Consider the following 230,686-nt stretch of genomic DNA (forward strand, 5'->3'; position numbering starts at 1 on the left):
CCCCGGGGTCGCGCACAGCGCCGTGACCGTCCGCACCGACGAGGCCACCGGCACCGCCCATCTGATCGGCTATGTCGTCCCGGCCGTCCCGGGACCACTCCCGGCCTCCCTCCGGCAGCATCTGGCCGACCGGCTGCCCGCCGCCCTGCTGCCCACCGCCCTGGTCCCGCTGGACGCCCTGCCGCGCACCGCCAACGGCAAGCTGGACCGGGCCGCGCTGCCCGTGCCCGCGCTCACCTCCGACGCCCGGTGGGCCGCGCCGGAGACCCCGGACGAGCGGGCGCTCGCCGCGCTGTTCGGGGAGCTGACCGGCACCGGGCGGGTGGGGCTGCACGACAGCTTCTTCGCCCTCGGCGGCGACAGCATCCTCGCCATCCGGCTGGTCTCCGCCGCCCGCGCGGCCGGACTCGCCTTCACCCCGCAGGACGTCTTCCGCCGCCGCACCGTCGCCGGGCTCCTCGCCGTCGCCACCCCGGCCGCCGAGGACACCGCCGCCCCGGCGGCGCCCGCCGGGGACCGGCGTCCGCTCACCCCGCTCCAGCAGGGGCTGCTCTTCCTCTCCCAGTACGACGCGCCGTCCTTCCCGGCCTCCCCGTACGACTCCGGCGCCGGTTCCGGCGGCGGGGCGGCGGACCCGGACGCGCTGGACGTCTACCACGTACAGGTCACCCTCCGGCTGACCGGAACCGTCGACGGCGACCGGCTGCGCGCCGCGCTCCGCGAGGTCACCGCCCGCCATGAGCCGCTGCGCACCGCCTTCACCGCCGACCGGGACGGCTGGAGCCAGCGGCTCGTCCCCGGGGAGCCCGCGCCCGAGCTGACCGAACTGGACCTGCGCCGCCGGCCGGCCCGGGAGCGGGACCGGCTGGCCCGCCGCCGCGCCGAGGACGAGCGGGTGCGCCGCTTCGACCCGGCCGCGCCGCCACTGCTCCGCGCCCTGCTGATCCGGCGCGCCGACACCACCGCCGACCTGGTGCTGACCGGTCACCACCTGGTGCTGGACGGCTGGTCGGTGCCGCTGCTCGTCCGGGAACTGCTGCACGCCCACGGGGGCCGCGAGCTGCCCCCGGCGCCGTCCTACCCGGCCTATCTCGGCTGGCTGGCCGGCCGGGACAGGGAGGCGGCGGCCACCGCCTGGCGGGCGGAGCTGGCGACACTCGACGGCCCGACCCTGCTGGTGCCGGACGACCCGGGCGAACCGGAGCTGCCCGAGACCCACACCCTCCGGCTGGACCCGGCGCTCACCGAGCGGCTCACCGCCTTCGCCCGCGCCCACGACCTCACCCCGAGCACCCTGCTGCACACCGCCTGGGCGCTGGTGCTCGCCGCCCACACCGGCCGCCGGGACGTGGTCTTCGGCACCGTCGTCGCCGGCCGGCCGCCCGAGGTCACCGGCGCCGACGCCATGGTCGGACTCTTCGTCAACACCGTGCCGGTACGCGTCACCCTGCGCCCCGCCGAACCGCTGGGCCTGCTCCTCGAACGGGTCCGGGACGCGTTCACCGCCCTGCTGCCCCACCACCACCTCGGCCTCGCGGAGATCCAGCGGGCCGCCGGACAGAGCGCCCTCTTCGACACCCTCACCGCCCTGGAGAACTATCCCGCCGACCCGCCCGCCGAGCTGAGCGCCGCCGCCGGGCTCACCGTCGACGCCATCGAGGGCCGGGACGCCACCCACTACCCGCTCACCGTCAGCGCCGTCCCCGGCCCGGAACTGGCCCTCCGGTTCGCCTACCGTCCCGGCGCGCTGGATTCCACCCGGGTGACCGCCCTCGCCGAGGCCCTGCGCCGGGCGCTGGAGACCCTGGCCACCGCGCCCGGCACCCCGGTCGCCCGGCTCACCCCGCCCGGCCGTTCCGGCCCGGACGCCGTGACCGCCGGACCGCCGGCGCCCCCGGAGCGCACCTGGGCCGAGCTGTTCGCCGCCCAGTGCGCCACCCGGCCCGGGGCGCCCGCCGTGGACGCGCCCGAGGGAGTGCTCAGCTACGCCCAACTCGACCGGCGCGCCCGGAAGCTGGCGCTCCGGCTCACCGCCGCCGGAGCCGGACCCGGACAGCTGATCGCGGTGGTGCTGCCGCGCTCGGCCGACCTGGTCACCGCCCAGCTCGCCGTGCAGTTCTGCGGCGCCGCCCATCTCCCGATCGACCCCGACTACCCGGCGGAGCGGGTGCGCGCCATGCTGGACGACGCCCGCCCGGCCCTGGTCCTCACCCACCGGGCGCTCGCCGGAAGCCACCCCGGGACGCTCTGCTTGGACGAGGACCCGGCCGGAGCGGACCGCCCGGCCCCGGAGCCCTTCGAGCACGACGGCGACGACGGCGGTGACGACAACGACGTCCCGTTCCCGGTGACGGTGGACCCGGGCGCGCCCGCCTATCTCATCTACACCTCCGGCTCCACCGGCCACCCCAAGGGCGTCGTCACCTCGCACCGGGGCCTCGCCGCGCTGGCGGCGGCCCAGGCCGACCGGCTCGGCATCGACCACACCGCCCGGGTGCTGCTGCTCGCCTCGCCGTCCTTCGACGCCTCCGTCATGGAGACCCTGATGGCCCTCGCCACCGGCGCCACCCTGGTGGTGCCCGAGCCGGGACCGCTCGCGGGACGGCTGCTCGGCGACACCCTCGCCGCCCGCCGGGTCAGCCACGCCCTGATCCCGCCGACCGCGCTCACCGGACTGGAACCGGACGGCCTGGAGACCCTGCGCACCCTGGTGGTGGGCGGCGAGGCGTGCCCGGCGGAACTGGTCGCCCGCTGGGCCGGCCCCGGCCGCCGGATGATCAACGCCTACGGCCCCACCGAGGCCACCGCCTGCGTCACCATGAGCGCCCCGCTCCGGCCCGGGGCCGCCCCGCCGATCGGCACCCCGCTGCCCGGCGTCCGGCTGCTGGTGCTGGACTCCATGCTCCGCCCCGTCCCGCCCGGGGTGCCCGGGGAGCTGTACGCCGCCGGGGCGGGCGTGGCGCTCGGCTATCTGAACCGCCCGGGGCTCACCGCCACCCGGTTCGTCCCCGAGCCCGGCGGCACTCCCGGCGCCCGGATGTACCGCACCGGCGATCTGGTGTCGCTCGGCGCCGACGGGGCGCTGCGCTACCACGGCCGCACCGACGACCAGGTGAAGATCCGGGGCTTCCGGGTCGAGCCCGGCGAGATCGCCGCCGCGCTCACCGCCCGCCCCGGGGTCCGCACCGCCGCCGTGGTGGCCCGCCGGGAGAACGGCGCGGGCCCCCGCCGGCTCGTCGCCTATCTGGTGCCCCGGGACCCCGCCGCGCCCCCGGACACCGAGGAGTTGCGCGCCGCGCTGGGCCGGGCGCTGCCCGCCCACATGGTGCCCGCGGCCTTCGTCACCGTGCCCGCCCTGCCGCTCACCCCCAACGGCAAGCTCGACCAGCACGCCCTGCCCGCACCGGAGTTCACCGGCTCGGCGGACGCGGCACCCCCGCAGGGCCCGGTCGAGGAGGCGCTCGCCGCCGCCTTCGCCGAGGTGCTGGGACTGCCCGAAGTCGGCGCCGGGGACGGCTTCTTCGCCCTCGGCGGGGACAGCATCCTCGCCATCCAGCTGGTGGCCCGGGCCCGCGCCGCCGGACTGCGGCTCAGCCCCCGGGAGATCTTCGAGCACGCCACCGTACGCGAGCTGGCCGCCCTGCTCGCCGCCCGGCCGGACGCGTCAGGTGCCACCCGTTCCGGGGCGGGCACCACTGCCGCCTCCACCGGGGCCGCCGGTACGGCACCGGTCACCCCGATCATGGCCTGGCTGGCCGAACGGGGCGGTCCGGCCGGCCGGTTCAGCCAGGCCATGCTGCTCACCCTGCCCCCGGACGCCGACCCCGGACGGCTGACGACGGCCCTTGAGGCGGTCCGCCGCCACCACCCGGTGCTCCGGGCCCGCTTCGACCTGGCGTCCGGCACCTTCGCGGTGCCGGAGGAGGCGTCGGAAGGGGGAACGGGTCCGGCGCTGGACACCGCCGCCGGGAGCACCGCGCTCGACGAGAAGACCCTCACCGCCGGGACCGACGCCCTGGCCGCCGAACTCGACCCGGCCGCCGGACGGTTGCTCCGGGCCCGGTACTACCCGGCCGTCGCCGGGCGGACCGGACGGCTGCTGCTGGTGATCCACCACCTCGCGGTGGACGGGGTCTCCTGGCGCATCCTCCAGGACGACCTGGCCGCCGCCTGGGCCGCCGTGGCCGAGGGCGCGGAACCCCGGCTCGGGCCGGTGCCCACGCCGTTCCGCGCCTGGGCGCTGACCCTGGCCGGACAGGCCGCGCCGCGCGCCGCCGAGGCCGGGCTCTGGCGCCGGGCGCTCGACCTCCCGGCGGGCCCGCCCCTCCTCCGGCCGGCCGCCGCCCTCGGCACGGTCGCGGAGGCCCGCCACCACACCGTCGCCCTGCCGCCCGCCGCCACCCGGGCGCTGCTCACCGGCGGCGCCGAGCGGTACGGGGCCGGCGGCGTCCAGGACCTGCTGCTGGCCGCCCTGGCCCGGGCGGTCCGGGACACCGGGGACGGCTCCGAGGTGCGGTTCGCCGTGCACGTGGAGGGCCACGGCCGGGAGCAGCAGATCGCCGAGGGCCTGGACCTCTCCCGTACCGTCGGCTGGTTCACCAGCCTCTACCCGGTGCCGCTCGACGCCCGGCCCGGGGAACCGGCCGCCGCCACCGTGGCCCGGGTCCGGGACACCCTGGCGGCCCTGCCGGACCACGGCATCGGCTACGGCGTGCTGCGCCACCCGGCGCCCGGCGGCGGGAGCCCGCTCGCCGGACTGCCCGAGCCCCGGGTCTCCTTCAACTACCTGGGCCGCTTCGGCGCCCCCGGGACGGCCGCCGCCGAGCGGCCCTGGGCCCCGGCCCCCGAGGCCGGTGTGCTCGGCGGAGCCGTGGACGAGGCGCTGCCGATGGCCCACGCCCTGGAGATCAACGCGGTCACCCGGGACACCCCGGACGGGCCCGTGCTGGGCACCCGGTTCACCTGGGCGCCCGCCGCCCTGGACGACTCCGCCGCCCGGGCCCTGGCCGACCGGTGGCTCGCCGCCCTCACCGGACTGGCCACCGGTGACAGCCCCGGAGCGGCGGACCCGGGCCCGGGCCCCCGGGAGACCCCGGAACCGGCAGCCGGACCGGACCCCCGGGACACCCCGGAACCGGCGCCCGGCCCGGGCCCCGGGGGCGTCCCCGCGGGCGCGCTCTCCCCGCTCAGCCCCGAACAGACAGCGAAGCTCGAAGCCCGATGGAGGAACCGGTGAGCGCGGACCACGGCCTGGAGGACATCCTTCCGCTGGCCCCCCTTCAGGAAGGGCTGCTCTTCCACGCGGACTTCGCAGACGGCGCGGTCGGCGCGGTCGGCGGCGACCCCGGCACCGCACCGGCCGGCGCGCCGGACGTCTACACCATGCGGCTGGTCTTCCGGCTGGCCGGCGCGCTCGATCCGGAGGCCCTGCGGGCGGCGCTGGACACCGTGCTGCGCCGGCACGGCAACCTCCGGGCCGGTTTCGTCCAGGACGGCCTGGACCGGCCGGTCCAGGTGGTGCCCCGGAGCTGGGAGGTGCCCTGGCGGGTGCTGGACCTGCGAGGCGAGGCGCCCGAGCTACGGCGGGCCGAGGAGGAGCGGGTGCTCACCGGGGAGCGGGCCCACCGCTTCGACCTGAGCCGGCCGCCGCTGCTGCGGGCCGTCCTGCTCCGGCACGCCGACGACGACCACACCTTCGTCCTCACGGCCCACCACATCCTCCTCGACGGCTGGTCGGTGCCCCTGCTGGGCAAGGAACTCTTCGCCGCCTACGCCCGGTCGAGCGGGGCGACCGACGCCCCCGAGCCGTCCGCGCCCCGCCCCTACCGGGACTTTCTCGCCTGGCTGGCTGGCCGCGACCGGACGGCCGCCGAGGCCGCCTGGCGGACCGCGCTGGCCCCGGTCACCGCGCCCACCCTGCTGGCGCCCGCCGACGCGGGCCGCGCAGCCGCCGTCCCCGGGCCGCCCGTCCAGCTGGACCTGAGCGTTCCGGCGGCCACCGCCGAGGCGCTGACCGCGCTCGCCGCCGAGCGGGGCCTCACCACGGCCGGGCTCCACCAGGCCGCCTGGGGCATCACCCTGGCCCGGCTCACCGGCCGCCGGGAGGCGGTGTTCGGCACCACCGTCTCCGGCCGTCCCGCCGAACTCGACGGCGCCGACGCCATGATCGGGCTGTTCATCAACACCCTCCCGGTGGTGGTCCAGGCCCCGCCCGGCCGGTCGCTCGCCGGGACGGCCCGGGCGCTCCGGGACGAGCAGGCGGCCCTCCTGGACCATCAGCACCTGGGCCTCACCGACCTCCAGCGGCTGGCCGGCCACGGCGAACTCTTCGACACCCTGCTGGTGGTGGAGAACTTCGGCGTCGACACCGAGGGGCTGGCCCGCGCCCAGGCCGCCGGCGGGCTCACCGTCACCTCGGTACGCGGCGAGGACGCCACCCACTACCCGCTCACCGTCGTGGTCCATCCGGGGCCCGAGCCCCGGATCGCCCTCCGCCACCGGCCCGAACTCCTGAGCACCGACCGGGTCCGGGCGCTCGGCACCGCCTATCTCCGGGTGCTGGCCGCCCTGGGGGAGCGGCCGGACCAGCCGGTCGGCGCGGTCGGCCTGCTGGGCGCCCGGGAGCGCCGGCGGGTGCTCGACGACGGAGCGGCGATCAGCGCGGAGTCGTACGATCCCAAGGATTCCCTCCCGGCCCGGTTCGCCGCCGTCGTGGCGGAGCGACCGGACGCGATCGCGGTCAGCCACTCCACCGGGCGGCCGAGCTACCGGGAGCTGGACGAGCGGTCCGACCGGATCGCCGCGCTCCTGCGGGAACACGGCGCGGGTCCCGGCACCTTCGTGGCCCTGCTGCTCGACCCCTCGCCCGACCAGATCGCGGCCGTGCTCGGCGTGCTCAAGACCGGCGCCGCCTACGTCCCGTTCGCCACCGACGCGCCCCTCACCCGTACCGCCGGCCAACTCGCCTCCGTACGTCCGGTGGTGGGGCTCACCACCACGGGCCGGCTGCCCGCGCCGGGCGACGGCACGGACCGGGGTACCCGCTGGCTGGCGCTGGACGAACCCGGGACCGTACGCCGGCTCGCGGAGCCGGCGGCCCCGGTGCGCGTCCCCGTACCGGGCCGCTCGGCGGCGTATGTCATCCACACCTCGGGCTCCACCGGCCGTCCCAAGGGTGTGGTGGTGGAACACCGTTCGGTGCTGCGGCTGCTGGACACCACCGCCGAGGACTTCGCCTTCGGCCCGGACGACGTCTGGACCCTCTTCCACGCCTACGCCTTCGACTTCTCCGTCTGGGAGATCTTCGGCGCCCTGCTGCACGGCGGCCGGCTGGTGATCGTGGACCGCGAGACGACCCGGGAGCCGGGGGAGTTCGCGGAGCTGCTGCGCCGGGAGCGGGTCACCGTCCTCAACCAGACCCCCTCGGCCTTCTACGAACTGGCCCAGGCGCTCACCGAGAAGCCGGTGGGCGTGAACGAACTGCCGCTGCGTGCGGTGGTGTTCGGCGGGGAGGCTCTCGACCCCGCCCGGCTCGGCGCCTGGTGGCGCCACGCCGGTACGGCCGGTCCCGAGCTGGTCAACATGTACGGGATCACCGAGACCACCGTCCATGTCACCCACCGGCCGCTCGACCCGCCGGAGGCCGGCGACCCGGACACCGGCACCGGTGCCGATTCGGGGCCGGACACCGCCCGCAGCCCGGTCGGGCGGCCACTGGCCGACCTCTCGGTGCGGCTCCTCGACACCGCCCTCCACCCGGTCGGACCCGGAACCGCCGGGGAGCTGTACGTGGCCGGCCCCGGGCTGGCGCGCGGCTATCTGGGCGCCCCCGGGCTCACCGCGAGCCGCTTCGTGGCGGACCCGTACGGTCCGCCCGGCTCGCTGATGTACCGCAGCGGTGACCTGGCCCGCTGGACCGGTGACGGCGAACTGGACTATCTGGGCCGCGCCGACGAGCAGGTGCAGATCCGGGGCTTCCGGGTGGAGCCCGGCGAGGCCCGGGCCGCGCTGGCCGCCCTGGACGGGGTGGCCGAGGCGGTGGTGCTGGCCCGGCCGGCCCCCGGCGGCTCCACCCGGCTGCTCGGCTATGTCCTCCCGGCGGCCGGCGCCGGCCCGCTGGACCCGGCCCGGCTCCGCGAGGCGCTGCGGGAACGGCTGCCGGGGTACCTGGTGCCGGACGCGGTGCTGCCGGTCGAGCGCTGGCCGCTCACCGGCAACGGCAAGCTGGACCGGCGCGCCCTGCCCGAGCCGGAGGACCGCGCCCCCGGCACCGGACGCGCCCCCGCGACCCCGGACGAGGAGATCGTCGCCGGGCTCTTCGCCTCGGTGCTGGACCGCGAACGGGTCGGCGCCGACGAGGACTTCTTCGCCCTGGGCGGCCACTCCCTGCTTGCCACCCGGCTCGCCGCCCGGGTCCGCGAGGCCCTCGGCGTCCAGCTCTCGGTACGGGACGTGTTCGAGACCGGCACGGTGGCGGCGCTCGCCCGCCGCGCCCGGACGGCCGGGACGGCGGCCCGCCCGCCGCTCCTCCCTGGCCCGCGCCCGGCGGAACTGCCGCTCTCGCCCGCGCAGCGGCGCCTCTGGTTCCTCCAGCAGCTCCACGGGGTGAGCGGCGACTACAACATCCCGTTCGCCGCCCGGCTCACCGGCCCGCTGGACGTGGCCGCGCTCCGGACCGCCGTACGCGATCTGCTGGTCCGCCACGAGAGCCTGCGCACCGTCTTCCCGGCCACCGGCGGCCGGCCCCGCCAGCACATCCTGGACCCCGGCGAGCTCCCCGACCCGCTGGTCGTCTCCGACGCGGACACCGGTGAACTGGACCGCACCCTGGACGCTCTGGCCGGAGCACCCTTCGACCTCGGCCATGAACCGCCGTTCCGGGCCCAACTGCTGCGGCTGGCACCGGATCAGCACCTGGTGGTGCTGGTCGTCCATCACATCGCCGCCGACCAGTGGTCCGCCCGCCCGCTGCTCCGGGACCTGGCGAACGCCTACGCCGCCCGCCGGGAGGGCCGCGCCCCCGAACGGCCGCCGCTGCCCGTGCAGTACGCCGACTACACCCTCTGGCAGCGCCGGGCCCTCGGCTGGGACGGCGAGAACCCCGACCCGGACGGCGTCGCCGCCGCCCAACTCGCCCACTGGCGGACCGCCCTGGCCGGGCTGCCCGCCGAACTGCCGCTGCCCGCCGACCATCCGCGCCCGGCCGTGCCCAGCCACCGGGGCGGCTTCGTCCGGTTCACCGTGGACCCCGCCACCCACCGCGCCATGCGCCGGCTCGCCCGGGAGGAGGCGGCCTCGCTCTTCATGGTCGCCCACACCGCGCTGGCCGTCCTGCTCTCCCGCACCGGGGCCGGCGAGGACATCGTGATCGGCACCCCCGTCGCCGGCCGCCAGGACACCGCCCTGGACGAGCTGGTCGGCTTCTTCGTCAACAACCTGGTGCTGCGCACCGATCTCGGCGGCGACCCCGATGTCCGGGAACTCCTCCGCCGGGTCCGGGAGACCGACCTCGCCGCCTACGCCCATGCCGAGGTGCCCTTCGAGCACGTGGTGGACGCGCTGGCGCCGGAGCGCTCGCTCGCCCGCCACCCGCTCTTCCAGGTGATGCTGGCCTATGAGCACCGGGCGGCCGGGGCCGTCGGGCTGCCCGGTGTCACCACCACGACCGTGCCGGTCACCGGGGCCGCCGCGAAGTTCGACCTCACCTTCACCCTGGCCGAGCGGGACGGCACCGACGGGCTCGACGGGCTGCTGGAGTACGCCACCGACCTCTTCCAGCCGGCCTCCGCGCGGGCCCTCGCCGACCGGCTGGTCCGGCTGCTCACCGCCGCCGTCACCGCGCCCGGCACCCCGGTCCACCGGCTGGAGGCGCTCTCCGCCGCCGAGCGCGCCGCCCTGCTCGCGCCGCCGGAGTCACCGGAGTCGCCGGACTCGCCGGACGTGCCGGAGGGGGACGGCGGTCCGTCCGGTGGGGACGCCACCTGGGCCGGGCTCTTCGCGGCCGTGGCCCGGAAGCACCCGGACCTCCCGGCCCTCGCCGGGCCGACCCTGGCCGGTGCGACCCGGCGGGAGCTGGACTACGCCCGGCTGGACGCCGCCGCCAACGCCTTGGCCCGGACCCTGCTCGACCGGGGGGTACGCCCGGAGGACCGGGTGGCCGTACTGCTGCCGCGCACGGTGGAGGCGGTCGTCGCCCAGCTCGCCATCGCCAAGGCGGGCGCCGTCCATCTCCCCGTCGACCCCGGCCACCCGGCCGAGCGGATCACCGGCCTGCTCCGGGACGCCCGCCCGGCCCTCCTCCTGACCCCGGACGACGACCCGGTGGGCCCAGGTGCCGTGCACGGGGGCGACGGGGGGCTTCCGGGGCCGGTGTACGGGGGCTCCCCGGACGACGACCCGGTGGACGAGGGCGACGGGGGCCTTCCGGGGCCGGTCGTGCCCCGGCTGGCCGTGGGCGCCGGGCTGCTCGACGCCTCCGCCACCGACCCGGGCGTCTGGCGGACGCTCTCCCCGGCCTCGGCCGCGTACATCATCCACACCTCGGGCTCCACCGGCCGCCCCAAGGGAGTGGTCGTCACCCACACCGGCCTCGCGGATCTGGTGCGCACCCTGCGGGACGGCTTCCGGCCGGGGCCCGGCTCCCGGGTGCTCCAGTTCGCCTCGCTCGGTTTCGACACCTCGGTCTGGGAGATCGCCATGGCGCTGCTCCGCGGCGCCGCCCTGGAGATCGTCCCCGCCGGACAGCGGCTCGGTCCGCCGCTCGCGGAGTTCCTGACCCGCCACCGGATCAGCCATCTCACCCTGCCGCCCGCCGTCCTGGCCGCCCTGGACCCCGGCGCCGTCGCCCCCGGCACCACCCTGATCACCGCCGGCGAGGCCTGCACCCCCGAACTGGTCCGCGCCTGGGCGCCGCACACCCGGATGTTCAACTCCTACGGCCCCACCGAGACCACCGTGGACATCACTCTCTGGCGCTGCACCGCCGAAGGGCTGTACGGCCCCGGCAGCCCGGTCCCGGTCGGCCGGCCGGTGGCAGGCACCGCCGTCCGGCTGCTGGACGCCCGGCTGCGCCCGGTGCCGCCCGGCACCCCGGGCGAGCTGTATGTGGCCGGTACCGGACTGGCGCGCGGCTACCACGACCGGCCGGGCCTCACCGCCGAGCGCTTCCCGGCCGACCCCTGGGGCCCGCCCGGCTCCCGGATGTACCGCACCGGGGACCTGGCCCGGCTCCGCACGGACGGCGAACTGGAGTATCTGGGCCGCGTGGACCACCAGGTCAAACTGCGCGGCTTCCGGATCGAGCTGGGTGAGATCGAGGCGGCGCTCACCGCCCTGCCGGGCGTCCGGGGCGCGGCCGCCCTGCTCCGCCGGGACCGCCCCGGCACCCCGCTGCTCACCGGCTACGCCACCCCCGCCCCCGGCGCCCGGCTCGACCCGGAGGAACTGCGCGCCGCCCTGGCCCGCACCCTCCCCGACTACGCGGTGCCGGCCGCGCTGGTGGTGCTGGAGGCGCTGCCGCTCAGCCCCAACGGCAAGGTGGACCGGGCCGCCCTGCCCGCCCCGGCCGCGCCCGAGGACGCCGGGGCGGCCCCGGCCGAGGGACCGGCCGCCGAACTCGCCGTACTCTTCGCCGAGTTGCTTCATCTGGACCGGCCGGTCGGCGCCGACGAGTCGTTCTTCTCGCTCGGCGGCGACAGCATCACCTCCATCCAGCTGGTCGCCCGGGCCCGGCAGTCCGGCCTTCCGGTCACCGCCCGGCAGGTCTTCGAGCACCCCACCCCCCGGGGCCTCGCCGCCGCCGTCGGCGCGCTCCGGGGCCCGGCGGCGCCCGGGGGAGTCCCGGCGCCGTCGGGCGTGACCGCGACGGCGGCCCCGCTCACCCCGCTGATGCGCTGGCTGCGCGGCCACCCGGACCACTGGCGCACCTTCCACCAGTCGATGCTGGTCACCCTGGACGCGACGGTGACCGGGGAGCGGCTGCGGTACGCCCTCCGGGCGCTGCTCGGCACCCATGCCCTGCTCACCGCCCGGGCGGTGACCGTCCCGGACGGGACCGTCACCCTGGAACCCGCCGTCATCGGCGGCGCCGGTGACGGTCCCGGCGTCCCGCTGACCGTGGTCGACGTGGACGCCGAGCCGGGCGGCGACCCGGCCGGCCCGCCGGAGCACCCCGGCTCCGGCGACGACGACAAGGCGCTCCGGGCCGCGATCGCGGAGCACTCCGAGGCGGCCGTCCGGCGGCTGGACCCGGAGACCGGGCGGCTGGTGGAGGCCGTCTGGTTCCGCCGGGGTCCGGGCCGCGAAGGACGGCTGCTGCTGACCGTCCACCATCTCGCCGTGGACGGGGTCTCCTGGCGGGTGCTCCTCGCGGACCTCGCCCGGACGGTGGCCACCGGGCAGGCCCCCGAGCCACCCGGCACCCCGTTCGCCCACTGGGCCACCGCGCTCTACGGCGATCCCGGGCGGTTCGGGGACGAGCGCCCGTACTGGGCCGGGGTGCTGCGCGACGCCCCCGTACCGCCGGCCCTGGTGCGAGCGGCGGGCGCCGCCGATGCCCCCGGACCGGTCGCCGGGCCCGGTGGAGACCGGCATCCGGCCGCCGGACCGGCCACCGCACCCGGTGGCGACCGGCCGGCCGCCGGTCCGCGTCCCGCCGCCGAGCTGCGGCTCCCACTCCCGGACGGGCTCACCGCCGCCCTGCTCGGGCCCACCGCCGCCGCCTTCCACACCGGCCCGGACGCCCTGCTGCTCGCCGCCCTGGCCCGGGCGCTCGGTGGGGGAGAGCTGCTGGTGGACCGGGAGTCGCACGGCCGCCACGAGGAGCTGGCCGAGGGCGCCGAACTCTCCCGTACGGTCGGCTGGTTCACCACCCAGTACCCGGTCCGGGCGGACGCCGGAGGCCATGACCTGGGACGGGCGGTCCGCCGGATCAAGGACCGGCTCCGCGAGGTGCCCGCCCGGGGCACCGGCTACGGCGCGCTGTACGGTTCCCGGCCCAGCGGCGCCCTGGTCGCCTTCAACCACCTGGGCCGGTTCACCGCCGCCGCCCCGGACGGCCCCTGGGGCCCGGCCCCCGAGTCCGACGCCGTGTACACCGGTCCGCTGCCGGTGCTGCTCGACGGCCATCTCCTCGATGTGCACGCCGCCACCCTGGACGGCCCGGACGGACCGGTGATGACCGTCCGCTGGACCTACGCCGCCGATGTGCTGACCCATGACGAAGTGGCCGGGTTCGCCCGCCGGTTCACCGAGGCGCTCACCGAACTGGCCGAGCGCCGTGACGAACCGGGCTTCGCCGGACACAGCCCGGGCGACTTCCCGGTCCGGCTCACCGAACCGGAGCTGGCCGAACTGGAGTCGGCCCACCCGGAGCTGGACGGGGTGCTGCCGCTCTCCCCGCTCCAGGAGGGACTGGCGTACCACGCCCTGACGGCGGGTGAGGACCTCGATGTCTACACGGTCCAGCTCGAACTGGAGCTGCGCGGCCCGCTGGACGCCGGGCGGCTCCGCCGGGCCGTCGCTGCCGTGCTCGCCCGCCACGCCAATCTGCGGGCCGGTTTCCGCCAGCTCGGCACCGGGCGGCTGGTCCAGTTCACCGTCGCCGGTGCCCCCGCGCCCTGGGCCGAGCACGACTGCCGGAACGACCCGGGAGAGGCCGCCCGGATGGCCGCCCGGGACCGGACCCGGCGCTTCGACCCGGACCGCCCGCCGCTGCTCCGCTTCACCCTGCTGCGGATCGCGGACGACCGCCGCCGGCTGCTCTTCACCAGCCACCATCTGCTGCTCGACGGCTGGTCGGCCCCGCTGCTGCTGACCGATCTCCTCGACACCTACGCGGGCCGCCGCCCGGCCGCCCGCCGCCCCTACGCCGACTATCTGGACTGGCTCACCACCCGGGACCGCCCGGCCGCCGAGGCCGCCTGGCGCGGGGCGCTGGCCGGGATCACCGAACCCACCCTGGTGGCGGCCGGTTCCGACGCCGCGGGACCGGTGGTGCCCGAGGAGACCGAGACGGTGCTGGGCCCGGAGCGCACCGCCGCGCTGGAGACGTACGCCAGGAGCGCCGGAACCACCCTCAACACCCTGCTCCAGACCGGCTGGGGCCTGGTGCTGGCCCACCTCACCGGCCAGGACGACGTGGTCTTCGGCGCCGCCGTCTCCGGCCGCCCCGCCGAACTCGACGGGGTGGGGGGCATGGTGGGCCTCTTCGTCAACACCGTCCCGGTCCGGGTACGGCTCCGCCCGGCCGCCACCCTGGACACCGCCGTGCGCGAGCTGCACCGCCGGACCACCGGCCTGCTCGACCACCAGCATCTCGGACTGGCCGCCGTCCAGCGGGCGGTGGGGCTCCCGGCGCTCTTCGACACCCTCACCGTCTTCGAGAACTACCCCTTCGACGAGGCCGCGCTCGCCGCCAGCGAGGACGCCGCCGGGCTGGAGGTACACGGAGTCGGCGGCCGGGACGCCACCCACTACCCGCTCACTCTCGCCGCGACCCTCCGGGACGGCCGGCTGCGGCTGGTGCTCAAATACCGGCCGGACGCGTACGACGCCGAGGGCGCCCGGCACCTCCTCGGGCTGCTCGACCGGGCCCTGGACGGCCTGGCCCGCCAGCCGGAACTGCCGACCGGGCGACTGATGCCGGCACCCCCTCCGGGTGTCCCGGCGCAGCACCCGTGGACGCGGGTCCCGGCGGGCGAGCGGACCGGCCCGGCCGGACTCGCGGCGGCCGTCGCGGAAGTCGCCTCGGCCCGCCCGGACGCCCCGGCCATTCGTCCCCTGGACGGCGCCCCGGTGGTGTCGTACGGACAACTCGTCACCCGGGCCGCCCGGTTCGCGGACCGGTTGCGGGCCGCCGGAGCAGGGCCGGAGGCCGTGGTCGCCGTGCTGCTGCCGCGCTCCACCGACCTGGTGGTCAGCGAGCTGGCCGCCGTCTGGGCGGGTGCCGCCGTGCTGCCGCTCCACCCCGAGTGGCCGGCCGCCCGGATCCGTACCGTCCTCGCCGCCGCCGCGCCCGTCGCCCTGATCTGCCCGCCCGGCACCGAGACCCCCGCCGGCCTCACCGTGCTCCACCCCGATCCCGGTCCGGGCGGGGCACCGGAACCGGCGCGGGGCGACACGGTGGCGGACGCCGCCTGCCCGCCCCCCGTCGAGGTCTCCGCCGCCCAACTGGCCTACGTCATGTACACCTCGGGCTCCACCGGGATGCCCAAGGGCGTCGCCGTACCGCACGGCGCGGTGCTGGCGCTCGCCGCCGACTCCCGGTTCACCGGGCCCGCCTACCGCTCCACCCTGGTGCACTCCCCGCACTCCTTCGACGCGGCCACCCATGAGATCTGGGGCACCCTGCTGCGCGGCGGGGAACTGGTGCTCGTCCCGGACGCCCCGCTCGACCCGCTCCGCTGGCGGGAGTCGCTGACCGGGGAGGGCGCGGAACCGGTCGGCTCCGCCTGGTTCACCGCCGGACTGTTCGCCCTGCTCGCCCAGGAGGCACCGGAGACCTTCCGGGCGCTGACCGAGGTGTGGACCGGCGGTGACGTGGTCTCCCCGGCGGCGGTCACGGCCGCCCTGGCCGCCGCCCCCGGGCTGCGGATCACCAACGGCTACGGGCCCACCGAGACCACCACCTTCGCCACCGCCCACCCGTACGACCCGGCGACCGCCGTGCCCGGCGAGCCGCTGCCGATCGGCCGGCCGCTGGACGCCACCACCGTCCGGGTGCTGGACTCCGCACTCCGCCCGGTGCCTGCCGGAGCGCGTGGCGAGCTGTATCTCGGCGGCGCGGGTCTTGCCCGGGGCTATCTGGGCGACCCGGCCCGTACCGCCGAGCGGTTCGTGCCCGACCCGTACGGCCCGCCGGGCAGCAGGGTCTACCGCACCGGTGACCTGGTACGGCTCCGCCCGGACGGCGCGCTGGACTTCCTGGGCCGCGCCGACGACCAGGTGAAGCTGCGCGGCCACCGGGTGGAGCCCGGCGAGACCGAGGCGGCCCTCGCCGGGCTGCCCGGGGTCGCCCGCGCCGCCGTCGCCGTACGCCCCGAACTGCCCGGCGGACCGGCTCTGGTCGGCTATGCCGTGCCCGAGCGGGGCCGGGTGCTCGACCCGGAGACGCTGCGCGCCGCGCTGGCCGGCGCCCTGCCCGCCGCCCAGGTGCCGGTGGCCGTCGTGGTGCTGGCGGAACTGCCGCTCACCGAGAACGGCAAGACCGACCGGGCCGCCCTGCCGCTCCCCGCCAGGACCGGGCGGGCCACGGCCCCCGGGGCACCGCTCAATGAGCGCCAGGAACTGGTGCGGCGAACATTCGCGGAGGTGCTGGAGGAGCCCGGCTTCGGGCCGTACGACGACTTCTTCGCGCACGGCGGGCACTCGCTGGCCGCCATGCGGCTGGCCGGCCGGCTGCGCTCGGCGCTCGGCGCCGCGGTGACGGTGGGCGACCTCTTCACCGCCCGCACCCCCGCCGCCACCGAGGCGCTGCTGCGGCCCGCCCGGGCCCTGAGCCCGGTGCCGGAGCGGCCCGCCCGGCCGCCGCTCTCCCCGGCGCAGCGGCGGCTCTGGTTCCTCGACCGGCTCACCGGCGAGACCTCGGCCGTGTACCACGTACCGCTCGCCCTGCGGTTCCCCGGCCGGCTGGACACGGCGGCGCTCCGGCTCGCCCTCGGGGACCTGGTGGCCCGGCACGAGCCGCTGCGCACGGTCTTCCCGGAGGCGGAGTCCCCCCGGGCACCGGAGTCTCCGGGCACCCCGGCGGTCCCGGTCTCCCAGGGGCCGCCGGCGGCCCCGGACTCCGGAGAAGCAGCCCAGGAGCCTCCGGCGGCCCCGGACGGCCCGGCTGTCCAGGGGGCCCCGGGTGACCCGGCTTCCCAGCAGCCTCCGGCGGCGCCGGGCTCCCCGGGCGTCCCGGGTTTCCGGAGGCCCCCGGGCCTCCCGGCCGCCCAGGAGCCTCCGGCGGCCCCGGACGGTGACGACCTCGCCGTCCAGCGGATCCTGGACCCCGCCGAGGCCCACGTCCCCTTCCTGGTGGACGAGTCACCCGGCGCCGGGACCCCGGAGGCGCTGGCGGCCGGCGCGGCCGTCCCCTTCGACCTCGCCCGGGACCTGCCGATCCGCGCCGCCGTCCACCGGGGCCCGGACGGGGACACCCTGCTGCTGGTGGTGCACCACATCGCCTTCGACGAGTGGTCCACCGGGCCGCTCCTCGCCGATCTCACCACCGCCTACGCGGCCCGGCTGCGGGGCGCCGCCCCCGACTGGGCACCGCTGCCGCTCCAGTACGCCGACCACACACTCCGGCAACGCGCCGCGCTCGGCTCGGCCGGGGACCCGCACAGCCGCCTCGGCCGGCAGCTCGCCCACTGGCGGGAGCGGCTCGCCGGAGCGCCCGCCGAACTGCCGCTGCCGCTGGACCGGCCGCGCGCCTCCGGCACCGGACACGACGGGGCGGTGGTCGAGTTCACCGTGCCCGCGGAGACCGCCGCCGGGCTGCGCGACCTCGCCGCCCGGACCGGCGCCACCCCGTTCATGGTCGCCCACGCGGCACTCGCCGCCCTGCTCCACGGCCTCGGCTGCGGTACGGACCTCCCGGTCGGCACCCTGGCCGCCGGCCGCGACGAGGCCGAACTCCACGGCCTGGTCGGCTTCTTCGTCAACACCCTGGTGCTGCGCGCCGACGCGGCCGGCGACCCGACCCCGGAGGAGCTGGTCCGGCGGTGCCGGGCCACCGTGCTGGAGGCGCTGGACCACGCCGACCTGCCGTTCGAGCAGCTGGTGGACCTGGTGGAGGTGGACCGGTCGCTGGAACGCCACCCGCTCTTCCAGGTGATGCTCAACCACCAGACCCGGGTCGCGCGCGGCCCGGTCCTCGGAGAGCTCACCGGAGAGCCGGTGCCCGTCTCCACCGGCACCGCGAAGTTCGACCTCACCTTCACCCTGGTCTCCGACCCCGGCGAGCAGGGCGCCATCGGCGGCGGCATCACCTACCGCACCGGGCTCTTCGACGCCGCCACCGCCGAACGGCTGGCCGGCTGGTATCTGCGGGTGCTGGACGCCTTCGCCCGCCGCCCGGAGACCCCGGTCAGCCGGCTGCGGCTGCTCACCGGGGACGAGGAGCGCCGGGTGCTGACCGACTGGAACAACGCCGAGGAGCCGGTGGCGGCGGCCGAGTCCCTGCCGCGCCGGTTCCTGGCGCGGGCCGAGCGGGACCCGGACGCCCCGGCGGTCCTGGCCGGTGACGAGACCCTGAGCTACGGCCGACTGCTGGACCGGGTACGGGCGCTGGCCGCCCGGCTGACGGCGGCCGGGGTGCGCCCCGGTGAGCCGGTCGCCGTGCTGCTGCCCCGCTCGGCCGCCCTGGTCACCGCCGCGCTCGCCGTGCTCCACGCGGGCGGCGCCTACCTGCCGCTGGACCCGGCCCACCCGGGGCAGCGGCTCGCCGGAATGCTGGCCGACAACCCGCCGCGGCTGCTGCTCACCGACGAGGCGGGCCGCGCGCTTCTCCCGGCCGACCCGCCCTGCCCGGTACTGGACCCCGGGCCGGGACCCGGACCGGCCGTCGTATCGTCCGTGTCCGCCGCCGGCTTCACCGCTCCGGTCCACCCCGAGCAGCCTGCGTACGTACTGCACACCTCCGGCTCCACCGGCCGCCCCAAGGCCGTGGTGGTCTCCCACCGGGCCCTGGCCAACCGGCTCGGCTGGACCCAGCGCCGCTATCCGCTCGCTCCCGGTGACCGGATGCTCTGCAAGGCCGCGCCCGGGTTCGACGTGTCGGTGTGGGAGATCCTGGGCCCGCTGCTCGCCGGGGCGACCGTGGTGGTGGCCGGGCCCGACGACCACCGTGACCCGGCGGCGCTCGCCCGGCTGATCCGCGAACACCGGGTGCACACCGTGCACTTCGTGCCCTCGATGCTCGCGCTCTTCGCCGCCGAACCCGAGGCGGCCCACTGCACCACCCTCCGCCAGGTGTTCAGCGGTGGCGAACCGCTCACCGACGCCCTGGTGCGCCGCTGCGCCGCCGCCTTCCCGGCCCCGGTGATCAACCAGTACGGCCCCACCGAGGCGGCCATCGACGTCACCGCCCGGCCCGCCGTCCCCGGCGAGCGGGACCGGGTGCCCCTGGGCGCTCCCGGCGCGGGCACCCGGGCCCATGTGCTGGACCAGGCGCTGCGCCCGATGCCGCCCGGGGTCACCGGTGAGCTGTATCTCGCCGGGGAGCAGCTCGCCCTCGGCTATCTGGGCGCCCCGGCCCGTACCGCCGAGCGGTTCACCGCCGATCCGTTCGGCCCGCCCGGCACCCGGATGTACCGCACCGGGGACCTGGCCCGCTGGACCGGTGACGGCGAGCTGGAGTACCTGGGCCGCACCGACGAGCAGGCCAAGCTCGGCGGCGTACGGATCGAACCCGCCGAGGTGCGGGCCGCGTTGCTGTCCCACCCGGCCGTCCGGGACGCCGCCGTGCTGGTCCGGGAGGACACCCCGGGCGCGCCCCGGCTGGTCGGCTACGCGGCGACGGGCCGGGCGCCCGCCCCCGCGGCCGGGACCGGGCCAGGTCCTGTGCCCGATTCCGCCCCCGTACCCGATGCCGCACCCGGTCCCGCCGCCGCCGTACCGAGCGCGGACGAACTGCTGGCGCACGCCGCGCGGTTGCTTCCGCCCGCGATGGTGCCGGCCGAGGTGCTGGTGCTGGAACGGCTGCCGCTCACCGCCTCCGGCAAACTGGACCGGGCCGCGCTGCCGGCCCCGGCCGTCCGGGCGCCCGGTGGGGCGGAGGAGGTCCCGCTCGACGCCACCGAGCGGATCCTCGCGGAGCTGATGGCCGAGCAGTTGCGGCTGCCCTCGGTCGGCCGCCACGACAGCTTCTTCCGGCTGGGCGGCGACAGCATCGCCTCGATCGTCCTGGTCGGCGCGGCCCGCCGGCGCGGTCTGGTGCTCGGCCCCCGGGACGTCTTCGAGCAGCGCACGGTGGCCGGTCTGGCCGCCGTCGCCCGGCGGGCGGAGAGCGTACCCGCCGTCCACGACCCCGGCACCGGGCGGGCCCCGCTCACCCCGGTGGCGCACGCCATGCTGGAACGCGGCGGCGACCACCGGAGGTTCGGCCAGTCGCTGCTGGTCACCACCCCGCCGGGGCTCACCCATGAGCGGCTGCGCGCCGCCGTCACCGCCCTGGTCGGACACCACCCGGTGCTGGCCGCCCGGCTGGAGTCCGGACCGGGCGCGCCCGAGCTGGTGGTGCCCGAGGACCCGGGGGCCGCCGGGGAGGCCGTACGGCGGGTCGCGGTGACCGGCGGCGACCGGGAGCTGAGGGTGGCGGTGACCGAGGAGTCCGGCACCGCCCTCGGTGAACTGGACCCGGCGGCCGGGGAGATGCTCCGGCTGGTCTGGTTCGACCGGGGCCCGGGCCGCGCCGGCCGGCTGCTGCTGCTCGCCCACCATCTGGTGGTGGACGCCGTCTCCTGGCGGGTGCTCCTCCCGGACCTGGCCCAGCTCTGCGAGGACCCGGCGGTGCCACCGCCCCCGGTGGAGGTCCCGTACCGCACCTGGGCCCGCGCCCTCGCCCGTACCGCCGCCGACCGGACCCCCGAACTGCCGTACTGGCGGGAGGTGCTGGCCGGTGGCGACGGCCCGGTGGCCGCGCCCGGCGCGGCCCTGAACACCCCGGGCACCCCGGACACCGTACGGATCCACACCTCGTCGGTGGAGGCCGGACTGACGGCGGCGGTGCTGGACGAGGTCACCGGCGCCTTCCACTGCGCCGACCAGGACGTGCTGCTCACCGCCCTCGTGCTGGCCCACGCCCGGCTGCACGGCACCGGAGAGCTGCTGCTGCGGCTGGAGGGCCACGGCCGGGACAGCCGCCCGGCCGGGACCGGGGAGCCCGCCCGGACGATCGGCTGGCTCACCACGCTCCACCCCTTCCGGGCCCGGCTGGACGGGGCGGACCCGGCCACCGCCGCCGAGGACCCGGAGCAGGCCGCCCGCGTCCTCAAGCACCTCAAGGAACAGCTGCGGGCGGTACCCGACCACGGCACCGGCTACGGTCAACTCCGCTATCTGCACCCGGAGTCGGCCGCCGAGCTGGCGGCCGGGCCGCGTCCGCTGACCGGCTTCAACTACTTCGGCCGGGTCGATGTCGCCACCGGCCCTGACGGCGCCGGCAACGCCCAGGAGCCCGACGGCCCGGAGCGGCACTGGGCTCCGGCCCCGGAGTCGTCCGCCCTCCGCCGGGAGCCCGCCGCCCTCGGCGCGGACACCGTGGTGGACCTGGACATCACGGCACTGCGGCGCCCCACCGGCACCGAGCTGTCCGTCCTCTGGCACCACGCCGGCCGGCCGGCCGACGGCGGACGGATCGCGGAGCTCGACCACTGGTGGCACACCGCCCTGCACACCCTGGTGACCGCCGCCCGCACCGAGGCGGGCGGCCACACCCCCTCCGACCTCGGCCTGGCGACGCTGAGCCAGGACGAGATCGACGAGTTCGAAGACGAGTGGAGGAATTCGTGACCGGCGCACCCTCGGGACCCGACGCCACACCCTCGGGCCCCGCCACACCGCCGGGGGCCGTGACGCCCCCGGGCTCCCCGGCGTCCCCGGCGGCCTCCGGCCCCCGGCCGGTCCGGGAGCCGGCCACGCCCTCCGGACTCCAGGACGTGCTGCCGCTCTCCCCGCTCCAGCAGGGGCTGTACTTCCTCTCCTCGTACGACACCGGGTCCTCCGACGCGGTGGGCGGCTCCCGTGACACCGGCGCGGACCGGGCCGGCGGGACCGGAACCACCGGCGGCCCGGGTGACACCGGCGCGAACGGGGCCGCCGCCCCGGCCGGACCGGGCCCCGACGTCTACACCGTGCAGCTCGCCCTGGACCTCGAAGGCCCGCTGGACCGGGAGCGGCTGCGGCGCGCCGCGCTGGCCCTGCTGGACCGCCACCCCAACCTCAAGTCCGCCTTCCGCGCCCGGCGCAACGGCGAACCGGTGGCCCTGATCCCGCACCGCGCCGAACCGGCCTGGCGGCACACCGATCTGGCCGCCCTGGAGCCGGCCGGGCGCGCCGCCGAGGCGGACCGGCTCACCGCCGCCGACCGGGCCACCCGCTTCGACCTCGCCACCCCGCCGCTGATCCGGTTCACCACGCTCCGGCTGGGCCCGGACCACCACCGGCTGCTCCTCACCCACCACCATCTGCTGCTCGACGGCTGGTCCACCGCCCGGGTGGTCCAGGAGCTGTTCGCGCTCTACGCCGCCGACGGCGGGCCCGACGGTCTCCCGGCCGTGCGCCCCTACCGCGACTATCTGAGCTGGGCCGCCGCCCAGGACGCCGACGCGGGGGACCGCGCCTGGACACAGGCCCTGGCCGGGCTCGAAGGACCGACCCTGATCGCCCCGGCGCTCGCCCAGCAGCCGCCCGCCGAACCCGCCGAACTGGCCGTGGACGTGGACCCGGCCGTCGCCGCCGCGCTGGCCGCCGTGGCGGGCGAACTGGACGTGACCGTGCCGGTCGCCGTGCAGACCCTCTGGTCGCTGGTCGTCGGCCGGTTCACCGGGCGCGCCGATGTGGTCTCCGGCACCACCGTCTCCGGCCGCCCGGCCGAACTCACCGGCTCCGAGACCATGGTGGGCCTCTTCATCAACACCCTCCCGGTGCGGGTGCGGCTCGACCCGGCCGAGACCCTGGCCGAACTGGTGGTGCGCACCGCCCGGGAGCAGGTGCCACTGCTCACCCACCACCAGGTGGCGCTCTCCCGTATCCAGCGGGTGGCGGGCCCGGGCGGGCCGCTCTTCGACACCCTCTGCGTCTTCGAGAACTACCTCGTCCGGTCCGTGACGCCGGACGGGGCGGCGGCCGGATCCGAAAACGCCGATCGCGTACCCGAGTTCGCCGGACTGCGGGTGACCTCGGTCTCCGGCCGGGACGCCACCCACTACCCGCTCACCCTTGTCGCCGCTCCCGGCCCGGACGGCGGCCCGGCACTCCGGCTGCGCCATCGCCGGGACGCACTCAGCGACCGGGAGGCCGCCCGTATCGCCGCCCAACTCGGCTCCGCCGTAAGAGCCTTCGCCACCGACCCGCACCGCCGGCTGGCCGCCGTCGAACTGCTGCCGGCCGAGGAGCGCCACCGGGTGCTGACAGAGTTCAACTCCGACACCGTCCCCACCGTGCCCCGCACCCTGCCGGCCCTCTTCGAGGAGCGGGCCGCCGCCCACCCGGACCTCCCCGCCGTCACCGATGGGACGACCACCCTGACGTACGCGGAACTCAACACCCGGGCCAACGCCCTCGCCCACCACCTGATCACCCGGGGCATCGGCCCCGAGGACGTGGTCGGGGTGGCACTGCGCCGGGGCGCCGAGGTGTATGTCGCCCAGCTCGCCGTCGCCAAGGCCGGCGGGGTCTTCGCCCCGCTGGACCCGGACTACCCGGCGGCCCGCCTCGCCGCGCTGGTCACCGGCAGTGGGGCGGCGGCGATCCTCACCCGTACCGGCACCGACCCGGCCCCGTGGGCGTCCGGCGTACCGGTGCTCCGGACGGACGACCTGCCGGCCGGGCTGCCCGACCGCGATCCCACCGACCGGGACCGCCGCGCCCCGCTGCGGCTCGACAACGGCGCCTATCTCATCCACACCTCCGGCTCCACCGGCACCCCGAAGGGTGTGCTGGTCGCCCACCGGCCGCTGGCCGATCTGATCGCCTGGGCGCACGCCTGCTTCGCCACCGGACCGGGCGACCGGGTCACCCAGTTCGCCTCGCCCAGCTTCGACGTCACCTTCTGCGAGCTGGCCAACTCCCTCTTCAGCGGCGCCACTCTGGTGGTGGTGGACGAGGAGTGCCGCGCCGGGGAACCGCTCGCCCGCTTCCTCACCGAGGCGGGGATCACCCTGGCCGTCATCCCGCCGAGCGTGGTCGCCTCGCTGCCGCCGGACGCCCGGCTGCCGGAGGGCATGACCCTGATCGTCGGCACCGAGGCACTGCCGCCCGAGGTGGTGCGCGCCTGGGCCGGGCGGCACCGGCTGTTCAACGCGTACGGGCCCACCGAGGCGGTGGTCAACTCCGCCACCTGGCCGGTGCCCGCCGACTGGACCGGCGGCCCCGTCCCGATCGGCCCGCCCGATGTGAACAAGCGGGCCTACGTCCTGGACGCGGCACTGCGCCCGGTGGCGCCCGGGGTGCTGGGCGAGCTGTACCTCGCCGGCACCGGGCTGGCCCGGGGCTACCTCGGGCTGCCCCGCACCACCGCCGAGCGCTTCGTCGCGGACCCGTTCGGCCCGCCCGGCACCCGGATGTACCGCACCGGCGACCTGGCCCGCTGGACCGAGAGCGGTGAGCTGCTCTACGCGGGCCGCACCGACCACCAGCTGAAGATCCGGGGCTTCCGGGTGGAGCCGGGCGAGGTGGAGGCCCGGCTCACCGCCCACCCCGAGGTGGCCAGGGCCGTGGTCGGGGACCACGCCGACGACCGGGGCGTCCGGCGGCTGGTCGCCCATGTGGTGCCGGCGCCCGGCGCCGAACCCCGCGCAGCCGCCCTCGCGGAGTGGGTGGCCGGGACGCTGCCCGACCACATGGTGCCGGCCGCCTTCGTGATACTGGACGCGCTGCCGCTGACCCGCGCCAACAAGATCGACCGGGCGGCGCTGCCCGCCCCCGACCCCGCCACCACCACCGGCGGTGGTCACCTGGCCCCGCGCACCGACGCCGAGAAGGAACTCGCCGCCCTCTTCGGGGACATCCTGCGGGTGACCGGGGTCGGCGCCGAGGACAACTTCTTCACCCTCGGCGGGGACAGCATCTCCGCCATCCAGCTGGTCGGCGCCGCCCGCCGCCGGGGGCTGCGGATCACCCCGCGCGAAATCTTCGAGCACCGCACGGTGGAGCGCCTCGCCCAGCGCGCCCGCCCGGCGGCGGACCGCCCCGCCCCGGCCGTCACCGCGACCCCGGCCGGCCCGGACCGCGCCCCGCTCACCCCGATCCTGCGCGCGCTGCTGGAGCGCGGCGGCCCCCTCACCGGCTACCACCAGTCCACCGTGCTGCACACCCCGGCCGGGCTGCGCGCCGGGCACCTCACCACCGGACTCGGCCTGCTGCTCCGCCACCACGACGCGCTGCGCGCCCGGCTCACCGGCACCGCCCTGGAGATCCCCGCCCCGGACGAGGTCCGCGCGGACACCCTGCTGACCACCGTGGACGGCCGGGAACTGGCCCCGGACCGGCTGCTGCCCGCGCTGCGCGAGCACGCCGGGGCCGCCGCCCGGGAGCTGGACCCCCGCCGGGGCGCCATGGTCCGGGCGGTGTGGCTGGACGCCGGACCCGACCGGACCGGGCTGCTCGCCCTGCTGGTCCACCACGCCGTGGTGGACGCGGTGTCCTGGCGCGTCCTCACCGAGGACCTGGCCGCCGCCTGTGACGCCGCCCGGGACGGCCGTACCGCCGAACTGCCCCCGGTGGAGACCTCGTTCGCCACCTGGGCGCGTGGTCTCGCGGTGGCCGCCCGGACGCCCTCGGCGGCCGCCGAGGCCGGCCACTGGCGCGCGGTGACCGAGGGCGCCGAGCCGCCGTTCCCGGCCCCCGACCCGGCCCGGGACACCCTCGGGACCGTACGCACCGTCTCGGTCACCCTGGACCCGGAGACCACCGGGCCGCTCATCGGCGAGCTGCCCCGGCGCTATCACGCGGGCCCGGACGACGTGCTGCTCACCGCGCTCGCCATGGCGCTGGCCGGGTGGCGCGGCGAGCCCGCGCCGCTGGTGGTGGACATCGAGGGCCACGGACGGGACGAGGAGGCGGTGCCCGGCGCCGAACTCTCGCGCACCGTCGGCTGGTTCACCAGCGTGCACCCGGTACGGCTCGACCTCACCGGCCATGACACCGGCAGCGCGGCCGAGGCGGGCGCCCTGCTCAAGCGGGTCAAGGAGCAGCTCCGCGCCACCCCCGGCCGGGGACTGGGCCACGGGCTGCTCCGCCATCTCGCCACAGATGCCCCGCCCGGCCCGGACATCCCGGCCGCCGCCCCGGACACCCCCACCGCTCCGGCCGTCGGCCCGTCCGGCGCGGTCGTCGGCTACAACTACCTGGGCCGGTTCGGTGCCGCGACCGCTCCCGGTGCGCCCGCCGGGCCCGCCCCCTGGTCGCCCGCGCTGAGCGGCTCGCTCGGCGGCGGCGCCGACGACGCCCTGCCGGTCGGCCACACCCTCCAGCTCAACGCCTCGGTGGTGGACGGCCCCCGGGGGCCCGAGCTGCACGCCGGGTTCAGCTGCGCCGGGCGGCTGCTCGACCCGGTGGAGACCGCCCGGATCGCGGACGGCTGGCTGGACGCCCTGCGCACCCTGCGCCGCCATCTGGACGAGGACCCGGACGCCGGCGGCCACACCCCCGCCGACTTCCCGCTGGTCGCCGTCGCCCAGCAGGAGATCGAGACCCTGGAGGAGGAAGGGCCGCTCACCGAGCTGCTGCCGCTCTCCCCGCTCCAGGAGGGGCTGTACTTCCTCGCCGCGTACGGCACCGAGGACGAGGGCCCGGACCCCTACACCACCCAGACCGTGCTGGAGCTGGCCGGGGAGCTGGCCCCGGAACGGCTCCGCCGGGCCGCCCGCGCCCTGCTGGACCGCCACCCCCACCTGCGGGCCGCCTTCCGCGACCGGCCGGGCGCCGCCCCGCTCCAAGTGGTGCCGGCCGGTGCCGAGGTGCCCCTGCGCGAGAACGATCTGCGGGCCGTACCGGAGAGCGAACAACAGGAACAGGCACGGGAATTGCTCGCCGCCGACCGTGCCCGGGGCTTCGACCTCGCCGTCCCGCCGCTGCTGCGGCTCACCGTGGTGCGGCTGGGGGAGCGGCGGCAGCTGCTCGCCGTCACCTCCCACCACATCCTGCTGGACGGCTGGTCGGGACCGCTGCTGGTCCGCGATCTGATGGCCCTCTACCAGGGCACGCCGGGCCCGGCCCCGCGGCCGTACCGCGACTATCTGCGCTGGCTGGCCGAGCGCGACCGGGAGGCCACCACCCGGCTCTGGTCGGAGGAACTGGCCGGGATCGACGGTCCCACCCGGCTGGTCCCGGCCGCACCGGCCGGGACCACCGGAGCCGCCGGCACCCCCGAGCGGCTGGAAGTCCCGCTGGACGACGCCCTGGTGGCGCGGGTCTTCGCGCTCGCCCGGCAGCGGGGCATCACCGTCTCCACGGTGCTGCGCACCGCCTGGGGACTGCTGCTGGGCCGGCTCACCGGACGCACCGACGTCACCTTCGGAGTCACCGTCTCCGGCCGGCCCGCCACCCTCGACGGCTCGCACGAGATGATCGGCCTCTTCATCAACACCCTGCCCGCCCGGCTGACCCTGCGCCCCGACGAGCCGCTGGGCGCGCTGCTCGACCGCACCGCCGCCCGCCAGGCCGAACTGCTCGACCATCAGTACGAGCCGCTGGCCGAACTCCAGCGGCTCTCCGGGCACCGGGAACTCTTCGACACCCTGGTCCTCTTCGAGAACTTCCCGGTGGACACCGAGGAGCTGCGCCGTACGGAGGAGCGCGCCGGGCTCCGGGTCACCGCCGCCCGGGGCTTCGAGGCCACCCACTACCCGCTGGTGCTGGTCGCCCTGCCCGGCCGGGACCGGCTCGCCCTCGCCCTGGACCACCGCCCCGACCTGCTCGACCGCGACCGGGCCCGCGCCATCGGGGACGGGCTCCGCGATCTGCTGGAGCGGATCTGCGCCGAGCCCGAGCGGACCACCGGGACCCTCGGGATGCTCGGGGACGACCAGTCCCGGCTGGACGGGCCGGCGGCCGACATCACCACCCTGGGCCTGGCCGGGCGCTTCCTCGCCCGCGCCGCCCTCACCCCCGACGCGCCCGCGCTGATCGTCTCACGGGAGGCCCCCGGGAGCGGGGCGCCGGAGGAGCGGGGCGAGCCGGGAGACCGGGGGAAGCCGGAGGGGCCCGGGGCGCCGGGAGCGCCCGGTGCACCCGGGGAGGACGTGTGGAGCTACGCCCGGCTGGCCGAGCGGGTCACCGCCCTGGCCGCCCGGCTCACCGCGTACGGCGCCGGTCCCGGACACCTGGTCGCCGTCCAACTGCCGCGCTCCGCCGATCTGGTGGCCACCCTGCTGGCCGTCGCCGCCACCGGGGCCGGGTACGTCCCGGTGGACCCGGGCTTCCCGGCCGAGCGGGTCGCCCATCTGCTCGCCGACACCGAACCGCTGCTGGTGGTCGACCCCGGGTCGCCGGTGCTGGCCGACACCCCCGAGCCTGAACCCGTGGCCGCGCCCGGAGCGGACGGCCCCGAGCCCGGAGCCGTACCCGAGGACCGGCAGGGTCCCGCCCGCCACTGGCCCGGAGCCGTGACCGCGCCCGGCGGCGACGGCCCGGACTCCGGAGCCGTACCCCAGGAACCGCGCCCGGCCCGGGGCTGGCCCGGGGAGCGGCCGCATCCCGACGGGACGGCGTACGTCATCCACACCTCGGGCTCCACCGGCAGGCCCAAGGGCGTCGTCATCGGCCACCGGGCGCTCGCCAACCTGCTGGACGCCATGGCCGCCACCCTCGCCACCGGGCCCGGCGACCGGCTGCTCGCCGTGACCACGGTCAGCTTCGACATCGCCGTCCTGGAGCTGTTCGTGCCGCTGGTCACCGGCGCCACCGTCGTCCTCGCCCGGCGCGAACAGGTGCTGGAGGCCGACGCGCTCGCCGGGCTCGCGGCGCGCACCGGGGCCACCCATATGCAGGCCACCCCCTCGCTCTGGCGCCATCTCGCGGAGGCGGCGCCCCAGTTGCTCCCCGGGCTCCGGGTGCTCAGCGGCGGCGAGCCGCTTCCCGCCGACCTGGCCGCCCGGCTCGCCGGCGCCGGCGCCGGCGCCGGCCTGCTCAACCTCTACGGGCCCACCGAGACCACCGTCTGGTCCACCGCCGCCCGGCCGGCCCCCGCCCCCGGCGACGACACCCCGCCGCACGTGGGCCGCGCCCTGCGCAACACCACCCTGCGGGTGCTCGACGGCTGGCTCCGCCCGGTGCCGCCCGGGGTGCCCGGGGAGCTGTACATCGGCGGGGCAGGAGTGGCGCGCGGCTACCACCGGCGCCCCGGGCTCACCGCCGCCCGGTTCGTGGCCGACCCCTTGGGCGAGCCCGGCGCCCGCCTCTACCGCACCGGCGACCTCGCCGTCCGGCTGCCCGACGACACCCTGCGGGTCCTGGGCCGCGCCGACCACCAGCTGAAGGTGCGCGGCCACCGGGTGGAGCCGAGCGAGATCGAGGCCGCGCTGCTGAGCCACCCGGGCATCACCGACGCGGTGGTGACCGGGCAGCCCGACCCCTCCGGGGCGCTCCGGCTGGTCGCCCATGTCACCGGCGACCCGGCCGGCGCGCGCGAGCACCTGGCCGCGCTGCTCCCGGAGTATCTGGTGCCGTCCGTGATCATGACCCTGCCCGCCCTGCCGCTGACCCCCAACGGCAAGGTGGACCGGGCCGCCCTGCCCGCCCCGGGCCAGGAGAGCGTCCCCGGCCGCACCCGGGCGCCCCGGGACGCCCGGGAGGCGGTGCTCGCGGAGCTGTTCGCGGATGTGCTGGGCCTCGAATTCGCGGGCCCCGACGACGACTTCTTCGCCCGGGGCGGCCACTCGCTGCTCGCCATGCGCCTCGCCAACCGGCTGCGCACCACCCTCGGCGTGGAGGTGGCGCTGCGGGACGTCTTCGACCACCCCACCCCCGCCGCGCTCGCCCGCGCCGTGCTGGCGCGCGGCAGCAGCCGGGCCCCGCTCGCCCCGGTGCCGCGCCGGGACGGCGAGCCGCTGCCGCTCTCGTACGCGCAGAGCCGCCTCTGGTTCCTGCACCGGCTGGACGGACCCAGCGCCACCTACAACCTCTTCCTGGTGCTGCGGATCGGTGGTGACCCGGACGTGCCGGCGCTGCGCGCGGCCGTGGGCGACCTGGTCGTCCGCCACGAGAGCCTGCGCACCGTCTACCCGGACACCGACGGCCTGCCCCGGCAGCACATCCTGGACGAGCCGGCCGCCCGGGCCGCCGCGGACCTCACCGTGACGGAGGTGCCCGAGGAGGATCTCGACGCCGCGCTGCACACCCTGGTCACCCACCCCATCGACATCATCACCGAGATCCCGCTGCGGGCCCGGCTGCTGCGCACCCCCACCGACCATGTCCTCGCGCTGACCCTCCATCACATCGCGGGCGACGAGTGGTCGATGCGCCCGCTGCTGGACGATCTGCGCGCCGCCTACGCCGCCCGGGTGACCGGACGCGACCCCGGCCGGCCCGCACTCCCGGTCCAGTACGCCGACTACGCCGCCTGGCAGCGCGAGGTGCTCGGCACCGAGAGCGACCCGGAGAGCGTCATCGCCCGGCAGGCCGCCTACTGGCGCACCGCCCTGGCCGGCAGTCCGGACGAACTGGCCCTGCCCTACGACCGGCCGCGCCCCGCCGAGGAGCACCACCGGGGCGCCACCGTCACCTTCACCGTGGACACCCGGCTGCACACCGCCCTGCGGACGCTCGCCGCCGAGACCGGGACCAGTGTGTTCATGGCCGCCCAGGCGGCACTCGCGGTGCTGCTCGCCGCCCATGGCGCCGGCACCGACATTCCCATCGGCACCCCGGTGGCCGGCCGCACCGACGAACAACTCGACGAACTCGTCGGCTTCTTCGTCAACACCCTGGTGCTGCGCACCGACTTGTCGGGCCGCCCGACCTTCCGGGAGCTGCTCGCCCGGGTACGCGACGCCGACCTGGCCGCCTTCGACCACGCCGACCTGCCGTTCGAGCAACTGGTGGACCTGCTGGCGCCGGAGCGCACCCTCGCCCGCAACCCGCTCTTCCAGGTCATGCTGGTCTTCCAGAACCTCACCGGTGACTCCCCTTCCCTCCCCGGGCTCGATGTCACCCCGGTGAGCGCCGACCCCGAGGTGGCCAAGCTGGACCTGCTCGTCACCCTCGCCGAACAGCCCGGCGGCGCCGGGATCAACGGCATGTTCACCTTCCAGACCAGCATCTTCGACACCACCACCGTGCGGGCGCTCGCGGACCGCTATGTCGCCCTGCTCACCGCCCTGGTGGCCCGCCCCGATCTGCCGCTGCACCGCGCCGGAGTGCTCGGCCCACCCGAGCGGGCCCGCGCCCTCACCGCCGGCACCGGGGAGCGCCGCGCCCTGCCCGCCGCACCGCTGCCCGCGCTGCTCGCCGCCCGGTGCGCCGCCCGGCCCGCCGTGCCCGCGCTGATCGACGGTGAACTGGTGCTCTCGTACGAGGAGTTCGACGCCCGGGTCGGCAGACTCGCCACCCTGCTGCGGCGGCACTCCACCGGCCCGGAGCGCCGGGTGGCCGTCGTCCTGCCCCGCTCGGCCGAGCTGGTGGTGGCCCTGCACGCGGTCCAGCGCGCCGGTGGCGCCTATGTCCCGGTGGATCCCGGCTACCCGGCCGGACGGGTCGCCCATATGCTCACCGACAGCGCCCCGGCCGCCGTGCTCACCACCACCGCCCTGGCCGCCGGGCTCCCGGTCCCCGCCGGGGTGCCGGTGCTGTGCCTGGACGATCCGGTGGTGGCGGCCGAACTCGCCGCCGCCCCGCCCGCCGGACCGCACCCCGGACTGCGCGGCGACCACGCCGCGTACGTCCTCTACACCTCCGGCTCCACCGGCCGCCCCAAGGCCGTGGTGGTCACCCACACCGCCCTGGTCAACCGGCTGACCTGGATGGCGGACCAGCTGCCGCCGGTCCCCGGCGAACGGGTGCTCCAGAAGACCCCGGCCGCCTTCGACGTGTCGGTCTGGGAGTTCTTCCTCCCCGCCCTCACCGGCACCACCCTGGTCGTGCTGGACGACGGGCACCACCGGGACCCGGCGCTGGTGGCCGCCGCCGTCACCGAACACCGCGTCACCACCCTGCACTTCGTCCCCTCCATGCTGGCCGCCTTCGCCGCCGAACCCGCCGCCGCCGGGTGCACCACCGTGCGCCGGGTGATCGCCAGCGGTGAGGCGCTCACCCCGGCGGTGGCGGAGGCCGCCCTGCACGCGCTGCCCGGCGCCGAGCTGCACAATCTGTACGGCCCCACCGAGGCCACCGTGGATGTCACCGCCTGGCGGGCCCAACCCGGCGCGGGCGGCAGCTCGGTGCCGATCGGCCGCCCGGTGTGGAACACCGGCGCCCTGGTGCTCGACCCCTGGCTCCGCCCGGTGCCCGACGGAGTGACCGGCGAGCTGTACCTCAGCGGCGTCCAGCTCGCCCGGGGCTATCTGGGACAGCCCGGCCGCACCGCCGAACGCTTTGTCGCACATCCGTTCGGGGAGCCCGGCGAACGGCTCTACCGCACCGGCGACCTGGTGCGCCGCCGCGCCGACGGGGCGCTGGTCTTCGCCGGCCGCGCCGACGGCCAGGTCAAACTGCGCGGACTGCGGGTGGAGCTGGGCGAGATCGAGGCCGTGCTCGCGGAGGACCCGGCCGTCGCGGGCTGCGCCGTACTGCTCCGCGAGGACCGGCCCGGCCGGCCGGTGCTGACCGGGTACGTCGTCCCGGCGGCCGGCGCGCCGGTGGACCCGGCCGCCCTCACCGCCCGGCTCGGGGAACGGCTGCCGGACCATATGCTGCCCACCGCCCTGGTCGCGCTGGACGCCCTGCCGCTGACCCCGAGCGGCAAGCTGGACCGGGGAGCGCTGCCCGCCCCCGATCTGGCGGCGGAGGCCGGTGCGGTGGCCCCGCGCGGCATCCGGGAGGCGGTGCTCACCGGCCTCTACGCCGAACTGCTCGGCATCCCGGCGGCCGGCGCCGAGGACAGCTTCTTCGCCCTCGGCGGCGACAGCATCCTCTCCATCCAGCTCGTCGCCCGCGCCCGCAAGGCCGGGCTGCTGCTCACCCCGCGCGATGTGTTCGAGCAGAAGACCCCGGCCGCGCTGGCCCGGATCGCCCTCCCGGCCGGTGCCTCCGCCGTCCCGGCGGTGCCCGCCACCGGACGGGTGCCGCTCACCCCGATCATGCGCTGGGCGCTGGACCATCACCCCGGCGACCCGGCCGCCGTCGACGGCCTCCACCAGTACCTGCACGTGATCACCCCGCCGGACGCCACCCGGGAGAGCCTCACCAGGGCGCTGGCCCTGCTGCTCGACCGCCATCCGGTGCTGCGGGCCCGGCTCACCGGCGGACCGGGCGGCCCGGCCCTGCACATCCCGGCCCCGGAGGAGACACCGGAGGAAGCCGCGGCGGACCTGCTGACCAGGATCGACGCGGCCGGCGCCGACGGCGACCGGCTGGCCGGACTGCTCGCCGGGGGCGGTGCCGAGGCCGTCGACGGACTCGACCCGGCCGGCGGCCGGCTGGTCCGGGCCGTCTGGTGCGACCGGGGGCCCGGCCGCACCGGCCGGCTGCTGCTGGTGATCCACCACCTCGCGGTGGACGGGGTCTCCTGGCGGATCCTCGCCGCCGACCTCGCCGCCGTGCACACCGCCGTCGCCGGGGGCACCGAGCCGCCGGCCGCCCCGGAGGCCACCTCCTTCCGGCAGTGGGCCCTCGGCCTGGCGGACGCCGCCGGGGACCCGGCCCGCCGCGCCGAGGCCCCGCGCTGGCGCGCCCGCACCGACCAGCCGGCCCCCGCCCTGGGCACCCGGCCGCTCGACCCGGCACGGGACACCCAGGAGACCGTCGCCCATCTGGAACGCACCCTGGACACCGGGCTCACCCGGGCCCTGCTCACCGAGGTGCCCGCCGGGGTGCACGGCTCGGTCCAGGACGTGCTGGTGGCCGCCGCCGCGCTCGCCTTCGCCCGCTGGCGGACGGAACGGGACGGACCGGCGGCGGTGCTCCCAGGCGCCGATGTGATCGCGGTCGAGCACCACGGCCGCGAGGAGGCGGTGGTGCCGGGCGCCCAGCTCTCCGGCACGGTCGGCTGGTTCACCAGCTGGCAGCCGGTGGTACTCGAAACCGGCACCGCCCCGGGAGCTTCGTCCGAGGACGCCGGGAAGCTGCCCGACGCCGGGACCGGAGCCGTACGCGATGCGGACGGTGCCCGGGCCGGAGTCGCGGCGGACCAGGGTGGCACCCGGGCCGGAGCCGTGGCGGACGCGGACGGTGCCCGGACCGGAGCCGTACAGGCCCCGGGTGGTGTCCGGCCGGACGCCGGCGCCGGAGCCGTACAACCGGAGGCCGGGACCGGAGCCGTACACCCGCCGGAGGGCGGGGCGGGGGATCCGGAGGCCGGGGCCGGCCGGGAGGCCGCCGTCTGGCCGCCGACCGGGGAGGCCGCGCGGGCGGCGCTGATCGCGGCCAAGGAGCAGCTGCGGGAGACCCCGGACGCGGGGATCGGCTTCGGACTGCTCCACCACTCCGCCGACCCGGTCGGCCCCGCCCGTACCCCGGAGACCGTCCTCAACTACCTGGGCCGCTTCACCGCGCCCGCCCGGCCGGACGGGGCCGAAGCCGCGGATCTTCCCTGGAGCCCGGCTCCCGAGGCGCTGCCCCCGCTGCGGCCCCGGCGCAATCCGCTGCCGGTGCTCTTCCCGCTGGAGATCATCGCCTCCACCGTCGACGGACCCGGGGGCCCGGTCCTCACCACCCGCTGGTCGTACGCCACCGGGGTCGTCGCCGCCGGGGACGCCGAGCGGCTGCTCGCCCTCTGGTGCGAGGCGCTGGCGGCGCTCGCCGGGGCGCCCACCGAACCGGTGCACACGCCCTCGGACTTCCCGCTGGTCCGGCTCGGCCAACCCGCCCTGGACCGGCTCCAGGAGCGGCTGCCCGGGCTCAGCGACATCTGGCCGCTCACCCCGCTCCAGGAGGGACTGCACGCCCTCACTCTGCTCGCCGGGGACGAACTCGACGTCTACACCATGCAGGTGCGGCTCCGGCTCACCGGCGCCCTCGACCCGGCCGCCCTCCGCTCGGCCGCCGCCGAACTGCTCGACCACAACCCCGAGTTGCGGGTGGCCTTCCTGGCGACCGCCGACGGCCGGCCGGTCCAGGTGGTGGTCGACGGGGTGGCCCCGGACTGGACCGAGGACGATCTGCGGCACCTTCCGCCCGAGGAGCGCGAGGCCGCGCTCGGCGCCGCCGCCGAGGCGGACCGGGTCCGGCCGTTCGACCTCGCCGCCCCGCCGCTGCTCCGGCTGCGGCTGCTCACCCTGGCCGACGGCGAGCACGCCCTGCTGCTCACCAACCACCACGCCATCCTGGACGGCTGGTCGGTGCCGGTGCTGGTCCAGGAGCTGTTCGGGCGGTACGCGGCCCGCTCCCGGGGCGCCGAACCGCCGCGGCCGCGCCGGCCGTTCCGGGACTACCTCGCCTGGTGGACCGCCCGGGACCCGGAGGCGGCCGGCCGGGCCTGGCGCGAAGCACTGGACGGGATCGGAGGACCGACCCTGCTCGCCCCCGCCGACCCCGGCCGCCGGCCGGCGCTCTCGCACCGCCTCCCGCACCGGCTCGACCCGGAACTCGCCGGGCGGGTGAGGGAACTGGCCCGGTCCGCCGATGTCACGGTGAACACCGTCGTCCAGCTCGCCTGGGCCCTGCTGCTCGGCCGGCACACCGGCCGCGAGGACGTGGTGTTCGGCGCCACCGTCTCCGGCCGGCCGCCCGAGCTGGACGGGGTGGAGACCATGACCGGCCTGTTCATCAACACCGTGCCGGTCCGGGTGGAGTTGCGCGGGGACCGCACCGTGCGCCAGACCCTGGCCCGGCTCCAGGACGCCCAGTCCCGGCTCGCCGCCCACCAGCACCTGGGGCTCGCGGAGATCCAGCGGATCGCGGGCGGCGGCGAACTCTTCGACACCCTGCTGGTGTTCGAGAACTACTTCGTGGACGCCGACGGTCTGCGCACCGCCGAGCGCTCCGGGGAGCTGGCCGTCACCGCCGCCGACCACACCGACGCCACCCACTACCCGCTGACCCTCGCCGTCGTCCCCGGCGGCCACCTCACCCTGGAGTACCACCCGGAGCTGTTCACCGCCGACCGGGCCGGCGCCCTGCTCGACCGGCTGGTCCAGCTGCTCGGTGAGCTGACCGCCCGGCCGGACGCCCGGCTCCGGGGCGTCCACGCCCTCGGCCCCACCGAACGCCACCGGGTGCTGCGCGACTGGAACCCGGCGGAGCGGCCGTACCCGGTCACCACCCTGCCGGAGCTGTACGCCGCCCAGTGCGCCCGGGACCCGGAGGCGCCCGCCGTCGTCCACGAGGGCACCACCCTCTCCTTCGGCGCCCTCCAGGACCGCGCCGCCCGGCTGGCCCGGGAGCTGATCGCGCGCGGCGCAGGACCTGAGGACCGGGTGGCGCTGATGCTGCCGCGCGGGACCGACATGATCGCGGCCCTGCTCGCCGTCCACCTGGCGGGCGCTGCCCATCTGCCGCTCGACCCCGACTACCCCGCCGAGCGGCTGGAGTTCATGCTCACCGACGCCGCCCCGGCGCTGCTGGTCACCACCGCCGCGCTCACCGGCCGGGCCCGGCACCCGGCCACCCTGGTGCTGGACGACCCGGCCGTGGTAACCGCCCTGGAACGGCACTCCGGGGAGCCGCCCACCGACCGGGACCGGAGGAGTCCGCTGCGCCCGGACCACCCGGCGTACGTCATCTACACCTCGGGCTCCACCGGCACCCCCAAGGGCGTGGTGGTCGCCCACCGCGGTGTGGTCAATCTCTTCCACAGCCACCGCCGGGCGCTCCACGAGCCGACCCGGCGGCGCACCGGACGGGACCGGCTGCGCGTCGGCCACGCCTGGTCGTTCTCGTTCGACGCCTCCTGGCAGCCCCAGTTGTGGCTCTACGACGGCCACTGCGTCCATGTGCTCTCCGAGGAGCTCCAGCGGGATCCCGAGGCGCTGCACCGGCGGCTGCGGGAGGAGCGGATCGACTTCATCGAGGTGGCCCCGTCGGTCCTCGCCGAGCTGGAGCGGGCCGGGCTCACCGAGGGCGGCCGCTGCCCGCTGCCGCTGCTCGGGGTGGGCGGCGAGGCGGTGCCGGACACCCAGTGGGCCCGGCTGGGACGGCTGGCCGGTACCGAGGTGGTCAACCTGTACGGGCCCACCGAGTGCACCGTGGACTCGCTGCTCGCCCGGGTGCGGGACAGCGACCACCAGCTGATCGGCCACCCGGTGGACAACGCCCGGGTCTATCTGCTGGACGCCGCGCTGCGGCCGGTGCCGCCCGGTGCCGCGGGCGAGCTGTACGTGGCGGGCGCCGGTCTGGCCCGGGGTTATCTGGGCCGTCCCGGGCTGACCGCCGAGCGGTTCTCCGCCGACCCGTTCGGCCCGCCCGGCACCCGGATGTACCGCACCGGGGACCTGGCCCGCTGGACCGATGACGGCGCCGTGGAGTTCCTGGGCCGGGTGGACGACCAGGTGAAGATCCGGGGCTTCCGGATCGAACTGGGCGAGATCGAGACGGCCGCCGCCGCGCACCCGGACGTGGCCCGGGCGGTGGTGGTGGCCCGCGAGGACGGTGGGGTGCGCCGGCTGGTCGGCTACGTGGTGCCCCGGCCGGGCGCCGCCCCGGACCCGGCGGAGCTCCGGGCCCACCTGGCCGGACGGCTCCCGGCCCATCTGGTGCCGGCCGCCTTCGTGGTGCTGGACGCCCTGCCGGTCACCGGAAACAACAAGCTGGACCGGGACCGGCTCCCGGCGCCCGACTTCGCCGCCGCCTCCACCGGCCGGGAGCCGGCCGGGGCCCGGGAGACGGCCGCCGCCGCGGCGATGGCGGCGGTGCTGGGGCTGCCCAGGATCGGCGCCGACGAGGACTTCTTCGCCTTCGGCGGGGACAGCGTCCTGGTCGTCCGGCTGGTCACCGCCCTCCGGGAGGCCGGCTGGCGGGTCGCGCCCCGGGACGTCTTCCGGCTCCGCACGGCCGCCGCGCTGGCGGACGTACTGGAGCGGAAGGAGGCGGCGGCCTGACGGGCGTCCCGGGGGCGGTGGCCGCCACCGCCCCCGGGGGGGCGCCCGGGCCCGCGCACGCCGGAGCCCGGGCCGCCCGCGCCGCCCGTCGGAACCCCGGGGCCGCGCGCGAAACGCCGGGAGGGGGCGGCGCCGGGTGCGCCGCCCCCTCCCGGTGGAGATCCCTCGCCGGGCCGGAGCTTCTTCGATCCCGCTGGGACCGGAGCGGAATCACCGTGGAGCCGCGGCGGGACCGGAGCGGGACGAGAGCGGGGGTCAGAGCTTCTTCAGCATGCCCTCGATCTCGTCCACCGCGCCGACGGCGAAGGTGTAGTTCGCCATCAGGAAGTGCTTGGACGGGAACGCCCGGCCCGCCTTGACCGCCGGGACGTTCTTCCAGAGCTTGTTGTCCAGCAGCTGCTGGGTGGTCGGGGTCGGCTTGCCGTCGTACTGCACCGAGTAGATGAGGACGTCGCAGTCCTTGAGGACGTCCATCTCCTCGTAGCTCTTCGGCACGAACCCGGCCTCCTGGGGGCCGAGTCCGGCGCCCAGCTTCAGCCCGACGTCCCGCATCACGGTGGCCAGCGGGGAGCCCAGGAAGAACTTGCCGCCGGGGCCGCCGCTGAGCGGGGCCCAGGTGGTGGTGGCGATCTGCTTGGCGTACGCGGTCCTCACCTCGGACAGCCGCTTCTCGTAGGCCGCCTTCTTGTCCTTGAGCCTGTCCTCCCGGCCCACCGCGGTGGCGAGTTTGGCGATCTGCTGGTGCCAGAGCGAGCCGCTGGTGTGCCAGTCGTAGTACGCCACCGGGGCGATGGTCTTCAGCGGCGCCGACTTCTCCTTGTAGAACTGATCGATGATCAGGTCCGGCTTGAGCGCCGCGACGGCCTGGGAGTTGGGCGAACCCGAGGCGCCGATGGTGGCGACGCCCTTGAGCTGGTCGTACTGCTCCCTGGGCAGGATCTGGGCGTTGGCCGCGCCGTCCGGCACCCCGACCGGCACCAGGCCCAGGTCCAGGAGCATCAGGGCGTCGTAGTTCTCCAGCACCACGACCCGCTCGGCCTTCGCGGGCACCCGCACGGCGCCGTTGTCGGTCCGGACGGTGCGGGTGCCGCCGTCACCGCCGGCCGAACCGCCGCCGCTCTTCGGGCTCTCGTCCTCCGACTCGCTCACTCCGCAGGCCGTGAGGCCGGAGAGGCTCAAAGCCGTCGCCGTGGCCGTCAGTCCGCCCAGGAACCTTCTGCGGTCCAGGTGACCGAAAACCGCACGTGAACGCGTCATTTACCGCTTCCTCCGTCGATCTGCGCAAGAGCTCGTCCGGCCACGCGCCGCGCGGCCGAAAGTAAGGTTTGCCTAACCTACCGCTTCAGAGCAAGATCTAGGGGGGTAATTCACTTCTGGATCAGAGGAGATGGCGCATCATGAGCACGGCGACAACCGACGGGCACCGGGTCCGCCGGCCCGGGCGCATCCATGTGACCACCGTGCGCGGAACCCGGCGGATCACCCCGCGCATGGTCCGGATCACCTTCGGCGGCCCCGACCTGGCCGGCTTCCGGAGCAACGGCACCGACCAGCATGTCGCCTTCTACTTCTATCCGCCGGACGTGACACTGCCCCGGCCCTTCACCTCCGAGGCCGCCCGCGCCCTGTTGCCGGCCGTCCAGCCCCGGCTGCGCCGTTACACCATCCGCGGTCACCGGCCCGAACTCGCGGAGGTGGACATGGACTTCGTGTTGCACGGGCCCGACCAGCTGGCCTCCGGCTGGGCCGAGACCGCCGCCCCCGGCGACGAGGCCATCTGGTTCGGCCCCAGCCCCGGCTACCCGCTGGACGCCCCCGGCGACTGGACCCTGCTGCTCGGGGACGAGACCGCGCTCCCCGCCATCGGCGCCATCCTGGAGCAACTCCCGCCCGGCCACCGGGTGCTGGCCGCCGTCGAGGTCGCCGACGCGGCCGAGGAGCAACCGCTCACCACCCGCGCCGACGCCACCGTCAGCTGGCTGCACCGCGCCGGCCGGCCGCACGGTGAGCCGCTGTGCGCGTACGCCATCGGGCTCGCCCTGCCACCCGGACGCGGCCGGATCTGGGGCGGCGCCGAGCGCGGCACCGTACGGACCATCCGCCGCCACCTCGTCCACGGCCTCGGTGTCGACCGGGCCGACACCCACCTCACCGCCTACTGGACCAGGGGCGAGACCCAGGACAGCGAGGTCTGATCCCCCCATGCCCCACGCACACCTCAACGGCGGAACCGTCGTCTACGACGACACTCCCGCCGCCTCCGGTGACGGCGCGCCCGTCCTGCTCATCAACGGAATCGGCGGCGGACGCCGGGTCTGGGAACTCCACCAGACGCCCGCGCTCGTCCGGGCCGGACACCGGGTCGTCGCCCCCGACAACCGGGGCATCATCCCGGACGCCCACGCCCCCGAGGACGTCACCCTGGAGGGGATGGCCGCCGACGCCGCCGCGCTCATCGAGCACCTGGACCTCGGACCCTGCCGGGTGGTCGGCTTCTCCATGGGCGTCAATGTCGTGGCCGAACTGCTGCTGAAGCGGCCCGAACTGGTCCATCAGGCAGTGCTGATGGCCGGCCGCGCCACCCCCCGGCGGTTCTCCGACGCCATCCTGCGCGCCGCCCGCGACCTCCACGACGGCGGCGCCGCCGTGCCCGGCTCCCACCACGCGGTGTTCTCGGCGCTCACCTATCTGTCGCCGCACACCCTCCGCGACGAACGGGTGGTACGGGACTGGCTGGAGGTGTTCGAGTACGCGCCGCCGCTCTCCGGACCCGGCATCCGCGCCCAGTACGCGGTGCTGGACCGGCTGCGCCCGCTCGACGACTACCGGTCCATCACCACCCCGCTGCTCTGCCTCGGCTTCAGCGACGACGTGGTGGTGCCGGCCGAGGCCACCGAGGAGATCGCCCGCACCGTCCCCGGCGCCCGCTACCGCACCGTCGAACGCTGCGGCCACTACGGCTTCCTGGAGCGGCCCGCCGAGGTCAACGCCGCCCTGCTCGACTTCTTCGCCGAAGGCCGGGGGGACACCGGCGCCGCCGGGACCGCCGGAACCCCGGGGGCCGCCGCTGCCGGAGTACCCGGGACCGCCGGAACCCCGGGGGCCGCCGCTGCCGGTACGGCCACCGACAGCACCGGAGCCTCCGGCGCGGCCGCCGCTGCCGGCTCCGCCACCGGCGGCGCTCCCGGTTCCGGAGCCGCCGCCCGTACCGCCGGAGGGGAGCGCGGATGACGGCCACCGTCCCGAAGGCCGCCGCCCGGGAGCCGGGCGCCCCGGCCCCGGAGGCCGCCACCCCGCCCCCGGTCACCACCCGCGAGGCGTGGCGTCTGCTCGCCGGCTGCCTGCGCTCCAGCGGAGGCGCGCTCACCCTGGCCGTGGCCGGCGGCCTCGTCTACCAGCTGGCCCTGATCGCGCTGCCCTGGTTCATCGAACGCGCCGTCGACCAGGGCATCGTGCGGGACGACCCGGGGGCGCTGCGCACCTGGGCCGTGGCGGTCCTGGTGGCCGGGGTGCTGGCCGCGCTCGCGGAGATGGTCCTCGGCTGGTATTCCACCCTCGCCGCCACCGCCCAGGGCAACCGGCTCTACCTCGCCCTGGCCGACCGGGTCGCCGGACTCTCCGCCCGGGAGGCCGCCCGGTTCGGCGAGGGTGACCTCGGGCTGCGCGGCACCCGGGACATCGACCTGGTGCGGGGCTGGCTCTCCGGGGTGGGCTCGTTCGTCACCGGGGTCCTCGGCCTCACCGCGATCCTGGTGGCGATCACCCGGCTCGACCCGCTGCTCGCCCTGGTCTGCGTCGGCTGCGTACCGCCCCTGGTGTGGATCAACACCTACTGGTTCCCCAAGCGGTTCGGCGCCGCCAACACCGAGCTCTCCGCCGCCCATGGCGAACGGGCCGACGCGGTCGAGGAGTTGCTCTCGGCCAGCGCCGCCGTACGCGGACTCGGCGGCGAACCCGCCCTGGTCCGCCGCCACCACGACCGCAGCGCCACCGTCACCGACCACACCCTGCGCACCGCCCGGGTCTCCGCCGACTGGGCCGCCCTCTCGCCCTTCGTCCCGGCCCTCGCCGTCGGCGCCGGGCTCGGGCTCGGCGGCCTCGCCGTACTGCGCGGCTCCATGTCGGTCGGCGGCATCGTGGCGTTCACCAGCTGGATGAGCATGCTGGTGCTCTGGGTCGGGGTGCTCACCCTGCGGCTCAGCCAGCTCAGCCAGGCCGCCACCGCCGCCCGCCGGCTCCAGGAAGTGCTGCTCCCGCGCCCCGGCGACGCCCCGCCGCCGGCCGGCGCCACGGCGCTGCCCGCCACCGGCACCCTCACGGCCGAGGGGCTGACCCTGGAGGCCGGCGGCCGGCCGCTGCTCGGCCCGCTCGACCTCACCGCCCGGCCGGGTGAACTCCTCGTGGTCACCGGCCCCATGGCGTCCGGCAAGACCAGCCTGCTGCGGGCCCTCGCCCAGCTGGCCGAACCCGCCGCCGGGACCGTCCGGTTCGCCGGCGTCCCGCTCACCGGGGCCGCCCCGGAGGCGGTGCACGCCGCCCTCGGTCACGTACCCCAGCGGCCCGTCACCCTCAGCGGCACCCTCGCCGACAACCTTCGGCTCGGCGGCGACCACGACACCGCCGCCCTCCGCGACGCCTGCCGGGTCGCCGCCCTGGACGGCTGTCTCGACACCCTCCCGGACGGCCTGGACACCCCGGTGGGGGAGCGCGGCTCCACCCTCTCCGGCGGCCAGCTCCAGCGGCTGGCCCTCGCCCGGGCGGTGCTGCGCCGACCCGCCGTCCTGCTCCTCGACGACGTGACCTCGGCCGTGGACCCCGCCACCGAACGCCTGATCCTGGACCGGCTCCGCGCCTGGGCGGGGGAGACCGCCCTGGTCTGGGCGACCCACCGGGAGGCCGTCATCGCCGCTGCCGACCACGTCCTCCGGCTCGAACCGGCCGACACGACCAAGGAACGGATGACGACCGGTGGCTGACCATCCCCGCCTCTCCGCCGCGCCCGACCAGCGCCGGGTGCTGCGCCGCGCCTGGCCCCACCTCCGCCCGCACCGGCGCGGCATCGCCCTGGCGCTGGCCACCAGCGCCGCCGCCACCGCCTGCGCGGTCGCCGTGCCCGCCGTCGTCGGCGCGGGCGTGGACCGACTGCTCGCCCGCGACCGCGCCGGACTGCTCATCGCCGTGGCCGCGCTCACCGCCCTCGCCCTGCTGCGGCTGTTCCTCTTCCGCCGCTCCGAGCTGCTGCTCACCACCACCGGCGAGCGTGTGGTGCGCGGCCTGCGCGACCTGGCCGTCACCCGGCTCTCCCGCGCCCCGCTGCGCTTCCTCGAGGCCCACCCCTCCGGCGATCTGCTCCGCCGTACCACCACCGAGATCGCGGACCTGGCCAACTTCGTCCGGGGCCAGCTTCCCGACGTCCTCACCGTGGCGGGCTATCTGGTGTTCACCACCGTGGTGCTGCTCGGTTATTCGCCGCTGCTGACGGTGGCCCTGCTCGCGGTGTTCACCCCGGCCATCGTCGGGGTGCTGCGGCTCTTCCGGAAGCACGCCAATCCGGCGTTCGCCGCCGAGGCCGCCGCCGCCGGCACGGTGGCCGCCACCTACCGGGAGCTGGTCCAGTCCCGGGAGATGCTCCGCACCGCCGGCGGCACCGGCTACTGGCGGAAGCGCTTCCTCGCCGACAACGAGGCCCGCTTCCGGGCGGCCCGGCGCAGCCAGCGGGCGCTGTTCCTGATCAGCCTCTCCCGGGTGGTGCAGGGGCTCACCACCGCCCTTCTGCTGCTGCTCGGCGGCCGGCTGGCCACCGAGGGAGCCATCAGCGTCGGCACGGTGGTGGTCTTCGTCCTCGCCACCCGCCAGCTCTTCGACTCCGCCACCCAGGCGTCCGGCCTCGTCGGCCAGGCCCAGGTCTCCCTGGTCGGCCTGGCCCGGCTGCTCGACCTGCTGACCGTCACCGACACCCCGGGCCCGGCGGACGCCCCGGACACTCCGGCCGCCACGAGCACCCTGGGCACCCCGGGCGCTCCGGGCCTGGCGGGGGGCGCCGGTACGCGGCCGGAACCGGCCCGAGCCCGGAGCCGCACCGCCGGGCGGGGGGTGCTGGAGGCGACCGGGGTGCACTACGCGTACGTCCCCGGTGCTGAGGTGCTGGGTGGGCTCTCGCTCCGGATCGGACCCGGCGAGCGGGTCGGTCTCGCCGGGCCCACCGGCTCCGGGAAGACCACCCTCGCCAAACTGCTCACCGGCCTCTACCCGCCCGACCGGGGCACCGTCCGCTACGACGGCCACGACCTCGCCGCCCTGGATCCCGGCGAACTCCGCCGCCGACTGGTCCTGGTCCCGCAGCGGGTGCACATGATCGCCGGCACCCTGCTGGACAATCTGGCCCTGGTGCCGGGGGAGCCGGCGGAGCGGACGGTCGCCCGGGCGGTGGACCGGCTCGGCCTGGGCGCCTGGGTGGACACCCTCGACCGGGGACTGCACACCCCCCTGGGCCGGGGCGCGGCCGGGCTCTCGGCGGGTGAACTGCAGCTCGTCGGCCTGGTGCGCGCCGCCCTGGTGGACCCGGCGGTGCTGGTGCTGGACGAGGCCACCGCCGACATCGACCCGGCCACCGCCGCCGCCCTGGAGACGGCGCTCGACACCCTGCGCGCCGACCGTACGCTGCTGGTCATCGCCCACCGGGAGGCCACCGTCCGCAGGCTGCCCCGGGTCGTCCGGCTGGAGGCGCACCGGGACGCCGAGCCGGTGCCGCAGGGCTCCTGAACCGGCCGTCCCGGGCCCGTCGCTCCGGGCACGTCATTCCGGGCCGGTGATCACCACGTCCAGCGTCCGGGGGCCGTGCACTCCCTCCACCCGGTCGAGTTCGATGTCACTGGTGGCCGAGGGACCGGAGATCCAGGTGAGCGGCCGGGCCGGATCGAGCCGGGGCAGGGCCCGGGGGAGCGAGGCGACCACCTGGCCCGGCGCCTCGACCACACAGATGTGATGGTCGGGCACGAGGGTGAGGGCCCGGCGCCCCTGTCCCGGGCCCGCGTCGAGCACAAGGGTCCCGGTCTCCGCGACCGCCAGCGCGCAGCCGGTCACCACACTGTCCGCCGCGTCCAGCAGGGCCGGGGTCAACAGGTCCTTCTCGTCATGGAGTTGCTCGACCCCCGTCGTCCCCGCCAGCCAGTGACCGGGCAGTCCCGGCGGGACCACCACCGTCCGGGACCCGCGCGCCGCGAGCAGCCCGGCCAGCACCGCCGGGAGCCCGGACCGGTCCGTCCGGTGCACCGCGGCCCGGTACTCGGTGAGGTGCCGGGCGAGCAACTCCGCCAGCGCGGCCGGGTCCTCGTCGGTGTGGACGTCCAGATACCCGCGGCCGACCGGTACGTCCCCGGGCCGCTCACCGGGCGGTCGGCCCGCGAGCGCGGCGCGGATCCGCCCGAGCACCAGTTCCCGCGACCCGCCGGCCGCCGTCCCGGGCCCCCGGGCCGCCTCCGTGGTCATCGCTCCTCCTCCGTGCCGTGGTCCGGACGGCCCCGGTCCGTACCGTGTTCCCTTCGCCCGCCCCCGGGGCCGGGTTCCCGCCGGTCCTGGTCCGGCCCGCCGGGTTCCGCGCCGCCCGCGCCCCGCCCCGCCCACCAGGCGCGGAACGACTCGGCCGGGACCTGGGGCGTGTCCCGGGAGGCGGTCCAGGCCCCGGCCGGCCCCGGCAGCGGAATCCGGCGCGGCACCAGTCCGCGTACCGCCGAGGCGGCCCGCTGGGCCCGGGCCAGCCGGGCGGGGTCCTCCAGCACCCAGCGGCCCGCCCGCATCGCCGCCCGCTCCGCCCGGTGACCCGCCTGCCCGGCCACCCGTTCGCGCAGCTCCACCAGCACCTCGGGGATGTCGATGGCGACCGGACACACCTCGTAACAAGCCCCGCAGAGCGAGGAGGCATAGGGCAGCGAGGCGTCGATCCCGCTCTCCGTGCCGCGCAGTTGGGGACTGAGGATGGCGCCGATCGGCCCCGGGTAGACCGAGCCGTAGGCATGGCCGCCGGCCCGCTCGTACACCGGGCAGACATTGAGACAGGCCGAACAGCGGATGCAGCGCAGCGCCTGCCGGCCCACCTCGTCGGCGAGGGTCGCGGTGCGCCCGTTGTCCAGCAGCACCAGATGGAAGTGGCGCGGACCGTCCCCGTCCCGCACCCCGGTCCAGGTGCTGGTGTACGGGTTCATCCGCTCGGCCGTCGAGGAGCGCGGCAGCGTCTGGAGGAACACCTCCAGGTCCCGCCAGGTCGGTACCACCTTCTCGATGCCGGCCACCGTGATCAGGGTCTCCGGCAGGGTGAGGCACATCCGGCCGTTGCCCTCCGACTCGACCACCACCAGGGTGCCGGTCTCCGCCACCATGAAGTTGGCCCCGGAGACGGCCACCCTGGCGCGCAGGAACTTCTCCCGCAGATGCAGTCGCGCCGCCTCGGCCAGTTCGGCCGGCTCATCGCCCAGGCCGTCCGGCGCCGGGCGCCCCCAACGGCCCATCTCGGCGCGGAAGATGTCCCAGATCTCACTCCGGTTGCGATGGATGGCGGGCACCAGGATGTGCGAGGGGCGGTCCCGGCCCAACTGCACGATCAGCTCGGCCAGATCGGTCTCGTAGGCGGTGATTCCCTCGGCCGCCAGTGCCTCGTTGAGACCGGTCTCCTGGGTCGCCATCGACTTGACCTTGACGACCTCCCGCTCGCCGGTGGCCCGTACCAGCTCCGCCACGATCCGGTTGGCCTCGGTGGCGTCGGCCGCCCAGTGCACCGTGCCCCCGGCCGCGGTGACCCGCTCCTCCAGCTGGAGCACATAGTGGTCGAGATGGCGCAGCGTACGGTCCTTGATCTCCTTGCCCGCCTGCCGGAGCTGCTCCCAGTCGGCCAGCTCCGCCACCGCCCCGGCCCGTTTCTCCCGGATGGTGTGGGTCGCCCGGCGGAGGTTGTTCCGCAGCGTCCGGTCGCGCACCGCCTCGCGCGCCGCGCGGGGGAAGGCCGGCATCCCGACGAAGGTGCGGCTCATGCCGTCACCTCGGTCCCGCCCGCGTCCCGGCGGGTGCCCGGACCGTCCCCGGGTCCGTCCTCCCGCGCGGCGAGGATCTCCGCGAGGTGCAGCGGCCGGAGGGCCGCCCCCCGGCGGGAGAGCACGCCGCCGATGTGCAGCAGACAGGAGTTGTCGGCGGCGCACAGCACCTCGGCCCCGCTCGCCACCGCGTGCTCCGCCTTGTCGGCGCCCATCGCCGCCGACACGTCCGGATTCTTCACCGCGAAGGTGCCGCCGAAGCCACAGCACTCCTCGGCGCCCGGCAGCTCCACCCGCTCCAGCCCCCGCACCGCCGCCAGCAGCCGGTCCGGCCGGTCACCGAGCCCCAGCACCCGCAACCCGTGACAGGTCGGGTGGTAGGCCACCCGGTGCGGAAAGGAGGCGCCCACATCGGTCACGCCCAGCACGTCCACCAGGAACTCGGTCAGTTCGTACGTCCGTTCCACCAGCGGCGCCAGTTCCCGGGCGAGCCCGTCGCCGCGTCCCTCCGCCCGGGCCCGCGCGCCGAGGCGCGGGTAGACGTCCCGCACCATGGCGGCGCACGAGCCGGACGGGACGACCACGTAGTCGTACCCGGCGAACACCTCCGCGCTGCGGCGGGCCAGCGGCTCCGCGTCCCGCCGGTAGCCGGTGTTGTAGTGCGCCTGGCCGCAACACGTCTGCCCCGCCGGGAAGTCCACCGTGACACCCAGCCGTTCGAGCAGCTCCACCACGGCCCGCCCGGTGCCGGGGTAGAGGGTGTCGTTGACACAGGTGAGGAAGAGCGCGACCCGCCCCTCCGGCACCCCCGCCGCCCCTCTCTCCGCCGTCACCGCCCCTCTTTCCGCCGTCGCCGGGCCGGATCCGCCGGCCGGCTCCGTCGCCGGTGTGCTCAGGGAGTGTCCGGGCGCTGCGCTGTCGCTTTCGTGACGGGTCATCGGTTCAGGGTACGAGCCGCCGCCGTGCCCGGCCGGGGCCGGGGCCCGCGCGTGTCCCGGTCCGTCCCGCCGTCCGTCCGCTCCGGGGGCCCGGACGCGCTCCCGCCCGGCCCGGAGGCCGGACGGGGTCCACCGTGGCTCGTCCCGGCCCCCGGGCGGGCCGCCGCCGCGGCCCCAGGGGCTCACCGGCGGCGGCAGGGAGCGAGCGGGCGAGCGGCCCGGTCAGCCGAGCCGGCCGGGCGCCGGGGAGAGGAGCGGGGCGGGGGAGAGAAGCCCGCCAGGGGAGAGGAGCCCGGCGCTGAAGGGGAGGGCGGTGGTGGAGGGGAGGGCGGTGGCCTGGCCGTCTCCCTTCCGGCTTTCTCCCCGGTGCCGGTCCCCCCGCTGCCCGGTCGCCTCCGCGCTTCCGCAGAACACCTTGACGAGAAGCCGCTGGGTGACCTCGCCACCCGTGGTGTCCTCGCCGTAGGCGTTGACCGACAGTGCCAGCCGGCGGCGGCCGTCCTCGGTGCCGAGCAGGACCGTGGAGTAGCCGGCGATACCTCCGGTGTGTCCCCACAGGGTGCCGCACCCGGTGTCGTAGCGGATCACCCCGAGCCCGTACGAGGCACCGAGAGCGGGGGCCGGTACGGTCCTCTTCATCTCGGCCAGCTGGGCGGCGGGCAGCAGCCGGCCGCCGAAGAGCGCCGCGAAGAAGCGGTTGAGATCACGGCTGGACGAGATGACGGCGCCGGCCGCGCCCGCGGCGCTCGGGTTGATCCGGGTCAGATCCGCCGGGCCCTCGGGGAGCGGCACATAGACCTTGGCGTGCGGACCGGGTATCCGGGTGGACTCGTCCGGCACGCTGGTGTCGAGCAGCCGCAGCGGCCGGGCGATCCGCCGCTCCACCTCGTACCGCCAGCTGTGCCCGGTGACCTTCTGGATCACCATCCCGGCCAGCACGTAGTTGGTATTGGAGTACTTCCAGCCCTGGCCGGGCGGGAACTCGGGCGCGTGCTCGCCGGCGATCCGGACCAGCTCCCGCGGGCGGTAGCTCTGCCAGCGGCCCTCGGTGAGATAGCGCCGGGCGCTCGCCTCGTCGGTGATGGCGAACCGCGGGTCCTCGGTGTAGTTGAAGACACCGCTGGTGTGATTGAGCAACTGCCGGACGGTGATCAGCCTTCCGCCGGGCAGTGTCCCCGGGAGATACCGCTCGACCGGGTCGTCCAGCCGCACCCGCCCCTCGGCCACCAACTGGAGCATCACCGTGGCCACAAAGGTCTTGGTGACACTGCCGATCCGGTATCTGCCGCCGGCCCTCGCGGGTGCCCCGGTCGCCAGGTCGGCCTTCCCCGCCGCCCCGCGCCACTCGACGCGGTCGCCCTGGCGGACCTCGCCGAGCGCGGCCGACGCGCCGCCTCGTGTGACCAGATCCGCGACCTCCTGGTCCAGGTCGACCGGGATGGCCCGGTCGCCGGCGGCCACGGCCGGCGGGGCCGGGGGAGCGGCCGCCGCCACCGGTGCCAGGGCGAGCACACCGGTACCGGCCAGCAGGGCCGCCGCCGCCCCGAGCGCGACACGTCGCGCCGGGCGGTGGGTCGAGATACTGTTTGGAACGCTGTGCGGAACGCTGTTCATCGGAAGTCCCCTCTCCGGACCCGGGTCGGTCCGCGCCCCAGCCTTCCGGCCGGCACACCGGTGCGCGTCCGCCGTCGGTAGGGAGCCGTCTCCGCCTCGGAGCGGACCACCGGTCCCGCGACATCCACCCGGCAGCCGATGCGGCGGGGCCGTCGGGGTATACGGCGAACTTGCTTTGCTGTCAGCCGAGTTGGGCTCTCACTCCCCCGGGGGGTCTCGTCGACGGTGACCCCGGCGGCGGGCCGGTGCCGCGTCCCCGCCCCCCGTCCCTCCAGGGCCGCCGGCCACTCGCCCCCCGGGTCCCCCGTAGGCACCTCCGACCGCCGTGCCCCGCCCCGGCGCCCGGCCGTGCCCGGCGGTGGAGAGGCCGGGCCGGGCTCCCCGGATGCGGGGACTTCATGCGCGGTTGGCCGGTGTACGCCACCGGCAGGGTGACCGGTGCCGGGCGGCTGGCGCCTTTCGGTCGTTCCGCCGGCCGGCGGCGGCGAGCGGCGGTGACCGGCGCTGGGGGACACCCCCGCTTCGCTCCCCCCGGTTCACTCCGGGGCGCCCCCTCGCCGTACCCGGGCGGCGGTCGCGGCCGGGCCGCTTTCCGGCCCGGCGCGGACGCGGGCCTGCCGCGATCCGGCCGGAGAATGTCCGGAACGCGGTGGTCCGGCCTTGTCCGCCCGGCCGCGTTCACGTGACCGTTGCACCCAGCCCGAACCGTCCTTCCGACGACCGTTGCACCCAGTCGAACCGTCCTTCCGACGACCGTCGCGCTCAGCACGAACCGCCTTCCGGCGACCGTCGCGCTCAGCCGGACCGTCCTTCCGACCGAGAGGGCCGAGGAACCGCCGATGACCTCTTCAGCCGACCGGCGCGCCCCCCTGGGCGGCCCCGTTCCCGAGCTCCCGGCCGGGGCGGGGCCCCTGGTGGCGCTCGCCGGGGCCGAGTTCGGCTGGGGGAGCGGCGGCAAGCTGAGCGCGGTGCTCACCGCGCTCGCCGAACGCGCCCCCGGCCCGGTGCGGTTCATCGGTCTCGGCTCCGGCCTGGGCCGGCCGCTGCTGGCCGGGCACCCGGTGGACGACTGGTACGACCTGCCCCGGTCCGCCGGGCACCGGGCCGAGGTGATCCGGGAGATCGCGCGCGACCGGGGCGTGGCGGCGGCGCTGGTGGTGCTCGACGGACCACTCGCCATGAGCCTGGAGGAGGCCGGGGTACCCACCGTCTTCGTGGACAGCCTCCCGTTCCTCTGGACCGAGGGCGACCGGGCCGCGCTCCCCCTGGACGTCTCGGTCTACTGCGCCCAGCGCTGCCCCGAACTGCCGCACGAGTGCCGGGGCGTGCTGGCCTCCGTACGCCAACTGCGCTGGGTCGGGGCGGTCGTGGGCGTCCCGGCCGCCCGCGCTCCCCGGCCGGCCGCCGCACGGCCGTACCGCACCGCCCTGGTCAGCCTCGGCGGGCTGCGGGCGCCCCGGCTCGGTGACTGGTCGGCCTATCCCCGGCTGGTGGTGCCTCCGGTGCTGGAGGCGCTCGCCGCGCACGGGATCACCGAGGCGCACCTCGCGGGCAACCTCACCTCCCAACTGGCCGCCCGGCTCACCGAGGGCCCGGACCCCGCCCTGCGCGTCACCAGCGGGCCGCTCGGCCACGGCGCCTTCCTGGACCGGCTGGCAGACTGCGACGTCCTGCTCACCTCGCCCGGCCTCACCACCCTCCTGGAGGCGGGCGCGCTGGGGGTGCCCACCGTCTGCCTGCCCCCGCAGAACCTCAGCCAGATCCTCAACGGCCGCTTCCACAGCCGGGCCGTCGGCGCCGCCGTCCGGGTGCCCTGGCCCAAGGACGTGCTCCCCGAGGACGACGCCCTCGCCCTCCGCGAGCGGGGCGAGGACCACGCCCTGGAGACGATCTACCGGTCGATCGCCTCGGCCGCCGCCGAACCCGGCATACGTGGCACCCGGGCCCGGCTCCGGGCGGCCACCGGCGAGGCCCTGCGCACCGCCGCCGCGCACCGGAGCTGGGACGGGCTCACCGAAGCCGTCGGCACCGACGGCGCGGCCCAGGTGGCACACGCCCTGCTGTCCTTGCTTCCCGCGCAGCCGCGGCCGTCGGCGCCGGGGACGCCGCGCTGACCCCAGCCCCCAGTACATCCGTGTGGTCCGGAGGTTCCCCCGCCATGCCCGAGCGCCAGCGGTATCTCTTCATCAGAATCCTGGAAGCCTGCAACGCCGACTGCTTCATGTGCGAGTTCGCCCTCTCCCGCGACACCTTCCGGTTCTCCAGGGAGGACTTCGCGGAACTGCTGCCACAGGCCGCGGCGGCGGGCGTGGGGTATGTCCGGTTCACCGGCGGCGAGCCGCTGATGCACCCCGACGTGGTGGAGCTGGTCCGCGCCGGCACGGTGGCCGGGATGCGGATGTCCCTGATCACCAACGGCAGCATGCTGCCCCGGATGGCCTCGGCCCTCGCCGGGGCGGGCCTGGCACAGGTGATCGTCAGCCTGGACGGCTCCTCCGCCGCCACGCACGACGTGTACCGCCGCTCGCCCGGCATGTTCGAGAACGGCCTCGCCGGACTGCGGGCGTGTGCGGCGCTCGGGGTGCTGCCCCGGGTCAACACCGTGGTGGGGCCGCACAATTACGCCCAGATGCCGGAGCTCCAGCGGGTGCTGACCGACGCCGGGGTGCGCCAGTGGGAACTGTCCGCGCTGAAACTCGACCGCTCCATCCGCTATCCGGACCCCGAGGAGGTCCGCGCCGTCTGCGACCCGGTCTACGACGCCGACCCGGACGCCCTGCTCGTACCGCTGGGCAAGCGGTTCTACGGCGACACACCGGAGGAGCGGGAGCGCTACTTCGCCGACTCGCAGACCCCGCGCGCCTCCAAGCCGCTCTGCCATGTGGTGGACGACGTCATCTACATCGACGGCAAGAACGGCCGGATGTTCGCGTGCAGTTGCCTGCCCCACCGGGAGGGCTCCGGCGAGCCGGGCGGCGCGCCGCTGCGCGAGCGCGGGGCGATCCGGCTGGACACACCGGTGTTCCGGACCCACGCGGACTTCTTCCGCGACCGGGGCCCGGAGGTGTGCTCCGGCTGTTCCACCACCGCCGCCGGCTACAGCGACGACGTGGCCCGACTGGGCACCGCCGCGCCCTGGCAGTACTGAACCACGGCGGTACGGGGCCTCCGCGCACCCGGCCGGCCACCCCCCACCTCCGACGATCGGAGCGCAGATGCCCACCCACCCGCCGGCGGACCGGGCCGGCACGGCCGGCCGGCTGCTGCTGGTCTCCCGGGACGACGCACTGGACTCACTGCTCGCCCGGCGCCGGGTCGCCGCCCATGTCACCGAGGCGCGGCTCGTGTCCCCGCCGGACCCGGGCGGCGCGGCCCCGGCCCCGGCACCGGGCTCACATGCGGCCCCCGCCCCGGCCGGGGCCCCGGATTCGGCCCCGGGCCCCGGCCGGGCGGGCGGCGCGGAGGACGGCCCGCCGGCCGACGCGGCGCTGGTCTGCGACGACCCGGCGGCGGCGGAGCGGCTGGTCGCCCGGGGCGTCCCGGTGGTCCACCTCCGCTCCGGCCACATCCCGGCCGGTCCCGGCCCCGCGCCGGACGGGCGGGCCCTGTACCGGGTGCACCGCCCGGGCTGGCTCCCCGCCCCGGGGCCCGGCGACGACGGGACCCGGGCCACCGGCACCCTCGCGCCCGTCCGCACCGCCCGAGCCCGCCGGCGGTCCGGCACCCTGCTGCTGCTCTCCCTCTGGGACGTCCCCGAGCCCGAGGCGGCGGCCTTCGCGAGCGACTCGCTGCCCGCGCTGGTCCGGGCCGCGGCGCGCCGCTCCGGCTCCTGTGCGGTGGTGTACGACTCGGCGGGGCCCCTGGTGCGCGCCGCCCTCGACGCCCTGGGGCCGCCGCCGGTGGCCGCCGGAAGCCCCGCACCGCCGGGGAGGGCCGCCCGGGACGCCGTACCGGGAGCCGGGCCACCGCCCCGGGAGAGCCCCGCCGTCACGGTGTGCCGGGCCGCCGACACCGACGTGGACGCCCTGCACGCCGGTGCCGAGGTGTTCCTGGCCGCCCCGACCCTGGCCGGACTGGCCCTGGCCTACGCCCGGCGGGCCCCGGTGACCCTGCTGCCGCCGCTCGGCGCCGCCCAGCGGGATCTGGCGGACCGGGTGGCCGCCCGGGTACGGCTGCCCACGGCCACCGACCCGGACGACCCGGCGCCCTGGCGGCCGGCGGACGGGCCCGGGCACCCCTGGGACGCCCTCGATCCGGCCCTGGACGACCTGCGCGGCGCCCAGCGGGTCGCCCGGACCCTGCGCCAGCTCTCCTTCGCCCCCCTCTGACGCCCTCTCCACCCCCCCCTCTGCCCCCTCCGACCCCGCCCCCGTGCCCCGCCCGCCCTTCACCGCCGCGGCCCGCCCCCTTCGGCCCGCCCTTCACCGCCCCCCCCCCCCCCCTCCGTCCCGCCCTTCACCGCCGCCGCCCGCCTCCTTCGGCCCACGGTTCTCCACTGCCGCCCGCCCCCTCCGCCCCACCGTTCTCCACCGCCGGCCCTCGGGCCCTCCCACGCCCAACCCCCCTCGTCCATGGCCCCTTTCCCTTCGTCGACCCTGGAGTCGCCATGCCCCGCACCCCCGGCCAGACCGGCGCGGCCGTCCAGTCGCCCCGCGTTCCGGCACCCGCGTCCGCCCCCGAGACCTTCCGCCCCACCGTCCCGGCCGAGCAGTGGGGCGACTGGCGCTGGCACATGCGCAGGCGCGTCACCACCGTGGAGAAGGCCCGGCAGTGGATCCACCTCACCCCCGCCGAGGAGGAGGCCATCGCCGGCACGGCGGGCAAGTACCGCTGGAGCGTCACGCCCTACTACGCCTCGCTGATGGACCCCGACGACCCGCTCTGCCCGGTGCGCCGGCAGGCGGTCCCGGCCCTGGGCGAACTGGCCGAGTACACCGGCGCCGAGGTGGACCCGGTGGGGGACATGTTCTACCGGAAGACCAACCGGGTGGTGCACAAGTACCCGGACCGCGTCATCATGCTGATCACCGAGGCGTGCCCGGTCTACTGCCGCCACTGCACCCGGAAGTTCCACACCACCGACGTGGACGGCACCTACTTCCGCGAGAACGAGGGAAGTTCCTACGACGAGGACCTGCGGTACATCGCCGCCCACCCGGAGATCCGGGACGTGCTGCTCACCGGCGGCGATCCCCTCTCGTACCAGGACGGCAGGCTGGAGACGATCATCTCCGGGCTGCGGGCCATCCCCAGTGTGGAGATCATCCGGATCGGCAGCCGCTTCCCGGTGCTGCTGCCGCAGCGGATCACCGACGAGTTCTGCGCGATGCTCGCCCGCTACCACCCGGTGTGGCTCAACACCCACTTCAACCACCCCAAGGAGATCACCGCGGAGGCGGCCGCCGCCGTCGACCGGCTGCTGCGGCACGGGGTACCGGTGGGCAACCAGACGGTGTTGCTGCGCGGGATCAACGACGACGTGGAGACCATGCGGGAGTTGATGCGGGCGCTGCTGCGCATCCGGGTCCGGCCCTACTACCTCTACCACTGCGACAACGTCACCGGCGTCTCGCACTTCATGACCTCGGTCGAGAAGGGCTGGGAGATCATGGAGGGACTCCAGGGCCACATCACCGGGTTCGCGGTGCCGCAGTACGTGCTCACCACCCGGATCGGCAAGATCCCCATCGCCCGGCCGTACTTCACCGAGACCCCCGCCGGGCTCCGGCTGCGCAACTACCGCGGCGAGGAGATGGCCGTCGACGACACGGTGTGCCCGATCCGGGAGGAGGCCGGCCCGCGATGACCCTCGGCAAGCGGCTCGGGCAGCGGTTCCTGCCCTACGGCGCCAACTACCTCGACTGGTCCGACATGAGCGAGCTGCGGGAGGTGATCGACCAGCGCGTGCTGTTCCGCTACCAGACCGAGGGGGAGAGCATGGCCTCCCGGCTGGAACGGACCGTCGCCGCCCGCCTCGGTGCCCGCCACGCGCTCGCCGTGCACAACGGCACCGAGGCGCTCCGGCTCTGCCTGATCTCCACCCGTCCGTCCGTCGGCGATCTCGTCCACATCCCGGCCGTCACCTTCGTCGCGGTGGCCGGGGCGGTGCTCTCCTGCGGACTGATCCCGGTCCTGGTCGACGTGGACGAGTCGCTCTCGCTCGACCCGGCCCTGCTGCCGCCGGACGCCCGGCGGGTGATCACCGCCCATATGGAGGGCACCGTCGCCCCCGTCCCGGAGGGGATCGAGTACGTCATCGAGGACTGCGCCCAGTCGCTCGGCGCCCGGCTGCCGGACGGCCGGCACGCCGGCACGGCCGGTTACGCGGGCACCTTCAGCTTCCACCACAACAAGGTGCTCACCTCCGGCGAGGGCGGCCTGATCGTGACCGGCGACCCCGCGGCCTGGGCACGGATGCGCGGCTACCACGACCACGGCTCGGCCCGGGTGCCCGGCCACTACCCGGCCTGGAACGACGACGCCCACTTCGGGGAGAACTTCGTCACCAGTGAGGAAGTGGCCGCCGTCCAGTGCCAGCAGTTCCGGCACCTGGACGAGATCCTGGCCGGCCTCGAAAGCATGTACGCCGTCGTGATGGACCGGCTGCCGGACCGCCCCGACCTGACCGTACTGCCCCGCGCGGCGGGCGACGCCAAGGTGAGCGTACGGCTGCGCTGGGAGAGCCGGGCGCTGCGGGACGCGGCGGTCGCCGCCCTCACCGCCCGGGGGATCGCCAACTGGACGCTCGACAAGTACCTGTTGCCCGAGCACCCGGTGTTCACCGGCCGCCGCTCGATCTACGCGGACGGCTTCCCCTGGAACCACGCCCCGGCCGGCCCGCTCGTCCTCAGCCGGGACGGCTTCGCCCGCACCCGGGACCTGCTGGACCGCACCCTCTGCGTGCCGCTCTCGCCCGAACTGGCCGAGCAGGGGCAGATCGTCGCCGCCAAGGCGATCCAGCAGGCGCTGGAGGAGGTGTGACCGGCCAAGGCCCCCGGCCGCCGGAACCGGCGGCGGATCCGGGACCGGGCCCGGACCGGGAGCCGGGGCCCGCCTCCGCCGTCCCGGCCGTCCCGGAGGCCGGACCCGTCCCGGAGGCCGGACCCGTCCCGGAGGCCGGACCCGTCCCGGGGGCCGGACCCCCGGCCCCGGCGGGCGCAGCCGTCCCGGACGAGCCGGACGGCCCGGTGCTGCTGATGGCCGACGACCGGGCGAGCACCTTCACCCGGTACGCGGCCCGGCGGCTGGCCGGCCGGCTGGTGCTGCTGCGCTTCGCGGAACTCCGCCGCGACCTGGCGCCGAGCTACCTCCGGGAGACCGCCCATCTGCCCGCCTTCTGGGTGCGCCAGGGCGTCCCCCTGGTCCAGGAGGCCCGCCGCTACCGGGAATGGGCCGCCCGGCTGCCGGTCGCCCCGACCCGGTTCTGCAACCCCTCCGAGCCGCGCCAGGCCGTCGCCCAGCGGTTCGCCGCGCTCGCCGGGCTGCCGCACCTGACCGGGCGCCAGGTCTCCTGGGTGCGTGACAAGGGGGCCATGAAGGACCGGTTCCGGGATCTGGGCCTGGCCACCGCCGCGTACGCCCGGGTACGGACCCGGGCGGAGGTGCTCCGGTTCGCCGCCGCGCACGGCTGGCCCCTGGTGCTCAAGCCGGCCGACTCCTTCGCCTGTGTGGACACCCACCGGCTGGACGGCCCCGACGACCTCGCCGCGATCGACCTCGCCGCCCGCGACTGGCTGGCCGAGGAGTTCCTGGCCGGCACCGAGTGGGAGGCGTGCGCCCTGGTCCACGCGGGCCGGGTGCTGGACGCCTGGCCCAGCGCCATGCCCTGCCGTCCGCTGGACATCGTGGCCGGTGCCATGAACGCCAACATCAGCATCGGCGCCGGCGAGGGCCCGCCGGTGGACGTGCGGGAGCTGGCCCAGCGGATCGTCACCGGGATGGCGATCGACCACGGCTATCTCCACCTGGAGTTCTTCGTCGTGGACGGCACGGTGTACGCCGGAGAGGTCGGCCTGCGGATGGCCGGCTGCGAGATCGCCGCCAACCACGGCCTCGCCTACGGCTTCGACGTCTTCGGCGCCACCCTCGACGTCTACCTCGGCCGCCGCCCCGAACTCCGCTACCATCACCGGCGCTGCGTCGGTGACCTGCTGCTGCCGCTGCCCGGCTCCGGCGTGGTCCGGCGGATCACCGGCGAGGCCGAACTCCGCCGCATCCCCGGGGTACTCGACGCCGTTGTGAAGTACGGCGAGGGTGACATCGCGCACGCCCGCCGGGCCTCGCACAACGCGTCCGGACACGTCCATGTCGCCGGCGACTCGGCCGCGGAGGTGGAACGGCGGATGCGCGCGGTGCTCGACGCCTTCACCATCGAGCTCGCGCCGCTGCCCGCCTCCGGCCCGGCGGCGACGGAAGGGAGAACGCGTACGTGACCGGACGCACGAGCGGCGCGCACGGCAAGAGCGGTACGAGCGGTGTGAACGGCACCGGAGGTACGGGCGGCGCGAGCGGTACGGGCAAGGGGCCGCCCGGCCGGCTGCGCCGGTTCCGCGCCCTGCTGACCCGCCCCCGGGTGGCCGGCCCGGCCTGGTGGAGCGTGCTCGCCCGGCTGCCGGTCTATCTGATGTCGCTCGCCATGGTGCTGGTCGTACGCGAACAGGGCGGAAGCTTCGCGCACGCCGGGTCCACCGCCGCTCTCTACACCCTCGGCATGGCGCTCGGCAGCCCGCTCGTCGCCCGCCGGGTGGACCGGGGAGGCCGCCGGGCCGTGCTGCTCACCACCGGTGTCGTCTATCCGGCGGCGCTCACCCTGCTGGTCACGGCCACCCGGCCGGGCGGCTGGGCGCAGCCCGTGCTCGCCGTCACCGCCGGGATCGCCCTGCCGCCCGCCAACGCGGTGATGCGCTCCCTCTGGGCCCGGCTGCCGCTGACCGACGAGGAGCGGGAGACCGCCTATCTCTGGGAGGCGCTGCTCACCGAGTTCCTGGTGATCGGCGCTCCGCTGATCCTCGCCGGGCTGATGCTGGCCGGCCCGGCGGGACCGGCGGTGGTCGCGGTGGCGGCGGCCGGCGGCGCCGGCGCCCTGGGCCTCGCCCTCACCCGGCTCCCGCCCGGGGTGCCCGAGACCGTCCCGCGCGACCCGGAGGCGCCGCCGTCCTCCCCGCTGGGCCCGCTGCGGGCCCCGGCGCTGCTGGCGCTCACCGCCGTGATGGCCGTCTGCGCGGTGCCGATCGGCCTGCTCACCCTGGCCGTTCCCGCCTTCACCGACCGGCACGGCGCCACCGGGAGCACCGGAGCGGTGTACGCCTGCTGGGGGGTGGGCAGCGCCCTGGGCGCGCTCTGGCTCGGCCGGCCCGGCTCCGGAGCGCCAGTGCACCGCCGGTTCCCCTGGCTGGTCCTCGCCTTCGCGCTGGGCACCGGCCTGCCGCTGCTCGCCGTCTCCCCGCTCACCCTCGGGCTCGCCCTGGCCGTCGGCGGCATCCCCATCGCCCTGGTCTCCGCCGGTGAGATGACCCTGGTGAGCCAGGTCGCCGACGACCGCCTGCTGACCGAGGCGTTCACCTGGGCCTCCCTGGCCACGGTGGTGGGCGACGCGCTGGGCCAGCAGGCGGGCGGGCTGCTGATCGAACCGCGGGGCCCGCGCGCGGTGTTCGCCCTCGCCCTCGCCGTCGCGCTGGCCGGCGCGGCACTGGCCTTCGGTTGCCGGCCGCTGCTCGGCCGGGGCGTCCGGAAGGCGGTGACCGACCCCGGCTGACCGACCCGGGTGACCGGCCCCGGATGACCCCGGGTGACCGACCCCGCCCGCTCCCGCTCCGACTCCGCCCCATCCCTCCTCTCGGCACCTTCTGACGCCGCCCGAGCCGACCCGTGGCGACTGCCGCCGGCCTCCGGCGACCCCGCACACCCGCCCCCCGGCTTCCCACCCGGGCGCCCCCCGGCGCCCCGTGCCCCCGCCCGACGAGCCGTGACCCGCACCCGCCCGACGACCCGGTACGCCGGGCCCCGTACCCCGGCACCACCCGTCGCCCGGGAACGGCCGGCCGCGCCGTACCCCCTCCGCCGATCCGTGCGCCACGCACCACGACCCGTGACCAGAAACCCGAGGTGTCCCTCCCATGAACGCACGCACCGACGACCGGCGGCGCCCCGGCCGACCGGCCGGCGAGCCGCCGGCCGGTCCGTTCCGCCCCGTCACCCGAGCCCAACTCCCGGGTGCGGTCGAGGCGTTCCTGCGGGACCCGGAGAGTCTCCCCGTCCCGGTCCCGGTGGAGGGCCGCCCCGATCTGGCCGAGAGCCTGGCCCTGGCCGCACCGCTGTACGCCGGGACGCGCCTTCCCCCGCCGCTCGCCACCGGCGTCCTGCTCGGCCCGGGGGACCTCCCCGAGGGCACGGCCGCGCTGCTCCGCCCGCTGGCCCGGGTCTGGGCCGACGAACGGGAGCTCGGTGACCCGGACGGCTTCCGCGCGCGGCACCCCGGCGGTGTGCTGCTCGCCGGCGCGTACGACCGGCTCACCCTCGGAGCCGTACGGGCGCTGCTGCTCGCCACCCACCGGGGGCCCGAGCACGCGCTCACCCTGATCAGCGGGCGGGACGGCGCCTCCGTCGCCTGGAACGCCGCCAAGCAGTACGCCGTCACCGCGCCCGGCACCGACGCGCTGGGCCTGTTCACCGACACCGACCGTCCGCCCCGGCCGTCCGGCGTCCGGGTCTTCGACGACCGCGACTTCGACCGGCCGGACGCCGCGATCCAGCGGGAGATCCTGGACACCGTCTGGCGGCGGGTGGTCTTCCAGGGCCACGGCAAGGACGACAGTCTCAACCTGGGGGAGTTCACCATCTGCGGCCTCAGCGTGGCGGCCCCGCGCCGCCCCGGTCTGCTCGGCCCCCGCTGCGCCTACGGACTGCCCTGCTACAAGCCGGAGGACAAGCTCGTACCGCTCCACCGGGTGCGGGCCGCCGAGATCGTGCTCAGCGCCTGCAACAGCGGCCCGCTGGCCGACCTCGCCCTCTACGACCCCAAGTACCAGCTGCTGCTGAACGCGCTGGACTCGCCGGCCCGGCAGGTCGTCTCCGCCGTCTCGGTGCACGACTCCGACCGGCCGGAGAACACCGCCTGGATGGCCGCCGCCGCGACCGGCGCCGACTCCGTCGACACCCTCAACGCCAGCCTGGCCGGCTCCCATCCCTACCCGGCGTTCATGCGCTTCGGGCTGCCCGTGCCGCCGGACCGGCCGCTCCCCGCCCCCGTCCCGTCCGACCACCGCCCGGACCCGCTGCTGCTCACCGCGGGCGCCCGGCTGACCGCCCTGCTCGGCTCCGGGCTGCTCGCCCCGCAGGACCCGCTGCGCCCCCGGCTCGCCAGGCTGGCCCGCAAGGTGGACCTCTGGGTGGCCCGCCCCACCCACTTGGCCGACCAGCCCGCCGAGCAGGTCCTCGCGTCCCTCACGGCCGACCTCCAGTCGCTCGACCATGTGATCGCCGAGCAGATCGCCGCCGACCCGGAGACCGGGCTGATGAACTACCCGGCCCACTTCGGCGACCGCAGCCGGCTCGACCCCGGGGTACGGGCGGTCACCTGCCACTGCGGTCGCCCCGCCCAGGAGTTCACCCGGCGGGGCCTGCTGCCGCAGATCCCGGACACCGTCTGCGCCGTCTGCATGCGCTGCGGCGATGTCACCTTCCGGCTGCCGGACGCCCCCGAGCTGCTGGCGTACGCCGCCGACGAGGTGCCCCGGGGCGGCGAACTGACCGTGCGCGCCGCCCTCACCGCCGCCCGGCCCGGCCCCGTACGGCTCGGTCTCTTCCTGCCCGGCTACCTCCGCGAGGACACCACCACCGAACCCGCCTCCGTGAAGGTGCGCGCCGGAGCCGACCGTACCCGGGACGTCACCTTCACGATCCGCTTCCGGCCCGGAACCGCCCCCCAGGCGTACTACTTCACCGTCTTCGCCGTACAGGACCTGGCCGTCTCCACCGCCCGCCGCCACTTCGGCGTCGTACCGGCCGGGTTCTGACCGGCCGGACCCACTGCTTCAGCCGCCCACCGCCCACGAGCAAGGAGTGCTGTCATGGAGAACGCCACCAGGACCGTCGCGGAGTCCGCCACGAAGACCGGCACGAAGACCGGCCCCGGCGCCGGCCCCGCCGCCGGGCCCGCCGTCGAACTAGTCGAGGAGAACGGCGAGGTGACCCTGAGCATCGGCGGCGAGCAGGCCATGCAGGCCTGGGAACGGGACCTGATGTGGGAGAGCGCCGATCTGCTCTGTGAACACGGTCACGACTTCTACGAGGTGGGCCTCGGCCTCGGTCTCTCGGCCCTGCGCATCGCCAACCACCCCGCCACCCGCAGCCACCGGGTGCTCGAACTCTTCGACGAGGTGGAGGAGTTGTTCCAGGAGCGACACCCCGAGCTGCCGGACACGCTGAGCATCGAGCGCGGCGACTTCTTCCAGCGGATCTTCGAGCTGCCCTCGGAGAGCGTCGACGGCATCTTCTTCGACCCGGCGCTCGACATGGAGGTGTGGAAGGACGAGGAGCTGTGGCGGCGGACGGTCCCCGAGGTTGTCCGGGTGCTGCGCCCCGGCGGAGTCTTCATCCCCTTCTTCAGCACCAGGCCGGAGCTGCGGTGGCAGTACCTGCCGCACTTCCGCGAGATCCGGGTGATCCGCCGGCCGTACACGGCGTACGACACCACCGAGTACACCTACGGCACCAGCGGTGACGCCTACATCCAGTGCTTCCGCAAGGACTGACGGCCCCCCGACGGCCCGCCACATCCGCCCACCGACGGCCGACGACGCTCCGGAGGACCCGTATGACCACCGAATCGACCGCCACCACCACGACCGCCCCGGATCCCACCGCCACCACCACCGCCGCCACTGCCCCCGACCCCGCCGCGCCCGCCCCGGCGGCGGGGCCGGTGGGTGCGCGCACCCTGTTCCTGGCCGGCCCGTTCATCCAGTTGCTCGATCCGCTCACCGGGCGGATGCCGGAGGCGGCCCGCACCCCGTTCACCGAACTCATCGCGCACTTCGAGGCGCTGGGCGTCTCGGTGCACAACGCCCACCGCAGGGAGGCGTGGGGCGCGGAGCTGATGCGGCCCGAGGTGTGCACCCCGCTCGACCGGGACGAGATCCGCCGTGCCGACGCCTTCGTCGCCCTCCCCGGCCATCCCGCCTCACCCGGCACCCACATCGAGATCGGCTGGGCCAGCGCCTTCGGCAAGCCGATCGTGCTGCTCCTGGAGAGGGGCCGGGAATACACCTTCCTGGTACGGGGGCTGGGCACCGTGGCCACCGTGGAGTACGTCGAGTACACCGTGCTCGCGGACGCCCTGCCCGAGGTGGACCGGGCCCTGCGGCGGGCCGTCGCCCGTCACCGGGAGGCGGCGGCGCCGGCGGCCTGAGCCCCGCCGCCCGCCGCCGCCCCTCCGGCCGGCGGGAGACCCGCCACCCGGCCGGGCCCCGGCGGAGCGGCTTCTCCCGCCGCCCCGCCGGGGCCGGTGCGTCAGGCGGTGAACTGCTTCGGCAGCATCCCCTGCCCGTCGAAGGTCAGGAACACCGTGGTGTAGCCCGAGTGGACGTCCGAGTCGCGGTAACTCACCAGCTCCCAGGGGGCGTCCACCACCCCCGGCCCGCAGGGCAGCGTGCCGGCCCCGAACGGCATCGCCGTCGGGAGTATCTGGAGCGAGGTGAACGAGACGCTCACTCTGGTCCCGGCCGGTTCGGTACAGGTGTAGGTCCCACCCACGGTGAGGGTGCCCTGGAACGGCGGGTTCGCCGGGTCGGCGTTGGCCCACAGCAACTGGACCGACTTCACCCCGAGTTCGGCGGCCGGGGCGGCCGAGGCGGTGGGGACCGGGACGGCGAGCGCGGCGAGCGCCGCCGCGGCGGCCACGGCGGCGGCCCGGGCCGGGCGGCGCGCGGACAGGAGCGGAATGGACGGGAAGCGCGGTACGGGCACGGTGGTCTCCTTCCGCCGCCGGGCTCGCCCCGGCGGCGCCCCACGGATACCGGGCGCCTCCGGCTCCGTACAGCCGCGCGCACGGGGCGCGCGGAAGCACTCCGGCGGCACCGCGGGCCACCGCGCGGCCGGTGCGGCCCGTACCCGGTGGCCGCGAGGAACAGCACCCGGATCCGCCCCGGCCACCGGGCGAAGGTCGCGATCCGGTAACCGTGACCGCATCAGTGCTCACCGATCGTACGGACCACATAGTCTGATCATCCCGCCGGGCCCGGAACATGGGGGGTGCCCGGCCCTACTCAGGGATGCACATGCTCCGTACGCGTACCCTCGCCGCCGTCACCGCCGCGACGGCGGCCGCCGGCCTCGCGCTGCTGCCCACCCCGGCGCAGGCGGCCGGCTCGGTCCACCTGTACAAGATCTACTACGACAGCCCCGGCACCGATCGCGGCGGCAACACCAGCCTCAACGGCGAGTGGGTCCAGATCCGCAACACCACGGGCGCCGCGGTGAGCCTCCGGGGCTGGACCCTCACCGACGCCTCCAGCCACCGGTACACCTTCGGCGCCTACACCCTGGGCAAGGGCAAGACCGTCACCATACGCACCGGCAAGGGCACCGACACCGCGGCCAACCGCTACCAGGGCCGCGCCGCGTACGTCTGGAACAACGACAAGGACACCGCCACCCTGCGCAAGGCCAACGGCGCCCGGGTGGACGTGTGCTCCTACAACTCCACCAAGGCCGACTTCAAGAACTGCTGACCCGGTGGACGCGTGAGGAGGCCGCCGGGCGACACCGCCCGGCGGCCTCCGTCGTTCCCCGGGGCCCCCGAGGGGGTCTCCCGGCGAACTCCGGCGAACCCGTCCGCCTGCCCCTGTCCGCAGCCGGCAAACGTCTCGCCGGGCGCCGTTCGCACGGCCCTGACCGTGGTGTTTCCGGGCCGATACGGGGGGCACGGACGCTCCGCCACCTGGCGTAGTCTCGTGCTGTCCATTGATCGCGAGAACGTTGTGAAAGGCGTGGAGACATGGCCGGTGCCGACATGGCGCAGAGACTGGTGCAGCTGCTGACCGACCAGCGGGACGCCTTCGTCGAACAGTGGGTCGACACGGTCGTACGGTCACTGCGCGGGCGCATCACCGAGGCCGAACTCCGGCGGGAGCTCACCGAGCTGTACGGGGCGGTCCTCGAAGCTCTCGCCTCGGGCGGCCTGGCCCCCCGCGCCGAGCACTTCGCGGAGGTCCGCAGCCTGCTGGTGGAGCTCTCCCGCAACCGGGCCCGCCAGGGCTTCAGCCCGACCGAGACCGCGATCAGCGTCTTCTCCCTGAAGGAGGTCCTGGAGCCCGTTCTCTCCGGTGAGAACGACGACATCCGCGCCTACCTCCAGTTCTCCCGGCTCCTCGACGACCTCGGGCTGTTCACGGTGGAGGAGCACGGCCGGACCCGCGAGGAGATCATCTCCGTCCAGGCGGAACAGCTGCTGGAGCTGTCCACGCCCGTGGTGAAGCTGTGGGACGGCGTGGTGGGCGTACCGCTCGTCGGCACCCTGGACTCCGCCCGCACCCAGGTGGTGATGGAGAAGCTGCTCCAGTCGCTGATCGACTCCAACTCCACCCACGCCATCATCGACATCACCGGTGTCCCGGCGGTGGACACCCAGGTCGCCCAGCATCTGCTGAAGACCGTGGTGGCCGCCCGGATGATGGGCGCCGAGTGCACCATCTCCGGCATCCGGCCGCAGATCGCGCAGACCATCGTGACCCTCGGCATCGAGTTCGGCGACATCCCCACCAAGGCCACCCTCTCCGACGCGCTGCGGCACGCGCTCGCCCAGCGCGCCGCCGCCGGCCAGGCCGGAGGTCTGCTGTGACCGAGCGCGTACCGGTACTGAAGATCGGTGACGTCCTGCTCGTCTCCATCCAGGTGGACCTGGAGGACCAGATGGTGCTGGACCTCCAGGAGGATCTCTCCGACCGAATCGTCGCCACCGGCGCCCGGGGCGTGGTGATCGACATCTCGGCGCTGGAGATCGTGGACTCCTTCGTCGGCCGGATGCTGGCCACCATCGCCTCCATCTCGCGGCTGCTCGGGGCCGAGACCGTCGTGGTCGGCATGCGGCCCGCCGTCGCCATGACGCTGGTGGAGCTCGGGCTCTCGCTCGGCGGCGTCCGCACCGCGCTCAACCTGGAACAGGGCCTCGGCTATCTGAACAGCGCCCGGGACAAGCAGCTCGGCGTGCCCGGATTCACGGCCGGGTCGCCGGACACCGGGGCGGAGACCCGGTGACCTCCGTCCCGGTCGGAAGCGACCCGGTCCAGGAGGTCGGCATCGTCGCCAGCGGGGACGTCGTCAAGGCCCGGCAGATCATCCGCACCCTGGCGCAGCAGAGCCGGCTCTCCCTGGTGGACCAGACGAAACTGGTCACGGCGGCCAGCGAACTGGCCCGGAACACCGTGGTGTACGGCGGCGGGGGGACCATGCGTGCCTGTGTGGCGCGGGACGGTGCCAAAGTGGGGGTATGGGTGCAGTTCACGGACCAGGGCCAGGGCATTCCCGATCTGGAGCTCGCCCTGACCGACGGCTGGTCGTCGGGCAAGGGCATGGGGCTGGGGCTCAGCGGCGCGCGGCGGCTGGTCGACGAGTTCGACCTGCGGTCGGCCGCCGGCGAGGGCACCACCGTCACGGTCGTCAAGTGGGTGCGGTGAACGGCACCTGGACGACCGAGGCCGAGGACGTCACCTGGCTCCGGGTCGATGTGGCGCTCGCCTCGGCGGCCCGCCGGGAGGCGGCGGCGCTCGGGCGGCGCATAGGGATGAGCGAGGCGCGGGTCTCGGACCTCGAACTCGCCGTCACCGAGGCCGCCACCAATCTGCGGCAGCACGCCCGGGACGGCGCGATCGCGCTGCGGCTGGTCCGCTCCCGGACGCAGGTGGCGGTGGAGTTCCTGGCGCTCGACAACGGCCCGGGCATCGACGACCTCACCGGCGCGCTGACGGACGGCGTCTCGACCGCCGGCACCCTCGGGGTGGGGCTCGGTGCCATCGCCCGGCTGGCCGACGGCTTCGACATCCACTCGCTGCCGGGCCGGGGCACCGCCCTGACCGCCCGCTTCGCCGCATCGGCCGGAGCGGTCGGTGAGGGCAGTGACGCCGGTGAGCGCGGCGGCATCGGGGACGCGGCCGTTCCGGCGCCGCGCACCGGCGGCCTCACCCGCCCGATCAGCGGCGAGCGGGTCTGCGGCGACACCTGGGCGGCCCGCGAGTACGCCCTGCCGGACGCCCGGGACGGCGGGGCCGGCCGGCCCGGTGACGGGGTGGTCGTCATGATGTGCGACGGCCTCGGCCACGGCCCGATGGCCGCCCGGGTCGGCGAGCGGGCCCGGCAGGTGTTCCGCGAGGACACCGCCTCCGAGCCGGAGAAGGTGCTGCGCGCCCTGCACAGCGGGCTCCGGGGCACCCGGGGCGCGGCCGTCGCGGTGGCCCGGTTCGATCCGGCCACCCGCCGGGTGCGGCTCTGCGGGGCCGGCAATGTGAGCGCCTTCGTCCTCACCGCCACCACCCGGCACGCGCTGCTCTCGATGCCCGGGATCGTCGGCCACCAGCTGCCCGCCCTGCGCACCTTCGAGGCGGAGCTGCCGCCGGGCGCGGTGCTGGTGCTCCACTCCGACGGCCTCAGCGACCGGTGGGTGCCGCACGACTACCCGGGCCTGCTGACCCGGGAGCCCACCCTGATCGCCGGCCAGCTGCTCTGGCAGGCCGGCATCCGCCGGGACGACGCCGGAGTCGTCGTGGTGAAGGCCGGCCCATGACGGCCCCCGGCCGGCAGGTGATCGTCGTCCCGTTCGCCCTCACCGGCGAGCGGGACGTGTTCACGCTGCGCCGCCACGGCCAGAGCGCGGCCCGGACGCTGGGCCTGCCCGGGCCGGAGACCGTACGGCTCGCCACGGTGCTCAGCGAGGTCGGCCGGAACCTGCTCGGCGCGGCCGGCCTGGTCGCCGAGGTGGCGCTCACCCCCGGCCGGCCGGAGCTGCTGACGGTCACCCTCCAGTGGGAGCCGCCGGCCGAACCGGCTCCCGAGGTGCTCGCCGCGGCCGGCCGGCTGCTGCACACCTGCGCCTACACGAGCGGCCCGCCCAGGGCCCTGGTCCTCCAGCAGCCGCTGCCGCCGGCCGGCGAGGAACTCGACGTACGGGCGGCAGACGTACGCGGACGAATGACGGGGCCACCGGCGATCAGCATGAGCGAGGAACTCCGCGACCAGAACAGCGATCTGCTGGCCGCGCTCCAGCAGGCGCGGGCACACCAGGAGGAGCTTCAGCGGCTCAACGCCGAGCTGGAGGAGACCAATCAGGGGGTGGTCGCCCTCTACTCCGAGCTGTCCAGGGAACTGGAGGCGACCAACACCGGTGTGGTGGCGCTCTACGCCGAGCTGGAGGACAAGACCAAGCAGCTCAGCCTGGCCAGCGAGGCCAAGACCCGGTTCTGGGCCAATGTCAGCCATGAGCTGCGCTCCCCGGTCAACGCCGTCATCGGTCTGGCCCGGCTGATGCTCGCCCCCGAGGCCGACCCGCTCACCGAGGAGCAGCGGCGCCAGGTGTCACTGATCGCCGCCTCCGGATCGACCCTCGCCTCGCTGGTCGAGGAGCTCCTGGACGTCGCCAAGGCCGAGTCCGGCAGGCTGGAGCCCGACTGCAACGAGGTGGACCTGCGGACCGTGCTGCTCCAGCTGCGCGGCACCCTCCAGTCCACCGCCCGGCCGGGCGTGCGCTTCGCCGTCCCCGACCGCGACTTCCCGCACCCCCTGGTCACCGACGAGGTGATGCTCACCCGGGTGCTGCGCAACGTCCTCTCCAACGGCCTGAAGTTCACCCGGACCGGAGAGGTGTCGCTGGAGGTCGCCCACACCGTACGGGACGGCCGGCCCTGGTACACCTTCACCGCCCGGGACACCGGCATCGGCATCCCGGAGGACCAGCAGGAGCGGGTGTTCGAGGAGTTCTACCAGGTACGCGGCCCCCACCAGCGGGCCGTCGCCGGGACCGGGCTCGGCCTGCCCTACGCCCGCCGGCTCACCGAACTCCTCGGCGGCCGGCTCCGGCTGAGCAGCGAGCCGGGCGCGGGCACCGAAGTGGTGATCGAGCTCCCGGCCGAGCCCGGCACCGGCGGCGACGCCCCGGTCGTCGCCGACGCGGAGCCCCCGTCCGCCCCCGGCGGCGGAACGCCGGACGCCGCCCCCGGCGAGCGGAGCCCGGGCGCTCCCGGCGTTTCCGGTGGGGAGGCCCAGGCCCCGGGCGCTCCCGGCGGGCAGACCCCGGCCGGTCCCGGCGCGGACACCCCGCGCGCTCCCGGCGGGGAGGCCCCGGTCGTCGCCGGTGGGCGGACTCCGGGCGCTTCCGGTGACGACGCCCCGGGCGCCGTCGGTGGGCGGAACTCGGCCGTTTCCGGTGGGGAGGCCCAGGCCCCGGGCGCTCCCGGCGGGCAGACCCCGGCCGGTCCCGGCGCGGACACCCCGGGCGCTCCCGGCGGGGAGGCCCCGGTCGTCGCCGGTGGGCGGACTCCGGGCGCTTCCGGTGACGACGCCCCGGGCGCCGTCGGTGGGCGGAACTCGGCCGTTTCCGGTGGGGAGGCTCAGGGCCCGGGGGCTTCCGGCGGGCAGACCCCGGCCGGTCCCGGCGCGGACACCCCGGGCGCTCCCGGCGGGGAGGCCCCGGTCGTCGCCGGTGGGCGGACACCGGCCATTTCCGCTGAGGAGGCCCGAGCCCCGGGTGCTCCCGGTACGGACACCCCGGCCGGCCCTGGCACGGACACCCCGGCCGGTCCCGGTCGGGAGATCCCGGGTGCCGCCGCCGAGGGATCCCCGGGCCTCTTCGGCGCAGACCTGGCGGCGCGCCGTGCCGAGGCCGGGCAGGCTCCGGCCGCCCCTGGCGGGAACACCCGGGCCGTCTCCGGTGAGCGGTCCGCGGCCGTTCCCGGCGGAGAGACTCTGGCTGTCCCCGGCGGGGAGACTTCCGGCGGGGACGGCGGGGCCTCGGACGCTCCCGGCACGGGGGCTCCGGTCGCCCCTGCCGACGACACCCCGGCCGCCCCCGGCGCGGGGTCCACCACCGCTTCCGGCGGCGAGGCCTCCGAAATCGCCCGCGCGGCCGCCCCCGCCGGGGCACCCCCGGTCGTCGCTCCCGGCGGCGCCCCGGTCGGCAGTGGCCAGGAGCCGCCGCTGCACCGGCTGGTCACCGTGGACGACGAGCCCGCCTCGCTCGCCGTGGCCCGCCCCGCCCTGGCCCGCCTCGCCCGGGAGGTGACCGAGGTGGCGGACAGCTCCCGCGCCCTCGGCGTGGTGCGCGACCGGCGGCCCGACGCCGTGCTGCTCGACCTCTTCATGCCCGGCACCGACGGCTACCAGCTGCTGGCGGAGCTGGCCGCCGACCCGGAGCTGGCCGCCGTGCCCGTCGTCGTCGTCACCTCCGCCGACCTCGCGGACATCGACACCGGCCGGCTCGGCCACGCCCGGGCGGTGCTGGGCAAGAGCCAGATCTCGGCCGACCGTCTCGCCCGGGCCCTCGGTGTCCCCCGCCCCGGGGACCAGGCGGCCCCGTCCGCCCCGCGGCCCCCATCCACCGAGCGGCCCCGGAAGGACGAGCGGCAGTGATGAACACCCCCCGCGCCACCGGCGACCGCCCGGACACCGGCGCAGGGCCGGCCGCGCTGGTCCTGGTCGTCGACGACAACCCCACCAACCGCTACATCCTCACCACCTGCCTCCGCCGCGCCGGGCACGAGGTGCTGGAGGCCGAGGACGGCACCCGGGGCCTGGAACTGCTGCACGAGGCACGGACGCTGCCCGACGCCGCCATCGTGGACGTCCGGCTGCCCGACATGACGGGCTTCGAGGTGTGCGAGCGGATCAAGGGGGACCCGCGCACCGCCGCCCTGCCGGTCATCCACATCTCGGCCTCGGCCATCAGCGTCACCGACCGCGCCCAGGGGCTCAACCGGGGCGCCGACGCCTATCTCACCGAGCCGATCGCCGCCGACGAGCTGATCGCCACCCTCACCGCCACCCTGCGCTACGCCCGGGCCCGGATGCGCGCCGAACGGCTGGCCGCCCGGCTCCGGCTGCTCAACGCCGCGACCCTGGCCCTCTACAGCGCCACCACCTCCACCGCCCTGGTACGGGCGGCGGCCGCGGGGGCCGCCCAGATCTTCGGCACCGGCGCCGTGGCCGGCCTCACCGGCCCCCAGGGGCGTATCGAACAGGCTTACGTCACCGAGGACACCACCGTGGCCGCGGACGCCGACGCGGCGGAGTGGGCGGCCGCGCTCGCCGCCTATCCGCCGGACGTCACCGGGGCCCGGCTGCACCACACCGCCACCACCCCGGCCGCCTTCGGCTTCGGCCGGGGTGCCGGCGCCGTCGCCGTCGCCCGCGCCAAGCGGGGCCGTCCGCCCGTGCTCATCGCCGTACCCGGGGGAAGCCTCACCCCCGACGACCACGATCTGCTCACCCAGCTCGCCCACGCCTGTGCCCTCGCCCTGGAGGCGCTGCGCACCTACAGCGAGGAACACACCCTGGCGCTCACCCTCCAGCGCACCTTCCTCCCGCAGTCGCTCCCCGAGACCGACCGGGCCGAACTGGCCGTGCGCTACTCGCCGGCCAGTGTCACCGCCGAGATCGGCGGCGACTTCTACGAGGCCCTCACCACGCCGGCCGGGCTGCTGCTGGCCGTCGGGGACGTGGCCGGGCACTCCCTGGACGCCGCGGTGATCATGGGCCAGCTGCGCCACGCGCTGCGCGCCTACGCCATCGAGGGGCACCCGCCGCACGAGATCCTGGTCCGCCTCGACCGGCTGCTCTGCCTGCTCAAGCCCAGCCGCGCCGCCACCCTCTGCATTCTGCTGCTCGAACAGGACGAAGGGAGCGGAGAGCACGGGCAGGACGACTCCGGCGGCCTCGTCCTGCACATCGCCAACGCCGGCCATCTGCCCCCGCTGGTGCGCGACCCCGGCGCCAAGCCGCGCTTCGTCACCGAGCACGGCCCGCTCCTCGGACTAGGTCTGCGCCACCCGGAGGCCGTCCGGGTCCCGGTCCGGCCGGGTACGGACGTGGTCGTCGTCACCGACGGACTGCTGGAGCGCCGGGGCGTGGATCTCCAGGACGGTCTGGACGCCCTGCTGGAGGCGATGGCCGAGGCACCCACCGACCCCGAGCGCGCCTGCGACCACCTGCTGGAGCGCTTCCCGCCGGACGGCAACGACGACGTGGCCCTGATGGCCATCCGGGTGAGCGGTCGCGAGGCCGGCCATGACTGACGCGTCCGTCCCGCCCGTCCCGCCCGTCCCGTTTGTCCTCCGCCCGGCCCGTCCCTCCGACGCCCCGGCCATCGCCGCGCTGGACAGCTCCTTCACCACCGGCACGATCTACCAGGTGGTGGCCGGTGAACACGGCTTCACCCTTCGCGAGACCCCGGTCGACCCACCCCTGCGCAAGGTCTTCCCCGCCGACGGACCGGACGACGAACCGGAGGACGACGAACCGGACGACGGACCCGGCCGCCGTCCGGGCGACCACGCGCCGGACGGCGGCGCGGGCGCGGGGCCGGGGCGTACCCGGACCGTGGTGGCGGAGGCGGACGGCGCGCTGTGCGGCTTTGTCACCGCCTCCTTCGAGCCGTGGAACGCCCGGCTGACCGTCGAGGACATCGAGGTCGCGCCCGGCCACCGGGGGAGGGGGGTCGGCCGGGCCCTGATGGAACAGGCCGCCGCCTTCGGCCGGGAGTGCGGCGCCGGCCAGCTGTGGCTGGAGGTCAGCAACGTCAACGTCCCCGCCGTCCGGGCCTACCTCCGGATGGGCTTCACCCTCTGCGGTCTGGACGTCTCGCTGTACGAGAACACCGCGTCCGCCGGTGAGCAGGCGCTGTTCATGCGGCGGGGGCTCCGGTGACCCCCGCCGCCGGCCCCGGGGCGGCCGGGCACCCGCTGCCCGGCTGGCTGCCCGCCGCGCTGCGGTCGGTCCGGTACGACGGCGCCCGCCACCCCGGCTCCCCGGCCGTGGCCGCCCGGCCGGGAGCGGAGTACGGCGCCAACTGCCAGCTCTACGCGGCCGCGGTGCTCGCCCGCCACGGGCTCGGGCTGCCGGCCCTCCGTTCCGCCGAGCTGTGGGCGGACACCGGCGCGACTCACCGGGTGCCGGCCGCCTCCCCGCTGGACGTGCTGTTCTTCGGACCCACTGAGGACGCCTGGGGTGCCCACCTCGGGATCTGGGTCGGGGACGACCGGATCCTCCATCTCTGCAAGGAGGTCGGGCACCCGGCGGTCTGGACGCCGGCCGACTTCGCCCGCCGGGAGCGGTACCGGGTCCTGATCGGCGTCAAGCGGGTCCTGCCCGCACCCGGCAGCCCGGCCCCGGCGTGCCACGCGCCCGGCGCCCGGCAGGCGCGCCCGGGACCCGCGGTGTCCGGCGCCCGGGAGACGGGTCCGGAACCCGTCCCGCCCGGTGCGGGCCCTGGGTGACCGCGGCCGCCCCGGGGCAACCCCGGCGACCCGGTGGCAGCCGGGGTTCCCGCCGACGTAGGCTGTCCTGCCGCACGGGGTGTGGCGGAAACTGGGTGCGGGACACGGCGAGGGGCGGGAACGGATGGGCGGTGTGTCCGAGGGGACCTGCTCGGCTGCCCCCGGTGCGTACCCCTGTTCCGGTATGCACACCAGTGTGGTCTATGCCACCGACGACGCCTGGGCCACCCGCGTCAGCGCCTGTGTGCGCCGGGGCATCGAACGCGACGAGCGGCTGCTCTACTTCGCGCACCGCACCCCGCCGGAGACCGTGTTCGCCACGCTGGCCGACCGGGGCATCGACGTGGCCGCCGCGCGGCGCCGGGGCCAGCTCTCGGTCCGCACCGCGCAGGAGAGCTACCTCGCTGAGCTGCCCTTCGACCCCGACACGGTGATCCGGCAGTGGCACACCGCCACCCGGGAGGCGCTGGAGGCGGGGTTCACCGGGCTGCGGGCGATGGGGGAGATGGACTGGTACGGCGCCGGGGTGCCGGGGGCCGAGCGGCTCCTGGAGTACGAACTCCGCATGCACCGCGAGGCGTTCGACCTACTGCCGCTGGCCGCGATGTGTCTCTACGACCGCCGGCTGCTGCCCGACCGGGACGTGGCGTTGCTGGAGGCGGCCCACCTCAGCCGGATCCGCGAACCGGGCGAGCGCCTCCACCCCCCGGTACTGGCCGTCACCCCGCTCGCCGACCGCCCCGGCCTGGGTCTCACCGGTGAGCTGAACGCCGACAGCAGGGCCGCCCTGGCGGGTGCCCTCGCCACGCTGCGGCACGGCTCCGACGGTGACGAGGTGGACCTCACCTCCCTCGTGCACATCGACGCCGCCGCCACGGCGGGCCTCGCCGCCGTGGCGCTGCGCACCCCGGCCCGCAGACTCACCGTGCGCGGTGCCCCTCCGTCCCTGCTCCGCACCATCGATCTGTTCCCCGAGCTGGGCGCGGCGCTGGAGGTTCCGTCCCGATGACCACCACCAGTCTCGCCACCGCCGCCGACCGGGCACCGGCCCAGTCCTTCGACCACCGGGCCCTGCTCTACCGTGCGCCGGAGCAGCTGACCGAGCGCGCCGCCGCGTTCGTCACGGAGGCGCTGGACGCCGGCCAGCCGGTGCTGGTCGCCCTCCCGGCCCCGGCCGCCGAGCCGCTGCGCGACCGGCTGGGGCCGGCCGCCGACCGGGCCGGCTGGGTGGACATGACCGTCCTCGGCCGGAACCCGGGCCGGATCCTGTCCGCCCTGCACGGCTTCGCCGAGCGCCACCCGGGCCGGGCCCCGCACATCGTGGAGGAGGCCGTCCGGCCGGGGCACGACAGCGCCCGGGTGCGGGAGGCCATCCGGCACGAGGCGCTGCTCAACCTCGCCTTCGAGGGACGTACGGCCTCCCTGCTGTGCGCGTACGACGCCTCCGCCCTGCCGTCCCGCGTCCTCGACCGGGTGCGCCGCACCCATCCGCTGCTGGCCGCCGGGGACGGCCGGCCGGGCGCTCAGGACCGGAGCCCGCACTACACCGACCCGCTCCGGATCTGCGCCGACTGCGACACCGAGCTGCCGCCCCCGCCCGGTACGGCGGAGCTGCTCCCGTACACCTCCGGCGACCTCAGCGCCGTACGGGCCCGGGCCGACCGGTGGGCGGAGGAGTCCGGGCTCGGTCCCCGGCGCCGTACCGACTTCGTGCTGGCCGTCTGCGAGGCGACCACCAACTCCGTCCGGCACGGCGGTGGCGCCGGCACCCTGCGGCTCTGGGCCGGGGACGGTGCCGTCCGGGCCGAGGTGCGCGACGGGGGCCTGCTCGGCGACCCGCTCGCGGGCCGCAAGCGCCCCGACCCGCTCTCGCCCTCGGGGGGCCGGGGCCTCTGGATGATCCATGAGCTCTGCGACTTCGTGGAGCTCCGCAACACCCCGGACGGCCTCCAGCTGCGGATGGCGATGAGCCTGGACGGCCCCCCGGCCTGAACCGCGCCCGGCTCCGGGGCCCCGCCCCCGCTCAGCACGGCCGAATACGGCCGGTGCGGTGCGCACCGCCAGTACGGCCAGTACGGTGCGCACGGCCCGTACGGTCCGGGGGCGGTTCGGCCGCAGGTGCGGCGAAGGAAACCGGGAGTGTGGCGAAGATCTCCGGCCACACCCCCCGGAGGCGGGATAGGCTCCTCCTGTGACTCTTCTCGTGATGCGCCGCCACGTGGACTACGTGCGCGTCACGACCATGAGCTGTTCGCCCCAGGACTGAACCCGAGAACGCGTTTCCTCTGTTCCAGCCGTTCCATCGGTCCTGTCGCGGACATCGGTACCCGGCCACTCTTCCGCCGGGGGTTTTCCGTAGCCGCTCTCCCGCCAACCCCGGGCACAGGGCCGAGCCGCACCAGAAACGGAAAACCACATGCCGTCCCCGCACACCATCGCCGTGGACTCGCTGCCCGTCATCGACCTCTCCCGCGCGGACGACCCCGCGAGCCGGGCCGCGTTCCTGGAGGAGCTGCACACCGCCGCCCGGGACGTCGGGTTCTTCCATCTCACCGGACACGGGGTCACGGACGCCGAATTCGCCCGCATCCTGGAGCTGACCAGGGCGTTCTTCGCCCTCCCCGAGGCCGACCGGCTGGCCGTCTCCAACCTCCGCTCGCCGCACTTCCGCGGCTACACCCGCGTCGGCCACGAACTCACCGGCGGCCGCTCCGACTGGCGCGACCAGCTGGACGTCGGCGCCGAGCGCGCCGCGGCCGGGGTGGGCCCCGACGACCCCGCCTACCTCTGGCTGGAGGGCCCCAACCAGTGGCCCGACGCCCTCCCCGAACTCCGTACCGGTGTGCTGGCCTGGCAGGAGCGGCTGGCGGCCGTCGCCCACCGGCTGCTGCGCGAACTGCTCACCGCCATCGGCGCGCCCGCCGGCTTCTTCGACGCGGCCTTCGCGGACCGGCCGCATCTGCACACCAAGCTCATCCGCTACCCCGGATCCGCCCCCTCCGGCGCCGACCAGGGCGTGGGCGCCCACAAGGACTACGGCTTCCTGACCCTGCTGCTCCAGGACTCCGTGGGCGGACTCCAGGTGCGCTCCGGAGACGGCTATCTGGACGTGCCGCCGGTGCCCGGCGCCTTCGTGGTGAACCTGGGCGAGCTGCTGGAGATAGCCACCGAGGGCTATCTCTCGGCCACCGACCACCGGGTGGTCAGCCCGCCCGGAGCGGTGGAGCGCTTCTCGGTGCCGTTCTTCTACAACCCCCGGCTGGACGCGGTCGTGGAGACCGTGCCCGGCACCTATCTGGACCGGGCGCCCGGTGTCGTCCACGACGCCGGCAATCCGCTGCACGCCGAGTACGGCCGCAATGAGCTGAAGGGCTGGGTCCGTGCCCACCCGGGGGTCGCCAGGACCCACCACCCGGAGCTGGTCGCCGGCTGACCTCCGCACCGGAGCCGGAGCGACGGCGCCGGGCCGTGGCCGGGGATGCCGAGCCGGAGCCGGCGGTGTCGGGGCGCGAGAAAGGCGGCCCCCGACACCCCGGCTCCGCGGGCGCCGGCCGTCCGGGCCGGGTCCGGCGAGGTCCGGCCGCGATCGGCCCGGACGGCCGGGATCGGTGAGGCCCGGCCGGGGCCGGGTCAGTCCGCGCGCATTCCCGCCCGCAGCTTCTCCAGCGCGCGGGTGAGCAGCCGGGAGATGTGCATCTGGGAGTAGCCCAGCTCCGCCCCGATCCGGGCCTGGGTCATGTCCTGCCCGAACCGCAGCCGCAGGATGTGCCGTTCGCGCTCGTCCAGCCGCGCCAGCAGCGGGGCGAGGGTGTGCAGGTCCTCGAAGAGGTCCATCGCGGGGTCGCGGTCCCCGACGGTCTCGGCGTGCGACCGGTGCCCGGAGGCGGCCCCGGGAGAGGGCGCGTCCTCCTCGGTGGTGGGGGTGTCCAGGGAGCCGGCCATGTAGCCGTTGGCGGCGATGATCCCCTCGGTGATCTCCTCCTCGGTCATCCCGAGGTGGTCCGCCAGCTCCCGGGGGGTGGCGGCGCGCCCGAGGCTCAGGGCCAGCTCCTCCCTGGCGCGGGTCAGTTCGCCGCGGAGTTCCTGGAGTCGCCGGGGGACGTGGACGGCCCAGCTGGTGTCGCGGAAGTAGCGTTTGATCTCCCCGGAGATGTAGGGGATGGCGAAGGAGGTGAACTCGACCTCGCGGGAGAGGTCGAACCGGTCGATCGCCTTGATCAGGCCGATGGTGCCCACCTGGACGATGTCCTCCATCGCCCCGTCGCCGCGGTTGCGGAACCGGTTGGCCACCACCCGTACCAGCGAGAGGTTCATCTCGATGAGGGTGTTGCGGGCGTACTGGTGCTCCCGGGTGCCCTCCTCCAGACTCCGCAGCCGGTCGAAGAAGAGCTTCGACAGCTCGCGCGCGTCCCGGGGGGCGATGTCACGCGCGTCGTCGATCTCCGGGATCGCGCGGAACTCGGGACTCTCAGGGATCTCGGTGGTTCCGGGGATCAGGGGCAGCGGCGCGCTCGCCGACTCGGGCGCGGCGGCACGCTCCGGCCGCTGCGCGGGGGAGTGCGTGGACAGTGACACGTCATCACCTCCGGTGGGGGCTGTCGGACGACTGCGGCTCGCCTTCCCGCGAGCTCCCCGGCTATGCACCGGATGGAGCAATGCCGCACAAGGGCGACGATCCCGGCGCCGTCGGGCCGCCGTTGACAGGTTCGAGGCGCCACCTCCACGGGGGTACGCCGTCCGCCGGGACATCGCCCGCCGGTCCGCCGGACCCGGCTCCGGCGCAGGCCCGGCCGTGCCCAGCGAAGCAGACCGGGCACGCGTTCGCATCCGGGCGGAGCGCGCGGACCGGTGATGCCCCGTCCGTACCACCTGAGCCCCCTGGTGAGGGCCGGTCCGGTCTGCTAGGTGTGGGCCCATGGCAATTTCCGAGAAGGTGGCGTACGAGCCCGGCGCCGGCGCTCCCGTCGTGCTGGGCTGTCACCGGCGCGGCGGCGCCTGGGTGGTCGAGCTCACGGGCGAACTGGACCTGGACGCCGTCCCCCAGGTGCGTGCGGCTGCCGACCGGGTCATCGCGGCCGGTGGGCGGCGGATCGTTCTCGACACCCGCTCGGTGACCTTCGCCGACTCCAGTTCGCTCAATCTGCTGCTCCAGCTGAACGGCGAGACTCATCTCTGCCTGGCGGCCCCGTCCGAGCCGGTGCGACGGCTGCTCGACATCACCGGTGCCTCCGCCGTGCTGCGCACCACGGCCTCGCTGGGCGAGGCGCTCGACGCCCTGGGTCTCTGACCGCCGCCCTCACCGCGACCGCTCCCGCCCGTCCGGCCGAGACGCGCAGCCCTGGATGGCGGGCGCCTTGAGGACATATGGGGTAAATGTTGCTCTGGCGCCCCCAGCGGGACGCCTGCACGACCGACCATGCTTTCCCGGAAGATCGAAGGACGCGGTATGCCCAGCGGCACAGTGAAGTGGTTCAACTCGGAGAAGGGCTTCGGATTCATCGCCCAGGACGGCGGAGGCCCCGATGTCTTCGCGCACTACTCCAGCATCAGCGGATCCGGCTATCGCGAACTGATCGAAGGGGAAGTCGTCACCTTCGACGTCAGCCAGGGGGCCAAGGGGCTCCAGGCCGAGAACATCGTACGCAGCTGATCATGCCGTGACAGAGCCGTCCGACCGCCGGCCCCGAGCCGCCGCGAGCCGCACGGAGCCCATGGCGCCAGGGCCGCCCCCGGGAGACCGGGGGCGGCCCTCCCCGTTCCGGGCCTTCCCTGTTCCGGGCCCGTTTCTCGCGGGCGGCGCCCCCGTACGCCTCTCACGCGGTGTGCCGCTCCGGTCTCCGGGCCGCGCCCCCGCGCGCGCCGGTGCGTGTGCGTGAAGGAAGTAAGCCGTCCGGATGAACCTCTTCGCGCCGGTTTGCCCAGGGCCCCGGCGAGCCGGTGAAGTTGAGCCGCTCGCCCGGTCGGTGCGAGCACTTCCCACTCTCAGGAGGCTCCCGTGCCCGCTGCCCGCGTGCGCCGGCTCACCGCCGCCGTCCTCACCACGGCCGGCGCCGTGGTGGCCGCCCTCGCCCTCACCACCACTGGCGCCACCGGCTCCGACCCGGCCCGCGTCGGCCACGACTGGATCGCGGTGAAGAAGACCGACACCCAGCCCCGTACGCTCCGCGCCGGGAACAGCTGGACCGTCTACATGACCCTGCACGAGAGCGAGAACGGCAAGCCGGGGCGGCGCATCGGCGACGCCAGCACCCGCTGCTCCGCGGTCGAGATCACCCGGGAGGGTGCCATCACCCAGTGCCAGCGGGTCTTCCGTACCCGCCAGGGCAATCTGGTGACCACCGCCATGCTGGACCGCTTCGGCCCCGGGCCCTACACGGGGGTGGCCGCCGTGGCCGGCGGCACCGGCGCCTACCGGCACGCGAGCGGCGAGGCGCGGCTGACGATCGACGGGGAGCGGCTGACCGTCCGCGCGGACCTCGACGGCTGACGCCCCGACAGCTTCCGAGGCCCCGTCCGGCCGGTGCGCCGACGGGGCCCCGGCGTACGCACAGGACCGTCAGGGGTGCCGGGTCCCCCGTGACCAGCGCTTCGAGCGCACCCCGTTGACGAGGCCCGCGACCGCGACCCCCACCGCCGTCACGGCGGCCAGATACGTCCAGAAGCCCGGTGAGCGGGGGAGCAGCAGAAACAGCGCGGCGACGACCAGGGCGAGTGCCGCCAGCGCGAACAGCCCCGCCGAGCTGGCCCGGTCGCCGGGGGCGCGTCTTCTCCGGTGAGTCATGACCGGCGGATTGCCGCGTGCGGCGCCCCCACACCTGGAAAGCGGCCGGTCCCCGGAGGCCGGGTACGTCGCACCGCCGGGGGCGGACGTCCCGGTCACCGGGGACCGGTTCAGGAAGGGGTGGTGGGGGCGCGGACGGTCGGCCTCGGCCGCCGCCCGCTGCCCACGAGCGGCTTACCAGTAATGGCGGCGCCCGCCGACGGCGTGCCCGACGGCACCCGCGACCCAGAGCACCACACCGATCACGGCGAGAATCACGCCGATGGTCCACAGAACACTGATGCCCGTGACCAGACCGATGATGAGCAGAATCACTCCGAGAATGATCATGACGCCTCCGATCGCGGAGTACCCGTTGGGATGATCCCCCTCCTGGTACCCCAGCAAACCGCTGATATGAACAGATGGCTATTGCTTGTCGGAGGAGCTTCCGGGGAGGGGGTGATTCGCCGGGGCCGGTGGCCGCGCGAGGTCCCTGAGCGAGGTCCCTGACGACGGGGCTCAGCGGGCCGGGCGGGCCCGGCGCCCGGGGCGGGAGCCGGCACCCCCGGGCCGGGCGGGGCTCACAGCGGAACGAGGCTCACCTCGGTGGCCTTGACGCTGGCCCAGACGGGCACCCCTTCGGCCAGCCCCAGTTCGGCGGCCGCCCGGGGGGTGACCTCCGCGACGAGCGGCGGCGCCCCGTCCGGCGCGACCAGCACCCGCAGCCGGCTGCCCGAGGCGATCACCTCCCGGACCGTCCCCGGCCACACATTGCGCGGGCTCCCGGCGGGCCGCTCCCGGTGCAGCGCCACCGCCTCCGGGGCGATCACCGCCAGTGCCCCGGCGCCCGCCCCGGGGAGCGGCTCGGCCGCCACCAGCCGGCCGCCCCCGTCGGGCCGGAGCCCCTCCGCCGTCGTGGTGCCCGGCCAGGCGTTGCGGCCCAGCATCCGGGCGACCCAGGGCGAGCGCGGATGCCGGGCGACCTCGGCGGGCGGGGCGTCCTGGAGGGCCCGGCCCCGGTCCAGCACCAGCACCCGGCCGGCCAGCGACACCGCCTCCACCGGGTCATGGGTGACGATCAGGCACACGCCGCCGAACCCCGCCAGATGGGTGCGCAGCGCCTGGCGCACCCGGGCGCGGGTCGTCTGGTCCAGCGCGGCCAGCGGCTCGTCCAGCAACAGCAGCCGGGGCCGCGCGGCCAGGGCCCGGGCCAGTGCCACCCGCTGCGCCTGCCCGCCGGAGAGCTGGGCCGGCCTGCGGTGGGCGAGGTGCCCGACGCCCAGCCGGTCCAGCCAGCGCTGGGCCTCCCGGCGGGCCTCGCCCCGCCCGGCGCCCCGCGCCCGCAGGCCGTACGCGGTGTTGGCGAGGGCGCTGAGATGCGGGAAGAGCGCGCCGTCCTGCGGCACCCAGGCCACCCCGCGCCGGTGCGGGGGAAGCCGGGTGACGTCCGTTCCGCCCAGCCGCAGTTCGGCGTGGGCACGCGGGGTGAGCCCCAGCAGGGCCCGCAGCAGCGTCGTCTTCCCGGCGCCGTTGGGGCCGACCACCGCGATGGTGGTGCCCGGCCCGGCCGCCAGCGCCAGCCGGGTGAATCCGGTGACCTCGGCGTCCAGCGCCCACCGCTCGCCCGCCGGCTCCGGCTCCGGTCCGGGCTCCGCCGCACTCTCCGGGACCGGCGCCGGTCCGCGGGCCGGCGCCCCCGGCCGTTCCTTCCGGATTCCGCCGTGACCGCCCTCGCCGTCACCGTCCCCGGCCGCGTCACTGCCGTCGTCGTCGTCGCCGTCGCCACTTCCGTCCACGGGGATGTACGGGCGCGGCGCCGGAGCCCCGGTCCAGCGCCCGCGCAGCGCGACCAGTACCGCCATCGCGATGGCGAGCAGCAGCAGGGAGACCGAGGTCGCCGCCTCCGGCCGCTCCTGGAGCAGCAGATACACCTGGAGCGGCAGGGTCTGGGTGGTGCCCGGCAGATTCCCGGCGAAGGTGATCGTGGCGCCGAACTCGCCCAGCGCCCGCGCCCAGGTCAGCGCGGCTCCGGCGGCCAGCCCGGGCGCCACCATCGGCAGCGTCACGGTCAGGAAGACCCGTACCGGCGAGGCGCCCAGCGAGGCGGCCGTCTCCTCGTAGCGGGGGCGCAGCCCGCCGAGCGCCCCCTCCAGGCTGATCACCAGGAACGGCATGGCGACGAAGGTGGCCGCCACCACCGCTCCGGCCGTGTGGAACGGCAGGGTGACGCCGAAGGTGTCCTCCAGCCAGGGCCCCAGCAGCCCGCGCCGCCCGAAGGCGAGCAGCAGCGCCACCCCGCCCACCGTCGGTGGCAGCACCATCGGCAGCAGCACCAGCGAGCGGACCAGCGCCTTGCCGGGGAACGGCACCCGGGCCAGCAGCCAGGCCAGCGGCACCCCCAGCAGCAGCGAGAGCCCCAGCGCCCAGCAGGAGACCACCAGGGAGAGCCGGAGCGCCTCCGTGGTGGCCCCGCTGCCCAGGTGCCCGAGGAGTTCGCCCCACTCGGTGCGGGCCAGCACCCCGATCAGCGGCAGCAGCAGAAAGGCGACGGCCAGCAGGGCGGGCACCGCCAGCGTCACCGGGGTACGGGGCCCGGCGGTGCGGCCTCGGCGGAGACGGGGCATCGGCACAGCGCTCCTGTACGGAACAGAGAAACGGCGGAACGGTAGAGCGGCGGAACGGTAGAGCGGCAGAACAAGCGGAACGGTAGAGCGGCGCAACGGCGGAACGGCAGAACGGCGGAACGGCGGAACGGATCGCATTCGGAGCGGATCGGAGCGGATCGGAGGGAACGGATCCGATCGAAGCCGACCGAATCGAAGCGGATTCGGGCGCGGGCGGTCTACGGCTGCTGGAAGCCCGCCTCTCGGAGGATCTTCTGCGCCTCCGGCGAGCTCAGCCAGTTGACGAACGCCTGCGCGGCCTCGGTGTGCTTCGAGGTCTTCAGGGTGGCGGCCGGGTACTGGGCGACGGCGTTCTGGGCGTCGGGGATGTCCACCGCGTCCACCTTGTCCGGAGCGGTGGCCGCGTCGGTCTTGTAGACCAGCCCCGCGTCCGCCTCGCCGAGCTGCACCTTGCTCAGCACGGCCCGCACATTCGGCTCCTGGGAGACCGGCTTCACCTCGATCTTCTGGGCGTCGAGGATCTTCTTGCCGTACCGGCCGACCGGCACCTCCGGGGCGGCGAGCACCACCTTGAGCTTGCTGTCCGCCAGGTCCTTCAGCTCGTCGATCTTCTTCGGGTTGCCCTCGGCGGTGGCGATGACCAGCCGGTTGCGCGCGATCACGGTGGGCTTTCCGGTGTCGGACTTCAGCCCGTCCATGGTCTTGGTGTCGGCGGTGACCAGGGCGTCGGCGGGCGCCCCCTGCTTCACCTGCGCGGCCAGCTCCTGGGAGCCGGCGAACGAGAACGTCACCCGGGTGCCCGGATGGGCCTTCTCGTAGGCGGCCCCCGCCGTCTTGAAGACATCGGTCAGCGAGGCGGCGGCGAGCACGGTCAGCGGGGCGGCGGGAACACCCGAGCCCGCCGAACCGGCGGGGGAGGCACCCGCGTCCTGCTTCCCGCCGTCTCCGTCGCCGCCCCCGCAGGCGGCGAGCGGAACGAGCAGCGCGGCGGTGAGCACGGCGGAGGCGGTACGGCGCCGGCCCGGCCCGGCGGGACGGCGCGGGCGGATCGGGTTCGCCGGCGACAGCGGTGCGAACGGCACGAGGGACATCAGGGAGCACTCCTTGGGAAGCCGCGGCCGGCCGGAGCCGTCCGCGCGGATGGTGACCGGCCGCGCCGGCACGGGTGGCGGGACGAAGAGACCCGGACCGGGAGCGGCCGGGTGCGGTACGAACGCGGACGCCCGGCGTACGTGCCGGGCGGGCCGCGGGTGGCTCAGACCCGGTCGATGTGCACGCTGGTGGACTTCACCCGGGCGGTGGCCCGCATGCCGACCTCAAGACCCAGCTCCTCGACGGCCTCCCGGGTCAGCAGGGAGACCAGGCGGTGCGGGCCGGCCTGGATCTCCACCTGCGCCGCCACATCGCCCAGCTTGACGGCGGTGACGATGCCCGGGAAGGCGTTGCGCGCGGAGGTGTACGGCTCCTCCTCGGCGCCGCTGCCCTGGGCGACCTCGACCGAGAAGGCCGCCAGGTCGCGGCCGTCGATGAGGCGGCGCCCGCTCTCGTCGCGATGGGTCGCGACCCGGCCGGCGTCCGCCCAGCGGCGCGCGGTGTCCGGGCTGACGCCGAGCAACCGGGCCGCCTGCCCGATGGTGTAGGACTGCATGTGCGTCACGGTAGGCGCCGGAACCTGGCATGTACAGCCGCTTTGGTGCTTCACGCGCCGCAGATGCGAACCGCTTGGAGGAACCTCCAGGGCGGCTCGCTCCCGGAGGCCGGCAGATCGTCGTACCGGTGGAGCGTCCGGTCTCGCCGCCTCTCCTGCCCGGTCCCGGTGCGTCCCTCCGGGCCCCGCGGTCGGCCGCGCCTTCGGGCCCGCGGTGCGTCCCGCCTCCCCGGGCGCCACCCGTTCGCCCGTCCCCGGAGGGCGGCCGCCGGGGACCGCCGCCACGATCGGAGGGCGGTACGCCACCGCGACCGGGGCCCCGGGACGGACGGCGCGGAAGACGGGAGCGGGATGTCCACTGCCACGCACTGGCTCTTCGGTGATCAGCTCGGCCCGCACTTCCTCACCCCGGGTGACCCCGGGCCCGGCCCCGAGGCGCCGGTGCTGATGATCGAGGCACGGTCGGTCCTCCGGCGCCGCCGCTTCCACCGCGCCAAGGCACATCTCGTCCTGTCCGCCATGCGCCACCGCGCCGCCGAACTCGGCGACCGGGTCACCTACGTCCGGGCCGGCACCTACCGTGAGGGACTGGCCCGAGCGGTCGGGGACGCGCCGGTCACCGTCCACCACCCCACCTCCCGGGCCGCGCTGGCCCTGCTGCGCACCCTGCCGCAGGTGACCGTCGGCCCGCCCCGCGGCTTCCTCGTCCCGCCGGCCGACTTCGCCGCCTGGGCGGACGGCCACGGCGGCGAGCGGCTGCGCCAGGAGGACTTCTACCACTGGACCCGGCGCGGCCACGACCTGCTGATGGACGGCGACCGGCCGGCCGGCGGGCAGTGGAACCTCGACCACGACAACCGCCGGCCGCCGCCGCGCGGGGCCGCCACGCTGGGCGTGCCGGAGCCGTACCGCCCCCGCGAGGACGAGATCGACGAACAGGTCCGCCACGACCTGGACCGGTGGGAACGGGACGGCGAGGTCTCCTTCGTCGGCCGGGACGGACCGCGCCGGTTCCCGGCCACCCGCGCCGAGGCGCTGCGCGCCCTCAAGCGGTTCGTCACCCACCGGCTGGCCGGCTTCGGGCCGTACGAGGACGCCATGCTCGCCGCCGACCCGGTGATGAGCCACAGTCTGCTCTCCTCCTCGCTCAACCTGGGTCTGCTCGACCCCGCCGAGTGCGTCGAACGGGCCGAGGCCGCCTGGCGGGCCGGTGAGGCGCCGCTGAACAGCGTGGAGGGCTTCGTCCGGCAGATCGCGGGCTGGCGGGAGTACGTCTGGCAGCTCTACTGGTACTTCGGGGAGGAGTACCGCGGCTCCAACGCCCTGCGTCACACCGCGCCGCTGCCGGAGTGGTGGAACGAACTGGACCCGGAGGGCGTACGGGCCCGCTGCCTGGCCACCGTGCTCGCCCAGGTCCGGGACACCGGCTGGACGCACCACATCCCCCGGCTCATGATCCTGGGCAGTCACGCCCTCCAGCGCGGCTGGGACCCGCGTGCCGTCACGGACTGGTTCCACCGCTGCTTCGTGGACGGCTACGACTGGGTGATGCTGCCGAACGTCGTCGGCATGTCCCAGTACGCGGACGGCGGCCGGATGACCACCAAGCCGTACACCTCCGGCGGGGCGTATGTGAACCGGATGAGCGATCTCTGCGGGGCCTGTGCCTACGACCCCGGCCGGCGGGTGGGGGAGGGCGCCTGCCCCTACACCGCGGGCTACTGGGCCTTCATGGACCGCCACCGGAGGCGGCTGGAGCACAACCCCCGGACAGGCAGGGCGGTGCGCGGGCTCGACCGGCTCACCGACCTGGAGGAACTGCGGCGCCAGGAGCGCGCCCGGGGCGACGGCCCGCCCTGAGCCCCTCCCGGGGCGAGCCGGAGCCGGGCCGGGGGCGGGCGGCGGGGCCGTACCAGGTCACCCACACGAGCGGCGCACACGTCACGCTTGACACTCAGAATGATGAAACGACCGGGAATCCGCAGGGAGCCCGCCGAACACGCCTGTATACATGCGGGGTGACTCCTCGTAGTGAAACCCGGGCGCCCGGACGGCCCACGCTGACGCTCGAAGAACAGCTGATCTTCCGGGGGTACCGGTTCGTCGTCCGCACGGCGAGCGCGGACGCCTCCGCCACCGAAACCGTCGTCATCCTGGGCGGCTCCTCGCAGGACCGGTTCTCCTGGCTGCGCTACGAGCGCCCGCTCCTGCCGTACGCCGACGTACTCACCGTCGAACTCCCCGGGTACGGCGACGCCGACCCCCTTCCGGTGGAGTACGGGATGGACTTCCTCAGCGACGCCGTCGCCCACGCCGTGGACACCCTGGAACTGGGGCGGGTCAATCTCTTCGGCACCTGCTTCGGCGCCGCCGTGGCGCTCCGCCTCACCCAGCGCCGTCCGGAACTGGTGGCCCGGCTGCTGCTGGGCGCGACCGCCACCGGCATCTCCCCGGAGTACGTCGTCGCCGCCACCCGGTGGCGCCGGCTGGTGGACGAGCGGGCGCTGGAGGAGCTGGCCCGGGACATGGTGGGGGAGTTCATGGCCCCGGCGGAGCACGGCACCGTGCGGCGCCGGACCGCCGTGGCGCGGCTGATGCGGCAGCGTTTCGCCGCGCTGACGGAGCGGCAGCTCGCCATGGACATCGCCCACCACGAGCGCCTGCTCTCCCACCCGTGGAGCCTTCCCGAGCCGGGGGTGGACGTGCCGCTGCTGGTCTTCACGGGCGAGTACGACACACTCACACCACCCGTCGAGGGCCGGCGGGTGGCGGAGCGCCTGGGAGGCCGCTTCACCACCGTCCGCGAGTCGGACCACCTGGTGCCGGTCGAGCGGGACACCGACACCGCCGATCTGATGGCCCGCTTCTTCACCGACCGGCCGCTGGACGGGCTGCCCTACCTCAACCCGGTGGAGCGCTTCGGCCGTTCCTGAGGTGACGGCCGGAGGCTCAGCCGGCGGTCGTCGCTCCCGAGGCGGGGCCGAACGCCGGCTCGGGAACCGACCCGGGGGAGAGCAGCACCGAGGAACGGCCGTCGGTGCCGACCGGCACGTCCCCGTCGACGGTCACCCGGCGGAGCCTGCGGTCGTGGTCGCCGGAGTCGTCCACACCGTAGTGCTGAGTGGCGCGGTTGTCCCAGATGGCGACGTCGCCCACCTCCCACTGCCAGCGCACGGTGTTCTCCGGCCGCTCGACGTGGGCCTGGAACAGCTCCAGCAGCCGGCGCGAGTCCTGGCCGGTGAGCCCGGCGATGCGCTGGACGAAGTTGCCGAGCAGCAGGGCCCGTTCACCGGTCTCCGGATGCACCCGCACCACCGGGTGCTCGGTCCGGAAGGTGGTGGAGGTGAACACCTCCCGGTACTGGGCGAGCCGTTCGGGCAGCACGTCCGGGCGCAGGGCGACATAGTCGTAGTCGTTGGAGTGCACGGCGCGCAGCCCGTCGGCGAGCCGCTGGAGCGGTTCCGGCAGGTGCTCGTAGGCGGTGGCGGTGTTGGCCCAGAGGGTGTTGCCGCCGTAGGGCGGGACGACCACCGCGCGGAGGATGGAGAAGGCCGGGTAGGCCGGGACGAAGGTGACATCGGTGTGCCACTGGTTGGCGCGGCCGCCGTGGTCCGAATCGATGCCGAGCGAGTAACGCCCGTCGGCGGAGGGCACGGTGGGGTGGGCGACCGGAGCGCCGAGCAGCCGGCCGAACTCCTCGTGGCTCTCCTCGTCCAGGTGGTCCTGGCCCCGGAAGAACACCACCTTGTGGGCGAGGAGCGCGGCGCGGACGGCGGCGACCGTCGCGGGCGGCAGCTCGCCGCCGAGACGGACCCCCGAGATGACGGCGCCGATGCGCCCGCCCAGCCTGCGCACGGCGAGGGGCGCGGCCGGGGCGGCACGGCCCGCGCTCGCGGCGGCGGTGCCGGTGCTGAGATCCGGGGTGGCGGACTCGTCGGTGGTGGGGTTCTCGGTGGTGGTGGCCGGGTGGGGAGTGACGGTTGCCATGAGGGAACACCTTTCTCTGCTGTCCGGGCTGTCCGGGCTGTCCGGGCTGAACGGGTCGGCTTCTCCGGTTCCTCTCGGGTCTTCCCCGGTCCGGGCCCTTTGGGTCCCGCCGGTGGCCTTCGGCGCCTTCTTCGGCGCTGTTCATTCCGCAGCGGAAGAAATAGGGTGCGGATGGCCGTCGTCCGGAGGGCGCGACAGGGGAGAGGGGGCGAAGCCGTGACACGGGCACGGGCGTCGTCGTCGGGAGTCACCCCGGCCGGGCGGCATCGGTGCGGGGCCGGGGATGACCGGGAGCGTGGCAGAGCCCCGGACGGGACGTCAAGGGCCGTGCCGGGCGGGCTCCTGGGGCGCGGATCCGGTCGTCCGCCGCCTTCCGCCGTCCCGCTCGGTGTTCCTCGCACCCGGGATGAGCTGGGACTTCGCCCGGCGCTCCGGTCCGGTGACGCGGCCGGGCGGCGACACGGAGCCCGGTGCGGTCCGGTGGCCGGAGCGCCGGGCAATTCATCGCCCCGCAATACTGCTGTCGATACGGCGGCCCTGCCGCACCGGCCCCGGCTCCCGGAACCCGTGGCCCGCGGCGAACGGAAGGAAACGCCCGGACCATGACACTCGCCCCGGCCGGCCCGCGGATGACGGGAGACGGACGACGTGACGCCAACGCGGCGCTGGTGCTGCGCACGGTGCTCGACCACGGACCGGTCACCCGGGGCGGCGTCGTCCGCCATTCGGGCCTCAGCGCGGCGGCGGTCTCCCGGCAGTCCGCCGCCCTCATCGGCACCGGCCTGGTCCGCGAGCTGCCCGAGCCGATGGCGGCCGGGGGAGTGGGCCGCCCCAGCTTCCCGCTGGACCTGCACACCGGGGCGGTCGGCGGCCCGGTGGCCGGCGGAGTGCACATCGGCGTTCCGGCCTCCACCTTCGGCCTGCTCGATCTGCGCGGGCGGGTGCTCGCCCGGCGGCTGTTCCGGCACGACGGGATCGGTCCCGGCGAACTCCCCGGCGCGGTGGGCCGGGCGCTCGCCCGCTTCCTCGCCGGCGCCACCGGGACGCGCCCGCTCCTGGGAGTGGGCGCGGCGGTCGGCGGCTGGGTGCGGCCCGAGGACGGGGTGGTGGTGCGCCATGACGCGCTCGGCTGGCGGAACCGGCCGCTGGGCGCGGAACTCTCGCGGCATCTGGGCGTGGCGGTACGGCTCGACAACCACGCCCGCACGGTGGCCCAGTCGGAGATCCTGTTCGGCGCGCCGTCCGCCCGCCGCAGCCTGGTCCATCTGTTCGTCGGCAATGTGGTGGACGCGGCGGTCGGCATCGCCGGTGTCATCCACCAGGGGCCCGGCGCGGCCGCCGGTGATGTGGCGCATCTGCCGGTACCCGACTCCACCGCGCCCTGCCCGTGCGGGCGGACCGGCTGTCTGGAGGCCACCGCGTCGGACATGGCGCTCGGCCGGGTGGCGGTACGGCGCGGCATCGTGCCCGAACCCTCCACGGCACTGCTGGTGGACGCGGCGGCGGCCGGCGATCGCCGGGCGGACCGGCTGCTGCGGGAACGGGCCCGCGCGGTCGGCCGGGCGGCGGCCCTGCTGCTCGATGTGCTCAACCCTGAACTGGTGGTGGTCACCGAGCAGTCGAGTGTGCTCAACGCCGACTATCTGGAAGAGATCCGGGGCGCGGCGGTGGATCTCTCGCATGTCTGCGACGACCCGGAGCGGATCGTCGGTCCACATGCCGGACCGGCCGTGCTGCCGGTGGCGGCGGGCACCGCGCTGCTGAATCCGCTGTTCAAGGACCCCTTGGGGACACGTGAAGGCCGGTGATCGGCTCTGTACCCGCATCTGACGTGGCGTCAGTTTTGAGACGGCTCGGTTGACCTCCCGCGCCGCGCGCTGTCATTCTGCTCGCGTGAATCCGGACATGCGCCTCGTCTCCCGCAGGCACGTCGACCTCTGTCGGCAGGCCAGTGCGGTCTGTGCCGTCCGCCACTGATTCCCTCTTCTCCTCCCGCCGTTCCGTGCCCGGCAGTTCCGCCCACCGTCCGTTCCGGAAGGTGACCGGCCGGGCGCGGAGGCCGCTTCCCCGGTGAGACCGCCGTTCTGGACGGCCGGAGGCTGAGCGCGCCCCACCGCCCCCTGTCCGTCCGGTGGGGCCGGCTCCGGCGGGTATTTCTGCCGCAGCGGAAGTAATAAGCGCGGGTCGTCGACCCCCCGCCGTGTCCAGGGGCTCGTGCCGCGCCGTCTCCGGGGCGCTCCCCAGCCGCTTGTGCCGAGCCCCCGAGGCGACGGCACCTCCGCCGACCGCCCGAGCCGCCCGCCCGGCCCCGTACACCCCCGGCCCTCCCACCTCTCGCGCTCCACACCCGCCCGCCACAGACAGGCTTCCGATGACCGACCCGCACTCGTTCCCACCCCCGTCCCCGTACCTGTCCTCGTCCGCCGAGACCTCCGCCGCGCCCGCCGCCGCGTCGGCCGGCCCCGCCCGCCGCGCCACCCTGCGTGCCGCGGGCGCCGGCGCCCTGTTCCTGGGGCTCGGTCTCACGGGCTGCCGCTCGGCGGTCGCCGAGGCCGAACGCCCCGCCGCCGCGGCCGGCGGCACCGCACGCGGCGGCACCCTGCGGGTCGCCGTCAACGCCGACTTCACCCCGGCGCTGCTGTTCGCCCAGAGCGCGCAGTCGTACCAGCACCGGCTGCTCTACAACACCCTCACCCGCTACGACGACCGGCTGCGACCGCAGCCCGAGCTGGCCACCGCCTGGAGCTACGCCAAGGACGGCCGGAGCATCCGGCTGACCCTGCGCCAGGGGGTGACCTACCACGACGGCCGGCCGTTCACCGCCGACGATGTGATCTTCGCGGTGCGGAACCTCCAGAACCCGGTGCGCGCCGCCCAGTTGCGGGCGACCGCCGCCGCCGTCACCGGCTTCGAGAAACACGGCGACCACGCGCTCACCCTGAGACTGGCACACCCGGTGGCCAACCTCTTCGATCTCTTCGAGTTCATGATCATCGCGGATCGGGAGACCGTCGAGGACGCCGTGACCGGCCGGAAACTCAATGGCACCGGCCCCTTCACACTCTCCCGGTGGAGTCCCGGGACCGGTCTGAGCCTGACCCGGTACGACCGGTACTGGAAGCCGGGACGCCCCTACCTCGACGCGGTCGAACTCCGGGTGGTCGGCCAGGCCGACGCCCTGGTCTCCGCGCTGCGCACCGGCCAGAGCCACCTCTCCTTCAACGTCCCCGGCAAGAGCCTCGCCCTGGTGGAGAACGCCCCCGGACTGACGGTCACCGACTACGCCACCGGGGCGGGCGCGTACTACCTCGGGGTCAACACCACGGTGCGGCCGCTGGACGACCGGACCGTCCGGCAGGCCCTCGCCCGGGCCGTCGACCGCGACCGGCTGCTCCGGCAGTCGCTCGGCGGCCACGGGCTGGCCTCCGCCACCCCCTGGCCCACGTCCTCGCCCGCGTACTCCGAGGCCGACCGCACCCACTACACCCGTGACCCGGGCAGGGCCCGCGCGCTGCTGAAGTCCGCCGGGCTCGGCGGCCTCGATCTGCCACTGCTGCACCTCAGCACCCCCGGCGACACCTCCATCGCCGAGTCGATCCAGTACGACCTCCGGCAGGCCGGCGTCCGGGTCACCCTGGAACCCACCGACCCGGCCACCGCCCAGAAACGGCTCATCGCCCAGTCCATGCCGGCCCTGTGGACCATGAGCCACGGCTTCGCCCAGGTGCACCCCGCCACCCTCGCCGTCAGCGCCTATCCCTTCAACGAGGCGAAGAACACCTCCCACTTCCGCTCGCCCGAGTACACCCGGATCGTCCGCGAGGCATGGACGAGCACCGACGACGGCACCGCCGCCGCCCGCGCCCGCTACGCGCGGATCTCGCGGATCCTGCTCGACGAGGCGTTCATCATCGACCTCGCCGTGCGGGGCCAGGTACAGGTGGCGAGTACCCGGGTACGCGGCGTCACCCTCAACAAGTTCTCCTATCTCAACCTCGACGACGCCCGGTTGGTGTGAGATGCGCTCCTACCGCTCCTACCTTCTCGGCCGGCTGCCCTCCGCGCTCCTGGTGCTGCTGCTCGCCTCCGTCCTGATCTTCGCCATCCTGCGGCTGGTCCCCGGCGACCCGGCCGTCACCCTCGCCGGGCCGGACGCGAGCCCCGAGACCGTCGCCGCCCTCCGGGAACGGCTCGGCCTGGACGGCTCGCCGCCCGCCCAGTACGCCGCCTGGCTGGGCTCCCTGGTCACCGGTGACCTCGGTCCCTCGTACGTCGTCGGCGGCGAGGTGGCCGACCTGATCGGGGACGGTCTCGGCGCCACCGCCGAACTGACCCTGGGCGCACTGCTGCTGACCGTGCTCCTCGGCGGCGCCCTGGGCATCCTGGGCGCCACCGCGCGGCGCGGCTGGGTCCGCGCCGCCGTGCGGGCGTTCACCACCGGGGCGCTCTCGGTCCCGCCGTTCGTCACCGGGGTGCTGCTGGTGCTGCTGTTCTCCGTCACCCTGGGCGTGCTGCCGCCCGGCGGCCGGGTGGCGCTGCTGGACGCCCCCGACCTCGGCGTCCAGTATCTGCTGCTGCCCGCCCTCTGCCTCGCCCTGCCGAGCGCCGCCGTCCTCGGCCGCTACCTGGGGGACGGCATCGAACGCGCCCTGACCGAGGACCATGTGCGCACCGCCGTCGCCGCCGGGATCGCCCCCGGGCGGCTGCTCCGGCGCCATGTGCTGCCCGGCGCCCTGCCGCCCGTGGTCACCCTGCTCGGCATGCAGACCGGTCATCTGCTCGGCGGAGCCGTCCTGGTGGAGGCCATCTTCGCCTGGCCCGGGCTCGGGCAGCTCGCCGAACAGGCCCTCACCCGCCGGGACTACCCGGTCGTCCAGGACCTGCTGCTCCTGCTGGTCGCCGTCTTCGTCCTGGTGCAACTGCTCACCGACCTCGCCTACGCCTGGCTCGACCCCCGCATCCGGGGGGAGTGACCCCCATGACCGCTTCCGCCGGCACCCCCGTCGACACCTCCGCCTCCACCCCCGGTCCCGCCGCCGCCTCGGCCCCGGCTCCCCGCCCGGCCGCCGGCCGGCGCCGCTCCCCGTACCGCGCCGCCCTCAGCACCCCGCGCGGTGCCGCCGGCCTCGCCCTGACCTGCCTGGTGGTCCTCGCCGGAGTGCTGGCGCCCCTGCTCACCGGGCACGATCCCACCGGTCAGAGCGGCCAGGGTCTGCTGGCCCCCGGCGCGCCCGGCCATCCGCTCGGCACCGACGACCTCGGCCGCGACCTGCTCAGCCGGGTGCTGTACGGCATCCGCGCCGATCTGGGTGTGATCGCGGTCGCCGTTCCGCTCGGGGCCGCCCTCGGCTGCCTCTGCGCCCTGCTCGCCGCCGTCCACCCGGCCGCCGACACCGCCGTCCAGCGCGCCTTCGACCTGGTCCTCGCCTTCCCCGGGCTGATCCTCGCCCTGGCCGTCACCGCCGTCCTCGGACCCGGCCGGCTGCCCGTGATCCTGGTCGTCGCGCTCGCCGAGATCCCGGTCTTCGGACGGCAGTTGCGCGCCGGCATCCTGGTGCAGCGCGGCCGCGAGTACGTCACGGCGGCCCGGGTCGGCGGCACCTCACCGGCCCGGTTGCTCACCCGGCACGTACTGCCCAACGCCGCCGACCCGCTCGTCGTCCAGTTCGCCGTCTCGCTCACCGTCGCGGTGTTCCTGGAGGGCGCCATGAGCTTCCTCGGAGTCGGCGTACGGCCGCCCGAGCCCACCCTCGGCAATGTGCTCGGCCAGGCCATGCCCTATCTCGACCGGTCCCCGCACCTGGCTGCCGGGCCGCTGACCGCCGTCACCCTGCTCGTCCTCGGTCTCTCCCTGCTCGCGGACGCCCTCAACCGGGAGACCCGCCGATGACACCCCCCGCCCCACCGGGAGACACGCCGCTCCCGCCGCCCGGCCGGAGCCCCGGCGCGCCAGGCCGGAGTTCCGGCGCCACCGCCACCACCCACCGGGAGACGCCCCGATGACACCGCCGCCCCTGCTCGACGTCCGGGGCCTGACCGTGGAGTTCACCGCCCCGGACGGCGCCGCCGTACGCGCCGTCCGGGACGTCTCCTTCACCCTCCGCCGGGGCGAGACCCTCGCCGTCGTCGGGGAGTCCGGCTCCGGGAAGTCGACCACCGCCCTCGCCCTCACCGGCATGCTCCCCGGCACCGGACGGATCACCGCCGGTCGGGTCCTGCTCGACGGCCGGGATCTCGCCGGCGCCGGGGAGCCCCTTCTGCGCACCGTGCGCGGCGCCCGGATCGGCATGGTCTTCCAGGACCCGATGACCGCCCTCAACCCCTTCCTCACCGCCGGGCAGCACCTCACGGAGGTCCTGCGCGCGCACGGACACGGCGGCCGGGCCGCCCGCACCGCCCGGGCCGCCGAACTCCTCGCCCTCGTCGGCATACCCGACCCGCGCCGCCGGCTGGACGACCACCCGCACCAGTTCTCCGGCGGTCAGCGGCAGCGCGTCCTCATCGCCCTGGCTCTCGCCGCCGAACCGGACGTGCTGCTCGCCGACGAACCCACCACCGCCCTGGACGCCACCGTCCAGGACCAGATCCTCACCCTGCTCGACGACCTCAACCGGCACACCGGCACCGCCCTGGTCGTCATCACCCACAACATGGGCGTGGTCGCCCGCTCCTGCGCCCGGGTGCTGGTGATGTACGGCGGTTCCGTCGTCGAGGACGGGCCCACCGCCGAGGTGCTCACCCGGCCGGCGCACCCCTACACCGCCGGGCTGCTCGCCGCCGTGCCCCGGCTCTCCGCCCCCTCCGGCACCCGGCTCACCGGCATCCCCGGGGCCCCGCCCGACCTCGCCCTGCTGGGGGAGGGGTGCGCCTTCGCCGCCCGCTGCCCGGCCGCCGAGGACTCCTGCCGCACCGCCGCACCGCCGCTCCTCGCCCTTCCCGGAGGCGTACGCGCCGCCTGCCCGCCCGCGAAGGACCGCACCGCGCCGCCGTGGACACCGCCACCGCCCGGGCCCGCCGCGCGGCCGGCGCCGGGCCCGGTGGTGCTCACCGCCGAGGACCTGCGCAAGGTCTACCGGAGGCGCGGGCGCGCCGGGCGGAAACACCCGCGCACCGCGCTGGACGGTGTCTCCCTCACCCTCGCCGCCGGCGAGACCCTCGGCGTCGTGGGCGAATCCGGCTCCGGGAAGTCCACCCTGGCCCGGGTGCTCGCCCACGCCCACCCGGCCGACGGCGGGATCCTCCGGCTGCGCGGCGAGGACATCACCCGCCCGGCCCGGCGTCACCGGCACACCGCGCGGCGGGAGGTGCAGATGGTCTTCCAGGACCCGTACGCCTCGCTCAACCCGCGTCTCACCGTGGGCGAGATCGTGGCCGAGCCGCTCATCGCCTTCGGCCTCGGGGACCGCGCGGCCCGGGACCACCGGGTCACCGGACTCCTGCGGCAGGTGGGGCTGGACCCGGCGACCGCGCACCGGCTGCCCCGCTCGCTCTCCGGCGGCCAGCGGCAGCGCGTCGGTATCGCCCGCGCCCTCGCGCCCGGGCCCTCCGTCCTGATCTGCGACGAACCCGTCTCGGCGCTGGACGTCTCGGTACAGGCCCAGATCACCGGCCTGCTCACCGACCTCCAGCGCGAGCTGGGCCTGGCGCTGGTCTTCATCGCCCACGACCTGGCCGTGGTGCGCCAGGTCAGCCACCGCATCGCGGTGATGCGCCAGGGCCGCATCGTGGAGAGCGGACCGGCCGACGAGGTGTGCGAGCGGCCCCGCCACCCGTACACCCGCGCCCTGCTCGCCGCCGCGCTCTCCCCCGTACCGGGGGTACATCCGTCCTCCGGAGCCGGTACCGGGGCACCGCCCGCCGCCACCGCCCCCGCCGGGTCCGCGTCCCGCGCGGTCTCCGCGTGACACCGGGCAGCCTGCCCGCCCCGGCCCGCCACCCCGTCTTGCCCGCCCGCCGTCCGACCGGAGGACCGAACCACCGATGACCGAAGCACCGCCCACCGAAGCACTGCCCACCGAAGCGCCGTCCACTGAAGTGCCACCGGCCGGGGCGCCGTTGACCCAAGGGCCGCCACCGCGAACGCCGTCGGCCGGTGCGGCCGGTCCCGCCCGGCCCACCGAACCCCCCGGTGCCACCCCGCCCGGCGCTCCCGGCGCTCCCGTGGGCACCCCGCACCGCCGCGACCCCTACGCGGGCTTCGCCGGACACATCCGCCGCACCTTCGCGGAGTCCCGCCCCGCCTGGCCCGAACCGGTACGCCCGCCGGCCGGCGCGCCCAATGTGGTCGTCGTCCTGGTGGACGACATGGGCTACAGCGACATCGGCCCGTTCGGCTCGGAGATCGGCACGCCGGTCCTGGACCGGCTGGCCGAGCGAGGCGTCCGGCTCACCAACTACCACACCATGCCGCTCTGTTCGCCCGCCCGGGCCGCACTGCTCACCGGCCTCAACCCGCACCGGGTGGGATACGCCACGGTCGCCAACAGTGACCCCGGCTTCCCCGGCTACGGCATGGAGATCGCCGACGACATCCCCACCCTCGCCCAGACCCTGCACGACGCCGGCTACGCCACCTACGCGGTCGGCAAGTGGCACCTCGCCCGCGACTCCTCCTCCAACGCCGCCGACAACCGCCGCAACTGGCCGCTCCAGAAGGGCTTCGACCAGTACTACGGCGTCCTGGAGGGGCTCACCAGCCTCTTCCACCCGCACCAACTGGTCCGCGACAACAGCCCGCTGGACATCGACGAACTGCCCGACGGCTACTATTACACCGACGACATCACCGACCAGGCCATCGCCATGGTGAAGTCGCTCCGCGCCCACGACGCGGACAAGCCCTTCTTCCTCTACCTCGCCCACAACGCCGTGCACGCCCCGCTCCAGGCCCGGCCGGAGGACCTCGCCCGGCAGCGCGGCCGGTACGACGGGGGCTGGGACGAGCTGCGCGAGCGGCGGTTCGCCCGCCAGCTGGCCGACGGCTTCTTCCCGGCGGACACCGGGCTCCCGCCCCGCAACCAGGAGGAGGGCGAGGACGTCGGTCCCTGGGACGAGCTGCCCCCGGACCAACGGCGGCTCCACGCGCGCTACATGGAGGTGTACGCGGCCATGGTCGACAACATCGACCAGAACCTCGGCCGGCTCCTGGGCACCCTGGAGGCGCTCGGTGAACTCGACAACACCGTCGTCGTGTTCACCTCCGACAACGGCGGCAGCGGCGAGGGCGGCGCGGAGGGCACCCGCAGCTACTTCAGCCGCTTCGCCCACCATCCGCGGCTGCCCGGCGACTGGGTGGCGGACGTGGACCGCGACCCGGAGCTGATCGGCGGCCCGCGCAGCACCGTGCACTACCCGCGCGGCTGGGCGATGGCCTCCAACACCCCGTTCCGGCTCTACAAACGGCACACCTACGCCGGCGGGGTACGGGTGCCCTTCGTGCTCTCCTGGCCCGCCGGTCTGCACCGCGCCCCGGACGACGACGGGGTGCGCACCCAGTACCAGTACGTCACCGATCTCGCCCCCACCCTGCTGGAACTGACCGGAGTGCGCCGCCCCGCCGAACGCGCCGGGCGGCCGGTGCAGGAGGAGGACGGCGTCAGCTTCGTCCCGGTGCTGGCCGACCGGGCGGCGGTGAGTACCCATCCCGAGCAGTACTGCGAGATGACCGGCAACCGCAGCTACTACCGCGACGGCCACAAGCTCGTCACCCTGCACCGGCCCGGGACGCCCTACGACGACTCCGAGTGGGCGCTCTACGACATCCGCGCCGACCCCACCGAACGCCACGACCTGGCCGCCGACCGCCCGGAGCTGGTCAAGGAACTCTCTCAGGCGTGGGAGCGGGCGGCCTGGCGGGACGGGGTCTTCCCGCTGCCCGACCCGAGCGGCGCCCTGGCCCGCCGGGGCCCGGCCGAGGACCGTCTCGTCCGGCCGCTCACCCTGCTGCCGGGCACCCCGGAGCTGGAGCGCTACCGCTCCTCCCGGCTGATCGCCTTCCGCTCCTTCGCCCTCACCGTGGAGTTCGCCTGCCATCGCGCGGCCGACCGGGGCGTGCTGGTCTCGCACGGCGACCAGGGCGGCGGCTACAGCCTCTACGCCGAGAACGGCCGGCTGTGGTTCGCGTACAACGAGTACGGCCGGCTGCACACCACGGACGCCGGACCGCTGCCCGCCGGCACCCGCGCCGTGGAGCTGACGGCCACGGCCGAGGCCGGTCTGCGCTGGCGGTTCACCGTCTCCGTGGACGGCGAACGGCGGGCGGCCCCGCCGAGTGTCCACCAACTCATCGGAATGGCCCCGTTCCAGGGCATCAGCATCGGTGTCGACCGCAAGTCGCCGGTCTCCTGGCCGGTGTACGAACGCCATGGCACGTTCCGGTACACCGGCGCCCTCCACGTGGTCGGCTACACCCCGGGCGAGCCGGGCCCGGACGCCCCCGCCGTGATCACCGCCGCGCTCCGGGAGGCGGCCGCCGCCTACGAATGACCCCGGCGGCCCGGCGGGCGCCCGGCCCGTCCGCCGTCAGCCGCCGGTGGTGACGATCCGCAGCCGGTTGCCGTCCGGGTCGCGCAGCTCCAGCTCGGGGCCCCACGGCTGCTTCTCCGGCCGGACGCCGAACTCCCGTGCCACAGCGGCGAGATCGGTGACCCGCAGATACACCAGGCCGTCCGGCCGGGCGTCGCCGGTGTGCTCGGAGAGGAACAGCTTCACCCGGCCGCGCGCCACCTCCGCGAAGGCCGGGAAACCGGGCTCGTAGCGGTGTTCCCACTGCGGGACGAAGCCCAGCCGGGCGTACCACCGCGCCGCCGCCCCGGCGTCCGCCACCCGCAGGACCGGAACGGCCTCCTCGCCCGGGCCCGCCGTCTCCCGGACACCGCCGGTTCCGGGCACCGGGTCCTCGCCCGGTGCCGTTCTCAACCGCCGTGCCGGGGGCGCCTCGTTCGCGTCGGCTTCGTCATGGCCCCATTCTGACGGCCCCGTCCCGGGGGCCGTTCGCCCCCACCCGGCGGCACCGGGGCCGTCAGGCGTACGAGGTGAGGCGCAGCCGGGTGCCGCTGAGGTAGTGGTCGCCGATGTCCCGCAGCCGGTGGGCGGGCGAGTTCCGGGCGGTCAGCATCCGGGCGTTGCGCCAGAACCGGTCGAGGCCGGGGCCCTCGTCCGGGGCCTCGGCGGCGTCGGTGAGCTCCAGCAGCCGGGAGGTGAGGCGTACGGCCACCTCGCCGGTCACCGCCTCGGCCACGGCGACGAGGACGGCGATGTCGGCGCGCTCGTCGGCCCCGAGGGCCCCGGCCGCCGCCATGCCCCGGCCCAGGGCCAGCGTGGCCCGCTCCAGCACGGCCGCCGCGGAGAGCGCGGCGGCCGACAACTCGCCGTAGGCCAGCAGCAGATACGGGTCCGTGGCATCGGTGGAGTCCCGCCCGGCGAACCCGCCGGAGCCCCCGGGGCCCGCCCCGCCCGCCCAGGCCGCCCGGCTGCTGTCCCGCGCCTCGGCCAGTGCCCCCTCGGCGGTGCCCAGCGTCACCTGGGCCAGGATCAGCCGCAGCGCGAGCGGTGCCAGCGCCGCCAGTGCCGTACCGGGGTACTCCTCGGGCGGTACGGTGCCGAGTACGGCGTCCGCCGGTACGAGGACGTCCTCGAAGGCGACGGTACCGGCGCCGGAGAGCCGCTGCCCCGGCCGGTCGCCCGCCGGCTGGACGAGCACACCGGGCGCTGCCGGGTCCACCAGGACGGCCAGTAAGTCCGCCGGGCCGGGGGAGGGGCGCACCCCGACCACCAGCCGGTCGGCCACCGCGACGCCGGTGGCGAAGGCCCGGGAGCCGGTGAGCACATGTCCGCCGGCCACCCGCCGGGCGGCGATCGCGTCGTCCGTACGGCCCTCGGGCGGGAAGACCCCGCCGGCCAGCAGCCACCCCTCCCGGGCGGCCTCCCGCTCGAAGCGCTCGGCGGTCTCCGCCGCCCCGAAGAACCGGGCACTGCGGAAGAGCGCGTAGTGGTGGGCGAGGATCTCGCCGATCGAGCTGTCCGCCGTGGCGAGCTCCCGGACGACCGCACAGGCGGCCGGCCAGTCGGTCTCCCGCCCGCCGGCGGGAGACCGGGGAGCGCCCCCGGGCGCGGCGGTCGCCTCCGGCGGGGCGAGCAGGGCCGGGAGGCCGGCCTCCCGGAGCCGGGCCGCCTCGTCGAACGGCGGCTTGCCGGCTCGGTCGCGGGCCGCCGCGTCCACCGCGAGGTCGTCCGCGACCTCCCGGGCGACCCGCGGCCACCACTCGGGGCCGTCGCCGGACGGAAGGGCCGGTACGGGCGCGGTCCCGGCCGTCCGCCGCCCCGGCACGGCCCGGCTCATCGCCGCCCCGTCGCGAGCGGCGGACGAGCGGCCCCCGGGGCCGGCAGCGGGCCCGGGGCGGGGCGGAGCGGGTCCGGCACCGGAAGGACCGGAGCCGCGAGGGCGGAGTCCGGGGCCGGAAGGAGCGTCGTCGCCATCACGTGACCGTCACCTCACCACGCGGCGGAATCCACCGCGATCCCATTTCCCTACTGATTCAGTAGGGATAGTGCCAGACGATGTGCCCTACACCAAGAGGGTGTTCAGCCAGTGGACGGTCACCCCCGTCACCTGGGAGGACGGCGGTGGGAGCGTCTCAGGGACTGGTCTCAGGGATTGGTCCAGGCGGCCGGATCGGCCGTCAGAGCGGCCACCTCGTGAGGGAGTTCGGCCGCGACCACATCGGCCAGCGTCACTCCCTCCAGGATCTGCCGGACATTGGCCCGGAGCGCGATCCACAGCGGCAGCAGCGACTGGGCCGGACCGCTGTACGACAGCTCCGGCGGGCGCACGCCCCGGACCGAGACCAGCGGCCCGTCCACGACCCGGATGACATCCGCGACGGTGACCTCGTCGGCCGGCCTGGCCAGCCAGTAGCCGCCGTTGCCGCCGCGCTGGCTGCGCACCAGACCGCCCCGGCGCAGATCGTTGAGGATGCCTTCGAGGAACTTGTGCGAGATCGCCTGGGAGTCCGCGATGGCCTCGGCCTTCAGCGGACCCGTCTCCTCGGCGGTCGCCAGGTGCAGGGCCGCTCGTACGGCGTAGTCGGCACGGGCTGAGATGCGCATGGCCGCATTATCTCCGCCGCCGCCGGCGCCGGTCCTGCCGGTGCCCGCCCTCTTGACGGCACCGGAGACCGATCCGACACTCGGGCAGAGGCGGTCCGGGACGCACCCGGACCCGGCGCGCCCGGCGCGGACCGGGAGGACGGCGGAGACCATGGTGCGGCGAGCGAGCGGGGCCAGGAGCCGGACGGCTCCGCCACCCCTGCTGCTGACCTCCCGTCGCCATATCGACCTGCTGCGCGTCTCCAGCGCCCAGTAACCCGCGGGCCCCGGCCCGGTCCTGCCGGCCCGTCGTACGCCCCCCTTCCCGCCGTCCGCCGTGCCGGTACCTCCGGCGCGCCCGGACCCGGACGACGCCTGGGCCCGCCGCGGCGCACCGTGCCCGCGCCACCCGGCGCCGGGCCGCCCGCCGTACCGCCGCCCCGCCCCCGGCCGCCGTCTCCGTCCGGCAGGCCGGCGGCCACTCGTACCGCCGTTTCCCTTCCGGGGCCGGCGGCTGTCCGTACCGCTGTCTCCGTACCGGGGGCGGCGGCCGTCCCCGCCACCGCCTCCGTTCCGCGCCGGTGACCACCCCGTACCGCCGTCTCCGATCCGGGGCCGGTGGCCACCCCGTACCGCCGTCTCCGCTCCGCTCCGAGAGCGGGGCCCGCTCGTCCCGCCGGTCCGGGCCGTCCCGGACCGGTCACCGGGCCCGCCCCGCCCGCCCCGTCCGGTTCTGCCCAGGGAGTCGTCATGTCCGCCCGCACCCCCGCCCCCGTGTCCGGTCACATCCCTCCCCGCACCTCCCCCTTCTCTCCCGGCCGGACCCCCGGTGACGGTCCTGCCGGTGCCCCCGCCTTCCGGGGGCGGATCGGGACCGACGCCCGCAGCGGGCACTACGCGGTGCCGCGCCGCTACCGGCTCCATCTCTCGACCGCCTGTCCCGACGGACTGCGCGTCGCCGTCACCCATGCCCTCCTCGGCCTCGGGGACGAACTGCCCGTCCGGCTCCTGCCGCCCACCCCCGACCTGCCCGGCAACGGCTACTCCGCCCTGCGCCCGCTCTACGAGGCGGGTGCCCACCAGTACGCCGGACCGGCGACCGCGCCCGCCCTCGCCGACGACTGGACCGGACGGATCGTCAGCACCCACACCCCGGACATCACCCGTGACCTCGCCCTGCGGTTCGGCGGGCACGGCCCCGAGCTGTGCCCGCCGCCCGCCCGCCGGGAGATCGCCGCCCTGGCCCGCCGCTGCGCCGGGATCGCGGCCGCCGCCCAGCGTGCCGGGGTGCTCGGCATCTCCGGCCCCGGCCACGACGCCCCGCTCGGGGTGCTCTTCCGGGCCCTGGGCGTGCTGGAGGAACGGCTCGCGCACCGGACCTTCGCCCTGGGGGAGACGGTGACCGCCGCCGACGTCGAACTCTGGGTGACGCTGGTGGAGCTGGACCGGGTGCACCGGCTGCATCTGGACGCCGCCGCCGTGCACCGGCTGGCCGGCCACTCCGCCCTGTGGGCGTACGCCCGCCGGCTCGCCGAGCACCCCGCCTTCGGGGGCCTGCTGGACCTGGACGGCATGGCCCGCCGTCACCACGCGCGCTGCCGGGGCCGGGAGGCGGCCGGTGCGGCGGTGCCGATCGTGGACTGGGCGGTGCACCTGCCGTCCCGCCCCGGCGACCTGCCGTCCCCCGCCGCCCACCCGGCCGGGACCGACCGCACCGGCTGAGCCCGCGCGGACCGGTGCCGGTTCCACGGGGCCGCCCCGGCCCGCCGTCGTGCCGGCCGGGGCCGCCCGGTGATCCCGGCCGGGCAATCCGGCGGGCGCCCGGTGTCGAAGCAGGGGTGTGACCACGACCCGTGAACCCGGGGTGCGCCCCCTGCCCGCCGCACTGAGCGGACTCCTCGCCGGCTGTGCCGCCCTCGCGACGGCCGAACTGGTGTCCGTCGCCGTCCGCCCCGAGGCGGGGCCGATCGTCGCGGTGGGCGGGGCGGCCGTCGACCGTACCCCCGCGCCGGTCAAGGACTGGGCGATCCGCACCTTCGGCACCCAGGACAAACTGGTCCTGCAACTCGGCATCCTGCTGGTACTGGCGCTCCTCGCCGCCCTGACCGGCCTGCTGGCGGCCCGTCACCGCCGGGCGGGGGCCGCGGGGGTGCTGCTCTTCGGCGTGGTCGGCGCGGCGGCGGCCACCGGGCGCCCCGACTCGGTGTCCTTCACCGACGCGCTGCCCTCGCTGGCCGGCGCGGTGGCCGGGGCCGCCCTGCTGCTGTGGCTGCTGTGGTGGCCCCGGGCCGCCTCGCCCGAGGCGCCGGACGGGCGCCCGTCCGGCTGGGACCGGCGGCGCTTTCTGCTCGCCGCCTCGGCGGCGGCCGCCGCCTCCGCCGGGGCGGGCGCCCTGGGCCGGTCCCTCGGGGCCGCCGGGGCCGAGGACGCGGTGGCCTCCCGGGCCGCCGTGGTGCTGCCCCGGCCGCGCTCGGCCGCCGCCCCGGTACCGCCCGGCACCCGGCTCCGGGTGCCGGGCATCAGCCCCTTCACCACGCCGAACCGGGACTTCTACCGGGTGGACACGGCACTGGTGGTGCCCAAGGTGGACGCCACCCGCTGGCGGCTGCGCCTGCACGGCGCGGGGGTGCGCACCCCGCTCACCCTGTCCTTCCAGGACCTGCTCGACCGGGAGCTGATCGAGCGGGACATCACCCTCACCTGTGTCTCCAACGAGGTCGGCGGCCCCTATGTGGGCACCGCCCGCTGGCTCGGCGTACCGCTGGCCGGGCTGCTGCGGGAGGCCGGGGTGCGGCCGCCCTCCCGGGGCGGCCCGGCCGATCAGCTGGTCGCCCGTTCGGTGGACGGCATGACCCTCGGCAGTCCCGTCGAGGACGTGATGGACGGCCGGGACGCCCTGCTCGCGGTCGGGATGAACGGCGAACCGCTCCCCTTCGACCACGGCTTCCCGGTCCGGATGGTGGTGCCCGGCCTCTATGGCTATGTCTCGGCCTGCAAGTGGATCCAGGACATCGAGCTGACCACCTTCGACGCCTACGACCCGTACTGGGTCAAGCGGGACTGGGCCCGGAAGGCCCCGGTGAAGACCCAGGCCCGGATCGACACGCCCAAGCCCTTCGCCCGTCCGGCGGCCGGGACCGTCGTGGTGGCGGGGGTCGCCTGGGCCCAGCACCGGGGGATCGACCGGGTGGAGGTACGGGTCGACGACGGCCCCTGGCGCCCCGCCGAGCTGGCCGCCGAGGCCACCACCGACACCTGGCGCCAGTGGTCGTACCGCTGGCGAGCCACCCCCGGCAGTTACACCCTGACCGTGCGCGCCACCGACCGCACCGGCGAGACCCAGACCGAGCGGCGCACCCGGACCGTCCCCGACGGGGCGAGTGGGTGGCACTCGGTGGTGGTGGCGGTGGAGTGACCCGCCTCCGCCGGACCGGTACCGCCGGCCGCGTCCGCCCGCCGTACCGGAGGTCCGGCGGCCCGGTGCCCCCACCGGACCGCCGGACCTTCCGCTGCCGTGCCGGATCCTCGCCGTGCCGGATCGTCGCCGTTCTCGCGCCGGGCCCGTCCCGGCCGGTCCGTGCCGGCCGGGACGGGCCCGGGGGTGAGGCGGGCCCAGCGGTTCAGGCGGGCAGCGCCATCACCGCGAGGGGCGGGGAGGTGGGCCGGTCCGAGCCGCCGGCCGGTTCCACCGTCACCCCCATCCCGGTCGCCGCCCCCACCTCGCCCCGCATCAACAGGGCCCCGTCGGCACCGACCAGACCGGCCGGGCGCATGGTGCCACCGTCGGCGAACCAGAGCTGGTACGTCTTTCCGCTCGGCAGCTCCGGCAGTCCCGACGCCACGAAGACGGCCTGGTTCCGGGACCGGGAGACCACCACGGTGGCTCTCGCCCCGTCCTTCAGCTCACCGCTGGCGGTGCGGGCGTCGGGCGCGGCGAGCACCCGCGCCAGCTCCGCCGCCTCGGCCACCGAGCGGTCGGCCCGCTCCTCGGCCCGGTCGGCCACCTGGTGCTGCCAGACCGCGATGCCGCCGAAGGCCGCCGCGGCGGCGAGGCAGGCGGCCAGCGCCAGCCGGGGCAGCCGGCGGGCGGCACGGACCTGCGGCGCCCCCGGGATCGCCGGATCCGCCGGCACCTCGGGCGGGAGCTGGCGTACGGTCCCGATCCCGGCCAGCACCCGTTCGCGCATCCCGGCCGGTGGGGCCCCCGCCGCGGCGAGACCCAACCGGGCGGCGGTGGCGGTGAGTTCCCGCACCTCCTGGGCGCAGGCCGGGCAGTCCCGGAGATGCCGCTCGAAGGCCGCGCGCTCGTCGTCGGGCAGCGCGTCGAGCGCGTACGCCCCGGTGGGCGCGTGCAGGTGTTCGTCGCTCATGCGCTCACTCCCATGCAGTCGCGCAGCCGGATCAGGCCGTCCCGCAGCCTGGTCTTGACGGTGCCGAGCGGCGCGGACAGCGCGGCCGCCACCTCCCGGTAGGTGTAGCCCCGGTAGTAGGCCAGGGTCACCGCCTGCCGCTGGAGCTCGGTGAGAGTGCGCAGACAGCGCCGTACCTGCTCGCTCTCCAGACGGACCGTCACCTCTTCGCTGACCTGGTCGTACGCCGGGGTGTGGGAGCGCCGGGCGGTACGCCGCTCCCGCTCGGCGGCGGCCTGCTCGGAGCGGACCCGGTCCACCGCGCGGCGGTGCGCCATGGTCATCACCCAGGTCGTCACACTGCCCAGCTCGGGGCGGTAGCGGGCGGCGGTGCGCCAGACCTCGACCAGCACCTCCTGCGCCACCTCCTCCGACTGGGCCGGGTCGCGCAGGACCTTGAGGACCAGTCCGAAGACCGGGCCGGAGACCGCGTCGTAGACGGTGGTGAAGGCGTCCTGGTCGCCGTCCGCGACCCGCGCCATCACCTCGGGGAGATCGGGCCCGCCGCGGCCCGGGCCGTCCAGCCGCACCGGGTCCCTCATGGCGCACCCGCCGGGCGCGGGGGCCGCGCCGGACCGGCGGCGGCGTGCGGATCGCGTGGGTCGCGCATGTACCACTCCTCGAACATGACGGGGCGGGCCGCCCCTCGGTGGGTGCCCGAGGGGAGGCCCCGGGGTGTTTCCTCGGCGGTGCTTCGGAGCCGCCGGGCTCGCGGATGGGTTCGTGGTCCGCCCGTGTGTCCGGGGCACTCCCGCACGGTCCCGATGATCCCGCACTATGGGGCGGGTTCCGGGGCGTTCCGGCGTGTTCCGCCCGGACCGGGAACGGCCGGGGACCGCCGTACGCGACCCGTCCGAAGTTTTTTCTCCGCGCCACCAATCCACCCCGGGGGGCGGTCCGAATGGGGGGTGTGAGGGCAGCGGTGCGGTCCTCGGCCCCTCGAACCGGCGGGGACCGCACCCGCTGACCGGAGGTCCCTCACCCCTCGGTGGCATCCGCTGCCACCGGTCGTTCCTCTAAGGAGACGCAGACCATGTTCACCACCCGCTCGCGCCGCACCCTCGCCGCCGCCGCGGTCGCCGCCGCCCTGCCGTTCGCCCTGACGGCCTGTGGGACGGACGACTCGAAGGACTCCGCCGAGGGCTCCCCGGCGAGTTCGGCGGCCGCCTCCGCCCCGGCCTCCTCCGACGGGGGCATGGAGATGGACGGACCGTTCGGCCCCGCCTGTTCCTCGGTGCCCAAGGAGGGCGCGGGCAGCTTCGGCGGCATGGCCAAGGACCCGGTCGCCACCGCCGCCTCCAACAACCCGGCCCTCTCCACGCTGGTCACCGCGGTCAAGAAGGCCGGTCTGGTCGACACCCTCAACAACGCCCAGAACATCACGGTGTTCGCGCCGACCAATGACGCCTTCGCCAAGATCCCGAAGGCGGATCTGGACAAGGTCCTCAATGACAAGGCGATGCTGACGAAGGTTCTCACCTACCACGTGGTGGGCCAGAAGCTGACGCCGCAGCAGCTGGAGAAGGGCTCGTACCCGACGCTGGAGAAGAGCACCCTCACCACCTCGGGCTCCGGCGAGTCGTACAAGGTCAATGACACCGCCAATGTGGTCTGCGGCAATGTACCCACCGCCAACGCGACCGTCTACATCGTCGACTCGGTGCTGATGCCGAAGATGTGACCCGCCGGGCGGGCACACCGTTCCCGGCCCGCCCGATCCGCCGCCCCGGAAGCCGTGCCGTCCCCTCCGGCCTCCGGGGCGGTTCCGGCCGGGGCGGCGGCCGGGCGGGCCGGTGCCGGGACCGCCGGAGCGGTACGGGGGCCACCGGGTGGTCCGGTGCGGGGGCCACCGGGCTGGACGGGGTGGGTGGCGGGAGGCCATGCTTACCCGCGAGTAACGCCCGCGAGTGAGGTCGTCGCGGACCGTCCCCCACGTTCCTTCGCTCCCGCCCCAGGAGTCTCCGTGCCGCGCACCCCCGCCGCTCGTCCCGCCCCCGCCGCCCCTTCCGCGCGCTCCGCCCTGCTGCTCGCCGGTCTGCTGGCCACCGCGGGTGCCGCCCACTTCGCCGTGCCCCGGCCGTTCGACGCCGTGGTGCCCCGGGCGCTGCCCGGCAGCCCGCGGGCGTGGACCCGGGCGAGCGGTGTGGCCGAACTGGCGCTCGCGGCCGGCCTGCTGGCACCGCGCACCCGCCGGGTCAGCGCCCGTGCCGCCGAGCTGTTCTTCGTGGGGGTGTTCCCCGCCAACGTCAAGATGGCCCACGACTGGCGCCACCGTTCCGCCCGCGCCCGGGCGCTCGCCTACGGCCGGCTGCCCCTGCAGCTCCCGCTCGTTCTCTGGGCCCGGCACGCCGGACGCGCCGCCGGGGCCACCGGGCGCACCGCCGGGAACGACTGACCCCCGGGCGCACCGGGGAGGCTCGCGCCGGACCGGGTGCCCGCCGGGCGTGGATCAGCCGGCCGCGACCGGCCGCTCGGCCCGGACCACCACCAGCTCCTCCCCGTCCGCCTCCTCCGCCAGCAGCCCCCGGGACCGCAGCCAGTGCAGCCGGGAGCGGAGCACCGGGCCGAACGGCACCCGGGCCCGGTCGGTCACCCCGGCCCGCAGCCCGGCGTCCCGGAGCCGGGCGAGGGTCAGCTCGGGTCCGCACATCTCGGAGTGGACCATCAGCAGCACTCCGCCTGGACGGAGCAGCCCCGGTGCCACCGCGCAGATCCGGTCCACCACCGCGCGCCCGTCCGGGCCGGCGTCCCAGGCGCGGGCGGCACCCCGGCGCGGCGTCCGGGCCGCCGGGGCGGGGACGTACGGGGGGTTGCTCACCACGAGGTCGTACCGGGGGAACCGGAGGGGGCGGGAGAGCGGTCCGGGCCCCGAGCCGGTGGGATCGCACCGGCGCACGGTGATCCGGCGGCGGGTCAGCAGGGCGTTCAGCCGGGCGGTCAGCACCGCCCGGCGCGCGATGTCGACCGCCGTCACCGTGGCGCCCAGCCGGGCGGCGTACAGGGCGAGGGCCCCGCTGCCGGTGCCGATGTCCAGCACCGTGCGGCCGGCCATGCCGTTCTCCCGGTCTTCCCTGCTGTCCCGGCGTTCTTGGCGTTCCCGGCTTTCCTCGACTTCCCGGCGCAGCGCGCCCGCGAGCAGCCGGGTGTCGTACTGCGGGGCGTACACCCCGGGGAAGGTCACCACCCGGTCGAGCGGGGGTACGGCCTCCGGTGTGGCCGTCGTCATCCGGCACCTCCCTGGCCCCGGTGGCCCCGGACCGTTCCGGGCCCGGTTCCCGGGAGTTCTCCGGTGCCCCGTGCGTCCCGGCACACACCCCGATGGTGCTGTGCGTGAGGCGGCCCCGCCACCGGGGGGAAAGCGGCGGGGCCGGTGACCCCACGGCGGCGGGGGGGAAGCCGCCCACGGGGCACAAGATGCTGCTGCCCAGGTTCATCCGGGCCATTCCTGACCGGCGGACCTCCGGTCCTGCGGCCTCCCGGTCGGCGGCCTTCCGGCCCTGCGGCCTCCCGGTCCGGCGGGGCGCGGGCTCAGGCGTCCCTCCGGGCGCGGCGGCGGAGCCGGAGCGGCAGGACGTACCAGCAGAGCGCGAACCAGAGCATCACACCGCCGGCGATCAGCTCCGCGAGCAGGCTCGGCAGCACCACATGGAGGATGAGCAGCAGGGTGCAGCCGATGGTGAGGGCGAGCAGCACCATGCCCGTCATCATGAGCCGGCCGGCCGCCTCCACCACCTCGGCCTTCAGCCGCTGGCCGGACAGGAAGCGGTGGATCGACACCGGGGCGATGAGGGAGGCGGTGGCGCCCGCGCCGAGCACCACGGTGAGCACATAGACCACCCGGTCGAAGGTGGCGAGGTCCCGGAAGAGCGGGGTGAAGGCGACGCTGAGCAGGAATCCGAAGAGGATCTGCACACCGGTCTGGGCGACCCGGGTCTCCTGGAGGATCTCGTGCCAGCGGCGGTTCACCCGTTCGCGGGCGGTCTCCGGCGGCCCGTGCTCGCCGGTCGGGTCCGCCGTCCCGCAGGTGGGGCACGTGCCGGGGCAGTCCTCGGCGGGCCGGGCCCCGGCCGCCGCCGGAAGGTCCTCCCGCTCCGGGGTTCCGGCCGGAGGGCCGGCGGGCTGATCGGTCATGGTCATGGCGTCCCTCCAGCGTCCGGGGTGTCCGGATGCCCCCTTTCCGGTGAACCACGCGTGAGCGGTCGTTCACCGGAGGGTCACCGAGCACATTCCGCCGCCGGGTGCGGGGGCGGTCCGCCGGAAGTCCTCGGGTGCAGCCTGTCCGACTTTTACCGTAATGTCCATAGATGATGTGTTCTGCCGCGCACCCTGAGCGCGCGCCCCGGGGACCGTCGCCCGCGCCTGTTCCGGCCGGTCCCGGGCCGTCCGGGGAGCGCCGTGCCCGGAGGGCGGTGGCGACGTGGTCCGGCCCGAGGAGACGGGGGAACGGGATCCGCTGGACCGGCTCCTCTCCCGGGCGCTGCGCGAGACCGACGCGTACGGCGGCGGGATCTATGTCCTGGATCCGCCGGGCCGGGTGCTCTCCGCCGTGGTCATGGCGGGGGTGCCGACCAGCGTCGCCCTGCCCGGGGCCCGGGTGGGGACCGCCGCTTCGGGGCCGCTGGCGCAGGCGGTCCGGGAGGGCCGGCTGGTCTGGGTCGGTGCCCAGGGCGAACTGTCCCGCCGGTATCCGCGCATCGGGCTCGCTCTGCCGTACGCCTTCGCCCTGGCGGCGGCCCCGGCGGTCAGCGCCCGGCACACCTGGGGCGGTCTGCTGCTGCTCTGGCCCGGCTCCCACCCGCTGGAGATCGAGCCGGAACGGCGCCGGGCCGTCGAACGGGCCTGCGGCCATGTCGGCGCGGCACTCCGCCGGGCCGACGAGGGCGGCCGCCCCGTCCTGCCCGCCGCCGAGCCGAGGGTGGTCCCGGTGCCGCGCCGCCGGGGCGTCACCCACGCCGAGGCGCAGGCCGCCGTGGACTACGCCGAGCGGCTCCCGGAGGGCGGCTGCTCACTGGATCTGGACGGCCGGGTCACCTTTCTCACCCCGGCCGGTGCCGAGCTGGTCGGCAGCGAGGTCATGGCGCTGCTGGGAAACCGGCCCTGGGAGGTGCTGCCCTGGCTGGACGACCCCGTCTTCGAGGATCGCTATCGCTCGGCGGTGATGAGCCGCCGCCCCACCTCGTTCACCACCCGCCGGCCGGACGGGCTCTGGCTCTCCTTCGACCTCTTCCCGGACGCGCGCGGCATCAGCGTCCGGATCGCCCGCGCCGCCATGGCCGGCCCCGCCCCGGCGGCCGCCCCCGGAACGCCCCCGAGCGGGACGGCGCCCGTGACCGGAACGGTTCCGGACGGTGGCGCCGCGACCCCCGCGACCGGCACGGGCTCCGGGGTGGCTGCCGCCTCCGGCGGTGGTACGGCCCCGGGGCCCGGCCCGGCACCCGCGACCGGCGGGGTCTCCGGGACCGGCGGGGTCTCCGGCGGTGGTACGGACCCGGCGACGCCCTCCGCTCCCGGTACGCCCTCCGGGACCGGCGGCGCCCCGGACAGCGCGGAGGCCTCCGCGGCCGGTGGAGCCCCGGACAGCGCGGCGGCCCCCGGGGCCGGGGCCCGGGCCCGGGTCGGGGTCCTGTACCAGCTGGCGCACCTGGCCGCCACGCTCACCGAGGCGCTCAGCGTGCCGGATGTCATCCGGCTGGTGGTCGACCAGATCACGCCCAGCTTCGGTGCCCGGGCCGTCGCCCTGTTCGCCGCTCAGGCGGGCCGGCTGCGGCTGCGCGGTCAGTACGGCTACGGCCCCGGGAGCGCGGAGCCGCTCGACTCGGTGCCGGTCTCGCCGGACAACCCGGCGGGCCGCGCGGTGCTCACCGTCCGTCCCGCCTTCTACGGCTCGCTCCGGGAACTGCGGAGCGTCTTCCCGGACGCCCCCCAGGACGACGGCCACGCGGCATGGGCCTTTCTGCCGCTGGTGGCGGCGGGCCGGCCGATCGGCTGCTGCGTCCTCGCCTACGACCGCCCCCATGTCTTCGGCCACGACGAGCGGGCACTGCTGATCGCCTTCGGCGGGCTGACCGCCCAGGCCCTGGACCGCGCCCACCTCTACGACACCAAGAGCGGACTCGCCCGCAGCCTCCAGGCCAGCCTGCTGCCCCAGGCGCTGCCCGAGCTGCCGGGGCTCCGGGCCACCGCCCGCTATCTGCCCGCGACCCGGGGCATCGACGTCGGCGGCGACTTCTACGACCTGGTGCGCCTCGACCCCACCACGGCCGCCGCCGTCATCGGGGACGTACAGGGGCACAGCGTCACGGCCGCCGCCCTGATGGGACAGGTGCGGACGGCGGTCCGCGCCCACGCCATCGCCGGGGCCGCCCCGGACGATGTACTCGCCCGCACCAACCGGCTGCTCACCGACCTCAACCCCGGCCTCTTCACCAGCTGTCTGTACGCCCAGGTCGATCTGGAGCGCCACCGGGTCCGCCTCGCCACGGCCGGCCATCTGCCGCCCCTGCTCCGCCACCCCGGCGGCGCCACCGGAACGGTCGCCCTGCCCCCCGGACTGCTGCTGGGCATCGACTCCCGGGCACGTTACGAGGCGGTGGACGTGTCCCTGCCGCCCGGCTCCGTGCTGGCCCTCTTCAGCGACGGCCTGGTGGAGACGCCGGGCACCGACATCGAGGACGCCACGGCCGGGCTCGCCACCGTACTGAGCGCCGGGGCACCCACCCTCGGTGCCCTGGCGGACCGGTTGATGCGTCATGGACGCGCCTCCGAGGACCGGACGGACGACACCGCCCTGCTGCTCCTCGGCCCGACGGCCGGGACCCCCTCCGGCTCCTCGCCCGGCCCCCGGGCTTGACGGCCCGCTCGCCCCGGCGGCCCGGCCCGACCGCCCGACCTGGGCTCTCGCACCCGACTGCGCACTTCTGATACAAAGAAACGAAAGTGCGCAGCAATGAGCAACGTGATCCTGCGCACGAGCAGTGACACCCACGCCCCCGGCCGGGGCGGAGCTTCGTCCAGGGAGGGCCCGTGCCGTCGTACACCGTGGAAGAGATCGCGTCCCAGCCGGACTGCTGGCAGCGCGCCGTCGACGAGCTGCCGCGCCACGCGCCGGCGCTGCCGGCGGCCGGGGAACGGGTGGCGGTGGCCGGCTGCGGCACCTCCTGGTTCATGGCGCAGTCCTACGCCGCGCTGCGCGAGGCGGCCGGCCACGGGACCACCGACGCCTTCGCCGCCTCCGAGGCGCCCCCGCGCCCCGGCCACTACGACCGGCTGGTGGTGCTCACCCGGTCCGGCACCACCACCGAGGTCCTCCAGTTGCTGGAGGCGGTGCGCGGCACCGTCCGCACCACCGCCGTCACCGCCGTGCCGGAGTCGCCGGTCACCGCGCTGGCCGACACCACGGTCGCCCTGGAGTACGCGGACGAGCGGTCGGTCGTCCAGACCCGCTTCCCCACCACCCAGCTGATGCTGCTCCGCGCCCATCTCGGCGGACACCCGGACCGGGCCGTCGCGGACGCGGCCGCCGCCGTGACCCGGGAGCTCGACCCGGCGGTGACCGGCGCCGGGCAGCTGACGTTCCTGGGCACCGGCTGGTCGTACGGGCTCGCCCAGGAGGCGGCGCTGAAGGTCCGGGAAGCGGCGGCGTTCTGGTCGGAGGCGTACCCGGCCATGGAGTACCGGCACGGTCCCATCGGCATCGCGGCCCCCGGCCGGGCGGTGTGGAGCCTGGGCCCGCTGCCCGACGGGCTCCCCGAGCAGATCGCCGCCACCGGCGCCGGCCTGGTGCGCCCGGAACTCGACCCGCTGGCCGAACTGGTACTGGTCCAGCGGGTGGCCGTGGCGCTCGCCGCCGCCCGGGGCCGGGATGTGGACAACCCGCCGCACCTCACCCGCTCCGTGGTGCTGGGCGGTGGCGCGTGAGCCTCACCGGCACCGGTCGCATCACCGCCGCCGCCGAGGCGGGGGGGCACGGGGTGGGCGCGTTCAACGTGGCGCTGCTCGAACAGCTGGAGGCCGTGCTGACCGGGGCCGGCCGGGCCGGCTCCGCGGTGGTCGTCCAGGTCAGCGAGAACGCCGTCGCCTACCGGGGCTCCCTCGCCCCGCTGGCCGCCGCCGCCCTGACCGCCGTCCGGGAGTCGGACACCCCGGCCGCCCTCCACCTCGACCACGCCACCCGCCCGGAGCTGATCCGCTCCGCCGTCGCCGCCGGATTCACCTCGGTGATGTACGACGGCTCCCGGCTGCCCTGGGCGGAGAATGTCGAGACCACCCGCCGGATCACCGACTGGTGCCACGAGCGGGGTGTCTGGGTCGAGGCCGAGCTGGGCGAGATCGGCGGCAAGGACGGCGCCCACGCCCCCGGCGTCCGTACCGACCCGGCGGAGGCCGCCGCGTTCGTGGCCGGGACCGGGGTCGACGCGCTGGCGGTGGCCGTGGGTTCCTCGCACGCGATGACGGAGCGCAGCGCCCGGCTCGACCTGGACCTCGTCGCCGCCCTCCGGGCGGCCGTCCCGGTCCCGCTGGTGCTGCACGGCTCCTCGGGCGTGCCGGACGACACCCTCGCGGCGGCGGTGGCGGCCGGCATGCGCAAGATAAACGTCGCCACCCATCTGAACGCCGTCTTCACCCGGGCCGCCCGAACCGCCCTGCGGGACGCCCCCGCCCTGGTCGACCCCCGCCGCTATCTCGCCCCGGCCCGGGAGGCGATGGCCGCCGAGGTGGCCCGGCTGCTGGGCGTCCTGGGCGCCACCGGCAGCGCCCGCCGGACGGCCGGCGACGGGGACCCGGTGGCCTCCGCCTGACCCCGGATCGCTCCCGTCCCGCGAGCCGCCGCCCGTGAGCGGTGCCGCCGCCGGGCCCGGTGGCCCAGACGGTTCAGACGGTTCAGACGGTGAGGACCTCGACGCCCAGGGCGCGGACGGCGGCCAGCTCGGCCCCGTCCGCCGCCGCGTCGGTCACCAGGGTGCCGATCTCCCGTACCGGGCAGATCCGGGCGAACGTCACCTTGCCGATCTTGGTGGAGTCGGCCACCACGACCGTCCGGGAGCCGGCCCGCAGGAAAGCCCGGTCGGTGTGCGCCTCCAGCTGGTCATGGGTGCTGCACCCGTGGGCCACGGTCAGCCCGTCCACCCCCAGGAAGGTCATGTCCAGGTGGTACTCGTCCAGCATCCGCTCGGCGGACGGGCCCACCAGCTCATAGCTCTGCGCCCGGGCCTCGCCGCCGACCACCACCAGCCGCACGTCCGGGCGGACCACCAGATCGGCGGCGATGTTCACCGCGTTGGTCACCACCGTGAGCCCGCCCCGGCCGGCCAGCTCCCGGGCGAGCGCGGAGACGGTGGTGCCGCCGGTCAGGCCGACCACGGCCCCCTCGGGCACCAGCGCCGCGGCCGCGGCGGCGATCCGCTGCTTCTCGGCCTGCTGCCGGCCGGTGCGGTGCCGCAGCGGCAGCTCGGACGCCGCGGTGACCGCCCCGCCGTGCGTGCGCTGGAGCAGCCCCCGCTCGTCCAGGAGCTGGAGGTCGCGGCGTACGGTCGCCCGGGAGACGTCCAGCAGCGCGGCCAGCTCGTGGACATCGGCGCTGCCCTCGGCCGACACATGGTCGAGGATGCGGTTCAGGCGATCACTTTTGAGCATGTGGGAAGTTTATCCGCTGCGTACCGGTGCGCGTTTACGGTTCGCGCCCCCGGCCCCCGGCCCCCGCCGCCGGGATACGAGCCGGTCAGCGCCCCGGCACTCGTCGTGGGGGCGCGTCCGGGCCACGGTGTGGACGCCCGGGGGCCGTACTGGTGATCGACTGGTACGGCCACGGGCCCGGCCGTACCGTCGGGTGGGTGGCGGACGGAGCCGTCCGCCCGTACGGAACGTCCGCCGACCCTCCTGCGAGGGATGCCATGACCGGACCACGGCCGACCCCGGCGACGACCGCCGCCCCCGCCGGACGCCACGGCGGCCACGGCATGGCGCTGCTCGTCATCGCCTCGTGCCAGCTGATGGTGGTGCTCGACATCACCATCGTGAACATCGCCCTGCCGCACATGCAGCGCGCGCTGCACTTCTCGACCACCGATCTCTCCTGGGTGGTCAACGCCTACACCCTCACCTTCGGCGGACTGCTGCTGCTCGGCGGCCGGGCCGGGGACATCCTCGGCCGCCGCCGGGTGTTCGTCTTCGGCATCCTGCTCTTCGTCACCGCCTCGCTCCTCGGCGGACTCGCCCAGGCGTCCTGGCAGCTGCTGGCCGCCCGCGCGCTCCAGGGCGTCGGCGGTGCCATCGCCTCCCCGACCTCGCTCGCCCTGATCAGCACCACCTTCGAGGAGGGCCCCGAACGCAACCGGGCCTTTGGGGTGTTCGCGGCGGTCTCCTCCGGGGGCAGCGCCATCGGTCTGCTGGCCGGCGGGGTCCTGGTCGAATGGCTCGACTGGCGATGGGTGCTCTTCGTCAATGTGCCCATCGGTGTGCTCATCGCCCTGGCAGCCCCGCGCTGCATCAAGGAGTCCGAGCGCCACCCGGGCGACTTCGACCTCACCGGGGCGATGCTCTCCACCGCCGGCATGGTCCTGCTCGTCTACGGCTTCATCCGCGCCGGCCAGGATGGCTGGAGCGAGGGGCTCACTCTGGCCTCCTTCGCGGTGGCCCTGCTGGTCCTGGTCCTCTTCGTCCTCGTGGAGCGCCGCTCCCGCAACCCGATCACCCCGCTCCACATGTTCGCCGACCGCAACCGGGCCGGCACCTACGGGATCATGCTCTGTCTCGCCGCCGCCATGATGAGCATGTTCTTCTTCCTCACCCTCTTCGTGCAGAACGTCCTGGACTTCGGCCCGCTCCTGGCCGGTCTGGCGTTTCTGCCGGTCAGCGCCATCATCGCGGTGGGCGCGGGGCTCGCCTCCCAGCTGCTGCCCCGGTTCGGCCCCAAGCCCTTCATGGTGACCGGGGCGCTGCTCGCCGCCGCCGGGCTCGCCTGGCTGACGCTGATCGACACGGACTCCAGCTACGCGAGCGGGGTGCTCGGGCCGATGCTGGTCTTCGGCCTGGGCATGGGGATGATGTTCGTCTCGCTGACGCTGATGGCCCTCTCCAATGTCCCGGTCCGCGAGTCCGGAGCCGCGTCCGGGCTGCTCAACGCCACCCAGCAGGTGGGCGGCTCGCTGGGGCTCGCCATCCTGGTCACCGTCTTCGGCACGGCGAGCGCCCACGAGGCGGCACGGCTGATCCCCGCCTTCCTGGCCCGGGCCACCCCGCAGGAACGGCTGCGGTTCCAGCGCTCCGGCGAGCTGCCCGGCCGCCTGGCCGACCAGGTACTGACCTACGGCGTCTCCACGGCGTTCATCCTGGCCGCGGTCTTCGCGGGGATCGCCGCGCTGATCGCCCTGCTGGTGATCCAGGTCCGGCCCTCGGACATCGAACGCCTCAAGGGCGGCACCGGGCCGGGCCCGGGTCTCTGAGCCGGGGGGCGCGGCAGCCGGCGGCGGGCCGCCCCCGGCGCCGGTCCCGGCGGGCCCCGGGAGGCCGCGGGCGAAATTCCCGCGTCTAGAGTTCCGGGGTGTGACGATCATGCGTTCCCTCGCCCTGTTCGTGCTCGCCGCCCTGCTGGAGATCGGCGGCGCCTGGCTGGTCTGGCAGGGCGTCCGCGAGCACCGGGGGCTCGCCTGGATCGGGGCCGGGGTGATCGCCCTGGGGCTGTATGGATTCGTCGCTACCCTCCAGCCCGACGCCGACTTCGGCCGGGTGCTGGCCGCGTACGGCGGTGTCTTCGTCGCGGGATCGCTCGCCTGGGGCATGGTGGCCGACGGCTACCGGCCCGACCGCTTCGACGTGCTCGGCGCCCTGGTCTGCCTCGCGGGCATGGCCGTCATCATGTACGCCCCCCGGGGCCACTGACAGGAACGCACGCCCCCCGAGGGCCGCTGACCGGGCCCCGGCCGGGCGGACACCGGAAAACCGGCGCCTGCCCGCACCGACCGGCCACCCGTACCGGAACCGGCCGGAAGAGACGCGCACCCCGTGCCACCGCCCCGCGGCGGATCTAGAATCGCCGCCCATGGAGCCGACACCGCAGCCCCCGCGGCGCGCACCGGAGGACCGTCCCCGCCCCGGCGCCGATCCGGACGCCGCTCCCGGGCACTGTCCCGATCCGTTCCGCGAACTCTCGCTGGCCGACCTGCGCCGCCGTGCCAGCGCCAAATGGCGGGTGTACCCGCCCGATGTGCTCCCGCTCTGGATCGCCGAGATGGATGTGCCGCTCGCGGAACCGGTGGCCCGGGCCCTCACCGAGGCAGTCGCCCTGGGGGACACCGGATACGCCGTCGGCGGCCCGTACGGGAAGGCCCTGGCGGCGTTCGCCGCGGACCGCTGGGGCTGGCACCTCGCCGCCGAGCGCACCGCCATGGTGCCCGATGTGATGCAGGGCATCGTGGAGGTGCTCAAGCTGATCACCGGGCCCGGCGACCCGGTGGTGGTGAACAGCCCCGTCTACGAGCCGTTCTACCTGTTCACCGGCCACCTCGGACGCCGGGTCGTGGAGGCTCCGCTCGGCCCCGGGCACCGCGTCGACCCGGAGCGGCTGGCGGACACCTTCCGCCGGGTCACCGCCGGCGGCGGCCGGGCCGCCTATCTGCTGTGCAGCCCGCACAACCCGACCGGCACCGTGCACACCGCCGAGGAACTGGCGACCGTGGCCGCCCTGGCCGGCCGGTACGGCGTACGGGTGGTGGCCGACGAGATCCACGCGCCGCTGGTGGCCCCCGGGGTGCCCTTCGTGCCGTACCTCACCGTGCCCGGGACCGAGGACGCCTTCGCGCTGCTCTCCGCCTCCAAGGCCTGGAACCTCGCCGGGGCCAAGGCGGCGCTCGCCGTCGCGGGGCCGGGCGCCGCCGCCGACCTGGCCCGGCTGCCGCCCGAGGTCTCCCACGGCCCCAGCCACCTGGGCGTCCTCGCCCACACCGCGGCCCTGCGCGAGGGCGGCCCCTGGCTCGACGCGGTGCTGCGCGCCCTGGACGCCCACCGGAAACTGCTCACCGGCCTGCTGGCCGAACGGCTGCCGGGGGTCCGGTACACGGCGGAGCCGGGCACCTATCTGGCCTGGCTGGACTGCCGGGGACTCGGGCTCGGTGACGACCCGGCCGCCGTCTTCCTGGAGCACGGCCGGGTCGCCCTCACCCCCGGGCATGTCTTCGGCACCGGGGGCGCCGGCCACGCCCGGCTCAATCTGGCCGCCTCGCCCGAGGTGATCACCGAGGCGGTCCACCGGATGGCCGCCGCGGCCGAGGCGACCGCCGCCCCGGGCCGGGCGCCGGCCGGCGGAAGCGGGCCACCGTCCGGTCACTGACGGACGCCCGGTCACTGACGGGTACCCGGCGCGGGCGGACATCCGGCGCGGACGGGCCCGTATATCCGCCCGGCCCGCCCGCCGCCCGGCCCCTCGTCTCGGTCCGCGCCCGCCACCGGTCGTCGTCTCGGCTCGTCCGTCACCGGCCGCCGTCCCGGCCCGTCGGGCATCCGGCGGTCACCTCGGCCCGGCCGTCACCCGGCCGCCGTCCCGACCCGGCCACCACCTCGTGCCCGGCCGTCATCCGGTCCGCCGTCCGGGCACGTCCGGCGCGCCGGTCATGTACCCGGACCACACCCGCAGCGGCAGCGAGCCGGCCTCCGCCCCGTCACCGCCCGCCGTCCCGGTCATCGGCAGCAGCCCGCCCTCGCCCGCCCGGCTGCGGAAGGCGGTGACCGCCGTGGAGAGCCGGTCCGTGTAGCCGACGAACCAGGAGGCGGGCATCCGGTCGTCCGCCTCCGTGCGACCGGCGGCCACCGGCGGCAGTGCCCGCAGCGCCTCGGGGGAGACGGCGTCCACCGCCACGTCCCGCAGCGCCTCCGTGACGCCCCGGGCCACCTCCCGGTCGAGCACCCGTCCGCCCCGGGGCGGGTCGAACCCCTCCAGCGGCTCGCCCCGGTACGACACGGCCGTCACCGAGTACGGTTCGCTGCTCAGCCCGCCCGCCGCGAAGGTGGCGTACGCGCCCGCCATCCGCACCGCGCTCGGCGTCGAGGTGCCGGCCGAGAAGCCGGGCTCCAGCGGCGCCATGCTGAGCGGCAGCAGACCGGTGCCGACCGCCAGATCGCGCACCCGCTCCAGCCCCACGTCCTCGCCCAGCCGGCGGTACACGCCGTCGCCGTCCCGGACCAGCGCCTCCCGCAGGGTGGGCGTCCGGTCAGCGCCGGACACCGGGTCCGCCCCCTCCGGCCGCAGCGGGAGCACCTGCGGCGACCGGTCGGTCAGGCGCCCGGACGGATCGTAGAAGCTGTCCGGTGTCACCCGTCCGGCTCCGTCCGGACCACTGCCGCCACCGGAGTCCGAGCCGGAGCCGTCGTCGCTGTCGTCGCCGGACCGCGAGCCGGCCGGGCCCGCCCCGAGCTGGAGCGCCGCCGCCAGCACGAACGGCTTGAACGCCGAGCCCACCGGAACCCCCGAGGTGTCGGCGTTGTCGGTGAAGTGCCGGGTCGCGTCCGCACCGCCGTACAGCGCCAGCACCGCCCCGTCGCCCGGCCGCACCGAGGCGGCGCCGATCTGCACGTCCCGGTCCGCGGTCCGGCGCGCCGGATCGAGCCCCTCGGCGGTGACCCGCTCCACGGTCCGCCGCAGCCGCTCCACCTCCGCCCGGTCGAAGGTGGTGCGGATCCGGTAGCCGCCGCGCCCCAGTTCCTCGGTGGTCAGCCCGGTCCGCTTCCTGACGTACTTGTCGGCCACGTCCACCAGGTAGCCGGTCTGCCCGGCCAGGCTGGTGGCCACCGACCGGGGGCGCGGCTCGGGGAAGACCGGGTACGCTGCCCGCTCCGCCCGGGACATCAGGCCCAGCTCGACCTGCCGGTCCAGCACGTACCGCCACCGCGCCTCGGCCCGCCGGTGGTGCGCCGGGCCCCGGGACGGGTCGTACTGCTCGCCGCTCTTCAACAGCGCGGCCAGCAGGGCCGCGCGCGGGGGATCGAGGTCCTTGGCGTCCGTGCCGTAGTAGGCCATGGCGGCGGCCTGCACCCCGTAGGCGTCCCGGCCGAACCAGCTGGTGTTCAGATAGCCCTGGAGGATGTCGTCCTTCGACAGCGACCGGGACAGTTTCACCGCCAGACACAGCTCCTTGAGCTTCCGCTCCAGCGTCTGGTCCTGCGTCAGATAGGCGTTCTTCACATACTGCTGGGTGATGGTGGAGCCGCCCTCCACCTCCCCGCCCCGCACCATGTTCACCACCGCCCGGCCGAACCCCCGCACCGAGAATCCGGGGTCGGTGGCGAAGGTGGCGTTCTCCGCCGCGATCACCGCGTTCCGCAGCGCCGGCGGGATGTCGGAGAGCGGCACGTTCTGGCGGTTGACCGGCCCCACGCTCACCATCTGGGTGCCGTCCGCCCAGTAGTAGACATTGGCCTCGGCCCGGGAGGCCGTGTTCACGTCCTCGATGCTCACCGAGGCGTACACCCGGCCGACCAGCGCGGCGAGCGCCGCGCAGCAGAGCAGGGCCAGCCCGAGCAGCTGGCGCCAGGACGGCAGCCAGCGGAGGGGGCCGCGCCGCCCCCGGCGCGGATAGTCGACCCGGAAGCGCCGTCCGGTCCCGGCCGGGCCCCGCCCGCCGGCACCCGCCCTCCGCCCGCCGAGACGCCACCGGCGCGCCCACGCCCGCGCTCCCGCTCCTGCCCATCGGCGCAGCACCCGCATCGACCCCTTCCGTACGTCCCCGCCTCCCGGTATCCGCCGCCACCGGATACGGCGCCCGGAGCCCGCCCGTTCAGCCGCCGGTACCGGGCGGGCGGCGGAGCCGTACCGCGCGAACAGCCCCCGTACGCACCGCCCCGCCGGACGGGCAGTCCTGCCGTACGCACCGCCCCGCCGGGCGGAGGGCCCCGCCGCACGAACAGCCGAGCCGGACGCGCGGCACGGCGGGGCGCGGGCTGCAATGGAGGGCATGACCGCGCCCCCCGACGACTGCCTCGCGCGCAATGAGTGGATCTGCGGCGCCTATCTCTCCAGCCGGCGCGAGATCCTCCGGGACGCCGTCCTCCAGCACCTCCATCTCACCGTGGTCTCGGTCCTGGTGGCCCTGGTGGTGGCCGTCCCGCTCGCCGTGGCGGCGCGCCGGCTGCGCTGGGCGGCCGGGCCCGTGCTGGGGCTGACGACCGTGCTCTACACGATCCCGTCGCTGGCCATGTTCTCGCTGCTGCTGCCGGTGTACGGGCTCTCCGCGACCCTGGTGATCGCCGGACTGGCGCTCTACTCGCTCACCCTGCTGGTGCGCAACATCCTGGCCGGGCTGCGGGCCGTCCCCGAGGAGACCCGGCAGGCGGCCCGGGGGATGGGCTACGGCCCCGTACGGCTGCTGCTCGCCGTGGAACTCCCGCTCGCCCTGCCCACCGCCATGGCCGGCCTGCGGATCGCCACCGTCTCGGCCGTCTCACTGGCCACCATCGGCGCCATCGTGGGCTTCGGGGGTCTGGGCAACCTCATCTACTCCGGGATGAACACCTACTTCAAGGCACAGGTCCTCACCGCCTCGGTCCTCTGCGTGGTCATCGCCGTCGCCGCCGATCTGCTGCTCCTGTTCGTCCAGCGCCTGCTCACTCCCTGGACCCGGCGAGGCGGCAGGCCGGGGCGGGCCGGGCCCCGGCGGGCGCCGGCGCCACCGAAGCCGGCGGAGTCCGCGGAGCCGACGGGGCCGACGGAGCCGGCGCAGCGCACGGAGCCGGTCGCATGACCACCCTCGGCGCCGCCTGGGAGTGGCTCACCAGCGCCGCCCACTGGTCCGGCGGGGACGGCGTCGCCCACCGGCTCGCCGAGCACCTCTACCTCACCGGCGTCTGTCTCGCCCTCAGCTGCGCCGTCGCGCTGCCCGTCGCCCTGGTCCTCGGCCACCTCGGCCGGGGCGGGGCGCTCGCCGTCAACCTCGCCAACGCGGGCCGGGCCGTCCCCACCTTCGCCGTGCTGGTGCTTCTGCTGCTCAGCCCGATCGGCGGCTGGGGCTCCTGGCCGACCGTGATCGCCCTCGTCCTGTTCGCCGTGCCGCCGCTGCTCACCAACGGGTACACCGGGATGCGCGGCGTGGACCGGGACGTGGTGCGGGCGGCCCGGGGGATGGGCATGACCGGCCGCCAGCTGCTCCTCCGGGTCGAACTCCCGCTGGCGCTGCCGCTGGTCCTCACCGGGGTGCGGATCGCCGCCGTCCAACTGGTGGCCACCGCCACCGTCGCCGCGCTCGCGGGCGGCGGCGGCCTCGGCCGGATCATCACGGCGGGCTTCAACACCGCCTCCACCCCGCAGGTGATCGCCGGCGCCTTCCTGGTCGCGGGGCTCGCGCTGCTGGTGGAGGGCGCCTTCGCCCTGGTGCAGCGGTTCGCCTCGGCCCACCCGGGCGGCGGTACGGGATGAGGCGCCCCCGCCGGGCGCCCGCCCCGCCCGGCCGTCCGCCGGAGGCGTCCGCGCGCCGGGCGCCGGGCCCCGGGACGGTCTGCCGGGCGCCGGACCGGCCCGCCGGCCGGACCCCCGGGCGGTCCGCCCGCCGGAGGGCCGTACTGGCCGGGCTGCTGCTGGCGCTCACCGGCTGCGCCACCGGGCCGTCCCTGGAGAACCGGGGCCAGGTCACCGCCCCGCCCGGGGACAGCCGGGACCTGACCATCGGCACGGCCGGCTTCACCGAGAGCGAGCTGCTGGCCCGGATGTACGCCCTGCTCCTCCGGCGGGCCGGCTACCGCACCGGCATTCTCACCGTCACCAACCGGGAGCTGTACGAACCCGCCCTGGAGAGCGGCCGGATCGATGTGGTGCCCGAGTACGCCGCCACCTTCGCGGACTGGCTCAACGCCAAGGCCAACGGCCCGGACGCGGCCACCGTCGGATCCCCCGACCTCACCGCCACCATGACCGCGCTGCGCCGGCTCGCCGCCCCGCGCGGCCTGACCGTCCTCGAACCGGGCCGGGCCGTCGACCAGAACGCCTTCGCGGTGACGGAGACGTACGCCCGCGAGCACCGGCTCAGAAACCTCAGCGACCTGGGGCGGGCCGGACTGCCGGTCCGGCTGGCGGCGGGCGACGAGTGCGTGCGGCGCCCGTACTGCGCGCCGGGGCTCCGCCGGGTGTACGCCATCGACATCACCGCCGTCGACCCCAAGGGCGTCGGTACCACCCAGGCCAAACAGGCGGTCCGGGACGGCCGGGACCAGCTGGTGCTGACCACCACCACCGACGCCACCCTGGACGGCTTCGGCCTCGTCCTGCTCGCCGACGACAAGCACCTCCAGAACGCCGACTACCTCGTCCCGGTCGTCAACCGCGCCCGGGCAGGCGGCCCCGGGGTGGCCCGGGCACTGAACGCGCTCCGCCCGGTGCTCACCACCGCCGACCTGGCCGCTCTCAACGAGCAGGTGGACAGCTGGCGGCGGCTGCCCGAGGACGTGGCCCGCGACTATCTGACCGCCAAGGGCCTGCTGCCCTGACCCCGGGCGGCCACCGGTACGGAGGTCCCCGACGGCCCCGCCGCCACCGGTACGCCGGTCCCGGCCTGCCCAGCCCCGGACGGCGGCCGCGACCCGGCACCCGGCTCCGGCCCGGGCCCGCCCGGCCCCTGCTCGGCTTCCCGGCCCCGGCCCGGGCCCCCGGCCCCTGCTCGGCTCCCCGCCCCCGCCCCCGGCCCAGCTTCCCGCCCTGCTCGGCTTCCCGCCCCGCTCAGGCCCCCGGCCCGGGCTCCCGGACGGCCCCTGGTTCCGGCCTTCGGCCCGGCGCCCCGCCCGGCCAGGCCCCCGCCTCCGGCTCGGGCCCCTCGCTCAGGCGTCGGACACCGAGTCCACGTCCACCGTCCCGCGCGGCACCCCCCGGGCGTCCGCCCCGACCGAGCGGCGCAGCGCCTCGTGGAGCAGACCCGGCGTCAGCACCCCGACGAACCGTGAGCCGTCCAGCACCGCCACCCATCCGGCGTCGTGCTGGAGCATCTCCCCGAACGCCCGCTTCAGCGGCGCCCCGACCGGCACCCACGCCTCCATCCGGCGGGCCAGGTCCCGCACCCGGCCCTCCTCGCCCGCGATCGCCAGCGCGTCGGCCGCCACCCAGCCGTGCAGCTCGCCGGTGGCATCGAGCACCACCGCCCAGCGGGCGCCCTCGGCGCGCAGCCGGCCCGCCGCCACCGGGGCCGGCTCGTCCAGCCGGGCGACCGCCGGCTGCTCCAGGTCGCCCGGCTCGATGGGCGTGACCGAGAGCCGCTTCAGCCCCCGGTCCGCCCCGACGAACTCGGCGACATACCGACTGGCGGGCGCGCCCAGCACCGCCGCCGGGGTGTCGAGCTGCTCGATGCGCCCCGCCCCGTAGACGGCGATCCGGTCACCCATCCGCACCGCCTCCTCGATGTCATGGGTGACCAGCAGGACCGTCTTGCGCACGGTCGCCTGGAGGCGCAGGAACTCGTTCTGCAACCGCTCGCGCACCACCGGGTCGACCGCGCCGAACGGCTCGTCCATCAGCAGCACCGGCGGGTCCGCCGCCAGCGCCCGGGCCACCCCGACCCGCTGCCGCTGCCCGCCGGAGAGCTGGGCCGGATAGCGGGACCCGTACGTCGCCGGGTCGAGTCCCACCAGCTCCAGCAGTTCCGCCGCCCGGGCCCGGGCCGGCCCCTTCCGGCGGCCGGTGAGGGTGAGCACGGTGGCGGCGTTGTCGAGCACCGTGCGGTGCGGGAACAGCCCGACCTGCTGGATGACATAGCCGATCCGACGGCGCAGGGCGACCGGATCGGTGCCGGCGATGTCCTCCCCGCCGACCAGGATCCGGCCCGAAGTGGGCTCGATCAGCCGGTTGACCATCATCATGGTGGTGGTCTTGCCGCAGCCGGACGGCCCGACGAGGGTCACCAGTTCGCCCTCCGCGACCTCGAAGGAGAGACCGTCCACGGCGGTCGTCCCGTCCGGGTACACCTTGCTGACCTGCTCGAACAGGATCATGCGACCACGGTAGGCGCGCCCGCCCCGGCCCGCACACGGGACCGGCGCCTCCGCCCCGCCCCGGCGGGATGATCATCCGGGGCCTATCCTGCGGGCATGACCGCGCACCCGTCCGGACGGCCGGACGCCCCGCTGGAGCCCATGCCCGAGGACTGGCACCGCGCCCTCGCCGTCGTCGCCCATCCGGACGACCTGGAGTACGGCTGCGCCGCCGCCGTGGCGCTCTGGACGGACGCCGGCCGGGAGGTGGCGTACGCGCTGGCCACCCGGGGCGAGGCGGGGATCGACACCCTGGCCCCGGACGAGTGCGGGCCCCTCCGGGAACGCGAGCAGCGGGCCGGCGCGGCCGTGGTCGGGGTGGCCGAGGTGGAGTTCCTCGGCCACCGGGACGGGGTGATCGAGTACGGCCCCCGGCTCCGCCGGGACATCGCCGCCGCCATCCGCCGCCACCGGCCGGAGCTGGTCATCACCCTGAATCACCGGGACACCTGGGGCGGCACCGTCTGGAACACCCCGGATCATGTCGCCGTCGGCCGCGCCACCCTGGACGCGGCGGGCGACGCCGGGAACCGCTGGATCTTCCCCGAACTCACCGCCGCGGGCCTGGAGCCCTGGGACGGGGTGCGCTGGGTCGCCGTCGCCGGTTCCGCCACGCCCACCCACGCGGTACCGGCGGAGCCCGGCATGGAGCGGGCGGTGCGCTCACTGCTGGAGCACCGCGCCTATCTCACGGCGCTGACCGACCAGGACCCGGAGGAGTACTGTCGCGCGTTCCTGACCGGCACCGCGGGGGCGACGGCCGCCCGGTTCGGCGGCCGCCCGGCCGTGGCCTTCGAGCTCTTCCCGCGCTGAGCCCCGGCCGCCGGCACCCGCCCGCCGCGTTTTCGCCGGAACGGCAAAGAAGCTTGCCGCTCCCGCAAGCCGCCGGGCACCCTGGCGCCATGAGCGACGACGAGGCCCCGGACGAGGCCCCGGACCAGGCCCCGCTGGACGCCGTACTGCACGAGGTGGGCCCCCGGCTCCGCAGGCTGCGCAAGGACCGGGGCGCGACCCTGACCGAGCTGTCCGCGGCGACCGGCATCTCGGTGAGCACCCTCTCCCGGCTGGAGTCGGGCCGCCGCCGCCCCACCCTGGAACTGCTGCTGCCGCTCGCCCGGGTCCACCGGGTACCGCTCGACGAACTGGTCGGCGCCCCGCCGGTGGGCGACCCCCGGGTGCGGGCGGAGCCCATCGTGCGGCACGGACGCACCATGCTGCCGCTCACCGGCCGGCGCGGCGGCACCCAGGCGTACAAGATCATCCAGCACCCGGGCGGCGCCGGGGCCCCGGATCCGCGCACCCACGAGGGCTACGAGTGGCTCTATGTCCTCTCCGGACGGCTCCGGCTGGTGCTGGGCGAGCATGATCTGATCCTGGAGCCCGGCGAGGCGGCGGAGTTCGACACCCGGGTGCCGCACTGGTTCGGCCCGGCGGGGGAGCGGCCGGTGGAGTTCCTGAGCCTCTTCGGCCCGCAGGGCGAACGGATGCATGTCCGCGCCCGGCCCCGGCCCCGCACGTCCTGAGCCACGTCCGCGCCGGACCCCCCGGGTCCTGAGCCGGCGCCCGGCGGCCCGTGGGCCCGGACGGGGCCTGTCCGACGGTACGAGCGACCGCTTAGTATGCGGTGCCCGGCGCGCGCTCCCACGCGCTGCCGTCCCGACCCTTCACGGAGGCCCCGGATGCAGGCATGGCGAGTCCACCGGACCGGTGAGCCGGACGAGGTGATGAGCCTGGAGGAGACGGCGCGGCCGGAGCCCGGCGCGGGACAGCTGCTGCTGCGGGTGCGGGCCGCCAACATCAACTTCCCGGACGCGCTGCTCTGCCGGGGCGAGTACCAGATCCGCCCGCCGCTGCCCTTCACCCCCGGTGTGGAGATCTGCGGCGAGACCGCCGACGGACGCCGGGTGATCGCCACCGCCGCCCTGCCGCACGGCGGGCTGGCCGAGTACGCGGTGGCCGACGCGTCCGGGGTGCTGCCCGCCCCGGAGGCGCTGGACGACGCCGAGGCGGCCGCCCTGCACATCGGCTACCAGACCGGCTGGTTCGGGCTGCACCGCCGGGCCGCCCTGCGTCCGGGCGAGACCCTGCTGGTGCACGCGGCGGCGGGCGGGGTGGGCAGCGCGGCCGTCCAGCTCGGCAAGGCCGCCGGGGCCCGGGTGATCGGGGTCGCCGGCGGCGCGGACAAGGCGGCCGTGGCCCGCTCCCTGGGCTGCGACGTGGTGGTGGACCGGCGCCGGGAGGACGTGGTCGCGGCGGTGAAGGAGGCCACCGGCGGGCGCGGCGCGGACGTCGTCTACGACCCGGTCGGCGGCGACGCCTACCGCCAGTCGGCGAAGTGCGTCGCCTTCGAGGGCCGGATCGTGGTGGTCGGCTTCGCCGGCGGCGAGGTCCCCGCGCCCGCGCTGAACCACGCCCTCATCAAGAACTACGCGATCCTCGGGCTGCACTGGGGGCTGTACCAGCGGTACGACCCCGAGGCCGTCCGCCGCTGCCACGACACGCTCACCGACTACGCGGCCCGGGGCCTGATCCGGCCGCTGATCAGTGAGCGGGCCCGCTTCGCGGACGCGGCCGGCGCGGTGCGGCGGGTCGCGGACGGGACGACGACCGGACGCCTGGTCGTGCTGCCCCCGGCCGCCGGGGACGGCGCCGGAAGCTGACCGCCCGGGGCCGGCTCCGCTCGTACGGAAGCCCGTCCGGGCCCGGAGCCGTCACCCGGCGGCGCTCCGGGGCCGGCCGGGGTACGCCGGTGCGCCCGCGGCCGATCCGGCCGGACCGGCCGGCCCGCGGGCTCCGGCGGCACGGCTCCGGCGCGGCGACCCTCCCCGGAGCCCAGCGCCCGGAGCCCAGCGCCCGGAGCCCAGCGCCCGGGGCCCGGAACCGGCCGCCGGGGAGGGGCGGAGGCGACCGGAGCCGGCTGCCGGGGAGGGAGGCGGGGGTGACCGGCCGCCGGGGCGGGACCGCTCCCGGCCGGGCCCGACAGAATCCGACCGGACCGGGCTCTCCGGTGACCGGGCGGGTACGTCGCCGGCTCACTCCGGTAACGGACCATCACGTTTTCCCACCCGTTCGGCGGACGTGCCGTACGCCCGGACGGCAGTCCGGCTCCGCCAGACTGGCCGCCGACCGCCGCGCAACCCGGCCGCGGCGACTGGCCGAGGAGGGCGACACATGGCCGTATCCATCTCCGTGGTGGTGCTTCTGGTGATCCTGGCGGTGGTGTTCCTGCGCAACGGCGGGCTGAAGCTCTCCCATGCCATCGTCTGCGCCCTGTTGGGCTTCTTCCTGGCGAGCACCAGCCTCGCCCCCACCATCTACAACGGGGTCTCGGCCACCGCGGACGTGGTCAGCGGTTTCAGGCCCTGACCCGCTCGCCCGTCCCCGTCCCCGCTCCCGCCCCCGCCGCCGGCCGGACGGGGTCACCCGGCCGGGGCGAAGACCCCGATCCCATTGGGCACCGGCCGCTGGGCGCCCCCGCTCGGATGGTTGAGCACGCTCACCCGGTCGGCCCCGGCCGCCCGTGCCACCAGCGTGGAGGAGCCGCCGCCGTCCAGATTGACCGCGTCCACGGCACCCAGGTCCCGCATCACCCCGGCCATCTCCACCACCGTCAGCCCGGTCCGGAACCCGGTCCCGCCGTCCAGCGCGAGCAGCAGCAACCGCCGCCCGCTGTCCCTGGTCCCGGCCGCCGTCCGCACGGCGGCCGCTACCGTGTCCATGCCGTCCAGCGGCCGGCCGCCCCGCAGCACCGGGAAGCCGCCCACCGCGAACCGGAACGCCGCCGCGCCGATCCCCACCAGCGCGTACCGCACCGACACCCGGTCGCCGACGGACAGTTCCCGCAGCCGGGCGGCGCCCGCCTCCCGGCCCACCAGTACCTGGGTGCCGGCCGGGATCGCGCCCCGGCCCGGGGTGGCGGCCGCCGCCACCACCTCGCCGCCGCGCACCGTCACCTCGTACGTCTCCGTGCTGCACGGGGCGTCCCGCCGGGTGTCGGTGCCGCAGGTGGCCCGGACCCGGGACGGGGTGCCCCAGTCGGCGGTGAACAGGCCGACCGAGCCCACCGGCAGCGCGTACTGATTGAGTCCGCCCAGCGGCAGCGAGCCGTCCGGGGTGGTCACCGTGCCGTCGAGGGTCAGTTCACCGACCCGGGCCCGGCCGTCCGTGCCGACCCCCAGCACCTGACGGGGGTTGGTACCGGGCGGCAGCGAGGGGCCGAAACGCTGGCCCTTGGGCACGGCCGCCTTGAGCGCCCGGCCGTTCACCACCGCCGGGCCCACCGGGGCGCCGGTCGCCTCGACGCCGGGGTGCTGGGTCTCGGAGAGGTGGAAGAAGTCGCCGTTCACCCCGCCGACCGCGTTCGCCCCGTCGGCCAGCGCGGAGAGCGCCGACCGGGCGGCGACCTTGCCCGGGTAGAGCAGCCCGACGGACACCCCGGGCACGTCCAGGTCCACGGTGAGCAGATGCGCCCGGGCGGTGCCCCGGGGCGAGTCGATGTCGAACTGCCGGTAGGTCACGCCCCCGGCCACCCGGGCCCCGGCCGGCGCGGGCGCGGCCGGCGGCGCCCCGGCCACCCCGGTGCCCACCAGGGCCAGCAGCAGCATCAGCAGAAGCACGCGCGTCCGGGCACCCGGCAGCGCGATATGGCGGCCTCTTGCGGTCACGGTTCCCCCAGGCTCTCGGGTCGGCCCGACGCTCGGGCCCGGATCGCGGAGAAGCTGCCCGCCACCGGCGCCCCGCGAAACCGCCCGAACGGACGACTTATGACGTAACCGGTCGCCGTTCGGGTGGTGCTGAGCTCGTGTCAGGGAGGGGTCGCAGGGGACCCGGTGGCGGTCAGCAGGGCTGCCGCCAGGTGTCGAGCGCCAGTCTCTTCCGCATCGAGGACAGACCGAGCCGGCGCGACTCGCCGCAGAACTCCTTGGTGGTCAGCGCGTATTCGACGTGGAACACCGCCTTCCCGGCCGTCACGAACGGCCGGAGCCGGGCGCACTCGCCGTACTGCGCGCACTCCTCGTTGACGGCGAAGTCGAAGGCCCCCACCAGCGCCGGGATCTGCGGCAGATCGTTCTTCAGCCCCACCGAGAGCCCGCGCTGGTGGGCGATCCGGGCGATCATCCGGTTGTAGGCCAGCTGATGGGCCGCGGTCAGCGGAAACCCGGTGTCATTGAGATAGGCGTCCAGCAGATCGGGCTCCACCGCGTCGAACCCCTTGGCCCGGCACATGTCGAACCGTGCCTCCATCAGCGGCCGGAGCACGTCCAGCCGCCGGATGTCGAGCCAGCGCTCGCCGTTCCAGCCGTTGGGGCGGCCCCGTACCGAGGCCGGGAAGGCGTCGTGGTCGGCGCGGAAGTTCTCCCAGGCGCCCGCGTTGATGTAGCAGATGACCTTGCGGCCGTCCCGGTGCAGCCGGGCCACGTCGGCGGCGTCGTTCTCGAAGCCGTCGATGTCGTAGACCGGGACGTCGGGCCGTGGATCGACCCGCCCGTCGAGCTGCCACTGCCAGGGCGTGCCCGGCCGGGGCAGCCAGCGCCCCCCGGTCGGCGGGCGGTCGGGGCGGGTGGTGCCGGGTGAACAGGCCGTCACCAGGAGCAGCAGACCGGCCAGCAGGGCACCGAGCACCACCCTGGCGCGTGGCGGCCGGCGGGGGAGGCCCGTGGGCCGGGCCTCCGGCGCGGTGTTCCTCATGTTCCCTCCGCCACCAGCCCGGAGGCCGCCGGGGAACCGGCACCCGCCGCGCCGGCCGCATCTGGCGCGCCCGCCCCGCCTGCCGTGCCCGCCGGACCGGTCGGGCCCGTCGCCGCCCAGAGGTCGGCCAGGGAGTCGGCCAGCCCGTACCGGGGCGTCCAGCCGAGCGCCCGGTGGGCGGCCGTGATGTCGGAGCACTGCCAGGAGACCCCCGCCGACCGGGCGGAGTCGCGGTCGCCGCCCGCCTCCTCGATCCGGCCCCGGAACCCGGCGGCGCGGGCCAGCCCGTGCACCAGCTCCCGCACCGGAACGGCCCCGCCGCCGCCCACGTTGAGGACCGAGGGCAGCGGGCCGGTGGCGGTGGCCGCCAGCACCGCCGCCCGGGCCACGTCGCGGGCGTCCACGAAGTCGCGGTACGCCGAGAGGTCACCCGTCCGCAGGACGGCGTCCGGCCCGTCGCCCGCCCGGCGCAGCCGCAGCGCCAGCCCCCCGGGCAGCCCCCCGGCCGGGGCGCCCGCGCCGACCGGGTTGCCGACCCGCAGCACCACCGCGTCCAGACCGGAGGTGGTCACCGCCACGGTGCCGGCCAGCTTGGTCGCCCCGTACGGCGCCACCGGCCGGGTCGGGGCGTCCTCGGTGACCGGCTCGCCGGGGGCGCCGGGCCCGTACTCCGCCGCCGAGCCGAGGTGCACCAGCCGCGCCCCGGGGGCGGCCTCCCGCAGGGCCGCGCAGAGCACGGCCGGGCCCCGGGCGTTGACCTCGGCCAGCCGGACCGGGTCACCGGCGACGGCGCCCGCACAGTTGATCACGGCGTCCGGCGCCAGCGCGGCGAGGCCGGCGGCGAGCCGGTCCGGCCGGACCGTCGCCAGATCGGCCACCAGCTCGGGCACCGGCCCGGCCCGGCCGGTGCGGCCGGCCGGGCCTCCGGTGGCGGGGGCGCCGGGGGAGCGGCCGCCGACGGACAGCCGTACCCCCGGCTGGGCGCGCAGCTGTCCGGCGACGTGCCCGCCCAGGTATCCGGTGAACCCCAGGACGAGGATGCGCATGAGCGGGTCAGGCTCCCTTGAGCAGCAGTGACTGATGGGTGGTGAACTCGGCGTTGGCGCGGTCGTAGTCGTCCGGCCGGCCGATGTCGAGCCAGTAGCCGTCGAACTCGTACGCGTGCGGGGCATTGCCGGAACCCAGCAGATCGAGGATCAACTCGTCGAAGCCGAGCGGCAGTCCGGAGGTGTAGCCGTCGAGCGTGGCGCGCGACAGACCGTACACCCCCATCGACACCCGGCAGTCCATGCTGGGCTTCTCGGTGAAACCGACGACCTTGCCCGCGTCGGTGCGCAGCACACCGAAGTCGATGTGCACCTTGCGGCAGTAGGTGGCGATGGTCAGCGGGGCGTCCGACTCGGCGTGCCGGCGCAGCAGATCCGCGTAATCGAGATCGGTCAGAATGTCGCCGTTCATCACCAGGAACTGTTCGGGGAGCCGGTCCCGCATGGTCAGCAGCGGGCCGATGGTGCCCAGCGGGCTCTCCTCGGAGGAGTAGTCGATCTCCAGTCCCCAGCGCGAACCGTCCCCGACATAGGCCCGGATGATCTGGCCGAGATGGCCGATGGCCAGGGTGCAGCTGGTGAAGCCGGCCGATGCCAGCTGTCGCAGCACGATCTCCAGGATGGCGTGGCGGTCCCCGATGGGCACGAGCGGCTTGGGCAGCGCCGTGGTGTAGGGGCGCAGCCGGACGCCCTTGCCCCCGGCGAGTATCACTGCGTGCATGAGAGCCTCCCTGTTGGTACGGCTGGTGGTGCGGTTGTCAGTTGTCAGTTGGCGGTTGTCAGCTGTCAGCCTTCGACGAGGTGTCGAACGCCGCCGGCGAGCGCGACGGCGACATCGCCGAAGGGCTGCCGGAGAGCCGCCGAAGAGCTGTCGAAGGGCCTTCCGGCTGCCGTCGGAGGCGGCCTCCGGCGTGGCCGCGGCGGGGTCAGACGTTGTAGATGCCGGTCTTGTAGCGGGCCAGGTTGGCCGGGTCGCGGAAGAACTCGACGGTCCGGGCGAGCCCCTGCTCCAGGTCGTGCTCCGGCGCCCAGCCGGTGGCCTCCCGGAGGCGGGTGGCGTCGGCCACCAGCCGCATCACCTCCGAGGCGGCCGGCCGGATCCGTCGGGCGTCCTCCACCACGTCCAGATCGGTGGCCATCACCTTGCCGATGAGCCGCACCAGATCTCCGACCGAGATCTCCCCGCCGGTGCCCGCGTTGAAGGTGCGGCCCACCACTCGTTCCGCCGGAGCGGTGCCCACCGCCAGGAACGCCCGCGCGGTGTCCCCGACATAGGTGAAGTCGCGGGTGGGACGGAGATCTCCCAGGGTGATGGTCCGCGAGCCCGCCGCGACCTGGCCGATGACGGTGGGGATCACCGCCCGCATCGACTGGCGCGGGCCATAGGTGTTGAACGGGCGCAGCGTGACCACCGGGGTGCCGAAGCTCGCGTGGTAGCTGTCCGCCAGCCGGTCGCCGCCGGCCTTCGAAGCGGCGTACGGGGACTGGGTGTTGATCGGATGGTCCTCGGTGATGGGCACGGTCCGCGCCGTCCCGTAGGTCTCGCTGGTGGAGGTGTGCACCAGTCGCGGGGTGCCCAGCGCCCGGACGGCCTCCAGCACATTGAGGGTGCCGGTCACATTGGTCTCCACATAACTGTGCGGCGCCTGGTACGAGTAGGGAATCGCGATCAGCGCGGCCAGGTGGTAGACGGTCTCCGCGCCCTCCACCAGGGCCCGGACCGAGCCCGGGTCGCGGACGTCCCCGAGGACGATCTCCACCTGGTCCAGTACGTCGGCCGGGAGGGTCTCCAGCCAGCCGTACGAGGAGAACGAGTTGTACTGGGCCATGGCCCGGACCCGGTGGCCGGCGGCGACCAGGGCCTGGGTCAGATGGGAGCCGATGAAGCCCTCGGCTCCGGTGACGGCGGCGAGCGGTGCGGTGGTCACGTGGCCTTTCCTCTCTGCGGTGTTTCTCTGCCGGTCCCCGACCGGCGGGGACTGGGACGGACTTGCGGGAACGGGGTCGTGGAGCCGGATGGCGCGGATCGGAGGTCGATCGGGGTGGACCGGGGAGAGTCCGTGGGGAGGGGACGGGGACGGTCAGGCGTGGGCGGCCGGGCTGCCGAGCCGGCGCAGCACCAGGACGACCAGCACCCCGGCGGCGGCCGTACAACAGATCACCGGCAGCAGCGGCCCCGGTGGCCGGCCGGTCAGCGCCGCCAGGGCCGTACCGCAGGCGGCGGCGAGCGCGGCGAGCGCGGGCGGCCAGGCGATGCCGAACGCCTGGAGCAGCAGCGCGGTCCAGAGGGTGGCGCCCAGGGCGACCAGCGCCCCGGGGTCGGTGCCGGTCAGCAGCGCGGCCGGCAGCAGCGGCAGCAGATAGCCGCCCAGACAGAGGCCGAGGGCGCGGGCACAGCGCAGGGTGAAGCCGCGTGCGGAGGACGAGGCGAGCAGCGCCCGTACCGCCAGCCCCCGGAACCGGTAGAGCAGCCACTCCGCCGGGCCCATGCTGAGCGTCAGGGCCACCACGGCGTACGGCCGGTCCTGCCCGGCGCACAGCACCAGCACCCCGGCCGCGAGACCGAACAGCCCGTAGGGCAGCGAACCGAGATACCCGGGCGGTACGTCCCCGGGGACCGCCGGCTCCCGCAGCGTCCCGCGCACGGCCCACCCGGCGGCCCCGGTGGCGGCTGCCACGGTCAGCAGCGGCAGCCCGGTGCGGAGCAGCGGACCCGGGTCCCACCAGGGCAGCGCCACCGCCCCGGCGGCCAGCGGCCCGAGCGACGCCAGCAGCACCCGCTCCCGGCCCAGCACCAGCAGCACCCCGGCGGCCGCCAGATACACCGACTGGCCCACCGCGATCAGCGCGGCCGGCCCCGGCCCGGCCACCAGCAACGCGGCCAGCGAGGCCAGCACGGCGCCCAGCGGAGCACCCGTCAGCAGGGCCCGCCCGGCCTCCCGGCGTCCGGTGGCCAGCCGCAGATAGGCCCGGTGGCCCACCGCCTGGCCCCAGGCCCAGGAGACCAGCGCGGCCGCCACCAGGCCGGGCACCGACCGCCCGTCCGCCTCCCAGAGCGGGGCGGTCAGCGGGAAGGCCAGCCCCGGCAGGGCGAACAGCGCCCCGCGCAGCGCGCAGCGCACATGGTCCGGGCGCCAGGGATCGGCCGGCACCGGGGGCTCGGGATAGGTGCGGGGCACCAGCCGGTAGAGCTCGGCGGCGAGCGAGAACAGGTTCGGGTGGCCGTACCGCTGCCGGATGCGCTCACCGGTCAGCCCCTCGGACTCCAGTACCGCCGCCACCTCGTAGGCGTGCACGGCCGGGGCGATCCGGTCGGCCAGCTCATGGGCCAGCTCCGCCACGGCCGGCGACCGGTCCGGCTCCGGGGCGGGGACCAGCCGCAGCGCCAGGGTGTCCCCCTGGCGCCCGTCGGGGTGCGGGGCCGTCTTGCGCGCCCGGGGCCGGGGCACCGGAGGGCGGGCCGGCCCCGGCTCCGGGGCGAGTACGACGCGGAGGGTCAGGGTGGTGTCGGCGGGGCCATCGCCGTGCGGTACCGCCGCCCGGGTGACGGCGTCGCCGTCCGGTTCGGCCGTCCGGGTGGCGCCGTCGCGGTCCGGTACCGCCGTCCGGGTGGCGCCCATGCTGTCCGGCGCGCTCCGGGCGGCGCCCCGGCGCGCAGGCAGCGGCGCCGTACCGCCTTCGCCGTGACCGCCGCCGTCGCCACCGGTGCGGCGTGTCCCGGCCGGTGCCGGAGCCGGTACCGCCCGCAGGATCAGCGTGTCGCCGCCGTCCGCCCCGCCGGTGCCGGGTGCCCTTCCCGCGCCGGGTGCCCGGCCGGTACCGCGCGTGCCGCCGTCGCGGCCCCCGGTGGCACGGTCGCCTCCGTGTCCGGTGGTCCTGCTCATCCGGCCACGCTCCCCGCGCCGCACGCCGCCGGTTCGCGCCCGGCCGGCCCGTTACCGGGCGCCGGACCGACGGGCGGTCCCGCCGCCGGCTCCCCGGCCGGCCGGGCGAAGTGCCCCGGAGCGTACGCCGGTTCGCGGCCGGTGCCCGTCGCGACGGCCGGAAGCGCTGTCTCCCGCTCCCGGCGCGCACCCGCGCCGGCCAGCTCCTGATAGATCGAGCGGAAGGTGTCCACGGTCTGGCGGAGGGTGAACTGCTCGATCACCCGCAGCCGGGCCGCCTCGCCCATCGCCGCCCGCCGGGGCCGGTCGGCCAGCAGCTCCAGGGCGGCCGCCGCCATTGCCTCCGGATCGCGCGGCGGCACCACCAGGCCCGTCTCGCCGACCGCCTCCCGCACCCCGCCGACATCGGTGGAGACGGTGGCCCGGCCGCAGGACATCGCCTCGATCAGGGTGAACGGGAAGCCCTCGCTGATGCTGGAGAGCATCACCACGCTGCCGGCCGCATAGGCGTCCCTGATGTCCTCGACCCGGCCCTCGAACCGCACCGCGTCCCCGTGGCCCAGTGACCGGGCCAGTTCCTCGCACCGCTCCCGGTACGCCTCGCCGCCCCGGGGGGTACCTCCGAACAACCGCAGGGTGGCGTCCGGAAGTTCGGCGCGGACCAGGGCGAAGGCACGGATCAGTGTCTCCAGGTCCTTGATCGGGTCGACCCGCCCGGCCCAGCTCAGCACCGGACCCTGCGGCTCCGGTCCGGCGGCCGGGAAGGCGGCGGGATCGACCCCGTTGTAGACCGTGCGTATCAGCTCCGGAGGCGCCCCGCCCTGCTCCTCCCAGAGCCGGTTGTACTGGTTCCCCGGCGTGACCAGGGCGGCCTGGCGGTACGTTTCTTCGGCCAGCAGCCGGAAGAAGCCCAGCATCACCGCCTTGACCGGCCAGCGGTAGGGAGCGGTCCGGTAGCCGAGGTAGCGCTCCCTGAGGTAGACACCGTGCTCGGTGAGCAGCAGCGGCACTCCGTGCAGTTCCCGCGCGGTGAGACCGGGCAGCACCGCGATGCCGCCGCTCACGGCGTGCGCCACCCCCGTCTGCGGCGGCCGGGCGGCCAGCGGGCGCAGGGCGTGCTCCAGCAGCGAGGTCGCCGTGACCGCGTCGTGCAGGGTCGGCCGGGCGGCGGCCACCGGCAGCCCGGGGCGCTTCCAGACGGCGGTGAGCACCCGGAGCGCCCGGTCCCCCCGGAGCGCCGGACTCAGCAGCCCGTCGCGGGCGGCGGCCGCGAGCTCATACAGTGCCGGGGCGAAACCGCCCTCGCCGGCCGGGTCGAGCAGGGCGGTGAGGAACTCCTCGTACGTGTCCATCAGCCGCCGTTCCCGGCCTCCGCGCGGCGCCCGGCCGACCGGGGCCGGACCCCACATGGGCAGCGACACCACCTCCGCCACCTGGGGCGGAAGCTCCCAGACGACGGGCTCCCGGCCGGTGCCGGTGACCGCGAGGACCTGGAAGTCGATGTCGGGCATGCCGCTGACGAGCTGGTCGCACCAGACGCTGACGCCGCCGTGACTGTGGGGATAGGTGCCTTCGGTGAGGAGGGTGACACGTGCCGTGCCGGTGCCCGGAACGGAGTGCGATACGTGCATGAACTGTGCTCCACGGCAGGAGAGAGGCGGGACGGCACCGCTCCGCCCGCCCGGCCGGGAGGCGCCTCTCGGCGCTTCCGGACGGGGTGGCGTGGGGTGGTGCGGTGGTGGGACGGGCCGTGCCGGCCCCTGGCTCGGGGGCACGGCGCGGAGTGCGGCGGGTCGGAGCGGTGCTGAGCGGGTGTGTGCGGTGCTGAGCGGGTGTGTGCGGGTCTGGGGTGGCGCTGTGCGGTGTGCGGGGGCCGGCGTGGTGCGGGAGCCGGCCCGGGAGCCGTGGACCCGGGGGGAGACCGGGGCGCGGCCGGGGGGCAGCGCCGTTGACGGACCGGTCGCGGGGGAGTGCGGCCGGATGGCGCCCGGACCGCCAGGGCGGTGGCCGCGGCCGGCCGGGGCGGGGAGCCCGGTCGTCCGGCCCGCCGCCGGGCGGTCGGGATGACCGGACCGGTCGGCGGGTGACGGCCGGGCACCGGCCGGGGCCCGAGGGCTCCGGGGCGCGGTGGGCCCGGCTAGCCGGCGGCGCCGTAGGGCACCGGCCGGGCGACCCCGGCCGGGACCGGCGGACGTCCGGCCGGCACCCGGGCCGGTTCGGGCGCCGCCGCCGGGGCCGTGGCATCTGCCGCGGGCACCGCCGGCAGCGCCAGCGTCAGGCCGCCCGCGCCGTCCGGGGCGACCCGGCCGGAGACCGTACCGGCGTACGGCTCACCGAAGGCGGCCGGCCCGCCGGAGCCGGTCCGGGTGGTACCGGCCGGCATGGTGGCGGCCACCGGCAGGCCCGCGGGCGCCGTCACCGTGACGGTGGAGCCGATCCGGTAGCCGGAAGCCCGGCCCGCCGTCACCGCCTCGTGCCAGGCGGCCCGGTCGCGCAGCTCCGCGCCGATCCCGCTCATCGGCAGGTTCACCAGCGGGGTGTCGGCGGCGAAGAGCGCGGCGTACTGGTCGAGGACCCCGTCCAGCACGGGGTAGCCGATCCGGTCCTCCGCCAGGTTCGACTGGTGGATGAAGTGCGGCCGGGGGTCGCCCGAGAGGACATGGCCGAGCGCGGTGGCGGTCTCCAGCGGCACGATGTGGTTCTGGTAACCGGTCGCCGGGTCCAGCGGCGCGTCCAGACAGGTGGTGGTGGCCAGCTCCTCGCAGAGCCCGCTGCCGCCGTGGGCGCGGCTGGTGTAGATCCAGTTGTACTCGTCGACCTGCTCCGCGATCCGGCCCGCGTTGTAGAAGATGTTGATCGGATGGCGGGCCACGGTGAGCGCCGAGCCGACCTGACGCTGCCCGGGGTCGCGGGAGTTGTCCGCGCCCAGCCAGCGGACGCCCTCGGCGGTGACCGCGGGGGCCAGCTGAGGGTTGTCGTCCGGCTGCTGGGGGAGCAGCCGGAGTCCGGAGTGCTCCCCGGTGACCAGCTCGCCCGCGCGCAGCGGCAGCCCCGCCCGCTCCGCCCACCGGCGGTTGTCCGCGATCTGGTGGTCGATCTCGGCGCGGCTCACCCAGCGGGTGGCGCCACCCGCGTCCGTGACGCACTTCCACGGGACGGCGCTGACATCCTGCTCGCAGCCGAGATAGGCGTGGTCATAGGTGTGGTTGATCCACCGGAACGCGTCCCGGTCCGCGACGAACCGGTCCGCCATCGGGTCGGCGCCGCCGTTGTCCGCGCGGTGCTCCACGCTGCCGCCGCCGTTGAAGGCCAGATCCAGGGTGATGCCACGCTCACGCGACCAGTCCACGGCGTGCGTCACGTCCTCCGGAGTCATCCGGATCGGCCGGGGCGTGCCCTCGCCGGGCCGGCAGTCCACGTCGCCGGGGGTGCAGTTGAGCACGGTGTCCCAGCGGTCGTCGGCCGCGAACACGTCGTCCACGTGCACCGCGAAGTAGTTCCGCGTGGTGCCCAGCCGGACGGACTGGGTCATCCAGTCCACGATGCCCCGGGCCAGCGTCCGGAACTGCCGCTGGTACTGGTTGTAGGCGAAGGTGACCACCAGCTCGCGCCGCCCGTCGTGCCGGTACTCGCCCACCAGCACGCCCCGGGTGGACCGGCCCGGGATCGGCGCGTCCACATAGGTGGTGAAGTCCGCCCCGGCGGCCGGCCGGGAGAGGAAGGCGTAACTCTCGCTCACCGAGGGCGCGTTGTCCTCGAAGGTGACCGGCCCCTTCAGATAGCCGAACGGCCCCGCCCGGCCCGCCGCGGTCACCTCGGCGTGAATGCCGTCCACCGACCCCGAATAGCCGCCGGGGACCGGGTAGTCGAGCCCGTTCTGCGGCCGGGCGTAGCTGTACGCGTCGACCTGCGGGATCCCGTAGGTCCTCTCGTACGCCACCAGCGCGGCCGTCTCGGCCGAACCGGCCGGGAACGGCGCGTCGTTCGGCAGCACCACGGCCTGGAACTTCGCCCTGGGCCGGCCGTCCCCGGTGCCGGTGGTGTCGGCGAGGAAGGCCGCGTCGATCACCGGGCGCCCGGCCCGGCTCAGATCGACGAGCGTGTACGGCGTTCCCCCGGCGTCCAGTTCGGCGGCGACGGCGGCGGTGGCCGGGCCCCCGTCGGTGACGACGAGCACCCTCAGATCGATCCGGGGCTCGGTGCCGGCGGCGGTTCCCGCCCCGGTCCGCGCGGCGCCGGTGCTGCCCGGTGCCTCCCCGGCGCTCGCGGACGCGGCCGGTGAGCCCAGCGTCAGGAGCAGCGCGCCCACGGTGAGCGCGATGGTACGTGCGTTCCGCCTCATGCGGTGTCATCCCTCCCCGGAGGGGCCCGCCCGGTACTCCCCACCGGACCAGCCCCGCCCCCCAGTGCCGTACCGGACCCCGTCGGATCGGCGCGGCGGTACCAACGGGTCACATAGTGCGGCCTCTGTGGAGGTTCCGTGCGCCCACCGTGGAACATGACGGAAAACCACAGGTGCCGTTTGCCCGCGCGCACGGCGCGCGGCGTCCCTCCGGAGCCGTCCGCCGCCCCTTGCGGAGGCGGTGGACGAGGCGTCACAGCAGGCGCTGCGCGGCTGCAATCGCTTACCGCCGCCGAAGCCCGCCGAGCCGGATATGCCAGTGGTGCAGACCTCAAGCCGAATGCGGTCGACGATCACTTTCGGCCACGCCGGACGGGGACCGGACGCGCCGGAGCGCGCGCCGGTCCCCGACGGGGCGTGCGGAGGTCAGGCGGCCGGAGCGCAGGTGATCCGCGTCTCCGGGGTGTTGTAGACGCCGTCCTTGGTGGTCTGGCCGTTGTTGTACTCGTAGTAGAGGTACGAGTAGAAGCCGATGGTGCCGTTGCAGCCGGAGTCGGCGGCGACATCGAGGGTGAGGGCGACCGTGCGGCTGGTGCCGGGGGCGACCGGGATCGCGTAGTTGACCCCGAGGCTGCCGGTTCCGGTTCCGGTACAGGTCACGCCCTCGCCGGCGCAGGTGGCGAAGGAGTACTTGAGGTCCTTGCGCTGGGTCGTCTGCCAGGTCGGCTGCACGGACTGGTACACGAACCAGATGTCGGTGGTCTGGTTGTTGGTGAACGTCATGGTCAGGTTGACCGAGGAGCCCGGCGTCACGGTCGCCTGGTCGGCGGTGATCTGAAGGTCCGGAGCGGCGGCGCCGGCCGGCTGTCCCAGGCCCAGCAGGACCATGGCGAAGGCGAGGACGGCGGCGGCGGACAGGCGTCTGATGTGTGAGATGCGCATGGCGCGGGAGGCTAGGACACCCCCGGCGCGCCCGTCTGCCCCCGCCGGGACCGGGACCGCCGCGCCCGGCTCGAACCGCTCGGTCCGGTGCAGCGAGTGGCGAGGGGCCCGTCCGGACGGCGCCGTCCGCATATGCGCCGGACGGGACCGCTGCGCGGGCGTGCGCCCCCGTCCGTGACGCTGGGCCAGCAAGCGGTTGCGGAACGTGTGCCGGAGGTGACGCGAAATGGCGTGTTTTCCCCGCCCGGACGAACCGGGGCGGGACGGCCGTCCTCGCTCTCGCGGGCCCCCACCTCCCGGCGATGCCGTCCCGCCGGACCGGCCCGGACCCACCGGGCGGTGGACCCGCGGTCCGTCCGTACGGGCCCGGCACCCGCCCTGCCCGGCCCTCCCCGCCGTGCGCCTCCGGCGGCCGGAACGCCACCGGCGGCCGCCGCCGTCCGCACGCCGGGGGCGCGAACCCGGAGCCCCGCCCGCGCCCCGGGTGAAGTGGCTTCAGCAGCCGGTGATCCCGGGCCCGTCACCGGGTTGCGGCTACGAGTCCGTTGGCTGCCAGGGCCGGTGGGCCCGGCCTGGTACCGGGTCACGACCACAGGTCGGTGGCCGCCGCGACCGGTGGGACCCGGCCCATGCCCGCCGGGCCTGCCCGGTGAGCCTGAAGCCGGTGGGTCCTGGTCGCCGGCTCGCGGGGCCTTGTCCGGCGGCGGGGTGGTGAGCGCCCGCCCGGTACCCGGCCGCGACCGGCTGCCGGTGGCCGAGGCCGGTGAGACCCGGCCCCTGCCGACCGGGACCTGCCCGGTGCTGCCGAGGCCGGTGAGCCCGGATCGCACCCGATCACGACCTGCCGTGGCTGCCGCAGCCGGTGCCCCCGGTGCCTCGCCGCGCCCTGTCCGGTGGCGGCGGCAGGGCGCCGAACCCTCCCGTGCCCGGCTGCGACCGCCTGCCCGGGAGGTCGCCGAAGCCGGTGAGCCCGGGCGGCGGCACCGGGCCGCGACCTGTCCGGTGGTCGTTCGGGTGCCGTGGGCCCGGGCGTACCCGCCGCAACCACTTGTCAGGGGGGCACAGCGGCCGGCGAGCCCTGGCCGCCGGGACCCGTCCGGTGGCCAGGGCAGACGCCGGGCCGGGGCGGTCACCCGGCCGTGGCCGTCCTCTCCGGTGACCACGGATGCCGGCGGGCTCGGGTGGTACCCAGCCCGGTGTCCAGCCGCGCCTGCCCGGTGGTCGCCAAGACCGGCACGCCTCCGCTGTGCCCGGGCGCGGCCAACTGCCGGGCACGGCCGCTGCAGCCGGTGAACCCTGGCCGACGCCTCGCCGCGCCCTGTCCGGTGGCCGCCGGGGCCGGCGTGCCCCGGCCGTGCCCGGCCGCGATCACCTGTCCGGTGCCGCCGAAGCCGGTGATCCCTGGCCCGGCATCCGTTCGCACGGCACTCTCCGGGCTGCCGCACCGGCCCGCGGCACCCGGTGGCCGGCGTCTTTCCGGGGCCCGGCCCCGGCACCGGCCATCCCCTCCGACGCCGCCCGGTTCCTCCGGCGCCTCCGGCCCCCGGCGACGCGCACCGCCGGCCCGGGCCCGATCGCCGCCGGTCCCGCCCCTGGGCCCCGGCCCCGGGCGCCTCAGCCGTCCGCCCGGCCGGTCGTCACGGCGGCCAGCGCGGCTGCCGGGTCGCGGTCGGGCGGACCCGCCGGCACCCAGTCACCGGCCTCCCGGGCGTACGGCCACCAGCGGCCCTCCCGGTCCACCCGCAGCTGAGCGCCGGCCCCCGGTATCGTCCAGCGTCCCGGCCCGGCGGCCCGCAGCGGGGGCCGCTCGTCCGGCTCCCAGGCCCCGGCCAGCCGGTCCGCCGCCCGGGCCAGCGCCTCGGGCCCCGGGCCGTCGCGGCCCTCCAGCACGGCGAGCGCGGGCTCTCCGCCCAGCCGCCAGGCCCGTACCGCGCGCGCCAGCTCCGCCGGACGCCGTCCGCTGCCGGCCGCCAGCCGGGCCCACGCCCCGGGCACCTGCTCCGCCGCCGCGGCCAGCCGCACCGCGTCCCGTACCGGCTCCGGCGGAGTCTGCGGCGCACGATCGACATGGCCGGGCGCCAGGGCGTCGGCGAGCAGCCGGTGGGCGCGCGCCGCCGCGTCCGCCGCCAGCGCCTCCAGCACGGCCGGGTCCACCCCGGGCGGCGGCGCGGCTCCGGTGCCGAGCGCCGGCGGTTCCCCCGGCGCGTCGGGCAGCGCGGACGGCTCCGGCAGCTCCGGCAGGGTCGTCCGTACGGCGAACGCCTCGTCGGCCCGCACCCCCTCCGGACCGCCGTCCCCGGCCGCCACTCCTCTGTCCCGGGACTCCGCCCGGGCCGCGCTCCGCTCCCGCAGCGCGCCGAGCAGCCGGCGCTCTCCCCGGCCGCGCATCAGCAGCAGCGTGAACGGGTCCTCGTCGAGCAGCCGGGCCATCTGATAACTGAGCGCCGCCGTGTGCGGGCAGTGGTCCCACGCCTCGCACGAACAGGACGGCTCCAGGTCCCCGATGCCCGGCAACAGGTCGGCGCCCACCGCCGCCGCGTCCTCCACCAGATGGGGAGGAACCTCCCGCTCCAGCAGCGCCGCGACATGACCGGCGCGGTCCGCGGCCAGCCCGAGGAACCGTTCCCACGCCTCGTCCGGCAGCTCCCGCCACACCACGTCGGCACGGTGCGCGGTGCCGTCACGGTCCCGGACCACGGCGGTGATCCGGCCCGGCCGTACCACCACCGCCCCGACCGCGCCCGCCCGGGCACGCGCCCGGCCCAGCCGGAGCTGCTCGCCGTCGAGCGCGCTCTCCTCCAGCGCCTTCAGCCAGGCGCGGCCCCACCAGGTCACCGCGAAGCCGCGCCCCCGCGCGGGCGGCAGCGCCGCGAAGACGCGCTCCTCCGTCCCCGGTCCGTCCGTGCTCCGGCTCATCGCCGGCCCCCTTCCGTGTCGTGCCCGCCCGGCCCAACGGCCGGCCGCAGTTCCACCAGCCGCGCCAGATCGGCGTCGGACAGCTCGGTCAGCGCGGGCTCCCCGGCGGCGAGCACCGCGTCCGCCAGCTCCTTCTTGCGCTCCAGCAGCCCGGCGATCCGGTCCTCGACCGTGCCCTCCGCGATCAGCCGGTGCACCTGCACCGGCCGGGTCTGCCCGATGCGGTACGCCCGGTCGGTGGCCTGCGCCTCCACCGCCGGGTTCCACCAGCGGTCGTAGTGCACCACATGGCTCGCCCGGGTCAGGTTGAGCCCGGTCCCCGCGGCCTTGAGCGACAGCAGGAAGACCGGCACCTCACCCGCCTGGAAGCCGGCCACCATCGCCTCCCGCTCGGCGACCGGGGTGGAGCCGTGCAGCAGCCGGGTGCGCACCCCGCGCCCGGCCAGATGCCGTTCGAGAAGCCGCGCCATGGCGACGTACTGGGTGAACACCAGCACCCCGGCGTCCTCGGCCAGGACGGTGTCGAGCAACTCGTCGAGGAGCGCCAGCTTGCCGGAGCGGCCGGCGATCCGGGGCTCGTGCTCCTTGAGGTACTGGGCGGGATGGTTGCAGATCTGCTTCAGCGAGGTGAGCAGCCGCAGCACCAGTCCGCGCCGCTCCATGCCGTCCGCCGCCGCGACGGCGGCCAGGGTCTCCCGTACCACCGCCTCGTACAGCCCGGCCTGTTCGGCGGTGAGCGACACCACCCGGTCGGTCTCGGTCTTCGGCGGCAGCTCGGGCGCGATGCCCGGGTCGGACTTCCGCCGCCGCAGCAGGAACGGCCGGACCAGCGCGGCCAGTCGCCCGGCCGCCACCGGATCGCCGCCCTCCACGGCGCGCGCGTAGCGGTCGCGGAAGGTGCCCAGCCGGCCCAGCAGCCCCGGGGTCGTCCAGTCGAGGATCGCCCAGAGCTCGGAGAGGTTGTTCTCGACCGGCGTCCCGGTCAGCGCCACCCGGGCCCGGGCGCCGATCGTCCGCAGCGCCCGGGCGGTGGCCGCGTACGGGTTCTTGATGTGCTGGGCCTCGTCCGCGACCACCAGGCCCCAGTCCGTCCCGGCGAGCCGGGCCGCGTCCCGCCGCATGGTGCCGTACGTCGTCAGGACGACGGCGCCCGCCGGGAGTTCGGCCGGTTCCCGGGCGGGGCCGTGGAAGCGCCGCACCGGGGTCCCGGGCGCGAACCGCTCCACCTCCCGCTGCCAGTTGCCCAGCAGGGACGCCGGACAGACGACCAGCGTCGGACCCGCCGTCCCGGGGGACCCGTTGCGGTGCAGATGCAGGGCGATCAGGGTGATCGTCTTGCCCAACCCCATGTCGTCCGCGAGACAGGCCCCCAGGCCCAGCGAGGTCATCCGGTGCAGCCAGTCCAGCCCCCGCAACTGGCAGTCGCGCAGGGTGGCGTCGAGCCCGTCCGGCGCCCCGATCGCCCGTGGTCCGGCCTCGGGGTCGGCCAGCCGGTCGCGGAGTGCCCGCAGCCGTCCGGTGGCCTCCACCGGCACCTGCTCCCCGCCGGCCTCGGTGGTCCCGGTGAGCACGGCGCCCAGTGCCTCGACCGGTGCCATCCGGCGGTCCCGGCGCTCCCGGGCGCGCCGCACCGCCCCGGGGTCGACCAGCACCCACCGGTCATGGAGCCGGACCAGCGGCCGTCCCGCCTCCGCCAGCCGCTCCAGCTCGGCCCGGGTCAGCTCCTCCCCGCCGACGGCGAACCGCCAGTCGAAGGCGAGCAGCCCGCCGGGGGAGAGCGATCCGCCCGACCCGCCCGACCCGGCAGGCCGGCCGGGCGCCCCGGCGGACCGGTTCCCGGGGCCGTCCTCCGCCGGACCGACCACCACCCGCGCGGTGAGCGGCCGGGCCAGACCTCGGGGCCAGTGGACCGTCACCCCGTGGGCCGCCAGCGCCTGTCCGGCCGGGCCCAGCAGCTCCGCCACCTCCTCCTCGACCAGGTCGACGGCGTCCGGCACGGCGGCGGAGAGCAGCGGGGCGAGCGGCTCCCAGACACGGGCCGCCCGGCGCAGGGCGAGCAGCGCGTCCGTCCGGGCGCGGGGCCCGAAACGCTCGTCCACCGTCCCCGACCACACCCCGGCCGCGTCCGCCACCAGCGCCGGATCGGCCACCCCGTGCAACTGGAGCACCGCCCGGAAGCGCGGCCGTACGGTGCCGTCCGCCGACACCTCCGCCGCGCCCTCCGTCTCTGCCGCCTCCGCCGTGCCCGTCTCCGCCGCGCCCGCCGCCTCCGCCTCCGCCGCCTCCGTCGCCTGGTCGAGCCCTGTCACCTCCACCCGCAGCGAGAGCCGCACCCCGGCGTCATGACCGGCCGCCACCTCGGCCGCCCACTCCCGCTGTTCCGGGGACAGCAGCCGCGGCCCGACCGCCGCGAAGACCGATCCGCCCGCCAGCAGCGGGGCGGCCGGCGGCCGGGCCAGATCGTCGGCGACGGCGTCCAGGAAGGCCCGCAGCAGTGGTCCGGCGGCCGGCAGCAACGGGGTGCCGTCCGGCGCGGCGCCGACCGGTACGGCCCGGGCCTCCGGCGGCATCGCCCCGGCGAGGGCGCGCACCCGCTCCAGGTCCCCGGGCGCCGGCGGGCCCGTCCGCCAGGCGTCGTGGCCGTCGGGGCTCGCCCCGGGCAGCAGCCGCCCGCGCGCCACCAGCGCCAGCGCCAGCAGGGCCGCCGCGCCCCAGAAGGCCGCCGCGGGGGAGACGTCCGGGAGGAGCCGGAGCCGGGTGAGGAGCGGCAGCGCCTCGCCCGGCGGCAGCGCCCGCCCCCGGACCTCGCGGAGCCGGCCGTCCGGACCGGCGACCGAGAGCTCCACGAGCGGCCCGTCCGGGGTGCGGCCGTCCGGGAACACGACTGCCTGCGCGGCCTTCCCGGCGCCCTCCGCGGTCTCCTCGCCGGCGGCGTCCTCGGCGAGGAAGACGACGCGCCCGGTCCTGGCCGGATCGCCGGGCAGGAAGAACACCGGGCGGCGGGCCGCCGCGACAAGGCCGTGGGGCGGCCGCTCCCGGTGGACGGCGAGCCGGGTGACCGGGCCCGTGTCACCGGCGCCGTCGAAGGCGGTGGGGCGGGGCGGCGGGGGTGAGTGGGGAGAAGGGCTGGGCACGGCGCTGATGCACTCCTCAAATTTGACTAGCGAGCGGAGCCGCCGATCATACGGGATACGGCGCCCGCACGAAGGCGCCCGGCGAGTGTTCTCCGTCACGCCTGCCGGCCGGGCTCGGTTCCCGCAGCCTCGGCTCGCGCGCGCCGGGTCCCGGTCGCCGGGGGAAAACCCCCGCCCTCCCCTCGGGGCACCCCCAGCCGGTATGGGGGTGCTGATCCCATGGTTCGGACCAGGCCCGGGTCCGTACGTTCAAGAAGTCGGCGCGCGGCCGAGCGCCCGGACTCCTTCATCCGCCGTCCCCCCGTCCACCAGGAGAGATGCCATGTCCCGGGCCACCCCTGCCCCGCTCGCCGCGCGCGGCCGTCCGCCGGTCCCGTCCGGCGGCTCGACGGCGCCACCCGCCCGGCCGCCCTCGCCGCGCACCCGGCCCCCCGAGGACGGCCCCCGCGCGCGGCGGCCCGGCAGCGAATTCGCGCCGCTGCTGCGCGCCGTCCGGGAGCAGGGCCTCCTCGGCCGGCGCACCGGCTGGTACGCCGCCGGGATCACGGCCAACCTCCTCGGCATCACCGCCCTCTGCGCCGCCCTGGTGATGTCCGGGCCCTCCTGGTGGTCCATGGCACTGGCCGGGCCACTGGCGGTGCTCTCCGCTCGCGCGGCGTTCCACGGACACGACGCCGGCCACGCCCAGATCGGTGCCGGGCGGCGAGGGGACCGCGCCGTGCAGCTGATCCACGCCAATCTGCTGCTCGGCATGAGCCGGGAGTGGTGGAACGACAAGCACAACCGCCACCACGCCAATCCGAACCATGAGCACAAGGACCCGGACGTGGCGCCCGACGTCCTGGTCTTCGCCGCCCACCAGGCGGCCGGCCGCACCGGATTCCGCGGCTGGCTCACCCGTCACCAGGCGGGGCTCTTCCTGCCGCTGGCCACCCTTGAGGCACTCGCCCTCAAGATGTACGGGATCCGGGCGCCGCTCTCCCCGGCCGCCCCCTTCCGGAGCCGGCGGGCACGTGTCCTCGAAGGCGCCCTGATCCTGGCCCACCTCGTGGGCTGCGCGACCCTGCTGCTGACCGCCCTGACTCCGGGACAGGCGCTCGTCTTCGCCCTGCTCCACCAGGGCCTGCTCGGACTCCAGCTGTCCCTGGCCTTCGCGCCGAACCACAAGGGCATGGCGGTGCCCGACCCGGAGGGCGAGCCCTGGGGGCATCTGCGCCGCCAGGTGCTCACCTCGCGGAACATACGCGGTGGCGTGCTCACCGACTGGTTCCTGGGCGGGCTGAACCACCAGATCGAGCACCATCTGTTCCCCGGTATGCCGCGCCCCCATCTGCGGCTGGCGCGGCCCCTGGTCCGGGCCCACTGCCGATCGCTGTCCCTCCCCTACACGGAGACCGGGCTCCTCGACTCCTACCGCCAGGCACTGGGACATCTGCACACGGTGGGCGAGCCGCTGCGGACCGGCTGACCGGAGCCTCCGGCGGCCGGTCCGGGCGCCCGGACCCGGGCACCGGTTTCCGGCACCCCCGGGCCGGGCAGCCGGTCCCAGGTCCGGCACACGTCTGAGGAGCGGGTCCCCGGGGTACCCGGCGGACCCGCCCAGGAACAGGAGAGACGATGGACAAGCGGCTGGAAAGCGCCGGCGAGGACGGCCCCGGCATCCCGAGGGACATGCCCGACGAACAGGCCGGCGGCGCGGACGAGCACTGGGACGGTGATCTGGCCGGCGCGGCGGGCGAGGACGAGCCGGAGGAGCGCCGCCCGGCCGCCGACGCCGATCCCGAGCGTACGGAGGAGGACGAGGAGAGCGCCGGTCCCGAGGGCGCCGGATCGCCCGAGCCCACCGCCTGACCGGGCTCCGCCCCGGTCGGCCACCTCGCCCCGGTCGGCCTGGTCGGCTTGGCCGGTGGCGGGGCTGCGGAATCTCCGCCCGCGCCCCCGCCCGGAGCGCCGTCCTCGGGGCCGCGGGCGGGATCAGGACTGTCACGCCGGGACGGGGGCCGTGCGCCAGGACCGGTGGCCGGGCGTCCGGCCGGCCGGACGCCCCGTAACCGGAAGCCCGGACACCGGTTCACCGCCAGGACAGCCGGCGGAAGGGGAGACCGGAAAGCGGCAGAGAGACCGGGGAGGAGACGGGGAGAGGAGACTGGCAAACGGGGAGAGGAGACCGGCAAGGGGGCGCCCCGAGGCGCCGGCCGGCGCCGGCTCCACCGCGATCGGAGACCCGCCAAGACGGACCACCCCGGAGGGCACCGGCCGGCGCGAGCCTCCCCGCCGCTCAGGCGGGACGGGCCGCGATCGCGTCCAGCGCCTCCAGCAGGACGGCGAGCCCGGGCCCCCGTCCGGCCGGGAGCACGCCCCGGGGCTCCTCGTCGAGCAGGATGAACGCCATGTCGTCGGTGCGCGCCACCAGCGACCACCCCGGGCCGTCGACCCTCAGGGTCCGGGCGTTCCCGGGCGCGAAACCCGATCGGATCCGGCCGGGCGGGGGAGCGTCCGTCAGGTAGGCCCGGGCCGCCTCCAGGACCCGCCGCACCCCCGGGTGGCCGCCGGTCCCGCTTCCGGGCCCCCGCCGAGTCACTCCGGTGCCCCCGGCTTCCTCCGCACTCCCGGTGTCTTCGGCGTCCTCCGTATCCCCGGTGTCTTCGGCGCCCCCCATGCCCGCAGGGCCCGCGGGGCCCCCGGCATCCCCGACGCCTGCCTGCTCGCGCCAGGACGACCACCCCGTCTCCACCTGGTCCGCCCCCATCCGGCGTTGGGCCGGGCCCCAGGCCGACACGTCCGGCGGGCGGAGCGGCGGCGGATCGCCCGGCAGCGGCTCCGGGTCGTGCGGTTCCGGCACCCCCGGCGCCGCCACGGTCAGTTCGAGCGGCCACCCGGGCAGGGCGGTGACCACGCTGCGGTCGTCGGGGGAGAGGTCGTGCGCCATCCCGCAGTCCCAGGCGGCGATGGCTCCGGCGACCAGCGACACGTCGTCCACGGCGACCGTCCACCGGGCGCCGTTCCCGTCCTGTCCCAGCACCAGGCCATAGCCGTCGGCACGCGGCTCCAGCCCCAGCAGCGCACAGACCTCCGGAAAGTCGTCGCCCAGCACGGCGGGGAACCGCGCGGGCGTCAGCAGCAGGGCCGTCAGGACGAACAGCGAGTCCCCGGCGTCGTCCGCGCCGCCCGCCGCCCGGGCACCGGTGTCACCCGCCCGCCCCTCGTCCACGGCGCCGCCCCCGCCGTCCGGGGCGGCCCCGGGCGCCCCGTCCGCCGTCCTCCGGTCTTCCGCCACCGCACCCTCCCGCGCCACCCGCCCGGACCGCTCGTCGGCGCACCCTAACCAGCCGGTAACCCGCCCGTCGAGAGTCCGGAGGGATCGGAGAGGGGTCCGTTCCCCGGAGCGGGCGTCCGTGTCCGCCCCGGTCGTCCCGGTCACTCCAGTCGTACGGCGGTCAGGCGGCGGGCAGGCCCAGCAGCCCGCGCGCCACGGCCCCGGGAGACTCGTCCCGCTCCCGGGCCAGGGCGAGCACCGCCCGGCAGGCCAGTTCGCTCACCCCGAAGGACAGCGCCTCGGGCGAGACCCAGCCGGCCGCCTCGTCGATCCGCTCCTGATCGTCCTCGGCACGGGCGGCGACATACTCCGCCGCGGCGTCGAAGATGTTGTGCCCCCGCCCCCCGGCACTCCGCTCCCGGTCCGCCGTGCCGGCCGGCCGGGGTTGCCTCAGCCAGGTACGCAGTCGGTTCCACACCGTCTCCCGCCTTCCTCTCCGGGGCCGCCGCCACGGCCGTGCCCGGCGCCGGCCATGGAGTCTCGACCTTCACCGTAGGGTGAGAGAACCGCCGGCAGAAGGGGGCCGGACGCGGAACGGCCCGCACCCGTGGCGGTGTGTCCTCGGCGGCCGGCCGGCGGAGGAGGAGCGCGGCCCTCGTGGGGGACTGGGTCAGTCCGGGCGGACGGCCAGGACGAGAAAGCGGCTGTCCTCGTCGGCGTACGAGATCATCCGCCAGCCGGCGTCCGCCAGCAGCGGCCGGAGGTTCGGCTCGGCCCGCAGGTCGTCGGGGGTGATCCGGCGTCCCTGCCGGGCGGCGAGGGCGGCCCGGCCGATCGGATGGAAGAGCGCCAGCCGGCCGCCCGGCCGTACCGCCCGGGCCAGTTCCCGCAGGTCGTGGGCCGGTCGCGGCAGGTGCGCGAGCAGACCGGCGGCGAAGACCGCGTCCAGCGCGCCGTCCCGTACCGGCAGCCGGGAGACGTCGCCGATCAGCAGCGTCCCGCAGTGGTGCCGTCCGGCCCGTACGGCCTCGGCCGGCATCTCCGGCGTCAGATCCAGACCGAGCACCCGGCCCCCGGGGCCGACCGCCGCCCGCAGGGCCGGCAGCGCCCGGCCGGTTCCGCACCCCGCGTCGAGCACCGTGTCGCCCCGGCGCGGGCCCAGCGCCGCGACCCCGGCGGCGAAGGCCGGCCCGTCGTCCGGGAAGCGGGCGTCCCACCCGGCCGCCCGGACACCGAAGAAGGCACGGACCCGGGCCCGCGCCGACCGGACGTCCGGCACCGGACCGGAGGACCCGCCCCCGGGCACCCCTCCGGGCCCGGGGCCCGGCTCGGGCGCCCGCCCGTGAGCCGGGTCATGGGTGTGGCGGGAAGGGAACGGGTCGGCGGCCATGGGGACAGGATGCCCGGTCGGACCCGGTCAGCGGCGCCGGGGGAGGCGTACCACGCTCACGAAGAAGTCGTCGATCTGGCGCACCGCGGCGATGAACTGGTCCAGGTCGACGGGCTTGGTCACATAGGCGTTGGCGTGCAGCTTGTAGCTGCGCAGGATGTCCTCCTCGGCCGAGGAGGTGGTCAGCACCACCACCGGGATCATCGCCAGCTCCTCGCTGGACTTGATCCGCTCCAGCACCTGCCGGCCGTCGTACTTCGGCAGGTTCAGGTCGAGCAGGATCAGATCCGGCCGGGGGGCGTCGGCGTGGGCGCCCTGCCGGAAGAGGAAGTCGAGCGCCTCCTGCCCGTCCCTGACCACGTGCAGGGTGTTCTGGATCTTGTTGTCCTCGAACGCCTCCCGGGTCATCAGCTCGTCGCCGGGATCGTCCTCCACCAGGAGGACCTCGATCGGTTCCACGGGGCTGCTCATCAGAAACTCCAGAGTGCGGGGGTAGCGGGCTACGCGTCGGCCGGAACGGCGCCGGCGGTGGCGTCACCGGCCTGGTCCTGGGCGGCGGGCAGGGTGAAGCGCACGATCGTGCCGCCGTCCGGCGGGCTCTCCAAACCGATGTGGCCGCCGTGGTGCTCGACGATCTTGCGGCAGAGCGCGAGACCGATGCCGGTCCCCTCGTACTCCTCCCGGCTGTGCAGCCGCTGGAAGATCACGAACACCTTGTCGGCGAACTCGGGGGCGATGCCGATGCCATTGTCCCGGACGGTGAAGGACCACTCCGCCCCGGTCCGCTCGCAGCCGATGGTGATCTCGCACGGCCGGTCCTTGGACCGGAACTTGATCGCGTTGCCGACCAGGTTCTGCCAGACCATGGTCAGCAGGGTCGGGTCGCAGGTCAGGGTGGGCATCTCCGCCGGGCGGCCGATCTTCGCACCGGTCTCCTGCACCGCCGTGGCCAGGTTCCGCAGCGCCCGGTCCACCGTGGTGTCCAGCTCCACCGAGGCCCGCTCCTGGTCCAGCCGTCCGACCCGGGAGAAGGTGAGCAGGTCGTTGATGAGCACCTGCATCCGCTTGGCGCCGTCGACCGCGAAGTCGATGTACTGCTTGCCGCGCGCGTCCAGTTGTTCGCCGTACCGCTTCTCCAGGAGCTGGCAGAACGAGGCGACCTTGCGCAGCGGCTCCTGGAGGTCGTGCGAGGCCACATACGCGAACTGCTCCAGCTCGCTGTTGGACCGCCGCAGCTCCGCCGCCTGCGCCTCCAGCTCGTCGGTCTGCCTGCTCAGCAGCTCCTCGCGGGCGCGGGTGGCCCGCAGCTCCTCGACCACCCGGCGGCGCATCGCCTCCACCGTGCGTCCGACCGCCCGGATGTCCGAGGGGCCGTCGGCCGGGATCCGCTCGTCGAAGGAGCCCGACCGCACCCGGTCCGACGCCGCCCGCAACCGGTTCAGCGGGCGCCCGACCATCCGGTGCACCAGCATCGTCAGCAGCACGGCGGCCGCCAGGATCGCCCCCAGCACGACGGAGAGGGCCACGTCCCGCTGGGTGCGGGCGTCCGAGTACTCGGTCCGGGCCTGGTCGCGGGCCGCCTCGGTGTCGCGCACCTGCCGGTCGAACAGTACCCGCAGCTCGTCGAACGCCTGCTTGCTGGCGTTCAGCCGGGTGACCACACCGGAGGTGCCGCCGCTCCGCACCGCCTTGATGAACGGCTCCGCGTACCCGGCCCGCCATCGGTCGGCCGCCTCGTCGATCGCCTCGGCGTCCCGTATCAGCCGCGGATAGCCGGCGACCAGCTCGTCGAGTTCGGCCCGTCGCTCGCGCTCGTTCCGCAGTCCCCGCCGGTACGGCTCCAGGAACTCCTCGCGCCGGGTGAGCGCGTAGCCGCGTACCCCGGTCTCCTGGTCGACGATGGCCTTCTGAATTTGGTACGAGACGGAGCGGGCCGGCTGGATCTCGTCCACCAGCTGGTTCATCCGGTCCTGGGTGCGTCCGAGCATGGACGCGCCGACGGCGGCGGCGACCACGACCACCACCACGAGCAGACCCAGCACCACATGGAACCAGCCCTGCACCGTCAGCCGGCCCCGGGCCGGACCCTTCTCCTCGTCGGCCGGCCGTTCACCGGGCATGCTCACGATTCCTGTTCACCGTTCCAGTTGAGATGGATGACCGCGATGTCGTCGGAGAGGCCGCCGAACGGCGCGGCACCGGCCGCGACCTCGTCCACCATCCGGTCCACGAATTCCTGGCCGGGCAGCCCGGCGTGATTCCTGGCGATCTCCAGCAGCCCCTCCTCGCCGAGCCGGCGGCCGGGCCCCACCCGCCCCTCGAAGAGGCCGTCGGTGAAGGCGACGACGCTGGTGTCCGGCATGATCGGCAGCTCGGTCTCGGGCCACCGGGCCACCCCGGGGAGAAAGCCGAGCGCCATGCCCCCCGGCGGGTCGTACCAGGTCACCCGCCCGTCGTCGCGCGAGTGGAGCAGCAACCCGGGGTGTCCGGCTCGCACCACCCGCACCGAGGAGCGGTCCGGGGCGAAGACGCAGCTGGTCAGAGTGGCGAAGAGATGATCCCCGCCGCGCTCCGCCACCAGGATCTCCTCCAGCAGCCGCAGCTGGTCGGCACCGGTTCGCCCGCTGAGCACCGCGGCCCGCCACGCGACCCGCAGGCACACCCCGAGCGCGGCCTCGGCCGGCCCGTGCCCGGACACGTCCCCGATCACGGCGTGCACGGCACCGTCCTCGGTCTGCACGACGTCGTAGAAGTCACCGCCCAGGATGCCGTGGGCCCGGCCCGGCTCGTACCGCGCCACCACCGAGAAGCCCGGCCGCCGCAGCAGCGGGACGGGCAGCAGGCCGCGTTCGAGCCGGGCGTTCTCCTGGGCCCGCAGCCGGCTCGCCTTCAGGGCGTCATTGGCCTGCTGGACCTGCTTGCGCTGGAGCGCGTACCGCACCGCCCGGGAGAGCCCCTCGGCGGTGAGCTGGCCCTTCGACAGATAGTCCTGGGCGCCCTCGGCGACCGCGGCCAGTCCGGACCGGGACTCCGCGAGCCCGGTGAGCACCACGATCGCGGCGTCCGGCGCGCAGGTGAGGGCGCGCCGCACCGCCACGAGTCCCTGGGCGTCCGGAAGATGCAGGTCCAGCAGGACACAGACACCCTGCGACCGGTTCCGCAGCAGCGCCTCGGCCTCGGTCAGCGTCTTGCACCAGGTCAGCTCGGCGTTGAGATCACTGTCCGCGAGCACTTCCTCGAAGAGGAGCGCGTCGCCCGCGTCGTCCTCGACCAGCAGGATCGAGACGTCGTGCCCCCATATGGAAGAGACGGTCGTCGGCTCCGGCAGCATCGCGCGGTCTCCCGCGGTCAACTCCACCCCAGCCTCCCATCGCGTCCAACGGCACCTGGTGTGCAGCGCCACGTAAGGATACTGCCAAGAGACTGTGACCCGACCGGCGCACAGTGATCACACCTTCGCGCAGGTGGGAGGCGCCCCGGGCCCGGGGAAGCGGCGGCCCGGCCGGTGGCCCGGGCCCCGGTGCGCGGCAGCCGAACAGCGGCGGCCCGGCCCCCCGGCGGCCGTGTCCTCCGGCTTCGGAGCCGGGCGGTCGGGCCGGGCGGCCGGCCCCGGGAGGGCGCGTCCCACGGCTGGAGTATCCGACTCGTGTCGAATGATCAGGTTATCGAGTGATGTGTCTAGGTTTGCGGCTGTAGCAGTTCCCCCCACCAACTCGGGAGACAGAACCATGCGTCAGTTCAGCCGCACCTGGGCCGCCGGCATCACCTCGGCCGCCGTTCTCGCCGGCTCGATCGGAGCGGGCCTCGCGGTCGCCTCCCCGGCGCCCACCCTGCCGAAGCCCGTGTCCACCCAGGCCGCCCCGGCCTCGGTCTCCGCCAAGAGCGTGCGGGCCTGGCAGCAGTTCCGCATCCGTGGCGCCGCCAAGCAGCTGCGCCCGGGCAGCAAGGTGACGCTCCAGCAGAAGCAGGGGAAGCGGTGGGTCTCGCTGCCCGCCTCCATGAACACGACGCGCAAGTCGACCTACAACCTGCGGGTGGTGCTCGGCCTCAAGGGGCAGAACAAGCTCCGTCTGGTCTCCGGCGAGCGGGTGGTTTCCCCCGTCTTCGACGTCTGGGTGCGCTGACCCCCGGGTCGCGCGACCGCGCCGTACGGCATAAGGTGCCCCGCCCCGCCGGAGCCGGTGACCGCTCCCGGCGCCCGGCGGCTCGCCGGACCGCTCGCCCCGGTCCGGCACACCCGGCGCCCGGCCGCCCCCCCCCGTGAGGCACGCGTACGACCCCCGTACGACCCCCTCGCGACGCCCGCACGACACCCCCGGGTGTGCGCCGCCGTCCGCACGGCGGCGCACACCGCTGTCCGGGGGGCGTTCACGGGGGTGCACGGGCCGGCCGGCGCGCACCGGACCGTGCATCGCCCGGCGCCGTGCCCGGCCCGGAACGCTTGCCCTGCTCACGACAGTGCGCGAGGCTGGCTGACTGACGGGGGCGACGGGGAAACCATGGAGGGGGAGGACCGCATGGCACCGGACAAAGGGCTCGACTGGCTGCTGGACGACCTGACCACGCGCGTCGAGCACATAAGCCACGCCCTGGTGCTGTCGAGCGACGGCCTGGTGACCGGAGCGAGCTCCGGACTGGCCCGGGAGGACGCGGAGCACCTCGCGGCGGTCTCGTCCGGCCTGCACAGCCTGGCCCGGGGCGCCGGGCGGCACTTCCGCGCGGGCCGGCCCCGCCAGACGATGGTGGAGTTCGACGGGGCCATGCTGTTCGTCACCGCCGCCGGCGAGGGCAGCTGCCTCTGCGTCCTGAGCGCGGCGGAGGCGGACGTCGGCCAGGTCGCCTACGAGATGACCCTGCTCGTCAACCGGGTCGGCGAGCACCTCGCGGTGGCGATCCGGCAGCCGATGACCGACGCGCTCAGCGACCGCTGACACCCGCCCGCCGGCCCGTCCGTGTGCGGCCGGGCCGCGTGGCGTGCACCATGGCCGCATGCTGCTGGCCCGACTCGCGGAAGTCTCCCACCAGGTGGCCGCCACCTCGGCCCGGTCGCGCAAGACCGCCGCGCTCGCCGAGCTGTTCGCGGCGGCCACGCCGGACGAGGCTCCACTGGTCATCGCCTACCTCGCGGGGCGGCTGCCGCAGGGGCGGATCGGGATCGGCTGGAGCACCCTCTCCGAGGAGGTCCCGCCGGCCGCGACGGCCACCCTGACCGTCCGCGGTACGGACGAGGCCCTCACCGCGCTCGCCGGGGTGGCGGGCCCGGGATCCCAGGGAGAGCGCCGCCGGCTGGTGCGGGAGCTGATGGCCGCGGCGACCGCGCCCGAACAGCGGTTCCTGGTCAGACTGCTCACCGGGGAGGTCCGCCAGGGCGCCCTGGACGCGGTGGCGCTGGAGGGCGTCGCCCTGGCCGCCGCCGCGCCCGCCGCCGACGTCCGGCGGGCCGTGATGCTGGAGGGCTCACTGCCCCGGGTGGCCCGGGCGCTGCTCGCCGAGGGCCCCGCGGCCCTGGAACGCTTCACCCTCCGGGTGGGCAGCCCGGTGCAGCCGATGCTCGCCCATACGGCCCGGAGCGTGGCGGAGGCGGTCGCCGCGGTGGGCCCCTGCGTGGTGGAGGAGAAGCTGGACGGCATCCGGGTGCAGGTGCACCGGGCCGGCGACACGCTCCGGGTCTACACCCGCTCCCTGGACGACATCACCGGCCGGCTCCCCGAGGTGGTGGCCGCCGCCCGCGACCTCCCCGGCGACCGGTTCGTCCTGGACGGCGAGGTGATCGCCTTCGACCGGGCGGGCCGGCCGGCGCCGTTCCAGGAGATCGCCTCCCGGGTGGGCTCCCGTACCGATGTGGCGACCGCGGCGGCGGCCCTGCCCGTCTCGGCGGTCTTCTTCGACCTCCTGGCCGCCGGCGGTGAGACGCTGCTCGACCGGCCCGGCCACGAGCGGCACGCGGCGCTCGCCCGGCTGGTCCCGGAGCCCCTGCGGGTGCGCCGTACCGTGGTCGCCGAGCCGGACCGGCCCGAGCTGGTGGCGGAGGCGGAGCGGTTCTTCGCCGACACCCTGGCGCGCGGCCACGAGGGCGTCCTGGTGAAGGCGCTCGACGCCCCGTACAGCGCGGGACGGCGCGGCCGGTCCTGGCTCAAGGTGAAGCCGGTGCACACCCTCGACCTGGTCGTCCTGGCCGCCGAGTGGGGTCATGGCCGCCGCACCGGCACCCTCTCCAACCTGCATCTGGGCGCCCGGGCGGCGGACGGCTCGTTCGTGATGCTCGGCAAGACCTTCAAGGGCCTCACCGACGCCATGCTCCAGTGGCAGACCGAACGGCTGCGGGAGCTGGCCGTGTCGGACGACGGCTTCACCGTACGGGTGCGGCCCGAGCTGGTGGTGGAGATCGCGTACGACGGGCTGCAGCGGTCCACGCGCTACCCGGGCGGCCTCGCGCTGCGCTTCGCCCGGGTGCTGCGCCACCGCCCGGACAAGCCCGCCGCCGAGGCCGACACCATCGAGCGGGTACGGGAGTCCGGCCCCGCCGCTTCCTCCGGACCCGCCTCCGCCGGGCCCGCCGGGGGCGACGCCGGCCCGGCCGGCCCGGACCCCGCCGGCCCCGGCCCCGGAACCGGACCCGTGCCGGACTGAGGCGCGGGCGACGGTACGGTTCCCGGCTCAGTCCTGGGTGGTGTGGCGGTGTCGCGCCCACATGGGCAGCAGGAACCAGCAGATCAGGTACCAGGCCAGGACCCCGCCCACCAGCCAGGGCACGAAGTGGTCATGGGTGGCCACCCGCAGCACCAGGAAGAGCGCGGAGACCATGGTGGCCAGGAGCAGCACGAGGCCGGTGAACATCAGCCGGGAGGCCCACACCACGGCCTGCGGCTTGATCCGCCGGCCGGAGACGATCCGGTGGAAGGAGACCGGCCCTATCAGCGCGCCCGTGGCGGTCGCACCCAGGGCCACCGTGGCGATGTAGACGTTCCGGTCGATGTCCGACAGGTCCCCGAAGGACGGGGTGAAGACGACGGTGAGCAGAAAGCCGAAGAGGATCTGTACACCGGTCTGGGCGACCCGGATCTCCTGGATCAGTTCGGTCCAGCGCCGGTCGGCCCGCTCCTCGGCCGTCTCGTTCCGTCCTCGCTCCACCGGCCCGTCGTGCTCCCGACCGGACTTCCCCGGTCTGTCCGCCTCCGAACGCGCGTTCTCGCGGTCCTGTCCCAGCATGCGGCCCTCCCACCACTTCCGCCATCCTTCTCCGCCCCTGCCGTGTAACCCCAAAGGCCCCGCTCAACCGGGCGGGAGTCGCACGAGTGTGCGGGACTCGTGGTGCGAGGCACCCGGCACCGACCGGCGCGCCGCACCACGAGTCCCGGGAGTCCCGCATCGAAGGGCGGTCCCGGGGAACGCGGCGCACAGATCAACGGGCCGTCCGTCCGGGACACCGGTCCACGGACGGAACAGCACGGTCCACGGACGGAACGCACGGTCCACGGACGGAACGGCACAGTCCGTGAACAGAACGGAGCACCGCATGTCCCACCGTCCCGACACCCCGGCCTGGAGGAGGGCGGCATGACCCGCGCAGCGGTCTTCGACGTGGACGGCACTCTCGCCGACACCAACCACCTCCATGTGACCGCCTGGTGGGAGGCGTTCCGCCAGGCGGGTCACGAGGTGCCCATGCACGCCATCCACCGGGCCGTCGGCCTGGGCTCGACGGATCTGGTGGCGCATCTGCTCGGCACGGACCGTGATCCGGACCGGGACGAGGCCATCAGCGCCGCCCACAAGACGCTCTACGCCACGTACTTCGACCGGCTGCCCGCCTTCCGGGACGCCGGACGGCTGCTGCGCGCCCTGGCCGGCGACGGCTGGTCCGTCGTCCTCGCCACCTCGGCCGGGGGCTCGGAGCTGGCCGCGCTGCGCCGGGCGATCGACGCGGACGACGCCATCGGCGGCACCGCGAGCGCCGACGACGTGGCGGCGGGCAAACCGGCACCGGAACCGGTTCACCGGGCTCTGGAGATCGCCGGGGCGCGGCCGGAGAACGCCGTGTTCGTCGGGGACACGGTGTGGGACATGCGGGCGGGGTCCCGAGCCGGTGTCACCTGTGTGGGGCTGCTCTGCGGCGGCATCCCCCGGGCCGATCTGACGGCGGCGGGGGCCTCCGTGGTGTACGACGACCCCGCCGACCTGCTGGCACGCCTGGACGGCAGCCCGCTCGGCCGTTCCGCGGGCGCCTCCGGGCATTGAGCCCGAAGCGGCAGGACCGCCTGCCTCCGCGCGGGCGGTCCGGCCCGCCCACCGACAGACCGCCGTCCTGACGCGCGGGCAGGCCTCCGGCCACCCTTCCGCACCCCGGCCTTCCCGCCCGGCACCGGGCCTCCGCCCCGGGAGGGCGGTGCCGGCGGACGTGATTGGGGGCCGGACGGCGAGGTATTCGTGGCAGTACGGGTCAACCGGACCCAGCGAGGAGTGGAGCGACGTGGAGAACAAGGCAACGACCGATCGCGTCTCGGAGTGCGATGTCACCGTGCAGCTCAGCGAGTGCGGACGCGAGGAGGCGAGGGCCGTCTTCGGCGCGCTGGAGCAGGTCTTCAGTGCGTGTGACTCCGGTGCGCCCGGCCCGGAGCACGGCGACGCTCCGGAGCCGACCGTGTGGACGGCGACGTTCGACAGCACCTCGGCCCGGTCCGGGGAGCCCACCGGACGCCCGCGCCTCGGCGGCGAGGTGGCCGCCCTGCTGACCGGCGGTCAGCAGGCCGTGGACGCGGTGGAGCAGGCGCTCGCCCGGGTGTTCGACGTGCGTTCCTCGGAAGACGTGGCCGGCGAGCACGAGAAGGAGACCCGGCTGCTGCTGGCCGGCGCCTAGGCGCGGACCGTCCGGAGCGCCCCGTCGTGGAGGTGGGACGGGGCGCTCCGGGCTGCTCCGATACGCCGAAGCGCAGTGTTTCGGCCAAATTCCGGCCTGTTTCCCGACGTCCGGCGGGCATCGGTCCGCCGGGTAAACGGGAGGGAAAAGAGACCCCAGGGGAACCGCCCGGCCGCGGTCGGAGTGCTTCCGCCGGCCGACGGCACCGGATCCTCCGGGGACGGGACGGTGAACCCGGGCGGAACGGCGCCGGGAAGAATGACATCCGGACGACCACCCCGACAACAGCTGACAACAACAGGGAACAGCGCACGGTAAAGAGGCCGTCCGGTGAAAAACCGGCGGGCCGAGCCGGCGGAACGCCCGCTTCGGGCCCCTCCCGGTTCCCGTCGCGCAATACCGCCACCGGCCGCGCTGTCAATTCCTCATCGCGCCGGGCGCCTCCCGCCCGGGACCGGTGTCGAATGCGATTTCTTTCGCCCGTACGGTCCGCGCCCCCATGTTGCGCCGCATCATCTCCAGCGCGGCGTCGGCCAGCGAGCCGTCGATGTGGGCCACCGCGTCGGTCGGCACCGTGACGGACAGATGCCGGATGTGGGCGTCCAGGGCCGAGTACAGCACGCACTGTTCGGTCACCTGACCGCACAGCACCACCTGGTCCACTCCGAGCTGCCGCAGGAGATACGCGAGTGGTGTCTCGTAGAAGATCGAGTGCCGGGCCTTCACCACGAACAGCGAGGAGCCGTCCGGCCGGATCGGCTCCACCAGGTCCGCGTGCGGCCCGTCGAGCGCCGCGTCCACCAGCTCACCGTGGTGGGAGCGCCACTCCCCGAAGTTGTCGTTCACGTAGATGACCGGGACCCGGCACTCCCGCGCCCGGTGCAGCAGCTCCACCAGCACGGGAAGCGCCTCGCGCACGGACGGCAGGAGCCGCTCCGCGTCCGGGTGATCATAGGTGTTGACCATGTCGATCACGATCACGGCGGTCTTCCCGCGCCGGACCACCCGGTCGTCGCTCACGGGGTCACCCCAGGGCGTCACGCAGCGCGGGCAGCAGGGTCTTCTCCGACCACTCCAGAAACGCCGGCTGGGTCTCGCCACCGATCTGGACCACGGCGACCTCGGTGAATCCGGCGTCGGCGTACGGCTTCACCGCGGCGACGAAGTCGTCCGGGTCGCTACCGCAGGGGATGGCGGCGGCCACGTCGTCCGGTGTGACGAACTGGGTGGCTCCGGCGAAGGAGTCCGGGTGCGGCAGCTCGGAGTTGACCTTCCAGCCGCCGCCGAACCAGCGGAACTGGTCATGGGCGCGCGCGATCGCGGTGTCCTTGTCCGGGTCGTACGAGATCGGCAGCTGCCCCACCCGTGGCTTGCCCTGTCCGCCGTGCCGGTCGAACGACTCCACCAGCTCCCGCTTCGGCTCCGTCGCGATGACCAGGTCGGCCAGCCGGCCGGCCAGTTCGCAGGACCGCTCGCCCGAGACGGCTACGCCGATCGGCGGCGGCTCGTCCGGCAGGTCCCAGAGCTTCGCGGACTCCACGTCGAAGTGGGTGCCCCGGTGGTTGACGTGGCCGCCCCGGAACAGGGCGCGGATGATCTCCACGGCCTCCTCCAGCATCTCGTGCCGCACGTCGACGGAGGGCCAGCCACCGCCCACCACGTGTTCGTTGAGGTTCTCGCCGGAACCGAGACCCAGCCGGAAGCGGCCCTCCGACAGCAACTGCAACGTCGCGGCCTTCTGCGCGATCACCGCCGGGTGGTACCGGAAGGTCGGGCAGGTCACATAGGTCATCAGCGGGATGCGGGAGGTGGCCTGAGCGGCCGCGCCCAGGACCGCCCACGCGTAGGGCGAGTGTCCCTGGGAACGGAGCCACGGGAAGTAGTGGTCGGAGGTGACGGAGAAGTCGAAACCCGCCGCCTCCGCCCGCACGAGGTGGTCGACCAGGTCCCGGGGACCCGCTTGCTCGGTCATCATCGTGTATCCGATTTGCACCATGACGACGCGGGTTTCCCCGGAAGGGGACGAGAAACACCCTCGGGGGGCTCCTCGGCGCCGGCCGGCCACGTCCCACGGCCCGGGGCCGGGGCGGGCGCCGTACAGCGGCGTTCCGGCCGGTCCGGGAACCCGGGGCGCCGTGCCCGTTGACCGAGGGGGAGCGGCCCCGGCGCCCGGGCCGCGCGCACCGCCCGGGGGGACGGACGTCCGGCCGAAACCCCTGTGGCGCGCGCGCCCTCGTCCGGGGCCCCGCGCGGTCCGGCGAACCGCCCCGGCCGGAGTCCCCCCGTCCGGCCGGGGCTCTTTCGCGTCCGCCGCGGTTCCCGGCACCCGGGCGGCCGGGGCGCGCGGCCGGGCCCGGCCGGTGTGCGGCGCCCTGGCCATGGCATGTCCCCGCCGGATGTCCCCGCCGGGCGGGCGTGCGACCCTGGGCCCAGGGCGTCCCGAGGAGCCGAAGGAGTGCGGTGATGACCACGCGGCAGGCCGGCGACGTGTTGAAGTCCGCGGCGGCGGAGCTCGCGCCGCGCCAGGGGGCCAATCCGCTGGTGGCCTCGCTCGCGGCGGGCACGGCGAGCCGGAAGGTCATCGGCGCGCTCGCCCTGGAGCAGCGGCACATCATCCCCTCCGACCGGCGCTCCTTCGGCTACCTGGCCGACCGCTCCGCCGGGCATCCGCGCGCGGCCGAACTCTTCGGCACGCTGGCGGAGGGAGAGGACGTCGCGTTCCGCCGGCTCGGCGCCCTGCTCGCCGGCTGCGGACTGGACGAGGCGGCCGCCGAGGCGTACGAGCCCCGGGCCGGCTGCCAGACCTACCCCGCGTACGTCGCCTGGCTGGCCCTCAACGGCGAGCCCGCCGACGTGGCCCTCGCCGTCTTCGCCAACTTCTCCGCCTGGGGCGGCTACTGCGCCACCATCGCCTCCGCGATGCGCGCCCGCTACGGCTTCGCCGACGAGGAGTGCGGCTTCTTCGACTTCTTCGCCCTGCCCGCGCCCGCCCTGGAGGAACTGGCGGTGGCCGCCGTGCAGGAGGGACTGGACCGCGGGCTCCTCACGGCCGCCGGCCACCGGTACGGACGGCTGCTCCAGACCTATGAGCTGATGTTCTGGGACACCCTCGCCACGTAATGACCTCCGGGCCACCCGCCCCGACCTCCGCCGCTGCGGCGGTCCCGGCGTTATCGTCGCGGCCGGGCCCGCCTCGGGCTCGTCCCGGGCCCGCGCGGGAGGGAGGGTCCGTACGGGAGGGAGCACCCGGCCGTGTACGGCCGGCCGCAGGGGCGAGGGCGGTGGGACGGCGGGAGGGGAGGCGGCATGGAGCGGGTGCCCGTCAACCGGACGGAAGCGGCGGGTGTCGTCCTGCTGAGCGGGGTGCCCGGCAGTGGGAAGACCACGGTGGCCGCGGCGCTCGCGGCCCGGCTGCCGGCCGCCGCGCACATCGAGGTCGACGCCCTCCAGGGCATGATCGTCAGCGGTGGCCGGTGGCCCGCGCCGGAGCCCGACGAGGAGGCCGACCGGCAGATCTTCCTCCGCGCCCGTAACGCCTGCCTGCTGGCCGGCAGTTTCGCCCGCGCCGGGTTCACCGCGGTCGTCGACGACGTGGTGGTACGCCGGTCCCACCTCGCCTGCTACCGGGAAGCCCTGGCGGGCCTCACGGTCCGCACCGTCTTCCTCGCGCCCGGCCCCGAGGTGGCCAGGCGGCGGAACCTGGCCCGGGACAAGCGGCTGGCCACCGACTGGTCCTTTCTGGACGGGGCGATGCGCGCCGAACTCGGCGGCGAGGGCCGCTGGCTGGACAGCGCGGAACTGAGCGTGCCCGAGACGGTGGACGCGATCCTGTCGCTGACCGGCCTCCACCGGGGCTGACCCCGTCCGGCCCTGACCCCGTCCGGCCGGGTGTTCCGGTTGGTCCGGGAGGGTGTGGGTACCCGCCGGAAGCCCGGCCGGCGGGCGCCCGGGGACGGCCGGGCGCGACCGTGGCCGGAGCGGGCCCCTGACCACCGGCGAACCGGGAGGACATCCATGGCTGTACGGCACCGGCTGATCGAGCGGCCCCCGGAGGCGGTCTGGGCCGTCCTCGCGGACGGGTCGCGGTACGCGGACTGGGTGGTCGGCACCTCGTCCTCCCGCCAGAAGGACGACCGGTGGCCGCAGGAGGGCTCCGCCCTCGCCTACACGGTGAGCGTCGGCCCCTGGACGGGGGAGGGGGAGACGGTGGTACGTCTGGTGGAGCCCGGCCGGCGGCTGGAGCTGGAGGCCAAGAGCGGGCCACTGGGCACCGCGCGGATCGCCTTCGAACTGCGCCCCTGGGGCGACGCGACGCTCGTCGTCGTGGACGAGCACCCGTTGCGCGGGCCTGGCGGGCTGCTGCACAACACGGCCGCCGACGCCCTGCTGCAACTCCGCCACCGGGCGATGCTCAGGCGCCTCGCCGAGGTCGTGGAACGGGAGGCCACCCGGGGTAACGCGCGAGTCCGGGCGAAATAAGTGTTTTACCCCCTCCCGGGTGGTGACCCGTCACCGGAGCACCGCCCCACACCCGGGAGGACAGATGATCAGCCACCAGCAGATCCCCACCGTGCTCGACCACGCGGTGTACGACGCCGAGGGCAACAAGATCGGTGACGCCAAGCATGTCTTCGTCGACGACGTGACGGGGGAACCGGACTGGGTCAGCGTCAAGACCGGCCTCTTCGGCAGCAGCGAGTCCTTCATCCCGATCCGGGAGGCCATCCTGATCGAGGACCACCTGGAGGTGCCGTACCCCAAGGGCAAGGTGAAGGACGCCCCGCACGTCGATGTCGACGCGGGCGGTCATCTGTCCGCCGTGGAGGAGCGCCGGCTGTACGACTACTACGGCATCGGCTGGGACGAGTCCCGGCAGCGGACCGCCGGCCGCGGCGAGGAGACCACCGGGTACGCGGACGAGCGAGCCGGGTACGCCGAGGACACCGGCTACGCGGCCGACTACGCGGGTGAGCGCGCCGCATACGACGACACCGCGACATACGACGACACCGCGACCGCCGGGTACGCGGGGGCCACCGGCGCCGGACACCCGGGGACGGCGCCCGGAGGCACCGGCGACGAGGCGATGACCCGCTCCGAGGAGCAGCTGCACATCGGCGTCGAGCGCCGTGCGACCGGGCGTGCCCGGCTGCGCAAGTACGTGGTGACCGAGGAGGTCCAGCAGACCGTGCCGGTGCGCCACGAGGAGGTGCGCGTCGAGCGCGAGCCCATCACCGAGGCCAACCGGGACGCCGCCCTCTCCGGCCCGGAGATCACCGAGGCCGAGCACGAGGTGACCCTGCACGAGGAGCGCCCGGTCATGGAAACCGAGGCCGTCCCGGTGGAGCGGGTGCGCCTGGAGACGGACGAGTACACGGACGAGGAGACGGTCCGGGGACAGGTGCGCAAGGAGCGTATCGAGGCGGACATGGCGGACGCGGCCGAGAACGCCGCCGCCGACGACACCGACGACACCGACGAGCGGGGCGGTCGCCGCGGGGGCTTCGGCCGCTGACCGGCGGCCGGGGGCGGCGCGCCGGAGGCCGGACGCCCGCCCGGGCGGGCACCGTACGGCCGCTGCCCCGGACGGCCGCCGATTCGGCCGGACGGCCCCGCCGGCCGAGCCGGCGGGGCCGGCGGGCCGGGGGAGGGGCGCCGGCGGACGGGCCGGCGCCCCGGTGGCGCGGTGCCCGGCCGTACCGGCCCGGCGGGGACGACAGCGGTACGGAGCGCGGCCGTCCCCGGGGCGTGCGGCCTCAGAAGGAGTAGACGCTCGTCCCCTCCGCCTGCATCACGCAGGAGTTGGAGAAGGTCCGCTCGAACTGGACCCGGCGACCGTCCCATACGCCCTGTGCCGTCACGACCACCGGGTCGTAGATCTTGACACACGGGCGGCCGTTGTTCTGGTCGCCGAGGGCACGGAACTCACCGTCCACGGCCTTGAGTTCCGCGCACGCGGCCTTCGGGTCCGGGTGGCTGCCGCCGGCGCCGGGGGAGCAGACGAGGGTGACCGCGCGCAGCGGCGTCGCGGCGGCGGCGGTCTCGCCGCGGGCCACCGTGAGCACCAGCGCCGAGGGGGCGTAGAGCGATTCTGTCCGCGGGGCGGGGGCCGCCGTCGCGGGGGCGACGGCGGTGGCCAGAGCACCGGCGGCGGCGAGTGCGCAGACGGCCGTGCGCGTCATGGTCTTCCGCATTGCAGTGGACCTCTTCTCTTTTCGGTTTGTGTGTTCGTGCGGACGGGGAACACACTGCCGCACCCTCGCTGTTGATGCACATTCAGCAACTCTTTTCAGTTTTGTCTGCTATTCAAGCAGTGACGTGAAATAGCGGTCGCCGGTACGCCGCGAATATGCCGTTCCCGGAGCCACCAGGGGTGACCGGGTGGTCAAGGGAAGTTCAAATCCGTACGACTGCTCGGATAGTGAGGGTCTGTGACGTGCAACACGGCCGAAACGCGGCGGTAACACGACACTCCCGCCCCCTGTGGGGCGGATGAGTCTCCCGTGAGCGGCGAAGACCCGGCCCCCGCCGGCGAAGGTGGTGGTCGGCACCTTTCACGGGAAGGTAATGTGCGGGCAAAGTTGGGGCAGCCCCGGTGCACCATCATCGGAGCGGCACCACCCCGCCTCCCCGGGTGTGGTGTGTCCCGGCGCTTCTGCGGCGATCCCGCAGGCCCCCACTGACCCGACCACACCGCGCCCCGGCCCCCGGCCGGGAGCAGCAGGAGGCAGGCCATCATGCAGTCACTCATCGACCACGCCCGTACGTTTCCCCACACCGTCGCCCGGCGGTCCGACGAGTTCCGGGAACTCGCCGCCGGACAGGCCCCCGAGGCCCTCTTCATCACCTGCTCCGACTCGCGGGTGATCCCCTCCCTGATCACCGGCGCTCGTCCGGGTGAACTCTTCGAACTCCGCACCGCGGGCAACATCGTTCCGCCCTATGACACCGGCCGGCCGAGCGGCGAGGCGGCCACCGTCGAGTACGCGCTGCGCGTGCTCGGTGTCCGGGACGTGGTGGTGTGCGGCCACTCCCACTGCGGGGCGGTGGGCGCGCTGGTACGAGGTGACGACCTCTCCGCGGCACCGGCCGTGCACGGCTGGCTCAGCCACTCGGTGACGGCGCTTCCGCGAACGGACGACCTCGCCCACGCGGTGCGCTCCCACGCGGTGGCCCAGTTGGCCGCCCTGCGCGGCTATCCCGCCGTGCGGGAGCGGCTGGAGCGCGGCGATCTGGCCCTGCACGCCTGGTACTACGAGGTGGACACCGGGCTGGTCACCACCCATCTGCCGGAAACAGTGGGCGAGTTCGGACCGCTCTGAGGCGGGCGCGCCCCGTCCCGCCCACTCGTCCGTCCCTGTCCGCCGCCCTCCGCGCGGACCGCACCGTGAGGAAACCCACCCTCGTGTTCTCCCTGATGAAGGATCCCACCGTGCTGCGCCGGGACTTCCTGGCGTCGCTCGTCGTCTTCCTGGTCGCCCTGCCGCTCTGCGTCGGGGTGGCCGTCGCCTCCGGCGTCCCCGCCGAACTGGGCCTGGTCACCGGCATCGTCGGCGGGCTGCTGGTGGGGGCCCTGCCCGGCAGCGCACTCCAGGTCAGCGGCCCCGCCGCGGGACTGACCGTGCTGGTCTACGAGGCCGTGCGGGAGTTCGGCCTCGGGGCGCTCGGCGCCATCGTCCTCGTCTCCGGGCTGCTTCAACTGGTGCTCGGAGCCCTCAGGTTCGGCCGCTACTTCCGCGCGATATCGGTGGCCGTCGTGCAGGGCATGCTCGCCGGCATCGGCCTCGTCCTGGTCCTCGGGCAGGTCTACGCGATGGCCGACACCGCCCAGCCCTCGGGCGGCCCCGCAAAGCTCGCCGGCCTGCCCCGACTGGCGGGTTCCGTCCTGAGCGGCGGCCCGCCCCTCACGGCCTTCCTCGTCGGTGCGGCGACGGTGGCGGTACTCGTGGTGTGGCCGAGGCTCCCGGCCCGGGCACGGGTCGTGCCCGGCCAGCTGGTGGCGGTGGCGCTGGCCACCGGAGCGGTGGCCGTCCTCGGTCTCCCGGTGGCCCGGGTGGAGGTGCGGGGGCTGCTGGAGTCCGTACAGCCGCCGGGGCTCGGTGACTTCGGCGACCTGGCCGGCGTGGCGGCGATCGGCACCGTGCTGGCCTTCACCCTGATCGCCTCGGCGGAGAGCCTCTTCAGCGCGGCGGCCGTGGACCGGATGCACGACGGCCCGCGCACCGACTACGACAAGGAACTGCTGGCCCAGGGCGTCGGCAACACGGTGTGCGGGGCGCTCGGCGCACTGCCCATGACCGCCGTCATCGTCCGCAGCGCCGCCAACGTCCAGGCGGGCGCCCGCACCCGGCTCTCCCGTGTGCTGCACGGGCTGTGGCTGCTGCTGTTCGCCGCGCTGCTGCCCGCCGCCATCGGGGTCATCCCGCTCGCCGCGCTCGCCGGCGTCCTGGTGCACGCCGGCTGCAAGCTGATACCGGTGCGGGAGCTGGTCCCGCTCTGGCGCGAGCACCGGGGCGAGGCCGTCATCCTCGCGGTGACCGCCGTGGCGATCCTGGTCACCAACCTCTTCGAAGGCGTGATCCTCGGCCTGCTGCTCGCGGTGTGCAAGACCGCCTGGGAGACCTCCCATCTCCATGTGGAGGTCCGTGAACTGACCGGTGGCCGGATGGTGGCGGCCATCAGCGGCAACGCCACCTTCCTGCGACTCCCCAAGATCCTGGGGGAACTGGAGGCGCTGCCCAGGGACCGGCCCATCGAGCTGGACCTCTCCGAACTGCGCCACCTGGACCACGCCTGCCGCGTCGCCCTGGAGAACTGGGCGCTGCGCCACAACGGCGCGGGCACGGAGCCGGTCCGCTTCCTGTCCCCGCCGTCCGGCCGCCCGGTGGGTCAGCCGGCCGAGCCGGCCCGGCCGGCCCCCGTCCGGAACACATAGGCGACCACGGTGGAGGGCGTCAGGCGGTCCTTCTGGATGACGGCGACGCCCCCGCCCGGCCGCGCTCCGGGATCCGTCGCCGCCCCGGTGTCCCGGGGTGCGGCGGCGGCCGTGGCGGTGGCGGTGGCGGCGAGCAGCGTGCCGGCCGCCACCGCGCAGGCCGTGGCGACGGTACGGACGTTCATGGGAGCCCCTCTCGGCTGTCGGGTGGTGCCGTGCCCAACGAGCGGGCGCCCCGGAAGTGGCGTCGTCCGGCCCCTGGGGACGCCCGGGCTTCCTCCGGCGGGCCCGGGGCCCGGAAACCGCCGGAGGAGGGCGGCCCCCGCGGGGTGGCGGCGGGGGGCCCGTGAGCGGTTGACCGGCGCCCGGGAGCGGGCGTTATATGGGGCTAAAGGGCATATAAAGTCTTCCCTAGGAGGCGGGCCCGCGATGACCACCCACCCCAGCCCCAGCATCGAGCACCACCCCGACATCGCCGAGATGCGCTCCCGGTTCGAACGGGCGACCGCCACCCCGCGCGCGCAGGCGGTCGAGACCCTGGCCCTGCTGACGGGCCTCTACCTGGCGGCCTCACCGTGGATCGCCGGGTTCAGCGGTCTCACCAACCTGGCCGTCTGCAATCTGATCACCGGTGTGGCATACGCCCTGTGCATGGGCGGCTTCGGGAACGCCTACGAGCGCACCCACGCCATGGCCTGGGCCGCCATCGTCATCGGCGCCTGGACGATCATCTCCCCCTGGGTGGTGGCCGGGAGCGCCGACACCACCCGCACGGTCGTCAACAACATCATCGTCGGCGCCGTGGCCCTGGTGCTCGGCCTGGCGATGGCCGCCATGAGCGACCGCCGCACCGGCCGCTCCTCCGCCGCCAGGGAACCCGCCGCCAGGGAGCGGTGAGCCGCTCGCCCGCCGAGCGATCCCCGAGCCATTCCCGGGCCGGCCCCCGGAATCCACCACCGGTCCCGCCGGCCGAAGGCCCCGGCACCGCCCGCCCACCGGCGGTGCCGGGGCCGTCTCGTCCGCGCTCGCCCACATCGCCCTCACTCGCCCCCGGCCGTTCCGCCCCGCCCGCGTTCACAAAGCCTTCATACCGCTCAGGTGTGCGGTTCGGCCGGGGTGGGGAGGGCGGTGATCATGACACACACGACCGCCCCCGTCCGCCGCCCCGTACGGCAACTGCTCGCCGCCTCCGTGGGCAACGCGGTCGAGTGGTACGACTGGTACGCGTACACCTTCCTCGCCACCTACATCGCCGCCCAGGTCTTCCCCGGAGGCACCGGTAACTCGCTGGTCCCGCTGCTGTCGACGTTCGCCGTCTTCGCGGTGGGATTCTTCATGCGGCCGGTCGGCGGCCTGCTGATGGGAGCGGTGGCGGACCGGCACGGCCGGCGGGCCGCGCTCACCGTCACCATCCTGCTCATGGGCGGCAGCAGCCTGCTGGTCGGTCTCACCCCCACCTACGCTGCCGCGGGCACCCTCGCCCCGGTCGTCCTGGTCGCCGCGCGGCTTCTGCAAGGGCTCTCCGTGGGCGGGGAGTTCGCCGCCTCCACCACCTTCCTGGTGGAGTCCGCCACCCCGGGCAGGCGCGGTCTCTTCTCCAGCTTCCAGTACGTCTCCACGACCGCCGGGCAACTGACCGCCTCCGGCCTCGCCGCCCTCCTGGTGGGCACACTCGGCGAGACGAGCATGAACGGCTGGGGCTGGCGGGTGCCGTTCCTGCTCGGTGCCCTGCTCAGCCTCGTCGGCTTCTGGATCCGGCGCGGCGCCCACGAGACGCTCGCCACCGCGACCCCGGACGCCACCGCCTCGTACCCGGACACCGTCACCGTCCCGGACACCGTCACCCTCCCGGACACCGTCACCGTCCCGGACACCACCGCCACCCTCCCGGAAGCCGCCCCGCACCCCACCGGCACGCGGGAGCACCCGGCACCGGACCGGCCGGGGCTCTTCGACGCCCTGCGCCAGTACCCCCGCCAGTCCCTGCTGATCGGCGGCATCACCGCCGGCGGCACACTCGCCTACTACACCTGGACCTCCTACCTCCCGACCTACGCCGAACTCAACGCCGGCGTCCCGAAGTCCGACGCGCTGCTCGCCGGCACGCTCGCGCTGGCCTTCTTCGGGCTCCTCCAGCCGGTCGGCGGAGTGCTCTCCGACCGCTGGGGCCGCCGCCCCCTCCTGCTCTTCTTCGGTCTCGGCTTCGCCGTACTGAGCGTCCCGCTGCTCCGCTCGGTCGGCTCCTTCTGGTCGCTGCTGGCGGCCCAGTGCGCCGGCATGGTGCTGCTCACCGGCTTCACCGCCATCTCCGCGGCCGTCAACGCCGAGATCTTCCCGGCCAGGGTCCGCGCCGCCGGCATCGGCTTCCCGTACTCCCTCACCGTGGCCCTCTTCGGCGGCACCGCGCCCTATGCGGGCACCCTGTTCACGGACCTGGGGCAGCCCGGTCTCTTCCCCTGGTACGTCGCCGCGCTCTGCCTCGTCTCCTCCGCCGTCTACGCGAGGCTTCCGGAGACCGCCCACCGGCCGCTGGACCACTGAGCCGTCCGCACGGCACCGGGCATCCATGACGTGCGAGAAACCGGAACACTGACTGCATCCGCCACCGAACCGTGGGTACCCGCGCTGCCGTGGCCGCTCGCGGGGCCATGGAGCGGCCGTCCGGGGCGTGGCGTGTGCCGATGGACGGACTTCGACGGACCGGCCGTTTCACCGTGCCCCGCGACGGTCATGGCTGTGGAGTTGCTGTCCAGTCCGGACTGTCCCGTCCCGAGCACGGAGAGACGATGAACAACGAGAACCCCCTGAAGGCGGCGGCGGAGAAAATCACGGAGGCGGTGCGCGGTGAGGCGGGCCCCGCACCCGAGATCCCGGGCGTGCCGGCACCCGAGCCGCCGTCGTTCGCGGAGCCCACCGAGCCTCGGGTGCCGCTGCCGCCCAAGTCCGACCAGAGCGGGCCCGAGACGGTCAGCCCCACCGGCCAGCCCACCGGCGCCGAGCAGGCCAGGGTCGCCCAGAGCGGGGCGTACCTGACCACCGCGCAGGGGAACCGGCTGTACGAGACCGACCACTCGCTCAAGGCCGGGCCGCGCGGACCGGTGCTCCTCCAGGACCACCATCTGCGCGAGAAGATCATGCACTTCGACCACGAGCGCATCCCGGAGCGCGTGGTCCACGCCCGGGGCGCCGCCGCGCACGGTGTCTTCCAGGGGTACGGCACCGCCGCGAAGATCACCAAGGCGGCGTTCCTGGAGAAGGACATCGAGACCCCGGTCTTCGTCCGGTTCTCCACCGTCCTGGGCTCGCGCGGCTCGGCCGACACCGTCCGGGACACCCGCGGCTTCGCCACCAAGTTCTACACCAGCGAGGGCGTCTTCGATCTGGTCGGCAACAACATCCCGGTCTTCTTCATCCAGGACGCCATCAAGTTCCCCGACATCATCCACGCCGGGAAGCCGCACCCCGACCGGGAGATCCCGCAGGCCCAGAGCGCCCACGACACCTTCTGGGACTTCGTCACCCTGCACACCGAGGCCACCCACCACACCCTCTGGAACATGTCCGACCGGGGCATCCCGCGCTCCTACCGGATGATGGAGGGCTTCGGCGTCCACACCTTCCGGCTGGTCAACGCCGAGGGCGCCACCACCCTGGTCAAGTTCCACTGGAAGCCCAAGCTCGGCGTGCACTCCCTCACCTGGGAGGAGGCGCAGATCATCAACGGCATGGACCCGGACTTCCACCGCCGGGACCTGGCCGACGCCATCGAGTCGGGCGCCTACCCGCAGTGGGAACTGGGCGTCCAGACCTTCCCGGACACCCCCGACCAGACCTTCGAGGGCATCGACCTGCTGGACCCGACCAACATCGTGCCGGAGGAACTCGCCCCGGTGCAGCCGATCGGGCTGCTCACCCTCAACGCCAACCCGTCGAACTACTTCGCCGAGACCGAGCAGGTCGCCTTCCACGTCGGCCACCTCGTCCCCGGTATCGACATCACCGACGACGCGCTGCTCGCCGGCCGGCTCTTCTCCTACCTGGACACCCAGATCACGCGGCTCGGCGGCCCCAACTTCGGCCAGCTGCCGATCAACCGCACCCACGCCCCGGTCAATGACATGCTGCGGGACGGCATGCACCAGACCGCCGTGCACACCGGTGTCGCCCCCTACCGGCCCAACTCGCTGGACGGCGGCTGTCCCTTCCTGGCGGGCAACGACACCGGGGCGTACATCGAGGTCCCCAAGGAGCTCCCGGCCGCCCGCAAGGTGCGCGAGGCCGCCGCCTCCTTCGACGACCACTTCAGCCAGCCCCGGCTCTTCTGGCTCAGCATGACGCCCCCGGAGCGCGAACACATCGTCGCCGCCTACACCTTCGAGCTGGGCAAGTGTTACGAGCAGGCGGTCAAGGAGCGCGGCCTCCAGGTCCTCGCCAACATCGACGGCGAGCTCTGCGCCCAGGTGGCGGCCGGCCTCGGCCTGCCCGCGCCGGAACCCACCGTGCCGCACACCGAGGCCGAGCCCAGCCCCGCCCTCTCCCAGCTGGGGCAGGAGTGGCCGGCCGACGGCCGGATCATCGGCATCGTCACCGACGGGAACGGCGACCTGGCCGGCGTACGCGAAGTCCGCCGCGCCGTACTGGACGCCGGAATGGTCCCGCTGGTCATCGCCCCGGCGGGCGGCAAGCTCGACGCCGACGGCGACCCGATCACCGTGCAGCGGACCTTCGCGACCGCCCGCTCCACCGAGTTCGACGCCCTTCTGCTCGCCGGCGTCCCCGGCCGGGGCCGCGACGCCTTCGGCGCCCGGGACGCCAAGGCCGGCGACACCGGCACCGCCGAAGCGCCCACCGACCCCCGGGTGCTGCTCATGCTCGCCGAGGCGTACCGGCACGCCAAGGCGCTCGGTGGCTGGGCGGGTGCCGAGACCGCGCTGGCGGCGGCGGGCGTACCCACCGGCGCGCCGGGCGTGGTGACCGGCGACAGTGGCTCCGCGGTGCTGGCGGACGTCACCGCGCTGCTCGCCAAGCACCGGGTCTGGGAGCGCTTCCCCGCGGCGCTCTGACCCGCCCGCGCCCCGGCTCCCCGCCGGGGCCCCGGCTTCCCGTACGCGCCCGTCACCTCCGGCGGGCGCGTACCCGTGTCCGGGCGCGGCCCCTCCGTCCGCCGCGGGACAGAGCCGTACGCCTCCGGGGCGGCACCGGGCACACGGCGGCGCGCCGCTCCCCGCAGCGGGGAACGGCGCGCCGGTCCGGGTCAGACGTCCGTGCCGGTGTCCGGCCGCCCGGGCGGCCGGGAGTCCGGGTGCGCCTGCGCCGGGTGCGGATGAGGGTGGACATGGGGGTGGGCATGGAGGTGCGGGTGCCCGTCGGGACGCGGTGACCCGGCGTCGGTGTCATCGGCGCCGGCCGGATCACCGGTGTCGCCGGCGTCGTGCCGCAGCGGGGTGAGCTGCTCGATGTCGTACCGCCGGCGCAGCGCGGCGATGGCCGCCTCGTCGGGCGGACCGCCCGTGTCCAGGAGCGCGATCAGCTCCTCGAAGTACCGCTCGTGGTCCGGCGGGGGAGAGGCCTGGAAGAACATCTTGGCCGGCCGGTCCGTCCGGTTGGCGAAGGCGTGCGGACACCCCGGCGGCACCACGATCACCGTCCCGGGGGTGGCCCGTACGACGCGCTGCCCGGAGAACGACTCCCAGTGGCGCCAGTCGTCCCCGCCGCGCACCCGGGGCTCGAACGCGAGCACATCCAGCTCGCCCTCCAGGATGTAGAACAACTCCTCGCTGTGCGCGTGCACATGGGCGCCCACGTCGAAGCCGGGCGGCACCACGACCTCGAAGCTCGACGCCGCCCGGGAGTGGTCGCCCGTCACCTTGAAGGTCACCTGGTGCGCCGGAGCGCGCAGCGTACGGCCCTGTCCGCTGGGCACCAGCAGCCCCTCGGGCACCCCGGCGGCGAGCAGCGAGGCCGGCACCCCCTGGTGCGCGGTCACCAGGTCACCGGCACGGACTCGGGGCCGCGGATGAGCGCGCCCAGCCGGTAGGGGACGTCCTCGGCCGGCACCGCCAGGCGCAGCCCGGGGAACCGGTCGAGGAGAGTGGAGACCAGCAGCTCCGACTCCAGCCGGGCCAGCATCGCCCCGACGCAGAAGTGCGGCCCGTAGCCGAAGGCCACATGCGGGTTGGGGCTCCGCCCGAGGTCGATCTCGTCGGGAGCCGGGAACACCTCCGGGTCCCGGTTGGCCGCCAGATAGGAGACGTACACCGCGTCACCCGCCCGGATCCGCACCCCGGCCACCGTCACGTCCTCCAGCGCGATCCGCGACAGACCGACCGCGCTGCGGTGCGGGATGAACCGCAGCAGCTCGTCCAGCGCGCGGGGCCGCAGGCCCGGTTCGGCCCGCAGCCGGGCCATCAGCTCCGGACGGGTGAGCAGGATGAAGAACATGTTGCCGCAGTTGTTGGTCACCGCCTCGCCGCCGATCTGGATCAGCAGCGCGAGGCCCACGGCCTCCGACTCCGTGAGCTCGCCCCGGCCCACCGCGCCGGCCAGCAGCCCGATGACGTCCTCGCCGCCGCTGTCCCGCCGCTCCCGGAGCACCCGGGAGAAGTAGCCGCACATCTCCTCCTGGGCCCGTTTGCTCCGCTCGGCGCCCTGCGAGGAGGAGAGGATCAGCCCGGTCCACTCGTGCACCCGGGGCCGGTCGGCCTCCGCCACCCCCATCAGCTCGCAGACCACGGCGAGCGGGAAGGGCAGCAGCAGCCGCGCCGTCAGATCCGCCGGCGGCCCGTCCCGCAGCACGCCGTCCACCAGGTCGTCCAGCATCCCGGTGGCCCGCTCCCGGAGCCGTTCCACACCCCGGGTGGTGAAGGCCGGCGCCACCGCGCGGCGCAGCCGGGTGTGGACCGGCGGATCCTCGAAACCCACCGCCCCGTCGACCGGGATGAAGTGCGGCGCCAGTCGGGTGACGTTCTTCTCCGCCACGAGTTTCCGGCTGAAGCGGGGGTCGTTGGCGACCATCCGGACATCGTCGTACCGCGTGACCAGCCACGCCCAGCCACCGCCGTTGGGCAGCTTGACGCGGGTCACCGGGCCCTCCGTCATCAGCTCCGCGAGCACCGGGTCGAAGTCCACCCCGTGCAGATCGATCGCGGGCCAGTCACGGACCGGGGGCAGCGGCGCCGTCGCCGTCTCATCCAGCACGGTGCGGTTCCTCCGCGAAGGCGAGACCGGGCACCAGATCCGCGATCCGGGTGGGCGCGGCGCCCCGGCCCGACGCTACCCGCCAGCGGCCGAGCGACATCTCCGCGGTGATCCCGGGACCGAAACCGGCGAGCAGCCCGCGCGCGGTCTGGTGCGCGCCGCCCTCGTCGAACAGCCGGCGCAGCGCGTCCAGCACCACGGCACTGGCGATGTTGCCGTACTCCGTCAGTGTGGCCCGGCTGAAGCGGAACGCCTCCGGAGCCACCCCCAGGAACTTGCTCAGGTCGTCCAGGATGCGCGGACCGCCGGCGTGGATGATGTAGAAGTCCAGGTCGGACGCGTCCCAGCCGTGCTGCCCCGCCAGTTCCTGGAGCGCCGGCGCCAGCGGCTCCATGGTGCCCGGCACCCGCTTGTCCAGCTTGAAGTGGAAGCCGGTCGAGCGGACGTCGTAGGCGATCCACTCCTCGGTGTCCGGCACCAGATAGGAGCCGTTGCGCTCCAGGTCGACGCCGGTGCCGCCGCGCCCCCGCACCACGGCGGCGGCCAGCCCGTCGCCGAACAGCCCGTTGGAGAGCAGATTGCCGACGTCCAGGTCGGTCGGCTGGTAGCACAGCGAGCAGAACTCGCAGGCCACGATCAGCGCGTTGGCCTCGGGGTACGCCGTGCAGAAGTCGTGCGCCCGGTTGATCGCCGCCCCGCCCGCCGCGCAGCCGAGCTGGGCGATGGGCATCTGCCGGGTGTCGCCCCGGAAGTCCATCCTGTTGATCATCCAGGCGGTGAGGGACGGCATCATGAAGCCCGTGCAGGACACATAGATGATGAGGTCGATGTCCTGCGGCCGGAGCTCCGCGTCGGTCAGCGCCTGCCGCACGACGGCGGGCACCCGCGCCTTGGCCTCGGCCTCGTACACCGCGTTGCGCTGCTCGAAGCCCGGGTGCTTCAGCGTCTCCTCGATGGGCCGGAGCAGATGCCGCTTCTTGACGCCCGTGTTCTCCATCAGGCGCAGGGCGAGGGCCAGCTGCGGATGATCCGCGTGGACGGAGCGCGCCAGGTCGAGCGTCTCCTCCATGGTGATCACATGCTCGGGGACGGACACCGTGGGTCTGCACAGGGTGGCCATGAAGTCGAGCCCTTTCGTCGTGTTGTGCTCGCGTCCCTCGAAGGATCCGGGAGTCGCCCGGGGCGCGCGCGCCGGGAATTTCCCGGGGCCGTTACTGCGTCCGGGTGAGGCGAACGCCCGTCCGGGCGCGGACGGCGCCCTCCCGGTCCCGCCGGAGGCCGTGCGGGGGCGGGGGGCGGTCACTCCGGCCGCGGAATCCTGTGAATCTCCGGTGAGACGCCGGCCCACCCGGGCTCGCCGTACCGCGCAACAACAACGCCGGGCCCGGACGGACGCCCCTCACCCGTTCGGAGCACCCCGCCCGGCGGAAGCGTCCCCTTGCGCCCGGCCCGACGGGGTGCTGTGGCCCCGGGCGGCCCGGATTCCCCCGGACGGCGCAACCGGGCGTGCCCCGGCCCGGCGGCCGGCCCAGGCTGGAGGAATGTCCCACCATCTGCGTATCGTCCGCGGCGAACCGGACGTGACCGAACTGGCCGCCCTCACCGCGGTGCTCACCGCCCTCGCCTGCGGCGCCGCCGCCGAGTCGCCGGTGCGCCCTGCGCCCGGCGGCCCCTGCCGGGCGCACTGGGACCGGGCCTGGCGGGCCCACCACTCCTCCGGCTCCTGGCGCGCCCGCACCGTGGCGGTGTTCCCGTTCCACCGGCGCTGAACCGGACGCCGCGGGACCGGGCGAGGAGCGTGCTCGGTGCCCGGTGGGCGGGTGCCGCGCCTTTCCTCATCCGCGTACGGGCGCCCCGCCGGGTGTGTGCGGGGCGCCGGACAGGTGTACGGGCGTACGCGATATGGCCGCCGTGCCGTCAGCGGGCGCCGGCCGGGGGCTCCCGCCGGCTCCCGTGCCCCCGGTCCGCCCCGCGCACCGCGTGGTCGGCCAGCCGGCCCACCGTCAGCCCCCGTTCCCGGCACGCGCCGACCAGACCCGGCAGCGCCCCCAGAGTGGCCCGCCAGGAGTCCGGCGCGCTCACCGTGTCGGAGTCGTGCAGCAGCACCGTCCCGCCGCCGCGCAGCCCCCGCAGCACCTCGGCCGTGACGCCGTCCGGTGTCGCCCCGGCCGCCCAGTCGCGCCCCCACGCCGACCAGAGCACCGGCCGCAGCCCACAGGTCCGGGCGGCCGTCCACCGGCCACCGGTCAGGATGCCGTACGGCGGCCGGTACCAGAGCGGCCACTCCCCGCAGACCCCGGCCACCAGCTCCGCCGTCCGGCGCGTCTCGACCGCGTCCCGCACCGGCCGGGGCCACCACGGCCGGTCGTGGTGCCAGCCGTGCACCGCCAGCTCGTGTCCCTCGGCGGCCATGAGCCGGCCCAGCGCCCGCCGCCCGGCCAGCCGGTCGCCCAGCACGAAGAACGTCGCCCGCACCTGGAGCCGGTCCAGCGCCCGCAGGATGTGCGGGGTGCTCCGGGGGTCCGGCCCGTCGTCGAAGGTGAGCGCCACCCGCCCGGGGTGCCCGCGCCCGTCGAGCCCGGGGAGGAGGAGGCCCCGGGGCCCCGGCAGCCAGCTCCCCGCCGGTACGACGTGCCCGGCCGCCACCGCACCCGCCACGGCCGCCGCCATCACGAGCCCCCGGCGCACACCGTCCCCGTTCACCGGGTCTCCCGGCCCGCCCGGCGGCCGCGCGGCTCATCAGGTCCCCGGCCCGCGCGGCAACCGCGCCGCTCCCCATGTCTTCCGGTCCGCCCGACGCCCGCGCCGCTCACCTGCCTCCCGGCCCTTCCGACACCCGTGCCGCTCACCATGTCTCCTGGTCCTCCCCGCCGGTCACCAGCGGCGATCTGGCCAGCTGGACGCAGCCGGCCAGCAACACCGCCAGCGCCAGCGCCTCGAACCCGATCCGCCAGCCCAACTGCACCCGTTCCTCGAAGAGCGCCACCCCCAGCACCACGCTCAGCAGCGCGTCGCCCAGGGTGAGCGCCGGCTGCGAGGCGACCAGCGAGCCCGCCCGCAGGGTCACCTGGAGCAGCAGAAAGCTCCCCAGACCGACCGCCACCGCCGCGTACGGCTGCCAGCCCTGGAACACCGCGACGATCCCGTCCGGCAGCCTGCCCAGCGCGTCCTTCAGCAGGGCCGCCGTCACCGCGAAGCCGGTCGCGGTCGCCGTCCCCAGCACGGCGGCACGCGGCGCCGACGGCAGCTGGAAGGCCACCACGACCGCCACCGCCATGAAGGCACCCGCCGCCACCCCGGCCCACCACCAGTCGTCGTCCGGTACCGTGGCCCGTCCGCCGCCCGGGTCGGCCAGTGCCAGGAACACGGCCAGTCCCACCGCCATCGCCGCGAACGCCCACTTGGTCCGGGCGTCCGGGCGGCGCCGGAACACCAGCCCGCCGACCATCAGGGTGAACATCAGCTCCGTGCTCATCACCGGCTGCACGATGGCCAGCGGCCCGGTCGCCAGGGCGAGCGCCTGGAGGACGCCGGAGACGGCGAGCAGCGCCGCGCCCCAGAGCCATACGCTCCGGTGCACCAGACCGGCCAGCCAGGACCCGCGGTGCCGTCCCTCGCGCTCGGTCGCCGCGCCCCGGCGCTGGAGCACCGAGGCCCCGGCGTTGCCGAGCGCGGCCAGCAGGGCCAGACAGATGGAGAGGGCCGTCACCGCGCTCCCGCCTCCCGTCGACGGCCGGCCGCCGGCACCGGCCGCTCAGCCGAACCGCTTCGCCAGCGCACGGAACACCCCCGGTACCGCCCCGTGCACCCGCGCGGGCAGATCGAGCCAGCCGGGTACGAACTGGTCCTCGCGCCCCCGCACCGCCGCCCGCCACACCGCGTCCGCGACCCGGGAGGCGGCCACCGGACGGGGGCGCTCACGGTGGTACGGGGCGCCCCGGCGGCCGAAGAACGGGGTGTCCACCGCGCCGGGTTGCACCGTCGCCACCCGGACGGCGGTACCGGCGAGCTCATACCGCAGACTGTCCGCGAAGGCCAGCAGTCCGCCCTTGGTCGCCGCGTACACCGCCTCACCGCGCACCCCCACACTCCCGGCCACCGAGCCGATCAGCACCACCCGGCCGGTCCCGCGCCGCACCATGCCGGGCAGCACCAGCCGCACCAGCTGCACCACGCCGACGAGGTTCACCGCCAGCAGCCGGTCGACCGCCTCGGCGGGCATCCCGGTGAACGGCCCGGCCCAGCCCAGCCCCGCCGAGGCGACCAGCACATCCACCCGCCCGGCCTCCGCCAGCGCCCGCTCGGCCAGCCGCTCGACACCCGCCCGGGTGGCCAGGTCACCGGCGAGCGGGATGCCCCCGGTCCGGCCGGCGACCGACGCCAGCCGCCCCTCGTCGCGGCCGCCCAGCAGCAGCCGGCAGCGCCCGTCGGCGGCGAACCGCTCGGCCACGGCCGCGCCGATCCCGGAGGACGCCCCGGTGATCAGGGCGACCGGGTTTCCCGGCCGGTCGCCCTCGTCACCGCTCGTCCCGTCGGCGGCGGGCACGCGACGGGGCACGACGGTCGCGCGACGGGGCACAGGCGGCATGGCAGATCCCTCCGGACATCGGTAACCGTGCCCTTCCAGCGTCCCGGTTTCCCGCCGGATCGCCTCCCGGCACCGGCCCCGGGCCCCGCCGAACCACCCGAACAGGCTCCGCCCGCCGCCCCGCGCCCGGCGCCCACCCGCGTCACCATGGAACCCACCGCACCACCGGCCACCGACGACCGGCCACCGAGTGACCGGCGAATGACGACCGACGGCCGGCCACCGGCGCGACCGACGACCGGCCACCGAGTGACCGACGACTGACCACCCGCGCCCGCCCACCGGCGGCGAGGCCGAAGGCGAGGCGGCCCCATGAACCCGCGACTGACCCGGCGACTGACCCGGCGACGCGTGTGACCCGGCGCTGTGTGGTGCTCAGCGCGAGCATGGGCGCCGGCCACGACGCCGTGGCCGGCGAGCTGGCCCGCCGGCTCCGGGCCACCGGGCACCAGGTGCTGGTCCGGGACGTGCTCACCCTGCTGCCCCCCGGCGCCGGACCCGCGGTGCGTTCCTTCTACCGCTTCTCGGTCAGGCACGCGCCGGCCGTGTACGAGGCGATCTACGCCCTCTTCCTGGAGCCCGCCGGGGGACGGGCCCGCGCCGGCCGTTCCGGTACGGCCCCGCACCGGCCGGACGTCTCGCCCCTCGCCGCGCTCGCGGAGCGGCGGCTGGCCGCGCTGGTGGCGGGCTGGCGGCCGGACGTCGTCGTCTCCACCTTCCATCTGGCCGGCCAGATCACCGGCCGGCTGCGGGCCGCCGGCCGGCTGAGGGTGCCCAGCGCGGTGTTCGTCACCGACTTCGCCGTCCACCGGGCCTGGCTCGACCCGGGGAACGACCTCTATCTGTGTGTCACGGAGACCGCGGCCGAGGCCGTTCGCGCCGCCACCGGCCGTCCCGCCGCCGCGCCGGGCCCGGTGGTCCCGCCGGAGTTCCACCCGCCGCTCGGCGCGGCCCGGCCCTCCTGGACGACGGGGCCGCCGGCCGTCCTGCTCTCCGCCGGTGCCTGGGGCGTGGGGCCCGGTCTGCCGGACACGGCCGGGCGGCTCGCGGCCCACGGCTGCCGGCCCGTGGTGCTGTGCGGCCACGACCGGCGGCTCCGCGCCAGGGCCGCCCGGCTGCCCGGCGTGGTCGCGCTCGGCTGGGTCCGTGACATGCCGGGCCTGCTGGCCTCGGTGCGGCTGCTGGTCGACAACGCGGCCGGCCAGACGGCCGTGCAGGCGCTGGCCGCCCGACTGCCGGTGATCGGCCACCGGCCGCTCGTCGGCCACGGGGCCGCCGGGGTGCGGGCGATGGCCGAGGCGGGGCTGTGTGTGTTCGCGCCGCGCCCCGCCGATCTGCTGGCGGCCGTCGACCGGCTGGCGCCGCCGGGCACGGCCCGCACGGCGGCGGTCAGTGCCGGGGCCGGGGTCTTCCGCGCCGACGCGGCCCGGCTGGTCGTGGAACTCGCCGGGGAATGACGCCGGCGCCGGCTTCCGCCCTCCTCGTTCCGCGGGCCGGCTCCCGGCCTCTCCGCGCCGCCGCCCGCCGGTCCCGGGCGCCCCGGATCAGGACAGCGCGCCGTCGTAGTCCGGCAGTTTGAAGGTCCGTTCGGCGTGCCCGCCGACCAGATCGGTGGGCCGGTTGCCGATGTTGGCGATGACCGTGTACCCCTTCGCCTCGATGTCGGCCCGGCTGGCCGTCTTGTACGCGCTCACCTCCTCGAACAGGTCGGGCAGGTCGCGCACGTAGACCCCGGCCACCGGGAAACCGACCGCCCGGAGGTTGAGGACGGTCGGCGCGTGCAGGATGCCCGGCCGGGCGGTGACGAAGAAGACGTCCGTACCACGGGACTTGGCGTACCGGGCCAGCTCCAGCACCGGCCGCACCGCCGGGGTCGGGAACTCCCAGAAGTGGTGGAAGTCCGTCTCCAGCGAGGTGTTGTCGATGTCCAGGACGATCGCTCGCCGTTCTCCGGGGCGCGCCGAGGTGCGCTCTTCGAGGTAGGAACGGGCGGCGGCGACGGCCACCGCCACGTCCCGCTGCCAGACCCCGTAGTCGACACCGTCGGTAGCGGCCGGTACGGCCCCGGCCGGGTGGGCGCTCACGGACCCCGGGACCGCCGGGGAGGTGGCCGGCGCGGCCGTGGCGGGGGTCGCGGAGATCAGGGTCACGGCGGCCGTGGCGGTGGCAAGAGCGGCGCCGAATCTGGTCGTCCTGGTGTGTGCATGCATGGGGTGCACTCCTCAAGGGGGAAGCGTCGAACCGGAATTGGCATGCTCGCGCCCCATGATGGACGGCAGAAGACGTTTTCTCTACTCTCCGGTAGCGACTTCTCCACCGACCGGCGGTGGTCCGTGACCGTGGGTGGCCCGCGACCTGCGGTGGCCTGCGACCCGGGCGGGGCTCTGCACGGCGGTGGTCGGTGAACGGGGCGGGGCTCTGGACGGCGGTGGCCCGACCGGCGGTGGTTCTGGGCCGGTGGTGGTCCGTGACCGGGGGCGGCCCCCTCGTCCTTCCGGCGGCGACCGGCGACCGGCGACCGCTTACCACCGGCCCGCGACCGGCGTACGGGCCGGGCGCGTCCCACACCTCTGCCCTCCGGCTCCGCTTCCCGCCCCCGCCCCGTCATCGTCCCGGCCGGCTGCGACCGGGGGCACTCTCCCGCACGCTGGAACCATGCGACTGCTGCTGACGACCGACACCCACCTTCCCCGGCGTGCCCGCCGGCTTCCCCCCGAACTACTGCGGGAGATCGGCGAGGCCGACGCGGTGTTCCATGCCGGGGACTGGACCGACACCGCGACGCTCGACCTGCTGGAGGCACGCGCCCGCCGGCTGATCGCCGTGTACGGCAACAACGACGGTCCCGAACTGCGCTCCCGGCTGCCCGAGTTCGCCCGCGCCGAGGTCGGCGGAGTGCGCTTCGGGGTCGTCCACGAGACCGGCCCCGCGCGGGGGCGGGAGCACCGGTGCGCGGAACGGTACCCGGATCTCGACGTACTGGTTTTCGGGCACAGCCACATCCCCTGGGACACGACGGCCCCCGGTGGCCTGCGGCTGCTCAACCCCGGCTCGCCCACCGACCGCAGGCGCCAGCCGTTCGCCACCTACATGACCGCCACGGCCGGCGGCGGCCGGCTCACGGAGGTGGAACTGCGCCGCCTCCCGCCGCCCGGCCGCGCCGCTGAGTGATCAGGCGGGCGATTCGGCCCAGACGCCCGGTCCGCCGCCCCGCCAGTCGATGAGCCGGGTGGTGGCCACCTCGTCCGGGCTGAGTTCCAGTCCCACACCGCTCAGCAGGTCCACGACGTCGGCGACGCTGTGCGCCGTACCGAGAGAGTCCTCTCCGGCCTGCACACTGCGGCCACCGATCTCGGACGGCGGATGGACGATCACGGGGGTGTCGGAGGTCATGACCCCACCGTGCGCCCGCGCGGGTTCCGGGGCATCCCGGGGCCGCGCTTCGGGTGACACCGGCCCGGCCCGGCGGCGGCCCGCCCCGGTGACACGCTCGGTCCGCCCTACGGCCGCGCCGGTGTCGCCCGGCCCCCGGTCGGTGGGGCCGGGCGACACCGGCGCGTGCCCCGGGCGCGTCCGCTCAGACGGTGTCGGCCGCCTCGTAGAGCCCCCGTCCGGCACGGCCCGCCCGGGAAGAGGCCACCAGCCGGTCCAGCGTGCTGCGCACGGCGTTGATGGAACCGGCGGAGGAGTCGCGCCCCACCGCTTCGGCGACATCACGGGCGCGGACCGGGCCGCCGGCGGAGGAGAGGACCTGCAGCACCTGCTCGGTCAGGCCGTTGGTCTCGCCGCCGTTGTCGGTCTGCGCCACCGGGGCGGTGGCCGGCTTCTCGGCCGCCGCCTTCGCCGCCGGTGTCCCGCCCGCGCGCTGCGGGGCCTTCTCCTGGGACTTGGCCCGCTTGGCCGGGGACGTCGGGGCCGCCTTCTTCGGCTCCGCGGCCTTCTTCGGCTCCGCCGCCTTGGCCGCGGTGCTCTTCGGCGCCGCGTTCTTGGTGGTGGTCGTGGCCTTGGTGGCGGTGCTCCTGGCGGTGGTGTTCTTCGCCGCCGTCTTCTTCCCCGCCGTGCTCCGGGAACGGGCGTCCCCGCCCGTGGAGTTCTTGCCCGCGGTGGCCTTCCCGGTGCCGCCGCCGGCCTTGGCGGTGGCGCGGGAGACCCGGCGCGGCGTGGTCACCGGCGGCTCGTCCTGCGCCGCCTCGGCGGGCAACGCCTTCGGGCCGGTGGCGAGTTCCGCCTCGGTGTCGGCCGGTGCCGGTGCCCCGGCGGCCGCCCCGCCGCCGACCGGAGTCCGCACCGGGTCGGAGGCCGACAGTGCCTGCAGCGCGCTGAGGGCGCCCCGGACGGACTCCAGGCGGTCGGTGACGGTCGCCAACTCCTTCTCCAGGGTCTGCTGGTGCTCCTCCAGCTGGGGAAGCTCCTCCTGGAGGAGGTGGGTTGTGGCGGTGATGCTGCCGGGTGCGTTGTTGTCGGTGGATGTCATGCCGGACCTTTCTTCGCTGTTTCGGTGAGGCGCTTTCGGACCGCCGAACGGCCGTGCCGCGCACGGTCCGCGTGTCCGCCGCTCACCGGCCGGAGTGGGTGTATGAATACCACTGTCCCGTCGTGGTGTCGGCACACCCCACCAGATCCCATCACAGCTGATACCGCATCGAGAAAAAGCCCAACGGACATACCACGCCACACCCTTGCGAACCGGGCGGCATCACGGGGAACCCGGGGGCGGACACACGACGAGGCGGGTGGTCGCCGCAGGGCGTACCACCCGCCTCGTCGTCCCGTCCGGCCCGCCTCCCGGGCGAACGGTACGGGTCACCTCAGGGGGACCGGTATCCGTGACACCGCCCGCCCGGTCTCACCGCACGCGGCGGTGACCCCGGGCGGCACATTGGCGCGCAATACGGCGTAGGTGTCGGCCAGCGCCGCGGTGCGCACCGGCCGGTCCCCGAGCGCGTGCGTCAGATCGCCGGGGCACTGCACCTCCCAGCGCGGAAAGCGCCGGCGGGTACCGGCCATCCGCGCCTCGGGTGCGAAGTAGACCATGGTGGTGTTCTCGTGCGGGTTGTGCGCGCATCCCTCGTAGACCAGCCGCCCCACCGTTTCCAGCCGGTCGGTGAGCAGCCGCAGCGTCTCCTCGCGGGCCCGGGCCATGAACAGCCCCACATGGTTCTCCAGATTGTGGGCGCGTTCCGCCTTCCCGATGTCCTCGCGGTAGTGCGGGTCGTCCTTGGGGAAGAGGAACACCTCCACCTCGGGCCCGGCCACCGGCCGGAGCCGGGTCACCAGCACCCGGGCGTCTTCCGGGAGCCGGTGGCGTTCCGTCAGCCGCTGTTTCACCAGGACGCTGGGAATGGGGTCCGTGGCATTCCAGCCGCAGGCGCGGAAGAGTTCGGCTGCCGCCTCTTCGGAGGGCGGGAAAAGCAGTGTGGCGCAGTGCGACACGACGCACTCCGCCTTGATCCGCCGTTTCAGCTCCCGCGGAATCCAGGGCGGAAGCAGGGTTTCCAGGGAAGTCTCGGACGCGTGATGGGCGTAGTTCACGGCATGCCGCAGGCGCTGCAGGTCGCACGCGTCAAAATCCACGTGTTTCATGACTGGGCCTTCCTGTCGCCGTCACCCAATTAAGCGCACGCCCCCCGTCCGGCGGCATCCGCCTGTGCGCCGTCCGGGTGAACTCGGCCAGGTTGACTTGGGGTTACTACAGGCAGTCACAAGACCGGTTGTGGGGTTTGCCCGCGTGGCCCATTTTTGATCGACGGGGACTTTTTCCAAGGAGGGTGAGAACGTGGCCCGTGGAAAGGACCGGAACTCCCTCCGGATTGTTGTCGCGGGCGCCGGAATCGGTGGTCTGGCCGCCGCGCTCAGCCTCTACGCCGCCGGGTTGCGCGACATCCGGATCGTCGAGGCCTGCCCCCGGTTGCGCCCGGTCGGGGCGGGCCTCAACCTTCAGCCCGCGGCCGTGCGCGAACTCACCGAACTCGGTGTGGCGGAACGGCTCGCCGGCCGGGCGGTCGCCACCGGACGGCTGGAGTACCACCACCGCTACGGCGGGGTGATCTGGTCGGAGCCCCGTGGCCTGGCGGCCGGCTACCGCTGGCCGCAGTACTCGGTGCACCGCGGCCGGCTCCAGACCGTGCTGCTGGACGAGGTGCGCCGGCGACTGGGGGCGGAGGCGCTGACCACCGGCTGGCGGACGATCGGGTACCAGCAGCGGGACGGCGCCGGCGACCGGACCGTCCTGGTGTACGGGGAAGGCGGGGCCGCACCGCTCGAGTGCGACCTCCTGGTGGGTGCCGACGGCGTCAACTCGGCCGTACGCGGACGGATGTACCCGGGGGAGGGGCCACCGCTCGCCAACGGCATCCGCATGTGGCGCGGGATCGGGCACGGCCCGCCCTTCCTGGACGGCCGCACCATGCTGATCCTCGGCTGCAACTCCCGGGTGAAGGCGGTGGTCTATCCGCTCACCCCCGCCGACCGCACCGGGCGCTGCCTGCTCAACTGGGTGGTCGAGGCCCGCGACGGCGCCGCCGCGGGCCCGCCCGCCCACTGGGACGCGGCCGTCCCGGCGGCCGGCGCGCTGCGCCATCTGACCGGCTGGCGCAATCCCCATCTCGACCTGCACGCGCTGATCTCCTCGACCGCCCGGGTGCTCCGCTACCCGATGATCGACCGCGACCCCGTGCCCACCTGGGTGGACGGCCGGGTGGTGCTGCTGGGCGACGCGGCCCACCCGATGTATCCCACCGGCTCCAACGGCGCCTCCCAGGCGATCGTCGACGCCCGGTTCCTCGCCCACCACCTCGCCCGCCGCCCCGTCGACCAGGCTCTCGCGCACTACGACCGCGTGCGCCGTCCCGAGACGAGCCGGCTGCTGGCCGCCCACCGCCGCATGGACCCGGACGCGCTGCTCCACGAGGTGGAGAACCTCGCCCCGTACGGCTTCACCGACATCGGCGAGGTGCTGGCCCCCGACAAGCTGGCCGGCATCAGCACCTGCACCCGCCGGGTCACCGGTGTGGACGCCGCCGGCCTCAACGCACGCCCCTCCTGGGACGTCCCGGAACGAACGGCACCCGTATGCGCCTGGCCCACGCCCTCGGTCTGACCACCACCGCCCTGCTCGCCGCCCTGCTGCCGGCGGCCGCCACCACCGCCTCCGACCGGCCCGGCCAGGCGGCGGTCTGCCGGCCGGCCGGCGCCGGTGACCGCGCGTACGGCGACACCACCTGCGTCCGGTACGGCACCGCCGCCCCGCTCGGCCGGGGCCGGGTCCGCGTCTACACCGAACACACCGGCACCACCCCCCGGACGCTCGGCATCGCCCTCACCGCCCGGGCCCTGACCGGGCTGCCCACCGTCCCCACGGACGGCGCCCACTGTCACGACGCCGATCGCGACGGCCGCACCGACGCCTTCCACGAGTGCGTCGGCGGACACGGCCGCGAACTGGCGCTGCCACGGGCCGGAGGCGCCGGCGCCGTCGCCCCCTTCCAGTGGGCGCTGGTCAACTGGAACCCGCACGGCCACAGCCCGCACGGACGGTACGACGTCCCGCACTTCGACGCGCACTTCTACCTGGTGCCCAGGTCCGTGCGCGAGGGCATCCGGCTCGGCTCCTGCGCCCTGCTGGTCGACTGCCGCCAACTCCCCGTCGCGTCACGGCCGGTGCCCGCCGCCCAGCTTCCGGCCGGCTACCCGGCGAGCACCCCCGAGACGGCGGAGGGCGCCATGGGCGAGCACCTGGACAGCCGGCCGCCGACGAGCGGGCCGCTGACCGGTCACACCCTGATCTACGGCGCCTACGACGGCGAGATCATCTTTGTGGAGCCCATGCTCACCAAGGACTCACTGGAGCGGCTGCGGACCGCGTCCCGCCACGAGGAGTGCGCCCCGGTGCCACAGCCGCGCGCCTGGCGCCTGGCCGGCTGGTACCCGACCCGCTACTGTCTCGCGTACCGGCCGCACCACGGCGACTTCACGGTCGGCCTCACCGGCTTCGTCCACCGCACTCCTGCCACCTCGCCCGCCACCCGCGCCGGAGCGGCGGCCGGCGCCCGCACCGCGCGGCCCGGCGCCGGCCTCACCCGGCCCGCCGGGGTGTCCGGCCGGTGACGCGGAGACCCGGGCGGCCCACCGGCCGGCACCGGGCGGAACGACCACCGGCTGAAGACGCCCCGGACGTACCCGGCCCGGGCGGAAGGGCCACCGGCCCCCCGGTGTCCACGGCCCTCCGACACCGGGACGACCGACGCGCCCGTCACCGGCCGGGGCGGGCGCCGGCCCACGGTGTCACCGGGCGAGCGACGCCGCGTCCCCCATCACGATCACCGGTTCTTTGCCGGGGTCGAGCCGGCGCAGCAGCTTCTCCATCTCCTCCACCGCGAGCGAGACGCACGCCCGGGTCGGGCCGCCGTGGTCCACATGCACCCAGATGCCGCCGCCCGCCGCCTCACCCAGCGGCCGCGACTTGTTGAGCGGCGAGGTGCCCGGCACCCGGTTGTAGTCGATGGCGATCACATAGTCGAAGGACCCCTCCAGCGACTCCCCGAGAAAGCCGGTGCCCGAGTCCGCGAACTCCGGGTCCTCGTCGTAGGGAAGAGCCGTCCCCGGGTCGGGCAGCCGGCCCCCCGCGTCCCGCAGCCGGAACACCCCCACCGGGCTGCGCAGGTCGTCGGCGCGGTGGTCGGGCGTCCAGCCGCGCAGCGCGTTGTGCGCCGGCCACGGCCCCGCCACCGCCCGCCAGGCTCGGCCGGCGCCGCGCTCGTACAGCACCGCGGAGGAGTCCGGGGAGTTCACCCCCTCACCGGTCACCACCAGGGCCTGCGAGGTGCCCAGGGGCACCCGCTTCAGGGTGGCGGGCCCCAGGGCTCCCAGCGGGGCGGGCCGGGGCGCCCCCGCCGCCGGGGCGCTCGCGGCGCCGGGCCCGCTGTGACCGCTCGCCGCCGGCCGGGTGGGAGCCGGTTTCCGCGCCCCGGCCGGCTCGGGCGCCGGGCGCTCGCCTCCGCACCCGGTCAGCAACACCCCCGTACAGCACACGGCGACGGCCGCCCGGGCAACACCACGTCTGGCTGACACGTTCGGAGCCTCCTGGGATCTCGGCCGCCCCTGTGACGGCCGGTGTCATCGGCACCCTGTGTGTCTTCCCCACCCGCCCGGGGTCGCCGGGGAAAGCACTCGGATAGCCGGGTGGCTCCCCGGTCGCCCGCCGGCCGGGCCCGTCCTCCTCCCGGCTCCCGTCACACCGCCCCGGCAGCCGCCAGCTCCCCGGCGTACGGCGGCTGGGCGCCCGCCCGGGTGCAGGTGAGGGCGGCCGCCCGGGCCGCGAAGCCGAGCACGTCGTGCCACTGGTCCGGGCCGAGCGTTGCCCCGGGGACGAGCGCCCCGTGGTGGTCGATCCGGTGCAGGAGCGCCGCGTTCACCGTGTCGCCGGCCCCGATGGTGTCGGCCACCGCCACCCGCTCGCCCGGCACGTCCGTCCGGCCGCCCGCACGGGTCAGCGCGGTCAGCCCGTCGGCGCCCCGGGTGAGGACGACGGTGCCGGGGCCGGCCGCGAGCCACTCCCGGGCGGCGGCCACCGGATCGGCCGTCCCGGCCAGCCAGGCGGCGTCCTCCTCGGAGAGCTTCAGCAGCGAGACGTACGGCAGCCAGGAGCGGAAGCGCGCCCGGTAGGCGTCCGGATCCGCGATCAGGTCCGGCCGGATGTTGGGGTCCAGGGCGATGTACCGGCCGCGCGCCGACTCGCGCCGCATCAGCTCCTCGTACGCCGACGCCCCCGGCTCCAGGACCAGCGAGCACGTACCGAAGTGCACCGCCCGCGCCGCCGCCGGCAGCTCCTGCGGCAGCCGGAAGAGCCGGTCCGCCGTGCCGTCCGTGTAGAAGCCGTACGACGCGGAGCCACCGGCACCGATCCGGGTGACGGCCAGCGTGGTCGGCTCCGGACCCCGCTGGACGAGCGAGGTGTCCACCCCGTCCGCCGCCAGTCCCCGCAGCAGCGCCTCGCCGAACTGGTCCGTGGAGAGCCGGGAGCAGAACGCGGTGCGCGACCCCAGCCGGCCGAGGGCGACGGCGGTGTTGAACGGCCCGCCGCCCCGCTTGGGCAGCAGCGCCGGGAGATCGTCGGCGGCGGGCCCGGCGGGCACGAGGTCGATGAGGGCTTCGCCGGCGACGACGATCATGTGACAGGAGCCTTTCACGGAAGGACGCGCCCCGGTGCACGGGACGGCGCACGGGACGGTGCGGTGTGAGGAGTACGGGGGAGTGGGACGGGGCGCTCAGTCCGAACGGCCGGCGGGACAGCCGCAGGAGGAGCGGTGGACGAGGGCGCACGGCAGCCGGACGGTGCGCGGGGCCCGGTCCGGTTCGGCGAGCCGGTCGAGGAGCAGCCGTACGGCGGTCTCGCCGATCTCCCGGCTCGGCTGGGCGACCGCGGTGAGCCGGGGCTCGAAGACGTCCGCCCAGGAGAAGTCGTCGAAGCAGGCCAGCGCCATCCGGTCCGGCACCGCCACGCCCGCCGCGCGCAGCGCCTGGAGGGCGCCGATGGTCATCGCGTTGTTGGCGGTGACCAGCGCGGTGGGCCGCTCGTCGAGCGTCAGCAGCCGCCGGGTGGCCTCCTGGGCGCCCGGGGCCTGGGAGTTGCCGCTGATGACCAGCTCCGGGGCGTGCGGCAGACCGGCGCGCTCCAGCCCCTGCCGGTAGCCCGCCAGCCGCTCCGTCGTGGTGCTGAGCCCGGGCAGGCCGGCGACCAGGGCGATCCGGGTGTGGCCCCGGGCGGCGAGATGGGCGACCAGCTCCGCCGTCGGGCCCTCGTTCTCCGCGCACACCTGGTCGTGGGCGCCGCCGACCAGCCGGTCGATGAAGACGGCCGGCACGTGGAAGCGCGCCAGATGGCCGAGCATCGCGGACGGCTCGGCCGACGGCGCGATGATCATGCCGTCCACGCGCCGCTCGTGCAGCAGCCGTACCGCCTTCAGCTCGTGCTCGGGGTCGTCGTGCGGATCCACCGTCAGCAGGCTGTAGCCGTGGGCCAGGGCCCCGGCCTCCACCCCCTGGAAGATCTCGGTGAAGTAGGGGTTGCTGCTGGCGGAGACCGCGAGTCCTATGGAGTGCGTCCGTGAGGTCACCAGGGAGCGGGCCAGTGTGTTGTGGGTGTAGCCCAGCTCCTCGATGGCGTCCCGCACCGCCTCCCGGGTGCTGGGGCGTACGAACCGGGTGTCGTTGAGGACATGGGAGACCGTCGCCACGGACACCCCCGCGCGCCGCGCCACATCGGTCATCGTCACCATCGGTCCCCGCACCTCTCCGCGCACCGGCCGGCCGGTGCCGGGCCGCTCGCTCACTCCGCCAGCGCCGAACCTACCGCACGCGAAATATCGCGTAAACGCTTGCGCAACCGTTTACGTCTCGCTTAGCGTCCACCGCGACCCACGAAGAAGTGAGGAGCGAGCACATGCGCGCAGTCAGCGTCACCGGCCCGGGCCGGTTCACGGTCACCGACCTGCCCGACCCCGTCCCGGAACCGGGAGAAGTGCTCGTGGACGTCATCTCGTGCGGCCTGTGCGGCACCGACATGCACATCCTCGGTGGCGAACTTCCCTCCGTCACCTACCCGTTGGTGCCCGGCCACGAGCTGACCGGCCGGGTGGTCGCCCTCGGCCCCGGTGTCACGGGACCGGCGGTCGGCACCCGGGTCGCCGTGGACCCCAACCTGCCCTGCGGCGCCTGCCACTACTGCCGGATCGGCCGGGGCAACCTCTGCGAGAACTACACCGCCGTCGGTGTCACCCGCGACGGCGGCTTCGCCGAGCTGGTCGCCGTCCCCGCCCGCTGCGCCCACCCGCTCCCGGACGGCCTGAGCGACGCCGCGGCGGGCCTGGTGGAACCGCTCTCCTGCGCGGTGCACGGACTGAACCGGCTGCCGCGCCGGCCGGGGGAGCACTATCTGATCTACGGCGCCGGCACCATGGGGCTGATGATGGCCGCCCTGGTCCGGCACGCCGGGGCCGCGTCCGTCTCGGTGACCGACCCCAACCAGGACCGGCTCGCCTTCGCCGCCACGCTCGGCATCGACGCCACCGCCCCGGACGCGGGCGCCTTCGGCCGGCCCGAGGGCTTCGAGGTCGTCATCGACGCCACCGGAGTGGTCGCCGCCATCGAGGACGGCCTCGGCCGGGTCCGCCGGGGCGGCACCTTCCTCCAGTTCGGCGTCGCGGACCCGCACGCCACCGTCGCCGTCTCCCCGTACGCCGTCTACCGCGACGAGATCGACATCATCGGCTCCATGGCGGTGCACCACAGCTTCCAGCCCGCCATCGACCTGCTCGCCTCCGGCCTGCGGCTGGACGCGCTGGTCAGCGACGTCTTCGCGATCGACGACTTCGACAAGGCGGTCACCGCCTTCCGGGCCGGCACCGGCCGCAAGATCCACATCGCTCCGGGCAAGGGGGCGGTGGCATGACCGGGACCGACTCCACGACGGCGACGCCGCCCGCGCCCCATCCGCTCGACCGGATCGGCATCCCCCGCCCGCTCTTCTGGGGCTACGCGGGACTGCTGCTCTTCATGATCGGCGACGGTGTCGAGACGAGCTATCTCTCCAAGTACTTCGCCGGTGACCTCGGCTTCTCGGAGACCGGCGCCGGCGCGATCATCACCGTCTACGGAGTGACCGCCGCCATCGCCTCGTTCCTCGGCGCCGGCCTCTTCGCGGACCGCTGGGGCCCCCGCCGGGTGATGGCGGCCGGCGCCGCCGTCTGGGCCGTCTTCCATCTGCTGCTGCTCACCGTGGCCATACCGGCCGAGAGCTACGGCCTGGTCATGGTCACCTACGGCATCCGGGGCTTCGGCTACCCGATGTTCGCCTACGGGTTCCTCTCCTGGATCATGGCCGTGGCGCCCAAGGACCACCAGAGCAAGGCCGTCGGCTGGTTCTGGTTCGCGTACAGCGCCGGCTACCCCATCCTCGGGTCGTTCCTGCTCTCCGCCACCATGCCGGTGATCGGCTTCTACGCCACCCTGTGGATCTCCCTCGCCATGATCGCGGCCGGTTCCCTGGTGGTGCTGCTGCTCCTGCGGGAACGCACCGGCTTCACCGGACTCGCCCCCGGCCGGGACGCGCGCACCGAACTGGCCGGCACCTTCCGGATCTTGTTCGAGAAGCCGAAGATCGGCATCAGCCTGATCATCCGGCTCATCAACACCACACCGTCCTTCGGCATGTGGGTCTTCATGCCGTTCTTCGTCCGGGACCTCGGCTTCCGGGACGGCGAGTGGAACGCGCTTCTGGTGATCATGATGGTGAGCAATCTGGCCGCGCTGCTCGTCTTCGGGGTGCTCGGCGACAACTGGAGCGGCCGCAAGACCTGCGCCCTCTTCGGCGGTGTGCTCGGCGCCCTGGGCTGTCTGCTCTGCTACTACCTCCCGGCGGCCGCCGGGCACAACTTCGCCGTCGCCGCCGCGGCCGTCGTGGTCTACGGGGCGGGACTGGCCGGCTATGTGCCGCTGCCGGCCATGATGGTCGCCCAGGCACCCGGGCGCGGCGGCCAGGTGATGGGCGTCTACACCCTCGGTGCCGGACTGAGCGTCGCCGTCGGCCCGCTGATCGGCACCCTCTCGTACGACTCCTTCGGGTTCGGCGGGCTGATGTGGATCTACGCGGTCCTGCTGCTGGTCAACGCGGTGCTCTGCCTCCGGGTCACCTCCCCGGGCGACGGCCTGCCGAAGGCCGCCCCCGCGCCCGTACGGGAGCCCGAACCCGGCGCCGTGAAGCCCGCCTGACCCGGCCCTGCCCGCCGTCCGGCCACCCCCGCGCCCCCGTCCCCGTCCTTGCCCCGGGCGCCGCCCCCCGGCGTGACCGCGCCACCACCCCGGAGTCCGCTCCCACCCCCGCCCCCCCACCGAAAGGCCCGCACCACCGTGTCCCGCATTCCCACCACCATGCGCGCCGCCGTCCTGCACGGCCCGGAACGGCTCGTGCTCGAGGAACGTCCCGTCCCCGCCCTCGCCTCGCACCAGGTCCTGGTGCGGATCGACGCGGTCGGCACCTGCGGGTCCGATGTGCACTACTACCGCCACGGGCGGATCGGGGAGTTCGTCGTCGACGGCCCGCTGATCCTGGGCCACGAGCCCGCCGGCACCGTGGTCGCCACCGGCTCCGGGAGCACCCGGCACACCGTGGGGCAGCGCGTCTCCGTCGAGCCCGGCACCCCCTGCGCCACCTGCCCGGAGTGCCGCCGGGGCCGCTACAACCTCTGCCCCGGCATGGTCTTCTTCGCGACGCCCCCGGTGGACGGTGTCTTCTGCGAATACGCGGCGGTGCACGAGGACTTCGCCCACCCGGTGCCCGACACCCTGAGCGACGAGGCGGCCGCCCTCCTCGAACCGCTCTCCGTCGGCGTCTGGGCCTGCCGCAAGGCCCGGGTGGCGCCGGGGGACCGGGTGCTGGTCACGGGCGCCGGGCCCATCGGACTGGTGGCCGCCCAGACCGCCCTGGCCTTCGGCGCCGCCGAGGTCCTGGTCACCGATGTCGTACCGCACCGGCTGGAGTGGGTACGCGCCTTCGGCGCCGCCGCACTGGACGTCTCGCGCTCCTCCCTGGCCGACTCCGGGTACGCGCCGGACGTCCTGCTGGAGTGCAGCGGTGCGCCGGCCGCGCTCTCCGAGGCCGTCCGCGCGGTCGTCCGGGCGGGCCGGGTGGTGCTGGTGGGCATGGGCGGCGACGAGGTGACACTGCCGCTCTCCCGGATCCAGAACCACGAGCTGGAGGTGACCGGCACCTTCCGCTACGCCCACACCTGGCCCGCCGCCATCGCGCTGGCCGCGTCCGGCCGGGTCCGGCTCGACCCGCTGGTCACCCACCGCTACGGGCTGGCCGACACCGAACTGGCGCTCACCGCGGGGCTGCGCGACGCCACGGCGGTCAAGAGCGTCGTCCTGCCGCAGCGCTGACGCCTTCCGCGTCGACGCCCCCGCCCCGGAGGGCCCCGCTCGCTCTGCCCCTGGTGGCCCCGCGGTGACCTCGCCCCTGACGCCGGTTCGTCAGAGGCGGGACGTCAGGATCTCCGGCTCGCCGGTCTCGGTGTCGTAACTGCGCAGGGTCACCAGCCGGGCCGTCGCGGGCGGCGCGGGCAGCAGGCCCGGTACGCGCCGGCCGGCGAAGGCGTCCGGCCGGCGGGTGCGGCCGAGAGTGATGTGCGGCCGCCAACGACCGGGCCGGTGCAGGGGGTTGAGAGACCCCGGCGGGCTGTCGGAGGCCACCGCCTCCCACACCTGCCGGTGCAGGGTCCCGAGCACCGGGTCGTTGTCCAGCGCCCAGGCCAGGACCGAACTGCGCCCCTCGAAACGCACCACGCCGGTGAACCGGACGGGCACCGGCAGCGCGGCGGCGGTCCGGGCCAGCTCCCAGCGGATGGGGGCGGTCAGCTCCGGGCAGGCGGCCAGGGTCAGATGCGGCCGGTTGGAGCTGCCGGGGTGCCGGGCCTGACTGGGCAGTCCGGCGTCCGCGAGCCGCCGCCAGGCCTCCCGGACCCGGGCGTCCGCCGCCTCGTCCAGCAGGAGTTCGACCGTACGCATCCCAGGCAGCCTACCGCCGGACCACCGCACCGGCCGGAAGCCCGCCAGCTAAGTTGACTCTCGCCTGCATATTTACCTAGCCTGCGGTCATGCGGCTGACGAAGGCGACGGATCTGGCACTGCGGGTGATGATGCGGCTCGCGGTGGCGGGTGATGAACTGCTCGTCGCCCGCCGGGTCGCCGAGGACATGCGGGTGCCGTACACCCATGTGGCCAAGGTGGTGGCGCAGTTGCAGCGTCTCGGCGTGGTCGAGACCCGGCGCGGCCGGGGCGGCGGACTCGCCCTGACCGCCGGCGGTCGTACCGGCTCGATCGGTGTGCTGGTCCGCCGGCTGGAGGGGGTGGGGGACGTCGTCGACTGCGAGGGGGAGGTGCCCTGCCCGCTGGCCGGCGCCTGCCGGCTGCGCGGCGCGCTGCGCCGGGCCCAGGAGGCCTTCTACGCCACGCTCGATCCGCTGACCGTCGACGAACTGGTCGGCCCGCCCACCGGCCCGGTGCTGCTGGGCATCGGCCGCCGCGAGGGCCGCGCTCCCGGATAGCCGCCCGGCACGCGGCGTCACCCCGCCCGCCAGGGCGGGTTTTCCCACCACCTTGAATATGCATCTCAAAACCCAATTATCTCCGGCCGAAGAAGGAGCCCCCCGTGCTCGTCCCCGTGCTCACCCCGCGTTCCGCCGAGGTCGTCCGTGCCACCCTGCCCGTCGTGGGCGCGGCGCTGGAGAAGATCGCCGAGGTGTTCTACCGCCGGATGTTCGAGGCCCACCCGGCCCTGCTGCGTGATCTGTTCAACCGCGGCAACCAGGCGCGGGGAGACCAGCGCCAGGCGCTGGCCGGATCCATCGTCGTCTTCGCCACCGCGCTCACCGACCGGACCGGCCGCCCCGGCGGGACCGCCCGGGACCCCGGGGCGGTGCTGAGCCGGATCGCCCACAAACACGTATCGCTGGGCGTCGCGCCGGCCCAGTACGCGATCGTCCACGAGCATCTGTTCGCCGCCATCGGTGAGGTCCTCGGAGAGGCCGTCACCGACGAGGTGGCCGCCGCCTGGGACGAGGTCTACTGGCACCTGGCGCGCACCCTGATCGCCCTGGAGAGCGGCCTCTACGCCGAGCGGGGCGTACTGGCGGGTGACACGTGGCGCCCCTGGACGGTCACCGCCCGCGAGGAGCACACCCCGGAGGTCGTCACCTTCCGGCTGCGGCCCGCCGACGGCCGCCCGGCGCCCGGGGCCCGGGCCGGCCAGTATGTCTCCGTACGCGTGCTGCTGCCCGACGGCGCCCGCCAGATCCGCCAGTACAGCCTGATCAGCACCCCGGGCGAGCCCGAGTTCGCCATCGCCGTCAAGCGGGTCGACGACGGCCGGAGCCCGGCCGGAGAGGTCTCCCACCACCTGCACGACCGGCTCCGGACCGGGGACCGGCTCGACCTCTCCGCTCCCTGCGGCGATGTCGTGCTCGACGGCCGCGCCGGGGGCCGGGAGACGCCGCTGCTGTTCGCCTCCGCCGGCATCGGCTGCACGCCGATGCTGTCCATGCTCGGGGAGCTCGCCCGGGACGGCCACCGCGCTCCGGTCACCGTGCTGCACGCCGACCGTTCCCCGGCCGCCGACGCCCTCGGCGGTGTGCTGCGGGAGCGGGTCTCCGGGTTGCCCGGCGCGACGCTGCGCACCTGGTACGAGCAGCCCGACCCGGAGGATCCCGGCCCGCGTTCCGGCCGGATGGACCTCGCCGGGCTGGACCTGCCGGAGGGGCTCCGGGCGTATCTCTGCGGTCCGTTGCCCTTCATGCGGGACGTCCGTGCCCAGTTGCTGGCGCGTGGCGTGCCGTCCGGCGCCGTCCACTACGAGGTGTTCGGCCCGGACATGTGGCTGGCGCTGGACTGAGGCCCGCTCGGGCCCGGGGACGTACCGGTCCCCGGGCCGGACGCCGTCCGGTCAGTGGGCGGTGGCCGGTGCGGTGCCCTGTTCTCCCGCCGGTGGGGTGACCGCCCAGTGGCCGACCTCCCGGTAGGCGGAGTCGTAGACGGTTTCCCGGGTGCCGGGGCTGAGCGGGTAGTGGTGGAGGTTGCCGGCCCAGTAGCGCAGGATGCGGCCGAGTTCGGCGGCCGCGTTGTCCCCGAAGGCGGGGTCGGTCATGTCGATCTCCAGCAGGAATCTCATGCCTTCAATTTTCTCATTCAACTGCTGTGTGAGACTTCGGTCCGCCATCGGCCCGATACGGCCGATCGCTCTACCCTGAAACCCTCAAACAAGGAGACGAGGGGAGTCCGGGGTGAGGGCGGTCGACATCGCGCGTACGGCGGGTATCTCCGTGCAGCAGGTGCGCAACTATGTGGACGCCGGACTGCTGCCGCCGGTGTCGCGCACCGGCAGTGGCTACCGGGTGTTCACCCGGGCCCATGTGCTGGCGCTCGCCGCCGTCCGGGCGATCGCCGGAAGCCACGGCTGGCCGGTGGCCCGGGCCGTGATGCGGGCCGTGCACCGCGGCGACGTACCGGCCGCCCTCGCGGCGTTCGACGCCGCCCACGCCGGGCTCGATCGCGAACGGGCCCTGCTGGCCACGGCCTTGGACGCCCTGGACGAGATCCTTGCGGAGGCGGAGGCGGAGGCGGAGGCGGAGGCGGAGGCGCAGGTGCCGCCGCGCACGGCCCCGGCCGCCGGGGCCGGCGGGGCCGCGCTGCGGGTGGGGGAGGTGGCGGCGCTGGTCGGTGTGCGCGCCCCGGTTCTCCGGCTGTGGGAGGCGCGCGGGCTGTTGCGTCCCGACCGTGCGCCCGGTACCGGCCATCGCCTCTACGGCCCCCTGGAGACCCGGCTGGCCCATGTGGTGGCCCTGTTGCGCCGGGGCCGGCACCCGCTGGAGGCGATCGGCGCGGTGCTGGGGGAGTTGCGGGCCTCCGGCGACGCCGGACGCGTCCGGACCGAGCTCGCCCGGCGCGAGAGCGAGGTGAACCGCCGCAGCCTGGACGGGCTGCGGGCCGCCGGGGCCCTGCACACCTATCTGGCGTACCGCGCCGGCGACCCGGCCGGGCTGTGATTCCCGCCGTCCGGCGCGGCTCTCGCGCCGGCCCTCCGGCGGCGCGGCGGCGTGCTCAGCCGGCCGCCCGGGGCGGCACCGGGGTGGCGGTCCGGACGCCGACACAGGGGCCGTCGGCCTCGGCGGTGGCCTTCAGATCGCGCAGCCAGGTCTCCAGGCCCGTGCGCAGCAGGGCGGTCGAACCGGGGACATCGGCCTCCGGCTGCGGTCCGGTCCAGGTCTCCTCGGTGTGCACGCGGACCACGCCGCCGACCTCGCGGAAGGTCCACAGGTGGACGCCTTCGTCGATGCGTACCCCCTCACCGACGGCCGGCCCGCTCCACAGGACGCAGGAGCCGGACCGCAGTTGCTGGATGGTGGAGGTGATCGTCAGTGTGGTGGCGGGCGTGCTGGGAGTGGGGGGTGCCGGGGTGGTCCACCGGAACCGGGACCCCCGGTGGAGGGGGCCCGGGTCGAGGCGCTTGATCGTGAGGACGGGCTTCTGCCAGGTCGGCCAGCGCTCCACGTCGGTCTGGAGCTTCCAGACGGTGCTCAGCGGGGCGTCGATCACGATGTCGGCCGAGGCGCGGATGAGGGCACCGGGGTCGGTCCCCTGCCCCCGGCACGCGGAGGCGGCGGGGGTGTGCCGGAGGGCCGGTCGCGGGTGGGCCGAGGCGGCGGTGGTGCCGAGCAGCGTGGTGAGGGCGAGGGGGACGGCGAGCGCGGCGAGGCGCGCGGGGGAGCGGCGGCGGGCGGACCGTACGAGGCCGGTCCCGGAGCGCGAGGACGTGGACGGTGAGGCGGTCGGTGACGTGGTCGGCGTGATGGTCGTGCGCATGACACTCTCTTTCGTCGTGGCCGGCGCGGCCTGCGGGGCCGGTCGTCGAACTCGGAGCGGCGGGGGCGGAGCTCCGTCCGCCGGCAGGGGCGGGAGGGGTCTCCGCGCGGCCGGCTGTGTGCCGGGCGCGCGGTGGCCACCGCGTCACCGCCGTTCCGGTAACAGTCATAAACTTACGGGCGTAACCTTTGAGTGCGCAAGAGGCGCATCCCTGTAAGTTCTCGCCTGTAAGGTCGAGGCGTGGAAGACGACGAGAACACGGGTACGGACACGGGCAGGCCGACGGCGCGCGCCCGCAACCGCCGCGGGCAGGGCGCGCGGCTGCGCGACGACATCGTGGCCGCCGCGGCCGGGCTGCTGGCGGAGACCGGCGACGAACGCGCCATCACCCTGCGCTCGGTGGCCCGCCGGGTCGGGATCGCCGCCCCCTCGATCTACGCGCACTTCCCCGACCAGCCGGCGATCATGCTGGCCGTCGTGCGGGAGGCCCACGTCGAGCTGAACGGCGCGCTGCGCCACGCCGTGGACCGGGCCGGCCGGGATCCGCGCGAGCGCCTGGGCGCCCTGTGCCACGCGTATCTGACGTTCGCCCAGGACCATCCGGAGCGGTACCGGACCATGTTCGGCGGTCTGTGGATGCCCGCACTGGGCGAGAGCTCCGTGACCGAGCGGGATCTCACCGACCTGGGGCAGGAGTCCCTCGCCCTGCTGGCCGACCTGCTCGCGGAGTGTGTCGCGGCCGGCGCGTCGGCCAGCACCGACCCGGCCGCCGACGCGGTCGCGCTGTGGCTGGGGCTGCACGGCCTGGCCCACCAGCGCGCGGTCACCCGCGCCTTCCCCTGGCCGGCCGGCATCGCCGAACGTGTCATCACCCCCCTGGCTCACCTCACCACCTGACCGCCCGGCGCCCACCCCGCCCGGCACGGCCGGGCGGCGGGGGCCGGCCGCGCGCGCCCACCGCGAGCGGCGGCCTGCCCGAGGGGCCGGGGGCCGGGGCCGGTCAGGTCAGGTCAGGTCAGGATCTCGACGTATCCGTCGGTCCCGTGTACGCGGATCCGCTGCCCGTCCCGGATCAGCCGGGTGGCCTGCTCCACACCGACGACGGCCGGCAGGCCGTACTCCCGGGCGATCACCGCGCCATGGGTCATCAGGCCGCCCACCTCCGTCACCAGGCCCGCGATTCCGACGAACAGGGGGGTCCAGCTGGGGTCCGTGCAGGTCGTGACCAGGATGTCGCCCGCCTCCAGATCGGCCTCCGCCATGTCGAGGACGACGCGGGCCCTGCCCTCGACGGTCCCGGCCGAGACCGGCAGACCGATCAGAGCGCCGGCCGACACGTCGTCGCGCCGGTAGGCCCCGGTGACGGCCTCGCCGTCCGAGGTGAGCACCCGGGGCGGCGTCAGCGCGTGGTACGACCGGAACGCGGCCTTGCGCTCCTCGATGAGCCGGCCGTCCACCCGGTGCGAGCGCACGGCGTCGTGGAACTCCTGGAAGGTGAGGTAGAAGACGTCCTCCCGCTCGGTAAGCACGCCGGCCCGCACGAGCCGCCCGGCCTCGTCCAGCAGGGCCCGCTTGTAGACGAAGTACTTGCCGACGATGGTGTACTTCGGGTACTCCCGGTACCCGATGAAGGTCCGGACCCGGTCGATCATCCGCTCGGTCTCGTCGGCCTTCCGGTCCCCGTCCGGCAGGGCCCGCAGGCGCGACAGCACGTCCCGCGCCTTCTCTCGCGCCTTCTGCCGCCCTTCCTCGAAGCGCCGCCCGGCGGCGCCCGGTCCGAAATTCCTGACATTGTCGAGGAGGGCGGGCACGAGCGTGGCGGGGCGCTCGCGCCAGCGCGGCCTCGTGATGTCGATCTCGCCGGCACAGCGCATGCCGTACCGGTCGAGGAAGCCCTCGATGGCCTCGCGCGCCCCGGTTCCGCCCGGCAGCTCGGCCAGCTCCTCCAGGAAGTCCTCGTCCCCGGCTCCCCGCAGGAATGCCACCACCTCCGGGTGCGGGCGGATCACATCGGCGACGTCGAGCAGCGCCAGCCCCATTTCCGACGTGATGTTCCCGGGGGCGGACAGCGTGAGTGTGTCGGCCGCGTTCTTCTCGCCCAGCCACTCCCGCAGCGTGTCGTTGAGCCACCAGGTGGCTTCCATCCCCGCCATGATCGCCTGATGGCTCAGCGGATCCGTGAGGACGCGTTTGTGCTCCTCGAAGGCGTCCAGCAGGAAGTCGAACAGCGCCGGTCCGGTCTTCCCCCGGATGCCGCGCTCCAGGGCGGCGACGGACGCCCGGCCGCGCTCGATCAACTCGGCGACGACGGCCGGATCGGTCTCGATCGGGGCCGGTGCCCCGGCGGCCGGCCGGGCGTGGGAACCCGGGCCCGGCTCCGGGTCCGGGAGCGAGGGAACGAAGTCGCCGCGGTCGAGGACCGTCGCCAGCGCGTCCCCGGTCAGGGGATCGGACCTCCCCACCATCTCCAGGAGCGGGGCACGGCTCGCGGGCGAGGCCAGCATCCGGGTGGCGTCGACGAACAGCCTCCCGCCGGCCTCGTGCATCGGCACCATGGCGGTCAGCTTCCACAGGGAAAGCCCCAGGGGCTTCATGGGATCGGTCATCATCTGCTGGTGACCGACCGAGAGGTAGACGTGGTTCTCCCGGTCGCCGCTCTCGGGGACGGGGAACAGGGTGGTGATCGGCCGGCTCTGGACGATCCGGAAGTCGTCGTCGGCCAGGCACCACTCGATGTCCTGCGGGCGGCCGAAGTGTGCTTCGATCCGCCGCCCGAGCCCGACGAGCCGCACGGCCTGCGCGTCCGTCAGCGCCGGCTGCTCCTGCCGCCGGGGGTCGACCGCCACTTCCCGCGTGCCGCCGGCCGGCCGGGCGTGCACGGCACGCCGTTTGGCGGCGATCGTCCTGGTGACGACTTCGCCGTCCCGCACCGTGAAGACGTCCGGGTTCACCAGGCCGGAGACCAGGGCCTCGCCGAGGCCGAAGCCGGCGTCCACGGTGGCGACCCTCCGGTTGCCGGTGACGGGGTCGGCCGTGAACAGGACGCCGGCCGCGTCCGGGAAGACCATCCGCTGGACGACCACCGCCATGTGGACCGTACGGTGGTCGATGCCGTTGCGCCGCCGGTAGGTCACGGCCCGCTCGGTGAACAGCGAGGCCCAGCACCGGCTGATGTGCCGGAGGATCTCCGCCGGCCCCACGACGTTCAGGTAAGTGTCCTGCTGGCCGGCGAAGGAAGCCGTCGGCAGGTCCTCCGCCGTCGCGCTGGACCGCACGGCGCAGGCGGCCTCCGCACCGAGCCGGGCGAGCGCACGAGTGATCGCCGCCGCGAGATCGCCGGGGACGGCGGTCTCTTCGATGATCCGGCGGATCTCCGCGCTGAGTCCGCGGACCGCCTCCCGGTCGTCCGGGTCCAGGCGTGACAGCCGAGCGAGCCGGTCGTCGAGCGACGGCACTTCCGCCATGATCCGCCGGAAGGCGTCCGTCGTCACACAGAAGCCGGCCGGTACCCGGATGCCGTCGATCCGCGACAGCTCCCCCAGGTGGGCGCCCTTCCCGCCGGCGACCGCGCCCTGGGTCCTGTCGATCTCCTGAAGATCCCGCACATACTGCCCGGTCATCGCGCCACCTCCGGGGCGGCCGTGCTCCGCCGCGCCGTCCCGGTCGATCGCGCCACCGGAGCCCCCGGCTCTGTCGAACTTCATGTCGGGCATGTCCTCATCCCTGGTTGCCTTGCCACCACCGGTCTGCCGGCCGCCCCGGCCGGACGGAGCGGCATTCCGCCCCGTCCGGCCCGGGCGGCCGCGAGCCCACTGCCGGGTCCGCGACGAGTCCGGTGCCCGCGACGAGTCTGGTGCCACCGACCCCCGTACGCCGGCACATGGTCCGTCGCGACCTCATCGCCGCAGGTCGTGGCCTCGGCCGATGATTCTGCGCCACCCACCGGGCCTTGCCGCAAGCCCCCCGGTGCGCTATATGTTGAGAAGGGCGAGGAGAGGAATCTCCTCGCCCTTGCCTTGTGCCGTTCACCAGAGGGTTTCGGCCGGCGCACCGAAGACACCGAAGACCCGGCGTACCGAAGACACTGAGGACGGGGCGGGACTCCTGCGAGGAGGTCCCGCCCCGTCCTCAGTGGGTCATGGGCGGTGGGTTCGGGCGGCCGGGGTCAGAAGCGGTCCGGCGCCCGCTGCGGGAGCGGAGAACCGGGGAGCGCGTCCCGCTCCCGGTTCTCGCGCGCCTCCGCGTTCGAGCCGGCCGTCGCCTCGCATGACACGTCCTTCGCCGGGAGCGTGCCGGTGAGCAGATAGCCGGTCACCGTGCCGTCCGCGCACACGGTGCCGTTCGGGTAGACGCCGTGGCCCTCGCCGCCGAGGACGGTGAGCATCTTCGAGCCCTTCAGGGCGGCGTGCAGAGCCTGACCGCTGGGCAACGGGGTCTGTGGGTCCCACTCGTTCTGGACGATCAGGGCTCCGGCCCTGTTGTTCACCCGGGTCGCCGGCTCCACCGACGCGCCCCAGAACGCGCAGGGCTTGACGCTGGACACGAAGTCACCGAAGAGCGGGAAGCGGCCCCGGTCCGCGAGGGCGTCCCGCCGGTAACTCTCCGGATCCCGGGGCCATGCCGCTGAGTTGTCTCCGCAGACCACGGCCCAGGAGCTCGCCGTCATGTTGTCGGCGGGCACCTTGGGGGCGTCGGCCGCCCTCCCCGTGCTTCCGGACCCGGTGGACGCCGTGAGCCGCTTCGCCGTGGCGGGCTCGCCGGCCGCGGCCTTCCTCAGCTCCACGACCACCGCGGTGGCCCATTGCGGGCTGAAGACCGCCGGGCGCATACGGCTTCGGATGTCGTCGCCGGTGGTCGGCCGCCCCTCCACCTCGATGGGCTTCTCGTCGGCCCGCGCGACCAGGTTCCAGAAGGTCCGGTCGACCTTCTCCGGGGTGTCGCCCAGGCCGTACATCTCCGAACGCCTCGCGGCCCACTCGGTCCACCGGTCGAAGGCGGGCTCGGCGCCCTCCGCCCACCAGCGCATCATTCCCCGCCAGGCGCGCGCCGGGTCGACCCCGCTGTCCAGCACGAACCGGTCGGTCCGGCCCGGGAAGAGCTGGGTGTAGACGGAGCCCAGGTAGGTGCCGTAGGAGTAGCCCAGGTACGAGATCTTCTTCTCGCCGAGGACCGCCCGGAGCAGGTCCATGTCGCGCGCGGTGTTGCGCGTGGTGATGTACGGGAGCGTGTCGCCCGCCTTCCGCTCGCACTTGTCCGCGACACCGCGGGCCCAGGCGACGTCCTCGCCGAACCTCTCCTCCCGGTACGGGCGCAGCAAGGTCTCCTCCGCCGGCTTCAGGCCGCAGGAGAGCGGGCTGCTGCGCCCCACACCCCGCGGGTCGAAACCGATGAGGTCGTACGCCCGCTGTACGGACGCGGGGAGCACCTCCCGCAACCCCAGCGGCATGGAGAGCCCCGGCCCGCCGGGGCCGCCGGGGTTGACGAGGAGGACGCCGCGCCGCTCGGCGGGCGCGGTGCTCTTGATCCGGGACATGGTCAGGTCCAGCCGCTCGCCCCCGGGAGCCCGGTAGTCCAGCGGGACCTTGACCGTGGCACATTCGAGTGCCGCCGGGAGATCGGCGGCACACGGCTTCCACCGGGGCTTCTGCTGCACATACCAGTCCAGCGTGCCCTCGGCGGCGGACGCGGAGGCGTAGGCGATCGGTGGGGCAGCGGCGGTGGCCGTCGAGGTGGCGAGCACGGGAGCCAGGGTTGCCGTGACACTCACGGCCAACAGGGGCACGAGACGTCGTCTGTGCACGGTATCGATCCTTCTGGTGGCGTGTGCGGACGGGCAGAATCCTTCAGGAGCCGGCCACGCCTGTGGATCCCTCGCCGGACCGCATTTCCCCTCCGTCCTGAGAGCTACACAACGCCGTTGCGTGGTACCCGAGTCGCAGTGACGGCTCGTCCTCGCGAGGCCATGACGGACAGAGGCCACGCATCCCCGGGGGCCGACCGGACCGCACATCAGGGGCCGCGGCCGGCCGGGCCGCCGCCCCGCCGGAGCCCGGAGGCGGGAATCCCCCGTCCGGGTAATGGACATGGCGGCGTCGCATGGATGTCACCCGGGGGAGTACCCGGCGGTGGAAACCTCCCGGCAGCCGCACCGCGCGTCCTGCCGGTGCTCTCTGCGGGGGAGAAGACCGTGATGTCCATGCCGTCGGCGTTCCGCCGTACCGCTCGTGCCCGACGGGCCGTCACCCTGGCGGTCGCGGCCGGCCTCGGAGTCGTAGCCGCTTCTCCCGCCCCGGCGCGCGAACCCGCCGCTGCCGTCGACACGTACTACGCCGCTGCCCGGGGCAAGACCGGTCCGGCGCTGAAGGCGGCCCTGCACACGATCATCAGCGCCCAGGACAGGCTCGGCTACCCGCAGGTGTGGGAGGCGCTGAAAGCCACCGACCAGGACCCGTCCGACCCCGGCAGTGTGATCGAGCTGTACACCGGGCGCTCGATCGCCAAGTCCCGCTCCGGCGGCGGGAGCGGGGAGTGGAACCGCGAGCACGTGTGGGCCAAGAGCCACGGCGACTTCGGCACCGCCACCGGCCCCGGCACCGACCTGCACCATCTGCGCCCCGAGGACGTGGGTGTGAACGCGGTGCGGGGCAACAAGGACTTCGACAACGGCGGCAGCCCCGTCCCCGGGGCGAGTGGCAACCGGACCGACTCCGACTCCTTCGAGCCCAGGGACGCCGTCAAGGGCGATGTGGCCCGCATGATCCTCTACATGGCCGTCCGTTACGACGGCGGGGACGGGTTCCCGGACCTGGAGCCCAACGAGCGGGTGAACAACGGCTCCACGCCGGCGATCGGCCGTCTGAGCGTGCTCAAGCAGTGGTCCCTCCAGGATCCGCCCGACGCCTTCGAGCAGCGCCGCAACGAGACCATCTACACCACCTATCAGCACAACCGGAACCCCTTCGTCGACCACCCCGAATGGGTCGGCGCCATCTGGTGACCGAGCCGGGCCGACCGGGACCCGGCCGTGCCCACCGCGGGATCGGACGCGGCGGCCGGGGAAACAGATGGGGGCGGCCGGCACGAGCCGGGGACCCCCGGACCGGTCGGGCAGGCCCCGGACAGGAGGCACCGTCATGCGCATTCCCGGCCCCGAGCACCAGGAAGACGGTGGGTCGAGCGCCGTCGCGGCCGCGGGCGGGCTCCACCAGTACCCCGTACGTCTGCACGAGACGTACGGGCCCGTCGTGCGCTTCCAGCTGCCGGGCGCGGGCGAGGCCGTGTCGGTCGCCGATCCCGTGCTCCTGGAAGCCACGGCGCACCTCGACAAGCGACCCGAGCAACTGTTCGCATTCCTCGACCCGTTGTGCGAGGCGGGCAATCTGCAAGTGCTTCCCGCCGAGGAGCACACGCCCTGGCGGCGGTTGTTGCTCTCGGTGCTCGCCGGACGCCCCGCCCATGAGCGGCACTTCGCGCGCTTCACGGAACTGGCGCACGACCTGGCCGACCACTGGGCCGCCCGGGCCGGTGGGGAACCCGTGGAACTGCAACAGGAGCTGACCGTGCTGTCGCTCCGTATGATCTGCGGGTTCGCGCTCGGCGGCGCGGATGCCGGCACGGACACCGCTCGGGTCGTCGCGGCGTTCGAGGACGTGCTCACCGAGCATCTCGGGCGGCTCTACCAGGTGCCGCGGGCCGACCCGCGCTCGGCGGAGCGGGCCGGTGAGGCCCTCGCGTATCTGCGGGCGACGGTCGACCGTGTGGTGGCGGCGCACCGCTCCGACGGCCGCACCGACCGCAGCGACCTGATCGGGGCACTCGTCGAGGCGGGGGAGAGCCCGGCGCGGATCCGGGACACCGTGATGGTGACGCTGCTCGCGGCCCATCACACCACCGGGGTCGCCGTCTCGTGGACACTGCACCTGCTGGGCCGCCACCCCGGCGCGGCCGACCGTGTCGCCGCCGAGCTGGACCGGGTGCTCGGCGGGCGCACCGCGCCGGACTACGGCGATCTGCGGCGGCTCACTTACCTGGACAGGGTGCTCAAGGAGTCGATGCGCCTGTTCCCGCCCGGCCCCTACGGCGCGCGTGAGGCGACCGAGGACCTGGTCCTGGGCCCGTACGGGATTCCCGCCGGGACGACGGTGTTCTACCCGTTCTGGGCGGTGCACCTGAATCCCGGGTACTGGCCCGATCCTGAGCGCTTCGACCCGGAGCGGTTCACGCCCCGGGAAGTGGCCAAGCGCCCACGGCTCGCGTACATCCCGTTCGGGATCGGGCCGCGCGCCTGCGAGGGCGCCGCGCTGGCCACGGTCGAGGCCCAGCTCGTCCTGGCCGTCCTCCTCAAACGCCTGCGCTTCCGGCCCGCCCCGGGACACGAGGTGACGCCGGTGGAACGGTTCGTGCTGTGGGCGCGGGACGGGATCCGGATGACGGTACGGCCACGGGACCCCTCCCGGGCGGGCGGAGCACCGGCCACCTGACCGGGCGGCCGGTACGTCGGGCCGGCGGGGTGCGCGGCACCTCGGTGACCCGCCGGCCCGCGATCTCGGGCGCCGTGGCGGGACGCTCCCGGAGGCTCCGCCCACCCGACGGCCTGCCGGGTCGGGGCGCCGGGGAGGTCAGCCCGTCGCGTGGATCCAGCGGGCGTGGAGGGCGGCGAAGGGGCCGTCGCCGGCGGCGAGACGGGCGGGCGGGCCGTCCTCGACCACGGCGCCGTCCGCCAGGACGAGGACCCGGTCCGCCGCCAGGACGGTGGAGAGCCGGTGGGCGATGATCACGGAGGTGCGGCCGGCCAGCAGCGCGTCCATGGCGCGCCGGACGGCCAGTTCGGTGGGGATGTCCAGACTGGAGGTCGCCTCGTCCAGCAGCAGCACCGCCGGATCCGCCAGGAAGGCCCGGGTGAGGGCGACCAACTGGCGCTGGCCCGCGGAGAGACGGCTGCCCCGCTTGCGCACCTCGGTGTCGTAGCCGTCGGGCAGCGCGGCGATGAACGCGTCGGCGCCGACCGCCCGCGCGGCGGCCCGGATCTCCTCCGGTCCCGCGTCCGGACGGGCCAGCGCGATGTTCTCCATGACACTGCCGCCGAACAGGAAGTTCTCCTGCGTCACCAGGGTGATCTCGCGGCGCAGCTCGCGGTCGGCGATCCGGCGCAGGTCCACCCCGTCCAGCAGCACGGCACCGGTGGCCGGATCGTAGAACCGCGCCGCCAGCTTGGCGACGGTGGACTTGCCGGCCCCGGTCGCGCCGACCACCGCCAGGGTCTGCCCGGCCGGCACGTCGAGGTCCAGACCGCGCAGCACCGGCGGGGTGTCCGGCCGGTAGCGGAAGCCGACCCCCCGGAAGGAGAGCGCCCCCCGCACCGGCCGGTCGCGCGGCAGCGGCACCGGGGCGGCGGGCTCCGGCACCGAGGAGGGGGTGGCGAGGAAGTCCGCGATCTTCTCCAGCGCGGCCGCCGCCGAGGCGTAGAGGTTGTTGAAGGTCGCCAGCTCGTCCAGCGGATCGTAGAAGCGCCGCAGATAGAGCAGGAAGGCGGCGAGCACGCCGAGCGGCAGCGCGCCCGACGACACCCGCCAGGCGCCCAGGGCCAGCACCACCGCCAGGGCGACATTGCCGGTCAGCCGGACCCCGGCGGTGTACCGGGCGACCACCTCCAGGGCGTCGGTGTGGGCGTCCCGGAAGGTGTCGTTGAGCCGGTTCATCGCCGCGTGCTTCCGCCGCTCGGCGCGGAACGCCTGCACGGCCCGCACGGCGTTCATGCTCTCCCCGAACCGCGCGATGATCTCCGCCACCGTGTCGCGGGCGCGCCGGTACGCGATCCGGGAACGGCGCCGGAACCAGCGCGTCATCGCGACCAGCGGCACGATGGACCCCAGCACCACCAGCGCCAGCGGGGCGTCCAGCCAGAGCAGCAGCACCGAGATGCCCGTCACCGTCAGCACCGAGGTGAGCAGCCCGTCCAGGCTGGCCTCGATCAGATCGCGTACGGCGTCCACATCGGCGGTGAGCCGGGAGATGACGGCGCCCGAGGTGTACGACTCGTGGAAGGCGACCGGGAGTCGGCGGGCCCGGTCGAAGATCCGGGTGCGCAGCTCCAGCAGCACGGCCTGGCCCACCGAACCGGAGACCCGGAAGAACGCGTACCGCGCCCCGGCGGCCAGCAGCCCGCAGGCGGTGAAACCGGCCACGCACCCGGTGAGCGGGCCCCAGTCGCCCGCCGCCGCCCGGGGGATGCCGAGGTCGATGGCGCGCGCCACCAGCAGCGGGCCGACCAGTTGGAAGGCGTTCTCCAGCACCAGGGCGGCCAGGGCGGCGCCGGACGGCCACCGGTGGGGCCGGAGCAGCGCGTACAGCAGCCGCCGGGACGCGCGCCGCACCCGGCGGGACTCCCGGCGCTCCGGCGGTCGCCCGGCGGGCCCGGCCGGGCGGTCGGCCACCGCTCCGGCGGCCGGGGAGGTGGTGTCCGCGCTCACCGGACCACCACCCCGTCGTCGTGGGTCTCCCCGGCCGGGCGCGGGTCCACCGCCATCAGCGCCCGGTAGGCGGCCGAGGCGGCGAGCAGCTCCCGGTGGGTCCCCCGGGCGGTGATCCGGCCGTCCTCCAGCAGCACCACCCGGTCGGCCATCCGGGCGGTGTTGGGCCGGTGCGCCACCACCAGGGCGGTGGAGCGGCGCAGCACCCGGCGCAGGGCCCGCTCCACCTCCGCCTCGGTGTGCAGGTCGAGCGCGGAGAGCGGGTCGTCCAGCACCAGCAGCGCGGGCCGGCCCACGATCGCCCGGGCCAGGGCGATCCGCTGCCGCTGACCGCCGGAGAGCGACATGCCCTGCTCGCCGACGCGCACCGCGAGTCCGTCCGGCCCGAGCGCGGCCACGAAGTCCGCGGCGCCCGCCACCCGCAGCGCCTCCCACACGGCGTCGTCGGTCGCCTCCGGGGCGCCCAGGGTCACGTTCTCGCGCACGGTCAGCGAGGAGAGCAGCGGATCGTCGAAGGCACACCCCACCACGGCCCGCAGGTCCGCCAGCCGCAGCTCCCGGACGTCCACACCGTCGACGGTGACCCGGCCGGCGGTCACATCGGCGAGGCGCGGCACCAGCGCGGCCAGCGTGGTCTTGCCCGACCCGGTGGCGCCCACCAGCGCCACCGTCTCGCCCGGCCGCAGCTCCAGGGACACGTCCCGCAGCACCGGCCGGCCGGCTCCCGGGTACCGGAACTCCACGTGCTCCAGGCGGAGATGGCCCCGGGCCGGCCGCACCGGCGGCCTGGGACGCGCCGGGTCGGTGAGGCCCGGCGGGGTGTCGCGCACCTCCCAGTACCGGTCGCAGGCGGCGGCGGCCGTGCTGGTCTCGGCCAGCGCCCAGCCGATGCACTCGGTCGGCCAGCGCAGATAGGTGCTGACCGTGACGGCCGCCACCAGATCGCCCAGGGACAGGGTGGAGTTGGCCACCCCCACCGCCCCGAGGCCCAGTTGGCCCGCGATGCCCAGCTCCGGCAGGACCAGCAGCGCGGTGGACAGGGCCGCCATGATGCGCACCACCCGCAGCTCCGCGGTACGCAGCCGCTCCGCCTGGGCACGGAAGACCGCCAGCCTGCCCCGGCCCTGCCCGTACGCGCGCACGACCCGGATGCCGAGCATGGTCTCCTCGACCAGAGTGGCGAGATGGCCGCCCTCGTCCTGGGTGGCGCGGGCGGCCACCTTGTACCGCGTCTCGTAGAAGTAGGAGACCAGCAGCAGCGGCGCCGCGCCCGCCAGCCCCACCAGCGCCAGCCACGGGTCGATCAGGAACAGCACCCCGAGACCCACCAGCACGGTGACCGAGTTGACCACCAGGAACAGCGCGGCGAACGCCAGGAACTTCCGCAGCACGACCAGATCGCCCACCGCCCGGGAGAGCAACTGCCCAGACGGCCAGCGGTCGTGGAAGGCGACCGGCAGCCGGAGCAGATGGGCCAGCAGGTCCGCCCGCATCCGCGACTCCACCAGCGCGGTGGGACGGGCGATCAGCTTGCGGCGGGCGTAGAACAGCGCCGCCTCGGCCGCGCCGAGCGCCGCCACCAGCAGGATCGGCCGCACCGCCGCGCCCGCGTCGCCGGTGCTCAGCGGCCCGTCCACGATCCGCTGGGTCACCAGCGGAACGGCCAGCCCGCACAGCAGCGCGCCGAGCGTCGCGGCGGCGGCGGCACCCACCGGCAGCCGGACCGGGCGCAGATAGGGACCGAGCCGCCGCAGGGCGGCCCAGGAGGAACGCGGTCCGGCCGGTACCGCGAGCGGCGCGCTCAATTCCATTCACTCCTCGGGGAGATGGTGTGACCGGTCTTCACCGGCGGCCGGGAAAATGTCCGTGCTAGCCTGGCGTCGAATTCTCGGAGCCGCGGTGCGGACAGGCCGTGCCGCGACCGGCCGTGCGGAATGACGCCGGCCCGTCCCCTGTGAATCGAGGTCCACTGTGACACAAGAATCCCTGTTACTTCTCGACCGTATTGATTCGGATGATTCCTACGCGAGCCTGCGGAACGACCAGGAATTCTGGGAGCCGCTGGCCCGCCGCGCCCTGGAGGAGCTCGGGCTGCCGGTGCCGCCGGTGCTGCGGGTCCCGGGCGAGAGCACCAACCCGGTCCTGGTCGGCGAGCCCGGCCCGGTGATCAAGCTGTTCGGGGAGCACTGGTGCGGCCCGGAGAGCCTCGCGTCCGAGTCGGAGGCGTACGCGGTGCTGGCGGACGCCCCGGTGCCGGTGCCCCGGCTGCTCGGCCGCGGCGAGCTGCGGCCGGGCACCGGAGCCTGGCCGTGGCCCTATCTGGTGATGAGCCGGATGACCGGCACCACCTGGCGGTCCGCGATGGACGGCACGGCCGACCGGGGCGCGCTGCTCGCCCTGGCCCGCGAACTCGGCCGGGTGCTCGGCCGGCTGCACAGGGTGCCGCTGACCGGGGCCACCGTGCTCACCCCCGGCTCCGAGGTCTTCCCCGAGCTGTTGCGGGAGCGGCGCGCGGCGACCGTCGCGGACCACCGCGCGTGGGGCTACCTCTCGCCCCGGCTGCTGGACCGCCTGGACGGCTGGCTGCCGGACGTGGACACGCTGCTGGCCGGCCGCGAACCCCGGTTCGTCCACGGCGACCTGCACGGGACCAACATCTTCGTGGACCTGGCGGCGACCGCGATCACCGGGATCGTCGACTTCACCGACGTCTACGCGGGAGACCCCCGCTACAGCCTGGTGCAACTGCATCTCAACGCCTTCCGGGGCGACCGGGAGATCCTGGCCGCGCTGCTCGACGGGGCGCGGTGGGAGCGGACCGGGGACTTCGCCCGCGAGCTGCTCGCCTTCACCTTCCTGCACGACTTCGAGGTGTTCGAGGAGACCCCGCTGGATCTCTCCGGCTTCACCGATCCGGAGGAACTGGCGGAGTTCCTCTGGGGGCCGCCGGACACCGCCCCCGCCGGCTGACGGCCCTCGGCCGCCGCCACCATCGGCTGACGGCCTGCCGCCGGCCCCGGGCCGCCCGGCGCCGCCACCGGCCCCGGGCGGCCCGCCGGGCGGAGCCCCGCCCGGTGCGCCCGGGGCGCGGGGCGCGGGCCGGAGCACCGCTCCCGGGGACGTACGAGCACGGGAAGGTACGGTCCCGGGGACGTACGGGACCGGAGCGGGCCGCCCGGCGGCGCGGGGGCCGTCGGCGGGCGCTCAGGCGTGGCGGGCGTGGAAGGCCCGGGCATCCTCGATCATCTCCTCCAGGGTGGGCCGGCCGGGCTTCCATCCCAGCTCGGCGAGGATCCGCTCGGCGGAGGCCACCAGCACCGCCGGATCACCCGGCCGGCGTTCCGCCCTGCGGTACGGCACCCGGTGCCCGGTGACCCGGCCCACCGCCTCCAGCACCTCCAGCACGGTGAACCCCCGGCCGTTGCCCAGGTTGTAGACCCGGTGCGTGCCGGGCACCGCCCCGGCCAACGCCGCCAGATGCGCGTCCGCGACGTCCGCGACATGGATGAAGTCCCGTACGCAGGTGCCGTCCCGGGTCGGATAGTCGTCGCCGTTGAGCCGCAGCTCCGGCCCCCGGCCCAGCGCCGCGGCCAGGGCCAGCGGCAGAAGATGGGTCTCCGGCTCGTGGCGCTCCCCGTGCCGGCCGACCGCCCCGGCGACGTTGAAGTACCGCAGGCTCACCGCGGCGAGACCGTGCGCCCGCGCGTAGTCGGCCAGCGCCCCGTCCACCGCCAGCTTGGAGGCGCCGTACGGATTGGTGGGCCGGGTCGGGGCGTCCTCCGGGATCGGCACCCGCTCCGGCTGCCCGTACGTCGCCGCCGTGGAGGAGAAGACGATCCGGCTCACCCCGGCGGCCAGCATGCCGTCCAGCAGCACCAGCGACTGCTGGGTGTTGCCGCGCCAGTAGCGCTCCGGCCGGCGCACCGAGTCGTCGATCAGCGAGCGCGCCGCCAGATGCACCACCCCGTCGAAGCGGTCGGGACCGGCCAGGACCCCGGCCGCCACCGCCATGTCGCCGCGCACGAACTCCGCGCCCTCGGGCACGGCGCCGGCGAAGCCGCTGGACAGGTCGTCCACCACCACCACCCGGTGGCCCTCGTCCAGCAGCCGCCGCGCCACCACACTGCCGATGTACCCCGCGCCGCCCGTCACCAGGAGCCGCATCGTCACTCTCCCTCCGTCAGTATCCGTACGGCGGACCGCAGATCCGCCACCACCCGGTCCGCCGCCGACGGCGTGCCCGGCGGGGCCAGCCGCACCGTGCGGCACCCGGCCGCGCGGCCGGCCGCCACGTCCGACTCGCTGTCGCCGATCATCACCGCGTCCGGCAGGGAGAGCCGGGGAATGTCCCGGGCCGCCGCCTCCAGCAGCCCCGGGCGCGGCTTGCGGCACCGGCAGGAGTTCTCCGCGTGCGGACAGACGTAGTAACCGTCCCAGTGCGCTCCCTCGGCCCCGAGCAATTCGGCCAGCCTCCGCTCCACCGCGGCCAGTTCCCCCGGGGTCACCAGGCCGCGCGCCACCCCCCGCTGATTGGTCACCACCACCACCCGGCGGCCGCTCCGGTTCAGCGTCCGTACCGCCTCCGCCGCGCCCGGCAGCAGCCGTAATTCCTCGGGACGCGTCAGATAAAGACCCGGCGGCGGGGCGGCGTTCACCGTTCCGTCCCGGTCCAGGAAGAAGGTGGCCGGACTTTTTCCCTCTCGTGTGCGCGGCATTCTCCGTACTTCCTCGTGAACCGATTCACTGTTACCTTCGATGCTGTCTCTCCGGGTATTCGGTGGGTGCTCCCGAATGCCGTCCGGAATTGATCGCGGCAGTTCGGCCGCATTTTCCCGAGGTGGTCACACACATGAGCGAAACCGCATCCGCGCGTCCGCGCGTGCTCTTCGTATCCGCCAATGAGTCGGCGCCCTGGGGTCCCAGCGAGACCAACTGGTCCCTCGCCGCCGCCGAGTGGCTGCGGCGGGGCGCGGAAGTCCACGCCAGCGTCAAGGGCTGGGAGGAGGTGCCCGGCGAACTGGCCGCCCTGGAACGGGCCGGCTGCGCCGTCCACCGGCGCTGGGACCTGCCGCCGTTCGACGCCCGGCCGGTCGCCGAACTGCCCTGGTCCGAGCGGCGGACCAGCACCCTGGAACAGATACGGCCGGACTTCGTGGTGGTGTCCCAGGGCGACAACTACGAGGGACTCGGCTGGCTGGAGGAGTGCGCCCGGCGCGGCTACCCCTACGTCGCGTACGCCAACTCCGCCTCGGAGTACGAGTGGTGCACCGACGACGTGGCGCGGCGGCTGGCCGTCGGCTACCACGGCGCCCGCGCCTCCTTCTTCGTCTCCGAACGCAACCGCGAGCTGACCGAGCGCCAGGTGGGCGAGTCCCTCCCCAACGCCCGGGTGGTGCGCTGCCACTTCAAGGTCGACTACACCGCCGCGCCGCCCTGGCCGGCCGGCGACACCCCGGTGCGGCTCGCCTGCCTGGCCCGGCTCGACCCCAACAGCAAGGGCCACGACGTGCTCTTCGACGTGCTGGCGATGCCGAAGTGGCGGGCGCGTCCCGTCACCCTCTCGCTCTACGGCGCGGGCGAGTACGAGCAGGTGCTCCGCGCCCTGCGGGACCGGCTGGACCTGCGCAACGTGGAGTTCGCCGGGTATGTGAAGGACATCGAGGACGTCTGGCGCACTCATCACGCGCTGGTGCTCTGCTCCCGCGCCGAGGGACTCCCCACCGTGATCATCGAGGCGATGCTCTGCGGCCGCCCGGTCGTGGTGAGCGATGTGGCGGGCAACGCCGAGCTGCTCACCGACGGGGAGACCGGGTTCGTCGCCGCCGGGCCGGTCGCCGCCTGCCTGGACGAGGCCCTGGAGCGGGCCTGGCAGCGGCGCGCCGAGTGGCCGGCGATCGGCCGGCGCGCGGCCGAGGCGGTCCGCAAGCAGCTGCCGCCGGACCCGATCGCCCTGCTGGTCGACCAGTTCGAGGAGCTGGCCGAGCCGGCCGGCGACCGGTTCGAGGAGCCGGCCGGCTGACCTGACGCCCGCGCCCGGAGCCTGCCGGCCCGGGCGCCGGGCGCTCACTCCGCCTCCCGCAGCCGGCGCGCGGTGACCTCGGGCTCCTGCGGGGTGAAGAAGATCCCGCTGCCCAGTTCGCCGGCGGCGACATAGCGCGGCACTCCCGGCGCCCGCCACACCACGTTGATCTCCAGGTACAGATGGGCCGACGGCCAGTCGCCCCCGTCCACCGGACGCTGGTGCGCCCAGAGGAAGTACGGGGCCGGGCCGCCGAAGAAGCGCTCCACCCGGCCCGCCACCGAGACCAGCAGCGAGGCCAGCGAGCGCCGGTCGGCCGGACCGCACGCCCCGAGGTCCGGCAGATGGCGGACCGGGGCCAGCCGGAGGGCGTACGGGTAGAGCGGAGCCTCCGGCACCCAGGCGGTCCAACCGCCGGTCCGCGCCACCACCAGGCCGGCGGCCGGCGGCACACAGAGCGGGCAGTCCCCGCCGCCCCGGTCCAGCTGCGCCCTCGCGGTCGGCGGCGGCTCCGCGAGCCCGAACGCCTGGCCGTGCGGATGGTCCACGGTCGCCCCGGCGTCCGCCCCCCGGTTCTCGAAGAGCAGCACATAGCCGACGTCCGGACGGGCCCCGAGCTCCCGGGCGCACTCCCGCCACAGCTCCACCACCCGCTCCGCCTGCGCCTCGTCCATGGTCGCCCAGGAGGCCCGGTGATCCGGCGAGTACAGCAGCACCTCGCACCGCCCCTCGCCCAGGGCCGGCCACCGGTTGGGGAAGCGCCGCACCCGGTAGGGCTCGGGCGCCTCCAGACCGCCGGGGCAGAACGGGCAGTCCTCGGACCGGGTGCGGGGGCGCCGCTGCCGGTGCCCGGCCACCACCACCCGCGCCCCGGTCAGCGGGTCCACCCGTGTGCGGGCCGTCTCCACCGGCTAGGCCCCGTCCGCCCGCACCGCGACCCGGATCGTGTCCGGCCCCGGCGCGTCGGCCAGCCGGAACGCCTCGTCCGCCGCCGCCAGGTCCAGCACGTCGGTGACGACCAGATCGGTACGGAGGGCGCCCCGGGCGACCAGCGCGGCGGCCGCGCCCATGAAGCGGCCCGGCCCCATCGTCCCGACCGTCTCCATGAGCTTCAGCGGCCAGCGGGCCGACTCCAGCTCCACCCGCCGCCCCACCCGGTAGCCGACCAGGGCCACCCGCCCGCCCGGGACGACCAGTTCGGTGGCCGTGCGGATCGCGTCGGGTTCGCCGCTCGCCTCCAGCACCACGTCCGGCAGCCCGTCCGGCCCGGCGTCCGCGATCCAGTCGGCCACCTCCTCGGGAGTGCTGAGCGCGGCACCGGCCCCGAGCAGCCCGGCCGTCTTGGCCCGCCCGGGCAGCGGGTCCACCGCCAGCACCACCTGCGCCCCGGCCACCCGGGCGGCCTGGAGCAGGGTCAGCCCGATCCCGCCACAGCCCAGCACCGCCACGGTCTCCCCGGGCGCGAGACGCACCCGGGAGAGCGCGTGCAGGGCCACCGCGAGCGGCTCCGCCTGGGTGGCCGCCAGCAGGTCGGTGTCCGGCGGCAGCCGTACCAGATTGGCGGCCGGGACCGCGACGTACTCGGCACAGCCGCCCGGGTCGGTGAAGCCGAACTCGCGCAGCCCCGGGCACATCACCGGCTGCGAGCGCCGGCACCAGCGGCACAGCCCGCAGCTCAGCGTGAGATCGGCCACCACCCGGTCACCCGGCGCCACCCGGCCGGGCGGTGCCTGCTCGACCACACCGCTCCACTCGTGGCCGGGCACGGCCGGGAAGGCGGTGCCGTGCCAGGCGTTGTTGTAGAGCGAGACGTCGCTGCCGCAGATCGAGTTGTACGCGACCCGGACCAGCGCCCAGCCCTCGGGCAGCCGGGGGCCGGGTACCTCGGTCACGGTGACGTCCCGCGGTCCGTTCACTACCGCTGCGCGCATGGGGGCTTCCCTTCCTGTCCCTTCCCGGTCCGGCCGGTTCACCGGTCACCCGTGCCGTCGCGCAGGCACTGGGTGACGAAATGGAAGACGAGGCTGTGCATCGCCTCCGCCAGCCCCACGTCCTTGGTCGGCGCGTTGACCTCCACGTCGGCGAGTTCGCGCAGCCGCCCCCCGTCGCCCGCCGTGACGGCGACGACCCGCAGCCCCGCCTCGCTGGCCCACTGGGCGGCGGCGACCACATTGGCACTGGTGCCGGAGCAGCTGATCACCAGCAACCGGTCACCGGGGGCGGCCAGATGTGCCAGTGGCTCCACGAACACCCGGTCGTAGCCGCAGTCGTTGGCGTACGCCGTGAGCATGGACAGATTGTCGGTGAGGGCGACCGCCCGCAGTGGCCGGCCGCCGTCGTAGGCGCCCTTCAGCAGGTCCTGGGCCAGGTGCGAGGCGGCGGACGCGCTGCCGCCGTTGCCGGCCAGGTAGATGGTCGAGCCCTCGTCGCGCACCGCGTCGAGTTCGGTGATGAGCGACCGTACCTGGGCGCCCATCGAGCCGAGCAGCGGTCCCGCGGTGGCGAGGTACTCGTCCCACACGTCCCGTCCGGGACGGACGGCGGGGGCGAAGGAATCCTGTGTCATCGGTGTGTTCCCCAGACCTGTTCTCGTGGGTTCGGTGGGCGCGGACGGAAGCCGGGAAGGAGCGGGTGTGAGCCGGGAGGAGGGGCGTCGGGAGCGAGGACCCGCGGGCGAGCCCGGAGGAGGAAAACGGAGGGAGCGAGGAGGGAGACGGGGGACGGCGGCGGACGGACCGGGGGCTCAGGGGACGAAGTCCTCCTCCACGTCGTGGTCGACGTAGCCCGAGCCCCGGAGATCCGCCGTCTCCCCGTCGAGTTCGCGCCAGTCGGTGAAGAAGGTGGGGCCGTAGCCGAAGGCGGTCAGCAGCCGGTCCCCCTCGGTGAGCTTCCGCCGGGTGCCGTGCATGAGCGCCTCGTTGAGCAGCAGGACGTCCCCGGAGCGGACGAACACATCGGTGAGGGTGGGGAATCCGGAGTCCACCAGGGAGGTGTTCTCCCCCCGCTCGGCCCGCTCCCGCAGCAGGGGGAAGTTGGCCTTGTGCGACCCCTGCACGTAGCAGAAGGAGCCGTCCTCCGGCGACTGGATGTCGCTGAGGTAGACGAGCGCCTTGACGTAGGGGCAGTAGAGCTTGCCGTCGTGGTACGTGTGGGTGATCGACAGGTCCCGGCCCACCTGCCGGTCACCGAGGTCGAGCAGCTCCGCGTTGCCGCCGTGCAGATAGAGCACGCTGTCCTTGGTGCGGCGCAGCCCGTACCCCTCCAGCAGCCGCAGCGGCTGGTTGACCACGTCCCGCACCGGTGCCAGCAGCCGGTCGTCCAGGGCCAGCCGCGCGAAGACCGGGCTGGCGGCCGGCAGGTCCGGATAGCGGCGGGTGCGCGGGAAGCCGGGGTCCACGGTGTCCAGCCGCTCCAGCTCGGCGCGGAAGGACTCCACCTCCCCGGAGCCGAAGACCCCGGGGATCACCAGGAACCCGGTGGTGTCGAAGAGATACAGCTGCTCATGGGTGAGCGCGGGCACGTCAGTCACCTCTCGGAGGCGTCGGGGCCCCGGCCGGACGGCCCGGCGGGGCGGGGGTTCGGATCGGCGGACGAAGCGGGTGGGGAAGGAACGACAGCGAGTTCGGGCGCGGTCGGCCGGAGCGGGCCCCCGGGCCCGGAACCCATGACGGAGACGGGCCCCGGCCGGGAACGGGCAGCGCGGGCGCAGGGCGGTCGGTGCGGACGGCGGAGCGGGCGGCCGGGCGGCCCGGCAAGGGGGACGGGGGAGCGGCGGCGGTGGCCCGGCGGCCGGGGGCCGGCCCCGCCGCGTGCGCCACCGGTGGCCCCCGCCGCCGCGCATCACCGGTGGTTCGCCGGGCGCCCGTGCCGTCCCGTCCGGCCCGGCCGGGTGCGGGGGCCGGACAGGGCGGGCGTCAGCCGGTGGCCGCCTTCAGCGCGGCCGGGAGCACGGAGAGCACCAGGTCGACGTCCTCCTCCGTCATCCGGGTGTGCAGAGGCAGACAGATGTGCCGGGCGCAGAGGTCGTCCGCCACCGGATGGCGGCCGGCCGGCAACAGGGGCTCGAAGACCGGCTGGGCGTCCAGCGGCTTCTCGTAGATCTCGCCGCCCAGCCGCACACCCGCCTCGGCGAGCGCGGCGCGCAGCGCGGCCCGGTCGGTGCCGGGATCGAGCAGGACGACGTACTTGTACCAGCTCGCCGCCGTCTGCCGGGGCAGCACCGGGGTCAGCCCCGGGATCTCCGCGAGCCCCGCCGTGTACCGCCGGGCCAGCCGGTCGCGCACCGCGAGGAACTCGTCCAGCCGGCGGAGCTGTGCCCGGCCCACGGCCGCGTGCAGCTCGCTCATCCGGGCGTTCTCACCCAGCACGGTGTGATGGCTGCGCCACTCCTCGGGCTTGCCGAGATTGCGGTGGAGCCGTACCGCGGCGGCCAGTTCGTCGTCGTCGGTGACGACCATGCCGCCCTCGGCGGCCGTGATGACCTTGGTGGCGAAGTACGAGAAGGCGCCCGCCACCCCGAAGCGGCCGGCGTGCCTGCCGTCCAGCCGGCTGCCGTGGGCGTGCGCGCAGTCCTCGTACAGCCACAGCCCCCGCTCGGCGCACCAGGCGGCCACCTCCGGCAGCTCCGGGCTGATCAGACCGCCCAGGTGCACCGTGAGCACCCCCACCGTGGTGGGAGTGACGGCCTCCCGCAGCGTCCGGACGGAGGGCGCCAGGGTGTCCGGCTCCACGTCCACCAGCCGGGTGCGCAGTCCGGCGAGCAGCGGCGCGGCGGCCGAGGAGTAGAAGGAGTTGGCCGGCACCAGCACCTCGCCGTCGCCCCGGGCCGCCAGCGCCCGGAGCCCGCAGACCAGGGCTCCGGTGCCGGTGCCGGTCGCCACCGCGTGGCGCGCCCCGGTGGCGGCGGCGGTCTCCCGCTCGAAGGCCGCCACCTGCTCGCCCTGGGCCAGTTGGCCGGTCTCCAGGCTGATACGGATCGCGCCGAGGATCTCCTCGACGTCCCCGGCCGAGAAGTCCGGCCGGACCGGAACCACACGCGGGGCGGTCATCCGGCCGCCACCTCCTCCCGCGTCGCGGCCAGTTGGGTGCGCAGTCCCTCGTCGATCCCGATCCGGGGGGTCCAGCCGAGGTCTCTGCGGACCTTGTCGGTGGAGACGAACCGCTGGGAGTAGACCAGCTCGCCCCGGCGCGTCGGCTCCTCGCGGTGTTCCACCGGCACACCGCCGAACAACTCGGAGACTTTGCGGGCCAGTTCACCGGTGGTGATGATCTCGGGTCCCTCCAGGTTGTAGACCTGGCCTGCCGCGACCGGCGCGGTGGCCCGGTAGAACGCCTCGGCCAGATCGTGCACATGCAGGAAGGCCCGCCGCTCCCCGCCGTCCCCGAAGACGGTGAGCGGCCCGCCGGCCGCCGCCGCCCGGAGGAACGCGTTGACGACCAGGCCCGGCCACATGCCGGGGCCGTAGACGGGGCTGTAGCGCAGCACCGTGGACTCCAGCCCGTGCAGCCGGGCGAAGTCCCGGGCGAGCAGCTCCTTGGCGATCATGGTGGTGGTGTAGAAGTGGCCCGCGCCCGAGGGGAGGAAGGGCTCGTCCTCGTCCACGGCGTTGACCGGCATGGCGTTGTAGACCCAGCAGCTTCCGGCGATCACCACCCGGGACACCCCGGCCGCCGCGGCGGCCGCGAGCACCGCCGCGGTGCCGGTGACATTGGCGTCCATCGCCGCCACCGGTTCGGCCAGCACCGCCCGGGCGTCCGCCATGCCCGCCAGGTGTGCCACGACATCGGGGCGCCAGTCGGTGAACAGTTCGCGCAGCCGGCGCTCGTCGGTGACGCTGGCGGCCTCCCCGGGGAACGGGTCGTCCGGCGCCCACCGGGTGTCCAGCACCAGGACCTCGTGGCCGCCCTCGTGGAAGCGGCGGGCGACATGGCGGCCGATGAACCCCGAGCCGCCGGTGACCAGACAGCGCATCAGGACCTCTTTCCCTGGGCGTAACGGGTGGACGGGGCATGACCGCCGGACGCACCGGACTCGTCGGACGGGGCGGACCGGCCGGCCCCGGTGTGCGGAGCGGACCGGGCGGCTCCGGCGCGCGCGGACGCGGCCGGCGCCCCGGGGGGCCGTTCGGCCAGCCGCTCCCGCCACGCGTCCCGGTCCTCGACGGCGCAGCCGTCGTCGGCGTCCGGCCGTTCGTCCAGCAGCCGGAGGAACCGGCGGTCGGTCAGCTCCTCCGAGGTGTGGTCCTGGAGCTCGCGGAAGTCGCGGCGGGTGCGCTGCTGGTGCGGCATGCGCAGGCCGGCGCTGCCCAGGCAGTTGCGGCAGGCCCGCAGTGGCTCCGGCGACCGCAGGTAGGCGAGCAGCCGTGCGGGGAAGTCCGGTGCGTCGCTGAGCCGCAGCCCGTCCGCCATCGGGTCCCCGCCGTCCCCCAGCACCTGCGGCAGGAAGACCGACTGCGGGCACTTGAAGAAGTGGCCCTCGTACAGTGTGTGACAGCGCCAGACATGGGCGATCTGGCAGGTGTCGTAGATGTGCCGGACCAGCCCGTCGTCCCCGGTGCCGCGCTCCGCGTACGAGTACCGGAAGTGGGAGTAGTACGCCAGGGTGAGCCGGACGCCGTGCTTCTCGGCGTACGCCCGTACCCCGGCCATCTTCTCCTCCGGCAGCTCCCGGTCGGGGTAGACCGAGATCTCCACCTCGTCCACCGCCGCCCAGAAGTCGTCCCGCATCCTCGGCAGCAGCATCCCGTTGGTGCAGACCGTGGTGTGCGGGGCGATCCCGGAGTCACGCACCAGGCCGAGCAGCGGCACCAGTTCGGGGTGGAGCAGCGGCTCGCCGCCCAGCACCTTGACGAACCGGGCACGGAAGGAGCGGGCCAGCAGGGACAGATCGCGCGCGGCGGTCTCCGGCGCGATCAGCGACCGGCGGAAGACCGGTGACAGATGGCTGCAGGACGCGCAGCCGAGGTTGCAGTGGTGTGCGACGTTCAGCTCGCAGCCCTCGGGGCTGACGACCTTCCCGTCGACGAGGTCATAGCTCATCGGAGTTCCTCATGCTCGCCAGGAGAACGTCGGGTCGAAGGCGGAGGTGAAGTTGTTGGAGTAACCCCCCAGGTAGTAGCGGAGTGTCGGCAGGCCGGTGCAGGAGACCGGCTCCCGCGCTCTGCGCAGATCGGCGGCGAGCTTGTCGTCCTCGCCGGTCCTGGCGGCCTCGTCGGCCGCGTCGAAGTCGTCCCGGAACGGCAGCCGCAGCAGCAGCTCCCGGGCGAGCAGCCACTCGCCGGTGTCCACCGAGACCACCGGGTCCGGCGTCCCGAGCGGGTCGAGCCGGTCCCGGCGCACGCAGGTGCCGGGCGCCACCACGCCCCTGGCCCGCATCCGCGCGTACTCGGCGCGGGCGGCGTCCTCGTCGGCCGTCCACGGATCGAGCGGCTCCAGATAGGGCGTGCCGTCCGGGTGGAACATCCGCAGCTGGGAGTGGACCGCGCGGTGTCCGGTCCGGCGGGCGCACGCCAGCAGGCTCGCCAGATGGTCCGGCTCCCACTCGTTGTCGTCGTCCAGGAACGCGATCCAGGGACTCTCGCTGACCCGGACGGCCATGTTGCGCAGCCGCGAGGAGCGGCCGGGCCCCGAGACCTCGCCGGGCCCCCGGCCGGCCAGCAACCAGCGGACGTTCCCCGGCAGTTCGCGGCCGCGCAGCAGGGCGTGGGTGTCGTCGCAGTCGTCCGCCACCACCAGGTGCTCGAAGCCGCCGGGCGGGGACTGGGCCTGCGCGCTGGCCAGCGCCCGGGCCAGCAGCGCCGGCCGGGTACGGGTGATCGTCACCACGGTGACCGCCACGGCCGTGCGCCGCCCGGGAGCCACGGACGCGGCGCTCCCGGGCCCGGCCACCGCCGAGTTCCCGGTCCCGGCCACGGAGGCGCTCCCGGCCCCCGCCGCCACTGCGGCGCTTCCGTGCCCCGCCGCCGCTCCGGCACGCGGACCGGGTGCCCCCGGCCCGTGCTCCGCCGCCGGGCCGTCGGCCGCCGCTCCGGCAACCGCCGAGTTCCCGGGCTCGGCCGCCGCTCCGGCACGCGCGGGCCGTCCGGGGACCGCCGGCGCGGAACCCGGGGGAACCGGCCGTCCGGGCTCCGCCGGGCGCGGGGCTCCGGCGGCGCTCACAGCGGCATCCGGATCGCCCGGGAACCGCCGTCGGCCAGCCGGAACGGCAGCTCCCGCAGGCCCGCCGCGGCCATCGACCGGCGTACCTCGGCGTGCCGCTCCGGCGGGCAGACCAGCAGCAGGAAGCCGCCGCCGCCCGAGCCGAGCAGCTTGGCCCCGCTCGCCCCCGCCTCCCGCGCCCGGTCGTGCAGCGCCTGGAGCCGCGGGCTGCTGATCCGCGAGCCGAGCCCGGACTTCAGCGACCAGTGCTCATTGACCAGATGTCCGATCGCCGCCAGGTCGCGCCGCTCCAGCGCGCTCACCATCTCGTCGGCGATCGACCGGATGGCGTGCAGCCGCCGCAGCGCGTCGTCGTTGCCGCTGCGGGTGCGTTCGTTCTGCTCGGCCAGCACCGCGCCCGCGTCCCGGCTGGTGCCGGAGTAGAAGAGCAGCAGCCGGGCCTCCAGTCCGGCCCGTACCGCCGCGGGCAGCTCCAGCGGCTGCGGGTCGACCCGTCCGGAGGGATGGAAGCGCAGCAGCCGGATGCCGCCGTACGCCGCCAGGTAGTGGTCCTGCTTGCCCACCGCCCGCCCGAGGTCGTCGATCTCCACCGCCGCGGCGGTCTCGGCGAGCCTCCGGGCCGTCGCCCCGGGTGCCGCCGCGTGCAGCACCGAGACGGCGAAGGCGGCCGAACCGCCGAGCCCGCTGCCGCTGGGCGCGTCGCTGAAGGAGGCCAGCTGGCAGCCGTCGTCCACTCCCGCCCGCAGCAGACAGGCCCGGACCATGGGATGCGGATGGTTCGTGGCGCGGTCGCACTCGACGGTGGTGTCGACGGCGGTCCGCAGCCGGCCCCGGAAGTCGCGGGGGAAGAGGGTCACCCCCACATACCGGTCGATGGCGCAGCCGACGACCAGCCCGCCGTACCGGGAGGAGTAGCTCGGCAGGTCGGTGCCGCCGCCCGCCAGCGAGATGCGCAGCGGCGAGCGGACCGTCACCACGGCCGGTTCGTCCGGCGGGTGGACCGCCGGCGCCGCGAGGGCCGGCTCCGGCAGCCGGGACGTGACGCCGGTCATGACGGACCATGCCCGGCGGTGCACTCCTTGCCCCGGCGCAGCAGGTCGTGCACGGCGGCGGCCACCAGGGTGTGCGGCACCGGGGTCAGGTAGCGCTGCTCGGCGTTGAGCGGGGCGCCGACCGCCCGCAGCAGCACCATGGCCACCTCGGACCCGTCGCACGACCGGTAGCCGCGCTTGTTGTCGTACGCGATGTGGTGCAGCACGGTCTCGGGCGCGATGCCCACGGTCAGACAGCGGCAGACCCCGACCCGGTCGATCAGTTCCTCGTGGACGGCCAGGCCCTCCGCGTCCAGCAGCCCGGCCCGGTGGGCGACGTCCGCGGCGGCGGTCATGCCCAGGGCCACCGCCTCACCGTGCTTGATCATGTCGCCGCCGCCCGGTCCGCGCCCCGCCCCGGCCAGCTCCAGGGCGTGGCCCACGGTGTGCCCGTACTCCAGCAGGACGCCCGCGTGCTTCTCGTACGGATCCTCCAGCAGCAGCCGGCCCTTCACCGCCAGGCTCAGTTCGAAGATCTCGCCCAGGTCGGCGGGGGAGTAGTCGGCCTCCCGGCGCAGCAGCCGCCGCAGCCGGGGAATCTGCGCGGGCTCGATGGCGAGGGCGTTCTTCACCGTCTCGCACGTCCCCGACCGGAGGTCGCGCGGTGAGCCGCCCGCCACCACCGCCAGGTCGACCAGGACGGCCTCGGGGATGTGGTAGAGGCCGACGGTGTTCTTGGCGTGCCCGGTGTTCACCGCCTGCTTGACCGAGAGCACCGAGTCGCAGGCGGCGATCACCGTGGTCGGCACATGGACCAGCCGCAGTCCCCGGAAGAGCAGCCCCGCCAGCACCCCGGCGATATTGCCCGGGATGCCGCCGCCGACCGCCACCACCACCGAACGCCGGGTCACCCCGAAGTCCAGGGCCAGGTCCACGAACCGCGAGAGGGTGGCCAGGTTCTTGAACTCCTCACCGGGCGGGTGGGAGAGGAGCAGGGTCGGAGTGGTGCGCTCCAGCCGTTCCGCCAGCGCTCCGGCGGCCAGCTCCGCCACCCGGGCGTCGGTCACCACCACGAACCGGTCGGCGTCCAGCTCGGCCAGCGCGGCGGCCATCTCCGCCTCGATGTGCTCGCCCAGGACGACCCGGACCCGCTTCCCCGCGATGTCGAAGGAGCGTTCCCTGAGTCCCGGGGGACGCGGTGGTGCGGCGGCGGCATTCGCCGCGTCCGCCGGTTCACGTGCCTGTAAGTCCATCGCCATCACTTCCGGAAGGTGTCGATGCGCTGCTTCGCGATGCTGATCGCCGCTGCCGAGATGTCGTTGCAGGACCACCTGCGGCCGGCCCGCTCGGCCGCCAGGGCGGTGGAGCCGATCCCCGCGAAGGGATCCACGACGTGCTCGCCCTCCTCGGTGAGCAGGCGGATGAAGTAGAGCGGGGCGGCGACCGGGAAGCGGTCCAGGTCGGCGCGGGACCGCCGCTCCCCGGCCGCCTCCAGATAGGGCTGGTCCGCCCAGGAGTCGCCCAGCGCGAGGAAATTGCCGAACGGGTGGGTGAGATGGTTCTGGAAGCCGCGCACCCGGCGGGTGTCGGCCGGCGCGTCCGGTGTCCGGGAGAGCCAGAACCAGGTGGTCACGCAGTCGTGCAGCCGGGTGTACCGGCGCTCCTCGTACTCCTCGTTCACATCCAGCAGTCCGGGGTTGTACCAGTAGAACTCCTGGAGCAGGTACCAGTCGCCGCGCTCCAGCAGCCGGCTGAGCGCCGCGTAGTGCTGGACGGTGCGCACGGGGCGGTCCCGTGCCCAGGCGCCCCCGGTCTCCAGCACCACACTGCCGTCCGGGAGCAGCACCCGCCCCATCTCGGCCAGGTAGTGGCCGAGCCAGTCACCGAAGGCGGGGCTGGCCGGGTCCTCCGACGACGGCTCGCAGGGCCCGGTGAACCAGGGGGAGGTGACCACCAGACGCACACTCCGCTCGGGCAGCGCGCGGAGAAAGGCCGTGGCGTCGCCGTGGAAGAGCGTCCCCTGAGCGGTCGACGCCACGGGGCGCGCCGGGGACTCGGCCTCGGTGCGGAGACTCATCGCCGAACCTCTCTCTGTCAGGACGGGGTACGGGTCTCTGGTCAGGACGGGGTACGGGCCCGCTGCCGCCGGCCGGACCGGGCCGGGCCGACCGGACCGGGGGAGCGGACGGGGCCGAGCGGATGGGGGAAGCGGACGGGGTCGGAGGCCGGCCGGGCGGATGGAACGGACCGGACTGGACTGGATCGGATCGGACCGGACCCGAGGACCCGAGCGGGCCGGGTGGCCGTGGGTGTCTCCGGCCGGGCCCGGACGGCCCCGGAACGGCGCTCCGGGGAGCCCCGGGGCGGCTCTCCGGCCGGTCCGGGACGATCCCCGGCCCGGGGCGCGACCGGCCGCCGGCCGGGCGGTGACCTCGCGGCCGGGAGCGCGGACGTCTCCCGGGGCGGGTGCCGCTTCCCGGACCGGAAGGCGGCGTACGGGGTACGCGACGGGGCCGGGCCGCCGGGCGGTGAGGCGCCCCGTGACGGGCGGTCCGGTCCTGGTCCGGCCCGGCGGGTCCAACGGGCCGGACCACCGGGCCGGGGGCGTCACGATGCCGTCCTCGCCTTCTCCAGCGCCGCGACGATCTCGCCCATCCGCTCGGGCTCCGCGAGGAACATCCGGTGCGGCAGGACCACCGCGTTCTCCCCGGCCGCCTCCGCCACCGGCAACCGGAACCGCGCCGGATCCAGCTCACGCCGCCGGTCGCCGGTGGCCCACACCGAGGCCAGCGGCTGGTACAGGTCGTTCCGGTTCAGCGCCGAGTCGATCGGTTCCACGTGCACACCGAGCTCCCGGGACAGGGCAGCGGCCACGGTGTGTTTGGCGGCCGGGCCGAACACCTCCGGGTCCAGCCGGACGCAGACCTGGTAGGCGGCGTCCTCGGTGACCGCCTCCGGCCGGGAGAGCGGCGCCGCCCCGTCGAACCCGGCGAGCAGTTCCTCCAGCCGCCGCATCGACCGGCGGCGCCGGGCGTTCTCCTCGGCCAGCCTGCCCAGACCGTCCAGCGCCACGGCCGCGCCGAACTCGCTCATGCAGTAGTTGTAGCCCTGCACACCGGGGAGTTCGGCCAGTTGCAGCTCGCCGAGGGGCGCGTCCGGCCGGGGCCCCCGGCCGTCTGCCCGCTTGCGGTAGAGCAGTTCATGGACGGCCGGGTCGGAGGTGGTGGCCACCCCGCCCTCGCCGCCGGTGAGCAGCTTGGTCTGCTGGAGACTGAAGGCCGCCGCGTCGCCCAGCGACCCCAGCCGCCGGTCCCGCCAGGCCGCGCCGTGGACGTGCGAACAGTCCTCCAGTACGGCGAGATCGTGGCGGCGCGCCAGCTCGGTGAGCGCGTCCATGTCGACGGCGGAGCCGTGCAGATGGACCGCCATGACCGCCCGGGTGCGCGGGGTGATCGCCGCCGCCGCGGCCTCCACCGACAGGCACAGCGTCTCCGGGTCGACGTCCACCAGGACCGGTACGGCTCCCACCCGGAGCACCGTCGAGGCACACGCCACCCAGGTCAGGCCGGGTACCAGCACCTCGTCCCCGGCCCGCACCCCCAGCGCCTCCAGCGCGACGGTCAGCGCCGCCGACCCGTTGCACACGGGCACCGCGTACGGAACTCCGATGAACCGGGCGAAGGCGTCGGCGAACTCCTGCTCGTACGACGGCCGGCCGGTGAACGCGCCGCTGACCGCCCAGCGGCCGGACCGCACCACGTCGAGCAGCCGCCGCTCGGTCTCGGGAGTGTGTACCGGCCAGGCCGGCCATGGCTGTGCGTCGGTCATCGAGAACCTCCGATGGGGTCCTCCGGCCGGGCGGCCGGGGAACGTGCCGGGGATCGGGGTGACACCGGGGAACGGGGTGACGCCGGGACACCGGGCCGGGCCACCCGGTGCCGCCCGTGGGGCGGTGGGACGGACCCGGCCCGGACGGGGCGTGCCCGGGGTGGAACGCGTACGGAATCCGGCCGGGAGGGCCGGGAGACG

At 75.4% G+C, this 230,686-nt stretch carries 169 protein-coding genes and 1 pseudogene (1 of these 170 only partly in view); 91 read left to right on the forward strand and 79 right to left on the reverse strand.

Annotated elements, in window-relative coordinates:
* From NX801_RS03825 to NX801_RS03835, 3 genes are all read left to right on the forward strand, one after another.
* Positions 1–5,236: the 3' end of a non-ribosomal peptide synthetase gene (locus tag NX801_RS03825; RefSeq protein ID WP_258785435.1), read on the forward strand. Its footprint begins 12,800 nt before the window's first position; only the last 5,236 of its 18,036 coding nucleotides appear in the window; its start codon lies beyond the left edge, outside the window; it ends in the stop codon at positions 5,234–5,236.
* A complete protein-coding gene (locus NX801_RS03830) occupies positions 5,233–21,495 on the forward strand; it encodes a non-ribosomal peptide synthetase (RefSeq protein ID WP_258785436.1) in 16,263 nt (5,420 codons plus the stop codon). Before NX801_RS03825 ends, NX801_RS03830 begins: the two co-directional genes overlap by 4 nt.
* A gap of 146 nt (positions 21,496–21,641) precedes the next feature.
* Complete coding sequence (locus tag NX801_RS03835; protein ID WP_428986060.1) at positions 21,642–37,838, forward strand: amino acid adenylation domain-containing protein; 16,197 nt, start codon at positions 21,642–21,644, stop codon at positions 37,836–37,838.
* Positions 37,839–38,093: 255 nt separating this feature from the next.
* On the opposite strand, the gene NX801_RS03840 is transcribed toward NX801_RS03835, so the two are convergent.
* On the reverse strand, positions 38,094–39,095 hold the full coding sequence (locus NX801_RS03840; protein WP_258785438.1) for an ABC transporter substrate-binding protein: 1,002 nt from the start codon (positions 39,093–39,095) through the stop codon (positions 38,094–38,096).
* Between the two features lie 140 nt (positions 39,096–39,235).
* On the opposite strand from NX801_RS03840, the gene NX801_RS03845 reads away from it, so the two are divergent.
* The 4 genes from NX801_RS03845 to NX801_RS03860 are packed head-to-tail and all read left to right on the forward strand — an operon-like array spanning position 39,236 to position 44,600.
* A complete protein-coding gene (locus NX801_RS03845; protein ID WP_258785439.1) occupies positions 39,236–40,033 on the forward strand; it encodes a siderophore-interacting protein in 798 nt (265 codons plus the stop codon).
* 7 nt (positions 40,034–40,040) lie between these two features.
* Complete coding sequence (locus NX801_RS03850; protein WP_258785440.1) at positions 40,041–41,069, forward strand: alpha/beta fold hydrolase; 1,029 nt, start codon at positions 40,041–40,043, stop codon at positions 41,067–41,069.
* Positions 41,066–42,814 carry an ABC transporter ATP-binding protein gene (locus tag NX801_RS03855; RefSeq protein ID WP_258785441.1) on the forward strand — a complete coding sequence of 583 codons (1,749 nt, stop codon included), beginning with the start codon at positions 41,066–41,068 and terminating at the stop codon, positions 42,812–42,814. Before NX801_RS03850 ends, NX801_RS03855 begins: the two co-directional genes overlap by 4 nt.
* Positions 42,807–44,600 (forward strand): ABC transporter ATP-binding protein, encoded by a 1,794-nt coding sequence (locus NX801_RS03860; RefSeq protein WP_258785442.1) that lies wholly within the window; start codon positions 42,807–42,809, stop codon positions 44,598–44,600. The genes NX801_RS03855 and NX801_RS03860 overlap by 8 nt, the downstream gene beginning before the upstream one ends.
* Before the next feature lie 33 nt (positions 44,601–44,633).
* On the opposite strand, the gene NX801_RS03865 is transcribed toward NX801_RS03860, so the two are convergent.
* The 4 genes from NX801_RS03865 to NX801_RS03880 form a co-directional block, all read right to left on the reverse strand.
* A complete protein-coding gene (locus NX801_RS03865; protein WP_258785443.1) occupies positions 44,634–45,326 on the reverse strand; it encodes a LutC/YkgG family protein in 693 nt (230 codons plus the stop codon).
* On the reverse strand, positions 45,323–46,861 hold the full coding sequence (locus tag NX801_RS03870; RefSeq protein WP_258785444.1) for a lactate utilization protein B: 1,539 nt from the start codon (positions 46,859–46,861) through the stop codon (positions 45,323–45,325). The genes NX801_RS03865 and NX801_RS03870 overlap by 4 nt, the downstream gene beginning before the upstream one ends.
* A complete protein-coding gene (locus NX801_RS03875) occupies positions 46,858–47,694 on the reverse strand; it encodes a (Fe-S)-binding protein (protein ID WP_258785445.1) in 837 nt (278 codons plus the stop codon). Before NX801_RS03875 ends, NX801_RS03870 begins: the two co-directional genes overlap by 4 nt.
* A gap of 327 nt (positions 47,695–48,021) precedes the next feature.
* Positions 48,022–49,413, reverse strand: coding sequence for a serine hydrolase domain-containing protein (locus NX801_RS03880; RefSeq protein WP_258785446.1), 1,392 nt, complete (start codon positions 49,411–49,413; stop codon positions 48,022–48,024).
* An 839-nt stretch (positions 49,414–50,252) separates the two neighbouring features.
* Here NX801_RS03880 and NX801_RS03885 point away from each other — a divergent pair.
* The 10 genes from NX801_RS03885 (at position 50,253) to NX801_RS03930 (ending at position 62,821) form a co-directional block, all read left to right on the forward strand.
* Positions 50,253–51,527, forward strand: coding sequence for a hydroxymethylcytosylglucuronate/cytosylglucuronate synthase (locus NX801_RS03885; RefSeq protein WP_258785447.1), 1,275 nt, complete (start codon positions 50,253–50,255; stop codon positions 51,525–51,527).
* Between the two features lie 44 nt (positions 51,528–51,571).
* Positions 51,572–52,561, forward strand: coding sequence for a cytosylglucuronate decarboxylase (gene blsE / locus NX801_RS03890; RefSeq protein WP_258785448.1), 990 nt, complete (start codon positions 51,572–51,574; stop codon positions 52,559–52,561).
* Between the two features lie 67 nt (positions 52,562–52,628).
* Complete coding sequence (locus NX801_RS03895; RefSeq protein WP_258785449.1) at positions 52,629–53,741, forward strand: CGA synthase-related protein; 1,113 nt, start codon at positions 52,629–52,631, stop codon at positions 53,739–53,741.
* Between the two features lie 278 nt (positions 53,742–54,019).
* The gene (gene blsG / locus NX801_RS03900) at positions 54,020–55,219 is read left to right on the forward strand and encodes an arginine 2,3-aminomutase (RefSeq protein WP_258785450.1); all 1,200 of its coding nucleotides are present in this window, start codon (positions 54,020–54,022) and stop codon (positions 55,217–55,219) included.
* Entirely contained in the window at positions 55,216–56,394 is a 1,179-nt protein-coding gene (locus NX801_RS03905) for a DegT/DnrJ/EryC1/StrS family aminotransferase (protein ID WP_258785451.1), read from the forward strand. Before blsG ends, NX801_RS03905 begins: the two co-directional genes overlap by 4 nt.
* Positions 56,391–57,845: an ATP-dependent carboxylate-amine ligase gene (locus NX801_RS03910; RefSeq protein WP_258785452.1), complete on the forward strand. Its 1,455-nt coding sequence runs from the start codon at positions 56,391–56,393 to the stop codon at positions 57,843–57,845. Before NX801_RS03905 ends, NX801_RS03910 begins: the two co-directional genes overlap by 4 nt.
* Positions 57,842–59,167 (forward strand): MFS transporter, encoded by a 1,326-nt coding sequence (locus NX801_RS03915; protein ID WP_258785453.1) that lies wholly within the window; start codon positions 57,842–57,844, stop codon positions 59,165–59,167. Before NX801_RS03910 ends, NX801_RS03915 begins: the two co-directional genes overlap by 4 nt.
* A 361-nt stretch (positions 59,168–59,528) precedes the next feature.
* Entirely contained in the window at positions 59,529–61,427 is a 1,899-nt protein-coding gene (locus NX801_RS03920; protein ID WP_258785454.1) for a hypothetical protein, read from the forward strand.
* A gap of 54 nt (positions 61,428–61,481) precedes the next feature.
* Positions 61,482–62,165, forward strand: coding sequence for a class I SAM-dependent methyltransferase (locus NX801_RS03925; protein ID WP_258785455.1), 684 nt, complete (start codon positions 61,482–61,484; stop codon positions 62,163–62,165).
* A 62-nt stretch (positions 62,166–62,227) separates the two neighbouring features.
* The gene (locus tag NX801_RS03930; protein ID WP_258785456.1) at positions 62,228–62,821 is read left to right on the forward strand and encodes a nucleoside 2-deoxyribosyltransferase; all 594 of its coding nucleotides are present in this window, start codon (positions 62,228–62,230) and stop codon (positions 62,819–62,821) included.
* A 101-nt stretch (positions 62,822–62,922) separates the two neighbouring features.
* Here the strand turns inward: NX801_RS03930 and NX801_RS03935 are convergent, their stop codons facing one another.
* The gene (locus NX801_RS03935) at positions 62,923–63,378 is read right to left on the reverse strand and encodes a hypothetical protein (protein WP_258785457.1); all 456 of its coding nucleotides are present in this window, start codon (positions 63,376–63,378) and stop codon (positions 62,923–62,925) included.
* Positions 63,379–63,689: 311 nt separating this feature from the next.
* Between NX801_RS03935 and NX801_RS03940 the strand changes: the two genes are divergently transcribed.
* The 12 genes from NX801_RS03940 (at position 63,690) to NX801_RS03995 (ending at position 76,320) form a co-directional block, all read left to right on the forward strand.
* Positions 63,690–64,142 (forward strand): lamin tail domain-containing protein, encoded by a 453-nt coding sequence (locus NX801_RS03940; RefSeq protein ID WP_258785458.1) that lies wholly within the window; start codon positions 63,690–63,692, stop codon positions 64,140–64,142.
* Between the two features lie 266 nt (positions 64,143–64,408).
* Positions 64,409–65,251, forward strand: coding sequence for an STAS domain-containing protein (locus NX801_RS03945; protein WP_428986052.1), 843 nt, complete (start codon positions 64,409–64,411; stop codon positions 65,249–65,251).
* A complete protein-coding gene (locus NX801_RS03950) occupies positions 65,248–65,667 on the forward strand; it encodes an STAS domain-containing protein (protein WP_258785460.1) in 420 nt (139 codons plus the stop codon). Before NX801_RS03945 ends, NX801_RS03950 begins: the two co-directional genes overlap by 4 nt.
* On the forward strand, positions 65,664–66,086 hold the full coding sequence (locus NX801_RS03955; protein ID WP_428986053.1) for an anti-sigma regulatory factor: 423 nt from the start codon (positions 65,664–65,666) through the stop codon (positions 66,084–66,086). The genes NX801_RS03950 and NX801_RS03955 overlap by 4 nt, the downstream gene beginning before the upstream one ends.
* Positions 66,074–67,189 carry an ATP-binding SpoIIE family protein phosphatase gene (locus NX801_RS03960; protein ID WP_258785461.1) on the forward strand — a complete coding sequence of 372 codons (1,116 nt, stop codon included), beginning with the start codon at positions 66,074–66,076 and terminating at the stop codon, positions 67,187–67,189. The genes NX801_RS03955 and NX801_RS03960 overlap by 13 nt, the downstream gene beginning before the upstream one ends.
* Positions 67,186–70,026, forward strand: a complete 2,841-nt coding sequence (locus NX801_RS03965) for an ATP-binding protein (protein ID WP_258785462.1) — start codon at positions 67,186–67,188, stop codon at positions 70,024–70,026. Before NX801_RS03960 ends, NX801_RS03965 begins: the two co-directional genes overlap by 4 nt.
* A complete protein-coding gene (locus NX801_RS03970) occupies positions 70,026–71,687 on the forward strand; it encodes a fused response regulator/phosphatase (RefSeq protein ID WP_258785463.1) in 1,662 nt (553 codons plus the stop codon). The genes NX801_RS03965 and NX801_RS03970 overlap by 1 nt, the downstream gene beginning before the upstream one ends.
* The gene (locus NX801_RS03975; RefSeq protein WP_258785464.1) at positions 71,680–72,318 is read left to right on the forward strand and encodes a GNAT family N-acetyltransferase; all 639 of its coding nucleotides are present in this window, start codon (positions 71,680–71,682) and stop codon (positions 72,316–72,318) included. The genes NX801_RS03970 and NX801_RS03975 overlap by 8 nt, the downstream gene beginning before the upstream one ends.
* Complete coding sequence (locus tag NX801_RS03980) at positions 72,315–72,887, forward strand: NlpC/P60 family protein (protein WP_309505775.1); 573 nt, start codon at positions 72,315–72,317, stop codon at positions 72,885–72,887. Before NX801_RS03975 ends, NX801_RS03980 begins: the two co-directional genes overlap by 4 nt.
* A 184-nt stretch (positions 72,888–73,071) precedes the next feature.
* A complete protein-coding gene (locus NX801_RS03985; protein ID WP_258785465.1) occupies positions 73,072–73,896 on the forward strand; it encodes an MEDS domain-containing protein in 825 nt (274 codons plus the stop codon).
* The gene (locus NX801_RS03990; protein ID WP_258785466.1) at positions 73,893–74,879 is read left to right on the forward strand and encodes a sensor histidine kinase; all 987 of its coding nucleotides are present in this window, start codon (positions 73,893–73,895) and stop codon (positions 74,877–74,879) included. Before NX801_RS03985 ends, NX801_RS03990 begins: the two co-directional genes overlap by 4 nt.
* 424 nt (positions 74,880–75,303) lie before the next feature.
* The gene (locus NX801_RS03995; RefSeq protein ID WP_258785467.1) at positions 75,304–76,320 is read left to right on the forward strand and encodes an isopenicillin N synthase family dioxygenase; all 1,017 of its coding nucleotides are present in this window, start codon (positions 75,304–75,306) and stop codon (positions 76,318–76,320) included.
* 197 nt (positions 76,321–76,517) lie between these two features.
* Here the strand turns inward: NX801_RS03995 and NX801_RS04000 are convergent, their stop codons facing one another.
* Positions 76,518–77,390 (reverse strand): SigB/SigF/SigG family RNA polymerase sigma factor, encoded by an 873-nt coding sequence (locus NX801_RS04000; protein WP_428986061.1) that lies wholly within the window; start codon positions 77,388–77,390, stop codon positions 76,518–76,520.
* Between the two features lie 412 nt (positions 77,391–77,802).
* On the opposite strand from NX801_RS04000, the gene NX801_RS04005 reads away from it, so the two are divergent.
* From NX801_RS04005 to NX801_RS04015, 3 genes are all read left to right on the forward strand, one after another.
* Positions 77,803–78,174, forward strand: coding sequence for an STAS domain-containing protein (locus tag NX801_RS04005; RefSeq protein WP_258785468.1), 372 nt, complete (start codon positions 77,803–77,805; stop codon positions 78,172–78,174).
* A 159-nt stretch (positions 78,175–78,333) separates the two neighbouring features.
* Complete coding sequence (locus NX801_RS04010) at positions 78,334–78,537, forward strand: cold-shock protein (protein ID WP_258785469.1); 204 nt, start codon at positions 78,334–78,336, stop codon at positions 78,535–78,537.
* 345 nt (positions 78,538–78,882) lie between these two features.
* Entirely contained in the window at positions 78,883–79,374 is a 492-nt protein-coding gene (locus NX801_RS04015; RefSeq protein ID WP_258785470.1) for a hypothetical protein, read from the forward strand.
* A 69-nt stretch (positions 79,375–79,443) separates the two neighbouring features.
* Here NX801_RS04015 and NX801_RS04020 read toward each other — a convergent pair whose 3' ends face one another.
* From NX801_RS04020 to NX801_RS04040, 5 genes are all read right to left on the reverse strand, one after another.
* Complete coding sequence (locus NX801_RS04020) at positions 79,444–79,668, reverse strand: hypothetical protein (RefSeq protein ID WP_258785471.1); 225 nt, start codon at positions 79,666–79,668, stop codon at positions 79,444–79,446.
* Between the two features lie 174 nt (positions 79,669–79,842).
* Positions 79,843–79,998: a DUF6131 family protein gene (locus NX801_RS04025; RefSeq protein ID WP_258785472.1), complete on the reverse strand. Its 156-nt coding sequence runs from the start codon at positions 79,996–79,998 to the stop codon at positions 79,843–79,845.
* Positions 79,999–80,231: 233 nt separating this feature from the next.
* Positions 80,232–82,274 carry an ABC transporter permease gene (locus NX801_RS04030; protein WP_258785473.1) on the reverse strand — a complete coding sequence of 681 codons (2,043 nt, stop codon included), beginning with the start codon at positions 82,272–82,274 and terminating at the stop codon, positions 80,232–80,234.
* A 218-nt stretch (positions 82,275–82,492) separates the two neighbouring features.
* A complete protein-coding gene (gene modA, locus NX801_RS04035) occupies positions 82,493–83,365 on the reverse strand; it encodes a molybdate ABC transporter substrate-binding protein (RefSeq protein WP_258785474.1) in 873 nt (290 codons plus the stop codon).
* Between the two features lie 164 nt (positions 83,366–83,529).
* Complete coding sequence (locus tag NX801_RS04040; RefSeq protein ID WP_258785475.1) at positions 83,530–83,922, reverse strand: TOBE domain-containing protein; 393 nt, start codon at positions 83,920–83,922, stop codon at positions 83,530–83,532.
* A 351-nt stretch (positions 83,923–84,273) separates the two neighbouring features.
* Here NX801_RS04040 and NX801_RS04045 point away from each other — a divergent pair, with 351 nt between their 5' ends.
* Both NX801_RS04045 and NX801_RS04050 read left to right on the forward strand, forming a co-directional pair.
* Positions 84,274–85,782 carry a cryptochrome/photolyase family protein gene (locus tag NX801_RS04045; protein WP_258785476.1) on the forward strand — a complete coding sequence of 503 codons (1,509 nt, stop codon included), beginning with the start codon at positions 84,274–84,276 and terminating at the stop codon, positions 85,780–85,782.
* A 158-nt stretch (positions 85,783–85,940) separates the two neighbouring features.
* A complete protein-coding gene (locus tag NX801_RS04050) occupies positions 85,941–86,855 on the forward strand; it encodes an alpha/beta fold hydrolase (RefSeq protein ID WP_258785477.1) in 915 nt (304 codons plus the stop codon).
* Between the two features lie 16 nt (positions 86,856–86,871).
* Here NX801_RS04050 and NX801_RS04055 read toward each other — a convergent pair whose 3' ends face one another.
* Positions 86,872–87,909: a TauD/TfdA dioxygenase family protein gene (locus NX801_RS04055; RefSeq protein WP_258785478.1), complete on the reverse strand. Its 1,038-nt coding sequence runs from the start codon at positions 87,907–87,909 to the stop codon at positions 86,872–86,874.
* 602 nt (positions 87,910–88,511) lie between these two features.
* On the opposite strand from NX801_RS04055, the gene NX801_RS04060 reads away from it, so the two are divergent.
* The 7 genes from NX801_RS04060 (at position 88,512) to NX801_RS04085 (ending at position 98,394) form a co-directional block, all read left to right on the forward strand.
* A complete protein-coding gene (locus NX801_RS04060; RefSeq protein WP_258785479.1) occupies positions 88,512–89,717 on the forward strand; it encodes an ROK family transcriptional regulator in 1,206 nt (401 codons plus the stop codon).
* Between the two features lie 97 nt (positions 89,718–89,814).
* Positions 89,815–89,886, forward strand: a complete 72-nt coding sequence (locus NX801_RS30680; RefSeq protein WP_309505782.1) for a putative leader peptide — start codon at positions 89,815–89,817, stop codon at positions 89,884–89,886.
* 394 nt (positions 89,887–90,280) lie between these two features.
* Entirely contained in the window at positions 90,281–91,927 is a 1,647-nt protein-coding gene (locus NX801_RS04065; RefSeq protein ID WP_258785480.1) for an ABC transporter substrate-binding protein, read from the forward strand.
* A gap of 1 nt (position 91,928) precedes the next feature.
* Positions 91,929–92,882 (forward strand): ABC transporter permease, encoded by a 954-nt coding sequence (locus NX801_RS04070; protein WP_258785481.1) that lies wholly within the window; start codon positions 91,929–91,931, stop codon positions 92,880–92,882.
* A gap of 5 nt (positions 92,883–92,887) precedes the next feature.
* Positions 92,888–93,799, forward strand: coding sequence for an ABC transporter permease (locus NX801_RS04075; RefSeq protein WP_258785482.1), 912 nt, complete (start codon positions 92,888–92,890; stop codon positions 93,797–93,799).
* Between the two features lie 109 nt (positions 93,800–93,908).
* Entirely contained in the window at positions 93,909–95,813 is a 1,905-nt protein-coding gene (locus NX801_RS04080; protein WP_258785483.1) for a dipeptide ABC transporter ATP-binding protein, read from the forward strand.
* A gap of 256 nt (positions 95,814–96,069) precedes the next feature.
* Positions 96,070–98,394: an arylsulfatase gene (locus NX801_RS04085; RefSeq protein ID WP_258785486.1), complete on the forward strand. Its 2,325-nt coding sequence runs from the start codon at positions 96,070–96,072 to the stop codon at positions 98,392–98,394.
* Positions 98,395–98,430: 36 nt separating this feature from the next.
* Here the strand turns inward: NX801_RS04085 and NX801_RS04090 are convergent, their stop codons facing one another.
* The 3 genes from NX801_RS04090 to NX801_RS04100 form a co-directional block, all read right to left on the reverse strand.
* Entirely contained in the window at positions 98,431–98,799 is a 369-nt protein-coding gene (locus tag NX801_RS04090) for a glyoxalase superfamily protein (protein WP_258785487.1), read from the reverse strand.
* Between the two features lie 130 nt (positions 98,800–98,929).
* Positions 98,930–100,249 (reverse strand): acyl-CoA dehydrogenase family protein, encoded by a 1,320-nt coding sequence (locus tag NX801_RS04095; protein WP_258785488.1) that lies wholly within the window; start codon positions 100,247–100,249, stop codon positions 98,930–98,932.
* Between the two features lie 308 nt (positions 100,250–100,557).
* The gene (locus NX801_RS04100) at positions 100,558–101,016 is read right to left on the reverse strand and encodes an RrF2 family transcriptional regulator (RefSeq protein ID WP_258785492.1); all 459 of its coding nucleotides are present in this window, start codon (positions 101,014–101,016) and stop codon (positions 100,558–100,560) included.
* A gap of 151 nt (positions 101,017–101,167) precedes the next feature.
* On the opposite strand from NX801_RS04100, the gene NX801_RS30685 reads away from it, so the two are divergent.
* The 3 genes from NX801_RS30685 to NX801_RS04110 all read left to right on the forward strand — a co-directional run bounded on the left by NX801_RS30685 (position 101,168) and on the right by NX801_RS04110 (position 104,410).
* Positions 101,168–101,272, forward strand: a complete 105-nt coding sequence (locus NX801_RS30685; RefSeq protein ID WP_309505777.1) for a putative leader peptide — start codon at positions 101,168–101,170, stop codon at positions 101,270–101,272.
* Positions 101,273–101,745: 473 nt separating this feature from the next.
* Entirely contained in the window at positions 101,746–102,717 is a 972-nt protein-coding gene (locus tag NX801_RS04105; protein ID WP_258785497.1) for a glutathione S-transferase C-terminal domain-containing protein, read from the forward strand.
* A 118-nt stretch (positions 102,718–102,835) separates the two neighbouring features.
* Entirely contained in the window at positions 102,836–104,410 is a 1,575-nt protein-coding gene (locus tag NX801_RS04110) for a molybdopterin-dependent oxidoreductase (protein ID WP_258785499.1), read from the forward strand.
* Between the two features lie 205 nt (positions 104,411–104,615).
* Here the strand turns inward: NX801_RS04110 and NX801_RS04115 are convergent, their stop codons facing one another.
* Positions 104,616–105,365, reverse strand: a complete 750-nt coding sequence (locus NX801_RS04115; RefSeq protein ID WP_258785500.1) for an anti-sigma factor — start codon at positions 105,363–105,365, stop codon at positions 104,616–104,618.
* Complete coding sequence (locus NX801_RS04120; protein WP_258785501.1) at positions 105,362–105,946, reverse strand: sigma-70 family RNA polymerase sigma factor; 585 nt, start codon at positions 105,944–105,946, stop codon at positions 105,362–105,364. Before NX801_RS04120 ends, NX801_RS04115 begins: the two co-directional genes overlap by 4 nt.
* Before the next feature lie 491 nt (positions 105,947–106,437).
* On the opposite strand from NX801_RS04120, the gene NX801_RS04125 reads away from it, so the two are divergent.
* Together NX801_RS04125 and NX801_RS04130 are read left to right on the forward strand one after the other, a co-directional pair.
* On the forward strand, positions 106,438–107,085 hold the full coding sequence (locus tag NX801_RS04125; RefSeq protein ID WP_258785504.1) for a fasciclin domain-containing protein: 648 nt from the start codon (positions 106,438–106,440) through the stop codon (positions 107,083–107,085).
* A 282-nt stretch (positions 107,086–107,367) separates the two neighbouring features.
* A complete protein-coding gene (locus NX801_RS04130; RefSeq protein ID WP_258785506.1) occupies positions 107,368–107,799 on the forward strand; it encodes a DoxX family protein in 432 nt (143 codons plus the stop codon).
* Between the two features lie 54 nt (positions 107,800–107,853).
* On the opposite strand, the gene NX801_RS04135 is transcribed toward NX801_RS04130, so the two are convergent.
* Together NX801_RS04135 and NX801_RS04140 are read right to left on the reverse strand one after the other, a co-directional pair.
* The gene (locus NX801_RS04135) at positions 107,854–108,630 is read right to left on the reverse strand and encodes a methyltransferase (protein ID WP_258785507.1); all 777 of its coding nucleotides are present in this window, start codon (positions 108,628–108,630) and stop codon (positions 107,854–107,856) included.
* Between the two features lie 302 nt (positions 108,631–108,932).
* A complete protein-coding gene (locus NX801_RS04140; protein WP_258785508.1) occupies positions 108,933–109,541 on the reverse strand; it encodes a DUF6328 family protein in 609 nt (202 codons plus the stop codon).
* A 280-nt stretch (positions 109,542–109,821) separates the two neighbouring features.
* Here NX801_RS04140 and NX801_RS04145 point away from each other — a divergent pair, with 280 nt between their 5' ends.
* The 3 genes from NX801_RS04145 to NX801_RS04155 all read left to right on the forward strand — a co-directional run bounded on the left by NX801_RS04145 (position 109,822) and on the right by NX801_RS04155 (position 114,202).
* Positions 109,822–112,254 (forward strand): SpoIIE family protein phosphatase, encoded by a 2,433-nt coding sequence (locus tag NX801_RS04145; protein WP_258785509.1) that lies wholly within the window; start codon positions 109,822–109,824, stop codon positions 112,252–112,254.
* Positions 112,255–112,427: 173 nt separating this feature from the next.
* Complete coding sequence (locus NX801_RS04150) at positions 112,428–113,321, forward strand: SIS domain-containing protein (protein WP_258785511.1); 894 nt, start codon at positions 112,428–112,430, stop codon at positions 113,319–113,321.
* Positions 113,318–114,202 (forward strand): class II fructose-bisphosphate aldolase, encoded by an 885-nt coding sequence (locus tag NX801_RS04155; protein ID WP_258785513.1) that lies wholly within the window; start codon positions 113,318–113,320, stop codon positions 114,200–114,202. The genes NX801_RS04150 and NX801_RS04155 overlap by 4 nt, the downstream gene beginning before the upstream one ends.
* Positions 114,203–114,284: 82 nt before the next feature.
* Here the strand turns inward: NX801_RS04155 and NX801_RS04160 are convergent, their stop codons facing one another.
* A complete protein-coding gene (locus NX801_RS04160) occupies positions 114,285–115,037 on the reverse strand; it encodes a DeoR/GlpR family DNA-binding transcription regulator (protein ID WP_258785514.1) in 753 nt (250 codons plus the stop codon).
* A gap of 323 nt (positions 115,038–115,360) precedes the next feature.
* Between NX801_RS04160 and NX801_RS04165 the strand changes: the two genes are divergently transcribed.
* The 3 genes from NX801_RS04165 (at position 115,361) to NX801_RS04175 (ending at position 118,728) form a co-directional block, all read left to right on the forward strand.
* Entirely contained in the window at positions 115,361–116,845 is a 1,485-nt protein-coding gene (locus NX801_RS04165) for an MFS transporter (protein WP_258785659.1), read from the forward strand.
* A 100-nt stretch (positions 116,846–116,945) separates the two neighbouring features.
* Positions 116,946–117,281 (forward strand): YnfA family protein, encoded by a 336-nt coding sequence (locus NX801_RS04170; protein WP_258785516.1) that lies wholly within the window; start codon positions 116,946–116,948, stop codon positions 117,279–117,281.
* 160 nt (positions 117,282–117,441) lie between these two features.
* Positions 117,442–118,728 (forward strand): MalY/PatB family protein, encoded by a 1,287-nt coding sequence (locus NX801_RS04175; RefSeq protein WP_258785520.1) that lies wholly within the window; start codon positions 117,442–117,444, stop codon positions 118,726–118,728.
* Positions 118,729–118,968: 240 nt separating this feature from the next.
* Here the strand turns inward: NX801_RS04175 and NX801_RS04180 are convergent, their stop codons facing one another.
* Positions 118,969–121,098 carry a transglycosylase domain-containing protein gene (locus NX801_RS04180; RefSeq protein ID WP_258785523.1) on the reverse strand — a complete coding sequence of 710 codons (2,130 nt, stop codon included), beginning with the start codon at positions 121,096–121,098 and terminating at the stop codon, positions 118,969–118,971.
* A gap of 247 nt (positions 121,099–121,345) precedes the next feature.
* Between NX801_RS04180 and NX801_RS04185 the strand changes: the two genes are divergently transcribed.
* Genes NX801_RS04185 through NX801_RS04195 form a run of 3 tightly spaced genes read left to right on the forward strand, consistent with a single transcriptional unit; the run spans position 121,346 to position 123,866 of the window.
* Positions 121,346–122,131 carry an ABC transporter permease gene (locus tag NX801_RS04185; RefSeq protein ID WP_258785524.1) on the forward strand — a complete coding sequence of 262 codons (786 nt, stop codon included), beginning with the start codon at positions 121,346–121,348 and terminating at the stop codon, positions 122,129–122,131.
* Positions 122,128–122,802, forward strand: a complete 675-nt coding sequence (locus NX801_RS04190) for an ABC transporter permease (RefSeq protein WP_258785525.1) — start codon at positions 122,128–122,130, stop codon at positions 122,800–122,802. Before NX801_RS04185 ends, NX801_RS04190 begins: the two co-directional genes overlap by 4 nt.
* Entirely contained in the window at positions 122,799–123,866 is a 1,068-nt protein-coding gene (locus NX801_RS04195; protein ID WP_258785526.1) for an ABC transporter substrate-binding protein, read from the forward strand. The genes NX801_RS04190 and NX801_RS04195 overlap by 4 nt, the downstream gene beginning before the upstream one ends.
* A 327-nt stretch (positions 123,867–124,193) precedes the next feature.
* On the opposite strand, the gene NX801_RS04200 is transcribed toward NX801_RS04195, so the two are convergent.
* On the reverse strand, positions 124,194–125,357 hold the full coding sequence (locus tag NX801_RS04200; protein WP_258785527.1) for an ABC transporter ATP-binding protein: 1,164 nt from the start codon (positions 125,355–125,357) through the stop codon (positions 124,194–124,196).
* Between the two features lie 96 nt (positions 125,358–125,453).
* Here NX801_RS04200 and NX801_RS04205 point away from each other — a divergent pair, with 96 nt between their 5' ends.
* The 4 genes from NX801_RS04205 (at position 125,454) to NX801_RS04220 (ending at position 128,762) form a co-directional block, all read left to right on the forward strand.
* A complete protein-coding gene (locus NX801_RS04205) occupies positions 125,454–126,209 on the forward strand; it encodes a PIG-L deacetylase family protein (protein WP_258785529.1) in 756 nt (251 codons plus the stop codon).
* An 89-nt stretch (positions 126,210–126,298) separates the two neighbouring features.
* Positions 126,299–126,919, forward strand: a complete 621-nt coding sequence (locus NX801_RS04210) for a helix-turn-helix domain-containing protein (RefSeq protein WP_258785531.1) — start codon at positions 126,299–126,301, stop codon at positions 126,917–126,919.
* 156 nt (positions 126,920–127,075) lie between these two features.
* Positions 127,076–128,056 (forward strand): NADPH:quinone oxidoreductase family protein, encoded by a 981-nt coding sequence (locus NX801_RS04215; protein WP_258785532.1) that lies wholly within the window; start codon positions 127,076–127,078, stop codon positions 128,054–128,056.
* A 511-nt stretch (positions 128,057–128,567) separates the two neighbouring features.
* On the forward strand, positions 128,568–128,762 hold the full coding sequence (locus tag NX801_RS04220; protein WP_258785534.1) for a hypothetical protein: 195 nt from the start codon (positions 128,568–128,570) through the stop codon (positions 128,760–128,762).
* Positions 128,763–128,815: 53 nt separating this feature from the next.
* Here NX801_RS04220 and NX801_RS04225 read toward each other — a convergent pair whose 3' ends face one another.
* The 11 genes from NX801_RS04225 to NX801_RS04275 all read right to left on the reverse strand — a co-directional run bounded on the left by NX801_RS04225 (position 128,816) and on the right by NX801_RS04275 (position 147,207).
* The gene (locus tag NX801_RS04225; RefSeq protein WP_258785660.1) at positions 128,816–130,000 is read right to left on the reverse strand and encodes a phosphodiester glycosidase family protein; all 1,185 of its coding nucleotides are present in this window, start codon (positions 129,998–130,000) and stop codon (positions 128,816–128,818) included.
* A gap of 232 nt (positions 130,001–130,232) precedes the next feature.
* Positions 130,233–131,084, reverse strand: coding sequence for an endo alpha-1,4 polygalactosaminidase (locus NX801_RS04230; protein WP_258785535.1), 852 nt, complete (start codon positions 131,082–131,084; stop codon positions 130,233–130,235).
* Positions 131,081–132,130 (reverse strand): NAD-dependent epimerase/dehydratase family protein, encoded by a 1,050-nt coding sequence (locus NX801_RS04235; protein ID WP_258785537.1) that lies wholly within the window; start codon positions 132,128–132,130, stop codon positions 131,081–131,083. Before NX801_RS04235 ends, NX801_RS04230 begins: the two co-directional genes overlap by 4 nt.
* 7 nt (positions 132,131–132,137) lie before the next feature.
* The gene (locus NX801_RS04240) at positions 132,138–132,851 is read right to left on the reverse strand and encodes a nucleotidyltransferase family protein (RefSeq protein WP_258785539.1); all 714 of its coding nucleotides are present in this window, start codon (positions 132,849–132,851) and stop codon (positions 132,138–132,140) included.
* A 205-nt stretch (positions 132,852–133,056) separates the two neighbouring features.
* On the reverse strand, positions 133,057–134,058 hold the full coding sequence (locus tag NX801_RS04245) for an SDR family NAD(P)-dependent oxidoreductase (RefSeq protein WP_258785542.1): 1,002 nt from the start codon (positions 134,056–134,058) through the stop codon (positions 133,057–133,059).
* 153 nt (positions 134,059–134,211) lie between these two features.
* Positions 134,212–136,014 (reverse strand): hypothetical protein, encoded by a 1,803-nt coding sequence (locus NX801_RS04250; protein ID WP_428986054.1) that lies wholly within the window; start codon positions 136,012–136,014, stop codon positions 134,212–134,214.
* Positions 136,011–137,645 (reverse strand): GT4 family glycosyltransferase PelF, encoded by a 1,635-nt coding sequence (gene pelF, locus NX801_RS04255; protein ID WP_258785543.1) that lies wholly within the window; start codon positions 137,643–137,645, stop codon positions 136,011–136,013. The genes NX801_RS04250 and pelF overlap by 4 nt, the downstream gene beginning before the upstream one ends.
* 506 nt (positions 137,646–138,151) lie before the next feature.
* The gene (locus NX801_RS04260; protein ID WP_258785544.1) at positions 138,152–140,356 is read right to left on the reverse strand and encodes a hypothetical protein; all 2,205 of its coding nucleotides are present in this window, start codon (positions 140,354–140,356) and stop codon (positions 138,152–138,154) included.
* 426 nt (positions 140,357–140,782) lie between these two features.
* Positions 140,783–141,298 carry a hypothetical protein gene (locus NX801_RS04265; protein ID WP_258785545.1) on the reverse strand — a complete coding sequence of 172 codons (516 nt, stop codon included), beginning with the start codon at positions 141,296–141,298 and terminating at the stop codon, positions 140,783–140,785.
* A gap of 1,614 nt (positions 141,299–142,912) precedes the next feature.
* Positions 142,913–144,214, reverse strand: a complete 1,302-nt coding sequence (locus tag NX801_RS04270; protein WP_258785546.1) for an SWF or SNF family helicase — start codon at positions 144,212–144,214, stop codon at positions 142,913–142,915.
* Complete coding sequence (locus NX801_RS04275) at positions 144,211–147,207, reverse strand: DEAD/DEAH box helicase (RefSeq protein WP_258785662.1); 2,997 nt, start codon at positions 147,205–147,207, stop codon at positions 144,211–144,213. Before NX801_RS04275 ends, NX801_RS04270 begins: the two co-directional genes overlap by 4 nt.
* A gap of 463 nt (positions 147,208–147,670) precedes the next feature.
* On the opposite strand from NX801_RS04275, the gene NX801_RS04280 reads away from it, so the two are divergent.
* Complete coding sequence (locus NX801_RS04280) at positions 147,671–148,816, forward strand: acyl-CoA desaturase (RefSeq protein ID WP_258785547.1); 1,146 nt, start codon at positions 147,671–147,673, stop codon at positions 148,814–148,816.
* A gap of 149 nt (positions 148,817–148,965) precedes the next feature.
* Positions 148,966–149,199 (forward strand): hypothetical protein, encoded by a 234-nt coding sequence (locus tag NX801_RS04285; RefSeq protein ID WP_258785548.1) that lies wholly within the window; start codon positions 148,966–148,968, stop codon positions 149,197–149,199.
* Between the two features lie 427 nt (positions 149,200–149,626).
* On the opposite strand, the gene NX801_RS04290 is transcribed toward NX801_RS04285, so the two are convergent.
* The 6 genes from NX801_RS04290 to NX801_RS04315 all read right to left on the reverse strand — a co-directional run bounded on the left by NX801_RS04290 (position 149,627) and on the right by NX801_RS04315 (position 155,325).
* Positions 149,627–150,559 carry a hypothetical protein gene (locus tag NX801_RS04290; RefSeq protein ID WP_428986062.1) on the reverse strand — a complete coding sequence of 311 codons (933 nt, stop codon included), beginning with the start codon at positions 150,557–150,559 and terminating at the stop codon, positions 149,627–149,629.
* Between the two features lie 226 nt (positions 150,560–150,785).
* Positions 150,786–151,058, reverse strand: coding sequence for a hypothetical protein (locus tag NX801_RS04295; RefSeq protein WP_258785664.1), 273 nt, complete (start codon positions 151,056–151,058; stop codon positions 150,786–150,788).
* A 216-nt stretch (positions 151,059–151,274) separates the two neighbouring features.
* A complete protein-coding gene (locus NX801_RS04300; protein WP_258785549.1) occupies positions 151,275–151,883 on the reverse strand; it encodes a methyltransferase domain-containing protein in 609 nt (202 codons plus the stop codon).
* 138 nt (positions 151,884–152,021) lie between these two features.
* On the reverse strand, positions 152,022–152,465 hold the full coding sequence (locus tag NX801_RS04305; RefSeq protein WP_258785550.1) for a response regulator: 444 nt from the start codon (positions 152,463–152,465) through the stop codon (positions 152,022–152,024).
* Positions 152,466–152,494: 29 nt separating this feature from the next.
* The gene (locus tag NX801_RS04310; RefSeq protein ID WP_258785551.1) at positions 152,495–154,114 is read right to left on the reverse strand and encodes a sensor histidine kinase; all 1,620 of its coding nucleotides are present in this window, start codon (positions 154,112–154,114) and stop codon (positions 152,495–152,497) included.
* 2 nt (positions 154,115–154,116) lie between these two features.
* Positions 154,117–155,325 carry a PP2C family protein-serine/threonine phosphatase gene (locus tag NX801_RS04315; RefSeq protein ID WP_258785665.1) on the reverse strand — a complete coding sequence of 403 codons (1,209 nt, stop codon included), beginning with the start codon at positions 155,323–155,325 and terminating at the stop codon, positions 154,117–154,119.
* 397 nt (positions 155,326–155,722) lie between these two features.
* Between NX801_RS04315 and NX801_RS04320 the strand changes: the two genes are divergently transcribed.
* The 3 genes from NX801_RS04320 to NX801_RS04330 all read left to right on the forward strand — a co-directional run bounded on the left by NX801_RS04320 (position 155,723) and on the right by NX801_RS04330 (position 158,624).
* Positions 155,723–156,118: a hypothetical protein gene (locus NX801_RS04320; RefSeq protein WP_258785552.1), complete on the forward strand. Its 396-nt coding sequence runs from the start codon at positions 155,723–155,725 to the stop codon at positions 156,116–156,118.
* 393 nt (positions 156,119–156,511) lie between these two features.
* Complete coding sequence (locus NX801_RS04325; RefSeq protein WP_258785553.1) at positions 156,512–156,925, forward strand: roadblock/LC7 domain-containing protein; 414 nt, start codon at positions 156,512–156,514, stop codon at positions 156,923–156,925.
* A gap of 58 nt (positions 156,926–156,983) precedes the next feature.
* On the forward strand, positions 156,984–158,624 hold the full coding sequence (locus NX801_RS04330) for an ATP-dependent DNA ligase (protein ID WP_258785554.1): 1,641 nt from the start codon (positions 156,984–156,986) through the stop codon (positions 158,622–158,624).
* Positions 158,625–158,651: 27 nt separating this feature from the next.
* Here the strand turns inward: NX801_RS04330 and NX801_RS04335 are convergent, their stop codons facing one another.
* Positions 158,652–159,203 carry a DUF6328 family protein gene (locus NX801_RS04335; RefSeq protein ID WP_258785555.1) on the reverse strand — a complete coding sequence of 184 codons (552 nt, stop codon included), beginning with the start codon at positions 159,201–159,203 and terminating at the stop codon, positions 158,652–158,654.
* Between the two features lie 348 nt (positions 159,204–159,551).
* Between NX801_RS04335 and NX801_RS04340 the strand changes: the two genes are divergently transcribed.
* Entirely contained in the window at positions 159,552–160,232 is a 681-nt protein-coding gene (locus NX801_RS04340) for an HAD family hydrolase (RefSeq protein WP_258785556.1), read from the forward strand.
* Positions 160,233–160,464: 232 nt separating this feature from the next.
* Entirely contained in the window at positions 160,465–160,851 is a 387-nt protein-coding gene (locus tag NX801_RS04345) for a hypothetical protein (protein ID WP_258785557.1), read from the forward strand.
* Positions 160,852–161,268: 417 nt separating this feature from the next.
* On the opposite strand, the gene NX801_RS04350 is transcribed toward NX801_RS04345, so the two are convergent.
* Both NX801_RS04350 and NX801_RS04355 read right to left on the reverse strand, forming a co-directional pair.
* Positions 161,269–161,871, reverse strand: coding sequence for a cysteine hydrolase family protein (locus tag NX801_RS04350; RefSeq protein ID WP_309505779.1), 603 nt, complete (start codon positions 161,869–161,871; stop codon positions 161,269–161,271).
* 4 nt (positions 161,872–161,875) lie between these two features.
* Positions 161,876–162,847, reverse strand: coding sequence for an LLM class F420-dependent oxidoreductase (locus tag NX801_RS04355; protein ID WP_258785558.1), 972 nt, complete (start codon positions 162,845–162,847; stop codon positions 161,876–161,878).
* 467 nt (positions 162,848–163,314) lie between these two features.
* Between NX801_RS04355 and NX801_RS04360 the strand changes: the two genes are divergently transcribed.
* The 4 genes from NX801_RS04360 to NX801_RS04375 all read left to right on the forward strand — a co-directional run bounded on the left by NX801_RS04360 (position 163,315) and on the right by NX801_RS04375 (position 166,366).
* A complete protein-coding gene (locus NX801_RS04360) occupies positions 163,315–163,971 on the forward strand; it encodes a heme oxygenase-like domain-containing protein (protein WP_258785559.1) in 657 nt (218 codons plus the stop codon).
* Between the two features lie 186 nt (positions 163,972–164,157).
* Entirely contained in the window at positions 164,158–164,709 is a 552-nt protein-coding gene (locus NX801_RS04365) for an AAA family ATPase (RefSeq protein ID WP_258785560.1), read from the forward strand.
* Positions 164,710–164,865: 156 nt separating this feature from the next.
* Complete coding sequence (locus tag NX801_RS04370; protein ID WP_258785561.1) at positions 164,866–165,330, forward strand: SRPBCC family protein; 465 nt, start codon at positions 164,866–164,868, stop codon at positions 165,328–165,330.
* 64 nt (positions 165,331–165,394) lie between these two features.
* Positions 165,395–166,366: a PRC and DUF2382 domain-containing protein gene (locus NX801_RS04375; RefSeq protein ID WP_258785562.1), complete on the forward strand. Its 972-nt coding sequence runs from the start codon at positions 165,395–165,397 to the stop codon at positions 166,364–166,366.
* 241 nt (positions 166,367–166,607) lie between these two features.
* On the opposite strand, the gene NX801_RS04380 is transcribed toward NX801_RS04375, so the two are convergent.
* The gene (locus tag NX801_RS04380) at positions 166,608–167,033 is read right to left on the reverse strand and encodes a subtilase-type protease inhibitor (protein ID WP_258785563.1); all 426 of its coding nucleotides are present in this window, start codon (positions 167,031–167,033) and stop codon (positions 166,608–166,610) included.
* Between the two features lie 555 nt (positions 167,034–167,588).
* On the opposite strand from NX801_RS04380, the gene NX801_RS04385 reads away from it, so the two are divergent.
* Together NX801_RS04385 and NX801_RS04390 are read left to right on the forward strand one after the other, a co-directional pair.
* Positions 167,589–168,173: a carbonic anhydrase gene (locus NX801_RS04385; protein WP_258785564.1), complete on the forward strand. Its 585-nt coding sequence runs from the start codon at positions 167,589–167,591 to the stop codon at positions 168,171–168,173.
* Positions 168,174–168,268: 95 nt separating this feature from the next.
* A complete protein-coding gene (locus NX801_RS04390; RefSeq protein WP_258785667.1) occupies positions 168,269–169,786 on the forward strand; it encodes a SulP family inorganic anion transporter in 1,518 nt (505 codons plus the stop codon).
* Here the strand turns inward: NX801_RS04390 and NX801_RS04395 are convergent.
* Positions 169,741–169,971 carry a hypothetical protein gene (locus NX801_RS04395; protein WP_258785565.1) on the reverse strand — a complete coding sequence of 77 codons (231 nt, stop codon included), beginning with the start codon at positions 169,969–169,971 and terminating at the stop codon, positions 169,741–169,743. The genes NX801_RS04390 and NX801_RS04395 overlap by 46 nt on opposite strands.
* A gap of 244 nt (positions 169,972–170,215) precedes the next feature.
* On the opposite strand from NX801_RS04395, the gene NX801_RS04400 reads away from it, so the two are divergent.
* The 3 genes from NX801_RS04400 to NX801_RS04410 all read left to right on the forward strand — a co-directional run bounded on the left by NX801_RS04400 (position 170,216) and on the right by NX801_RS04410 (position 174,849).
* Complete coding sequence (locus tag NX801_RS04400) at positions 170,216–170,683, forward strand: SPW repeat protein (RefSeq protein WP_258785566.1); 468 nt, start codon at positions 170,216–170,218, stop codon at positions 170,681–170,683.
* 237 nt (positions 170,684–170,920) lie between these two features.
* Positions 170,921–172,327, forward strand: coding sequence for an MFS transporter (locus NX801_RS04405; protein WP_258785567.1), 1,407 nt, complete (start codon positions 170,921–170,923; stop codon positions 172,325–172,327).
* A 245-nt stretch (positions 172,328–172,572) separates the two neighbouring features.
* Positions 172,573–174,849, forward strand: a complete 2,277-nt coding sequence (locus tag NX801_RS04410; RefSeq protein ID WP_258785568.1) for a catalase — start codon at positions 172,573–172,575, stop codon at positions 174,847–174,849.
* A 368-nt stretch (positions 174,850–175,217) separates the two neighbouring features.
* On the opposite strand, the pseudogene NX801_RS04415 reads toward NX801_RS04410, so the two are convergent.
* The 3 genes and pseudogenes from NX801_RS04415 to NX801_RS04425 form a co-directional block, all read right to left on the reverse strand.
* Positions 175,218–175,742, reverse strand: a pseudogene (locus NX801_RS04415) (cupin domain-containing protein); the annotation flags it as partial.
* Between the two features lie 26 nt (positions 175,743–175,768).
* Positions 175,769–176,983: a cytochrome P450 gene (locus NX801_RS04420; RefSeq protein ID WP_258785569.1), complete on the reverse strand. Its 1,215-nt coding sequence runs from the start codon at positions 176,981–176,983 to the stop codon at positions 175,769–175,771.
* A complete protein-coding gene (locus NX801_RS04425) occupies positions 176,973–178,103 on the reverse strand; it encodes a type III polyketide synthase (protein ID WP_258785570.1) in 1,131 nt (376 codons plus the stop codon). The genes NX801_RS04420 and NX801_RS04425 overlap by 11 nt, the downstream gene beginning before the upstream one ends.
* Positions 178,104–178,524: 421 nt before the next feature.
* On the opposite strand from NX801_RS04425, the gene NX801_RS04430 reads away from it, so the two are divergent.
* Positions 178,525–178,752 (forward strand): acyl-CoA carboxylase subunit epsilon, encoded by a 228-nt coding sequence (locus NX801_RS04430; RefSeq protein ID WP_258785571.1) that lies wholly within the window; start codon positions 178,525–178,527, stop codon positions 178,750–178,752.
* 148 nt (positions 178,753–178,900) lie between these two features.
* Here NX801_RS04430 and NX801_RS04435 read toward each other — a convergent pair whose 3' ends face one another.
* The 3 genes from NX801_RS04435 to NX801_RS04445 form a co-directional block, all read right to left on the reverse strand.
* On the reverse strand, positions 178,901–179,653 hold the full coding sequence (locus tag NX801_RS04435) for a polysaccharide deacetylase family protein (RefSeq protein WP_258785668.1): 753 nt from the start codon (positions 179,651–179,653) through the stop codon (positions 178,901–178,903).
* Positions 179,654–179,828: 175 nt separating this feature from the next.
* Positions 179,829–180,692, reverse strand: a complete 864-nt coding sequence (locus tag NX801_RS04440) for a DMT family transporter (protein WP_258785572.1) — start codon at positions 180,690–180,692, stop codon at positions 179,829–179,831.
* 45 nt (positions 180,693–180,737) lie between these two features.
* Positions 180,738–181,571, reverse strand: a complete 834-nt coding sequence (locus NX801_RS04445) for an SDR family NAD(P)-dependent oxidoreductase (RefSeq protein WP_428986055.1) — start codon at positions 181,569–181,571, stop codon at positions 180,738–180,740.
* Positions 181,572–181,924: 353 nt separating this feature from the next.
* On the opposite strand from NX801_RS04445, the gene NX801_RS04450 reads away from it, so the two are divergent.
* A complete protein-coding gene (locus NX801_RS04450) occupies positions 181,925–183,028 on the forward strand; it encodes an MGDG synthase family glycosyltransferase (protein WP_487403415.1) in 1,104 nt (367 codons plus the stop codon).
* An 87-nt stretch (positions 183,029–183,115) separates the two neighbouring features.
* Here the strand turns inward: NX801_RS04450 and NX801_RS04455 are convergent, their stop codons facing one another.
* Positions 183,116–183,781: an HAD family acid phosphatase gene (locus tag NX801_RS04455; RefSeq protein ID WP_258785574.1), complete on the reverse strand. Its 666-nt coding sequence runs from the start codon at positions 183,779–183,781 to the stop codon at positions 183,116–183,118.
* A 445-nt stretch (positions 183,782–184,226) separates the two neighbouring features.
* Between NX801_RS04455 and NX801_RS04460 the strand changes: the two genes are divergently transcribed.
* On the forward strand, positions 184,227–184,742 hold the full coding sequence (locus NX801_RS04460; RefSeq protein WP_258785575.1) for a metallophosphoesterase family protein: 516 nt from the start codon (positions 184,227–184,229) through the stop codon (positions 184,740–184,742).
* On the opposite strand, the gene NX801_RS04465 is transcribed toward NX801_RS04460, so the two are convergent.
* The 3 genes from NX801_RS04465 to NX801_RS04475 form a co-directional block, all read right to left on the reverse strand.
* Positions 184,743–184,964 (reverse strand): hypothetical protein, encoded by a 222-nt coding sequence (locus tag NX801_RS04465; RefSeq protein WP_258785576.1) that lies wholly within the window; start codon positions 184,962–184,964, stop codon positions 184,743–184,745.
* Between the two features lie 184 nt (positions 184,965–185,148).
* On the reverse strand, positions 185,149–186,045 hold the full coding sequence (locus NX801_RS04470; protein WP_258785577.1) for a prefoldin domain-containing protein: 897 nt from the start codon (positions 186,043–186,045) through the stop codon (positions 185,149–185,151).
* Positions 186,046–186,374: 329 nt separating this feature from the next.
* A complete protein-coding gene (locus NX801_RS04475; RefSeq protein ID WP_258785578.1) occupies positions 186,375–187,154 on the reverse strand; it encodes a hypothetical protein in 780 nt (259 codons plus the stop codon).
* A 193-nt stretch (positions 187,155–187,347) separates the two neighbouring features.
* Between NX801_RS04475 and NX801_RS04480 the strand changes: the two genes are divergently transcribed.
* Positions 187,348–188,670, forward strand: a complete 1,323-nt coding sequence (locus tag NX801_RS04480) for an FAD-dependent monooxygenase (protein ID WP_258785579.1) — start codon at positions 187,348–187,350, stop codon at positions 188,668–188,670.
* Positions 188,643–189,677 (forward strand): hypothetical protein, encoded by a 1,035-nt coding sequence (locus tag NX801_RS04485; RefSeq protein WP_258785580.1) that lies wholly within the window; start codon positions 188,643–188,645, stop codon positions 189,675–189,677. The genes NX801_RS04480 and NX801_RS04485 overlap by 28 nt, the downstream gene beginning before the upstream one ends.
* 177 nt (positions 189,678–189,854) lie before the next feature.
* Here the strand turns inward: NX801_RS04485 and NX801_RS04490 are convergent, their stop codons facing one another.
* From NX801_RS04490 to NX801_RS04500, 3 genes are all read right to left on the reverse strand, one after another.
* Positions 189,855–190,640 carry a hypothetical protein gene (locus NX801_RS04490; protein ID WP_258785581.1) on the reverse strand — a complete coding sequence of 262 codons (786 nt, stop codon included), beginning with the start codon at positions 190,638–190,640 and terminating at the stop codon, positions 189,855–189,857.
* Between the two features lie 161 nt (positions 190,641–190,801).
* Positions 190,802–191,740, reverse strand: coding sequence for a carbohydrate kinase family protein (locus NX801_RS04495; RefSeq protein WP_258785582.1), 939 nt, complete (start codon positions 191,738–191,740; stop codon positions 190,802–190,804).
* Between the two features lie 96 nt (positions 191,741–191,836).
* Positions 191,837–192,847 carry a LacI family DNA-binding transcriptional regulator gene (locus tag NX801_RS04500; protein ID WP_258785583.1) on the reverse strand — a complete coding sequence of 337 codons (1,011 nt, stop codon included), beginning with the start codon at positions 192,845–192,847 and terminating at the stop codon, positions 191,837–191,839.
* 164 nt (positions 192,848–193,011) lie between these two features.
* On the opposite strand from NX801_RS04500, the gene NX801_RS04505 reads away from it, so the two are divergent.
* From NX801_RS04505 to NX801_RS04515, 3 genes are all read left to right on the forward strand, one after another.
* On the forward strand, positions 193,012–194,019 hold the full coding sequence (locus NX801_RS04505; RefSeq protein ID WP_258785584.1) for a zinc-dependent alcohol dehydrogenase family protein: 1,008 nt from the start codon (positions 193,012–193,014) through the stop codon (positions 194,017–194,019).
* Positions 194,016–195,338 carry an MFS transporter gene (locus NX801_RS04510; RefSeq protein WP_258785585.1) on the forward strand — a complete coding sequence of 441 codons (1,323 nt, stop codon included), beginning with the start codon at positions 194,016–194,018 and terminating at the stop codon, positions 195,336–195,338. Before NX801_RS04505 ends, NX801_RS04510 begins: the two co-directional genes overlap by 4 nt.
* 138 nt (positions 195,339–195,476) lie before the next feature.
* The gene (locus tag NX801_RS04515; RefSeq protein WP_258785586.1) at positions 195,477–196,508 is read left to right on the forward strand and encodes an NAD(P)-dependent alcohol dehydrogenase; all 1,032 of its coding nucleotides are present in this window, start codon (positions 195,477–195,479) and stop codon (positions 196,506–196,508) included.
* A 90-nt stretch (positions 196,509–196,598) separates the two neighbouring features.
* Here the strand turns inward: NX801_RS04515 and NX801_RS04520 are convergent, their stop codons facing one another.
* On the reverse strand, positions 196,599–197,132 hold the full coding sequence (locus NX801_RS04520) for a 2'-5' RNA ligase family protein (protein ID WP_258785587.1): 534 nt from the start codon (positions 197,130–197,132) through the stop codon (positions 196,599–196,601).
* Positions 197,133–197,221: 89 nt separating this feature from the next.
* Here NX801_RS04520 and NX801_RS04525 point away from each other — a divergent pair, with 89 nt between their 5' ends.
* Positions 197,222–197,671, forward strand: coding sequence for an RrF2 family transcriptional regulator (locus NX801_RS04525; RefSeq protein ID WP_258785588.1), 450 nt, complete (start codon positions 197,222–197,224; stop codon positions 197,669–197,671).
* Between the two features lie 116 nt (positions 197,672–197,787).
* On the forward strand, positions 197,788–199,014 hold the full coding sequence (locus tag NX801_RS04530; protein ID WP_258785670.1) for a globin domain-containing protein: 1,227 nt from the start codon (positions 197,788–197,790) through the stop codon (positions 199,012–199,014).
* Between the two features lie 51 nt (positions 199,015–199,065).
* On the opposite strand, the gene NX801_RS04535 is transcribed toward NX801_RS04530, so the two are convergent.
* Positions 199,066–199,290, reverse strand: a complete 225-nt coding sequence (locus tag NX801_RS04535) for a hypothetical protein (RefSeq protein WP_258785589.1) — start codon at positions 199,288–199,290, stop codon at positions 199,066–199,068.
* 112 nt (positions 199,291–199,402) lie between these two features.
* Here NX801_RS04535 and NX801_RS04540 point away from each other — a divergent pair, with 112 nt between their 5' ends.
* Entirely contained in the window at positions 199,403–200,164 is a 762-nt protein-coding gene (locus tag NX801_RS04540) for a MerR family transcriptional regulator (protein WP_258785590.1), read from the forward strand.
* A 55-nt stretch (positions 200,165–200,219) separates the two neighbouring features.
* Here NX801_RS04540 and NX801_RS04545 read toward each other — a convergent pair whose 3' ends face one another.
* Positions 200,220–200,981 (reverse strand): SRPBCC family protein, encoded by a 762-nt coding sequence (locus tag NX801_RS04545; protein WP_309505780.1) that lies wholly within the window; start codon positions 200,979–200,981, stop codon positions 200,220–200,222.
* A gap of 240 nt (positions 200,982–201,221) precedes the next feature.
* Here NX801_RS04545 and NX801_RS04550 point away from each other — a divergent pair, with 240 nt between their 5' ends.
* A complete protein-coding gene (locus tag NX801_RS04550; RefSeq protein WP_258785591.1) occupies positions 201,222–201,878 on the forward strand; it encodes a TetR/AcrR family transcriptional regulator in 657 nt (218 codons plus the stop codon).
* A gap of 113 nt (positions 201,879–201,991) precedes the next feature.
* On the opposite strand, the gene rph is transcribed toward NX801_RS04550, so the two are convergent.
* Positions 201,992–204,601: a rifamycin-inactivating phosphotransferase gene (rph, locus tag NX801_RS04555; protein ID WP_258785673.1), complete on the reverse strand. Its 2,610-nt coding sequence runs from the start codon at positions 204,599–204,601 to the stop codon at positions 201,992–201,994.
* Between the two features lie 545 nt (positions 204,602–205,146).
* Complete coding sequence (locus NX801_RS04560; protein WP_258785592.1) at positions 205,147–206,781, reverse strand: alpha/beta hydrolase; 1,635 nt, start codon at positions 206,779–206,781, stop codon at positions 205,147–205,149.
* Positions 206,782–207,171: 390 nt separating this feature from the next.
* Here NX801_RS04560 and NX801_RS04565 point away from each other — a divergent pair, with 390 nt between their 5' ends.
* The gene (locus NX801_RS04565) at positions 207,172–207,978 is read left to right on the forward strand and encodes an endonuclease I family protein (protein ID WP_258785593.1); all 807 of its coding nucleotides are present in this window, start codon (positions 207,172–207,174) and stop codon (positions 207,976–207,978) included.
* A gap of 136 nt (positions 207,979–208,114) precedes the next feature.
* Positions 208,115–209,461, forward strand: a complete 1,347-nt coding sequence (locus NX801_RS04570; RefSeq protein WP_258785594.1) for a cytochrome P450 — start codon at positions 208,115–208,117, stop codon at positions 209,459–209,461.
* Positions 209,462–209,599: 138 nt separating this feature from the next.
* Here the strand turns inward: NX801_RS04570 and NX801_RS04575 are convergent, their stop codons facing one another.
* Both NX801_RS04575 and NX801_RS04580 read right to left on the reverse strand, forming a co-directional pair.
* The gene (locus tag NX801_RS04575; protein ID WP_258785595.1) at positions 209,600–211,450 is read right to left on the reverse strand and encodes an ABC transporter ATP-binding protein; all 1,851 of its coding nucleotides are present in this window, start codon (positions 211,448–211,450) and stop codon (positions 209,600–209,602) included.
* Positions 211,447–213,261 (reverse strand): ABC transporter ATP-binding protein, encoded by a 1,815-nt coding sequence (locus NX801_RS04580; protein ID WP_258785596.1) that lies wholly within the window; start codon positions 213,259–213,261, stop codon positions 211,447–211,449. Before NX801_RS04580 ends, NX801_RS04575 begins: the two co-directional genes overlap by 4 nt.
* 160 nt (positions 213,262–213,421) lie before the next feature.
* On the opposite strand from NX801_RS04580, the gene aph(7'')-Ia reads away from it, so the two are divergent.
* On the forward strand, positions 213,422–214,420 hold the full coding sequence (gene aph(7'')-Ia, locus NX801_RS04585; protein ID WP_258785597.1) for an aminoglycoside O-phosphotransferase APH(7'')-Ia: 999 nt from the start codon (positions 213,422–213,424) through the stop codon (positions 214,418–214,420).
* Positions 214,421–214,654: 234 nt separating this feature from the next.
* Here aph(7'')-Ia and galE read toward each other — a convergent pair whose 3' ends face one another.
* Together galE and NX801_RS04595 are read right to left on the reverse strand one after the other, a co-directional pair.
* Positions 214,655–215,620 (reverse strand): UDP-glucose 4-epimerase GalE, encoded by a 966-nt coding sequence (gene galE, locus NX801_RS04590; RefSeq protein ID WP_258785598.1) that lies wholly within the window; start codon positions 215,618–215,620, stop codon positions 214,655–214,657.
* The gene (locus NX801_RS04595; RefSeq protein WP_258785599.1) at positions 215,617–216,165 is read right to left on the reverse strand and encodes a D-glycero-alpha-D-manno-heptose-1,7-bisphosphate 7-phosphatase; all 549 of its coding nucleotides are present in this window, start codon (positions 216,163–216,165) and stop codon (positions 215,617–215,619) included. Before NX801_RS04595 ends, galE begins: the two co-directional genes overlap by 4 nt.
* Positions 216,166–216,299: 134 nt before the next feature.
* On the opposite strand from NX801_RS04595, the gene NX801_RS04600 reads away from it, so the two are divergent.
* The gene (locus NX801_RS04600; RefSeq protein WP_258785600.1) at positions 216,300–217,469 is read left to right on the forward strand and encodes a glycosyltransferase family 4 protein; all 1,170 of its coding nucleotides are present in this window, start codon (positions 216,300–216,302) and stop codon (positions 217,467–217,469) included.
* A gap of 44 nt (positions 217,470–217,513) precedes the next feature.
* Here NX801_RS04600 and NX801_RS04605 read toward each other — a convergent pair whose 3' ends face one another.
* From NX801_RS04605 to NX801_RS04660, 12 genes are all read right to left on the reverse strand, one after another.
* Positions 217,514–218,377 carry a galactose-1-phosphate uridylyltransferase gene (locus tag NX801_RS04605; protein WP_258785601.1) on the reverse strand — a complete coding sequence of 288 codons (864 nt, stop codon included), beginning with the start codon at positions 218,375–218,377 and terminating at the stop codon, positions 217,514–217,516.
* Between the two features lie 3 nt (positions 218,378–218,380).
* Positions 218,381–219,400, reverse strand: coding sequence for a zinc-dependent alcohol dehydrogenase (locus NX801_RS04610; protein ID WP_258785602.1), 1,020 nt, complete (start codon positions 219,398–219,400; stop codon positions 218,381–218,383).
* A gap of 38 nt (positions 219,401–219,438) precedes the next feature.
* Complete coding sequence (locus NX801_RS04615) at positions 219,439–220,035, reverse strand: SIS domain-containing protein (RefSeq protein WP_258785603.1); 597 nt, start codon at positions 220,033–220,035, stop codon at positions 219,439–219,441.
* A gap of 177 nt (positions 220,036–220,212) precedes the next feature.
* Positions 220,213–220,998, reverse strand: a complete 786-nt coding sequence (locus tag NX801_RS04620; protein ID WP_258785604.1) for a phytanoyl-CoA dioxygenase family protein — start codon at positions 220,996–220,998, stop codon at positions 220,213–220,215.
* A 385-nt stretch (positions 220,999–221,383) separates the two neighbouring features.
* Complete coding sequence (locus tag NX801_RS04625) at positions 221,384–222,517, reverse strand: DegT/DnrJ/EryC1/StrS family aminotransferase (RefSeq protein ID WP_258785605.1); 1,134 nt, start codon at positions 222,515–222,517, stop codon at positions 221,384–221,386.
* Positions 222,514–223,440, reverse strand: coding sequence for an NAD-dependent epimerase/dehydratase family protein (locus tag NX801_RS04630; protein ID WP_258785606.1), 927 nt, complete (start codon positions 223,438–223,440; stop codon positions 222,514–222,516). The genes NX801_RS04625 and NX801_RS04630 overlap by 4 nt, the downstream gene beginning before the upstream one ends.
* Positions 223,440–224,507, reverse strand: a complete 1,068-nt coding sequence (locus tag NX801_RS04635; RefSeq protein WP_258785607.1) for a radical SAM protein — start codon at positions 224,505–224,507, stop codon at positions 223,440–223,442. The genes NX801_RS04630 and NX801_RS04635 overlap by 1 nt, the downstream gene beginning before the upstream one ends.
* Positions 224,508–224,516: 9 nt before the next feature.
* Positions 224,517–225,380 carry a glycosyltransferase family 2 protein gene (locus tag NX801_RS04640; RefSeq protein ID WP_258785608.1) on the reverse strand — a complete coding sequence of 288 codons (864 nt, stop codon included), beginning with the start codon at positions 225,378–225,380 and terminating at the stop codon, positions 224,517–224,519.
* A 242-nt stretch (positions 225,381–225,622) separates the two neighbouring features.
* Positions 225,623–226,678, reverse strand: a complete 1,056-nt coding sequence (locus NX801_RS04645; protein WP_258785609.1) for a GHMP family kinase ATP-binding protein — start codon at positions 226,676–226,678, stop codon at positions 225,623–225,625.
* Positions 226,675–227,910, reverse strand: a complete 1,236-nt coding sequence (locus NX801_RS04650) for an iron-containing alcohol dehydrogenase (RefSeq protein ID WP_258785610.1) — start codon at positions 227,908–227,910, stop codon at positions 226,675–226,677. The genes NX801_RS04645 and NX801_RS04650 overlap by 4 nt, the downstream gene beginning before the upstream one ends.
* A gap of 5 nt (positions 227,911–227,915) precedes the next feature.
* Positions 227,916–228,734 carry a DNA-methyltransferase gene (locus NX801_RS04655; RefSeq protein WP_258785611.1) on the reverse strand — a complete coding sequence of 273 codons (819 nt, stop codon included), beginning with the start codon at positions 228,732–228,734 and terminating at the stop codon, positions 227,916–227,918.
* 530 nt (positions 228,735–229,264) lie between these two features.
* Positions 229,265–230,485 (reverse strand): DegT/DnrJ/EryC1/StrS family aminotransferase, encoded by a 1,221-nt coding sequence (locus tag NX801_RS04660; RefSeq protein WP_258785612.1) that lies wholly within the window; start codon positions 230,483–230,485, stop codon positions 229,265–229,267.
* Positions 230,486–230,686 lie beyond the last annotated feature (201 nt).

The organism is Streptomyces pyxinae, from assembly GCF_024756275.1.
In the GTDB taxonomy this organism is placed as follows: Bacteria; Actinomycetota; Actinomycetes; order Streptomycetales; family Streptomycetaceae; genus Streptomyces; species Streptomyces pyxinae.

Coding starts and splice junctions, on each gene's coding strand:
- NX801_RS03840 (WP_258785438.1), bottom strand. CDS start 39,095: ATGACGCGTTCACGTGCGGTTTTCGGTCACCTGGACCGCAGAAGGTTC.
- NX801_RS03845 (WP_258785439.1), top strand. CDS start 39,236: ATGAGCACGGCGACAACCGACGGGCACCGGGTCCGCCGGCCCGGGCGC.
- NX801_RS03850 (WP_258785440.1), top strand. CDS start 40,041: ATGCCCCACGCACACCTCAACGGCGGAACCGTCGTCTACGACGACACT.
- NX801_RS03855 (WP_258785441.1), top strand. CDS start 41,066: ATGACGGCCACCGTCCCGAAGGCCGCCGCCCGGGAGCCGGGCGCCCCG.
- NX801_RS03865 (WP_258785443.1), bottom strand. CDS start 45,326: ATGACCACGGAGGCGGCCCGGGGGCCCGGGACGGCGGCCGGCGGGTCG.
- NX801_RS03870 (WP_258785444.1), bottom strand. CDS start 46,861: ATGAGCCGCACCTTCGTCGGGATGCCGGCCTTCCCCCGCGCGGCGCGC.
- NX801_RS03880 (WP_258785446.1), bottom strand. CDS start 49,413: ATGAACAGCGTTCCGCACAGCGTTCCAAACAGTATCTCGACCCACCGC.
- NX801_RS03885 (WP_258785447.1), top strand. CDS start 50,253: ATGACCTCTTCAGCCGACCGGCGCGCCCCCCTGGGCGGCCCCGTTCCC.
- blsE (WP_258785448.1), top strand. CDS start 51,572: ATGCCCGAGCGCCAGCGGTATCTCTTCATCAGAATCCTGGAAGCCTGC.
- NX801_RS03895 (WP_258785449.1), top strand. CDS start 52,629: ATGCCCACCCACCCGCCGGCGGACCGGGCCGGCACGGCCGGCCGGCTG.
- blsG (WP_258785450.1), top strand. CDS start 54,020: ATGCCCCGCACCCCCGGCCAGACCGGCGCGGCCGTCCAGTCGCCCCGC.
- NX801_RS03905 (WP_258785451.1), top strand. CDS start 55,216: ATGACCCTCGGCAAGCGGCTCGGGCAGCGGTTCCTGCCCTACGGCGCC.
- NX801_RS03920 (WP_258785454.1), top strand. CDS start 59,529: ATGAACGCACGCACCGACGACCGGCGGCGCCCCGGCCGACCGGCCGGC.
- NX801_RS03925 (WP_258785455.1), top strand. CDS start 61,482: ATGGAGAACGCCACCAGGACCGTCGCGGAGTCCGCCACGAAGACCGGC.
- NX801_RS03930 (WP_258785456.1), top strand. CDS start 62,228: ATGACCACCGAATCGACCGCCACCACCACGACCGCCCCGGATCCCACC.
- NX801_RS03940 (WP_258785458.1), top strand. CDS start 63,690: ATGCTCCGTACGCGTACCCTCGCCGCCGTCACCGCCGCGACGGCGGCC.
- NX801_RS03945 (WP_428986052.1), top strand. CDS start 64,409: ATGGCCGGTGCCGACATGGCGCAGAGACTGGTGCAGCTGCTGACCGAC.
- NX801_RS03965 (WP_258785462.1), top strand. CDS start 67,186: ATGACGGCCCCCGGCCGGCAGGTGATCGTCGTCCCGTTCGCCCTCACC.
- NX801_RS03970 (WP_258785463.1), top strand. CDS start 70,026: ATGAACACCCCCCGCGCCACCGGCGACCGCCCGGACACCGGCGCAGGG.
- NX801_RS03975 (WP_258785464.1), top strand. CDS start 71,680: ATGACTGACGCGTCCGTCCCGCCCGTCCCGCCCGTCCCGTTTGTCCTC.
- NX801_RS03985 (WP_258785465.1), top strand. CDS start 73,072: ATGCACACCAGTGTGGTCTATGCCACCGACGACGCCTGGGCCACCCGC.
- NX801_RS03990 (WP_258785466.1), top strand. CDS start 73,893: ATGACCACCACCAGTCTCGCCACCGCCGCCGACCGGGCACCGGCCCAG.
- NX801_RS03995 (WP_258785467.1), top strand. CDS start 75,304: ATGCCGTCCCCGCACACCATCGCCGTGGACTCGCTGCCCGTCATCGAC.
- NX801_RS04005 (WP_258785468.1), top strand. CDS start 77,803: ATGGCAATTTCCGAGAAGGTGGCGTACGAGCCCGGCGCCGGCGCTCCC.
- NX801_RS04010 (WP_258785469.1), top strand. CDS start 78,334: ATGCCCAGCGGCACAGTGAAGTGGTTCAACTCGGAGAAGGGCTTCGGA.
- NX801_RS04020 (WP_258785471.1), bottom strand. CDS start 79,668: ATGACTCACCGGAGAAGACGCGCCCCCGGCGACCGGGCCAGCTCGGCG.
- NX801_RS04025 (WP_258785472.1), bottom strand. CDS start 79,998: ATGATCATTCTCGGAGTGATTCTGCTCATCATCGGTCTGGTCACGGGC.
- NX801_RS04030 (WP_258785473.1), bottom strand. CDS start 82,274: ATGCCCCGTCTCCGCCGAGGCCGCACCGCCGGGCCCCGTACCCCGGTG.
- modA (WP_258785474.1), bottom strand. CDS start 83,365: ATGTCCCTCGTGCCGTTCGCACCGCTGTCGCCGGCGAACCCGATCCGC.
- NX801_RS04040 (WP_258785475.1), bottom strand. CDS start 83,922: ATGCAGTCCTACACCATCGGGCAGGCGGCCCGGTTGCTCGGCGTCAGC.
- NX801_RS04045 (WP_258785476.1), top strand. CDS start 84,274: ATGTCCACTGCCACGCACTGGCTCTTCGGTGATCAGCTCGGCCCGCAC.
- NX801_RS04055 (WP_258785478.1), bottom strand. CDS start 87,909: ATGGCAACCGTCACTCCCCACCCGGCCACCACCACCGAGAACCCCACC.
- NX801_RS04060 (WP_258785479.1), top strand. CDS start 88,512: ATGACACTCGCCCCGGCCGGCCCGCGGATGACGGGAGACGGACGACGT.
- NX801_RS04065 (WP_258785480.1), top strand. CDS start 90,281: ATGACCGACCCGCACTCGTTCCCACCCCCGTCCCCGTACCTGTCCTCG.
- NX801_RS04070 (WP_258785481.1), top strand. CDS start 91,929: ATGCGCTCCTACCGCTCCTACCTTCTCGGCCGGCTGCCCTCCGCGCTC.
- NX801_RS04075 (WP_258785482.1), top strand. CDS start 92,888: ATGACCGCTTCCGCCGGCACCCCCGTCGACACCTCCGCCTCCACCCCC.
- NX801_RS04080 (WP_258785483.1), top strand. CDS start 93,909: ATGACACCGCCGCCCCTGCTCGACGTCCGGGGCCTGACCGTGGAGTTC.
- NX801_RS04095 (WP_258785488.1), bottom strand. CDS start 100,249: ATGAGCCGGGCCGTGCCGGGGCGGCGGACGGCCGGGACCGCGCCCGTA.
- NX801_RS04100 (WP_258785492.1), bottom strand. CDS start 101,016: ATGCGCATCTCAGCCCGTGCCGACTACGCCGTACGAGCGGCCCTGCAC.
- NX801_RS30685 (WP_309505777.1), top strand. CDS start 101,168: ATGGTGCGGCGAGCGAGCGGGGCCAGGAGCCGGACGGCTCCGCCACCC.
- NX801_RS04105 (WP_258785497.1), top strand. CDS start 101,746: ATGTCCGCCCGCACCCCCGCCCCCGTGTCCGGTCACATCCCTCCCCGC.
- NX801_RS04115 (WP_258785500.1), bottom strand. CDS start 105,365: ATGAGCGACGAACACCTGCACGCGCCCACCGGGGCGTACGCGCTCGAC.
- NX801_RS04120 (WP_258785501.1), bottom strand. CDS start 105,946: ATGAGGGACCCGGTGCGGCTGGACGGCCCGGGCCGCGGCGGGCCCGAT.
- NX801_RS04125 (WP_258785504.1), top strand. CDS start 106,438: ATGTTCACCACCCGCTCGCGCCGCACCCTCGCCGCCGCCGCGGTCGCC.
- NX801_RS04135 (WP_258785507.1), bottom strand. CDS start 108,630: ATGACGACGGCCACACCGGAGGCCGTACCCCCGCTCGACCGGGTGGTG.
- NX801_RS04140 (WP_258785508.1), bottom strand. CDS start 109,541: ATGACCATGACCGATCAGCCCGCCGGCCCTCCGGCCGGAACCCCGGAG.
- NX801_RS04160 (WP_258785514.1), bottom strand. CDS start 115,037: ATGCTCAAAAGTGATCGCCTGAACCGCATCCTCGACCATGTGTCGGCC.
- NX801_RS04165 (WP_258785659.1), top strand. CDS start 115,361: ATGGCGCTGCTCGTCATCGCCTCGTGCCAGCTGATGGTGGTGCTCGAC.
- NX801_RS04175 (WP_258785520.1), top strand. CDS start 117,442: ATGGAGCCGACACCGCAGCCCCCGCGGCGCGCACCGGAGGACCGTCCC.
- NX801_RS04180 (WP_258785523.1), bottom strand. CDS start 121,098: ATGCGGGTGCTGCGCCGATGGGCAGGAGCGGGAGCGCGGGCGTGGGCG.
- NX801_RS04185 (WP_258785524.1), top strand. CDS start 121,346: ATGACCGCGCCCCCCGACGACTGCCTCGCGCGCAATGAGTGGATCTGC.
- NX801_RS04190 (WP_258785525.1), top strand. CDS start 122,128: ATGACCACCCTCGGCGCCGCCTGGGAGTGGCTCACCAGCGCCGCCCAC.
- NX801_RS04195 (WP_258785526.1), top strand. CDS start 122,799: ATGAGGCGCCCCCGCCGGGCGCCCGCCCCGCCCGGCCGTCCGCCGGAG.
- NX801_RS04200 (WP_258785527.1), bottom strand. CDS start 125,357: ATGATCCTGTTCGAGCAGGTCAGCAAGGTGTACCCGGACGGGACGACC.
- NX801_RS04205 (WP_258785529.1), top strand. CDS start 125,454: ATGACCGCGCACCCGTCCGGACGGCCGGACGCCCCGCTGGAGCCCATG.
- NX801_RS04210 (WP_258785531.1), top strand. CDS start 126,299: ATGAGCGACGACGAGGCCCCGGACGAGGCCCCGGACCAGGCCCCGCTG.
- NX801_RS04215 (WP_258785532.1), top strand. CDS start 127,076: ATGCAGGCATGGCGAGTCCACCGGACCGGTGAGCCGGACGAGGTGATG.
- NX801_RS04220 (WP_258785534.1), top strand. CDS start 128,568: ATGGCCGTATCCATCTCCGTGGTGGTGCTTCTGGTGATCCTGGCGGTG.
- NX801_RS04225 (WP_258785660.1), bottom strand. CDS start 130,000: ATGCTGCTGCTGGCCCTGGTGGGCACCGGGGTGGCCGGGGCGCCGCCG.
- NX801_RS04230 (WP_258785535.1), bottom strand. CDS start 131,084: ATGAGGAACACCGCGCCGGAGGCCCGGCCCACGGGCCTCCCCCGCCGG.
- NX801_RS04235 (WP_258785537.1), bottom strand. CDS start 132,130: ATGCGCATCCTCGTCCTGGGGTTCACCGGATACCTGGGCGGGCACGTC.
- NX801_RS04240 (WP_258785539.1), bottom strand. CDS start 132,851: ATGCACGCAGTGATACTCGCCGGGGGCAAGGGCGTCCGGCTGCGCCCC.
- NX801_RS04250 (WP_428986054.1), bottom strand. CDS start 136,014: ATGAGCAGGACCACCGGACACGGAGGCGACCGTGCCACCGGGGGCCGC.
- pelF (WP_258785543.1), bottom strand. CDS start 137,645: ATGCACGTATCGCACTCCGTTCCGGGCACCGGCACGGCACGTGTCACC.
- NX801_RS04260 (WP_258785544.1), bottom strand. CDS start 140,356: ATGAGGCGGAACGCACGTACCATCGCGCTCACCGTGGGCGCGCTGCTC.
- NX801_RS04265 (WP_258785545.1), bottom strand. CDS start 141,298: ATGCGCATCTCACACATCAGACGCCTGTCCGCCGCCGCCGTCCTCGCC.
- NX801_RS04270 (WP_258785546.1), bottom strand. CDS start 144,214: ATGAGCCGGAGCACGGACGGACCGGGGACGGAGGAGCGCGTCTTCGCG.
- NX801_RS04280 (WP_258785547.1), top strand. CDS start 147,671: ATGTCCCGGGCCACCCCTGCCCCGCTCGCCGCGCGCGGCCGTCCGCCG.
- NX801_RS04285 (WP_258785548.1), top strand. CDS start 148,966: ATGGACAAGCGGCTGGAAAGCGCCGGCGAGGACGGCCCCGGCATCCCG.
- NX801_RS04305 (WP_258785550.1), bottom strand. CDS start 152,465: ATGAGCAGCCCCGTGGAACCGATCGAGGTCCTCCTGGTGGAGGACGAT.
- NX801_RS04310 (WP_258785551.1), bottom strand. CDS start 154,114: ATGCCCGGTGAACGGCCGGCCGACGAGGAGAAGGGTCCGGCCCGGGGC.
- NX801_RS04315 (WP_258785665.1), bottom strand. CDS start 155,325: ATGCTGCCGGAGCCGACGACCGTCTCTTCCATATGGGGGCACGACGTC.
- NX801_RS04320 (WP_258785552.1), top strand. CDS start 155,723: ATGCGTCAGTTCAGCCGCACCTGGGCCGCCGGCATCACCTCGGCCGCC.
- NX801_RS04325 (WP_258785553.1), top strand. CDS start 156,512: ATGGCACCGGACAAAGGGCTCGACTGGCTGCTGGACGACCTGACCACG.
- NX801_RS04330 (WP_258785554.1), top strand. CDS start 156,984: ATGCTGCTGGCCCGACTCGCGGAAGTCTCCCACCAGGTGGCCGCCACC.
- NX801_RS04335 (WP_258785555.1), bottom strand. CDS start 159,203: ATGCTGGGACAGGACCGCGAGAACGCGCGTTCGGAGGCGGACAGACCG.
- NX801_RS04340 (WP_258785556.1), top strand. CDS start 159,552: ATGACCCGCGCAGCGGTCTTCGACGTGGACGGCACTCTCGCCGACACC.
- NX801_RS04355 (WP_258785558.1), bottom strand. CDS start 162,847: ATGGTGCAAATCGGATACACGATGATGACCGAGCAAGCGGGTCCCCGG.
- NX801_RS04360 (WP_258785559.1), top strand. CDS start 163,315: ATGACCACGCGGCAGGCCGGCGACGTGTTGAAGTCCGCGGCGGCGGAG.
- NX801_RS04365 (WP_258785560.1), top strand. CDS start 164,158: ATGGAGCGGGTGCCCGTCAACCGGACGGAAGCGGCGGGTGTCGTCCTG.
- NX801_RS04370 (WP_258785561.1), top strand. CDS start 164,866: ATGGCTGTACGGCACCGGCTGATCGAGCGGCCCCCGGAGGCGGTCTGG.
- NX801_RS04375 (WP_258785562.1), top strand. CDS start 165,395: ATGATCAGCCACCAGCAGATCCCCACCGTGCTCGACCACGCGGTGTAC.
- NX801_RS04380 (WP_258785563.1), bottom strand. CDS start 167,033: ATGACGCGCACGGCCGTCTGCGCACTCGCCGCCGCCGGTGCTCTGGCC.
- NX801_RS04385 (WP_258785564.1), top strand. CDS start 167,589: ATGCAGTCACTCATCGACCACGCCCGTACGTTTCCCCACACCGTCGCC.
- NX801_RS04390 (WP_258785667.1), top strand. CDS start 168,269: ATGAAGGATCCCACCGTGCTGCGCCGGGACTTCCTGGCGTCGCTCGTC.
- NX801_RS04395 (WP_258785565.1), bottom strand. CDS start 169,971: ATGAACGTCCGTACCGTCGCCACGGCCTGCGCGGTGGCGGCCGGCACG.
- NX801_RS04400 (WP_258785566.1), top strand. CDS start 170,216: ATGACCACCCACCCCAGCCCCAGCATCGAGCACCACCCCGACATCGCC.
- NX801_RS04405 (WP_258785567.1), top strand. CDS start 170,921: ATGACACACACGACCGCCCCCGTCCGCCGCCCCGTACGGCAACTGCTC.
- NX801_RS04410 (WP_258785568.1), top strand. CDS start 172,573: ATGAACAACGAGAACCCCCTGAAGGCGGCGGCGGAGAAAATCACGGAG.
- NX801_RS04425 (WP_258785570.1), bottom strand. CDS start 178,103: ATGGCCACCCTGTGCAGACCCACGGTGTCCGTCCCCGAGCATGTGATC.
- NX801_RS04430 (WP_258785571.1), top strand. CDS start 178,525: ATGTCCCACCATCTGCGTATCGTCCGCGGCGAACCGGACGTGACCGAA.
- NX801_RS04435 (WP_258785668.1), bottom strand. CDS start 179,653: ATGGCGGCGGCCGTGGCGGGTGCGGTGGCGGCCGGGCACGTCGTACCG.
- NX801_RS04445 (WP_428986055.1), bottom strand. CDS start 181,571: ATGCCGCCTGTGCCCCGTCGCGCGACCGTCGTGCCCCGTCGCGTGCCC.
- NX801_RS04455 (WP_258785574.1), bottom strand. CDS start 183,781: ATGCATGCACACACCAGGACGACCAGATTCGGCGCCGCTCTTGCCACC.
- NX801_RS04460 (WP_258785575.1), top strand. CDS start 184,227: ATGCGACTGCTGCTGACGACCGACACCCACCTTCCCCGGCGTGCCCGC.
- NX801_RS04465 (WP_258785576.1), bottom strand. CDS start 184,964: ATGACCTCCGACACCCCCGTGATCGTCCATCCGCCGTCCGAGATCGGT.
- NX801_RS04470 (WP_258785577.1), bottom strand. CDS start 186,045: ATGACATCCACCGACAACAACGCACCCGGCAGCATCACCGCCACAACC.
- NX801_RS04475 (WP_258785578.1), bottom strand. CDS start 187,154: ATGAAACACGTGGATTTTGACGCGTGCGACCTGCAGCGCCTGCGGCAT.
- NX801_RS04485 (WP_258785580.1), top strand. CDS start 188,643: ATGCGCCTGGCCCACGCCCTCGGTCTGACCACCACCGCCCTGCTCGCC.
- NX801_RS04495 (WP_258785582.1), bottom strand. CDS start 191,740: ATGATCGTCGTCGCCGGCGAAGCCCTCATCGACCTCGTGCCCGCCGGG.
- NX801_RS04500 (WP_258785583.1), bottom strand. CDS start 192,847: ATGGTGACGATGACCGATGTGGCGCGGCGCGCGGGGGTGTCCGTGGCG.
- NX801_RS04505 (WP_258785584.1), top strand. CDS start 193,012: ATGCGCGCAGTCAGCGTCACCGGCCCGGGCCGGTTCACGGTCACCGAC.
- NX801_RS04510 (WP_258785585.1), top strand. CDS start 194,016: ATGACCGGGACCGACTCCACGACGGCGACGCCGCCCGCGCCCCATCCG.
- NX801_RS04520 (WP_258785587.1), bottom strand. CDS start 197,132: ATGCGTACGGTCGAACTCCTGCTGGACGAGGCGGCGGACGCCCGGGTC.
- NX801_RS04525 (WP_258785588.1), top strand. CDS start 197,222: ATGCGGCTGACGAAGGCGACGGATCTGGCACTGCGGGTGATGATGCGG.
- NX801_RS04535 (WP_258785589.1), bottom strand. CDS start 199,290: ATGAGATTCCTGCTGGAGATCGACATGACCGACCCCGCCTTCGGGGAC.
- NX801_RS04545 (WP_309505780.1), bottom strand. CDS start 200,981: ATGCGCACGACCATCACGCCGACCACGTCACCGACCGCCTCACCGTCC.
- rph (WP_258785673.1), bottom strand. CDS start 204,601: ATGACCGGGCAGTATGTGCGGGATCTTCAGGAGATCGACAGGACCCAG.
- NX801_RS04565 (WP_258785593.1), top strand. CDS start 207,172: ATGTCCATGCCGTCGGCGTTCCGCCGTACCGCTCGTGCCCGACGGGCC.
- NX801_RS04570 (WP_258785594.1), top strand. CDS start 208,115: ATGCGCATTCCCGGCCCCGAGCACCAGGAAGACGGTGGGTCGAGCGCC.
- NX801_RS04580 (WP_258785596.1), bottom strand. CDS start 213,261: ATGGAATTGAGCGCGCCGCTCGCGGTACCGGCCGGACCGCGTTCCTCC.
- NX801_RS04595 (WP_258785599.1), bottom strand. CDS start 216,165: ATGCCGCGCACACGAGAGGGAAAAAGTCCGGCCACCTTCTTCCTGGAC.
- NX801_RS04600 (WP_258785600.1), top strand. CDS start 216,300: ATGAGCGAAACCGCATCCGCGCGTCCGCGCGTGCTCTTCGTATCCGCC.
- NX801_RS04610 (WP_258785602.1), bottom strand. CDS start 219,400: ATGCGCGCAGCGGTAGTGAACGGACCGCGGGACGTCACCGTGACCGAG.
- NX801_RS04615 (WP_258785603.1), bottom strand. CDS start 220,035: ATGACACAGGATTCCTTCGCCCCCGCCGTCCGTCCCGGACGGGACGTG.
- NX801_RS04625 (WP_258785605.1), bottom strand. CDS start 222,517: ATGACCGCCCCGCGTGTGGTTCCGGTCCGGCCGGACTTCTCGGCCGGG.
- NX801_RS04630 (WP_258785606.1), bottom strand. CDS start 223,440: ATGCGCTGTCTGGTCACCGGCGGCTCGGGGTTCATCGGCCGCCATGTC.
- NX801_RS04635 (WP_258785607.1), bottom strand. CDS start 224,507: ATGAGCTATGACCTCGTCGACGGGAAGGTCGTCAGCCCCGAGGGCTGC.
- NX801_RS04645 (WP_258785609.1), bottom strand. CDS start 226,678: ATGACCGGCGTCACGTCCCGGCTGCCGGAGCCGGCCCTCGCGGCGCCG.
- NX801_RS04650 (WP_258785610.1), bottom strand. CDS start 227,910: ATGGACTTACAGGCACGTGAACCGGCGGACGCGGCGAATGCCGCCGCC.
- NX801_RS04655 (WP_258785611.1), bottom strand. CDS start 228,734: ATGAGTCTCCGCACCGAGGCCGAGTCCCCGGCGCGCCCCGTGGCGTCG.
- NX801_RS04660 (WP_258785612.1), bottom strand. CDS start 230,485: ATGACCGACGCACAGCCATGGCCGGCCTGGCCGGTACACACTCCCGAG.